This is a genomic window from Paraburkholderia caffeinilytica (assembly GCF_051027425.1).
GTDB classification, from domain to species: Bacteria; Pseudomonadota; Gammaproteobacteria; order Burkholderiales; family Burkholderiaceae; genus Paraburkholderia; species Paraburkholderia caffeinilytica_A.
The window spans coordinates 4123849-4350617 of sequence record NZ_CP186552.1; the positions used below are offsets into that span (position 1 = coordinate 4123849).

Sequence of the window (226769 nt, forward strand, 5' to 3'; positions counted from 1 at the left end):
GCCATTCTCGCAGGTTGTGCGCTTGCCGGCTGCGGGCAACGTGGTTCGCTCTATTTGCCCACCGTTCCGCCGCTGCCGGCCAAGCCGGTCACTCGCACGCAACCGCCGCCGGCACCATCGGCTGAAGTGAAGCCGGGCGCGGAAACCGCCGCCCCGATGGGCGAAGTCCCGGATACGTCGGGCGCGCCGCTCTCGTTGTCGCCGGAAAGCGAACTCGCTGCGCCGCCCGCGTCTGCCGCATCCGCTGCTGCCCCTGCGCAACCCGCCTCCGACGCCACTCCCGTTCAATAAGACTTTCGCATGACTCGATCCGCATTTGACTACGTCGACGGCGTGTTGCACGCCGAGGGCGTGTCCGCCGTCTCACTCGCCGAGCAGTTCGGCACGCCGCTGTACGTCTATTCGCGCGCCGCGCTGACCGAAGCGTGGAATGCCTATGCAGGCGCTTGCGCCGGGCGCCGCGCGACCGTGCACGTCGCCGTCAAGGCCAATAGCAATCTGGCGGTGCTGAATGTATTCGCGCGCCTCGGCGCCGGCTTCGACATTGTGTCCGGCGGCGAACTGGCGCGCGTGCTGGCCGCGGGCGGCAAAGCGGAAAACACCGTGTTTTCCGGCGTCGGCAAGCATGCGGACGAGATGCGTCAGGCACTCGCGGCCGGCGTCAAATGCTTCAACGTCGAATCGATTCCGGAGCTCGACCGCCTGAATGCGGTTGCCGCGGAAATGGGCAAAAAGGCACCGGTCTCGCTGCGCGTGAATCCGGACGTCGACGCGAAAACGCATCCGTATATTTCCACCGGTCTGAAGTCGAACAAGTTCGGTGTCGCGTTCGAAGATGCACGCGCTACGTATCGGGCCGCCGCCGCGATGACGCATCTCGACGTGGTCGGCATCGACTGCCATATCGGCTCGCAAATCACTGAGGTCTCGCCGTATCTGGACGCGGTCGACAAGGTTCTCGAACTGGTCGAACAGATCGAGCAGGACGGCGTGAAGATTCGCCATATCGACGTAGGCGGCGGTCTCGGCATTACCTACGACGACGAAACCCCGCCGGACATCGGCGACTTCGTGCGCACCGTGCTGGATCGCATCGAAGCACGCGGCCATGGGCATCGTGAAGTGTATTTTGAACCTGGCCGTTCGCTGGTCGGCAATGCAGGTGTGCTGCTCACGCGCGTCGAGTTTCTGAAGCCGGGCGCGGAGAAGAACTTCGCCATCGTGGATGCGGCGATGACCGATCTCGCACGCCCCGCCATGTACGAGGCTTATCACGCGATCGAGGCGGTCGTTAAGCGCGACGTGCCCGCTCACGTGTACGACGTGGTCGGCCCGGTTTGCGAAAGCGGCGACTGGCTGGGTCGCGAGCGTCTGCTGGCGGTCGAACCGGGCGACCTGCTGGCGATTCGCTCGGCGGGCGCGTATGGCTTCGTGATGAGCTCGAACTACAACACGCGTCCGCGCGCGGCCGAGGTGATGGTTGATGGTACACAGGTGCATGTCGTTCGCGTACGCGAAGAGATCAAGCAGCTGTTTGCGGGTGAAACCATCTTGCCGGCGTAAACGTCCACCGCTTAGGTTGCATAAAAAAGGCGATGCCACCGCGGCATCGCCTTTTTCTTTTGGTGCGCTGTACCTGCGCTGTGCCTGCACTGCGCCTGGTAGTCAGCGCGTTTTTAACCCCCGCTCGCGCAGCCATATGAGCAAACGCCACCCTAACAATGCGACCATGATCGCGCCGTAGATCTTCGGCAAGACCAGATCGTGCTTGCCCGCCTTCATCCACCAGAAGTGCAGGATCGCGAGCGCGCCGATCGCATAGATCGCACGATGCAGCGTCTGCCAGCGGCGTCCAAGTTTGCGCACCATCGCGCGCGGCGACGTAACGGCCAATGCGATCAGCAGCACGAATGCAGCGAAGCCCACGGTGATGAACGGCCGCTTGCCGATATCCTTGAGAATCGCGGCGACATCGAACCACTTGTCGAACCACAGGTACGTGGTGAAATGCAGCGTCGCGTAGAAAAATGCGTAAAGACCCAGCATCCGGCGAAAACGGGCAACCGCGGTGATGCCGGTCAGTCGGCGCAACGGCGTCACGGCCAACGTGATGCAAAGAAAAACGAGCGTCCACAGACCCGTCGAGCGCGTAATAAACTCGATCGGATTCGCCCCGAGCCGATCGGTCACGCCGAATAGCACGATGCGCGCGAGCGGATACCACGCCGCGATAAATACCGCGATCTTGGCCGGCACGATCCAGCGCGCACCGCTTGCGGGACGCTTTGCTGCGGCCGTGGCCGGTGCCTGCGCGGCTCGCGGCGCTTTGCGTTCGGGTTGAGTAACGGGTTGCGTATCAGAAGCCATGGTTACGCCGCTCAAAAATTCTTCTTCAGGTCCATGCCCTGATATAGCGACGCGACCTGATCACCGTAGCCATTGAACATCAGCGTCTTACGCTTGGGCGTGAAGAAGCCATCTTCGCCGATGCGCCGCTCGGTGGCCTGGCTCCAGCGCGGGTGATCGACGTTCGGATTCACGTTCGAATAGAAACCGTATTCGTTCGAAGCATACGTATTCCAGCTGGTCGGTGGCTGTTTGTCGAGGAAGCGGATTTTTACCAGCGACTTCGCGCTCTTGAAACCGTACTTCCAGGGCACCACCACACGGATCGGCGCGCCGTTCTGATTCGGCAGAACCTGGCCGTAGAGGCCCATCGTCAGGAACGTCAGCGGATTCATCGCTTCATCCATCCGCAGACCTTCGGTGTACGGCCAGTCGAGCACCGGTGTCGACAGCCCGGGCATTTGCGACGGGTCGGCGAGCGTGATGAATTGCACGTACTTCGCGTTGCCGGTGGGCTGCACGCGCTTGATCAACTCCGAGAGCGACACGCCGATCCACGGAATCACCATCGACCAGCCTTCGACGCAACGCAACCGGTACACACGCTCCTCGAGCGGCGCGAGCTTCAGCAGTTCGTCGATATCGTAGACCTTCGGATTCTTGATTTCGCCCTCGACGCTCACCTTCCACGGATGCGGCCGCAACGTACCGGCGTTGTGCGCGGGATCCGCCTTGTCAGTGCCGAACTCGTAGTAATTGTTGTACGTGGTGATGTCCTTGTACGGCGTGATCTTGTCGAGCGCGACGAACTTCGCATTGGTCTTCGCCGCGAGCTTTTGCGCCTTCGGATCCGGCGATGAATACGCGGCCAGCGCTTCACCATTCACACCGATCAGACTGCCGAGCGCTAACGCGCCCGCAGCCTGCAACACGCGCCGCCGGTTCTCGAAGACCCGCTGCGGCGTGATTTCGCTACGTGCGATGTCATCGCCGATGAGTTGAATTCTGTCGCTTCGCTTAATCCACATCGTGCTGCTCCTTGCCGGCCCATCGGGTTGTCTTACGGGGCCATATTGATGATCGGCTCGTTTAGCCACTCGCCCAGTCATCTCCAGGTACTGCTCTAACGAACACGCTGGATGCAGCGAATATTCCGCCAAACGAAAAAAAACCGCCGGTGCGAAACACGCGGCGGTTCTTAGTCGGCTCAGAGCAGCCGATCTTACAGCTTGCCGTAGCTATGCAGCCCCGACAGGAACATGTTGACGCCGAGGAACGCGAAGGTCGTCACCAGCAGGCCGGTCAGTGCCCACCATGCCGCCACCGCGCCGCGCAGACCCTTCATCAAACGCATATGGAGCCATGCCGCGTAGTTCAGCCAGACGATCAGCGCCCACGTCTCCTTCGGGTCCCAGCTCCAGTAACCACCCCATGCTTCAGCGGCCCACAGCGCGCCCAGGATCGTTGCAATCGTGAAGAACGCGAAGCCGACGGCGATCGACTTGTACATCAAATCGTCGAGCACATCGAGCGGCGGCAAGCGGTCTGCCAGCACGCCGCGCTCTTTCGCCAGATACGCAACGCCGACCATGGCCGACAGCGCAAAGCTGCCGTAGCCGATGAAGTTAGCCGGCACGTGAATCTTCATCCACCAGCTTTGCAGTGCGGGAACCAGCGGCTGGATCTGTTGTGCGTCACGCGCGACCGAGTACCACATCAGGAAGCCGACCGCCGCGCTGATCACCAGCAGCACGAACGCGCCGAGTGCACGCGTGTTGTAGTGCTGCTCGTAGTACAGATAGAACAGCGCGGTGATCAGGCTGAACAGTACGAACACTTCGTACAGGTTCGAGATTGGAATGTGGCCGACGTCCGCGCCGATCAGGTACGACTCGTACCAGCGCACCATCAGACCGACGAAGCCCATTACCACCGCAGCCCACGTCATTTTGGAGCCGATCGCCGCGCCGGTCGGCGAACGCGACAGCAGGCCGATCCAGTAGAAGACGGTGGCGAAGACGAAGAGCGCGCTCATCCACAGAATCGCGGACTGGCTCGACAGGAAATATTTGAGGAAGAACGCGTTATCCGCGCGCGTCAGATCGCCGTGATAGATCTGGATCGCCAGCAGCGACAGCGCGGCGATGCCCACCATCAGCGGACGCACCGGCTTCCAGCGCCAGCCCAGTACGACGAACACCGGCACCGCGAGGCACAGCACCAGTTTGTCGTAGTAATTCATGAACGGGTGATAGCGCGACAGCGCGAACCCCGCGCCCGCGACCATCACGACGGCGAACAGCCAGTCGACGACACCGAGCCGTTTCAGGAACGGCCGCTCGTCATACTGCGCGACGTTGAGCGTCTCGCTCGCAAACGCCCTGGTGGGCCGCGAGGCTGACGAAGAGGAGGATGAGGAAGCCTGAGTCAAGTCCATGATCTTACCGGGTCGAATCTTGTGAGCTTGCGGACGGCGCGCCGGCATTGCCGGGTTTGTCGGAGGCGCCGGCGGCGTCGGATGCTTCTGTGAGTTTGACGCCCAGTGCGGCGCCAACGGCGTCGCGCGTTTGGACGAACTCCTTTTCGAAATCGAGCGTTTTGCGCGCACTCGACATCGCCATCACGACATTCGTGCCGTGATCGGTATCTTTGAGCCAGAACCAGAGGCGCCGTTCGCGGACGTAGAACATCGAAAAGATGCCTAACACGAGAAGCAGGCTGCCAAGATACACGACTTTTTTGCCCGGTGCGCGTGTCAACTGAAATACCGAAGCTTGCACCTGCTTGAATGAGTCAAGCTGCAAGTAGACCGGCGATCCATACAAAAAGCTGTCAGATATCGCGTTGATCGAGCTTTGGATGAAGCGGCTGGCGTCCGCATTGGCTACTGCATCCGGTTCGCCTAGCTGCTCGCGCGACTGTTGCCACAGGTCCCACGTCGCGCCTTCCAGCATGCGCAGGAGCAGCCCAGCCGCCTTTTCCTGCTCGCCCTTGGGCACCGAATGGTCGATAAAACCGGCAATTGCCTGGAAACCGCCGACCGTCTGGCCGTTCGGCATCTTGATGCTGTTGTCCGCACCGGCAAACAGGGTCAGGACACGCAGCGCGCTTTCTTCCAGATGCTGTTGCAGTTCGGTATTCGAACCCGGCACCGAGCGCAGCGCGAAACGGTGAGCGGCCGCCTCGCGCATGGCCGGATTTTCAAGCGTGGCACGCAGGTTCATCCATTCCTTGACGGTACCGCCGGTGTCGGCGGGAATGCGCAGGTAGCGGAACGGGTCGTCCGGATTCAGGCGCATGCCGGCGAGGAACATCTTTTCCCCGGCTACGTCCACCGGCAGCATGTAGTTGTTGTACTCGCGCGCCTGGCCGTCCTTGTCACGCACCTTGTACTGTACCGACGGGCCGACGTTATGCAGATCGAGTGGGTTCGAGGTCTTCGCGCCCGAGCCGAGGCGCTCGTCGAATGCTTCTTTCAGCGTGCGATGCGCGGCGACGCCACGGGCATCGGTCTGGCCGCTGCCATTTGAGACGTTTTCGACGTTGATTGCGCGGAAGTCGGTGAATTCGACGGTCTGGCCGTCTGCCAGCGGCGAGGCCGTGCCCAACGGCGCATTGCCGCCGATCGTCCCACCGAACGGCGCGGTCTTCGCGCTCGCGCCGGACATCGGGTACGCCGTCATCTGCATCTGCGAGCCACCGTCCTGGAAGCTCGACTGGTAGATCGATACGCCGTCGTAGGTGAACGGCTTGTTCACTTCGACGCGGGCCGGCACGCGTGCGCCGGTCTTGTGGTCGACCACGACGATGTCGCTTGCGAACAGCTTCGGCATGCCGGTCGAGTAGTAATCGACGATGAACTTGTTCAACTCGATCGAGAACGGCAGGTCCTGGATCAGCGAGCCGTCCGGCTGGTTAAGAATCGCCGTCGACACGTGCTGCCCTTCCGGCACCCACGCATAGCCGCGGAAAGTCGGGTTCGACTGCGACAGGCGATGTTCCGGCGGAATGTCGTTGATCACCGTATTGGCGCGGATCGGCGACTTGTCGAACAGCCACATTTGCAGCTTGATCGGCAGATTGCTGTCGAGCAGACCGCCCAGACAGATCACCACGATCGCAATGTGCGCGGAAATGTAGCCGAACTTGGTCAGCGCGCCGCGCTTCGCGGCGATCAGCGTCGCACCGTCCGACTCACGCGTGACGAACTTGTAGCCGAGCCTGGCCGAAAGCCGGGCAAGCAGCGCCGAAGTCTCCGCACGTGTGCCGTGCACCGCGAACTCGCCCTTGTGATGAAACGCGCGCAGACTGCCTTCGCGGACCTTGTCCTTCCAGCTCCTGGCGTCCGCGAGCATTTTTGGCGCATTGCGGATCACACACAGCGACACCGACACCATCAGGAAACCGAGAATCAGCATGAACCACCACGAGCTGTACACCGTGTACAGGCTCAGCGAGCGGAAGATGTCCGCCCAGAACGGGCCGAACTGATTGACGTAGTTGGGATAGGGATCGTCCTGCGTGAGGACGGTGCCGATGATGCTGGCGATCGACAGAATCACAAGCAGCGCGATGGCGAAACGCATCGAACTCAATACTTCGACGACGCTGCGCGTGATGCGATTGCCTGACTTCGACTGCAAACCCGACGTGGTGACGCTCATTCATACTCCGACTGAACAGCAAAAAAGGGTGAAGGGCTGTCGTAGGCACGACGCCCTCACCCTTTTCTTGTTTTGTACCGGCCTCGCTAGGCCGGTTGCACTTGTGTGCGGACCCGTGAGAAAAACACCGGGCCGCCCCAAGTTTTCTCATCCCCGGGAGACCTGGCGCAAAGCAACGGGTCCGGGGACTCTATCTTAGTGCAAGCCCGCGATGTAATCGGCCACAGCCTTGATCTCGCTGTCCGACAGACGCGTTGCAATGGCATGCATCGCCTCATTGTTGTTACGTGCGCCCGGACCTTGCGCGAACGCGGTCAACTGCGCCACGGTGTATTCGGCCCACTGCCCCGACAGACGCGGATACTGCGACGGAATCCCTTGACCGGTCGGCCCGTGGCAGCTTGCGCACGCCGGCACGCCCTTGTCCGCAATGCCGCCGCGATAAATCTTCTGACCAAGCGGCACGGTATCTTTGTTATGCGCGTAGCCTGGCTTCGGGGTCTGCGTCGAAAAATAGGCAGCCACGTTGGCCACGTCCTGATCGGACAGCGCCGCGGCCATGCCCGCCATGATCGCATTGTTACGCGCGGGCTGCTTGGCGCCAGGCTGCGTCTTGAAATCCATGAGCTGTTTGACGAGATACTCTGGATGCTGGCCCGCCAGCTTCGGATAGGCGCCGCCGGCGCTATTGCCGTCTGCACCGTGACATGACGCGCAAACCTGCACCGCGATTGCCTGCCCCCGATTGACGTCCGGCTTTACCGGATCTGCTGCTCGTGCCTGAATTGCCAAACCTGAAAGACCTGCCGCTACTTGAAACACCATCAGAGTCTTGCACAGTCGATTCATTCGCACACCCTGTCTCGTCTTGTGGGATTTTAGAGGTTTTGCAAGATACGACAGCGACTGAGTGACCGCAAAGAGCCGCCAAGGCACGCGGGCTGGCCCCCTCAGGTTTTCAGTAAACCATCGTATTGTACAATAACTCGCTAATCGCTAAGACGCCAGTCGGGCTTGACCCGTCCCCACTCCGGGTTCCCCGGCGTCTCGAATCCTGGCCTGATCATGTCCTTCCTGCTCCACCAATCCCGCTTTTTCACGACAGTCAATCACCTGCGTGATCTGCCGGCCACCGCGCAACCTGAGATCTGCTTTGCCGGACGCTCGAATGCGGGCAAATCGACGGCCATCAATATTCTGTGTAATCAGAAGCGCCTCGCGTTCGCCAGTAAGACGCCGGGCCGCACGCAGCACATCAATTATTTCTCGGTGGGAAAGGCGGACGAGCCGGCTGCGCATCTGGTCGACCTGCCGGGCTACGGTTATGCGGAAGTACCGGGCGCAGCCAAGGCCCATTGGGAAGCGCTGCTCTCCACCTACCTGCAGTCGCGCTCGCAATTGCGCGGCATGATCCTGATGATGGACTCGCGCCGCCCGCTGACGGATCTGGACCGGCGGATGATCGAGTGGTTCGCCCCGACCGGCAAGCCGATTCATACGCTGCTGACGAAGTGCGACAAATTGACGCGCCAGGAAAGCATCAACGCCTTGCGTGCGACGCAGAAAGGCCTGGCTGAATATCGTACCGCCGGATATCAGGGCGAGTTGACCGCACAGCTGTTCTCGGCGCTCAAACGCGTCGGTATCGACGAAGCGCACGAGCTGATCGAAAGCTGGCTGATCCCCGAGGCGAAGGGCGAAGCAGACGCGCCGCAGTAATTACGCGGTGTGTACGAGCCCAGGCAAAAAACGCCATTCCGGCCGCCCATAAAAAAACCCGCCGCTTTAACGGCGGGTCAAACAGCCTAATCGAAAAACACGACAGGCACCCGCTCAGGGAGGAGAAGCGGGGAGGTCAGCGCAGGGCGCCTTGCTCGATCGGTATGATATACCATTGTCTCGAAAAGTTTCCGGGAGCGGAGGCAGGCGTTACTTGTCCACCCCACACATCCACGTTTCTTCGATTCGTTTATGAGCTTCTACCCGCACTACCGTCCGCGCCGCATGCGCCGTGACGACTTCTCGCGCCGTCTGATGCGAGAAAACATCCTCACCACGAACGATCTGATCTACCCCGTGTTCATCGTCGAAGGCACCAACGTGCGGCAAGCCGTACCGTCGATGCCGGGCGTCGAGCGCGTGTCGGTGGATCTGCTGATGGGCGTGGCCGAGCAATGCGTCGAGTTGGGCGTGCCGGTGCTGTCGCTTTTTCCGGCAATCGAGCCTTCCTTGAAAACGCCAGATGGCCGCGAGGCGACTAACGCAGCCGGCCTGATCCCGCGCGCGGTTCGCGAGCTGAAAAAGAACTTTCCCGATCTCGGCGTGCTGACCGACGTTGCGCTCGATCCGTACACGAGCCACGGGCAGGACGGCGTACTCGACGAAACCGGCTATGTGATCAACGACGAGACCGTCGAAATCCTCGTCGAGCAGGCGCGCGCGCAGGCTGAAGCGGGCGTCGATATCGTCGCGCCTTCGGACATGATGGACGGTCGCATTGGTGCGATCCGCGAAATGCTCGAGAGCGAGGACCATATCCACACACGCATCATGGCTTACGCGGCCAAGTTCGCTTCGGCGTTTTACGGCCCGTTCCGCGATGCCGTCGGTTCCGCAACGAACCTCGGCAAGAGCAACAAGATGACCTACCAGATGGATCCGGCCAATTCAGACGAAGCGCTGCGCGAAGTGCAAGCGGACATCGAGGAAGGCGCGGATATGGTGATGGTCAAGCCGGGCATGCCGTATCTGGACATCGTGCGTCGTGTGAAGGACGAGTTCAAGTTCCCGACTTACGTGTACCAGGTGAGCGGCGAATACGCGATGCTGAAGGCCGCCGCACAGAACGGCTGGCTCGATCACGACAAGGTGATGATGGAATCGCTGCTGGCGTTCAAGCGAGCAGGCGCGGATGGTGTGCTGACCTATTTCGCACTGGATGCTGCACGGATTTTGCGCTCGCAAAAGTGATTTGGCGTGTTGCTGATGAAGCGACGCTAGTCTTCTGAAAGCTCTCAAAAAACGGAGGCCGACTTTAAGTCGTGCCTCCGTTTTTTATGCGTGCTCTGGCGTGTGCCTTTTTAAGGAGCGTTGGCGCGGGTTTCTTTACGCGCCCAAGCAGGCGAGCGGCTCTGCGTTACGCCCCGGGCGCGCTCGCGCGATCGAGGGTGCGCAAAAATTTGTCTGCGGACTCGTAACCGACGACGCGCAGCACTTCCTTACCGCCTTGATCGAAGAAAATGATGCCGGGCGGCCCAAACAAGCTGAAACGTTTGAGCAGCATCTGGTCGTCGGCATTATTCGCAGTGACGTCGGCGCGCAGCAGATTCATCTGCTTCAACTTCGCCTGGACACGCGGATCGCTAAACGTGAACTTCTCCATTTCCTTGCAGCTCACGCACCAGTCTGCGTAAAAATCGAGCATAGCGGGCTGCGCAGCCGTTTTGACGGCCTCGTCGAGCTCGGTCGAGGAACGGACCGGGGCGAACGTCAGATCGCCCTGTGGCGCCGTATTCGGCGTATTGGTCACGTTTGCCACGCCAGACTCCCCACCACCCACGCGCGCGGCCAGGACGGCCAGCGGACGCAGCGGATCTGAGGAACCTGCCGCCAGACCCACCAGCAGCACCGCAGCCCAGATTGCCAGCGCCGCGCCAATACCACGGCCGAGCCGGCGCCACACTGAAACGCCCTCGGCTGGAGCCGAGAAAAGACCGAGTCCGGCAGCGGCAATCAGCAACCACAACGCGCTCAACAACATTGTTGCCGTCCCGCCGAGCACCGGCCAGACGATCCACAATGCCGCCGCCAGCAGCACCACGCCAAAAAACACCTTGACGCCGTCCATCCATGCGCCGGCGCGCGGCAGCAAGGTTCCGACGCCAAGACCGATGATCAGGAGCGGCACGCCGAGCCCGAGCCCCATGGAGAACAGTGCCGCGCCACCGAGCAACGCATCGCCCGTATGCGCGATGAATGCCAGCACGGCAAAGAGCGGCGCGGTCATGCAGGCGCCCACCACTAACGCGGAGAGCGCGCCCATTACGGCCACCGCGGCAAACTTGCCGCCTGAGCGCCCGCTCGACGCACGCGACACACCGTCCTGCCAGCGCTGCGGCAACGCGATATCGAAGCCCGCGATCAGCGTCAGCGCAAAAACAGTCAACAGTACGCCAAACGTCCCAAGCACCCACGGATTCTGCAGCCACGCGCCGAGGCTCTGCCCAACGAGCGCCGCCGCAATGCCAAGCGCCGTGTACACGAGCGCCATGCCAATCACGTACGCCAGCGACAACGCAAAGCCGCGGGCACGCGTCACCCGGGCGCCCTCGCCGATGATGATCGCAGACAGGATCGGAATCATCGGATACGAGCACGGCAGCAAACTGAGCACGGCGCCGGCCACGAAATAGAGCCCGATGATTGCGAAGAAGCCGCCGCCTTGCAGCAGCGACTGCGCATAGTCGGCGCTGGTGGCGCGCTCATACCACGGCGCGCCAGCCGCTGCGGATTGCTGCGTGGCAGTGGCGGCGGCCGCCGTCGCGCTGCCGCCCGGCTGCAACGCCTCGCCGCTCACGCGATACACGCGCTCCATCGGCGGATAGCAGATGCCGGCATCGGCGCAGCCTTGAGACGTGACAGCGAGATCGAACGGCCCAGCCGCCTGCTTGACGGGAATGCGGATCGTCAACTCATTGCGATAAGTTTCGACGTTCTTGTTGAAGGTCTGATCGAACTTGACGTGACCTGCCGGCAATTGTGCTTCGCCGATCGTCGCCGTACCGTTACGGGTCGCAAACGCGAAGCGCTCGCGGTACATGTAGTAACCGTCCGCGATCTTGTAGGTGACGTCGACTTCGCCCGGTTTCTCGGTCGCGCTGAATTTGAACGCGACGGCCGGATCGAGGAAGTCGTCCGCCGCGCGGGCAAGCGTGCCGAACTGCGCGAAAATCAGGCAGCCAAGCAGGAAAAGGACTGTGCGCAGTGCATTGCGTGCGCGTCGGTTGGAACCGTTAAACATGGAGAGGACGTTGGGTTTCAGCAGTGACCCACTGGCCGTACGCGGCCGATGCCGTAGCTTGCCACGAGAGGATTTCCGGCGTGTCGTAGGGATGGTGCGCCTGAATGTACTGCTCGAGTTCCAGCGCGCGGGCGCCGCTCGTCTTGAACAGTAGCTGAATCTCCTGCGCCGCTTCGATCGTGCCCTGCCAGTGATAGCTGGACTGCACGTTGCCCAACTGCGTGACGCAGGCGCATAGGCGTGCGGCCAACGCGTCCGCGGCGAGCTTCTGAGCAACGGCGGCATCGGGTACCGTCGTCAGAATCAAGGTCACATTCACGCTCACAAAGGCTCCGAACAGGCACGATCAAGTGCCGATATCGTATCACCTAGCCTTGCGGTGCCGCTGGGGCGCCGGCGGCAAGCATGCGGCATTTAGCCACTGCGTTCGTTTAGCCGCTGCGCTTGAGCTGCAGGGGGAAATGCTGCCGCTAGAAGCAAAAAAGCCAGGCTTGGCGCCTGGCTTTTTCTTCGATGCTAAAAAGCTTACTCAGCTTCTTGCACTTCAACTTCTTCGACTTCCGGACGGTCCAGCAATTCGACCAGTGCCATCGGCGCATTGTCGCCAACGCGGAAGCCGAACTTCAGGACGCGCAGGTAGCCGCCCGGACGGGTAGCGTAACGCGGGCCGAGAACTTCGAACAGCTTCGTGACCGAGTCACGATCGCGCAGGCGGTTGAACGCCAGACGACGATTTGCCAGCGACGGCTTCTTGCCAAGCGTGATCAGCGGCTCGACAACTTTACGGAGTTCTTTCGCCTTCGGCAGCGTCGTCTTGATGACTTCGTGCTCGATCAACGAGTTGGACATGTTACGGAGCATTGCCAGACGGTGGCTGCTCGTGCGGTTCAGTTTCCGCAAACCATGACGGTGACGCATGTTAATTCCTTTGATTCAAAGTTTTGGTCCAGCTCTTCTATCGCGCTCGGCGAAACCGGAAGGTCTGCGAGGGCACGGGCCGGTAGTGAAAAAAGACAAGACGCGGATTTTAAAGGAAAATCCGCGTCTTTGCCAGTGCAGCGGCGGGGCTTATCCCGAGACTACTTCTCGACTTACTTGTCCAGACCTGCCGGCGGCCAGTTTTCGAGTTTCATGCCGAGCGTCAAACCACGCGACGCCAGTACTTCCTTGATTTCGTTCAACGACTTGCGACCCAGATTCGGGGTCTTGAGCAACTCGTTTTCCGTGCGCTGGATCAGGTCGCCGATGTAGTAAATGTTCTCGGCCTTCAGGCAGTTCGCGGAACGAACCGTCAGTTCGAGATCATCAACCGGACGCAGCAGGATCGGATCGATCTGCGGCGCACGCGACGGCGCTTCCGCCGTTGCTTCAGTGCCTTCCAGTGCAGCGAACACCGACAGTTGGTCAACCAGAATACGCGCCGATTGACGGATCGCTTCTTCCGGCGAGATCACACCGTTGGTCTCGATGTTCATCACGAGCTTGTCGAGGTCGGTACGTTGTTCGACGCGCGCGCTTTCAACGGCGTAGCTCACGCGGCGAACCGGCGAGAACGACGCGTCCAGCACGATACGGCCGATGATCTTGGCCGACTCTTCGCCGTAACGACGCACATTGCCCGGCACATAACCACGGCCCTTTTCGACCTTGATCTGCACGTCGAGCTTACCGCCCTTCGACAGATGCGCAATCACGTGATCCGGGTTGATCACTTCGCAATCGTGCGCGAGTTCGATGTCACCAGCGGTGACAACGCCTTCGCCTTCCTTGCGCAGCGTAACCGTTACTTCGTCACGGTTATGCAGCTTGAACACCACGCCCTTCAGGTTCAACAACAGGTTGACTACATCCTCTTGCACACCGTCGAGCGTCGAATACTCATGTACGACGCCTGCGATCGTCACTTCGGTCGGCGCATAGCCGATCATCGACGACAACAGTACGCGCCGGAGCGCATTACCCAAGGTGTGGCCGTAACCGCGTTCAAACGGTTCCATGACCACTTTCGCATGGCTCTCACCAAGCGATTCAACAGCGATGATCTTGGGCTTCAACAAACTGGTTTGCATAGGTTTTCCTTTTCAATACCCTCGGCTCGTTACACCGATAAGGCTGACCGGTAACAACCTGAAAATAAACAGCCGAGACGCCCCCTTGCGCAACGCAATCGGGGTGCCCCGGCCGTTAATCCGATTACCGCGAATACAATTCGACGATCAGGCTTTCGTTAATATCGCCAGCGATGTCGCTGCGTTCCGGCTTCTGCTTGAACGTGCCTTCGAATTTCTTCGAATCGACTGCGACCCAGCTCGGCAGACCGCCTTGCTCGGCCAGCGACAGCGCTTCGAGAATACGCGCCTGCTTCTTCTTTTGTTCACGCACTGCGACGACGTCACCCGCCTTCACTTGCATCGACGGAATGTTCGACACAACGCCATTCACCATGATCGCCTTGTGGCTCACGAGCTGACGCGCTTCAGCGCGCGTCGAGCCGAAGCCCATGCGATACACGACGTTGTCGAGACGCGATTCGAGCAATTGCAGCAGGTTTTCACCCGTGTTGCCCTTCAGGCGGTCGGCTTCAGCGAAGTAACGGCGGAATTGACGCTCGAGGACACCATAGATGCGCTTCACTTTTTGCTTTTCGCGCAGCTGCGTGCCGTAATCGGACGTACGTGCACCCGACGTGCGGCCGTGTTGGCCAGGCTTGCTGTCAAGTTTGCACTTGTCAGCGAGCGAGCGACGGGCGCTCTTCAGGAAGAGGTCAGTGCCTTCACGGCGGGACAGCTTGGCCTTAGGGCCGATATAACGTGCCACGTTGATTCCTTCTATGATTAATCACGCGAATGCATGCACTCGCGCTAGTCCGAGCCCTTTGGGTCGAACGGTGGGCTTAGTCAAATCAATAACGCAAGCAGCCTGTGGTCGCCGGCTTACAAATCCGACGGCAACAGGCGCTAGCGAAAACAGCGTCTTAGATACGACGACGCTTCGGCGGACGGCAGCCGTTGTGCGGGACCGGCGTCACGTCGGAGATCGCGGTGATCTTGATGCCAAGACCATGCAACGCGCGCACCGCCGATTCGCGGCCAGGACCGGGGCCCTTGATACGCACTTCGAGGTTCTTCACGCCGTATTCCATCGCCACGCGGCCAGCCGATTCAGCTGCCACCTGGGCTGCAAACGGGGTCGATTTACGCGAACCCTTGAAACCCTGACCACCCGACGTTGCCCAAGCAAGTGCATTGCCCTGACGATCGGTGATCGTGATGATGGTGTTGTTGAACGACGCGTGAACGTGAACCACGCCCTCGGCGACGTTCTTCTTGACCTTCTTGCGAACGCGTTGCGCCGCGGAGTTGTTCGAAGCCTTAGCCATTACGTTTTCCTGTAACTGTCAGTTCCGCTTACTTCTTCAGCGATTGCGCTGCACGACGCGGACCCTTGCGCGTACGGGCATTCGTACGCGTGCGTTGGCCACGCAGGGGCAGGCCCTTGCGATGACGCACGCCACGGTAGCAGCCGAGATCCATCAGGCGCTTAATGTTCATCGTCGTTTCACGGCGCAGATCGCCTTCAACGATGAACTTGCCGACTTCTTCACGCAGCTTTTCGAGGTCTGCGTCGTTCAGGTCCTTGACCTTCTTCGAAAATGCCACACCAGCAGCGACGCAGATGTCGCGCGAGCGCGTGCGGCCGATACCGTAAATTGCCGTCAGGCCGATTTCGGTATGCTGGTGATTCGGGATGTTAACCCCTGCGATACGAGCCATTGTTTTTCCTCAAACAAAAAGCGCAGCAAAAAGCGCGGCGTTCAGCCTTGACGCTGTTTGTGGCGCGGATCAGAGCTGCAAATCACGCGCACAACGCCTTTGCGCTTGATGATCTTGCAATTGCGGCAAATGCGCTTAACCGATGCCATCACTTTCATGATATTACCCTTTTTTCAAATCACTTCGCCCGGAACACGATCCGCGCACGCGACAGATCGTAAGGCGTCAATTCAACCGTTACCTTGTCGCCCGGCAAGATTCGGATGTAGTGCATCCGCATCTTGCCGGATATGTGTCCCAATACGACATGGCCGTTTTCCAGCTTCACCCTAAAGGTAGCGTTAGGCAGGTTTTCGATGACTTCACCCTGCATCTGGATAACATCGTCTTTGGCCATAAGTCCTTTCAACGCATCGGGACGCCGCCGCCTTTGAAGTTAGCTTTCTTCAGCAGCGATTCATACTGTTGCGACATAACGTACGACTGCACCTGCGCCATGAAATCCATTGTGACGACGACAATGATCAGCAGCGACGTTCCACCAAAATAAAACGGCACGTTCCAGCGCAGTACCAAAAATTCAGGCAGCAGACAAACAAACACGATGTAGATCGCACCAGCCAGCGTCAGACGCGTCAGGATGCGGTCGATATACCGCGCGGTTTGATCGCCCGGGCGGATGCCTGGGACGAAAGCGCCACTCTTTTTCAGGTTGTCGGCCGTTTCTCTGCTGTTGAACACCAGCGCGGTGTAGAAGAAGCAGAAGAAGACGATCGCCAACGCGTACAGCAACACGTACACAGGTTGACCGGGCTTAAGAGCTTCGGCCACGTTGTGCAACGTGTCTGCGAACCAGCTGGCACGCGACCCCGAACTAAACCAGTTCAGGATGGTTGCCGGGAAGAGAATGATCGACGATGCAAAGATCGGCGGAATCACGCCCGACATATTCAACTTCAGCGGCAGATGCGAAGACTGACCGCCGTAAATCTTGTTACCGACTTGCCGCTTGGCGTAATTCACAAGAATCTTGCGCTGGCCGCGTTCAATGAACACCACCAGATACGTCACACCGGCAATCAGCGCGACCACGATAATCGCCGAAATGATGCTCATCGAGCCGGTTCGCACCAGTTCGAAAAGACCACCGATTGCGTTCGGAAAACCTGCCGCAATACCGCCGAAAATGATGATCGAGATACCGTTGCCAAGCCCGCGTTCCGTGATCTGCTCACCCAGCCACATCAGGAACATCGTGCCGGTCACCAGCGTCACGACCGTCGTCAACCGAAATACCATTCCCGGATCGATCACCAGGCCCGGCTGATTTTCCAGTGCGACGGCGATGCCGAACGCCTGGAAAGTCGCCAGCAGGACCGTAAAGATACGCGTGTACTGCGTAATCTTCCGTTGACCCGCCTGCCCTTCCTTTTTTAGCGCTTCCAGTTGCGGCGAGACAATCGCCAGCAACTGCATGATGATCGATGCCGAAATGTACGGCATGATCCCAAGCGCAAAAATCGTGAACCGCGAAAGTGCACCACCCGAGAACATGTTGAACATGCCAAGGATGCCGCCCGACTGGCTTTGGAACAACTTTGCCAGTTGGTCCGGGTCAATACCCGGCACCGGAATGTGCGCGCCGATACGGTAGACGATCAACGCCAGCAGCAGGAACACTGCACGCCGACGCAGATCGCCAAACTTCGCCGCGCTGCGACCGGGTTTTGCGAGACTCGGACTGTTAGCCAAGTACCTTCTCCGATGCAAATGCTAGTGACGGCAAATAACTTGCACGTTACTCGGCAAAAGAGCCGCCTGCTGCTTCAATAGCAGCGCGCGCACCCTTCGTCGCACCCAGACCCTTCACAACGATCTTGCGCTTAAGCTCGCCCGTCGCGATGATCTTGGCGCTCTTGATCAGCTCGCCGAGCAGGCCGGCTTGCTTCAGAGCCAACAGATCGATTTCGTCGACCGGCAGCTTTTCCAGATCAGAGAGACGCACTTCACCAACGAATTCCTTCGTCAGCGAGGTGAAGCCACGCTTCGGCAGGCGACGTTGCAGCGGCATTTGACCGCCTTCGAAGCCAACCTTGTGAAAGCCGCCCGAACGCGACTTCTGACCCTTGTGACCGCGGCCAGCCGTCTTGCCCAGACCGGAGCCGATACCACGGCCGACGCGACGCTTAGCGTGCTTCGAGCCTTCAGCCGGCTTCAGGTTATTCAATTCCATTATCAACTCCTTGAGTCCTGGTCAGCTGCTTAGCTGATGACCTTAACGAGGTACGAAACCTTGTTGATCATGCCGCGCACAGCCGGCGTGTCCTGCAACTCGCTAACCGAGTTGAGTCGGCGCAGGCCCAAGCCACGCACCGTTGCACGGTGCGTTTCACGAGTGCCGATCAGGCTCTTGACGAGCTGGACCTTGACAGTTTTATCAGACATGGTGTCCACCTTAGCCCAGAATATCTTCGACGGACTTGCCGCGCTTCGCCGCGATATCACCCGGCGTGGACTGCTTGCGCAGACCGTCGAGCGTTGCACGAACGAGGTTATACGGGTTCGTCGAACCGTGGCTCTTGGCCACAACGTTCTGCACGCCCATCACGTCGAACACTGCGCGCATCGGGCCGCCAGCGATCACACCGGTACCGTCCTTGGCCGGAGCCAGGAGGACCATCGATGCGCCGTGCTTACCGTGCACTTCGTGTTGCAGGGTACCGTTCTTAAGCGGTACCTTGAACATGTTGCGGCGAGCCTGTTCCATCGCCTTCTGAACAGCGACCGGCACTTCCTTCGCCTTGCCCTTGCCCATACCGACGCGGCCATCACCGTCACCAACCACGGTCAGTGCGGCAAAACCGAGAATCCGGCCGCCCTTCACCACCTTGGTCACGCGGTTGACCGAAATCATCTTTTCGCGCAGGCCGTCGTCGCGTTCGTCAGCCTGAACTTTCGCTTGCATCTTTGCCATGACGAATTCTTCCCTTAGAACTTGAGTCCGGCTTCACGCGCCGCATCAGCCAGCGCTTTCACGCGGCCGTGGTAACGGAAACCCGAACGGTCGAAGGCGACGGATTCGATGCCGGCAGCCTTAGCCTTTTCTGCAATGCGCTTACCGATCAGGGTCGCAGCAGCGACGTTGCCGCCCTTGCCCGTCTGATCAGCCAGTTGCGCACGCACTTCGGCTTCGAGCGTCGACGCGCTGGCGAGCACCTTGGTGCCGCACGGCGAGAACACTTGCGCATAGATGTGCGTGTTCGTGCGATGCACGGCGAGACGCGCGACCTGCAGCTCAGCGATCTTGATACGCGTCTGACGAGCGCGGCGCAGGCGAGATTGAGTCTTATCCATGATTGCGCACCCTTACTTCTTCTTCGTTTCTTTGAGGATCACAACCTCGTTGGCGTAACGCACACCCTTGCCCTTGTAGGGCTCCGGCGGGCGATAGCCGCGCACTTCTGCAGCGACCTGGCCAACTTGTTGCTTATTGATCCCCTTGATCACGATTTCGGTTTGCGTCGGGGTTTCAGCCTTGACGCCTTCCGGCATCTGGTGCACCACAGGGTGCGAGAAACCCAGCGACAGGTTCAGCTTGTCGCCTTGCGCCTGTGCGCGGTAACCGACGCCAACCAGCGTCAGCTTGCGCTCGAAACCCTTCGTCACGCCGTTCACCATGTTCGCAACCAGTGCGCGCATCGTGCCCGACATCGCATTCGCTTCGCGGCTTTCGTCCACCGGCTCGAACTTCAGCGTGCCGTTGTCGTTCACCACCTTCACGAGGCTGTTTGCAGCCTGCGAAATCGTACCCAGCGGGCCCTTGACGGTAATGCGTTCGTCGCTCAGGGCCACTTCTGCGCCTTGCAGCGCGATCGGGCTTTTACCTACTCGAGACATGTTTCTCTCCTTTCGGCCTTAAGCGACGTAGCAGATGACTTCGCCGCCAACGCCCGTTGCACGCGCCTTGCGGTCCGTCATCACGCCCTTCGGCGTCGACACGATTGCCACGCCGAGGCCATTCATGACCACGGGGATGTCGTTACGGCCGCGGTACACACGCAGACCAGGCTTCGAAACGCGTTCAATGCGCTCGATCACCGGACGGCCAGCGTAGTACTTCAACACGATGTTCAATTCAGACTTCGCACCTTCGGACTTCACTGCGAAATCATCGATATAGCCTTCGTCCTTCAGGACCTGCGCAATCGCAACCTTGACTTTCGACGAGGGCATTGTCACCGAAACTTTCTCAACCATCTGCGCATTGCGGATGCGAGTCAGCATATCGGCGATAGGATCACTCATGCTCATTTACGTTTCTCCTATTACCAGCTCGCCTTGGTCAGGCCAGGGATCTCGCCGCGGAACGCGATTTCGCGAATCTTGTTACGCGCCAGCCCGAATTTACGGAACGTGCCACGCGGGCGACCGGTAATTGCGCAACGATTGCGCTTACGGGTCGGGTTAGAGTTGCGCGGCAGTTGTTGCAGTTCCAGACGTGCTGCGTAATGCTCTTCGTCCGACTTGCTCATATCGCCGATAATCGCTTTCAGCTCAGCACGCTTGGGAGCGTACTTAGCGGCCAGGCGAGCACGCTTCTTTTCACGTTCGATCAGTGCCAGTTTAGCCACGGTAACCTCAGTTTCTGAACGGGAACTTGAAGCTGGCGAGCAGAGCCTTTGCTTCGTCGTCGGTCTTCGCAGTTGTCGTGATGCTGATGTTCAGCCCACGCAGTGCGTCGATCTTGTCGTAGTCGATTTCGGGGAAAATGATCTGCTCTTTCACACCGATGTTGTAGTTGCCGCGACCATCAAACGCACGACCCGACACGCCACGGAAGTCGCGCACACGGGGGAGCGCAACCGTCACGAAACGGTCCAGAAATTCGTACATTGCCTGACCACGCAACGTGACCATTGCACCGATCGGATAGCCCTGACGGATCTTGAAGCCAGCGATTGCCTTGCGTGCCTTCGTGATCACCGGCTTCTGGCCTGCGATCTTCGTCAGGTCGCCAACGGCGTTTTCGATGATCTTCTTGTCAGCAACCGCTTCGCCAAGGCCCATGTTCAGGGTGATCTTGGTGATGCGCGGCACTTCCATCACGGACTTGTAACCGAACTTCTCGATGAGGCCGGGTACAACCTTCTCTTTGTAAAACTCTTGCAAACGAGCCATTTTTTTACTCCGCAGCGTCAGGCGCTCAGCACAGCACCGGTCGTCTTAAGGAAACGGACCTTCTTGTCTCCTTCGACCTTGATGCCTACACGCGACGCCTTGCCATTCGCGTCGACCAATGCGACGTTCGAAATTTGCAGCGGCATCGTCTTGGCTTCCACGCCACCCGTCGTACCCTTCATCGGGTTCGGCTTGACGTGCTTCTTGACGAGGTTGATACCCTCGACAATTACCTTGTCTTCGCCAACGGACAGCACGACGCCGCGCTTGCCTTTATCTTTGCCGGTGATGACGATTACTTCGTCACCTTTGCGAATCTTGTTCATCGCGACTCCTTACAGCACTTCAGGTGCCAACGAAACGATCTTCATGAATCGTTCGCTGCGCAACTCGCGCGTAACAGGCCCGAAAATACGGGTGCCAATAGGTTCGAGCTTGGCATTCAACAGCACTGCTGCATTGCCGTCGAACTTGATCAGCGAGCCGTCCTGACGGCGCACGCCCTTGGCGGTGCGAACCACCACGGCGTTATAAATTTCGCCTTTCTTCACGCGCCCGCGCGGCGTTGCTTCTTTGACGGTCACCTTGATGATGTCGCCAATGCTGGCATAACGACGCTTCGAGCCGCCGAGAACCTTGATGCACATGACTTCACGCGCACCGGTGTTGTCGGCCACTTCAAGCCGAGTTTCGGTCTGGATCATGGTTTATCTTTCCCAACTTAATCCGGTCACACCACCATGGCGTACCCGGTCAGTCTTGGTCCCGTCAGCCAATCGGCTGCTTGGGTATGAACAGCAGCGACGGCAAACGAAACCCGCCATCGCAATCCGGTGAATCCTTCGGAACAGACTGGCGCCTGCACCGCTCCCCCCACCAACTTCGCCCGCGACGGGGCTCCCATAAAAGAGGGAAGACCGAGATTATATCAAATAATCTCGGTCTTGCAAGCGAAACTTACTGCGATTTCAACTACTTCTACAACTTGCGGCGTCAGATGACGCGAGCAGCCTCAACCAGGCGAGCCACAACCCAAGCTTTCGTCTTCGAAATCGGACGCGTTTCCTGGATTTCAACGAGGTCACCCTCGTTGTAAGTGTTCGCATCGTCGTGCGCGTGGTACTTCTTCGAACGCACAACGTACTTGCCGTAGATCGGGTGCTTCACGCGGTGCTCAACCAGCACGGTGACCGTCTTGTCCATCTTGTTGCTGACGACCTTGCCGACCAGCGTCCGCTTGAGCGAGGTTTTTACGCTATCGTTCATTTCTGGTTCGCCTTCTCAGTCAGGACGGTCCGCACACGTGCGATGTCGCGACGAACCTTCTTCAGCTGGCTCGTGTTCGTGAGCTGCTGGGTCGCGAGTTGCATGCGCAGGCCGAATTGCGCCTTCAACAGGTCCGACAGCTCCTTGTTGAGCGCGGCCTGATCTTTCTGGTGAAGTTCGGAAGCCTTCATCATTTGCTCCTTAGGCGCCGAGCTGACGCACGATAAACGTCGTCTTGAGCGGCAGCTTAGCTGCAGCCAGACGGAACGCTTCGCGTGCCAGCTCTTCGGTTACGCCGTCCATTTCGTACAGCATCTTGCCCGGTTGAATCTCTGCGACGTAGTACTCAGGGTTACCTTTACCGTTACCCATACGTACTTCAGCCGGCTTGTGCGAGATCGGCTTGTCCGGGAAGATGCGGATCCAGATGCGGCCACCACGCTTGATGTGACGCGTCATTGCACGACGTGCCGCTTCAATCTGGCGCGCGGTCAAACGACCACGACCGATAGCCTTCAGGCCGAACTCACCGAACGACACCGCGTTGCCGCGGGTAGCGATACCGGTGTTACGACCCTTCTGCTCTTTGCGATACTTTCTGCGTTTCGGTTGCAGCATCGTTATTCTCCAGTCTTCCCGCCGTCGCCGGCACCGCCAGCACGACGAGGAGCGCCACGGCGTGCACCTGCCGGGCCACCACCTTCACCATCGCGACGCGGACGGCGATCGCCACCCGGACGTGCGTTACGGCGCGGACGCTTTTCTTCGGCGACTTCTTCAACCACCGGTGCGTCGTTGCGGCCGAGCGTGTCGCCCTTGTAGACCCACACCTTCACGCCGATGATGCCGTACGTCGTCTTCGCTTCCGAAGTTGCGTAGTCGATATCAGCACGCAGCGTATGAAGGGGCACGCGACCTTCGCGATACCATTCCGTACGAGCGATTTCGATACCGTTCAGGCGGCCTGCGCTCATGATCTTGATGCCTTGAGCACCCAGACGCATTGCGTTTTGCATTGCACGCTTCATCGCGCGGCGGAACATAATCCGGCGCTCGAGTTGTTGCGTGATCGAATCAGCGATCAGTTGCGCATCGGTTTCCGGCTTGCGGATTTCTTCGATGTTGACGTGAACCGGGACGCCCATGCGCTTTTGCAGCTCGGACTTCAGCAGTTCAATGTCTTCACCTTTCTTACCGATCACGACACCCGGACGCGAGCTGAAAATCGTGATGCGTGCGTTCTTTGCAGGACGCTCGATCACAACGCGGCCGACGGACGCGTTCTTCAGCTTCTTCTTCAGGTATTCACGAACACCGATGTCTTCCTGCAACATCGCCGCGAAATTGTTGTTGTTCGCGTACCAACGCGACGCCCAATTGCGGCTGACGGCCAAACGGAAGCCAGTCGGATGAATTTTCTGTCCCATCGTATGACCCCTTAATTCCCGACCGTCACAGTGATGTGACAGGATTGCTTCTCGATGCGGTTACCACGGCCTTTAGCGCGCGCGGTAAAACGCTTGAGCGATGCAGCCTTGTCGACCATGATGCTCGTTACCTTGAGCTCGTCGATATCGGCGCCTTCGTTATGCTCCGCATTCGCGATCGCCGACAGCACGACCTTTTTCACGATTCCCGCAGCCTTCTTCGGCGAGAACGTCAGAACGTTCAGCGCCTTGTCGACCGGCAAACCGCGGATCTGGTCAGCCACAAGGCGCGTTTTCTGCGCCGAGATGCGGGCACCGCGATGAATTGCTTTCACTTCCATCATGAGCCCCTTATTTCTTAGCCTTCTTGTCGGCTGCGTGACCCTTGAACGTCCGGGTCAATGCAAACTCGCCAAGCTTGTGGCCGACCATGTTTTCCGAGATGTACACCGGGACGTGTTGACGGCCGTTATGCACAGCAATCGTCAGACCGATGAAATCCGGCAGAATCGTAGAACGACGCGACCAGGTTTTGATCGGCTTCTTGTCACGCGCAGCGGCTGCCGACTCAACTTTCTTCAGCAAATGGGCGTCGCAGAACGGACCTTTTTTTACAGAACGTGCCATTGCCTACTCCTTAACGCTTGTGACGGCGCTGGACGATCATGCTCGTCGTGCGCTTGTTGCTGCGGGTGCGATAACCCTTAGCAGGTGTGCCCCACGGGCTCACCGGATCGCGACCTGCAGCCGTCTTGCCTTCACCACCGCCGTGCGGGTGATCGACCGGGTTCATTGCAACGCCACGCACCGTCGGGCGGATACCGCGCCAGCGATTCGCGCCAGCCTTACCGATTTGACGGAGGCTATGCTCTTCGTTGCCAACTTCACCAATCGTCGCGCGACATTCAACGTGAACGCGGCGGATTTCACCCGAGCGCAGGCGGACCTGTGCGTAGATGCCTTCACGAGCCAGCAACATCGCCGACGTGCCAGCCGAACGCGCCATTTGCGCGCCCTTGCCCGGCAGCATTTCGATGCAGTGGATCGTCGTACCGACCGGAATGTTGCGGATCGGCAGCGTGTTACCTGCGCGGATCGGAGCTTCCGAACCCGACATCAGTTGCTGGCCAACCGTCACACCCTTCGGAGCGATGATGTACTTGCGCTCGCCGTCTGCGTACAGAACCAGCGCGATGTTCGCGCTACGGTTCGGATCGTACTCAAGACGTTCGACCTTCGCCGGAATGCCGTCCTTGTTGCGACGGAAATCGACGACACGGTAGTGATGCTTGTGACCACCACCCTTATGACGCGTGGTGATGTGACCGTTGTTATTACGGCCGGCGGTCGAGGATTGCGAATCGAGCAGCGGTGCGTACGGCTTGCCCTTATGCAGATCCTTGTTGACCACCTTGACCATCGCACGGCGACCCGGCGAAGTCGGCTTAACTTTAACGATTGCCATGATTACTTGGCCTCCGCTTCAAAGTTGATTTCCTGGCCGGGCTTCAGGCAGACATACGCCTTCTTCACGTCCTTGCGCTTGCCCATGAAGCGGCCAAAGCGCTTGGCTTTGCCCTTCGAGACCAGCACGTTGACGGAATTGACTTCCACCTTGAACAGCAGCTCGACTGCAGCTTTCACTTCCTGCTTCGTGGCATCGGGCGCGACTTCGAACACAACTTGCTCGTTCTTGTCGGCCACCAGCGTCGCCTTTTCGGAGATCACCGGCGCGAGCAGGACCTGCATCAAACGATGATCGTTCTTGCGAATCTCGCTCATGACAGCAACTCCTCGATCTGGGCGACCGCAGCCTTCGTGATCAGGATCTTCTTGAAGTAGATCAGCGACAGCGGGTCGGCGTAACGCGGCTCGACAACTGCCACATGGGCGAGGTTGCGCGACGCGAGGTACAGGTTTTCGTCAACCGTGTCGGTAATCACCAGCACGGAGTCGAGACCCATCGCCTTGAATTTTTCGGCCAACAGCTTCGTCTTCGGCGCTTCGAGCGTCAGCTCGTCGACCACCGAGATGCGGCCTTCGCGGGCCAGCTGCGAGAAGATCGAGCAGAGACCTGCGCGATGCATCTTCTTGTTGACCTTGTGCGAAAAGTTTTCTTCCGGCGAATTCGGGAAAATCCGGCCACCGCCACGCCACAACGGGCTCGACGACATACCGGCACGGGCACGGCCCGTACCCTTCTGGCGCCACGGCTTCTTGGTCGTGTGCTTGACTTGCTCACGGTCCTTCTGCGCGCGGTTACCGCTACGGGCATTCGCTTGATACGCCACCACGACCTGGTGAATCAGGGCTTCGTTGTAATCGCGACCGAACACTACGTCCGACGCGCTAACGCCTGCACCTTCCTGACCATTGGCATTCAGGAGCTTAAGTTCCATTATTTCGCTCCTTTCACGGCACGCGTCTTCACGGCCGGCGTAACGAATACCTTGCCACCCTTCGCACCCGGAACGGCGCCCTTGACCAGCAACAGCTTGCGGTCAGCGTCGATACGAGCGATTTCGAGGTTTTGCACGGTTACCGTATCGTCACCCATGTGACCGGTCATGCGCTTACCCGGGAAAACACGACCCGGATCCTGCGCCATACCGATCGAACCCGGCACGTTGTGCGAGCGCGAGTTACCGTGCGATGCACGGCCGGATGCGAAGTTGTAACGCTTGATGGTACCGGCGTAGCCCTTACCAATCGACACGCCTTGCACGTCGACCTTCTGGCCTACTTCGAACAGGTCGGGACCGACCACGGTGCCGTTCGACAACTCGGCAGCCTTGGCAGCATCGATCTGGAATTCTTTGAGGATTTCACCGGCTTGAACACCGGCTTTGGCGAGATGACCGGCCAACGGCTTCGTCACACGCGATGCACGGCGCGTACCGAATGCAACCTGCACGGCTGTGTAGCCGTCGGTTTCAACAGTCTTGATCTGCGTCACGCGGTTGTCGGACACGTCCAGCACGGTAACGGGAATCGAATCCCCTTCTGCCGTGAAGATACGGGTCATGCCAACCTTGCGACCTACGAGTCCAAGGCTCATCGTTTTCTCCATTCCCGACTGCGATTGGTCGGGGCTAATTTACAAAATGCCGGTGCCGTTTCGGGCATGAATTCATGCTGCAGCACACCGACTTTTTTGCGCAAATGCGCGAAAAGCCTTGCATTATAGCGAGGCTTTTCGTTTTCCGCAAGCAATCAATGACTTAGCGTTGCCCGGCACGCCAGGCAACCTCTGGAAGCCTTATTGCAGCTTGATTTCTACGTCCACGCCAGCCGGCAGGTCCAACTTCATCAGTGCGTCAACGGTCTTGTCCGTCGGATCGACGATGTCCATCAGGCGTTGGTGCGTACGGATTTCGAGCTGATCGCGCGACGTCTTGTTGACGTGCGGCGAACGCAGGATGTCGAAACGTTGAATGCGGGTCGGCAGGGGCACCGGACCACGAACAATTGCGCCAGTCCGCTTTGCCGTGTCGACGATTTCAGCTGCCGATTGATCGATCAGGCGATAGTCGAAAGCCTTCAGGCGAATGCGGATTTTCTGGTTCTGCATGACAATTCCTTGGAAAGAGCGAGGCGGTATTGCGCCGCCAGATAGTAAAAGAACGTAGAGCCGGGCACCCGCCATGGTGCTGGCGCCCGGCTCCGGGCACCACTTACTGCAACTTCAACCCTCGATTTTACTCGAGAATCTTGGCAACCACACCTGCGCCGACCGTACGGCCGCCTTCGCGAATTGCGAAGCGCAGACCTTCTTCCATCGCGATCGGGTTGATCAGCTTCACCGTGATCGACACGTTGTCGCCCGGCATGACCATTTCCTTGTCCTTCGGCAACTCGATCGAGCCCGTCACGTCCGTCGTACGGAAGTAGAACTGCGGACGATAGTTGTTGAAGAACGGCGTGTGACGGCCACCTTCATCCTTGCTCAACACATACACTTCTGCCGTGAAGTGCGTGTGCGGGTTGATCGAACCCGGCTTCGCCAGAACCTGGCCACGCTCCACGTCTTCACGCTTCGTGCCGCGCAGCAGGATACCCACGTTGTCGCCGGCCTGACCCTGGTCGAGCAGCTTGCGGAACATTTCCACGCCCGTGCAGGTCGTCTTCACCGTCGGCTTGATACCGACGATTTCGATTTCCTCGCCAACCTTCACGACGCCGCGCTCAACGCGACCCGTCACCACCGTGCCGCGACCCGAGATCGAGAACACGTCTTCCACCGGCATCAGGAACGAGCCGTCAACTGCGCGCTCCGGCGTCGGGATGTACGTGTCCAGCGCGTCGGCCAGATTCATGATCGCCACTTCGCCCAGCTCGCCCGTGTCGCCTTCCAGTGCCAGCTTGGCCGAACCCTTGATGATCGGCGTGTCGTCGCCCGGGAAGTCGTACTTCGACAGAAGTTCACGAACTTCCATCTCGACGAGTTCCAGCAGCTCAGCGTCGTCCACCATGTCGCACTTGTTCAGGAACACGATGATGTACGGAACGCCAACCTGACGTGCCAGCAGGATGTGCTCGCGCGTTTGCGGCATCGGGCCGTCTGCAGCCGAGCACACCAGGATCGCGCCGTCCATCTGCGCTGCGCCCGTGATCATGTTCTTCACATAGTCAGCGTGGCCCGGGCAGTCGACGTGTGCGTAGTGGCGGTTAGCCGTTTCGTACTCGACGTGTGCCGTGTTGATCGTGATACCACGTGCCTTTTCTTCCGGCGCCGCGTCGATCTGGTCGTATGCCTTCGCTTCGCCGCCAAACTTCTTGGTCAGCACCGTCGTGATCGCTGCCGTCAGCGTGGTCTTGCCGTGGTCAACGTGACCGATCGTGCCGACGTTCACGTGCGGCTTGGTCCGTTCGAATTTACCTTTAGCCATGTTTCTCTTCTTTCAAAAAGTTAATCGTTGAATGACTTGCCGCGCGATTACTTCGACTTGGCGTTGATGATCGCTTCCGACACGTTACGCGGTGCTTCGGAGTAGTGCTTGAACTCCATCGTGTACGTTGCACGACCTTGGCTCAGCGAACGCAGCGAGGTCGAGTAGCCGAACATTTCCGACAGCGGGACTTCGGCGCGAACGATCTTGCCGCCGCCAATCATGTCTTCCATGCCCTGGACAATACCGCGACGGCCCGACAGGTCGCCCATCACGTTGCCCATGTAGTCTTCCGGCGTTTCGACTTCAACGGCCATCATCGGTTCGAGGATGACCGGCTGAGCCTTGCGCATTGCCTCCTTGAACGCCATCGAACCGGCCATGCGGAACGCGTTTTCGTTCGAGTCAACATCGTGGTACGAACCGAACGTCAGGTGAACCTTCACGTCAACGACCGGGAAGCCTGCCAGCACGCCAGCCTTCAGCGTTTCCTGGATACCCTTGTCGACTGCCGGGATGTATTCACGCGGGATCACACCGCCCTTGATTTCGTCCAGGAACTCGTAGCCCTTGCCCTGCTCATTCGGCTCGAGCGTGATGACCGCGTGACCGTACTGGCCGCGACCACCCGACTGCTTGACGAACTTGCCGTCAACGTCCACCGCCTTGCCGCGGATCGTTTCACGATACGCCACTTGCGGCTTGCCGACGGTTGCTTCGACGCCGAATTCACGCTTCATCCGGTCAACCAGAATTTCCAGGTGGAGCTCGCCCATGCCCGAAATAATGGTTTGACCCGATTCTTCGTCCGTTTGAACGCGGAACGACGGATCTTCCTGAGCCAGACGGTTCAGTGCCAGACCCATCTTTTCCTGGTCCGGCTTCGTCTTCGGCTCAACAGCCTGCGAAATCACCGGTTCCGGGAAAATCATGCGCTCGAGCACGATCGGGCTTTGCGGATCGCACAGCGTGTCGCCGGTCGTTGCGTCCTTCAGGCCGACTGCCGCAGCGATGTCGCCTGCGCGCACTTCCTTGATTTCTTCGCGCTGGTTCGCGTGCATTTGCAGAATACGGCCCAGACGTTCCTTCTTGTCTTTGGTCGCGTTCAGCACCGTGTCACCCGAATTCACAACGCCCGAGTACACACGGAAGAAGATCAACTGGCCGACGAACGGGTCGGTCATGATCTTGAATGCCAGTGCCGAGAACTTTTCGTCGTCAGCAGCGCGGCGCTCACCTTGCTCACCGTTTTCCAGCTCGCCGGTAACCGGCGGGATGTCGATCGGCGACGGCAGGAAGTCAAGCACGGCGTCCAGCATACGTTGCACGCCCTTGTTCTTGAACGCGGTACCGCACAGCATCGGCTGGATTTCGCAAGCGATCGTACGGTCGCGCAGACCCTTGACGATTTCCGCCTCGGTCAGCTCGCCCTCTTCGAGGTACTTGTTCATCAGGTCTTCGCTCGACTCAGCCGCCGCTTCGACCATCTTCTCGCGCCACTCGTTGCACGAGTCGACCAGTTCCGCCGGGATCTCTTCGTACGAGAACTTCGTGCCTTGCGACGCGTCGTCCCAAATGATCGCTTTCATCTTCAGCAGATCGACGACGCCCGTGAAGTTTTCTTCCGCGCCGATAGGCACCACGACCGGAACCGGGTTCGCCTTCAGACGCAGCTTGAGCTGATCGTAGACCTTGAAGAAGTTCGCGCCGGTACGGTCCATCTTGTTGATGAACGCGAGACGGGGAACCTTGTACTTGTTAGCCTGACGCCACACGGTTTCCGACTGCGGCTGCACGCCGCCCACTGCGCAGTACACCATGCATGCACCGTCGAGCACGCGCATCGAGCGTTCAACTTCAATCGTGAAGTCAACGTGGCCCGGGGTGTCGATGATGTTGATGCGGTGCTCAGCGCGGTCGCCGGCCATGCCTTTCCAGAATGCCGTGGTAGCAGCGGACGTGATCGTGATACCGCGTTCCTGCTCCTGCTCCATCCAGTCCATGGTGGCAGCGCCGTCGTGAACTTCACCAATCTTGTGGTTCACGCCGGTGTAGAACAGGATGCGCTCGGTCGTCGTCGTTTTGCCGGCGTCGATGTGAGCGCTAATACCGATGTTACGGTAGCGCTCGATAGGTGTCTTGCGAGCCACTTTAATCCTCTATTGGGATGACGCGATGCGAGAAAATACCCATCGCGCTGTAACACAAACGGGCGAGGCGCTTTGTAAGCGCACCCGCCCGGAATTTCTTTCCGCTTTTTCTGCTAAACCCGGGTTCGGGAAGCTTAGAAACGGAAATGCGAGAACGCCTTGTTGGCTTCTGCCATCCGGTGAACTTCGTCGCGCTTCTTCATCGCGCCACCACGGCCTTCGGCCGCTTCGGAGAGTTCACCTGCCAGACGCAGGGCCATCGACTTCTCGCTGCGCTTCTTCGCGGCTTCACGCAACCAACGCATCGCCAATGCCATACGACGCGACGGACGCACTTCGACCGGAACCTGATAGTTCGCACCACCAACGCGGCGGCTCTTAACTTCGACCACCGGCTTGACGTTGTTGAGCGCTACCGTGAACACTTCCAGCGGGTCCTTGCCACCCTTGGTCTGGATCTGTTCGAAAGCGCCGTACACAATGCGCTCAGCAACCGACTTCTTGCCGGAGAGCATCAGCACGTTCATGAACTTAGCTACATCTACGTTACCGAACTTCGGATCCGGCAACACTTCCCGCTTGGGGACTTCGCGACGACGCGGCATGTTTCTTCCTTTACTTTTCAGTTGGAGCTGCTTATCAGCTCCGCGGCCACCAACTAACCCGATTCATCTCTAACGACTTACCAGCCTGGTCGGGTGACCACTTACTCGACAGCACCGGCGATTCCGGCACCACCGCTATTACCGCCTTTGCAGGCGACCTGAAACTACTCTTGACCGGCTAATTACTTGCCAGCCTTGGCACGCTTCGCACCGTACTTCGAGCGAGCCTGCTTACGATCCTTGACGCCCTGGGTATCCAGCGAGCCGCGAACCATGTGGTAACGCACACCCGGCAAGTCCTTAACACGGCCGCCGCGAATCAGCACGACCGAGTGTTCCTGCAGGTTGTGGCCTTCACCACCGATGTACGAAATAACTTCGAAGCCGTTCGTCAGACGAACCTTGGCAACCTTACGCAGTGCCGAGTTAGGCTTCTTCGGCGTCGTGGTGTACACACGGGTGCACACGCCGCGACGCTGGGGGCAGTCCTGCAAAGCCGGGCTCTTGCTCTTCGTCGTTTCCGACGCGCGGCCTTTGCGAACCAGTTGATTGATGGTTGGCATTGTTTATTCCTGAAATTGAACAAAATCGACGCATCTGTTTCCGGGCAAAGCAGAAACGATTGCGCATCGAACTTCCGGACCGAGGCGTCAGCGCACGAATTCACTTCGCACACAGGCATTCCAAGAACCGGAACCTAGCATAATATTCCGAAAATGCTAAGGGAGTCAACAGGTTGCGACGTTTCGCATGCCTGCCGATCTCAAACAGCGCTCACCGGATCTCAGTCGGCAGCGACAACTTCCAGCAATTCGTCGCCAAAACGGTCGAGTTTGCGCGCACCCATGCCGGGAATGCCACGCAGATCCTCGATGGAATCGGGACCGTTGCGGGCAATTTCCGCCAGCGTGGCGTCGTGGAAAATGACGTAAGCCGGCACGCCGTCGCTCTTCGCCGTCTCCGTGCGCCAGGTGCGCAGACGCTCCCAGCGGGCGCGCTCGCGTGGGCCCATGCCAATCGTCGGGTCGGCCCGCTCGCTCGTGCGGCCGGACGACTGACGGGTACGCGTGGGCTTCACATAGCGGCGCATCGTCACGTTCTGTTCGCTCTTCAACACGGCTTTGGCAGCCTCCGTCAGTACCAGCGAGCCGAAACCTTCGTGGTCGACGGTCAGGTAGCCGAACGCGACGAGCTGGCGGAAGATAGCGCGCCACTCCGGCTCGCCGAGCGCGGCGCCAATTCCGAACGTGGTCAGCTTTTCGTGGCCACGTTGCAGGATTTTCTCGCTACGGTTGCCGCGGAGAATGTCGATCAGGTGCCCGGCGCCAAAGTGAAAACCGCTCGCCCGCTGCGCGCGGAATACGCAGGACAGCGCCATTTGCGCTTCGCGGGTCGCGTCCCATGTGTCGGGCGGCTCAATGCAGTTGTCGCAGTTGCCGCACGGCTTGCTCGATTCGCCGAAATACGCGAGTAGCCGCACCCGACGGCAGGTCGCCGCTTCGCACAAGCCGAGCAGCGCGTCGAGCTTGCCGGTCTGAACGCGCTTATGCGCATCGTCGGCATCAGACTCGTCAATCATCTTGCGCTGCTGCACGACGTCGCCGAGACCGTATGCCATCCAGGCATTGGCAGGCATGCCGTCACGGCCGGCGCGGCCGGTTTCCTGGTAGTAGCCTTCGACGCTCTTCGGCAAATCAAGGTGAGCCACAAAGCGCACGTCCGGCTTGTCGATACCCATACCAAAGGCGATCGTCGCGCACATCACGATGCCTTCCTCGCGCTGAAACATCTCCTGATGCTTCTGGCGGATTTCAAACTCCATGCCGGCGTGGTAAGGCAACGCGCGCATCCCTTTCTCTTTCAGCCACTCGGCCGTTTCTTCGACCTTGCGCCGCGACAGGCAATACACCACGCCGGCGTCGGTCGTGCCGTCAGGTCTCGAGTGTTCCGCGCGAATGAAGTCGAGCAATTGTGTACGCGCATTGTCCTTCTCAACAATCCGATAACGAATGTTCGGGCGATCGAAACTCGAGACAAAGATGCGCGCGTCGTCCAGCGCGAGACGGTGGATGATTTCGTCGCGCGTGATCGCGTCGGCGGTCGCGGTGAGCGCGATGCGCGGCACGTTCGGAAAACGTTCGTGCAACACCGACAGCTGAATATATTCAGGACGGAAGTCGTGACCCCACTGCGACACGCAATGCGCTTCGTCGATCGCGAACAAGCCGATGCGCGTCCGCTCGAGCAGCTCCTGGAAACGGGGCGTCATCAATCGTTCCGGCGCCACATACAACAGATCGATTTCACCTTCGCGCAATGCACGCTCGGTGGCCATCGCTTCCGCGCTCGACAGCGTCGAGTTCAGGTAGGCGGCACGCACGCCGACTTCGGTAAGCGCGGCAACCTGATCCTGCATCAATGCGATCAGCGGGGACACGACGATCCCAGCTCCGCACCCTGCCTCGCGACGCACCAAAGAAGGGATCTGATAACACAACGACTTGCCGCCGCCCGTCGGCATCAGCACGAGACAATCGCCGCCGCCGGCGACGTGTTCGACAATTTCGCCCTGCTGTCCTCTAAACGCGGGGTAACCGAAGACTTCGTTGAGGATTTCGAGCGGACGGGACATGAATTTAAGAGAAGCAGCGTAATGCCGGTGACACGAATTTTACCAACGCATTCGTGCTGCGCCCGTGCTTTGCACAAACGTTAGCCATTTGGCCGACGGATCCACAAAACCGCACAAAAAATGAGACACCCGCGGTGCGTGGAACAGGAGTAAGTGCTAAAGCACTAACTCCCGTGGACAAAAAAAAGCCGCTCAGTCGAAACTGAGCGGCTTCGCTGGCTGCTGAGTCCAGGCGGCTTGCGCCGCCGGGACTTACTCGCCTGAGTGCTGCTGTTCGGCGGCCGGGGTTTCCGGCGTACCGAATTCGAACGACTCTTCCGCTGCGATCTGATCGAAACGCTCGCGGTCGGACAGTTCCTTGCTCTTGCGTGCCTTGTGGAACGCGAGACCCGTACCAGCCGGAATCAGACGACCAACGATCACGTTTTCCTTCAGCCCGCGCAGATCGTCGCGCTTGCCCATGATCGCCGCTTCGGTCAACACGCGAGTCGTTTCCTGGAACGACGCCGCGGAGATGAACGAATCGGTCGACAGCGATGCCTTCGTGATACCGAGCAGCACGTTGTCGTAGGTTGCCGGGATCTTGTCTTCCGCAGCCATCCGGTCGTTCTCGTCGAGCATATCCGAGCGCTCGACCTGTTCGCCCATGATGAAGCGCGTGTCACCGTTATCGACGATCTGCACACGGCGCAGCATCTGACGGACGATCACTTCAATGTGCTTGTCATTGATCTTCACGCCCTGCAGACGATACACGTCCTGCACTTCGTCCACGATGTAGCGCGCCAGCGCTTCGACGCCCTGCAAACGCAGAATGTCGTGCGGATCAGCCGGACCGTCGACAATCATTTCGCCCTTGTTGACGACCTGACCATCGTGCACCAGAACCTGCTTTTCCTTCGCGATCAGGAACTCGTGCTGATTGCCTTCGAGGTCCGTGATAACGAGACGCTGCTTGCCCTTCGTGTCCTTACCGAACGACGTCGTGCCCGTGACTTCCGCCAGAATACCGGCGTCCTTCGGCGAGCGCGCTTCGAACAGTTCGGCCACACGCGGCAGACCACCGGTAATGTCGCGAGTCTTTTGCGATTCAACCGGGATACGTGCCAGCACTTCACCGACCTGCACTTGCTGACCGTCCTTCACGGTGATCAGAGCGCCGACCTGGAAGCCGATCTGCACCGAGTGCTCGGTGTTCGGGATCTTGACTTCTTCGCCGTTCGCGTCGAGCAGCTTGACCTGCGGACGCACCGTCTTCGACGCTTGCGAACCGCGGCGCTTCACGTCGATCACGACCAGCGTCGAGAGACCCGTCACATCGTCGATCTGCTTGGCAACCGTCACGCCTTCTTCGACGTTTTCGAACTTCACCGTGCCACCGTACTCGGTGATGATCGGACGCGTCATCGGATCCCACGTCGCCAGTTGCGTGCCGGCCTTGATCTGCGCGCCGTCCAGTTGCAACAGCGTCGCGCCGTACGGCACCTTGTGACGTTCGCGCTCGCGACCGTGGTCGTCGGTGATCATCGCTTCGCCCGAACGCGAGATGACGATCTGCTCGCCCTTCGCGTTGGTGACGTAACGCATGGTCGCCGTGAAACGAACCGTACCGTTCGACTTGGCTTCAACCGACGAAGCCACTGCTGCACGCGATGCCGCACCACCGATGTGGAACGTACGCATCGTGAGCTGCGTGCCCGGTTCACCGATCGACTGGGCAGCGATCACGCCAACTGCCTCGCCAACGTTGACCGACGAGCCACGACCCAGATCGCGGCCATAGCAGGCTGCGCACAGACCGTAACGCGTTTCGCAAGTCAGCGGTGTACGCACGCGCACTTCGTCGATGCCGAGGCGTTCGATTTCTTCGACCGCGTCTTCGTCGAGCAACGTGCCCGTTTCGTACAGCGTTTCCTGCGATTCCGGATTGACGACGTCAGCCACCGTCACGCGACCGAGGATACGGTCACGCAGCGCTTCGACGACTTCACCGCCTTCGACCAACGCCTTCATGGCGACGCCGTTGGACGTACCGCAATCGTCCTCGACCACCACCAGATCCTGCGTCACGTCGACGAGACGACGCGTCAGGTAACCCGAGTTAGCCGTCTTCAGTGCCGTATCAGCCAGACCCTTACGTGCACCGTGGGTCGAGATGAAGTACTGCAACACGTTCAGGCCTTCACGGAAGTTCGCCGTAATCGGCGTCTCGATGATCGAGCCGTCCGGCTTCGCCATCAGGCCACGCATACCGGCCAGCTGACGAATCTGAACCGCGGAACCACGAGCACCCGAGTCAGCCATCATGTAGATGGAGTTGAACGACTCCTGACGCGTTTCGTTGCCGTCGCGATCGACCACCGGTTCCGTCGACAGCTGTTCCATCATCGCCTTGCCGACCGCTTCCGACGTTGCCGACCAGATGTCGACCACGTTGTTGTAACGTTCTTGCGACGTGACGAGACCCGACATGTACTGACGGTCGTATTCCTTCACCTTCCTGGCTGCATCGCCGACGATCTGTTCTTTCTGCGGCGGCACGAGCATGTCGTCGACGCAAATCGAAATACCGGCACGCGTTGCCAGACGGAAACCCGACTGCATCAGCTGGTCGGCGAAAATCACCGTTTCACGCAGACCGCACTTGCGGAATGCGGTGTTGATGAGGCGCGAGATTTCCTTCTTCTTCAGCGGCTTGTTCAGCACCGAGAACGGCAGGCCCGGCGGAAGGATTTCCGACAGGATTGCGCGGCCGACGGTCGTCGCGTACAGCGAGATCTTCGGCACGAACGCCGGCGCACCTTCCGACTTGTCTTCGTTGTGGACCATTTCCGTGATCCGCACGTTGACGCGCGAGGCGAGCTCGACTTCCTTGTTCTCGTAAGCACGCAGTGCTTCCGACACGCCGGTGAACGTCAGGCCTTCGCCCTTGGCGTTCACTGCTTCACGCGTCGCGTAGTACAGGCCGAGCACGATATCCTGCGACGGCACGATCGACGGATCGCCGTTGGCCGGGAACAGAATGTTGTTCGACGCCAGCATCAGCGTGCGCGCTTCCATCTGCGCTTCGAGCGACAGCGGCACGTGCACAGCCATCTGGTCACCGTCGAAGTCGGCGTTGAACGCCGCGCAAACGAGCGGGTGCAGCTGGATAGCCTTACCTTCGATCAGCACCGGCTCGAAAGCCTGAATGCCAAGACGGTGCAGCGTAGGCGCACGGTTCAGCATGACCGGATGTTCGCGGATCACCTCTTCGAGGATGTCCCACACCACGGCCGTCTGGTTCTCGACTTCCTTCTTCGCAGCCTTGATGGTGGTAGCCACACCCATCACTTCCAGCTTGTTGAAGATGAACGGCTTGAACAGTTCGAGCGCCATCAGCTTCGGCAGACCGCACTGATGCAGCTTGAGCGTCGGGCCGACCACGATCACCGAACGGCCCGAGTAGTCCACGCGCTTACCGAGCAAGTTCTGACGGAAACGACCGCCCTTACCCTTGATCATGTCAGCGAGCGACTTCAGCGGACGCTTGTTCGCGCCGGTCATTGCCTTACCGCGACGACCGTTGTCGAGCAGCGAATCGACGGCTTCCTGCAGCATCCGCTTTTCGTTGCGGACGATGATTTCAGGCGCCTTCAGTTCGAGCAGACGCTTCAACCGGTTGTTACGGTTGATCACGCGGCGATACAGGTCGTTCAGGTCCGACGTCGCGAAACGGCCGCCATCCAGCGGCACCAGCGGACGCAGTTCCGGCGGCAGCACCGGCAGCACCTCGAGCACCATCCAGTCAGGCTTGATACCCGAACGCTGGAAAGCCTCGAGCACCTTCAGGCGCTTCGCGTACTTCTTGATCTTCGCTTCCGAACCCGTGTTCTTGAGTTCGGTGCGCAGCATCTCGACCTGTTCGTCGATGTTGATCGCGCGCAGCAGTTCGCGAACGCCTTCCGCGCCCATTTCGGCACGGAATTCGTCACCGTACTCTTCGACCTTGTTGTAGTAATCCTCTTCGGTCATGATCTGCCGCGCTTTCAGCGGCGTCATGCCCGGATCGATCACCACGTATGCTTCGAAGTACAGCACGCGTTCGATGTCGCGCAGCGTCATGTCGAGCACCATGCCCAGACGCGACGGCAGCGACTTCAGGAACCAGATGTGAGCGACCGGCGAGGCCAGCTCAATGTGGCCCATCCGTTCGCGACGCACCTTCGCGAGCGTCACTTCGACGCCGCACTTTTCACAGATCACGCCACGATGCTTCAGGCGCTTGTACTTGCCGCAAAGGCATTCGTAGTCTTTGATCGGGCCGAAAATCTTCGCGCAGAACAGACCATCGCGTTCCGGCTTGAACGTCCGGTAGTTGATGGTTTCCGGCTTCTTGACTTCACCGAACGACCACGAACGGATCTTGTCTGGCGAAGCCAGACCGATCTTGATCGCGTCAAAAACTTCAGGCTGTTGGACTTGCTTGAATAGATCGAGCAGAGCTTTCATTGCTTTCTCTCCGTAGTCCGATTAGTTGCGGTCGAGGTCGATATCGATACCGAGCGAGCGGATTTCCTTCACGAGCACGTTGAAGGATTCCGGCATGCCGGCGTCGATCACGTGATCGCCCTTGACCAGGTTCTCATACACCTTGGTCCGGCCCGCCACGTCATCCGACTTCACCGTCAGCATTTCTTGCAACACGTACGATGCGCCGTACGCTTCGAGCGCCCACACTTCCATTTCACCGAAACGCTGGCCACCGAACTGCGCCTTACCGCCCAACGGCTGCTGCGTCACGAGCGAGTACGGGCCCGTGGAACGCGCGTGCATCTTGTCGTCGACCAGGTGGTGCAGCTTCAGGTAGTGCATGTAGCCGACAGTCACCGTACGTTCGAACATCTCACCCGTGCGGCCGTCATACAGACGCACCTGGTTCTTCGACGGCGTCATGCCGAGGTTCTTCGCGATGTCGTCCGGGAATGCCAGATCCAGCGCGCGCGACATTTCTTCTTCCGTCGCACCGTCGAACACCGGCGTGGCAAACGGAACGCCTTCGCGCAGGTTCTTCGCCAGTTCGACGATTTCGTCGTCCGTGAAGCTGTCCAGCTCTTCAGCGCGGCCCGACTCGTTGTAGATCTTGGTCAGGAATTCGCGCAGTTCAGCGATCTTCGCCTGACGTTGCAGCATTTCTGCAATACGCCAGCCGAGACCCTTCGCGGCCCAACCCAGATGCACTTCGAGAACCTGACCCACGTTCATCCGCGACGGCACGCCGAGCGGGTTCAGAACGACGTCAGCCGGACGGCCATCGGCCATGTACGGCATGTCTTCGATCGGAACGATCTTCGACACCACACCCTTGTTACCGTGACGGCCGGCCATCTTGTCGCCAGGCTGCAGACGACGCTTCACAGCCAGATACACCTTGACCATCTTCAGCACGCCCGGCGGCAGTTCGTCGCCTTGCGTGAGTTTCTTGCGCTTTTCTTCGAACGCCAGATCGAACTGGTGACGCTTCTGTTCGATCGAGTCCTTGATCGCTTCGAGCTGTGCCGCTGCTTCTTCATCCGCGAGGCGGATGTCGAACCAGTGGTAGTGGTCGAGATCTTCCAGGTAAGCCTGTTCGATCTTCGTACCCTTCGCGAGCTTCTTCGGACCGCCGTTCGCGACCTTGCCGGTCAGCATACGTGCGAGACGCTGGAATGCATCGCCTTCCACGATACGCAGCTGGTCGTTCAGGTCGAGGCGATAACGCTTCAGTTCATCGTCGATGATCTGTTGCGCACGCTTGTCGCGCTGAATGCCTTCACGCGTGAATACTTGAACGTCGATGACCGTGCCGCTCATGCCCGACGGCACGCGCAGCGACGTATCCTTCACGTCCGAAGCCTTTTCACCGAAGATCGCGCGCAGCAGCTTTTCTTCCGGCGTCAGCTGGGTTTCGCCCTTCGGCGTGACCTTACCGACCAGCACGTCGCCTGCTTCGACTTCAGCGCCGATGTAGACGATGCCCGACTCATCGAGACGGCCGAGTTGCACTTCAGCCAGGTTCGAGATGTCGCGCGTGATTTCTTCCGGTCCGAGCTTCGTATCGCGAGCTACGACGTTCAGTTCTTCGATGTGGATCGACGTGTAACGGTCGTCAGCAACCACCTTCTCCGAGATCAGGATCGAATCTTCGAAGTTGTAGCCGTTCCACGGCATGAACGCGACCAGCATGTTCTGGCCGAGAGCCAGTTCGCCGAGATCGGTCGATGCACCGTCAGCCAGCACGTCGCCACGCGACACGATATCGCCGACCTTCACGATCGGGCGCTGGTTGATGTTCGTGTTCTGGTTCGAACGCGTGTACTTGATCAGGTTGTAGATGTCCACGCCGACGTCGCCAGCAACGGCTTCATCGTCGTTCACGCGGATCACCATACGGCCTGCGTCGACGTAATCGACCACACCGCCGCGGAATGCCTGAACTGTCGTGCCCGAGTCGACTGCCACCGTGCGTTCGATACCCGTACCGACCACGGCCTTTTCAGGACGCAGACACGGCACAGCCTGACGCTGCATGTTCGAACCCATCAATGCGCGGTTCGCGTCATCGTGCTCGAGGAACGGAATCAGCGATGCTGCCACCGAGACGATCTGCGACGGCGCCACGTCCATGTACTGGATGCGGTCCGGCGTAACCATCAGCGTTTCGCCTGCTTCACGCGACGACACCAGTTCGTCGGTCAGCGTGCCGTCTTCTGCCACTGCCGCGTTCGCCTGAGCGATCACGTAACGGCCTTCTTCGATCGCCGACAGATAATCGATCTGATCCGTCACCTTGCCGTCCGTCACCTTGCGATACGGCGTTTCGAGGAAGCCGTATTCGTTCAGGTGCGCGTACAGAGCGAGCGAGTTGATCAGGCCGATGTTCGGACCTTCCGGCGTTTCAATCGGACACACACGGCCGTAGTGGGTCGGGTGCACGTCGCGGACTTCAAAGCCAGCGCGCTCACGCGTCAAACCGCCCGGGCCAAGTGCCGAAACACGGCGCTTGTGGGTGATTTCCGACAGCGGGTTGGTCTGGTCCATAAACTGCGACAGCTGCGACGAACCGAAGAACTCGCGAATCGCCGACGAAATCGGCTTCGAGTTGATCAGGTCGTGCGGCATCAGGTTTTCGCTTTCGGCCTGGCCGAGGCGTTCCTTCACAGCACGTTCGACACGCACGAGACCGGCGCGGAACTGGTTTTCCGCCAGTTCGCCGACGCAACGCACACGGCGATTGCCCAAGTGGTCGATGTCGTCCACTTCGCCCTTGCCGTTACGCAGTTCGACCAGAATCTTGATCGTTGCGAGGATGTCGTCGTCTTGCAGCGTCATCGGACCGACGATTTCGTCGCGACCGACACGGCGGTTGAACTTCATACGACCCACCTTGGACAGGTCGTATGCGTCTTCGCTGTAGAACAGACGGTTGAACAGCGCCTCGACCGCTTCTTCGGTCGGCGGTTCGCCCGGACGCATCATGCGGTAGATCGCGATGCGTGCAGCCATCTTGTCCGCGGTTTCGTCGATACGCAGCGTCGACGAGATATACGGACCTTGATCCAGATCGTTCGTGTAGAGCGTCTGGATGTCTTTGATCTTCGATTCGCGGAGCTTTTCGAGGACGGTTTCGGTGATTTCGTCGTTCGCGTTAGCGATGACTTCACCCGTGTCGCCGTCGACGACGTTCTTCGCGAGCACGCGGCCGAGCAGATAGTCTTCCGGCACCGAAATGAACTTCGTCTTCGCGTTGTCGAGATCGCGAATGTGCTTGGCGTTGATCCGCTTGTCCTTCTGGACGATCACGTTGCCATCACGGTCCGTGATGTCGAAGCGCGCGACTTCACCACGCAGACGCTCCGGCACGAATTCCATCTGCGCGCCTTCCGGCATCAGCGTGAAATTGTCGAACACGAAGAAGTTTGCGAGGATCTGCTCCGGCGTCAGGCCAATCGCCTTCAGCAGGATCGTGACCGGCATCTTGCGACGGCGGTCGACGCGGAAGTACAGCACGTCCTTCGGATCGAATTCGAAGTCGAGCCACGAGCCGCGGTAAGGAATGATACGGGCCGAGAACAGGAGCTTGCCCGAGCTGTGCGTCTTGCCCTTGTCGTGTTCGAAGAACACGCCCGGCGAACGATGCAGCTGGGAAACGATCACACGTTCCGTGCCGTTGATGACGAACGAACCCGTCGGCGTCATGAGCGGAATTTCGCCCATGTACACTTCCTGTTCCTTCACCTCCTTGACGACCGGCTTGCTCGGCGATTCCTTGTCGAGCAGCACCAGGCGCACTTTCGCGCGCAATGCCGAGCAGTACGTCAAACCGCGCTGCTGACATTCCTTGATGTTGAATGCCGGCGGCGACAGCATGTAGCTGACGAACTCGAGACGCGCAAAACCGTTGTGCGAAACGATCGGGAAAACGGAGGTAAACGCAGCTTGCAGGCCTTCCGGCTTGCGTTGCGTGGATGACGTGTCTGCTTGCAGAAACGTGCTGAATGATTCAAGCTGGGTAGCCAGCAGGAAAGGTACTTGGTGAACGATGGGGCGCTTCGCAAAACTCTTGCGAATGCGCTTCTTCTCGGTGAAGGAATATTGCATACGATCTCCGAATCACGGCGGGCATTGTTGTCGAGGCAGGATACCTTGATGAGACAACCCGAGTGTTCACCGACTGAGACCCGATGGCCGTCCGATGGCTTGAACGAGCCTAGAAGCTTGGTGGTTGGCCGCTACCAACCGCTGGCTGACGGCAGCGGATGCCTATGTTGCCCGCTACCCGACCAAACTTGCCTTCTGCAGTCGCTTCAGAAGACAAAGAGAAGCGCCGGTCGATATTGCCGATAGGCGATTTTCTTTGGCTTCTGGGACCCCTGTTCTTGCCGAAACCGGCTGACAAAAACATGGTTCCCACAAAGCACAAAAAGGCCGGCGGTGGAAAACCGCCAGCCTTCGCACAACGCGCCGAAACTTACTTGATTTCAGCCTTCGCGCCGGCTTCTTCCAACTTCTTCTTGGCTTCTTCAGCAGCAGCCTTCGGTACCGATTCCTTAACAGGCTTCGGTGCACCGTCGACCAGGTCCTTCGCTTCCTTCAGGCCGAGACCCGTCAGTTCACGAACAGCCTTAATGACCGAAACCTTGTTCGCGCCGACTTCCGTCAGGTTGACCGTGAATTCGGTTTGCTCTTCAGCAGCAGCAGCAGCGCCGCCGCCTGCCGGGCCTGCCACTGCAACAGCAGCTGCCGACACGCCAAACTTTTCTTCGAACGCCTTGACCAGCTCGTTCAGTTCCAGAACCGACATCGAGCTTACTGCCTCGAGGATGTCATCTTTTGCGATTGCCATTTGAAATACTCCTAAATTGAATTCGGATACAGCCAGCGATCAATCACGCTCGACTGAAGTGCGTTACGCAGCGGTTTCTTCGCCTTGTTTCTTTTCTGCCAGCGCGGCCAAAGCGCGCGCAAAGCCGGAAACAGGTGCTTGCATAACGTACAACAGCTTGGAGAGCAGTTCTTCGCGGCTCGGGATGTTTGCCAGCGCTTGCACGCCAGCCTTGTCCATCACCTTGCCTTCGTAGGAACCAGCCTTGATGATCAACTTGTCATTGGTTTTGCCGAAGTCGTTAACGACCTTGGCAGCAGCAATTGCATCTTCCGAGATGCCGTAGATCAACGGACCAGTCATCTGCTCTGCCAGCGGAGCAAACGGGGTACCTTCGACAGCGCGACGCGCCAGCGTGTTTTTCAACACACGAAGGTAAACCTGTTGCTCACGCGCTTTCGCGCGCAGCTTGGTCAGATCGCCAACCGCGATTCCACGATACTCAGCCAGAACCACGGTCTGGGCTTTCGCGACTTGCGCGGCAACCTCAGCGACGACGGCCTGCTTGCTTTCTTTGTTAAGTGGCACGGTTAACCTCCAGATTCGATACACGCAGCGTGCGCCTTGTGTACCGCGTTCAATAACGGCGTCCGACCAGTCAGGAGTATTTCGACCGCCTGAACCCCACATTGCTGTGGACTTCAACCGGCTTCATCACTACAAAACCTTTTCGGGTTCGCCATCTGCGTTGGCTTTACATTAAGGGACCGCCTACCTGCTGCGTTCCCGCCAACGGTCTTTGACAACCGGCCGCTCGATGCAGACTGCCATCTTGCGACCGCCCAAAGCCCATAAAACCGCCTCGACTCACGTCAAGGCGATGAAATTTATTACTGTGCTGCGAGCGATGCCTGGTCGACGCGAACGCCAACACCCATCGTGCTCGACAGTGCAACCTTACGCAGGTACACACCCTTGCTCGTTGCCGGCTTCGCCTTTTGCAGCGCGTCGACCAGAGCGTTCAGGTTGCTACGCAGAGCCGTCGGCTCGAACGAAGCACGGCCAATCGTGGCGTGGATGATACCGGCCTTGTCGACACGGAATTGCACCTGACCAGCCTTGGCGTTCTTGACCGCAGTCGCGACGTCCGGCGTAACCGTGCCAACCTTCGGGTTCGGCATCAGGCCGCGCGGGCCGAGGATCTGACCGAGCGTACCGACAACGCGCATCGTGTCCGGCGAAGCGATCACGATGTCGAAGTCCAGCTTGCCAGCCTTGACTTGTTCAGCCAGGTCTTCCATACCGACGACTTCTGCGCCAGCTGCACGAGCTTGCTCAGCTTTTTCGCCTTGTGCGAACACGGCCACGCGAACCGACTTACCGGTACCAGCCGGCAGCACGACCGAGCCGCGAACCACTTGGTCCGACTTCTTCGCGTCGATGCCGAGTTGCACTGCAACGTCGATCGACTCGTCGAACTTCGCGCTTGCGCATTCCTTCACGAGCGACAGAGCTTCGTCGATCGCGTACAGCTTTTGACGATCAACCTTGGCTGCAAATGCTTGCAGACGCTTTGAAAGCTTAGCCATTTACACGCCCTCCACGGTGATGCCCATCGAGCGGGCGCTACCAGCGATCGTACGAACCGCTGCGTCCAGATCAGCTGCCGTCAGATCGGGCATCTTGGTCTTGGCGATGTCTTCAGCTTGAGCGCGGGTGATCTTGCCGACCTTGTCGGTATGCGGCTTAGCCGAACCCTTGTCGATCTTCGCTGCCTTCTTGATCAGAACCGTAGCCGGCGGCGTCTTCAGAACGAACGTGAAGCTCTTGTCCGCGAACGCGGTGATCACGACCGGAATCGGCAAACCCGGTTCCAATGCTTGAGTCTGCGCGTTAAACGCCTTGCAGAACTCCATGATGTTCAGGCCGCGCTGGCCCAGTGCCGGACCGACCGGCGGCGACGGGTTGGCTTTACCTGCAGGGATCTGCAGCTTGATAAAGCCGATGATTTTCTTTGCCATTTTGAAAACCTCTTAGGAACGCCGCGGCAATACAAGCGGACATTCAGTGAGTAGTAGCGCGCGTTCGCCGGAAAACAGACTACTTGCGCTCCTCAACGGCCATTACGCGGACCGTAAGCGCGAAATACGGAACGCACCGACTGGTGCGCCCCGTAGAATTCTGAATTACAACTTTTCGACCTGACCGAATTCCAACTCGACCGGCGTTGCGCGGCCGAAAATTGTAACGGAAACACGGACACGCGACTTTTCGTAGTTCACTTCTTCGACGCTGCCGTTGAAATCCGTGAACGGACCGTCCTTCACCCGCACCATCTCGCCTACTTCGAACAGGGTTTTCGGACGCGGCTTTTCCACGCCTTCCTGCATTTGCGACATGATCTTCTCGACTTCCCGCGGGGAAATCGGGCTCGGACGATTACGCGCACCGCCTACGAAACCCGTCACCTTTGCCGTGTTCTTCACGAGGTGCCACGTTTCGTCTGTCATTTCCATTTCCACAAGGACGTAGCCCGGGAAGAAACGACGTTCGGTCACCGATTTGTGACCGCCTTTCACCTCGACCACTTCTTCAGTCGGAACGAGGATTTGACCAAACTGGTCTTGCATGCCAGCACGTTCAATGCGCTCCTGAAGCGCACGTTGCACGCTCTTCTCCATGCCGGAGTAGGCGTGCACCACATACCAACGCTTGCCGCTCGGGGATGCCGGAGTATCACTCATATCATTTCCAACCCAGAATCACCGAGAAAATCGCCCATTCGATGGATTTATCGCTAATCCAAAGAAAGATCGCCATGACGAACACGAAGCCGAACACTACGAGCGTTGTCTGGGTGGCCTCTTTACGAGTCGGCCAGACAACCTTGCGAACTTCTTTGTACGAGTCTTTGGCGAAAGCGATGAAACCCTTGCCAGGCGCGGAGAGAAGACCGACTGCAACACCAGCGATAGCGCCAACAGCCAAGGCAGCTCCGCGGACGTACCATTCCTGGCCGCTGAGCCAGAAGAACCCCACGAACCCGGCCAAGACCAACAATACGCCCGCGACGAGCATCAGCTTGTCGCCGGATGTATTTACAGTTTCGACGGAAGGATTCGCCATAACACCTTAACGAAGCGCCATATACGACGCGAGAGTTGGCAGGGGCAGAGGGAATCGAACCCCCAACCTTCGGTTTTGGAGACCGACGCTCTGCCAGTTGAGCTATACCCCTAAACCATTTTGGGGTTGACGACACCGCCAACCCCGAAACTACCGATCAACGAGAACTTTCTGGCGTTACTCGAGGATCTTGGCAACCACACCTGCGCCGACCGTACGGCCGCCTTCGCGAATTGCGAAGCGCAGACCTTCTTCCATCGCGATCGGGTTGATCAGCTTCACCGTGATCGACACGTTGTCGCCCGGCATGACCATTTCCTTGTCCTTCGGCAACTCGATCGAGCCCGTCACGTCCGTCGTACGGAAGTAGAACTGCGGACGATAGTTGTTGAAGAACGGCGTGTGACGGCCACCTTCGTCCTTGCTCAGCACGTACACTTCTGCCGTGAAGTGCGTGTGCGGGTTGATCGAACCCGGCTTCGCCAGAACCTGGCCACGCTCCACGTCTTCACGCTTCGTGCCGCGCAGCAGGATACCCACGTTGTCGCCGGCCTGACCCTGGTCGAGCAGCTTGCGGAACATTTCCACGCCCGTGCAGGTCGTCTTCACCGTCGGCTTGATACCGACGATTTCGATTTCCTCGCCAACCTTCACGACGCCGCGCTCAACGCGACCCGTCACCACCGTGCCGCGACCCGAGATCGAGAACACGTCTTCCACCGGCATCAGGAACGAGCCGTCAACTGCGCGCTCCGGCGTCGGGATGTACGTGTCCAGCGCGTCGGCCAGATTCATGATCGCCACTTCGCCCAGCTCACCCGTGTCGCCTTCCAGCGCCAGCTTGGCCGAACCCTTGATGATCGGCGTGTCGTCGCCCGGGAAGTCGTACTTCGACAGAAGTTCACGAACTTCCATCTCGACGAGTTCCAGCAGTTCAGCGTCGTCCACCATGTCGCACTTGTTCAGGAACACGATGATGTACGGAACGCCAACCTGGCGTGCCAGCAGGATGTGCTCACGCGTTTGCGGCATCGGGCCGTCTGCAGCCGAGCACACCAGGATCGCGCCGTCCATCTGCGCTGCGCCCGTGATCATGTTCTTCACATAGTCAGCGTGGCCCGGGCAGTCGACGTGTGCGTAGTGGCGGTTAGCCGTTTCGTACTCGACGTGTGCCGTGTTGATCGTGATACCACGTGCCTTTTCTTCCGGCGCCGCGTCGATCTGGTCGTATGCCTTCGCTTCGCCGCCAAACTTCTTGGTCAGCACCGTCGTGATCGCTGCCGTCAGCGTGGTCTTGCCGTGGTCAACGTGACCGATCGTGCCGACGTTCACGTGCGGCTTGGTCCGCTCAAACTTACCCTTGGCCATTTTCGACTCCTAAGAGGATTTATCCGTACGTTGCGCCGCGCGCAAACAATCACCGAGTACTTCTGGTGCCCATGGGCAGGATCGAACTGCCGACCTCTCCCTTACCAAGGGAGTGCTCTACCACTGAGCCACATGGGCGCTACTTCTTTGTTGCTGGAGCGGGTGAAGGGAATCGAACCCTCGTCGTAAGCTTGGAAGGCTTCTGCTCTACCATTGAGCTACACCCGCAAGGATCCATGGATTCCCATCTACTGCTACAACTTGCATTCTGGTGGAGGAGGTTGGATTCGAACCAACGTAGGCGTAAGCCAACAGATTTACAGTCTGCCCCCTTTAGCCACTCGGGCACCCCTCCGCAGAGAACTGATGATTATGAGGGAACAACCGCTTGCTGTCAAGGCTTGCTTGGCCGTTCCAAACTCATAGCTCTCACTTATATAGTGATTCCAGCGTAGCCGTAAACGCAGAAACCCCACCTTTTGGGGTGGGGTTTCTGTTGCTGCAGGGGAGCCTGACGATTACCTACTTTCACACGGGAATCCGCACTATCATCGGCGTGGAGTCGTTTCACGGTCCTGTTCGGGATGGGAAGGGGTGGGACCGACTCGCTATGGTCATCAGGCATGACTTGTTGCTGTAGTGCCTTGGGGCAAGACAGCCAATCTGGAAGAAGTAGTTTCTGGTGATGCTCACCAGAGGGAGATTCGGGGGTTGTGTTGTTTCCGGCACAACACTGATCTCAACCTGTGTGCTGCCCCCTGCGGGGGTTGTTTCGGCTAAGCGCTAAAGCGCAACCCGAAACGAAACACACCTGTTATAGGATCAAGCCTTACGGGCAATTAGTATCAGTTAGCTTAACGCATTACTGCGCTTCCACACCTGACCTATCAACGTCCTGGTCTTGAACGACCCTTCAAGGGGCTCGAAGCCCCGGGGATATCTCATCTTAAGGCGAGTTTCCCGCTTAGATGCTTTCAGCGGTTATCTCTTCCGAACATAGCTACCCGGCGATGCCACTGGCGTGACAACCGGTACACCAGAGGTTCGTCCACTCCGGTCCTCTCGTACTAGGAGCAGCCCCCTTCAAATATCCAGCGCCCACGGCAGATAGGGACCAAACTGTCTCACGACGTTTTAAACCCAGCTCACGTACCTCTTTAAATGGCGAACAGCCATACCCTTGGGACCGGCTACAGCCCCAGGATGAGATGAGCCGACATCGAGGTGCCAAACACCGCCGTCGATATGAACTCTTGGGCGGTATCAGCCTGTTATCCCCAGAGTACCTTTTATCCGTTGAGCGATGGCCCTTCCATACAGAACCACCGGATCACTATGACCTGCTTTCGCACCTGCTCGACTTGTCGGTCTCGCAGTTAAGCACGCTTATGCCATTGCACTATCAGCACGATTTCCGACCGTACCTAGCGTACCTTCGTACTCCTCCGTTACACTTTGGGAGGAGACCGCCCCAGTCAAACTGCCTACCATGCACTGTCCCCAGTCCGGATAACGGACCAAGGTTAGAACCTCAAACAAACCAGGGTGGTATTTCAAGGACGGCTCCACGCAGACTGGCGTCCACGCTTCATAGCCTCCCACCTATCCTACACAGATCGGTTCAAAGTCCAATGCAAAGCTACAGTAAAGGTTCATGGGGTCTTTCCGTCTAGCCGCGGGGAGATTGCATCATCACAAACACTTCAACTTCGCTGAGTCTCGGGAGGAGACAGTGTGGCCATCGTTACGCCATTCGTGCAGGTCGGAACTTACCCGACAAGGAATTTCGCTACCTTAGGACCGTTATAGTTACGGCCGCCGTTTACCGGGACTTCAATCAAGAGCTTGCACCCCATCATTTAATCTTCCGGCACCGGGCAGGCGTCACACCCTATACGTCCACTTTCGTGTTTGCAGAGTGCTGTGTTTTTATTAAACAGTCGCAGCCACCAGTTTATTGCAACCCCTTCACCCTTCTGGCGCAGGCCAGTCAAGCTACAGGGGCGTACCTTATCCCGAAGTTACGGTACCAATTTGCCGAGTTCCTTCTCCCGAGTTCTCTCAAGCGCCTTAGAATACTCATCTCGCCCACCTGTGTCGGTTTGCGGTACGGTCCTGTTAAACTGAAGCTTAGAGGCTTTTCTTGGAACCACTTCCAGTTGCTTCTTCACCTAAGTGAATGGCCTCGCACCCTTGAATTCCGCGCCCGGATTTGCCAAAGCGCCTTCTCCAATGCAAGGACCGGGACTTCCAACACCCGGACAACCTTCCGCGATCCGTCCCCCCATCGCATTTAACAATGGTGCAGGAATATTAACCTGCTTCCCATCAGCTACGCATTTCTGCCTCGCCTTAGGGGCCGACTCACCCTACGCCGATGAACGTTGCGTAGGAAACCTTGGGCTTACGGCGAGGGGGCCTTTCACCCCCTTTATCGCTACTCATGTCAGCATTCGCACTTCCGATACCTCCAGCACACTTTCCAGTGCACCTTCGCAGGCTTACGGAACGCTCTCCTACCATGCACATAAATGTGCATCCGCAGCTTCGGTATATTGCTTAGCCCCGTTACATCTTCCGCGCAGGACGACTCGATCAGTGAGCTATTACGCTTTCTTTAAAGGATGGCTGCTTCTAAGCCAACCTCCTGACTGTTTTAGCCTTCCCACTTCGTTTCCCACTTAGCAATATTTGGGGACCTTAGCTGGCGGTCTGGGTTGTTTCCCTCTTGACACCGGACGTTAGCACCCGATGTCTGTCTCCCGTGATTGCACTCTTCGGTATTCGGAGTTTGCTATGGCGTAGTAATCCGCAATGGACCCCACAACCATGACAGTGCTCTACCCCCGAAGGTGATACACGAGGCACTACCTAAATAGTTTTCGGAGAGAACCAGCTATTTCCAGGTTTGTTTAGCCTTTCACCCCTATCCACAGCTCATCCCCTAACTTTTCAACGTTAGTGGGTTCGGACCTCCAGTACGTGTTACCGCACCTTCATCCTGGCCATGGATAGATCACCTGGTTTCGGGTCTACACCCAGCGACTGAACGCCCTGTTCGGACTCGCTTTCGCTACGCCTGCCCTAATCGGTTAAGCTTGCCACTGAATGTAAGTCGCTGACCCATTATACAAAAGGTACGCCGTCACCCCTTGCGAGGCTCCGACTGTTTGTATGCATGCGGTTTCAGGATCTGTTTCACTCCCCTCCCGGGGTTCTTTTCGCCTTTCCCTCACGGTACTGGTTCACTATCGGTCGATCACGAGTATTTAGCCTTGGAGGATGGTCCCCCCATCTTCAGACAGGATTTCACGTGTCCCGCCCTACTTGTCGTACACCTAGTTCTTTCAAACTGTTTTCGTCTACAGGGCTATCACCTGCTATGGCGGCACTTTCCAGAGCCTTCGACTAACAATAAGAATAAAGAGTACAGGCTGATCCCATTTCGCTCGCCACTACTCTGGGAATCTCGGTTGATTTCTTTTCCTGCGGTTACTTAGATGTTTCAGTTCACCGCGTTCGCTTCACGTAACCTATGTATTCAGTTACGGATACCTCAAAAGAGGTGGGTTTCCCCATTCGGACATCGACGGATCAAAGCTCGTTTGCCAGCTCCCCGTCGCTTTTCGCAGGCTACCGCGTCCTTCATCGCCTGTGATCGCCAAGGCATCCACCACATGCACTTGTTCGCTTGACCCTATAACGGGTGTGTCTCATGTGTCATTCACTGGGAATGCCACCTTCGCCACAATCGCTACAGGTTGAGTATTCGTGTTGCGCCGTATTCCAAAGCAATCTTTCGATCACTTAAAAATACATTGATACAATCACAACCCTGATTCACCTACTCACACACCCATCTCTAAGTATGCTTTCGTGAATCTCTTTACTACTTCTTCCTGATTGTTAAAGAACGACAGCCGATATCACGATTGCTATAACCGCGTATCACTCTGACTGGCTCAATCGCCAATGCCTGTTTCACTACACCGCAAACCCCTTTCAGGGCTTGCCGCAGTAAAACCGGCATTGAAGATTGGTGGAGGATGACGGGATCGAACCGACGACCCCCTGCTTGCAAAGCAGGTGCTCTCCCAGCTGAGCTAATCCCCCAGTCATGCACAGATAGCATCATCACACTTCAGGGTTCATCGACTAGCGCAGCCATCGCAGACAAGACAATGGTGGGTCTGGATGGATTCGAACCATCGACCCCCGCCTTATCAAGACGGTGCTCTAACCGACTGAGCTACAGACCCCTCAGTCTGTCTGACTTACTGTCCTAATTCACAGCCGATAAGCGTGAGCGCTCAACGCATTGACACGTTAGCTCGAGAAAGGAGGTGATCCAGCCGCACCTTCCGATACGGCTACCTTGTTACGACTTCACCCCAGTCATGAATCCTACCGTGGTGACCGTCCTCCTTGCGGTTAGACTAGCCACTTCTGGTAAAACCCACTCCCATGGTGTGACGGGCGGTGTGTACAAGACCCGGGAACGTATTCACCGCGGCATGCTGATCCGCGATTACTAGCGATTCCAGCTTCACGCACTCGAGTTGCAGAGTGCGATCCGGACTACGATCGGTTTTCTGGGATTGGCTCCACCTCGCGGCTTGGCAACCCTCTGTTCCGACCATTGTATGACGTGTGAAGCCCTACCCATAAGGGCCATGAGGACTTGACGTCATCCCCACCTTCCTCCGGTTTGTCACCGGCAGTCTCCCTAGAGTGCTCTTGCGTAGCAACTAGGGACAAGGGTTGCGCTCGTTGCGGGACTTAACCCAACATCTCACGACACGAGCTGACGACAGCCATGCAGCACCTGTGTTATGGCTCCCTTTCGGGCACCCCCACCTCTCAGCAGGGTTCCATACATGTCAAGGGTAGGTAAGGTTTTTCGCGTTGCATCGAATTAATCCACATCATCCACCGCTTGTGCGGGTCCCCGTCAATTCCTTTGAGTTTTAATCTTGCGACCGTACTCCCCAGGCGGTCAACTTCACGCGTTAGCTACGTTACCAAGTCAATGAAGACCCGACAACTAGTTGACATCGTTTAGGGCGTGGACTACCAGGGTATCTAATCCTGTTTGCTCCCCACGCTTTCGTGCATGAGCGTCAGTATTGGCCCAGGGGGCTGCCTTCGCCATCGGTATTCCTCCACATCTCTACGCATTTCACTGCTACACGTGGAATTCTACCCCCCTCTGCCATACTCTAGCCCGCCAGTCACAAATGCAGTTCCCAGGTTAAGCCCGGGGATTTCACATCTGTCTTAGCGAACCGCCTGCGCACGCTTTACGCCCAGTAATTCCGATTAACGCTTGCACCCTACGTATTACCGCGGCTGCTGGCACGTAGTTAGCCGGTGCTTATTCTTCCGGTACCGTCATCCCCCCACCATATTAGGGCGGAGGTTTTCTTTCCGGACAAAAGTGCTTTACAACCCGAAGGCCTTCTTCACACACGCGGCATTGCTGGATCAGGCTTGCGCCCATTGTCCAAAATTCCCCACTGCTGCCTCCCGTAGGAGTCTGGGCCGTGTCTCAGTCCCAGTGTGGCTGGTCGTCCTCTCAGACCAGCTACAGATCGTCGCCTTGGTAGGCCTTTACCCCACCAACTAGCTAATCTGCCATCGGCCGCCCCTGTAGCGAGAGGTCCTAAGATCCCCCCCTTTCCTCCGTAGAGCGTATGCGGTATTAATCCGGCTTTCGCCGGGCTATCCCCCACTACAGGACACGTTCCGATGTATTACTCACCCGTTCGCCACTCGCCACCAGACCGAAGTCCGTGCTGCCGTTCGACTTGCATGTGTAAGGCATGCCGCCAGCGTTCAATCTGAGCCAGGATCAAACTCTTCAGTTCAAACCTGTTACTGTTTTTCGGGCTCTTTCGAACCCGGTCGCTCACTCAACGTACTGACGAATGATCATCCCATCGGCGTGAATCCACCCCGACAGGAAAACCTTCCTTTAATACTAGTGTGAGACTTGATACTTTCGCTTATGCCGGACCCCGAAGGCTCCGGCGCGCGTCGCGCATCAAGCGCCCACACTTATCGGCTGTTAATTTTTAAAGATCGATCCGCACTCACTACCGAAACCGCACCGTGCCGCATACCTCGCAACCACCGGCACCGCTTCGTTCTGCGTCGCTGCATCTGCAGCAGAGAAACGAGATTATGGAGAATCTTTTTCGTTTCGTCAACAACATTTTTCCGCTTTCGCTTAAAACCTTGTTGACGTTACGGCCACCTGTTTCTACAGCAGCTCCCGTTCGCAAACGAGGAGGCGAATCTTAGGTGAACATCGGTCATATGACAAGGGTTTGACGAAAATCTTTTTTTGGCGACTCATTTCCGGGTTGAATTCACCAGAGCAGCCACTGGAACCGCCTCGGCCATTGCGCTGTATCCGGCGTCGCTGGGGTGGATATGGTCGCCACTGTCAAAGGCACGCTGCAGGCGATCCGGTTGCGCCGGGTCACGTAATGCGGCGTCAAAATCTACAACGCCGTCAAAAGCGTGGCTGGTTCGAATCCACTGGTTGACCTCAAGCCGGATAGCCTCCCGCGGCGCTGGCAGCGATGCCGGCGTCAACGTCGCGCCGAACACCTTGATACCCCGGCGTCGCGCATCAGCAATCACCCGCTGGTAGCCGGCAATCAGCTCGGCGGCCGTCACCGAGGTATGCGGGAAGTCGCAGTCAAGGCCGTTACGCGCCGGCATCGCCGCAAAGTTGATGTCGTTGATTCCGATCAGCAGGATTGTCGTCTTGACGCCCGGGCGTTCCAGCACATCCCGGTCGAAACGCCGGACGAGCGCGTCGCCGTAGCAAAGTGAGTCGCTCAGCAAGCGATTGCCGCTAATGCCAAGGTTAACGATCGCCGTCGAATGGTCGCCGGTGCCCGCGAATCGACGAGCCAGCGCGTCTGGCCAGCGCCGATTCTGATTCAGACTGGAGCGCATGCCGTCGGTGATCGAGTCGCCGATCGCCGCGACGGCCGCCGATGACGGCGCGTCCACGGACAGACCCGTCACCCACACATATTGCGTAAACCGGCCACGAAACGAATCAGCGGAGGTGTCGGCAGTGTGATTGCCCGGTGCGGAAACGTAATTCAACTGATTCGCAACTCGGTGCCACGCCACAATCCGCTGCTCCGGCCCCGTGAATGCACTGATGGCATAAGGTGAACCTTCGGCGATATCGATAGCAACAGGGTCGCTGTCCAATTCTGCGCCCGCCGGTATGCTCACCGAGCTCTTGCCACCAAACGTCACACGCGCTTCGCCATTGCCCAGCGCTGCCGCGCCGCCGGCCGAACGCGCAATGCGCAGCTCCTCGATGACGAGCGCCGTCTTGCCGTACTCGTTGCTGAGATGGATTCGTGCGGATTTACCGGACAGCGTCGGATAAACAATCTGGCGAACGGTGCGGCCAGCGACTTCAGGAGCGCGGTACAACGGCGGTAAATCCGACCGTTGCGGGATGGGTTGCAGCGCCGTCGCCCATGCGGTGACCCAGTGCGCCGGGGCCTCGGCAGCGGATACAGTCGAGGAAACGGCAAATTGGCAAAGCAGCGCCGCGCCACATGCGGCAGCCAGGGTGCGAATGGTCATTCGGGTGGTCAGTTCGAGGCAAAACGTGCATTGTGCCCGATCGCCATGGCCATCGCGGCCGACCGTGCGAACGGTATTGTGCGGTCACCCGCGCCTGGCATCAGAAGATATGCCGCGGCGAGCGGACCGCAAAACGGCATGTGCATTCGGAGGAGAACCTCGCGGAGCCAAACTTATTCCGCTCGCCCCGCACTAGCGGCTCTCCCGGAATCCCGAGCGCAACACCTGCGAAGCAGACAATCAGCTGAGGGCGCACAGCGCATAGCGCCCCACTCGGATCAGCTCACCCGCGCCGCAACCATTCGGTGCCGGCGCAGACGCATGACAAATCAGGCCGACGCTCCGGTCATCTTCAACGCAAGTGCTTCGGCCACTTCGATTCCGTCGATGGCCGCCGAGTAGATCCCACCGGCATATCCCGCGCCCTCTCCGGCCGGATACAAACCCTCGACATTCATGCTCTGATAGTCATCCCGGCGCCGCACGCGAATCGGTGACGACGTTCTCGTCTCAACGCCCGTCAACACGGCGTCATGCATGGCAAAACCGGCGATCTTCTTATCCATTTGCGGCAACGCTTCGCGGATCGCCTCGATCACATAGTCGGGCAGCGCGGTGCTGAGATCGGTCGGGTGCACGCCCGGCTTATATGACGGCACCACCGAACCCAGCGACGTAGACGGCCGCCCGGCGATAAAGTCGCCGACCAGTTGCCCCGGCGCCATATAGTTGCCGCCGCCCAGTTCGAACGCCCGCTCTTCCCATTTGCGCTGGAAGGCGATGCCGGCGAGCGGGCCGCCCGGATAATCGTCCGGCGTGATGCCGACGACAATCCCGGCATTGGCATTGCGTTCGGCGCGTGAATACTGGCTCATGCCGTTGGTCACCACGCGGCCCGGCTCGGAAGTCGCCGCAACCACCGTACCGCCCGGACACATACAGAAGCTATAGACCGCGCGCCCATTGCTGCAGTGATGCACCACCTTATAGTCGGCGGCGCCCAGTTGCTTGTGGCCCGCGAACTTGCCGAAACGGCTGCGATCGATCAACCCTTGCGGATGCTCGATCCGGAAGCCGAGCGAAAACGGCTTCGCTTCGATATAAACGCCGCGGTCGCTCAGCATCTGGAACGTATCGCGTGCGCTATGGCCAACCGCCAGCACCACATGGTCGCAGCGCAAATTCTCACCCGTCGACAGCTTGAGCCCGCGCACCTTGCCCTGCTCGATGTCGATGTCGTCGACCCGCGTCTCAAAACGCACCTCTCCGCCCAACTCGTGAATGGTCGCGCGCATCTTTTCGACCATGCTGACGAGGCGAAACGTGCCGATATGGGGCCGGCTCAGATAAAGAATGTCCTCCGGCGCGCCCGCGCGGACGAACTCATCGAGCACTTTGCGGCCGTAGTGCTTCGGATCCTTGATCTGACTGTAAAGCTTGCCGTCCGAGAAGGTGCCCGCGCCGCCTTCGCCGAACTGCACGTTCGATTCAGGATTGAGCACAGACTTGCGCCACAGGCCGAAGGTATCTTTAGTGCGCTCGCGCACGGCCTTGCCGCGCTCGAGAATGATCGGGCGGAAACCCATCTGCGCAAGAATTAGCCCCGCAAACAGCCCGCACGGCCCCATGCCGATCACGACCGGGCGTGGGGAAGTCAGCTGCGCCGGTGCTTTAGCGACAAAACGGTACGTCATATCCGGCGTCACACTGCAATGCGGCACGTCGGCGAGCCGCTTGAGCGCGGCCGCCTCATCCGTCACTTCGACGTCGACGATATAGGTGAGCTTGATGTCCGCGCGCTTGCGCGCGTCGTGCGCGCGGCGAAACACGGTGTACCGGATGAGTCCGCTCTCGTCCACGCCGAGTTCAGCGAGACGCGCGCGGACGGCGGTTTCGAGAACGCTCTCGGGATGATCGAGCGGGAGTTTGATTTCGCTTAGACGTAACATGAGTACCGGGGGATGCAGGAAGGCCGCAAATCGTGGCCAATTCGCAATTTTATAGGTTAAGTGTCGGCGCGGGGCAGCGGTGCTAGTGAAACGCCCCGGCAATGAACCAGCGGCCCCCTATCGGTAAGAGTCGTTCGTCTCAAAAAATTTATTAACCGACCGGTCGGTTGGTTTATACTGCGCAGACACAGACAACTTCCGCTGAGAGTGTCCCCATGTACACGCAATCCTTGGATATCCCCGGCAACGTCGCACCGCTCGATGCGGCAGCGAGTTCGCCCGAGCAGGCGCAATTCGACGCGGTCATGACCGCCGACGGCAAGATCGAAGCACAGGACTGGATGCCCGACGCCTACCGCAAGACGCTGGTGCGGCAGATTTCACAGCATGCGCATTCAGAAATCGTCGGCATGCTGCCGGAAGGCAACTGGATCTCCCGCGCACCCAGCCTGAAGCGCAAGGCGATCCTGCTGGCCAAAGTGCAGGACGAAGCCGGCCACGGCCTCTATCTATATAGCGCGGCGGAAACGCTCGGCGTGTCGCGCGATCAGTTGATCGCCGCATTGCACTCGGGCAAGGCTAAATATTCGAGCATCTTCAATTACCCGACACCCACGTGGGCGGACGTCGGTGTGATCGGCTGGCTGGTGGACGGCGCGGCGATCATGAATCAGATCCCCCTGTGCCGCTGCACTTACGGCCCGTATGCACGCGCAATGATCCGTATCTGCAAGGAAGAGTCGTTCCATCAGCGTCAAGGCTTCGATGCGCTGATGTCGATGATGAGCGGCACCGACGCGCAACGCGAGTTGGTCCAGCAAGCGGTGAACCGCTGGTGGTGGCCGGTGCTGATGATGTTCGGCCCGAGCGACAAAGACTCGATCCACAGCAACCAGTCGTCGAAATGGGGCATCAAGCGTATCTCGAACGACGATCTGCGCCAGAAATTCGTCGACGCTACCGTCGACCAGGCCAAGGTGCTCGGCGTCACGCTGCCGGACCCGGACCTGAAGTGGAACGAAGCCCGCGGCCATCACGACTACGGCGACATCGACTGGGAAGAATTCTGGCGCGTCGTGAATGGTGACGGCCCATGCAACCGCGAACGTCTCGCGACCCGCGTGAAAGCGCACGACGACGGCGCCTGGGTGCGCGAAGCCGCCCTCGCCCACGCCGAAAAGCAGCGCCAGCGCGCACAACAGCAAGCTGCCTAACCGCGGCGACAAGCCAGGAAGAAACAGTAACCACCTTTCATGGGATCGGAGTGAGCGCTAAAGCGCGAACTCTGATCGACCGCTTTGCATGGGATCGGAGTAAGCGCTAAAGCGCTAACTCCGGTCGACCGCTTTGCATGGGACCGGACTAAGCGCTAAAGCGCTAACTCCGGTCGACACAGGAGATCAGCGATGAACAAGGAATGGCCGATTTGGGAAGTCTTCGTGCGCAGCAAGCAGGGACTCGACCATAAACACTGCGGCAGCCTGCATGCCGCCGACGCGCCGATGGCGCTGCGCATGGCGCGCGACGTCTACACGCGCCGCCAGGAAGGCGTGAGCATCTGGGTGGTGCCGTCCTCGGCGATCACGGCGTCCGCGCCGGAAGACAAGGCGGAGCTGTTCGAACCGGCTGGCGACAAGATTTACCGCCACCCGACGTTCTACACGCTCCCCGACGAAGTCAACCACATGTAAGCGCGGCCATGACCATCACGCCCCAACATCTGCAGTACGTGCTGCGCCTCGCGGACACCGCGTTGATCCTCGGTCAGCGCAATGCCGAGTGGTGCGGCCACGGCCCGATCCTAGAAGAGGACATCGCGCTCTCGAACATGAGCCTGGATCTGATCGGCCAGGCGCGCCTGCTGTACACGCACGCCGCCTCGCTGGAACAGCAACTCACCGGCAAAAGCCGCACGGAAGACGACTACGCGTACTTCCGCGCGGAACGCGAGTTCGCCAACTACACCCTGGCCGAGCTGCCGCATTACGGCCCGCTCGCCGGCACGGCGCAAGCCGAGAAGGACTACGCGGTCACGATCGTGCGCAATTTCCTGTACTCGACGCTGATGGCGCATCTGTGGACGGCGCTCACTACGTCGAAAGATGAGCAACTTGCCGCGATCGCTTCGAAGTCGATCAAGGAAAGCAGCTATCACGTGCACCACGCGAGCGAATGGCTGGTCCGTTTCGGCGACGGCACGGACGAATCGCATCGACGCGCACAAGCCGCACTCGACTATCTGCTGCCGTACACGCGCGAGTTCTTCAGCGCGGACACCGTGGAGGAAGCCGTCGCCGCGGCCGGCATCGGCCCGCTGACGTCGGATCTCGAAACAGCATGGCTCGAAGACGTCCAGGCCACGCTCGACCAGGCCACGCTCAAGCTCCCTGAACCGGTCAAGCACATCACGACCGGCAAACATGGCGAGCATTCAGAGCATATGGGCTTTGTGCTGGCCGAAATGCAAAGCCTCGCGCGCCAGCATCCCGGCGCTACCTGGTAAGCACGCACCCGAGCACTGAACCGGAACCCGACGGAACTTCACGATGACGACCTCGACTGCCATGCCCACCGCCGACGCCACGCTCGAACGCGCCTGGGCCGTGCTCGAAACGGTGCCCGATCCGGAAATCCCGGTGGTGTCGATTCGCGAACTCGGCATTCTGCGCGACGTCCGCCGCGCCGCCGACGGCACGCTCGAAGTCGTCATCACGCCGACCTATTCCGGTTGCCCGGCGATGTCGCAGATTGCCGAGGACGTCGCTCATGCGCTCGACGTGGCTGAACTAAAACCGTATCGGATCGCCACGGTCCTCGCTCCGGCCTGGACCACCGACTGGATGACCGTCGACGCCCGCGAAAAACTTCGCGCCTACGGCATCGCGCCGCCCACGGGCAATTGCGGTTCCGCCGTACCGGCGCAGGAAAAAGTGATGCGCTTCGTGCCGCGCGCGCTGCCGGCGCCGTCATGCCCCCGTTGCGGCTCGGCGCACACCGAGCGTCTCGCACAATTCGGTTCGACGGCCTGCAAGGCCTTGTACCGCTGCCTCGACTGCCGCGAACCCTTCGACTACTTCAAACCATACTGATATGGCTACCCCGCAATTTCATCCGCTGCGTATCCGCGAAGTGCGGCCCGAAACCGCCGACGCGGTCTCGGTCGCCTTCGAAGTCCCTGTCGAACTGCGCGATCAGTATCGCTTCACGCAGGGCCAGTTCGTCACGCTGAAAACCCACATCGACGGTCAGGAAACGCGCCGTTCGTATTCGATCTGCGTCGGCGTCACCGACTACGATCGGGACGGCGAACTGCGCATCGGCATCAAGCGCGTGCGCGGCGGGCGTTTCTCGAACTTCGCGTTCGACACGCTGCAGCCCGGCCACACCATCGACGTGATGACGCCGGACGGCCGCTTCTTCACGCATCTCAACGCGGATCAGGGCCAGCAGTACATCGCGTTCTCCGGCGGCTCGGGCATCACGCCGGTGCTCGCGATCATCAAGACCACGCTGGAAGTCGAGCCGCGTAGCACCTTCACGCTGGTGTACGGCAACCGCAGCGTCGATCAGATCATGTTCGCGGAAGAGCTCGAAGACCTGAAGAACCGCTTCATGAACCGCTTCGTGCTCTATCACGTGCTGTCAGACGACCTGCAGGACGTCGAGCTGTTCAACGGCGTGCTCGACCAGCAGAAGTGCGCGGCCTTCATCGAAAACCTGCTGCCGGCCGATGCAATCGACGAAGCGTTCATCTGCGGCCCCGCCCCGATGATGGATGCCGCCGAGGCCGCATTGAAAGCCGCAGGCGTGCCGTCGGCAAAGGTGCACGTGGAGCGCTTCGGTTCGCCGCTGCCGCAAGCGGGCGTGCCGCCGGTCGAAATCACCGACGACACCCCGGCCGCCGACCTCGAAATCGTCCTTGACGGGAAACGGCGCAAGCTGCGCCTGCCGTATCAGGGCGTGAGCGTGCTCGACGTCGGCCTGCGTGCCGGCCTCGCGCTGCCTTATGCGTGCAAGGGCGGCGTCTGCTGCACCTGCCGCGCGAAGGTGCTCGAAGGCGAGGTGAAGATGGAAAAGAACTACACCCTGGAACAACACGAAATCCGCGACGGTTTCGTGCTGACCTGCCAATGCCATCCGATCAGCGATCGCGTGGTGGTGAGTTACGACGAACGCTAATCCTGGCGCGACGGGCGGGCATGCGACGCCCGCAACGCTTTCAGCAGGTCCGCGATCCGCTTACACTAGGGGCCGCTCGTCGATCGGATATCTGTTCCGATCAATGAGCGGCCCCTTTTGTCATTTGCATTTTTTTGCCAGCCCAAGCCACTGCCGATGAGCACCATCCACCTCACCAACGGCGACGTCGCCGCCGAGTCACTGCGCGCCGCGCTAGCCGAGGCGGGCCGCGACGATCGCGTGCACGCGCTGCGTGACGACCTGGCGGTCGGTCCGCTGCGCGGCATCGATGACGGACCCGACGTGCGAGCGAACTTCTGGGATCGCGTGAGTGCGGACACCCGGCGCGATTTCCTTCGGGAATTCCGTGAACAGGCAGCGGCACTGGAGAACCTCGCACGCGGCGACGCGAATCTGGTGGTCTGGCACGGTGAAAGCGCAGCCGATCAATTGATGCTGCGCCGCGTCTGCTACCACCTGCGCAATAGTCCGCAGCGGCTCAACGAAGTGCGTCTGTCGGTGAACGACCTCACCGATCCCGGCGCATGGGCGCACAGCCGCAAAGATCACGCGACGTCCGTCGGCATGTTCGCACCGGCTGTACTGCAAGGGCGTCTGCCAGACGCGGCGCCGATTTCGGTTCTGCGCATCAGCCGTCTCGCGCTCGAATGGCAGGAAGCCAAACACGCGAACGGCGAGACGCGGCGCTGGCGCGACAACACTTTCACGAGCGGCAGCTTCAGCGATCTGGACGCGTTGATTCTCGAGCAGGTCACCGGCGACTGGCAGCCCGCCGCGCGGGTTGCCGCCGAACTGATGACCGCAGAACTCTGGTATCTGGTAAGCGACAGCATTGTGCTGTGGCGCTTCCGCGAACTGGCCGCGACCCGGCGCATCAAGCTGCGCGGCGACGCGAACGCATGGCGCACACTGGAGCTGTGCGCGGCGCTTGCCCCCTGTCCACACTAAAAAAACAGACAATCATGGCCCGTACCCGAGCCCCCGACCACGAAACCCAGCGCGATCAGATTCTCGAACTGGCCGCGACGAAATTCGCTCAGACCAGCTACCCGAGCACCTCGATGGCCGACCTCGCCGCCGCGAGCGGCACCTCGAAGGCGCGCCTGTATCACTACTACGCGAGCAAGGAAGCGATCCTGTTCGATCTGCTGGACCGCTACACGAAGCGGCTGATGCTGATCATCGCCGAGGTGGAAGGCGCGAGCCAACGCCGTGGGCTGACGGAGCGGGAAACCTTCGCGGAACTGATCCGGGCGTTTCTGTCCGAGTACGAGACGTCGCACAGCCGGCACGTCGCGCTTCTGAACGATGTGAAGTACCTGGTCGACACCCAGCGCGAGATCATTCTGAACCGTCAGCGCGACGTAGTCGCGGCTTTCGCTCGGCAGCTAGCACGCGCCTATCCGGAACGCGCCACGCGCGAAAACCAGACCGCCCTCACGATGATGGTGTTCGGCATGATCAACTGGACGTTCACCTGGCTCAAGCCGGACGGGCGGATGGGTTACCGGGAATTTGCCGAGCAGGTGGTCAATATGGTGGACCACGGGTTGAGTTCCGCCGAGGCTTGATTGCGCAAAGCAGCATCGCTTAGAGGGCAAAATTGCTGTGAGTTGCCTAGACGCGACAACTTGCCACGAACGCTCGTTCAATTTATTTTTTCATTAAAAATCAATTAATTAAAAATAGGGCATTATTCTTTTAGGTATTCTCCTCAAGTTTTTATACGGGTTTTCCCTAGTGATGAACTGGGGTTTCCGTTAAAATGATTTTTGCGGTGCACCACGCCGCTCGATCAAAAGGAGAACCTGACTATGAACATGCTTACACCCCGCGCCGCTGAGCCGATCGTCGCGCACGATCGTCTGTTGCAGCCAGCCGGTCATGCGCCTGCTCTGGTCCGTGAACTCACTGCCATTGATCGCGAACGGCTGTTGACCCACTTCCTCTCACTCGACGAAGACGACCGCCTTCTGCGCTTCGGCCAGATCGTGCCGGATCACGTCATTGAAAACTATGTCCGCGCGATCGATTTCACGCGCGACACGGTCTTCGGCGTATTCAATAGTCAGCTGGAACTCACCGGCGTCGGCCACCTGGCGTATCTGCCCGCCGAAGGTGACAAGCGCACCGCCGAGTTCGGCGTATCCGTGCTGGAAAGCGTTCGTGGGCAAGGCATCGGCTCAAAGCTCTTCGAGCGTGCCGCCATCCGCAGCCGCAATACGCATGTGACCACGCTTTACATGCACTGCCTGTCGCGCAATTCGACCATGATGCACATCGCGAAAAAGGCCGGCATGAAGATCGAATACGCGTACGGCGAAGCAGACGCCTATCTGACGCTGTCGCCGGCGGATCAATCGAGCATCATTACTGAAATGCTGCAGGAGCAAGCCGCGGTGTTCGACTACGCACTCAAGCGCCAGGCGCGCCAGACGTCGAAATTGTTCGAATCGTTCTTGCCGACAGCTGCGGCGGCCTAACCGGTCTACGCTTCGGTGAAAAAAGGGCGGCCTTGTGGCTGCCCTTTTTGTTTGTCTGATGCCTGACCGCGGTCCGACACCTACAAAATCGGCAAAGCCGTCGTCTCCTTGAACTTCTCGAGCGAAAAGCTCGTCTTCACGTCGATTACCGATGGATGGTGCAGCAACTGGTCCTGCACGAAACGTGAAAAGTGCGCCATATCCTCGACCTGCACGCGCAGCAGGTAATCCATGTCACCCGTCATCGCGTGACAGGCGACTACTTCCGGCCACGTCTGCACCGCGGCTCGGAACAGATCGGCATGCGTGGCGTCGCCGCGCGGACTCAGCGCCGGACCGCTGCGCTTTTCCAGCCGCACGTTGACGTAGGCCAGCAGATCGAGCCCAAGCTTTTGCGCATCGAGCAGCGCGACATAGCCGCGAATCACCCCGCTTTCTTCCAGCCGACGGATGCGCCGTAGACAAGGACTTGGCGACAGGTTGATGCGCTCGGCGATCTCCTGATTCGACAACCTGCCATTCTCCTGAAGGATCGCCAGAATGCGTCTGTCGATGGCGTCTATCTCTATTTTGGCCATTTTCTGTCGTTCGAGTGAAAATTTGAGCTAAAAGATAGCGCCAGCGTATCGGTACGTGATTAAGTTCGCAAGTTTTCGTCGCCAGTCGGCCTTTACACTTGCGTCATTCAGTTGCGCTAACTCGCACACCCCGCGCCGGCGCTAATAGGAAGGAGACAGGTAATGCAGGTTTCAACTTGGGAAAACCCGGTCGGCACCGACGGTTTCGAATTCATCGAATACACCGCACCGGACCCGAAAGCGCTCGGCAAGCTGTTCGAACAGATGGGCTTCACCGCCGTCGCCCGGCATCGTCACAAAGACGTGACGCTGTATCGCCAGGGCGAAATCAACTTCATCGTCAACGGGGAACAGCATTCCTTCGCGCAACGTTTCACGCGCCTGCATGGCCCATCGATCTGTGCGATCGCGTTCCGCGTGCAAGACGCGGCGAAGGCTTATCAGCAGGCCCTGGAAAAAGGCGCCTGGGGTTTCGACAACAAGACCGGCCCGATGGAACTGAACATCCCGGCAATCAAGGGCATCGGTGACTCGCTGATTTATTTCGTCGACCGCTGGCGCGGCAAGAACGGCGCTGAACCGGGCAGCATTGGCAACATCGATATTTACGATGTCGACTTCGAACCGATTCCCGGCGCGAATCCGAACCCGGTCGGCCACGGCCTGACCTACATCGATCACCTGACGCACAACGTCCACCGCGGCCGCATGCAGGAATGGGCGGAGTTCTATGAGCGCCTGTTCAACTTCCGCGAAGTGCGTTATTTCGACATCGAAGGCAAAGTGACCGGCGTGAAATCGAAGGCGATGACCTCGCCGTGCGGCAAGATCCGCATTCCGATCAATGAGGAAGGTTCGGATGTAGCCGGCCAGATCCAGGAATATCTGGACGCGTACCACGGCGAAGGCATCCAGCACATCGCGCTCGGCAGCAACGACATCTACCGCACGGTGGACGGTTTGCGCGCGGCGAACATCTCGCTGCTCGATACGATCGACACGTACTATGAACTGGTCGATCGCCGTGTGCCGAATCATGGCGAGCCGCTCGACGAATTGCGTAAGCGCAAGATCCTGATCGACGGCGCACCCGACGACTTGCTGCTGCAGATCTTCACCGAAAACCAGATCGGGCCGATCTTCTTCGAGATCATCCAGCGCAAGGGCAATCAGGGCTTCGGCGAGGGCAACTTCAAGGCGCTGTTCGAATCGATCGAGCTGGATCAGATCCGCCGTGGCGTGGTTCAGGACAAGGCCTGACGACTAACGGCCAACGGTCCACGCGGAATCTGGGAGACATAAAAAAGGGCGAAGATCTTGCGATCTTCGCCCTTCGTCGTTTATGCCGCAGTCCGAGGACCGGACAACGGCTGATTTTCAACCGACACGCCGCATCAGCGACGCATCACGAATTCTGGTTTTCCTCGTCGGCCTTCGTGGATCGGGCAACGCGCTCCACCGCAATGCGTGCGGGCGCGATTTGTGCCGTCCTGGTGATCGCGTTCGACAGCGTCCCTGCGCTGCTCGAACTTGAACTCGAGCGCACCGGCGCGCTCATTGCGAAGAATGCGGCCGAAACCATCAGGAAAGTCTGGATATTTCTAGTGTTCATGCGTACTCCTTTTCTAACTGCCCTGCTGTCCTGAAGCTCCACAGAATGCAGAACGTTGCGCAGACATTGCTCGCAGGTGGGGTGTTAGACAGACATTTCAACTGCGGTTCCGCATATTTGTAGTTTTTACAGCTTGTTACAGTGCCATCGCAGCGCTGAAAATAGCCTTGAGCAGATCAAGTCAATCACGCTGCAGAGCAGCATTTCCGGGCGCGCTGCGGCGGGTTTTCACCAGTGCTACCATCACTTAAAACACGTCAATATGGCGACCCCGGCCCCAAGCATTCACAAGATGCCATGGCCCAAAAAAGTTTTGGTGATCCCAAACTGGGTGGAGGAGTACACATAATGAATGCCCCGCTAGACGCAGGTCAGCGAGCTTCGCTCGAAGCCGCGCTATCTTCCGTCACGCTCGACGACAAATACACCCTCGAACGCGGCCGCGCGTACATGAGCGGCATCCAGGCGCTGGTACGCCTGCCGATGCTGCAGCAGGAACGCGACCGGGCCGCCGGGCTCAATACCGCCGGCTTCATCTCCGGTTATCGCGGATCGCCACTCGGCGGACTCGACCAATCCTTGTGGAAGGCGAAGCAGCATCTCGCATCGCACCAGGTCGTGTTCCAGCCCGGCGTCAACGAAGACCTCGCGGCGACCTCCGTGTGGGGTTCACAGCAGGTCAATCTGTACCCGAGCGCCAAATACGATGGCGTGTTCTCGATGTGGTACGGCAAGGGCCCGGGCGTCGACCGTTCCGGTGACGTCTTCAAGCACGGCAATTCGGCCGGCTCGGCGCAACACGGCGGCGTACTCGTGCTCGCCGGCGACGACCACGCCGCCAAATCCTCGACCCTTGCGCACCAGTCGGAACACATCTTCAAGGCCTGTGGCCTGCCGGTGCTGTTTCCGTCGAACGTGCAGGAATATCTGGACTTCGGCCTGCACGGCTGGGCGATGAGCCGCTATTCCGGACTGTGGGTCGCGATGAAGTGCGTGACCGACGTGGTCGAATCGTCGGCTTCAGTCGATATCGATCCGCACCGCACGAAAATCATTCTGCCGGACGACTTCGCGATGCCCGAAGGCGGTTTGAATATTCGCTGGCCGGATCCGCCGCTGGTACAGGAAGCGCGTCTGCTCGACTACAAGTGGTACGCGGCGCTCGCCTACGTGCGCGCGAACAAACTGGATCGCGTCGAAATCGATTCGCCGCATGCGCGCTTCGGCATCATGACCGGCGGCAAGGCATATCTCGACGTGCGTCAGGCGCTGACAGACCTCGGTCTCGACGACGAAACCTGTTCGCGCATCGGCATCCGTCTGTACAAGGTCGGCTGCGTATGGCCGCTCGAAGCGCAAGGCGCACAAGCTTTCGCACGCGGTCTTGAGGAAATTCTGGTGGTGGAAGAAAAGCGCCAGATTCTCGAATACGCGATCAAGGAAGAGCTGTACAACTGGCCCGATGCGCAACGTCCGCGCGTGTTCGGCAAGTTCGACGAAAAGGACGGCGCGGGCGGCGAATGGTCCGTGCCGATGGGCAACTGGCTGCTGCCTGCCCACTACGAACTCTCGCCGGCGATTATCGCCAAGGCGATCGCCACGCGGCTCGACAAGTTCGATCTGCCGTCCGACGTGCGCGCGCGCATTGCGACGCGCATCGCGGTCATCGAAGCGAAGGAAAAAGCCCTGGCGCGTCCGCGCGTCGAAGCCGAGCGCAAACCGTGGTTCTGCTCAGGTTGCCCGCACAACACGTCGACGAACGTGCCGGAAGGTTCGCGTGCGATGGCCGGCATCGGCTGCCACTACATGACCGTGTGGATGGACCGCAGCACCAGCACCTTCAGCCAGATGGGCGGCGAAGGCGTCGCGTGGATCGGCCAGGCGCCGTTCACCAACGACAAGCACGTATTCGCCAATCTCGGCGACGGCACTTACTTCCACTCGGGCTTGCTCGCAATTCGCGCGGCAATCGCGTCGAAGACGAACATCACCTACAAGATTCTCTATAACGACGCGGTTGCCATGACCGGAGGCCAACCGGTCGACGGCGTGCTGACCGTGCCGCAAATCACGCATCAACTCGCCGCCGAAGGCGCGACGAAGATCGTGATCGTCACCGATGAGCCGGAGAAGTATTCCGCGAACGTCGGCCTCGCGCCCGGCATCGACATTCACCATCGCGACAAGCTCGATGAAGTTCAGCGTCAGCTTCGCGAAATTTCCGGCACCACGATCCTGATCTACGACCAGACCTGCGCGACCGAAAAACGCCGCCGCAGGAAACGCGGCACGTATCCGGATCCGGCACGCCGTGTCGTGATCAACGAAGCGGTGTGCGAAGGCTGCGGCGATTGCTCGGTGAAGTCGAATTGCCTGTCTGTCGAGCCACTCGATACCGAGTACGGCACCAAGCGCCAGATCAATCAGTCCACCTGCAACAAGGACTTTTCGTGCGTGAACGGGTTCTGCCCGAGCTTCGTATCCGTCGAAGGGGGTCAGTTGCGCAAGCCGAAGGCGGCTTCGGGCATCGTCGCTGACGCGATGCCACCGGTGCCGGAACCCGAACTACCGTCGATCGCGCGCCCTTATGGTGTGCTGGTGACGGGCGTCGGCGGCACCGGTGTCGTGACGATCGGTGCATTGCTCGGGATGGCCGCGCATCTGGAAAACAAGGGCGTTACCGTACTCGACGTCACCGGTCTCGCGCAAAAAGGCGGCGCCGTGATGAGCCACGTGCAGATCGCCCAGAACCCGGGCGACATTCACGCGACCCGCATCGCAATGGGCGAAGCCAGTCTCGTGATCGGCTGCGACGCGATCGTCACCGCCAGCGACGAATGCGTTTCGCGGATGCAGGTGGGCCGCACCCGTGTCGTGCTCAATAGCGCGCATACGCCGACGGCTGAGCTCATCAAGAACCCGAACTGGCGCTTCCCGGGCAGCAGCACCGAAGCGGACGTGCGTGCCGGTGCGGGCGACGACGGTGTCGATATGGTCGATGCGAATCACTTTGCCGTCGCGCTGCTTGGCGACGCGATCTACACGAATCCGTTCGTGCTCGGCTACGCATGGCAACGCGGCTGGGTGCCGCTGACGTATCAATCGCTGATGCGCGCGATCGAGCTGAACAACGTGCAGATCGAGAAGAACCGCGCGGCATTCGAATGGGGCCGCCGCGCCGCGCACGATCTGGCAGCGGTGCGCAAGCTCGCACAGTCGCAAGGACGCGGTGCCGCGGCGGAAACGGCGAGCAGCAAGATCATCTCGCTGCACACACCGAAGGCGCTCGACACGCTGATCGACAAGCGCGCCGACTATCTTTCAGCATGGCAAAACGCCGCGTACGCCGACCGTTATCGCGCGTTGGTGTCGCAGGTGCGTGTGGCGGAATCGGCGCTCGATTCGATCGACGGCCAATTGCCGTTGACTGAAGCAGTCGCGAAGAATCTGCACAAGCTGATGGCTTACAAGGACGAATACGAAGTCGCTCGTCTCTACAGCGACCCCGCGTTCATCGAAAAACTGAAGGCGAATTTCGAAGGTGACTGGAAGCTGCACATTCACCTCGCGCCGCCGACGTTCTCGAAGAAAGACGCACAAGGTCATCTGGTGAAGAAGAAGTATGGACCTTGGGTATTCAGCGCCATGCACGTGCTCGCAAAACTCAAGTTCCTGCGCGGCACGGCGTTCGACGTATTCGGCAAGACGGAGGAGCGTCGCACGGAGCGCGCGCTGATCGTCGAATACGAGGCACTGGTGCAGGAGTTGATCGGCGGCCTGACTGCGCAGAAGCGTGAACTGGCGGTCGAACTGGCGAATCTGCCGGACGGCATCCGCGGCTACGGACACGTGAAGGAAAATAATCTGAAGGGCGTGCGGATCAAGTGGAACGACTTGTTGACGCGCTGGCGCTCGACCGAAACGGGAAAGACGCAGCACGCGGCATGATCTCTGCGGCTTGACCGGCTGGTATTGGCCTGAAATGGAAAAGGCGGCTGCCCTTACGGACAGTCGCCTTTTTTTGCCTGTTTCGACACGTGATGCGTGTGTACAAGAACAAGCGGTACTGCTCCTTCCAACAACACAACTACAACCAACCAGAAACAAACAACTACCAGACAGCTACTGCAACTACGAACTACTACTTCAACTACCAACTTCAACTGCTACATCAACCACCAACTACAACCACACACACTTACTGCCAGTACTGCAACCCATTGGTACTACTGTCTTCACCATCAAAACTACTGTTACTGCCACTACAAACCACTCAACACCAGAAGAAGCGCGGCGCCAGGCGCGATGCAAAGGATTGACCAGCCGACTGTTCCGTTGCCATCGCGTTGTGCCGCGCTTCAGAAGTAACTTTACAAAAGTGTCACAGCGAATCGAATAAGAGCACTCTTAAAGATCACATGGCCGAATAAGAATTTCCCAGACCAACGGCCAACAAAATAAGAGCGCATACATAAAAAAACGCCACGGAATCAACTTCCGTGGCGTTCTCCTTGCGTTTCGGCAAGCGCCGCAATGCGGCGCCGCTTCAACCATCAACTCATCCGCATGACTGCGCGCTCACCCCTTGCGTGCGTTTGCCGAAGCCACCGCCGTCATGTTGATGATGCGTCGTACGGTCGCAGCCGGCGTCAGAATGTGCACCGGCTTTTCCGCGCCCAGCAGGAACGGACCGACCGTCACGCCTTCGCCGCCGATCATCTTCAGCAGGTTGTACGTGATGTTCGCCGCTTCCACGTTCGGCATGATCAGCAGGTTTGCTTCGCCGGTCAGCGTCGTGCCCGGGAACGCAGCCTTGCGGACTGCTTCCGACAACGCCGCGTCGCCGTGCATCTCACCGTCGATCTCGAGCGAAGGCGCGCGCTCGGCGATCAACTTGCGAGCCGCGGCCATACGTTGCGACGACGACGACGGCGCACTGCCGAAGTTCGAATTCGACAGCAACGCAACCTTCGGCGTGATGCCGAACTTTTCGATTTCACGCGAAGCCAGCATCGTCATATCGGCGAGCTGTTCGGCGGTCGGCGTTTCGTTCACGTACGTATCGCAGATGAACAGATTGCGGCCCGGCAGCATCAGCAGGTTCATGGCGGCGAAGTTCTGCACGTTGTCCGCCTTACCCAGCACCTGTTCGATGAAATTCAGATGCGTGTGGTACTGGCCGATCATCCCGCAGATCATGCCGTCGGCTTCGCCGAGGCGCACGAGGATCGCACCGATCAGCGTGTTGAACTTGCGCATCGCGGCCTTCGCGACGTCCGGCGTCACGCCTTCGCGCGCGCCGAGTTCGTGGTACGCCTGCCAGCATTGCTGATAGCGCGGATCGTCTTCCGGATCGACGACTTCGAAGTCCTGACCGCACTTCAGCTTCGAGCCCATCTTCTTCAACCGCATCTCGATCACCGACGGACGGCCGACCAGAATCGGCTTCGCGATCTTTTCCAGCAGCACGAATTGCGCGGCGCGCAGCACGCGCTCGTCCTCACCTTCGGCGAACACGATGCGTGCCGGTTCCGACTTGGCAGCAGCGAACACCGGACGCATCACCATGCCGGTGCGGTACACGGTCGTGCCGAGTTCTTCGCGGTACGCGTCCATATCCTTGATCGGACGGGTCGCGACACCCGAGTCCATCGCGGCTTGCGCGACAGCCGGCGCGATCTTGATGATCAGGCGCGGATCGAACGGCTTCGGAATCAGATATTCCGGGCCGAATTCGAGCGAGTGGCCTTCGTACGCCTTGGCGACTTCATCGCCCTGATCGGTTTCTTCTGCCAGTTCGGCAATCGCGCGCACGCACGCGAGCTTCATTTCTTCCGTGATCGTGGTTGCGCCGACATCCAGCGCGCCGCGGAAGATGAACGGGAAGCACAGCACGTTGTTGACCTGGTTCGGGTAGTCCGAACGGCCAGTCGCGATAATGCAGTCCGGGCGTACCTTCCTGGCTTCTTCCGGGCGGATTTCCGGTTCCGGATTCGCCAGTGCCAGAATCAGCGGCCGCGTGCCCATTTCGGCAACCATTTCCGGCTTCAAGACGCCGGCGCTCGAGCAACCGAGGAACACGTCGGCGCCGCGAATCGCGTCAGCCAGCGTGCGCGCTTCGGTGTTCGCCGCGTAACGTTCCTTCGACGGATCCAGGTTGCCGCGGCCTTCGTAGATCACGCCCTTCGAGTCCGTGACCAGCACGTTCTTTTTCGACAGGCCCAGATTCACCAGCAGATCCAGACACGCGATTGCCGCAGCGCCTGCGCCCGAACACACCAGCTTCACTTCGTCGAGTTTCTTGCCGACTACTTTCAGGCCGTTCAGGATCGCCGCCGAAGCGATGATCGCGGTGCCGTGCTGATCGTCGTGGAAGACGGGAATCTTCATGCGCTCGCGCAGCTTCTTCTCGATGTAGAAGCATTCCGGCGCCTTGATGTCTTCAAGGTTGATGCCGCCCAAGGTCGGCTCGAGCATCGCGATCGCTTCAACCAGCTTGTCCGGGTCGGATTCGCTCAGTTCGATGTCGAACACGTCGATGCCGGCGAACTTCTTGAACAGGCAACCCTTGCCTTCCATCACCGGCTTCGCGGCGAGCGGGCCGATATTGCCGAGACCGAGCACGGCCGTACCGTTCGTGATTACGCCGACCAGGTTGCCACGCGAGGTGTACTTCTGCGCGTCGAGCGGATCCTCGTAGATCGCCATGCAGGCCGCGGCGACGCCCGGCGAGTAGGCGAGCGACAGGTCGAGCTGGTTCGATAACGGCTTGGTGGGTGTGACCGAAATCTTGCCGGGCTTCGGAAACTGGTGGTAGGCGAGAGCGCTTTGCTTAAGTTGTTCGTCCATTTTTTAGCCTGCGAGACGTAAGTAATTGGGCCCGGCACACTGCACCGTTGGCGTCGCGTACGTCTATCGAATGGATAATCGACTGCGGCGGTTTTCGCATGCGCCGGTTGGGCGCGGCGTCGAACCTCGGCGGAGGGCAAGACGGTGCGGAGTGCTACGCGGGTCGGTTAGTGTACACCCCGAATGCGTCGATGCACTGAGTGGTTAACATGGCTCGCCATTGGCGAAACACCGGCCAGTCATGCTGCAGCGCCGCATCCAGCCGTCATCCGACAATTGGCCGCGCGTGCTGCATGACCGTGGCAAGCATGGATCGAGCGTGAGTCACGCGCATGTCATTCGAGCTCGGCGCCACGTCGTTCGGGGATCAGAAAGAGCGTCGCGAAAACGTCGAGCAGATAGATCGACGCGAGCAATGCGAGCGCGGCGCCGAACGAATAGCGCGCGGCCAACGCGCCTACGACTACCGGCCCAAAACCGCCGACCGCCCGGCCGACGTTGAACAGCACGTTCTGCGCGGTAGCGCGTGCGTCGGTCGGGTAAAGCTCGGAGATCAGCGCACCATAACCGCCGATCATCCCGTTGACGAACACGCCCATCGCCGCGCCGCCGATCAGCAATGCCATCGGCGTGGTCAGATGAGCGTAGACGAATACCATCACCACCGCGCCCACCTGATAGAACAGGAACGTCGGCTTGCGGCCGAAACGGTCGGCTGCCATGCCGAACAACCAGATGCCGCACGCCATGCCGAGCACCGTCACGGCGGTCCACACGCCGGATTTCGTCAGCGAATAGCCGAAGGTTTTCGACAAATAGCTGGGAAGCCAGATCATCAGGCCGTAATAGCCGAAGTTCTGGACCGAACAGAGAATCGCGACACCGATGCTGGCGCGCGCGGTGCGTCCGTCGGCCACCAGCAATCTGAGGGGAAGCTTGCGCATCCCGCGTGCGACACGTTCGGTGAAAAGCGCCGGCTCCTCGACGCGACGCCGCACGAAAAACGACACCACGGCAGGCAGCAATCCAAGCGCGAACATGCCGCGCCAGCTGATCACCGGCAGCAGTAGCGGCGTCAGCAACGCCGCCGCCAATACCCCGAGTTGCCATCCCAGCCCGACATAGGACGACACCCGCGCCCGCTGCGACGCCGGCCACGCCTCGGCCACCAGCGTCATGCCGATGCCGAACTCACCACCGAGGCCAATGCCTGCAATGGTCCGATAGGCCAGCAGGTCGGTATAACCTTGCGCCAGCGCGCACAGGCCGGTGAAGACGGCGAAAATCAGAATCGTCCACGTCAGCATCCGCACGCGGCCGAAATAGTCGCTCAATACGCCGAAGATCAGGCCGCCAGCGACAGCGCCAATCAGCGTCCATGTAACCAGCGAGCCTGCCTGCGCGGAGCTCAGATGCAGATCCACGGCGATCACCGGCAACATGAAGCCCAGGATCAGCAGATCGAAGCCGTCCATCGCGTAACCGAGCACCGACGCGATCAGCGCGCGGCCGGCATAGCCGCTTCTGGCAGGTTCACGGGTTTCGGCGGCGGAAGAAGCGGGAGTCATTGAAAGTGTTCCGTAAAACACGCAGGCGATAGCCATGCAACGCATGCAAGCCCGCCCAAGAAATTCGCGTGAGTGTAAAGGCGCTCCAGGCGACTCACAAGCAAGCCAAAAAACAGGCCCAAAAACAACTCCGCAAGCAGCGACAATGCGGTTCCCGACGAACCTCGCAAGCCCTGCTCAGTGCGGTCGTTATGACCGTCATTCGCCGCCGGCACGCACGACGGCCTCCTCGGAAGGGCTCATTTCGGGTAAAATGCCGGGCTACGCGCGCAGCAAGCACCGGCCTGCACTCCACTGACCGGCTACGTATTGGCCTATCAAGGCGCCGCCCATCATGGCGCGGCATACCTCGCCTGGCTGCGCCACCGGGCCCCGCGCCCGCTTCTCCTCGCTCACACCCAAGGATCCGCCCATGACAGGCTTCGATCGCCAGACGATCTCCGACACGACCGCCAAGATGCTGCTGGAAGTGCAAGCAGTGCACTTCAACGCGGAGAAACCGTACATTTTCACGTCCGGCTGGGCGAGCCCGGTGTATATCGACTGCCGCAAGCTGATCTCGTATCCGCGCGTACGCCGTGGCCTGATGGAAATGGCCGAAGCCACCATCCTGCGCGACGTCGGCTATGAGCAGATCGACGCGGTGGCCGGTGGCGAAACCGCCGGCATCCCGTTCGCGGCATGGCTCTCCGACCGTCTGATGGTGCCGATGCAATACGTGCGCAAGAAGCCGAAGGGTTTCGGCCGTAACGCGCAGATCGAAGGTCTGCTGACCGAAGGTCAACGCGTGCTGCTGGTCGAGGATCTGACCACGGACAGCCGCAGCAAGATCAACTTCATCAACGCGCTGCGCACCGCCGGCGCGACGGTGAACCACTGCTTCGTGCTGTTCCACTACAACATCTTCAAGGAAAGCGTGTCGGTGCTGAAAGACATCGACGTCGATCTGCACGCGCTTGCCACGTGGTGGGACGTGCTGCGCGTCGCCAAGGCAAACAACTACTTCGACGCCAACACGCTCGACGAAGTGGAAAAATTCCTGCACGCACCGGCCGAATGGTCGGCGGCACACGGCGGCGCCAACGCCACGCCGCAGTAAGCGCAACCGCTCAATGCGGTTCGAATAAAAAAGGCCGCCTGTCTCATCGACAGGCGGCCTTTTTGCATTGAGCTCGTCCGGCCGGACGAAAGTACAACCGCCGCTAGGATGTGCCGCCGGTATCGCCGACCGAATGCGACGACAGATTCAGCAAGCCGTTGCTCTGCGCGTACTGGAATAACTCGGAATCGCGATCGATGCCGAGCTTGCGCATCGCCGTATTCTTCTGCGTACTGATCGTCTTGATGCTGCGATTGAGCTGCTCCGAGATCTCCTTGATCGTCATACCCGACACGAACAGGCGCACAACCTCGAGTTCGCGCCGCGACAGCATCACCTCTTCGTTCTTACCGCCGGCATTCATGCGCAGCGTATCGAGCGAAGCCTTGACGGACGGGCTCATGTATTCCAGGTTGCGACTGACGTGCTGCACCGCGAGCCCGATGTGGCTCAGATCGTCCGATTTGTTGACGACCGAAGTAACCCCAAGCTCGCTCAGCCGTTTCAGCAACGCGGCGTTCTCCAACATCGTCAGCACGACGATGGGAAGGTTGGGGAAATTGCGGCGCAGGTAGCCGATCAGCGGCAAACCGTCGCCGTATTGGCCGCCCGGCATTGCCAGATCCGTCACGAGCACATCGCACGCAACGGTCTGCAGCACCTTGACCAGTTCGGTTGACTGTCGCGCACGCGCGACGACCTGCAGACCTGGAAACTTGAGCAAAGCTTGTTCGGCGCCGAACAGAATCACCGGATGGTCGTCGGCGACCACGACCCTGACTGGATCTTGCATTGCCCTCCCCTCGACAGATAACCCACTCTCCAAAACTTCTGACATGCCTTTCTATTCTTAATACTTGAACTGATCGGGTACGCGGTCTGTATTTGCGCGGACAATTCCTCCGACTATAGCCGATTTCACGTCCGCCCAACCTTCCGGCGGCCACAATGATCCGTCGCAAACCTAATGTTAGACTTGATTCGTCGTTGGGGCACAAAATAGGGACAATAATCTCGCGAGGACAACCGCCTCGCACCCTGACAGGAGAACCGGCACATGCGCTCGCGTTGCCTGGTTGTTTCGCTTGCTTCGCCGTTTCGCCGTATGCCGTCGGTCACCTGCGCGATACTCGGTCTCGCGCTATGGGCGACGCATGGCGCTCACGCATTCGCAGAGGGCCCGTTCACGCTGACCAGCGCCAGCTTCCGTGCGGGCGGTACCGTAGATGCGGCGCAGGTTTTCAATCAGGACGACTGCAAAGGCGGCAATCGCTCGCCACAGTTGACGTGGCACGATGCGCCGGCCGGCACGCGCAGCTTCGCGGTCACGATGTTCGATCCGGATGCGCCAGGCCGCGGCTGGTGGCACTGGGCCGTTGCGGCAATTCCGGCCACCGTCAACAGTCTGCCGGAAAACGCCAGCTCGTCTGGCGTCCTGAAGAAGCTCGGCGCAGTCGAGGCGCGCAACGACTTCGATATCGAAGGCTACGGCGGCCCCTGCCCGCCGGCCGGCAAACCTCATCGCTATGTCATCACCGTTTATGCGCTGAACACCGCGGACCTGCGCCTCGCACAGGGACGCCCGGCGCTCATGTTCGATCACGAAATCGGCACTGCCACGCTCGACAGCGCGCGGATGGTGGTCAACTACGGGCGGTAGCGTCATCTGTCAACGCTGACTCGAACCGCATCGGTTGCGAGTTGGAGTGGGACTCACGTGGCGCCCTACGCCGTGTGCCCTATGCCTTCTGCCCTATACCGTCCGTGTGCCATGTGCCCAATGCCGGTCCGACGCACCAATTGACGCAGGGCGTGCTTCACATTGCCGCCGCAGCGGAATTTCTGTCATCCACGCACGCTAATGTGCAACGGAGCGGTGTAAGCGATGCTTGTCGATGTCGCGTCGCTACACGCGCACATGTTTGCCTTGCCTACCCCTGCTTTTCATCTCACTGGAGAGTGCCATGTCGAAGATCGTCATCGTTTATCACAGCGGCTACGGCCACACGAAGAAAGTCGCCGAGGCCGTGCTGGCCGGCACGCTCGAAGCCGGCGCGGACGCCAGACTCATGCCGGTCGGCGAAATCGACGACGCGGGCTGGGCGGAACTGGCGGCCGCCGACGCCATCATCTTCGGCGCACCGACCTACATGGGCGGCCCGTCCGCCGACTTCAAGAAATTCGCCGACGCGAGTTCGAAACCGTGGTTCGGCCAAGCGTGGAAAGACAAGATCGCGGCCGGCTTCACCAACTCGGCAACAATGAACGGCGACAAATTCTCGACGATCCAGTACTTCGTCACGCTGGCGATGCAACACAGCATGATCTGGGCAGGCACCGGCATGATGCCGTCGAACACCAAGGCGGCGACCCGCAACGACCTGAACTACGTGGGCGGCTTTACCGGCCTGCTGGCGCAGTCCCCGGCGGATGCCTCGCCGGAAGAAGCGCCGCCCGCGGGCGATCTGGAAACGGCCCGGATGTTCGGCGCGCGCATCGCCGGCGTGACGGCGCAGTGGAACGCTGCGGCGCGATAACGCACTGTCCGCAGGCTCGCGTCAGAAAGCAGCACGCGCTCGAGAGGGGCGCCGCGTTTTTTGCAATGCGCGGCGCGACCTCTGACCCGCGCTTCCATCTGCCCGTAAGCCCCTTGCATCGGCTCCCATCTATCCTGTAACCAGTCACGCCGATGTCACTTTCGGCGCGCATCGTCGTTTTTTCACCCCGTTTCGCACGCCCGCCGCGATCAGGTCTTAAAATAGCGTTCCGGCGCGGTGTCGCGCCCCGTTTCCAGCAAGCCAGTGAGATCGAGATGAGCACGAAAGTTTTTGTCGACGGACAGGAAGGCACGACCGGCCTGAAGATTTTCGAATACCTGTCGCAACGCGCCGACGTGGAGATCCTGCGTATCGAAGAAGCCAAACGCAAGGACCTCGAAGAGCGCCGCCGTCTCATCAACGCATCGGACGTCACGTTCCTGTGCCTGCCGGACGTCGCCTCGCGCGAGTCGGCCTCGCTGGTCGAAAACGACCGTACCGTGCTGATCGATGCCAGTACCGCTTTCCGCACGTCGGCAGACTGGGCCTATGGCCTGCCCGAGCTGGCCCGTTCGCAACGCGAACGTCTGCGCACCGCAAAACGCATCGCCGTGCCGGGCTGCCATGCGTCGGCCTTCGTGCTGGCCATGCGTCCGCTCGTCGAAGCGGGCGTCGTGGCGCCGGAGTTCGCCGCGCACGCTTACTCGATCACCGGTTACAGCGGTGGCGGCAAGAAAATGATTACCGACTACGAAGCCGGCGGCAATGACAAGCTCAAGAGCCCGCGCCCGTACGCACTCGGCCTCACGCACAAGCATCTGCCGGAAATGGCGGCGCATACGGGGCTGAAATCGGCGCCGGTGTTCACGCCGATCGTCGGCGATTTCTACAAGGGTCTCGCGGTCACCACTTTCTTCTCGCCGAACCAGTTGGCCAAGAAGGCCACGCCGCAAGACGTGCAGGCGCTATTCGCCGAGTACTACGCAGGCGAGGCCTTCGTGCACGTTGCACCGTTCAATGCGGACGCGAACCTCGACGACGGCTTCTTCGACGTACAAGCGAACAACGATACCAACCGTGTCGACCTGTTCGTGTTCGGCAACGAAGAGCGCTTCGTGACCGTCGCGCGCCTCGATAACCTGGGCAAGGGCGCATCGGGCGCGGCGATCCAGTGCATGAACCTCGCAATCGGCACCGCGGAAGAAACTGGCTTGAAACGCTGAGCACGGATCGAATAGCCGAGGGCAATGCGCCTTCAATCCGCAAAAAAGCCGGTCTGCAAAGACCGGCTTTTTGTTTTAAAAGCCCGCCATCAGAATTTTCTCCTTCGCAGTTAATCAGTAGTAGCCCGCATTACTTTAAAAAGAAAAATCGGACTGCTCACCAACCGCCGGTAACTCATTCCTGAAATTGATCTGCCAAGCATAGTTTTCCGCATAGGGAAATTACGGACTTTTTCTCGAACGACCGTTCGAAGATGATAGAGCCATTTTGCTGCAACGCTTGCCTGACAAGGGTGTGCGGCGAAGCAACGGTGTCGTCGAGACACTCAAAAATCCTTTTTTGTTTAAAAGGGCTGCCAAGCCCTGCACCGTGCGCGTCCGGCAAAAATTTCTCCGTTTGAATCGGTCTTTTTAGACGGCTCATTCAATTGACAGGCATTAAGCGCGCAGCGAAATTAGTTCGCACAATTACATGAAGGGAGACAGCAGCATGGCGCACGCCATTATTCGAGGTCTGACGATGGCCATCGCCACGACCCCATTGCTCATCGCTTGCGGCGGCGGCAAGGCCGATAATCCTGGCGCCATCAATGCCCCGCAATGCTCAGGCTCGAGCTGCGGCGCGCAAGGTGCGCCGGCTTCGAACAGCGGTACTACCGCGCTCTGTCCGGCCACGGCCGACATCGTGAAGACCACGTTCCTGGGTGGCGCGGGTAGCGGCGAAGTGGTGCAGGTGAACATCGACGCGACGGCAATGACGTACACGCTGAAGTGGCTCGAGTCGCCGATTCCGTTGCGCACGGGTCAAGTCACACCGACGCGCGCGGGCACGCAAATCACGGGCGCCGTGATCCACCCGCCGACCGGCGCGCTGCCGACCGCCGAACAGACGCGCTGCGCATTCATTCTCGGCGCGGGCACCGGTACCGGCGTTGGCGACGGCCAGCCTTATACGACACCCGACTTCGTCAACAATCCGAATCCTCCAATGATCCTCGTCGGCCAAGGCGTGGCCGGCGGCGGCATTCCAGGTGCGACGGTCGAGTACGACGGGCTGACGATTGCCCCGCTGCCCGGCCTGGAGAACATCGGCGCCGTTCCGAACCGGCACTTCGATTTTTACCCGTTCCTTGGTTTTGCCAGCACGACGACGGATATCACCAAGTTGCCTGGCACTTACAACGGGCTGCTCTACCATCTCGTGCCGTCAGGCTCCTATGCGGCCACCGCGACGAATACGGTTGAAACCTTCGACGCCAGCGGCAATTGCACCGGCTCCAATACGGCCAACGCCGCGTTTCATCCAAGCGCGAGTGGCTGCCTGACGACCGGCACCGCCTGGACGCTCAACAGCAGTGGTTACTTCGATAGTCAAAACACGCCGCAGATCGGAACTCAGCTGACGTTGCCCACGGGAACCAGCGGTTCGGTAGCGCCGGCGCACATGATCCTCGGCCAGATCAACGGCGCAACCGTACCGCTCGTTGTCCGCACTGGCCTTGTGAATCTCGGTACGGCGCCGCTGCATCTCGATGCCAAGGTCGACGACGAATCCGGCATCGCGATGCTCGCCGCCGCCACGCCGCTCGCATCCGGCGGCTTCGACGGCGGTTATGTCGGCGCGGATTCGAACTTCAAATCCACTGCGACATTGATCCAGGGCGGAGTCGGCACCTTCATCAACCCGTCGACCTCGGCGGCGGAAGACGGCTTCGGTCTGGGCTACGGTCTGCAGAGCCCCGGGTTGGTCGGCGTCCAGCAGGCGAACGGGCAGACCGGTTTGGCGATTGCCTCCGGCGGACTGTATGCCATCGAGATTCAGGGCACCGTCAATGGTGGCCAGGCACCAACTTCGCAGCTCAGTAGCACCGCTTCCAGCGCCCCCTACTTCGGTATCGGCGCACAGATCAGCAAGTAACGAACGAAGAGAACGAAGGACCGGCAGTTCGCAGTACGAGAGATAAATAGCAAAAGGTGGCTGGACTGGGAGCCGGCCACACACAACGAGAAAATTCTGGAGGCGGTATGAAATGGAGAATCCTTTCGGTGCTCGCTCTTGCGGCACCGTTGCTGGGGGCGTGCGGTGGTGGCGGCGGCAATGGCGATGGACCGGTGACGGAAGTTCGCCTGTGTCCTGCGTCGCTTGACTACGGCACGGTGTTCACAGGCGGCGGCGGTGACGGCGAACTGGTCAAGTTGCAGATGGACACGACCAAGATGACCTGGCAAATCAGCTACATCGAATCGCCGATTCCCGCGACCACCGGCACCGTCGCGCCGACGCGCGCCGGTCAGACCGCAAGCGGCACGCTGACCCAGGAAACGCTGCTGCCGACCAACAAGCTCAATCAGTGTGCCTTCCGCCTGAACGGTGCGAGCCTCGACCCGAATCGTCCGGCGCGGATTTTTGTCGGTGAAGGCGTGGCGGGCGGCACGATCCCGGGGGCGGAAATCTCCTTTGCAGGGATTCTCGGCGTGGGCGCGGTGCCCGATACCACGTTCCCGTACTACCCGTTCATCGGCTTCTCGTCGATTGAAACGAATCTCGCGAACGTGGCCGGCACCTACAACCAGCTCGGCTATCACCAGGTTCCGTCGCAAAACTTCGCGCCGGTCGCCGTCGATTCGAAGATCACGATCAACGCGGACGGCACGTGGAGCGAGTGCGACAACTCCGGTGTCAACGCGGGCACGTGCCAACAACCGGGTACGAACTTCGTATCGTCGGCTGACGGCAGCGGCGCGTTCGAAACCGACAAGTTCCTGGGCCAGGCCAAACCGACGCTCGCCACCACGCCCAAGGCTCGCGGCTACATGATCGTCGGCAAGCTGCGCAACCAGTTGGTGCCGATCCTGGTGCGAACCGGCGCGGCGAACTCGTCGGTGACCACGCCGGTGAATGGCGAACTCGGACCGTACGCGGACGATGAATCGGGCATCTCGATTCTGTCGCCACAAACTTCGATCGCGGTGAACTCGCAAAACGGTGAGTACATCGGCGTGGATAGCCAGTTCGACTATCGCACCACCGCACTCGAAGGCACGCAGGCCACGCTGCTGGATCCGTTCAACGCCTCGCAGGCATCGCTCGCGACGGCGCTGAATCTGGACTTCACGCAAACCGTGCCGGGTGTCGTGAGGACAACGCAAGTGGGTGCATCGACGGGCACCACACCGACCGGAAAAATGATCTTCACGGGTGGCGTGTTCGGCTACCTCGATCTGACCAACGCGGCCTCGCCGTACTTCACGATCGGCGCCTTCGTCCAGTAATGGACGCAGCACGCGCCGCCGACACGCAACGAGGCGTTCGCGTCCCGGCTGCTGCGCGCAGTAACAGCGCGGCAGCCGGCGTCCACCGAGTATCCAGCGCACCGGCCGGGCAGCCAACCCGCCGTCGCGCGCTGCGCGCGATCCACGCAATGCGCGCCTCAGGAGGAACAACATGAAAAAAATCTATTTCGCGATACTGGCCGCCTGCCTGTCGGCCAGTGCGCATGCACAACACGCGGGCGACAACGTGGCCGTGCTCGGCTGGTTCCACATCATGCCCCAGAATTCGAGCACGCCGCTGACCACCAACGTCGCGCCAACACCGATCAATACACCGCTGCGTCTGCCGAGCTCGTTCACCTCATCCGGCACGGGGTTGTCGAGCAATAACGCCAATACCGTTGGTCTCACCATCAGCCATTACCTCACCGATCACATCGCGGTGACGACGGTCGCGGGCGTGCCACCGGTGTTCAAGATCTACGGACACGGCACGATCAAGCCGCCGGGACCGGCAGGGGCCCTCGGTCAACAGGATCTGGGTGATCCGCAAGCCAACCCGATCGTGAAGAGCGTGCGTCAGTGGAGTCCGGCGCTGCTGTTCCAGTACTACTTCAACGCACCGACCGCGAAGTTCAGGCCGTTCCTCGGCATAGGCGTGTCGTACAACTGGTTCTCCGACGTCCAGTTGAGCCAGAACTTCGTGCAGTCGACGCAGAACAATCTCGGCGCGGTGCTGGCAGCGGGCGCGGGCAAGCCCGGACAAACGCAGGTGTCGGCGAAGGCGTCGTCGTCCTGGCAGCCGGTGTTCAATGCGGGGCTCACGTACGCCTTCACCGACCACTGGGGTCTTGTCGCATCGGTCACATACATTCCGTTGAAGACCACCTCCTCGGTCATCATCAAGGCAGCGGACGGCACGGAACTCGGTGTGTCGAAGGCGGAACTGAAAGCCGATCCGATCATTTCGTTCCTGGCCGTCTCGTACAAGTTCTGAGTTCGGCGCAGACGCGACAAAGCCGGCGGCCCCGCACAAGGGGCCAGCCGGCTTTGTCTTTTCTGGAGAAAGCTGGAAATTCAGGGCAAAAAAAAGCCCGCCTAATTGGGCGGGCTGAATCCATATCAGAGGAGACATGGAGGAGACAAGACGAACTATAGCAAATGGTTTGGTGCGTCGCAACATTCAAATTAGGGTTGACCCTCTGCGTTGTATAAGTGCAACAATCCTAACCACGCTTTGTGAGCCGTACTGCACGCTGGTCACGCACAGCGCCGCCGTTCGCCTAATGGCGCACGAGCGCCATCATCGCGCCGAAGCCGACGAACACGCCGCCCGTCAGACGATTGAACATCCTGGCGACGCTGCGGCTCTTCAACCGCGCGCCAATCCGCGTGCCGAAGCCTGCATAAACCAGGTACCAGCTCACTTCGATAACCGCAAAAGTCGCGACGAGGACACCGAACTGCGGCAACTTGGGCTGCGCCGCGTCGATGAACTGCGGCAGCAGCGCGGCGGCGAACAGGATCGCTTTCGGGTTGCTGCCCGCCACCAGGAAGCCGTTGCGAAACAAGGCAAAGCGCGAGCGTGCAGGCTTGGCGGAGAGTTCGTCGACTGCGCCGGCAGCGCCTTCGTCAGCCGGCGCCCGCCACGCCTTGATGCCCAGATAGACGAGATAAGCGGCGCCGATCATCCGCAGCGCGTTGAACATCGCCGGCCACGCCTCGAGAAAGACGCCGAGGCCCGCCGCCGACACCGCCAGCATCAGCACCAGCGCCGACAGGCAGCCGGCCATGGTCGCGCTGGAACGGCGCAGCCCATGCTGCGCGCCGTGTGTCATCACCAGCAGCATGTTCGGACCGGGAATCGCGGAAACGACGAAAACAGTGGCGACGAACAGCCACCAGGTATGCAGACTCATTGAGATCGACGCCAAAGAAGATTGGGTGGCTATTATGCCCGCCCGCTCCTTAAAGCGCGCCCCTGCTCAGCGCCCTGCCCGCCGCGCCGCCACCTGTCCCAGCACCGCGAAGTCCTTTTCGCCATCGCCATGCGCTACAGCTTCGATCAAGCTGTCACGCACGACACTCGCAACCGGCAGCGGCGTGTTGACTGCTTCAGCGGCCGCCAGCGCAAGACGCAAGTCCTTCAGTCCGAGGCGGGCCTTGAACAGCGCCGGCTCGTAGTGCTGCTCCGCGATCAACTTGCCGTACCCGGAATAGACCGGTCCCGGGAACAGGCCGCTCGTGATGACGTCGAGGAAATCCTGCATCGCGAGACCGTGGCCGGTCACGAGCGTGGCGGCTTCGCCCAGCGTCTCGACCGCCGCGCCCAGCATGAAGTTGGCCGCAAGTTTCATCACGTTCGCCTGCTGCGGCAGCGAACCGATGCGCCAGGTTTTCTGGCCGATGGCGTCGAAAATCGGCTGCACGTGGTCGATCGACTCGGCCGGGCCGCCCGCCACGATCGTCAGCTTGCCTGCCGCCGCGACATCCGGCCGGCCCAACACCGGTGCGGCGACGTAATGAACGCCGCGCGAGGCGTGCGCCGTCGCCAGTTCCTCGGCCAGCGCCACCGAAATCGTCGCCATGTTCACGTGGATCAAGCCACGCGGGGCGTGTTCCAGCAGCGACGCGGTGATGACTTCGCGCAGCGCGGCATCGTCGGCGAGCATCGAGAACACGGCGTCGCCCGCAAACGCTTCAGCGGGCGTCGCGACGATCCGCGCGCCGGCGTCGGCGAGCGGTTGCGCGCGTTCCGGCGAGCGGTTCCACACGCGCACCTGATGCCCGGCTTTCAAAATGTTTGCAACCATCACGGCGCCCATCTCGCCGAGACCGATAAAACCGATGTCCATCTGTCGCTCCGTCTTCTAAAGAACTGGAAGTAAAGCACACCCATGCGACAAGTGCAGGACAGCGCGCAATTAAACCCGGTGCGATACTGCTGTCATGGTCACCGCGACATTCCGCTTCTATGAGGAGCTGAACGATTTTCTCGCCCGGCCCTTGCGTCGGCGCGCGTTCAGTTACGCCTGCGCGCACGGCGCCACCGCAAAACATATGATCGAAGTGCTCGGCGTGCCGCATACCGAGGTCGAGCTGATTCTGGTGAACGGCGAGTCGGTCGGTTTCAATCACCCGCTGACCGACGGCGATCGCATCGCCGTTTATCCGAAGTTTGAAGCGCTCGACATCCAGCCGCTATTGCGCGTGCGCGAACATCCGCTGCGCGTGGTGCGCTTCATTGCCGATGCCCATCTGGGCGGTCTCGCTCCGCTGCTGCGGCTGGCCGGCTTCGATACGCTCTACGACAACCACTATCCCGACGCCGATATCGAAGCCCTCGCCGCCGCACAACAGCGCATCGTCCTGACCCGCGACCGTGAGCTATTGAAACGCAGCGCCATCACGCATGGCTGCTACGTGCGCGCGTTGCGCCCGCGCGAACAATTGCGCGAAGTGTTTGAACGGCTCGACCTGGCCGGCAGCGCGCAACCATTCCGCTTGTGTCTGATGTGCAATGCGCCGCTGCGGCGTATCGCCAAAGATGAAGTTGGCGATCGGGCGCCCGATGGCGTGCTGGAACGGCATAATCAGTTCGTCACCTGCGACGTATGCCGGCGTGTGTTCTGGGAAGGCACGCACTGGCAACGAATGCGTGCGCTGATGGACAGCGTGGCCGGGGTGCCGGAGCGGCCCGTTTGAGCATCGCTCGACGGCCCAGACTCCGCGCCGCCTGAGCACCGCGCCAACCCCGCCCGGGTGCGGAATCGCCGCCGCTCACTCGACCCGCGGCGCGATGCGTACAATGCGGGATTACTTATCTGGCAGAGGCCTTCCGTATGGCGATGAAAAAAACCGACCTTGAAAAGAACAAGGCACTCAAGCTGAACAACGCAATGAAACTGTCGACCGCCGACCGCTTCGGCAAAGCGGCTGCCGCCGAGCCGAAGCTCGATCGCCGCGAACAGCGCAAGCTCGACCAGGCACAAGGCCTCGTCGCGTTCGCCTGCAAGCTGAATGGCGAGCTGGTCGCTGAACTGAAAGAGCGCGCCGCCACGCATCCGGAAGGCATGAGCGGACTGCTGAACGAAGTCATCAAGCGCGGTCTCGCAGGCTAAACCGGCGCGCGTTACGCAAACCCAACCCCAACCCGCCGCGCAATACAAAAAGGCCAGAGCAGAAGCTCTGGCCTTTTTGCTGGCGACGTTTAACCGGAACTGCGCCGCACTCGCCGACTAGCGGCCCGCGGAAGAGAACCGGCAGGGTTCGCCCGACCGAACCAAGCGTGAGCTTAGTTTGCCGTGCCCTTGTCGTTCGTGCCAGCTGCCGAAGCTGCTGCCGCAACCGGAGCGCGCTTGCCGTGCGTCTTCAGCTTCTTGATGTGATGCTTCTTCGGCGTGCTAGCTGCAGCGGCCGGCGCTGCTGCGTCCGATGCCTGTGCGAAAGCTTGAACGGAGACCAGCGCGATCGAAGCGGCTGCGAGCGAGACGATAAATTTTTTCATGTGTTGTTCCCCAAACCTGGACGACTGAGTCAATGTGAATGAAATAGCTGCACGGTGAAGCAGACAGGGCTTGAGGCGCCTTACCGCTCCCCGCGGGAGAGTATTACGCAGCGTAGGCGGTTTGTCATGCCCAAAAGTCGATATGTATTTTCCGGGAGACAGCTTGCTTTCGATATGCTTTCACTCGTTAAGCACACCATATCAGGGAAATTACCTAGCCCTGCTTTCAGACCAGGTTTCGCAGCAGACTGGCGGTTTCCTGGAGGGTCGGCAGCACCCGATGCAGCGCGGCATTCGCCGACTCCTGGCCAATCGGCATGCTCACGCTGATTGCGGCCACCACCGAGCCATGCCGGTCACGCAACGGCACCGCGACGCCGCGCATGCCCAACTCCAGTTGCTGATCCGTCACGACGTATCCATCGCGGCGAATTTCGCCCAGCACTTCGCGCAGGCGTTCGACGGTCGAATACGTATGCGGCGTGAATACCTTGATCGGATAGGACGCCAGCCATTGTTCGATGCTTTCCGGCGCCTGGAACGCAAGCAGGATCAAACCCGCGGACGACAACGGCGCGCTCGCCCGCGAACCGAGCACGAAACCGACCGCCATCGCCCGGTTGACGCCGTTGCGCGCGACGTAGACCACGTCGTGTTCGTCGAGAATCGCAACCAGCGCGGTTTCCTGCACGGTTGCGGTGATGCGTTGAAGAAACGGCTGCACGGTGCGCGGCAAGCGCGCCGAATCCAGATACGATTGACCGAGCCGCAATACGCGCGGCGCGAGCCAGAACAGCTTGCCGTCGGTGTCCACGTAGCCGAGTTCGCGCAGCGTCAATAAATAGCGGCGCGCCGCCGTGCGCGAGAGTCCGGCGCGAGCCGCCACCATGGTCGGCGTCATGCGCGCGTGCTCTTCGTCGAATGCTTCGATGATCGCCAGCGCCTTCGCGGCGCCTGCGATCCAGTCTTTCTCGTCCATTGCGTTTGCCTGAAAATCGGTCGGGCCAGGAGGTGAGTTGTGTCGTGAGTCGTCTCGCCGTTGCGCGATTATCGCGCGAGTCGGTGGCTGTGCATCCGGCTGAGGGCTATTTGAAGTCCCAGCGCATCTGCTCGACGATGCCCACCCCGCGCGAAGTCCGCACGCATTCGCTCACGTAGTCCGTGAAGGGCAGCGGCTCGAAGCCGATCTCGTCGCGTAGACGGCGGTTGTCGAACGCATAGTCCAGATCCGCGAAGCCGGCATACAAACGCAGCGCGTATTCGATCAGACGTCCGCTGCCGCAACGGTCTCGCCCCACCACCTCGCGGGCGATCCTGCCGAAATCGCGCACGCGGCACATCGAATAACGGCGCCCAGACGTGCCGGTGGCCTCGTCCATGGCGCTGATGATCTGACCGACGGTCGGCGCTTCCGAACCCGCCGACACGTGATACGTATCGAACGCCAGAGACGGCTTCACGGCCAGCAGCGCAAGCGCACGGGCGCAGTCGTCGGCGGACACCACGTCGATCCGATTCATCGCTCGCGCCGTGAAGCGCCGCGCGCCGTGCACCACGCGAAACACCCAGAACAGACTCGCCGACGGCAACGTGCCGAGCACCGTGTGGCCAACCACGCTCGACGGCCGCACCACCACCAGCGGCAAGCGCGGATACGTGCTGCGCAGCAGACGCTCGACTTCGCGTTTGCTTTGCGTGTACGGCACGAGATGGTGCGTCTCTCCATAGCCGAACGGAGATTCCTGCACGTTCGCACCGCATTGCGTGCCGCACGCCATTGCCGTGCTCACGTGCAGAAAGCGCCGCAGCGTTTTGCTGCCGACAAAACGCGACGCAAAGCGCAAGGTATCGTGCACATTTGTATCGAGTACGTGAGGATGTGTCGAAAACGACGCACGCGCGGCGCAATTGATCACATGCGACGCCTTGGCGAGCCGCGCCAGATCGATCTCCGAAAACGCGCTGCCGAGCTCGCCGACCATCACGTTGGCTTCCGTGATTCGCTGGGCGCGAGCATGCGGCAGCCCGCAACGCACCGCTGACGCGCGCAGCCGCGCGAGCGCATCGGCCACGCTGGCGCCGCGCACCAGACACACCATGCGCTCGACCAGGCCGGCGTTGATCAGCGCCACCAGCAGATTGCCGCCGATAAAACCGGTCGCACCGGTCAGCAGCATGCTGTCGACACCGATCGCCTGTGCGCGCGCCGACGACACCAGGCTGTCCTGCCAGGCGTTGGATAGAGGGGTTTGCCATGCAAACATCGCGAGCTCCTTGCAGAGACGCCAGATCGTCGAAACGTCGATCAGGACAACCGGTCAATCAGCGCGTCAACAGGCGCGTCAACAGACGCATCAATAGCGATACGTCAGCGCCGTGATCGCGAAGTAGTTGTTCTTCGACTGCACGATCGGGCTGTTCGCCGACGCGCCGAGCAATCGCGTCACACCGCCGTCGGTATGCACCGACCAGCGCGGCGAAATCATGTACGTCCAGCCGACCGATACTTTCGCGCTGTCGAATCCGCCTTTCACCGCATACGGCTGGAAGCGGCTCGCGGCCGCCTGCGCATCGGTGACGCCGAAAAACGTCTGCGTGTACCGGCCACTGCCTGCATGCACGCTGCCCGTGATGCTGACGTTGTTGTCGACGGTTTGCAGCACCGGCACAGTCAGATCGACGTGCCCGCTCGTACCGCGACTCGTATGCGTCAGCGGCTGATCCAGCGTGATGCTGATAGTCGACGGACCGAACAGATGCGCGCCGACCTGCACGGACATCATCACCGAACCCGGAATCCGGCCCATGCCCTTCAGATAGTCGGAGCCCGGCAAGTCGGCACGATTGCTGTCGGTGCGGCCAAAGTCGTAGCTCAGCGCCACCGATGCGAACAGCCCATTGGCGAAGGTGTGCTTGTAGCCGAGTCCGTCCATCGGGCTCAGAAAGATGCCGTTGCTGAACTCAGCGGAGATCAGCGGTGCGACGAACGGACGGTAATCACGGCTGCCCTGATAGCGCGGCGCCACGCCGCCGGCCAGCGAAAACATGTAGAAATTTTCGGCATATGCCATCGACGAGCAAGTCAGGCCAGACAGCGGAACACACAGATACAGATACAAGAGGCGTTTGCGCACAATCAGGACTTTTTATTTGAGACGGAAGCCGCAGTCTAGGGACGCCACCTCGCCGCGTCTGTCTTGAAGTTGGGGGAATGTGTGCGCAATTGTGTTCACGTGTTCGCCGCGTACCCGGCACGCGCGCGCGGATAGAATCGGTGCCTCGCGGCCATGACTGAGGCACACTCGGAGTTTCGGGCCGCGCCTCGCGATTGTCACAACAACCTGATTCGAAAACTGCCTTTGAAACCTGACACACGCCAACACCTGCGCGCCAATCTGCTGATGCTGATCGCGGCCATGATCTGGGGCTCCGCATTCGTCGCGCAACGCTTGAGTCTCGATGCGATCGGGCCGTTTCTGTTCACGGGATTACGTTTCCTGCTCGGCGCGCTGGTCGTGCTGACCATGATTGTCTGCGTGCGGCGCTCCGCACTTGCAGAATTGTCGAAGCGCGAACCCGGCGGCGCACGCGAACTGCTCGGCGCAGGTGTGTTGCTCGGCGTCGTGCTCTCAGCATCGATTTCGTTGCAGCAGATCGGCCTGCAATACACGAAGGTCGCCAACGCCGGCTTCATCAGTTCGTTGTATGTGGTGATCGTGCCGCTGCTCGGCGTGCTGTTTCGTCATCGAACGGGATTCGGCACGTGGCTTGGTGCGACACTCGCGGCAATCGGCATGTACTTTCTGAGCGTCAACGAGCACTTCTCGATCCTGTTCGGCGACTGGTATCAGCTTGCCGGCGCCCTGGTGATTTCCGTACAGATGATGCTGGTCGGCCGCTTCGCGCAGCGGCATGACGCGCTCATGCTGGCGCTCGTGCAGTTCGTGACTTGCGGACTCGTATGTCTGGCCGTCGGCCTCATGATCGAGCCGGTCAGTCTCGCGGTGATCGAGCGCGCCACGCCGACGATTTTGTACGGCGGTGCGCTGTCGGTGGGCGTCGCTTATACGATCCAGGTGGTTGCGCAAAAGTACGCGGCGCCCTCGCATGCCGCGGTGATCTTCAGTATGGAAGGCGTTTTTGCCGCGCTCGCCGGATGGCTCGTGCTCGGCGAAACACTGTCGGCACGCGCGCTATTCGGATGCGCGTTGATGCTCGCCGGTTTGATCGTGTGTCAGGTGATGCCCAACCGGCGGTACGAAAGCGAACGTGAGCGCTTGCCTCGTGCTTCGTGAGGGTATGATCAATCGCCCTCGTAACTGCATCCGCCGTTAATCAAGCGGCGCGCGGGTACGCAAAGAGCTTGGGCGTATCTGCCGTGGGCGGAAACACACACCAGCAGCCGTCGTCGTGACGAAAGAAAAAAAGGCCGCGCGATCCAGCGTCCAGAGAAGTCTCCACCCGCACATAACGCCTGCCGCCCAGACGGGTGCGGCTGAATTCGGTCACGTGAACAGGAACTGAAGGTCCCGGCGCCAGCCATTTCTCGACCAGGAAACGCAGCGATTGTTCGCTCGTGGTTCTCATGATCCGCTCCGCGCCGGCTTGTCGTGAGGCGACTCTCGTGCGGCTTCGGTGCTTTCGTCGCTATCGGCGGCATCAGCGTCGTGTTCGGCGGACGCAAGGGCGATAGCCCGGTTGGTGGCTGCCGCCCGCAACGTGGTGCAGTGGCTGGCATGTCTGATATCCGAAAGAAGACGGACTAGCTGTCGTGCTGTTCTGCGTTTCATTACACACCCCCGCACTGCACCAAGAACTTCAGAAAACACTTTAACTTTATGCCTGGATAGGGCGTTGCTGAAATGATTTTGACTAAATAGCAACAGTTGCGCTCGCAAAAGCATCGACGCAATCTTCGTACCTTCCAGCTTCAATATACGCGTATGGAGGGGTCGCTGTCTGTACGGTGACGAGCGGATGGCATCGCCGGAAGCCGCGCCGCCGGGCGGCGGCATACGGTCAGATGCGGGCCGGACGCGGGCCGGATGCGCAAGTTATCCACAATTGCCTATGAATAACTTCGGGATAGGGTATCGGACAGCCTGTGTGTGGAATCTTGATAAGACGCAACGGCTGGCAAGCCCCGTCAAAGTTATCCCGGTTTTGTAGTTTTTCTACAGACGTGTTCCGCAAGGTTATGGTTTCTACAAGACGTTGATGTGGCGGGGAATTTGAAAGTTATCCACAGAAGGGGTTAACCCTTGTTAACTATTACTACATATATATACGTATGAAGTAAAAGACATAGGATAAGTAGCGCTGCGTGATGACATCAAAGGCTGACCGGCCCAAACCCCGCACGCGTCACCAATGCATCAAGGCGCTACGCTGGCTGCACTGGCAGGTTGTACAGAAGCAGCCTTGTCGATCACATCAGGCATCTCGGGAAGAGGCGCTGGAATTGTTGCTTCGACCGGAACCGGCAACATGCGTGTCTCGATACGGCTGTTCGCAACCGGCTGTGTGCGCACCACCGTTTGCAAATAGTGATCGACAAGCCCGAAGAACCGGTCGTAGAACTTGCCTGACGGAATAGTCTCACTCGAGATTTTGACCATCGCGTCGTTGTTCGAGCGGATCGGCAGCGACAGCGAACCCAGCACGCTTAGCCCGACGCTCGCGGACGTGTCGCTTTTCTTCAGCGCAAAGCCGTTCTGCACGGCATTGACGTAAACAATGCTCGTATCGCTCGCCTCTTCTCCCGGCGTACACACCACATGAAACTCGACGACGACGTGCGTATCGCCGGTCGGCTGGAAATTCTTCGTTCCATCGACGGTATCGGTACGCGTCATCGTCGTTAGATAGCCCTGGCTTAGCAACGCACGGCGTGCGGCCTCACAGGTATCCGTGGTGCTCGAGTTGAAATTTCGGGCGTAAGGACTCGCACCCGATTCGAACAATTCCTGCTGGAATTTTGGCTGCGGAGTGCTGCTGCAAGCTGCAAGTGCCAGCAGGCCGAAAAGCGCGGCGGCGGTGGTTTTGGAAAACGAGGTGAACATGGTCGATCAGAAGAGGCGCGGCGTGAGCCCGAATGGGAATGCATTGTAGAGCGGTTGCCGTGTGTGCGTAAAAAGCATGCAGCGCACGTACGACACCGCTTTAGCCGGGCATCACGATCGACTCCCGCAGCCTGGCGCGGCGGCAACGCAGAAAGGGAAAGACAGGAAAGCCGACGCTCAGTGCGACGTCACGGGCAATCCGCTCGACAGCCCGGCGACGCCGTTCACGCCGGCGGCATTGACGGCCGGTACCGTAAAGGCATTGGCCCAGTTGTCCGACGCCCCACAGCGGTCAGCCTCGCACAAGCTGGCTTGCGCGTCTGAACGCGACGCGCCGTCTTGCGAGCCGGCGACGTCGGCGAAATCTTCAACGCGCAAGTTCACCTTCTTCGCGTACGCCTGCGATCCGCCGTAGCTCTTGAGCGCCGCGTTCATGTCGCCGTTTGCCGAGCGCATGTAGCCGTACAGAATCGCCGAACCTACTTCGATGTTGGTGGTCGGCTCAGTGAGGTCCTTGACGTTCCTCAGCAGCCCGCGATGGGCGGCCGGCACCACCTGCATCAGCCCGGTCGCACCGTTGGCGCCCTTGGCCTTTTCCTTGAAGCGGGATTCGATCGAAATGATCGCCAGCAACAATGCCGGCGGCAGTGAATATTTCGAAGCGGCGGATTGCACCGCAGCTGAAATCTTTTGAGCCTTTTCCTTTGCCAGACCGAATTTCTGCGTCAGATACGCGGACATGCGGTCACTGTTTTCGTCGGCCGTTGCGGTTTGCATCAGGCCGAGCGAAAGCACGATCAGGCAAAGTAACCGGCTCATAACGGAGGACGGAAAAGAAGGGGGATCCGCGCATTATATCCTTGCCCGAAAATGAGGCACAAAACGACCAGAATTTGTCTTAGGAAAGGTTCGCCGACCAGTGTCTGTGCGCGCTACTTCGACGGCTTCGGTTTCAGCGCGTAATCATCGTTCAACGTGGTGAGGAAAGCCGCGACGTCGTCGATATCCTGCTCCGACCACAAGGGGCGCTCGCCTGCTTTGCGCGTGAGCGGCTCATCGGTTGTATCGACATTCACGCGCAGCGCGACCGGCAAGTCGTTGAATTTATCGACCTTGCCGTGCGCATCTTTGGGATACCACTTCGCCGGATTCGTATCGCGCTGAACGTAGAAACGCAGCGCGTCCTTCAGCGTATGAAAGCGGCCGTTGTGGAAGAACACATGCCGCGTCGCCGTGTTACGCAGCGACACCGACTTGAAGAGTCCGCAGTTGCTTCTGTCGTTCGACTGATCGGTGCGCAACGGTCCACACAATCCCATGTCGAAGTACTTCGGGTCCGCGTTCGCTCGCAATTCCGGATTGCGCGGCACGCCGAGCGCCTGGAAATTGTAGTCGGTGAAAAGCGGATGAGAGCCGTCGACACCCGATTGGTCAATGTGACACGAGGCGCAATTGCCGCCCGCGGGATTGTCGAACAGTTTTTTGCCTCTCAACTCTTGATCCGTTAGTTGCAATTTTCCGTCGAGGTAGTAATCAAACTTGCTGGTGTACGGGTGAAAGCTCGGGTCTTCGAGCTCGAAGCGCTCGATCGCATACATCGCCTGGGCGAACGCTTTGCCGGGATCGATGAAGATGTTCTGGCCGAACACTTCCTTGAAGCGCGCCGCGTAGGGCGCGTGCTCCAGTTTCGCAAGCACCGCTGCCGGATCCTGGTTGGCCATCTCGTTCGGATTGAACAGCGGGAAGCGCGCCTGGTCCTGCAGATGATTGAAGCGCCCATCCCAGCCGAAGCCGCCAACCGGCGCGTTGTCCGTCTCGCTCAGACGTTCGGACATGCTGGCCGCCTGCGCATGACTCCACATCGGTGTGCGGTTCAGCACGTAGCGCAGGCTCGGCACGGCGCGCGTGCCTTGTGAACGCATGTCGGGCCCGCCCAGTTGCGCGGCCAGCCCGTTGGGCGGCCCGTACGCATGCGACGGACTATGACAGCTCGCGCACGACATCTTGCCCGACGCTGACAACGATGCGTCGAAGAACATCAACTTCCCGAGCGCCGCGGCGTCGCTGTAGACGGGCTTTGCATCGGCAGGCGCTCCGGCTGCCGACGATGGCGCCGCCGTTGCCACCGCCGTTGCCACCAGCGGCAACAGTGCGGCACTGACCAGCGCAACGAGCGCCGCCAATCGCGTGGCGATGCACCCGGTGAATCGCGTTGCAAAAAACGGCATCTGATCGCTTACAGGTTCGTGAAGATGTCGTTGCCGAACCCGGCCAGACCGGCCTGCCCCGCGTAACCCAGGTGGTCCAGCTGGAAAATGTCTTCAATGCTCTTGAGCATCGAGTAATGGTTGTACTGCACCGTCGACACCGTACCCGGCTTGATGAACTTCGAAATCATCACTGCACCGGTCTGGTCCCCGCCGAAGCTCTGCTTGGTCAGGTTGATCGTCAAACCCTTGTAGGTCAGCGACGAAGTCTGCGGGAATGCCGGCAGATTCGGACCTGGCTGCTGACTGCAGCAGGTCGCGCCGGAGAAAATCAGATCCTCGCTGGATGCTGATTGCGTCACCGTCGCATAACTGCTTTCGTCGAAGTTGATGATCAGCAGACCGTCCTTCTGGAACGCCGGCGAGGCGGTGATAATCGGCACCCACTTCTGCAGGAATGTGTTCGCGCTCGTCAGGCCGCCCGGCTGACCATTCACGCACGGCGCGTCGTGGCCGTCGTCGCACAGGCTCGGCGTGATCAGGTTGAAGTTGGCGGTGCTCGAGATAGATTGCAGATCGGTTGTGAGCTTGTTCAGGTTCACGACATTCTGAGCGCAGTCCGACGAATCGATAATCGAGTGGAAATACATGAACGGGTTGTGGCGCGTCGCGTACTGATCGCCCAGCGGCACGGCCGCGCTCGGCGCTTCGGCCGATTGGGTCAGGTCGGTCGTGTTGAGCGTTGGGTGGCCGCACGTGGCGGCTTCGCGCGTCGGGTCGTTGCCCATGTCGCCTTCATAGCCCTTCCAGGTGTAGCCGGCGGCCTTCAGCTGGTCCGGCAGCGTCTTGATGCTGGCCGGATACACGCAACCGGAGCCGATCGCCTGACCGTCCGATGTCGTGCCCGTCAGCTTGTAGTCCTGGTAGGTGATGCAGTCGTTGTCCGTTTCCGGCGTCGGCGCCTGACCGCTGATCATCGCGATGTAGTTGTCGAGACTCACGTGCCCCGTGCCGTAGTACTGCTGCACCATCGCGCCTTGCGAAGCCAGCGTCTGCGACAGATACGGCGCCTTGCTGTTCGCACCGAAGGTGGTCGCGTAGTTTTCATTCTCGAGCGTGATGATGAAGACGTGCCGGATCTGCTGCTGCCCGGTCACCTGGAGCGACGAGGACGACGAGCCGCACGCGACGACGATAGTGCCAATCAGGGCCGCGCAAACGACCATGAAGAAAGCACGCAACCAGCTGCGCTGTGACATGTTTTTGCCCTTGGGGAATTAGAGTTTTATTTGCGGGCAAACTCTATGCAGCACGTATGACGTTGACGTGAATCGAGCCACGTTCCTGCAATATGCCGGTCATCCAGCACAGCATATAAGGGTGGCTACGCTAGCTGCGAACCATCGCCCTTATTGCGCGTAACGACGATGCAAGGCTGCCGCCACCTCGGCGAAACGCGCGCGCAATTCCGGCGGCGCCAGCACGTCGGCCTCGGTCCCGAAGCGCAGTAATTCCGCACATGCCTGCCTGACCGAGCCGACCGGCAGTGTGACCGTCCGCCAGCCGTCGGCCGGATCCGGCTCGCCGATTTTCGCCGCTGCGCGAGCGAACGGTGAGGTGAAGACTTCGAGCATCTGCATGCCCCACGGCGACAGGCGCAGCGTCGCCTCGCTCGCATGCATCTCCTCGGACAAACGCTGCGTGCTGTCTTGCCAGTAAGTCGCCAGATCGAAGGCAGGCGGCCGCTCGAATGTCTCGTCCAGCCTGCTCAATTCGAGAATGCGCGAAATACGATAGATGCGGATGTCCGCCCCGACCTGCCCAACCACATACCAGGCTCCGCTTTTCAGCACGATGCCGAGCGGTTCGATCCGGCGAAACTTTTCGGCTTTCCAGCTCTGATAGCGGATCTGCAGCGGATGCTGCTCCCACACCGCGCTGGCGATCAAAGGCAGATTCGCGGGCTGATCCGCCTCGGAAAACCAGGCCGGGGCGTCGAGATGAAAGCGCGAACGCATGCGCTCCGCGGTCGAGCGCAATTCGGCCGGCAGCGCGGCGAGCAACTTGGTTTGCGCGCCGGCCATTACGGCGCCGAGCCCGAGTGCCTGCACCGGTCCCGGCAAGCCGGCGAGGAACAACGCCTCCGCTTCCTGCGACGACAGACCGTTCAGACGTGTACGGTATCCGTCGAGCAGACGATAGCCGCCTTCCGCGCCACGCTCGCTCTGAACGGGGACGCCCGCGGCGCTCAAGGCGTCGATGTCGCGATAGATCGTGCGCAGGGAGACCGCGCATTCGTCGGCGAGCGACTGCGCAGTCACGCGCCCGCGCGCTTGCAAGGTCATCAGGATGGAAAGGAGGCGGCTGGCTCTCATACGAACCAGTGTAGTCATACCTGACACAAACTGACAGGTATAGGCGCTTAGGATGGGAACATCCGGCGCCAGATGGACGCTGGCTTTCCAACGAGACGCTCATCCAGAAGGCCCCCCATGACCACCGACCGCACGATCACGCTGTTCCACTCACCGCAATGCCGCTCCGTCAGCGCCCTCACGCTGCTCGAAGAACTCGGCGCCCCGTATCAGTTGAAGGTGTTGAACATGAAGGCCGGCGAGCAACGCAAGGCGCCGTATCTCGCGATCAATCCGCTCGGCAAAGTGCCGGCGATCCTGCACGGCGACGCACTGATCACCGAACAGATCGCCATCTTTATCTATCTGGCCGACCTGTTTCCTGAAGCGGGCCTCGCACCGGCACTCGACGATCCGTTGCGCGGGCCATATCTGCGCTGGTTGGTGTACTACGCGGCATGCTACGAACCGGCGCTGGTCGACAAGGCGATGAAGCGCGAACCGGCACCGCACGCTACCTCGCCGTACGGCGATTTCGATTCGATGCTCGGGACCGTGACGAGCCAGTTGGAGAAATCGCCCTATTTGCTCGGAGACACGATGTCGGCTGCGGATATCTTGTGGGGCATCGCGTTGCATTGGGGAATGATGTTCAAGCTGGTGCCGCAGACGCCGGTCGTACTCGAGTACAGCCGGCGCATCTGCTTGCGGCCGAGCTTCGTGCAGGTGAGCGAACGGGATGTTGCGCTGGCGGCCGAACATGAGGCGGCGCTCAAAGCCGCCGGCTGATCGTCCATCCGGTTCAACGCGCGGGGATTTGAGACAATGAGGGCCGCCGGTGAATACCTTCCCGGGACAACCGGGCGTGCCCCTCACCTGTCGAGCAGGCGTCGGCCCATTGAACATGAGATGTCTTCAGGTATGAGCAAGACCGCATTTATTCCCAGCATCCCCGCGACGTCGGAGGACGACTTTGACGTGTCGGCAACTTCGAAACTGGCTGGGTACCGCCGTTTTTTCGGCGTGTTGAAAGTGGTTCGAACCACCGACGGCCGTGTGCTATTCCCATTCGACGGCGCACCTGAACTCGGACCTTACGCGACCAAGCTGGAAGCCGTCGCGGCGGCGCAGGTGTATGGCGAACACATCGTGGCCAGCGACCTTGCACGCCCGGAGCTGTAATTTAGGTGCCGCACGAATTCGAAGTCAGCATCATTCGTTAAGCAGAGCAAATATAATTTCCCGGCACTTTTTCCTTTCAAAGTCGACAGGAAAACAAGGAGATCGTTGTCCACGAATGACATTGAAAATAAGAAACAGAATCGTTGGGTACGAGATTCTGACCATGCAATTCGGACTGCGATGTCTTTATGGTTTTTTTACTTGCAGTTTTGCTACCGAGCCGAATACAATCCGCCCGTCTCATCACAGGAGTCCCTCGTGGACACATGCTCTAGTAGTGGAAGTCCGATGCCGGCCTATGCCGGCGAAGTCACCGCGAGATAGCCGCCGCAGGAACACTCCTTCGCCGCTAACTCGCTTTTGTCGGGTTAGCGCGCTTCATCACTGATCGGCTTTCTGCCGGTCTGTTCGCAGCACGCTCCCTTTATCTGACCGCCTGTCGCAAATCCGTTTGCGAGACGCTGTCACGTCGTCACACGTCGCCCGGCCTCGCCGGGCAGGACGGGGGTGCGCCTATGTTCATCAAATCAGTCGTTACGTTTTTCGATGGCGCTTTGCACGCGCCACATCCGATGCGGGTCGCCGCGCGCGCACATCTCATCGTCGCTTCTTCTCCAGCGTCGGCAACGGCACGCGCGGAGCCGTTCAGCCACGCCGGTGCGACGCGTAGTCCGGCAACAAGCCACCTGCGCCGGGTCGGGAAAATGGCCGTGCGCGCCGCCCTTCGGATTGCCTATGTAGGCACCCCTTTAACGCCGACCGGGTATGCAATTGTCGCCCTCACCGTAGCTGCTTTCGGGCTGGTTGCGATGTTGTGCACATCCTCGGTCGGTAACGAACTGGAGCGTTCGTTACGGTTGAGCTGGTGGTTTTCCTGAACGGGACCCGGTCACGATCCCGCCACGCATTGCGTGTCATATCCATCAAACAAACGGATTTATCCGCCAGATAATCTTGCCTCCACTTGTCATGAAGAAAAACCTCAAAGCCATATTGCTGATGTGCGGTGCTCCCATCAGCCTGACCTGCCTGCTGTCCATGGGCGTTATGCAAGCCGCGCTCGCCCAGACGAGCGTCGAAGGTGCGCCGGCCCCGGCGGCCGCGCCGTCGTCGACGCCGGCCGCAACGGACGCGATAAAGGCGGACCAGGCGCCGCCTGCGCCGACCGGCTTCTGGAGCCGCGCGACACTTTTCGGCGACATGGGCGGCCTGCGGCCCTGGCTCGGCGACCACGGCGTGACGCTCAACCTGCAGGAAACCAGCGAATACCTGAATAACCTCTCCGGGGGCGTCAAACGCGGTGGCGCCTATGACGGACTAACGCAACTCGGTGTCGTGGTGGACACGCAAAAGGCATTCGGGCTGCCGGGCGGCACGTTCAACGTTTCAGCACTGCAAATTCATGGCACCAACCTCAGCCAACGCAACCTGCTGACGTTGCAAAGCGCAAGCGGTATTGAAGCCGACGACACGACTCGCCTCTGGGAGTTGTGGTACCAGCAGTCTTTGCTCTCGGGGAAGGTCGATGTGAAGGTCGGTCAGCAGAGTCTCGACCAGGAATTCATGGTGAGCCAGTACGCGAACGCATTCATGAACGCGACGTTCGGATGGCCCATTCTGCCTTCTGTCGATATGCCTGCCGGCGGCCCCGCCTATCCGCTCTCTTCGCTCGGCGTGCGGTTGCGTGCGAAACCGTCCGACTCGTGGACGGTGCTGGCTGGTGTGTTCGACGGCAATCCTGCGGGCAGCGATGTCGGCGATCCGCAGAAACTGAACAATCATGGCACCAATTTCAACCTGCACAACGGTGCGCTTTTCATCGGTGAGGTGCAGTACGCCATCAACCAGCCCCCGGCCAATCCGACTGACGCACAGCCTGGCGGTTTGCCCGGAACGTACAAGCTGGGCTTCTGGTACAACACTCAGCGTTTTGCCGACCCGCAGTTCGACAACACCGGCATGTCGCTAGCGAACCCGGCGAGTACGGGCGTCCCGCAAAGTCACCGGGGCAATTACAGCTTTTACGCTGTTGCTGACCAGATGGTTTGGCGACCGAGCGCGGACAGTCCGCAATCGGTCGGCGTGTTTGCCAGAATCATGGGCGCGCCAGGCGACCGTAACGTAGTTGACCTGGGGGTGAACGCAGGCGTGACGCTGAAGGCGCCGTTCAAGGGCCGTGACAATGACGTCGTCGGGTTGGCGGTGGGCTACGCGAAACTTGGCTCGCATGCACAAGGGCTCGCCAACGACACGGCCTCCCTGACGACGCCGGGGTATCCATCGCGCAGCGCCGAGACCATTCTCGAGGCGACCTACCAGTATCAGGTCACGCCATGGTGGCAGTTGCAGGCGGACCTTCAATACGTGTTCCGTCCGGCGGGCGGCATTCCGAATCCGGAGAACCCGTCGCAGCGTATCGGCAATGAAGCCGTTGTGGGACTGAGAACCAACATCGTGTTCTGACGCTGCAGCGCCAATACATCTCCACCCGTGCTACGAACTATCTAAGACTCCAGATTCCCCAGATAGCAATCAGCAGAGCCGCGCCAAGGCCGCAACCTAACAGGATGTAGGTATCCATTTTTAGCCCTCGATATAGTGTGGATGTGCTGCTAACGCGGCAGCATAGGCGGCCATCTGATTGCTCGACCGCGCAAGGTCGTTTGTGGGTACGCCATGCCGGACGGCAGTGCATGTCACGCTACAATCAATCGACGAATACTACCGTTGCTTCCTTTCAGAAAGCATGACCGATTCCGCATTGCTCAAACCAGAAGTCTCGCGCCGTCTGCGCTGGATTGCTTTGTGGGGACCCGGGCTACTCGTGATGCTCGCGGACTGCGATGCCGGAAATGTCGTCACTGCGGCGCAGGCCGGCGCGCAATGGGGTCTTCAACTTCTGGTGGTGCTACTGGGCCTGATCCCCCTGCTTTATATGGTTCAGGAACTCACAGTCCGGCTCGGCATTTTTTCCGGACGAGGTCACGGCGAACTCATTCGCGCGAACTTTGGTCCGTTGTGGGCATGGGTATCGGCAATCGGATTGGTCATTGCCGTGCTCGGCTCGCTTGTCACGGAGTTCACAGGGGTCGCCGGCGTGGGCGAGATGTTTGGCGTCTCGCGGTCCGTCACGTTGCCGCTTGCCGTCGTTGCCCTGATCGCCGTTGTGTTCACGGGCTCGCATAAACGCGTCGACAAGGTCGCAATCGTCATTGGGGCCTTCGAACTGACGTTTTTCCTTGTGGCATGGAAGGCGCACCCGGACATCCACACGTTGTTCCGGCAAATGGCGACTCTCCCGCCCGCCAATCATCAGCTTGGATATCTTGCCGCTGCGCTCATTGGCGCGACGTTCAATCCGTGGATGGTCTTCTATCAGCAGGCGGCAGTAGCGGATAAAAAACTCACGCCGGCAAACTACACGGCAGCCCGGATCGAAACGGCCGTTGGTGCTGTTCTCACGCAGTTGCTGACAGCAGCCGTCCTTGTCGCCGCGGCGGCAACGCTATCGGGAAGCGATCGAACAGGCTCTTTACAAAGCATCGGCGAAATCAGCGACGCTCTTGCGACCGTGGTGGGTCCACACGCGGGACGTCTTCTCTTCGGTGCCGGCGTTCTGGGGGCATCGCTGGTGGCCGCCATTGTCTGCTCACTGTCGCTGGCCTGGGGGCTGGGTGAAGTGGCGGGATACCGGCGCTCACTTGAAGACCGGCCCACGAACGCGCCGTGGTTCTACGGGGTGTATGTTGCGTCCGTCGCCGGTAGCGCTTACGTCGTCTGGCTGGCACCTAATCTCGTTTCGCTGAACGTTGCGGCGCAGGTTGTCAACGCGTTGATGCTGCCGCTCGTGATCGGATTACTCATCGCGCTCAGCGTCACTGCTCTGCCTCACCAGCATCGGCCTCGTGGAGCTTACTTGTGGCTCGTCTCCGGCATCGCGATGGTCGTATGTGCAGCAGGCATTGTCGGCGCCGGGTTTGGGATCTTTTCCTGAACGGCGCGCGGTTTTCAGAGAGAACCTGAACCGGTAGACGGCAAGATGGCTTCGGCATTCGCCAATACCCCCCCACCCTATATGGATTCGGTTTCTAATATATACTCCCCTACAGTATATTTAGAGAACATCCATGAGCCACACCATCCGCGAGAAACAGAAACTGCTCAACCGTGTCCGCCGCATCAAGGGACAGGTTGAGGCCATCGAACGAGCGCTGGAAGAGGAGCGCGAATGTATCGACGTGCTCCAGCAAATCACGAGCTGCCGTGGCGCGATGAACGGCCTGCTGGCGGTTGTGCTCGAAGACCATATCCGCACCCATCTCGTGGACGCTGACACCAACGAAGAGCCGGCCGGCAGTGCGACCGACCAGCTCATTGAAGTCGTCCGTAGCTATTTCAAGTAGAGTCAAAAATGAATGATTTCAAAAGCGCTGCGTTCGGCGCAGGGCATGACCACATCTTTCTGGGTGCCGGTCATGAAAAGAATGAGCGCAAGACCTGGGCTGTCATTGCACTGTGCAGTGCGATGATGCTGGTCGAAATCGTCGGCGGCGGCATGTTCGGTTCGCTTGCGCTTGTCGCCGATGGGCTGCATATGTCGACTCATGCCGGCGCGATGTTGATTGCCGCGCTCGCCTACACGTATGCGCGCAGGCATGCCACCGATTCCCGCTTCGTGTTCGGTACCGGCAAACTGGGTGACCTCGCCGGGTTCACGAGTGCCATCGTACTCGCGATGATTGCGGTGCTGATTGGCTACGAGGCGGTGTCGCGTTTTCTGTCGCCGGTACCCATTCACTTTGGCGAAGCGATTCCTATCGCGGTGGTCGGCTTACTGGTTAACCTGGCAAGCGTGTGGCTCCTGAGCGGCGGTGATCACGGTCATAGTCATGGTCATAACCACGCACACGGTCACGACGACCATGAACATGAAGACGGGGCGCAGAAAATTTTCACGCCGTCCGGTGTGTTTACCGTTTCCATTTTCGAAGACGGTATCCCCCCCGTTTTCCGCATTACACCGGCAACAGGAGATTCGCGACTGGACGCTTCAACGGTATCCGTTACGACGATACGGCCCGATGGCACACAACAGGTATTCGCGCTAGCGGACCATGGCGGCTATCTGGAATCGAAGGAAGACATTCCCGAGCCACACGCCTTCAAAGCCATCGTGCGGATGCCGGCAGGCGAGCACCAAGTCGAATTCGAGGAGCACGAGCACCACGACGACGCGCATGAAGCCGCGACCCGCGACCACAACATCCGGTCGGCCTACATCCACGTGATGGCGGATGCGGCCGTTTCCGTGCTGGCTATCGTCGGTCTTTTGCTGGCACGCGCATTCGGCTGGCTCTGGATGGACCCGCTCGCGGGTGTCATCGGCGCGCTGGTCATTGCAAACTGGTCGTACGGCTTGATGCGCGACACGGGCGCAATCCTGCTCGATATGAATTCCGACCGGCGTATGGCGGAGAACGTACGTCATGCTATCGAGGACCGTGGCGACAAGATCATCGACCTGCATGTATGGCGAGTGGGTCCAGGTCACATGAGTGCCGTGGTGTCCGTGGCAACGGGTGAACCGCAGCGTGATTCACGGTTCTATCACGCAGTGCTCGAGCGCTTCAAGGGGTTGTCGCACGTCACCGTTGAAGTGCAACCTTCACAGGCGACGGCTTGAATCGAAGGCAGCCAAGTTGCCGTGCATCGACGCGTCTGCTTTCGACGGCAGGACCAGATTGCGCAGCAAGTAATTTGACACGCCCGATGAAATTCGGGCGTGGATGAAGGTGGCTGACCACCGGCGCCATCGAATAACTAACGACCCGGCGCCAAGCCACCTGTCAATCTCACTCCACCGTCACCGACTTCGCCAGGTTCCGCGGCTTATCCACATCCGTGCCTCGCGCACATGCCGTGTGATAAGCCAGCAACTGCAGCGGCACCACGTGCAGAATCGGCGACAGTAAGCCGTAGTGCTCCGGCATCCGGATCACATGCAGGCCTTCGTCGTTGACGATCTTCGTATCCGCATCCGCGAACACATAAAGCTCGCCGCCTCGCGCGCGCACTTCCTGAATATTCGACTTCAGCTTCTCCAGCAGCGCGTCATTCGGCGCCACCGTCACCACCGGCATCGCTTCGGTCACGAGGGCCAGCGGCCCATGCTTCAGTTCGCCAGCCGGATACGCTTCCGCGTGGATATAGGAAATCTCCTTGAGCTTCAACGCGCCTTCGAGCGCGATCGGGTAATGCAGACCGCGCCCGAGGAACAACGCATGTTCCTTGCGCGAAAACTCTTCCGACCACGCGATGATCTGCGGCTCCAGCGCCAGCACGCTATTCAACGCCGCCGGCAAGTGGCGCAGCAGTTTCAGGTATTCGGCTTCCTGCTCTTTGTTGACCTGGCCGCGCAGCTTGCCGAGCGTCGCGGCGAGCACGAACAGCGCGACCAGCTGCGTTGTGAACGCCTTGGTCGACGCCACGCCGATCTCGCGACCCGCATGGGTCAGGAACGACAATTCGGTCTGGCGCACCATCGCGCTCGTGCCGACATTGCAGATCGCCAGCGTATGTTTGTGTCCCAGCGACTGGGCATGCTTCAGCGCCGCCAGCGTATCGGCCGTTTCGCCCGACTGGGAGATCACCACCACCAGCGACTTCGGATTCGGCACCGACTCGCGATAGCGATACTCGCTGGCAATCTCGACCTGAGTCGGGATCTTCGCGACCGATTCGAGCCAGTACTTCGCGGTCAGACCGGAGTAGTAGCTCGTGCCGCACGCGAGAATCAGCAGGTTGTCGATGTCCGCGAACACCTTGTCGGCACCCTCGCCGAATAGCGATGCGTCGAACGAATCGCCTTGCGGGATCGTGTCGGTAATCGCCCGCGGCTGCTCGAAAATTTCCTTCTGCATGAAGTGACGATACGGGCCGAGTTCAACCGCGCCGCCATACGCCGCGACCTGGCGCACTTCGCGCTGCGCTTCGTAGCCGTCACGATCGGCGATACGCACGCCATCGAGCGACAGTTCGCAGACGTCGCCTTCCTCGAGGAAAATGAAGCGTTCAGTGCTGCCGGCCAGCGCCAACGCATCCGAAGCGAGGAAGTTCTCACCGTTGCCGAGCCCCACCACCAGCGGCGACCCCTGCCGCGCCCCGACCACCGTATGCGGTTGGTCCTTATGCAGCACCGCGATCGCATACGCGCCGTGCAATTGCGTCACGGCTTCACGTACCGCGGCAAACAGATCGCCGCGATACAGGCTGTGAATCAGATGAGCAATAACCTCTGTGTCGGTCTGCGAGACAAACGTGTAACCCTTGCCCCGCAGCATTTCGCGCAGCGACTCGTAGTTCTCGATGATGCCGTTGTGTACCAATGCGAGCGCGTCTTTCGAGAAGATCGGGTGCGCGTTGTCGGTTACCGGCGCGCCGTGCGTCGCCCAGCGCGTATGCGCGATACCCGTGATGCCTTCGAGATGACTCTCACGCACCTGTTCGTCCAGATCCGCCACGCGCGCGACGCTGCGAGCACGACGCGGCCCGTCACTACCGAGTACCGCGACGCCGCACGAATCGTAGCCGCGATATTCGAGGCGCCGCAGTCCTTCGATCAGGACCGGGACGATATTACGTTGCGCAACCGCGCCGACAATGCCACACATGGCTTATTCCTTTTCAGTGCCGGGTTTCAGGGAGCGCGCTCCGTGCGCGCGTCACGCCCATCAACTTTTCTTCTTCGTCGGGCGAACATAGCCCGGCTTGCTTGTTTGAGTCTTATCGTTCAGGACGAGCATGCCTTCTTCGACATCCTTCCAGATCGTTGTGCCCGCCGCGATCGTCACGCCGCGCTTCACGCGCACTGGCGCAACGAGCTGCGTATCCGAGCCGACGAACACGTCGTCTTCGATAATCGTGCGGGATTTGTTCGCGCCGTCGTAGTTACAGGTGATGGTACCCGCGCCGATATTCACGCGCGCGCCGATATCCGCGTCGCCGATATACGTCAGATGGTTTGCTTTCGAGCCATGTCCGAGCACCGCGTTTTTCACCTCGACGAAGTTGCCGACGTGCGACTCGTCCTGCAACGACGCACCCGGGCGCAGCCGCGCATAGGGGCCGAGCACGACATTCGCGCCGACTTCGGCGCCTTCGATATGGGTGAACGCGTCAACGCGCGTACCGGCGCCGATCGTCGCATTGCGGATCACGCAATTCGGCCCGACGGTGACGTTGTCGGCCAGCGTCACGCGGCCTTCGAACACGCAGTTCACGTCGATCGAAACGTCGCGGCCGCACTCGAGCGTGCCACGCACGTCGAGGCGGGCCGGATCGGCAAGCGTCACGCCGGCCACCAGCAGCGCCTCGGCGACGTTGTGCTGATGAATCCGCTCGAGCTCGGCAAGCTGCTGCTTGCTGTTCACGCCGAGCGTTTCCCACTCTTCGTCAGGCTGGGTGGTGACCACTTCGAGTCCGGATTCGATCGCCATCTCGACAGCGTCGGTCAGGTAGAACTCGCCTTGCGCATTGTCGTTTTTCAACGCCGCGAGCCAGCCGGCGAGACGTTCGGTCGGCGCGACGATGATGCCCGTGTTGATCTCGGCGATCTTGAGCTGCTCAGGCGTCGCGTCTTTCTGTTCGACGATGCGCGACACCTTGCCGTGCTGATCGCGCACGATGCGGCCATAGCCGCTGGGGTCACCGAGCGTGACAGTGAGCACGCCGTAGCCGCCGCGGCCCGCGCGATCGGTCAGCGCCTGCAGCGTGCTGGCGCGCGTGAGCGGCACGTCGCCGTACAGCACCAGGGTGGGTTCGGACGGATCGAGCAACGGCAGCGCCTGTTGCACCGCGTGGCCGGTGCCGAGTTGCTGCTCCTGGGCGGCGAACTGGACATCCGGTGCCGCTACCGCTTGACGCACGGCATCGGCGCCATGACCGACCACCACGACCAGACGCGTCGGCTTGAGCGCACGAGCGGTGTCGATGACATGAGCGAGGAGCGGCCGGCCGGCCAGGGGATGGAGCACCTTGGGAAGAGCGGACCGCATGCGCTTACCGGTGCCTGCCGCCAAAATCACGATGTTCATGGCGTCGGCAATCAGACAAGTTTCGAGCCGACGATTCTATCATGCAGGCCATAATGAATAAGGCCGCTCACGCGGCCTTACAACGGGCAGAAGTGCGCGAAATCGCACGCTTCTCGTACGTTTCCCGCACGTTTTTCGCGTATTTCCGCAGCTTACATATCGTCGAACTGAACGATCGAGATCGGCTTCGATCCGTTGAAGGTTGCGCCTTCGCCAATATCGGTCGAACACGGCTCTTCGTCGAAGGCGATATCGCCTTGCGGATCGGCCTCCCCCGTTGCGTGCAGACCGGCGAACGGGAACAGCTTGTGATCCATCAGGTGCGACGGCACGATGTTCGACAACGCATTGAACATATTCTCGATGCGGCCCGGAAAACGCTTCTCCCAATCGCGGATCAGCGCCTTCATTTCCGCGCGTTTCAGGTTCGGCTGGCTGCCGCACAGATTGCACGGAATGATCGGAAATTCGCGCAGCTCCGCGTACTTTTCCAGATCGGTTTCCTTCACGTAGGCGAGCGGGCGGATCACGATGTTCTTGCCGTCGTCCGATTGCAGCTTGGGCGGCATGCCCTTCAGCTTGCCGCCGTAGAACATGTTCAGCAGCAGCGTTTGCAGGATGTCGTCGCGATGATGGCCGAGCGCGATCTTGGTCGCGCCGAGTTCGCCCGCCACGCGATACAGAATGCCGCGACGCAGCCGCGAGCACAGCGAGCAGGTGGTCTTGCCTTCCGGCACCAGCCGCTTGACGATGCTGTACGTGTCCTGATTCTCGATGTGAAACGGAATATCGAGTTGCTTCAGGTACTCGGGCAGCACGTGCTCCGGAAAACCCGGCTGCTTCTGGTCGAGGTTCACCGCGACGATGTCGAAGTTGATCGGCGCGCGTTCGCGCAGCCGCATCAGGATTTCGAGCATCGCGTAGCTATCCTTGCCGCCCGACAGGCAGACCATCACCTTGTCGCCTTCCTCGATCATGTTGAAGTCGCCGATCGCTTCACCGACCTGGCGTGCGAGCCGCTTGAACAGCTTGTTGTTCTCGTAGGCTTCTTTCTGCTCGCGGCGCGTGAGCGGCGCCTTGCCCGCCGAGGCGTGCGCGGCCTGCGCAGCGCCAGGGGCCGCGGCTTCGTTCAGGATTTCCTGAGCATTCATGGCTCAATCCTCTTTGATACGGAAAACTTCGACGCCCACCGCGTCGCAGTCGGGATACACGTCCGGCTTCTCGGTCGACACGCACACGGCGCGCACCTGCGGATGAGCGAGCAGCACCTTGACGAGGTCGTCGCAGAGCGTTTCCTGCAGGTGAATATGACCTTGCTCGACACGGCGCGCGATGGTCGAACGCATGAAGTCGTAATCGACGACTTCGTTCAATTTGTCCTGAACCGGCGTGGACAGCGCGAGCGGCACGAACAGTTCGACGTTGATCACGACGCGCTGTTCGCCGCGCTTTTCGAAGTCATGCACACCAATGTTGATGTGCACTTCGTAATTGCGCAGAAAGAGCCGGCGGCAATCGGCGAGCCGGGGATGCGAAAGAGCGGCAAACATGTTCGTTCCAGTCGAAAAAAGCGTGCGGAGCACGCAAAGGGGCGCTTCAACGCGCGGGGGCGGCCGCCGGTTCGCCCCGGCAACCGGCACGCGCGCTGTTCAGGCGCCCGTCAAAAACATTACGTCGCGCGGCAGCGGCACAAGGTGCTGCCCGCCGTCGACCACCAGCGTCGTTCCGGTGACGCCCGCTGCATCGGCGAGATACAGCGCGGCGGCGACAATATCCTCCGGCCGCGACGCGCGGCCCAAAGGCGTAGCCCGGTGAGCTTCTTCAAAACCGGCCGGCGTTTGATCGGCGGATTGCATCGTCAGACCGGGTGCGAGCCCGACCACGCGCACTTTCGGCGCCAAAGCCTGCGCCAGCGCGACCGTTGCTGTCTGCAACGCTGCCTTCGACAGCGTGTAGGACAGGTAGTCCGGATTCATGTTGTACAGCTTCTGGTCCAGCACATTGATCACGACCCCGCGCAGGCTCTCGTCGGTGCGCGCCGCCTCCGGCGTGACCTCGAACAGCATACGCGCCAGCACGAGCGGCGCACCGAGGTTCATCGCGGTCAGCTTCAGCAAAAGGTCGTAACCGACGTTCTGCGCCGTGTCTTCTTCGAAGCGCGACGCATTGTTGACGATACACGCCGGGCGGCCCAGCGCGGCGATACAGCCGGCCATTAGCCGCTCGACCTGGGCCTCGTCGCCCAATTCCGCGTGTAAAGCCACCGCCCGGCGGCCCAAAGCGACGATTTCGGCGACCACTTCGTCGGCCTCCTCCCGCGACGCGCCGTAATGGACCGCGACGTCCCAGCCACGCGCGGCGAAGCCGAGCGCGAGCGAGCGCCCGATGCGACGGGCGGCGCCGGTAATCAGCACGATGCGCGGCGTTTCAGGCGCGCGGGCGGCGGCGGTGTCCAGAGAGGCGGTCATTTACAATGCGGGGATGAATCCGAAAGCTCACCAACCCGATAGTTTACCTGCTCCCGGCCCAGGCGCGCTTGCGCAGTCCGAAGCGCTGGTCGCGCAGATCCGTTCGGAGCTCGAAACGGCAGGCGGCTGGTTGCCGTTCGACCGCTATATGGAGCGCGCGCTTTACGCGCCGGGACTCGGCTATTACAGCGGCGGCGCTCGCAAATTCGGCCTGCGCGGCGACGACGGCAGCGACTTCGTGACGGCGCCGGAAATGTCGCCGCTGTTCGCCGCGACACTGGCACGCCCGCTCGCCGAAGCCTTGCAGGCAAGCGGCACGCGCGAGCTGATGGAATTCGGCGCCGGCACGGGCAAACTGGCTGCCGGCTTGCTGAGCGCGCTCGACGCGCTGGGCGTCGACTTCGACAGCTACTCGATCGTGGACTTGTCGGGTGAATTGCGCGAGCGCCAGCGCGAGACGATCGAAGCCGCCGCACCGGAACTGGCCGCAAAGGTGCGCTGGCTGGACGCATTGCCTGAGCGATTCGAAGGCGTGGTGATCGGCAACGAGGTATTGGACGCGATGCCCGTGCGGCTCTTCGCCTTTACTGGCGACGCCTGGCACGAACGCGGCGTGGTGTGGCGCGATGATGCCTTTGCGTTCGACGACCGTCTGGTATCGGCGGCTGCGGACCATGCGTTTCTGGCTGAGATCGAAACTGCCGGTGAAGATTACGTGACCGAGACGCACGACGCCGCACGTGCATTCACGCGAACCATCTGCACGATGCTCACGCGCGGCGCGGCGTTTTTCATCGATTATGGTTTTCCGCGTCACGAGTACTACCATGAGCAGCGCGCGGAGGGCACGTTGATGTGCCATTACCGGCACCGGGCGCATGGCGATCCGTTTGTTTATCCGGGTTTGCAGGACATTACTGCGCACGTGGAATTTACCGGCATCGCCGAAGCCGGCGTCGAGACGGGCGCGGACTTGCTGGGGTTCACTTCGCAGGCGCGGTTCCTGTTGAATGCGGGAATTACCGAGACGTTGTCGGCGCTCGATCCGACGGACACGGCGAGGTTTTTGCCTGCGGCGAATGCGGTGCAGAAGTTGTTGTCAGAGGCGGAGATGGGCGAGCTTTTCAAGGTGATCGCGTTTTCGCGCGGGCTGGATGACACGCTGCAGGCATTTTCGAGCGGCGACCGGTCACATACGCTGTGATTTTTTGCCTTAGGGATTTGCAATGATCCGCTGGCTGTTGACTACGTTTATCGCGGTGGCGGTGTTGTCGGCCTGCTGGCCGTGGCTCAGGAAGATCGGGATTGGGCGGATGCCAGGGGATGTTACTTTGCGCCTCTTCGGGCGGGAGTATCCGTTTCCGTTTATGTCGACGTTGGTGCTTTCTATGGTGTTGTCGATTGTTGCCAGGGTTTTGTAAGGGGTTTTTGCCTTTGGCGGCGGTATGTGTTTTGGTGTGCCGGGGGCAGTGGGGTTTTTGTTTCTTTGAGTTTATTTGCCTTCGCGGCGCTTGGTTGTCTGGTTGCCTACGGCGTTGGGGTTTGCTTGGTCTGGTTGCCTACGGCGTTGGCCTTTCCTTGTTTTCTTATTGGTTTATTAGCGTCGCCCCTGTGCGGGGGATTCTTGCTGTCTACTGGTGTCTACTGAAGTTCCAAACGCTTTTCAAATCAATGGCTTGTGTCTATCCTGGTGTCTGGATGTGCACCGTTGTACACCGCAGTCTTTGTCCTGTTTTTGTCCTGACGGACGGTCATGCGACGGTGCCTTTACATGAACCGCACCAAAGGATTTTGCCAGCATGGGCACACGTCATCGCATCGACCGTCACTTTATCCGCGCCATCGCGCCGAACGGCAAATACCAGGCGTATCAGGACGCCGACCTGACCGGGTTCGGCATCAAGATTTCGCCGATTGGTACCGTCGCCTACACGTACCGCTGGGTCAAGCCGGACGGCACCCAGGGCCGCCGCAACATCGGGCGCTGGCCAGACCTGCAACCGGGCGAAGCGCGCGAGCGCTGTCGTCGTGAGATTGCCCTGCTGGATCGCAAGAATGATTCGCCCCTTCAACTTGTCGAACGCAAAACCCAGCGCGTTGCCGTGCAGAAGATTGCGGGCGTGCCGACGATCCGCGCATTTCTTGATGGGCGCTATGAACTTCACCTTCAAACGAAACTGACGCAGGCCCGCGCCGTGATAACGGCGAAGATGATCCGCAAGTCGTTCGCCGGTCTGCTGGACAAGCCGCTGGACGAATGCACGGCATACATGATCGAAGAATGGCGTTCGGATTTACTGAAGAAGGGATTGAAGCCGTCCACGTTGAACCGCAAGCTGAACGCGCTGCGCGGTCTGTTCGCGCGGGCCGTCGAGTGGGAAGTGATAACGGCCAGCCCGATGAAGAAAGTAAAGAAGCAGGACGAACCGGGCGGCAAGGTGCGCTTTCTTGATCCCGAAGAAGAACAACGCCTGTATGACGCGCTGGATGAGCGCCGCGCATTGCTACGTGCGAAGTACGGCGAGGATTACGAAGACGCGGCCGAGGTCGCCATCGTCGTGAGTCTGCATACCGGTCTGCGTCGCGGCGAACTGTTCACGCTGTGCTGGTCCGACGTGGACCTGCGCCATGCGTTTGTCACGGTGCTGTCGATCAATGCCAAGTCTCGGCGGCAGCGTCACGTTCCGCTCAACGCGGAAGCCCTGGCGATTCTTGCGCGCTGGAAGGCGCGCGCCACCAACGGGCTGGTCTTCCCGAACAGATCGGGCGAAGCGCCGATACGGGATCTCAAGGCGTGGCCTGAAATCCGCTCGGCCGCAAAACTGGCAGTGTTCCGCTGGCACGACATGCGCCACCACTTCGCGTCCCGCCTGGTTATGGCCGGGGTCGATCTGAACACCGTGCGCGAACTGCTCGGACATGCGGACCTCAAAATGACGCTGCGCTACGCCCATCTGTCACCTGGGCATCGTGCCCGTGCCGTGCGCCTGCTGGAGCGTCCGGCAAACGAATCGGCGCGGCTTGCGGCATAGGCAAACCGTAACCAGAGCAGCATGAGGCGCACGCCGGGAAGCGTGCGTTTTTTCGTCTATAGATTCAATCGCCAACGGTTTCATCATAGGAAAAAACACTTATCCACAGGCATGTACTGACATTTATAAATGTGTTTGCCACTTCAGACGCATGAACGGAGGCGATTCATGGAGCCGGAAACTATCGGCGGGTCTCGCGCGCAGCCTGCCAGCGAGTCTGCAAGACCTGCACCGTCCACAGTCGATGCACCAGATTTGCCGCGCGTGTATTCGATTGATGAGTTCTGCGACGCGTATCACCTGAGCCGTTCCTTCTATTACCGGCTGCGTAACACCGCCAGAGGACCGCGCGAAACCCGGCTGGGCCGCAAGGTAATTGTGACCGTCAGCGACGCCCGCGAATGGGAAGAGCGGATGCGCAGGCAGCATCACACCGCAGGGCCAAACCAGTGACGAGGATTCGACATGAACCACGGACTTGATCTATCGGCATGCCAGTTCACCACCGACCATGAGGGCAAGCGGCTAAGGGTAGACATGCCGATCCGGCTGTTCGATCTGCTGGTGGAATTCAGGAACGCCGCGCTGCGGGCGCAGACGGAGGCGATGGAGAGAACGACGCCACGGGGCACCTTCCGCAGTTCTCTCGCGGACCTGCCGGGTCGGCCTGATTCTGAACCCCTTCTGTGCGTTCCCGTTACGCCCCTTTCGCTGGCACCACCGACCAGGCGCGAGCGCGCTGAAGGGCTCTTTCTCACGCCAGAAGAACGCCTGATGCGCGAGGCTTCACGGGCCGTCGACTTCCCCGCATGTTCCGTCGAAGCGTCTCAGGGCTCTGCCAGGATGGTCATCGACTCCAGCCAGTCTACGCCGTCGAGCAAGCGGAAACGGCGCATCTTCTTCCCCCGCGTATTCGTGGAGCCGATACCTGACGAGGTTGCGAAGCAGATTGGCAAGGGAACCTATTTTCTGCGCGCGTGGCGGCTCCATCGCGAGCTTTCTCCTGTCGAAGCAGCCGAACTGGCGGGGCTGTCGCGCGATACGATCGTCTGGCATGAGAACGGCTACAACGTGCCCAATGCCGACACACTGAAGCGCTTCGCCGATATCTACGATTGCACGGTGGGACAACTGAGCGCACAGCCGGGCTCCCCCACTATGCCCGATGACCAGCAAGACAGCACCGCCAGAGCGCACGCGATCGAATTCGCCCCCGATGACACTGAATATCCTGACGCCGTCATGGCGCATCTCATGGCCGGTAAGTCGCCGCTTACCGCCTGGCGGATGCACCGGCGTATGACCATCGAGCAATGCGCCAAGGCGTATGGCTCGACACCCGCCAATATCAAGGTGATGGAAGGACTGCCGGTGCTACGTGACCGAACCCGCAAGCGCCTCGCCATTATCTTCACCTGCAAGCCCGTGCAGTTGCTGCTACCTGAGGGACTCGCGACTCAAAGCCTCGCCGCACCAGGCGCTGTGCCGCTGGATGCGTCACGACGACGGGATTCTGGCAAAGGTAACACGCAAAGAGCCTACGTCTAGCTATTGATAGTTCTCGGGCTTCAATGAGCAAGCCTGTGACAAGCGAACGGAGAAAGAAATGCTGACCTTCAAGTTAAGCCGAAGAAAGCGCAAGACAGAGCCCGCTGAGTCTTCAAAGAGATTACCGGGATTTGAAATTGAGAGCCTTGAAACTGGTGCATATCGCACTCCTGTGCTTGTCACAAAACCGGATGGATAGACTCGTGTTGGAAACGGCACGGTCCAGCCCCCCGGACTGTGAAGTACCTGGAGAACCCGCACCCTGTGCGGGTTTTTTATTATTGGAGTCTGGAAATGAACCTCGGAGCAAATGTTGTATGTGTACGCGAACACATGGGATGGGAACATCCGGAATTCCTCTATCGCTTCGTGCCTGCGGGCGCGAGCGATCACGAGAGGGAAAGGTATCGCAACAGTCTTTACTCGCTTGAGGCACGCAAGCAGCACACCTCATGGATACTAGCGCGCGTGGCGCCCGTGCTACGGGTTAGCGCCGATACGCTGCAATCGGACGACCTGACGCGGCTGACACCGGATGGCCTGACGGCATTACGGCAAGGATATGCTGGACCACCAATGGACGCGCTGACGGTTCTGGTCAACCGGCTGTGCGACGGTATGGCACCGACCCCTGGTGAGTACGAAGCCGGTATGGCACAGGCGACGGAAGCGGGACAGCAGGAACGGGTTACGCGCCTGCTCGGGACAATTCCGGCAGAACGGGAAAAATGGCTGCGTGAATCGGGAGCGCCGCGCGTCAATCGCAACAGAATGTACCGCTAACTTCGACGCTGGCCCGCACGGCGCGGGCCCGTTCTGCAGGCGCTATCTGGACGAGCGATCCCACACGCATGTTCCGGATCAGCGCGTGAATACATGATCTCTCATTGATCTGGACGCCTGCCGCCTGACAGCCACCTCGCAAGCCAGTCCGCAATGCGGTCTGCGAAGTCATCGCCACGACGCTGCACGAGGCGGATCACGATTTCGACAGCCAGCGGGCCGAGCGCGCCAGGCACGAACGCGATGGCGCATTGCATTTCCAGCGTGCCATGCTGCAACCATTGCCGGTCAACCGCAGGCGCGACGAATAGCGCCATAAATGCACCCGTCAGCACATGCACGACAGTCAGTAAGCGCCCTTCAATCAACATGAGTGGAGCACATGCGATGCCAGCAGCCCAGGGACGCAAGAGAAGTCAGGCACAAAAACCGGATCAGGGAGAAGGCGCGCGGAGGAATCGAATCAGCGCGCCGACGACCAGCACAACGATATCGATGGAGGTGGGATTGCTCGCGCGCATCGATGCCTGTGCACACCGTCTGGGCATCTCGCGTAGCGCACTGTTCTCTATTGCCGCAAGCATGTTTATCGACAATCTTCTTGAGAGGCGAAGGGAATGATCCAGGTACGAGCCGACTTGCTGATCGATGAACGCGGACGGCCGGGCCTGCGCCTGCTCTGCGTGACCCGGATTGCGTAATGACAATGCCTCACGCAACTGGTATGGTTCCGGCGACGCGATACCTGTTCCCAGGTGTTGGCGTGTGTGTTTGAAGGCCCGCGCATCGCGGGCCGTTTTTTGCGTCGCGTTTATCACGTATCGGGCGTCCTGCGCGCATCGGCAATGATGTCGCACACCTTGTGCACAAGCCGCGAATGCACCCGCGATATTCAATACGCATTCAAACGGCGTTGCGTAGCGGTGCATGATGCTGGATACATAAACGGCCACCGCCATCGAGGCAGCAAGCGTATGCGCAACCATTACGCATAACGAAAGATGCCGCCCTGGTTGCCGCGTGTACATCGTCGCCTTGCCAGAGTCCGGCGAGGGTTTCCCACATGGCACGCCACCACCATACGCCGTGTGATTCACGCAAGGCCGAACGCGGTTTTTGCCGCTGCGTAACAGGCTTCGCGCTTCGCCTGCTGATCCATTGCCGGGCCGTTGATAATCCGCGTGGTCTGCGCGAAATCGCCTTTGTCGGCCGCTTCGTTGCAGCCGTGCGCACTCCAGAACCAGGCCGCCGAGCGCGCGGCGAGCGTGTCATCCGTGGCCAGCAGATCGGGATTCGCAATCAGGTCCACGCCGAGCGCACGCCCGCACGCGAGATAGTTGTCACGAAAGGTGATCTGCTTCAGGCCGCGCCCCCTGAAACGCCAGCCATCGCCGCTCGCGGCGTCGCCGTTGCCGTAGCGCCCGCCATACGCGAGACTGGCAATTTCCTTCTGACGCTCTGCCGGTACGGTCTTTTCGTCAGGATGGCGGCCGAGCGTCGCGCGCATCGAGGCAGGCACGCGAGAGAAGATCGTGAGCGCGGCGGGCGCATAGTTGAATGATTCGACAAGCTGCGTGAGGCCCCCTGACTCATGCCGTATCTGCGCGATGAATGCGGTTTGACGTGCGGCCGTGTTGATCGAGAATTCGGACATTGCCACCGATACCGGCGCGAACCATCGCGCGGCGAGCGTATCGGAAAGCGCGGCGGCGCGCTGGAATGTGTCGCGGTCCATGATGGCTCCAGAGGAAAAAAACCGCCACACAGGGGGCGGCCTGTTCAGATTGGGAGGGGTACGCCTACGGCGTACCCCAGTAGTGTTTCTGGCTTGCGTAAAGCGCGGCTTGATCGGCACTCGCGAGTAGCGCGCCGAATTGGATGATTTCACAGAATGTCGCCGACGCGCCCGCGATCCGGGTAAGTACGCCTGCGGCTACAAGATCCGTACCGTCACCGGACGAGCCGATCGAGCCGTTAGTCGCGGTGCCGTTGACGCTCAGACTGCTGGCCGTCGCGCTGTAGTTTTCCGTCACGCTGTTGATCGCGCCTGCGGTAACGGCATTGCCTGCCGTGAGCCCCGTAGTGGGGCCGTCCATCTGATACCTGAGGTTCACGGCGTTTAACGCGATGACTGGATTGTCGGTACTCCCTGTAAGCACGGTAAAGCTGGTGCTGGTTGCGCCTGCTGGAATTCCCGTGACACACGCGCGGCTGAATGGCGGGTCCAGTGTGAGCTTGCCTGCGCTCGCGCGTAGTTCCTGAATCGATGTTGCGCCCGCGCTCGCGAGAATGCCCGCCATCGCCGATCCGGCCGACGCGGGGTTGAGCACCCCATTCGCGACGATGAGCGGTTGCCGGGTCGGGAGACTTTGCACCATGTCAGACGGGTTGGTGGTCTGGTCGTACCAGGCCGTAACAAATCCGTTCGCGGCGCCGGTGAATGCGAGCAATGCGGCTATGTCGAGGTCGCCCGTTGCCGTAAAGCCGATATCCTGCGTTGCGCTATCACTGTCGCGCCTCACATTAACGCACGGCCCCGCATATCCGCCGCGCAGGCGTCGCAGACTCCACACGCCGACGACCGGCGTAGTGAGGCTATCAAGCAGGCCGGCACGCGATGCGATACCGGCCGCGTAATGCGCGGCCACCTGCTGGGCGGACAATGCCGAGTTATACACCGCGACTTCGCCAATCGTGCCGTTCATTGCACCCATTGAGCCGCCCTGCGAACCGATCTGTAATATCGGTTGAATGGCGGCCGACGCCGACGCATTCGCAGCAGGAACAACGGGTTTCCCGTTGAGATAGACCGACGTACTGTCCGGCGCGTGCGTTATCACGACATGCTGCAATACGCCCGCCTGAGGGGGCGTGACAGACGGCGTATAGGAATACCTTGAGTCGTAGTATTTGTAAGTACCGGGATTGACGCCGTCATATGACTGGATGCCCCATTCGATGCCCGGTTGCCAGCCGCCCGAGGTCGTATAAAGAACATTGCCGATAAAGCGGCACCCCTTGTCACCGGTAAAGCCACCGACCGGGAGACTGTTATAGCCCGCTACCTGGGCCCAGCATTCAATCGACCATGCAGACCCGGCGCAAAACTGGTTTGCGGCGCTCACATCAATATACGAATCCGACGCCCCGTTCAGTCTTACGTATGCGCCGTCCATGCCCGGCAGCATCAAACCCGATGCAGGTTGCGCCCCGGCCTGATAGGTGCCGTCACGGCTGTTCCCTGAGATATCCGCCGCAACCGTACCGCCCGCTTCGTTCAGCGGCCAGTAAGCATAGGGACCATCGGCGAGGACAACGCTCCGGTAAGGCGATGGTGTCTGCCAGTAGCCGCACTGATCTGTTGTGAGGGCCTGCCGGTCACTGGCGGGAAGCGGTTGCGCAAAGACAATCATTTCGCCGTAGATCGCTTCGAAATTGCGTTCGCCGCTCACCCAGCCGTGGCCACCGATACCCAGAAAGTCAGAGCCCGTGCCGCCCGTGCCGACACTACCTGTACGTGTGACGCTGTTGGAAACGCATGAGCTGGCCGCCTGGTTGAACAGTTCCAGGAGAACGCCCGCCGACCCGGCTGTAATGCCTGAGATGGCGGTGAATCCGCCGTTCACGGACATCGACAACTGGCCCGGCCCCGTGTCGTAAAGCGCCACCGGGTCACTGTTGCTGTTGAGCAGGACCGGATTCGGCGTTGCGCCTGCGGGCGCAACAGGAAACGAGATGACCGACGAGCGCGTGAACGGCTGTGCGAACGTTAGCGAGGCCGCAGGCTGTGCCGTCGCCATGTCCTGGCCGTTGGTCGGATTCGGGCCGTTGGGCGTGCCGCCATTGGTCGAAGCGCCCGGACGGCTGGCGAACGTGAGCATCTTCACCAGTGCACCGGCGCTCACGATTTGCGGCTGGCTTGCTGCGGTACCCTGCACAAGATGCGACGCGCCGGGCGTCTGGTCGTACCATGCCGTTACGTACCCGTTACCGTTTCCGACAAACGCGAGCAGCGCGGTGACATTCAGGTCGCCCGAGGCGGTAAAGCTGATGTCCTGGGTCGCGTTGTCCGAATCGCGGCGTACATTAACGCACGGCCCGGCGTAGCCACCGCGTAGCCGCCGCAGACTCCATGCACCGGCCGCAGCAGTCGCGAGCCGGTCCAGTATCCCTGTCCACGGCGTCGTCGTCACCATGAGCAACCGGCGCGCAAGATAGCTCATTGATTCTGTCCGGCGACAAAGCCGTGATACGTTGTGCCGCCGTCCTGTGTGTAGAGTACGAACGTGTCGGTTTTGCCCGCTGTGCCCGTCAGGGCCGGCGCTGCACCGCCTGGCCATCTAACGATCGGGGGCCAGTTGATTGATGCGCCTGCGACGTTGGCAACCACGACGACGAACAGCGCCATGGTGCCCGTAGCGGGGGCATTGGCGAAGGTGAGCATCGTTGCCGGTGCTACCGGCTGAAGGTTGAAAATGATTTCGGGGATGCCCTCAGCAATGGGCGAGAGGTCGAGCGTGACCGTAGCGGCTGGCGTGACGTTGATGATAAGGCTGCCATCGGCGGATAGCGTGCCGTCTGCGGCAACCGACATCCCCGCACCGGATTTCATGCCACCCAATGCGGCATGTGTGGCGGGTGTCACGTCGATCTGGATACCGCCCGCAACGTCAGTCAGCGCAATGGCTGCGCCGGGCTTCAGCACGATCGGCCCGGTCAGCGCGCAGTCCTGCACCCACGTTCCCGGCGTGCCTGCCGCGACACATGTCCACCCCCGCACGACATACTGGCCGCCTGCCGGTCCGGCAAGGACAGGCGCGTAATTGCGCATGTACCGGCCCGCCGCCCATGTGCCAGCGACCGGCACGGACGTACAGGTATCGCCGCCGTTCACTGCGCCCCCGTAGGCGGACGCTTCACGGATCAGCATGAGGTTTCCCTGCCAGACCTGGTTGCGTGTGTAGACCAGCGGATTTGCCGCGCCGTAGACGTGCAGATAAGCCGATGTCGCCGGATCGGCAGGCGTCGCGCCGTCCGCTTCGTAAAAGCGGATATGCACGTCCTCAAAATGGCCCGGACATATCAGGTTCGCGTCCGGCAGGTTAAAACTGAAGAAGTTGTGCGGGAACTGGCTGTTCACGTCGATGACTTTCATCCGCCAGTTGCGCAGGGAGAATTCCTGCGCGGCCGTCAGATCGCAGAAATTCGCTGGCGAAGTCATGACGGTGCTGTCGTACTCCACGCTCAGGTCCACGTTCTGGATCGAGACGTCCTGCACCAGACCGTGATAGGTGAGCGATGCAACCGACGCCGGGCGCATGGTCCCCTGCACACGACCAATCCGGACCGGGCCGCTCTGGACGTTGCCTGTGCGCACGATCAGAAGCGTCCCCGAGCCCTTGACGGGTAGCGCCGGATTGGTCCCGACCTGAATCAGGCCGACATCGGTAACCGTCGCGTTCTGTAGTGCGATGGTTGCGCCGCCATTTGTCGCGCTCTGTGCACCGGTCGGCGGGTTGCCGCCCGTGTGAAAAATCCGGCCGATATGAACGCTCGCCTCATTCACAACCGCCTGATACTGGCCCGCGTAAATCACGTCTCCAATGGTGTTATCGCCGTTGAGGTTGTAGACGGCTTCCAGACCCGAATTCGTCACCTTGACGCGCGTCATATGGCACGTTGTCGTTGCCAGCACGACACCGATCCACACATTGTCCGCGTCCACTTCGCCCACCACGCGATCCGCATGGCCTTCTACCGTCGCGGCGCGCGCTGGCGATCCTGTCTGCCCTGCCAGGTTGTTCGGGAAATTGCGTGCGTTGATGTAGAACTTCTGGCCCGTGCCGCCGTTGATTTCGATACCCGAAGGATGCGTGCCCGAAAACGTCTCACCTGATACGTTCTGCACGTTGAAGAGATACGCCTGGGCGTAGTCCGCTGTCGCGCCCCCGGGCGTGCCCAGGCTCACCGCCGTGCGGCCCGTGAGATTGCCGTCGATCAATCCCCACGCAACCATGCGCGAACAAGGTCCGTTCAGCGTGAGACCGATACTGGCGTTGCCCGTTGGTAACAGCCTGATCGATGCGCCCGCCGCAATCTCGAAATCGCACGTCGTATCGACCGTGACTGACGAGATCGCCAGCACGCCGTGAAGGTGACGTACCGGCTTGCCGGAACCCAGCGCCCTGTGCAGTGCCGCGCTGTCGTCAGTCTCGCCATCGCACACCGCGTCGAAATCCTGCGGCGTGACCCACGGCTGCACGAACCTGGCAAGCAACGCCGTCGCGAGCTGGTCCGTCTGCGTGAAATCGGGCGCACCGCCAAGCGCGACGATCGCGTTGCGCAATTCTTCAGTGATCGTGTGATACCACCACGCGCCAGGCACCGTGCCATCGATGCCCACTGCGGCGTTGCCGTTTGCCGGATAGCCGCCCGCATTGTTCGCGGGTACGGCCGGGGCATCGGCCACCGCATTGGCCTGGTAATAGCGGTCCATATTACGCCCCGTCCGTCTTACGCCCCGTCTGTCGCGCCGGACCCATCCCATTCACGTACCGGCCCGTAGCGCCCGGCCACGCATTCATCAAAAATCGAGCGCCCGTGCGCGTGCGGATCATCGGGCATCGCCATGAATGGCACGTTCACAGGAAAACCCGCAAACTGCACGCGGCAACGTATTGCGCTGTGCGCGGCATCGGCCCATTGAAGCGCCGTCACGCCCAGGTAGTCCATCACGCGATCCGTGTCCATACGCACCAGTGGTCGCCCGATGAGGCCGCGTTACCGCTACTGAGCCAGGAACCGGGCCGCCCCGGCAACGCCGCGACGGTGCCTTCGTTCGCAGACTGGCTGCTGTCGCCGCTCTTCACGATGAATGCGACATATCCGATACCGTTCACGTTAAGCGGTTGCAGGTTGCCACGCGTCCACCCATTGCCAGCCGAACTGGCGACGTTGTTAATGTTGTTCTGCAGGTTCGTCATGTTCGCCTGCAGTTCAGTTTCAAACACGAAGCGTCCCTCGTCCGTGCTGTCAACCGTCGCGCGTAGTCCGCCGCCGTCCCATCCGATGCAAACTTTGCTGGCGGCCTGACTTATGCCGCCGCCCTGCTGAACGGGCGTAAAGCCGAGCGGTGCCTGTATGGCTGGCTGGTTTTTCAGATCGTTGTAGCTGCCCGAATACGCGACTTTCGCAAGCTGGTCGGCCATGCCGCTGATAGCTGATCCAATCGACGCAACGAGCGCACTGGCGAGCTGGTCCACCCGGGTGAAATCGGGTGTACCGCCGAGCTTCACAATCGCATTGCGGATTTCTTCGGTGATCTGGTAATACCACCACGCGCCCGGCGTTGTCGGCGGCGTGACGGTGACGGGATTGCCGTCAGTCGGATAGGTGCCTGATGATTTCGACGGCACGGGCGGCGCGGTGGTGTGCGCGTTTGCTTCCCAGTAGTGATCCATAGGTGCCTCGGTTCATGAATACCGGAAAATCAGCACGGTATGCGCGGGCGCGTAGCGCCTTAACAGGCATTCGAGAACCTGTTCGGTGGGCGTCGTGCCAAGACATGAAAGCGCTTCCCGCACGGGGCCGTCCACCCTGTGCCAGCGTACGCCCGGCGTGCCGATGATTTCGACTTCCCACGTAAAGGGCCAGTCGAGCCCCGCGACAGGTGCCGTGACCGGACTGATAACCGTATGAATCGCGAATTCGGTGATGTGGATGACGTAACCGAGCGTGCGCGCGAGCGATTCAAAGTACGGAATACTTTGCCCGCCCGTGCCGATCAGTTTCGCCACGACCTGCTGGCGATTCGCTGCATCATTCGCGAATGGCCCGAAGCACGCATCGGGGAGCCCTAATGTTTCATCCCATTCGGGCAGAAGTTGACCGGCCGTTGCAGGAAAGCCCGTGGCAATCAGCGTGAGCGCCTCGCTGTCGAGACCTTCGGCCGTTACCGCAAGCGCATCGAGCACGGCGGCCTGCGTGCCGCCATCGTTGTCTACCCCGTCACGCGTCCAGACGCGCCCACGCGGTAACAGTCTGCGCAACACACCGGCATAGTCGGCCGCCGTGTTGCGCGCCGCCACGATGCCGGGCGCGGCCCACGTGTTATCCGTGCCCACGCGATCAGCTCCACGTTATCGGGCCGGCAACGGGGATGGCGCCGGCAGGCAGGCCGATGTCCTGCACGGGCGAGAGAAGCAGAAAATCGTCTACGCCCGGCACGGCCGACACGGCCGACCACAGGTGCGAAACGGTAATTTCGCCGCCCGGCTGTCCATCCGCCTTCAGTTGCGCATCGATCGAGGCCGACACCGCCGCCTGGTATTGCACGGCAACGCCGCGAATGCTGATATCGATAACCCGGCGAACCGGTGCGACAACATACACGAGCGCGGTAACGGGCCTGAGCGGATAGATCGCGTTGGCGACCGTGAGCTGGTCCCCCGTCGCAGGAGGGCCACGCGTTTCGCGCGTCGCGCATCCGTTCGAGCCCTGCGGAAAACCTCCATGCGCCGCGTTCGCTGCGTCCATCATGAAATAGATGAGTACGGAGCCGATGCCGTAGCCGTTGCCGACACACCAGGCACGCGTGACACCGGGAACCGATAGCGCCCACTCTACATAGTCTCTTTCATCGCCGCCCTGCGGCGGGTTCTGGTAGACGTACAGAACCCGGTCGCGGTAATCGTCGTTACGCTCGATATCGGCACCGCCGAGAAACACGGTGGCGGCGCAACCCGTCGAATCGATACCGGCAATCGCATTGGATAGTGTGAAAGCCGTCCCTGCTGCACAGTCGCCGTTCGCGCCGGTCAGCCCCTGCGGATCGGGTACGGCCGAAGCCGTCACCGTCACTGAGCCGCCCGCGACTTTCGCGGCGTTTGTTGTGGTGTACGCCAGGCCGTCGCTGCGCTGCACGGCCGTACCGATGTCTATCTGCCTGCCTTCGCTTCCCGTGAAGACAAGCGAGCCCGACGCCTGCGCGCACGGCTTGCGCGTGACGCCTTTAAGCGCGCCCCAGGCTTCGAGGTATTCATCGGTTGCCGTAAACGGCGTGCATTGCAGCGCTATCCAGTCGAGATAGCCGTACAGCATGCACGCGAGGCCCGCCTCGATGTCGCCGATGACGCGCAGGTTCGAAAACCGCAGCAGCGCGTCCGCACCCGGCAATTGCGCGTTCAGTTGCTGCGCCGCCTGCGCGCGTAGCTCGGTGAGCGTGGGGCGCGAGTAAGGCATGACGGAACGGCGCGGGCGTGCAGCGCGCGAGGGATAGCGGCTAGCGCGTCCAGACCTGCGCGAATTGCATGGCGACGCGGGAGCCGTCGCGACGGTTGGCGGTTATCGTGAGGTCGAGCCGGTCAGGTGTGATCCACTGCGCCACGATGTCGAAGCGCGCGACCACGCCGTCATCAATCAGCCATTGCAGCGCCTCGGCGGCATAATCCTGCGCGCGTTGCGGCACGTCCTGCGGCCCCTTGACCCGATCGAGCAGCCACAGACGCGAACCAGTCGGATACTTCGGATCATCGGCCCACCATCCGCGCCGGTCGCCATCGGGCACCGGATCGCTGGGCAAGGCAAGCCGGTCAGTAAATAGCGAAATCAGGACGGCGGTTTGCAGGTCATTACCCGATAGCAGCGAGGGGCCAGAGAGCACCCAGTCGCCGCGCATGCGCTGCACGTCCCAGACGGTCGTGATATCGGCCATGTCGCTATTCCTGCGGCGTCGGCGGATTGCTTCTGATGGTCGATTGCCCGCCTTGAACCTGGCTCACATCGTGCGTGTGAATGTCGTAGGTGCGGCGGCTCGCCGCCATGCTCTGCGCGTTCGTGCCGCTGTTGTCGAGAATGTCACCGGCTGCCGCGATGTTGCCGTCGCACGCGATATTGCCCGTGCAGTGCATGAGCGGCGAATCGGCGGTAATTTCAGGGGCGTTCGTGATCGTGACCGGATGACCGCCGCCATTGACGACGATGCCGGCTGCACTGAGATAGACCGATTGCCCCCGGTTATCGCTTATCGCCACTTCACCACTGGCGAGGCCGCGCATGCGGTACTGCTGGTGGCCGCATGCAATCACGACACCGTTGGTCCGGTTTCCCGCGAGGAACACCGCCACCGCGTCGGCCCCATCGGGCGGATTCGACTGGAAACCGTATTCGCACACGCGCGGGGTCGCGTCGTGCGTTTCGTTCTGGGATAGCTGCATCTGCACAAGCTGGACTGCGCCGCTATCATCGATGCGCGTGAGTCGCCCACGTCCGAGCGATCTGACGAGATTCCAGAAAAGCGCCTGCATGACTAGCCCGTGCCGAGCGCGGCGGCTGCGTCCTGCGCGAGCGGCATGTAAAGGATGGGCTCAGGCTGGAACGCCTGCGGCAGCATCAGCGTGATATCGCAGCCTGAACCGTTCATGTCGCGCCGGTAGGTCACTTCACCAATCGAGAATTTCTGGCCGTCCAGCAGCTTCAGTTGCGGCAGGGACAGCGCCGCGAGCGTGTTGGGCGTGTACAGCGTTCCTGCACTGTCGCGCCAGCCTGAGGCGGCAACCGTGACCAGATTCCCGCGCCCGATGCGCCGGTTGCACTCCCATAGCGCGTGAGCCTTTGAAACGCTCGCGCCCGCGTCGCCCGTTTCGGCAATGAATGCCTTCGGACGCAAGCGCGGCATGGTCGAATCCGGTTGCGTGTATTCGCTGAATGGCTGCTGTCCTGCGTCGGTGAATATGCCGGTTCCGACCAGATAGACACGGTATTCGCTGAAGCGCTGCGACATGTCACGCGTATAGCTCGCGCGTTCGCAGTTGATACCGAGTGCAAAACCGCCCGCCGCTTCGACCGTCGAGAGCGGGCCGATTACCAGCGCGCCGTCCGCGTCTTCGTAGCACAGTAGCTGCGCAATTTTGCAGAGCCGGTCGATCACCTGGTAAGGCGATTCACCCACGTTCAGACAGACCTGCGGGTGTACGATGCCGGGCGATAGCGCCTTGACCGCGATGCCGAACGGCCTGCAGAGCGCCGTGGCGATATCAGCAGTCGAAACGTTCTGGAACTGGAACGAATCGAACTGCGCGGCGCAGTCGATCAGGTCTTCGCACCTGCCACGCCCCGAAATCGCCAGCGCGTGATTGTGCGCATCGACCTGTTCGGCCACCCGATCGACATAGCCGGTTATCACGGTATCGCCGCCGATCGCGAGTGTGCATGGGTCGCCTTCGATGACGATGACGTCTGTCGTATCCGGAAAGCGCTCTGTCATCCCGATATCGAAGTCAGCCGGGATGCGCTCCATGCCGCGCGTAATGCGGATCGTGGTCCAGCCCGCGATGGCCTGACCGCCTACGGCAAGCGTTACATCGTCGGCCACAACGTCACCGCTTCACGAAACCGGCGCGCGGAATGCAGCGGGTGCGAATGCCGGATTGATCGGGCCAATCTGCTGCACAAGCGCGTCATGGCGTGAGACGTCCTGATAGAGCCGTTGCGCAAGCACAAGTACGGGAAGCGATGCACCCATTGCGACATCGCGCATGGTCGCGAGCGATTCGCCGCGCGTGGTGAGGTCGAGCACAACGGCGGTTTCAAGCGCGCCGAGCGCTTCGAAGGTCGCATCGTCACCCGCGTCGGCCGCGCTCACTATTTCCGTGTCGAGCGCGTCGCAGACGGTCGGGCGTAGCGCCTGCGCGTCGTCATAGGAGGTGGGCGCATAATCACGGGTACTGTCCGCGAGTGCCGCCACCGCTACACGCCGTAACATCGCCGTGAGCCCGGCATGGGCTGCCGTCAATGCATCATTGGCGCGAACCTGCGTGAGCGTTTGCGCCTGCAGTGAGGCGAGGCTCTGGATGGCCTGGTTCGGGTCAGGGTTCGCATGCTGCACGGCGGTAACAAGCGATTGCGTCGCCGCAGACATGCGCGCGTAATCGGCAACCGATGCGGCGGCAATCAGCGCGTGACCGCTCTGTGTGACAGCTTCGCGTGCCTGCGCGCCCGCGCCGGTCAGTTGCTCAATGGTCGTGCTGGCGTTCCTGATGGTCGCGGTGAATTCACCGACAAAGCGGCCATAGTTACCCCTGAGCGTCGCCACCATCGCAACAAGAGACGTTGCGCGCTGCGTGATCGCCTGGGCATCCACCACGAAGGCCCGCGCGGTGCGTTCAATCTCGCCGACAATCGGGGGCGTGCGTAGCAGCGCGCCCAGGCGGTTCGCAAAATCCTGCGCAATGGCTGCATATGCGGCGACCACAGAAAGCCCGGTCTGCGCCTGCGTCGCGATCGCGAGCGAGGGGAACTGCTCAGTACCCGCCTCGATGAACGTAAAGCGGAGTTCAAATGACCGGCCGCGCCCGCTGCGTTCCTCGCATTCGAAATCGAGTAGCGATGCGGTGAGCCGCCCGAGCGTCGGGTGAACCAGTTCGCCGGTGCCGTCTTCCGGTGTCTCGCCGGGTGTCTCACAGGCGGCGATCATCGCCGCGCGCTGCGCGATGACATCGCCCGCACCATAGGCCGCATCCTGCAACAGGAAGCCGGTGACCGAAATGCGCCGCCCCGCGCGGCCCAGGTCTTCCACCCACACGTCATCCCGATACGGATATTCATGCAGCGCGACGCGTCGGCCGACCTTGACGGTTGAGCCCGTCACCGCGAACGGCACGCCGCGCCAGCTCGCCGTCTGCAATGACGAAAAGAACGGCCGCAGGATTGCGCCCATGATCATCCCGCCATCGGATACGCGACGTGCAGCCCGTTCGGCGTTTCAGTGTGCACGCTGGTTCGCCCGTCGCGCTCGACGTGAACCCGTGTCGTGACGTTGACAACGGGCGGCGCAATCATCGCCTGCGGCGGTGGCGATGTGTTCAGCGGCGGCATGGCTGCGCCCGAGTTCATGCCACCATCCGGTCCCAGCAGCGCCATCACCTTTGGCGCGTAGGCGAGCGTTTCGGCAGGCGCGTTCGCGATGCCCTTGCGGTCCAGATTGCCTTCGCCCCAGTTGTACGCCGAGAGTGCCGATGACAGGTTGCCGTGATAGTGCGACATGAGTCCGGCAAGCTTTTTTGCGGCGGCGTTCGCAGACTGCGCCGGATCGAGTGCGTTTATCCCGTATTCGGTAGCGGTCTTCGGCATGAACTGAAAGAGGCCCGCAGCACCTGCCGGTGAGACAGCCGACGCGTTGCCGTGTGATTCCGTTTGCGCGACGGCCGAAAGCAGACCGGACGGCAGGCCGTACTGTTTTTCGAGGCCCCCGAAATTGAGCTTCTGCGCCCATTGCGTCACCGTCGCATTTTTTGTGGCGTCGGCGGGCTGGAAATTCGCCCCCGTCCACTGACCGCCCGAGGCGGCTTCGGCCGCCCGGATGCGTTTGAGCTGTTCGCCCTCGCCCGTGTTCAGGTTCGGGCTATACCCCATCAGTCCCGCACCCACGGCGAGCGGACTCGTCAGCAGGCCGCCCAGCGCGCCACCGGCACGGGCAAGCAGGCCGCCGCCAGCACCGGCCATCACCTCGGCGGCGGTGCCTGCCGCCCTGCCTGCCGCGCCCCATGCGCGGATCAGACCGGCGAGTCGGATGCCGAGCATGACGACGCTCGCAATCGTTGCTGCAATCGACGCGACAAAGCCGCCGCCCATGTAGAGCGCGAGCGCGGTGGCTACCGTCTTCCAGCCGCCAAGATGCTCAACGAGGTTTGCCACCGAGCCCGCGAAATCGAGGATTTCGCTGACCGCGCGAGTGAGACTATCGGCGAATTTATCCCAATCGACTTTAGACAACGCATCCGCGATACGCTGCACGATCGCCGCCACGTGCTGGCCGATCATTTCGCGATTCTTCGCGATCCATTCGGTCAGCCGGTCTATCAGCGGCTGCAGAACCGGCGTGAGCCTGTCCGCTATCGAAGTCTTCAGTCCGTCCGTCGCTGCGCCCATGCGCGAAAGCGAGCGCGCGAAGCCCTGCGCGCGCGTCGCCATGTCAGGCGTGAAGTCGCCGCGCAGGCGCCGTGCTTCGGCTTCATACTGCTGCATCGCCGCGCGCCCCTGGACGAGAACGGGCAATAGCTGCTCAACGCCGAGCGAGCGTGCAAGATTGCGGGCGGCGGCCGGATCTCGCTTCTGGATGCGCTGCATCCGGTCAGCGAGGTCAACCAAGGCCGAGTGCGTATCGATCGCGCCGTTCTTCGTCGTCTTCAGCGTGATGCCGAGCGCCTGCAAGGTGGCGAATGCGCCCTGGTTGCGGCCCCAGCGTGCATCCTGCAAGGTGTCCTGCAATGACTGGAATCCCGCCGTCATCGAGTCGGCGGATACGCCCATGAGATTCGCCGCGCTGCGCATCTGCGTGAGTTCATTGGCGGTGATACCGATCAGGCGTGAGGTGCGCTCAGTCTCCGCGCCGATGCGCTCCCAGTGCGTCACCATGTCAGACAGGCCCGCGAGCGTGCCGCCGCCCACGATCGCGAGCAGCGGCGCGGCGATCTTCGTCACGCTGCGCGCGGCCCGGTCCGCGTGTTTCGCCACGTCCCCCAGGTTCTTCGACAGCTTCGTCAGGCCCGACGCATCGGCCAGCGCTTTTGTGCTTTTCGCCAGGGCCCTGAAGGGGGCGGTCATCCTGCCGATTGACCGGTTGACGCGCTCGATCGTCGCCGTGGCTTTATCAACGGCTGAAATCGTGTATTCGAAGGTCTTGCCGGCCATGCTTCACCCGCCCTGCGCGCGTCCGATGCGCTGCGCGTGCGCATACCACCCGGCGAGTTCTGTCCAGGTGAGCGCGCCCGCGTCGCGCGGCCCCCAGTGATAGAACCAGGTCACGTCCGCTATCACGTCGCGGACATTGCGCGGGATTACTCGAAAAAAGCGCTAATGAATTTATTGCAGTGCGTGAAGTCGCGCGCGCCCATCCTGCCGATCGAGGCGATTTCAATTCCTGTCATCGTGGCAAGCAGGTTCTTCATGGCGCGCACGTTGCCGAAGCGCTGCGCGTCATCGGAGAGCTTCGCGAGTTCATCGAGTGTCGGCTCGCGCAATCCGATTTCCGTCACGCCACCGATCGGCGTGAGAAGCGTATAGGTTTCTTCGCTACAGGTTTCTTCGTCCATGGCGCGCCCCTTACTGCTCAGTGACCGAACCGCTAAAGCCTTCAAATTTCACTTCGAACGTGGCGTCCGGCGTCTTCACTTCCTGCGCGGTGGTCGTCCACATGTTGCGGCCGATAACGGTCTTTCCGTTTGCGAGTTCGCACGTGACGGTGACGTTCGTCATGCTGTTGAAGTCGGCAACCGTCAGCGTTCCCGCGTCGCGAAAACTTCCCGAGATGAACGGTGCGCGCGGCTTTTCGCTGTAGCCGTGTACGCGGTCCTGGCCGATCAGGCTTTCGCGCTCCACGTCGCCCGGCGAATACGTGAGTTCGCCCGCGAGCATGTAGCTCTGTCCATCGACCGAGATATAGGCAATCCCGGCTAGCCGGTTTGAGGTGTCGGGCATTTCACACCCCCGTCAGGCAGCGAGCCGGAATTGCGCGAGCAGCGCAAATATCCGCAACTGGTTGATCAGAATGCCCGGCCAGAGCGCGTCAACGCGGTTCGGACTGCCCGCGTGGCGCTCCACAATCAGGCCCTTCGCGAACACGTCCGAGTCCTGCACGAGGCCGTTTTCCTCGTCGGTCTGGTAGGTCGCGATCAGGTCGGCGCGGATGATGTTGGGCGTCACGACGTTCGACCCCGCGGCAAACCGCGTACCGTTGTCGGCCAGCTTCACGCGCGCATACCGGCTGGTGACCACCGCGCGCAGATGGCGTAATACCGTCGAAAGCGTGTACAGGGTTTCGACTTCGAGATAGGAGTCGTCGGGTTGGCCGAAGGCGTTTTTCTGGTACGTCGAAATCAGGTTTTCAATGGCGACGGTGCCGTCATCGGCCACCGTGAATGTTGAAATGCCGTCATACAGAAGCGCGTTGCGATCAGAGAGCGCAAAGCGCGATTGAACCGGCGGCGCGAGTACGCCAATGAGCGGCAGTGTCTGCAGTGGCGTGGCAGGATCGGCGCGCAGGCTGACTGCCGACGCGCCCGCGAGACTCGCGGCCCAGATCCACGCGGGCGTGGGGCTATCTTTAAAGCCCATGATTGACGCGTGCTGGTCGTTGCGCGCGGTGCCGGTCGCGACAAGCTCTCCGTACGTGCCGCGTGCGGCGGTGAACGTATGGCCGTACAGCATCTGTTGCCAGGACCACCGGCCATTGATGTCACCCAGAAAGGTCTTCAGCGCATCAAGCGAGGCCGGGTCGGTATAGGGGCAGACGATGAAATCGAAGGCCATATCGCCGAGCGCATCGAGCGCGGTAGACAGATCGGGGGCAGTCGCGCCACCCGCCATCGCCGTCAGGGTGTATGTCAAACCCTGCGGCGTGACTTCGCCGCCCGGCGTGCCCAGGTAGTTGACGCGCAGATCGATCTCGTTACCGCATGGCCCGGCATTGACGGCCGTGAAACTGACCGTTCCGGCAGTCGCGCCCACCCCCGCAGGGATACCCGGCGTTTTCCGGATCGTCGCGACAAGCGCGGCGGCGATGTCGCTGGCGCTCTGCGTCGGCTGCACGGGCTGGGCGATGCGTACGCCCGCAATGTACAGATAGAACGTGCCTGCGACAGTTGGCGGCTTGTTGATCGTGAGGCTACCTTTTGCGGCCGTCGCGCCGCTCGCGTCGGCAAGCGGCAGATACCAGAGTTCGCCGAAGCCATCGCTGGCGCGGTACGCCGCGAGCATGAGCGCGAGCATTGAACCAGGTCCGCCCGCCCTGATCGCATCGTCGGTGCCCTGGCTGATGGCGGGAACATTGGGCGGCGCGGTGCCGTCTTTCGTGATCTGCGCAAGAATCAGCGCGCGTTGTGTGGTCTGCGCGGTGTTCGCCTGCGAGTTATCGACTTCGGCGTAGAACAGGGGAACCCGGATATTGGCGGGGATCTGATGAAACGGAATCATGGCGTCTCCCCTTTGTCGCTGGTGCGCTTCGATTGCGGCGCGCCCGCTTGCTTAGCGGGCTCAGGCGCACCCGGCGGCGTGTCATCGGGGGTCACGTCTCCGTCACGGAGGCGACGCCGCCAGAAAGGCGAATCCGGCACCGTGCGCGCACCGGTGATGAGGTCGTGCAGATCGGGATCGCGCACGACGCGGCCCGCAACCGGGCGGATGCGTAGCGTTTTCATGGGAGTCATTCGGGGCGATGGCGGGTTACTGCGTGCCGTGCGGGTCCTGGGGCGTGATGTCGAGCGTTCCCTCGTCGCGGCCATCGGGGCCGCGTGTGCGCGGTGCGGGTATCACGGCGTCGGGAAATGGCGGATTCGCATAGGTGCCCGAACGGTCGGCGGGCGTCACGGTGTCGGCGTGAATGCGGATGGCTTCGAGCGGCACGGCGACGGGTTGCAGTGCGGGCGGCGTATCGGTGAACGGATCAAACGCAATGAAGTATTCGAGTTCGAACGCCATGCGCATGTCGGCGATATGCACGCGCCCGGTTGCGTTGAGCTCCATCGTGCTTTCGATGGTCGATACGCGTTGAATGCGCCTGAGCAGATCGCGGCAGGTCAGTAACGCGCATTCGATCTGGTCGCATAGCGCCTCGCACGTATCGCGAGCGGCGGCCACGCTGGTTTCCTGCACGCGTGCGGTCACGTCGAGCGTTGCCGTTGCGGTGAATGCGGGCGGTTCCTGTCCGAGCGCTTCCTTCCGGTCGCCCAGGCAGTCAACGAGAATGCACGGATAACAGGCGGTTGTCGGCCAGTCGCGTGGCGTGTACACCCGATCGGCGGCGAGGGTCTGCGCGCGCCGTAGCACGTCCGCTGCGATGTCGCGCAGCAACGAGCGGTAAAGCATGGCGGGCGGTACACGGCGGCTATAACGAACGGCGGTAACGAGCGGCTACAGCGCGGTGGCGTCGATCCAGTTGAGCATGAGCTTCGCCGCACCGTGTCCGTCGAGCCTCACTTCCTGCACTTCGTACACGTTGCCTGTGCGATCCACGGTGAGCGCGTCGCCCTGCTGCGGCAGCGAGTCGCCAAATTCGGCAAGCCGCACGCCACACACGGGGCGTTCGGTCGTGTACGCGAGCACGCCGCCCTGCGGGATCAGTTCGCGATACGCTTCGTCAAAAATCCCGCTAATGGCGAGCGATCCGCCGCCCGCGTGCGTGTACGTGACACTTTCGGCAAACTGGTCGAACAGGGGTGCGAGGATGTGGCCGTCGAAGTCATCGGGAACGGCCAGCGGCATCGGGGCAATACCGGGACAGAATCGCTAGCGCTTCTGCTTCACGCTGGGCCCGGTTTTCGTTTCGAAGGTTGGCCCCTGCGTGAGGGCATTTTCTTCGTCTGCGGCCTGGGTGTCGGCCTGTGTGTCATCGTGCGGGTTCGCGATGAATCCGCGCTCGCGCAGTCGCGCCGCATCGGCGGCGGGCAGCGTGACACGCTGGCCCGCTGAATACGTCTTTCCATCGTGGCGCACGGAATGCCCGCGCGCGATGGTCACGATCTCGGTTGTCGTGGGCGTTGTCTCTGGCGTATTCATGGCTCAGTCCTCTACCGGGGCGCACACCGTTGCGCACAGTGCCGCATTGACGCGCGAGGGAATCACAATGGGCGCGCTCTGCATCATGAGGAAACGCTGCGGCGGATCGTCGGCAATCCACATTTTCGGCGCATAGGGCAACGCCTGGTAGTTGAAACGCGGGTCCATGATCATGCCGAATGCGCGCGTGCCCATGAGGTCGGGACCGGCCATGATGACCACGCCATCGGGCAGCATCGGCTGTTCCACGTCCCTGTCGTCAACGTACCAGTCGTTATAGACCCAGAGCGAATATTGCCCCCAGCGGCCCTTGTACACCGCGCCCGTGGTGATCTGCGCGCCGGGGTCGATCGCGTTGCCAAAGTCGGAAAGCTTCGGAAAGTAGACGGCAGCCTTGACGCGTTCGTCGGCAATGAAACATTCCCAGGGGGTCGTGGTAAAGATAAGGTCCGTTACCTGCGCGCCGCTCTTTTTAAGGATCAGGCGTTGCCAGTGTTCGATATCGCGCGTGGGTGCGCCACCGCTTTGCCCCCACTGCGATGAACCGGACAGTGCAACAGTCAGCAACGGATCGCGGCCGAAATCGACAAGCGCGGAGGGGAAGCCGTCACCCTCGATCAGTACGGTCGCCTTCATCAGCGCCTGCGCGGCCATCCATTCGAGGCGACGGTCGAGCAGGTCAATCTGGTCGGTCATTTCCGCCGCGATGTTGGCCGCCGCGCGTTCCTCGCCGTTCAGTGCGCCGCCGATGCGCTCGCCGATCATCCGGCGAACCGGCTTGCGCAGATCGGGCACGCGCTTGTCCTTGATATACGCGGGCCGGAATGTGTTGGTCTGGTAGCGGCGCTGTTCAACGAGTCGCCCTTCGAGCAGCGGCGAGACAAACGGCGACATACGCCGTTTGCCCACGTCAACGTCGATACTCACTTCTTCCGTATCGCTGGTGACGATGTTCGGAAAATAGCGGTCGAGCAGGAATTTTTGCGGGCGCTTGAGATTCGGCACAACGAGAATCAGCGCATTCGTATCGTAGATATTCATTGGCTGGGCTCCTGGCGGCGCGCGCAAAAAAAAGCCCGCACCGGTCGGAACCGGGCGGGCTGACGGGGGCCGCAGATGGGCCGCGACTGGCGGCGTACCTTCGGGAGGAATCGGGAGAAGCGCGCTACGTTAGAAAAGGGATGGAGGGCGACACAAAGGGCTTACTTCGGAACGGGCTTACTTCGGATCGGTGGCCGATACAGCGGGCCTGACGAAAATGGCGAATGCGCGGAGCGCCGTTGTTGCGGCCGCGAGCGTAAGCGACGCATCGAGAACCAGCGCGCGCCCGTTGAATTCGCCCGTGAGATACACACCGCCCGTAACGGACCCGGCCGTGCTGTCCACGTCATCGGCAAGGATCGCGTTAGCCGTTGCGCCGCTGGACGTCGCGGCAGCATAGGTGCCGTCTGCCTGTTGCGCCAGCACGGTTCCGCGCCTGAGATGGAGCCCGGCCGGAAATTTTGCCTGGCCTTCGGTAACGAGCTTGAAGTCGCCCGCAATGAGCTGATCCGGTACATAGGACTCGCTCACCATGCCTGGCATGAACGGGTTGTCGCTAGTGGTCGTCGTCATTTCGTGGCACTCCCTTTACGTCCAGTTACGTCCCATCGCGTCCCATTACGTCCCTTCAGGCTTCGCCGCGCGCGCGACGGGCGGCGGCGAGAATCATCGAGGCGGCGGCCTGCGGCCCGTCGCGCTCGCCGGCCGTGCCGCCGTCAGTACCGAGCGCAGGCAGACTCACGCCTGCCATGCGGGCGCGCAATGTATCGCCACGCGAAAGGCGCGCGCCGTCGCCCGATGCAATCGCGGTTAGCAGCCTGACGGCATCGGAACCGCGCATGTCCGTTTCGAAGGCGAGATGCGCCGCGACATCGGGGCGGGCACCGGCCGCGCTGCACCGGAAAATCTGTGCGCAACGCGCGCGCTCTGCGAGCCGTGCATGCTTCGCCTTGCGCGCGTCGTCCTTTTTATCGTCGTCGCCGTCGTCATTGTCATCGTCGGCTGCGCGCGCTTCGTCGTCGCCGTCATCTTCGTCTTCGGCCCGCGCTTCGTCGTCATCTTCAGCGCGTGCCTTCTTCCCGCGCTTCGATCTGCGGCCCTTGCGGCTGTCCTTATCGTTGTCGTTGTTGTCGTCCTTGCCGTCTTCGTCGTTATCTTCGGCGCGGGCGTCATCGTCCTTCTGGTCTTCGTCTTCGTCGTCTTCAGCACGGGCGGCGGCGAACGGTCGCGCAAGCGGCCCCAGCAGATGCGCGAAGCGCGTGGCAGTGAAATTCAGGCCCATGATGGTCCCCTTACTGTGCGAGAGATTCAAGCAGTGACGCGAACGCTTCGTCGGGTGCCTGCACGGCATCCGCGAGACCCATGGCGACACCCTGCGCGCCCGCGAACGTGGCGGCCTGCATCGCGCGCACCACATCGACGGACAGCCCGCGATTGCGCGCGACCGTTGCGGCGAACAGTTCGCCCGTCGCGTCGATATCCGCCTGGGCGCGCTCGCGCGCTTCGGGCGAGAGCGGCAACTCCGGATAGCCGTCGAGCTTGCGCTCGCCCCACGTGATGAACGTCACCGCGAGGCCAGCGCTGTCGAGCGCGCGCGACCAGTCAACGTGCATCCATACGACACCGATCGAGCCCGTGCCGCCCGTGCGTGGCACCGTGATCCGGTCGGCCGCGCTCGCGATCGCGTAGGCCGCGCTATAGGCGTTCTCGCTCAGGATGGCCCACACGGGTTTGGTGCCGCGCGTGGCCTGGATGGTGTCGGCAAGATCAAACGCGCCCGAAACTTCCCCGCCTGACGAGTCGATATCAAGCACGATCGCGCGCACCGCGCTATCGGCGAGCGCAGTCAGAAAGTTCTGGCGGATGCCGTCATAGCCCGTCATGCCCGATTCAGGCTGCAATGTGCCGAGCCGGTGAACCAGCGTGCCGTAGACAGGTATTACGGCCACGCCCGCAAGCACGTCATAGCCCACGGGTGCAGCGTGCCGCGACATACCCCCATCTGACGCGAGAAGCATCGGGGCACCCGGCGCGTGTACGTCGCCGTCGAGCCCACGCACGCTCACAATGCCCAGGCGCTGCGCAAGCACGGCGAGCAGGATTTCCGCCTTGGCGGGGTGGATCGCGAGCGGCGTATTGAAGAGCCGTTGCGCGAGGAATGCGAAGCGCGGGGGCGTCGCGTTCACCGTATCGCCTCAAGAAGTTTCGCCACAGCGAGAAGTACGGGAGCGGCGGCGAGCAGAAACGCAATGAACCAGAGTGACCAGTAGCGCGAAGCGCGCAGTTCTTCGGCCATCATCTTTAACTCCCGCAGGAACGGCGTATACTTTCCGACATGTTTCATCGTCTGCCTGGACCCAGATGGTGGAAACAGAAAGCCCCGGACTGTCGTGAGCAGCCGGGGCTTTCGCCTTTATTGCGGCTGGGGGCGTGGCGGCGTGCGCGCTGCAATCTCCGCCTGCGCCAGTCCCGCCCATTGCGGCAGCGGCAGGTCGCGATCCCTGAACGCCTGCACTTCGCGGGCGCGCTGGTCGAGCATGTCCTCCCAGTCTTCGCCCGTGTTTTCCGCGCACTCCATTTCGAGCGTGGACAGGCCCGCATCCATGCCAAGCACCGCGCCCTGTTTTTCCGCGACCGGATCAATCCAGCCCCGGCCGGGGCCGATCCACGTACAGCGCGAATACGCGCCGCGTGCCTCGATGAACGCGGGTGCGTGATCGGGCAACGGCAGATCGTCCACGTCGAGCGCTTCTTCCACGAACGCGGCGCGCACCGGATACGCGAAACCGTTCGCAAAGTCGGTGCGGCGACGGTTCAGCGTCTTCCACGCTTCGAGCAGACCGGCGCGCGCGCTGGAGTAATTCACGTCCGACCAGTCCTGCGAAAGCTGCTGGGCGCTCACGCCGAGACACGCGGCGACGTTGCGCAGCGCCGCGCCTTCGAAGTCCCGAAAATTCGAGGTCGGCCGCACCGCGCTAACGGTATTGATTTTTTCGCCGGTAAAGAGCGCGGGAATGCGCACGCCGCCGAGCAGGAGCCGCCGCTGGTCGTGAAAGTCGGCGCGCAGCTTCTGGTAGCCCTTCAGTTCCACGCAGTCGCCCAGCGCGTCTTCCACGAATGACGGATCGAAGGGCGACTCGATATAGGCCGAAAAGATCGCGTTGACAATGGCGCTTTCCAGTTCGGTCGCGTCGTACCTGATGAGCATTTTCAGCCGGTCAAGCACGGGCGTAAAAATGCCGGCGCCGCCGCGATGCTGGTCCGCGCGGTCGTGCTCGAAGTCGTGGACGATCACGGGGCGGCCCCAGGAGGTCTCACGCTGCACGCGTTGCCACTCCATCACCTTGGGCCCCTCAAACCATGAGGACTGGTGCGCCTCGCGAATCCAGTAGGACACGGCCGCGCCGCGCGCGTCGATTTCCACGCCGCCGCGCATGGTCTGCTGGTCGAACATCATGTAGGGATTCGAGAGTCGGTCAGGGTCGATCAGTTGCACGGCGGTGGCATACTGCGCGCGGCCGGGTTCCACACGATCGGGCAGCCAGTGCAGCATGGCGAGCGCGTCACCGTCCACGAGCTTGTGGCGGAACGCAAGGCGGAAGATCTGCGGGATGGTCAGATTGCGCTGCACGTCGCAATAGCGCGCGACGTCATTGGCCCACGCCCGCCAGCGCGCGTCGAGCGCACGGCCGAATTCATCGGCCCATTCGCTATCAAAAGCCTTGTTACCACTCAGGTACGCAAGCGCGCGGAAATCCGGTTTCGACACGGGGCGGAAATTTGCGCCAATCGCGTTATCGAGAATCCGTGTAACGCCGCCCGATGCCCACCCGTCATTGCGGACCAGATCGCGCACGCGCGATACGATGCGGTCGCGGTACGGGTTGAGCTCGATGTCCGGCGAGCCGAGCCAGGGTGTCCAGAGCGCCAGATCAGGGCTGGTCGCGTCGGCCGCGTCATAGGGCACGCTACCCGCGAGCATGGACACGACACGCGAGCGCGGCGGGAACGGCCGCCCGTCCGGATCGAGGATTTCAACGCCTGGCATGGCCGTCACAGATCGCGCTGCCAGTCGTGCGAGAATGCGGTTGTCCCCGGCAGGTCAACCCGTCAACGACTGAGGCTCTTATGAATCAGGGCAAGGAATTCGTGCAGGTTTTCGAGCTGGTCATCGCTCACTTTCAGGCGATGGATACCGCCTATATCCACCTCGTGAAGCACCTTGCTGCGCGAAAGCTGCTGGATGAGAACGAATTTGCGAAGTCCCTTGAAAGCGCAGCAACGCTTATCCCCGCTGGCGTTTCGAACGCGCCTGAAATTGCGAAGGTTTTATGTCTCGTTGCCCGGGGGATTTCCACCGGGGACGCGTCCCCTGCGGATGCGACGCCGACACCATAGCGCGCCGCATCTCCGCCTGCATGGCGTTGTACCAGTGGGCAGGCAGTACCGTTGGTGCGACCGGTAAGGACCGGGCGCGCGTCGCGGCAGGCGACCCTGTTATCCACAACAGGATATTCCGGAACAATGATTTCACTTGCGCTTCCTTCGGGTAAAAACCGGTGTCATCTAGCGATAGATCAGCCGGATCGGTGCGCGCCCCCTGCAGACAATCCCCAGCTGTTGCTGCAATTGCCGGATCAGGGCCGCGAGGGTCGCGGGGTTCGCTGCGGTATAAGTGACGCTGCGCGTGCCGTCGCCCTGCGTGTAGCTGAATGACACGCCCTGGCCGCCCGCCAGGAGCTTCACATAGGCCGCCTGCGCCGCCGCGAGCGCGGCCTGCAGTTGCGCGGCAGTCATGCCCGCAAAGATGGATTGCGACGGGTCGTAGCAGTCGCAACTGCGGACATAGGGCGTATCCATGGTCAGGCAAGCTGCGAAAGCAGCGCGCGCGATCCGCGAGACTCGCCAGACTCAGCGGCGATGTCCGTATCCGCATCACCATAGGGCGCGGCGGCGCGCTGCGTGAAGACGTTCAGGCGCAAACCGAAATGCTGAAGTGCGGCCAGGGCGGCAAATGCATAAACGCGACAATCAAGCGCCTCATTGGCACGGCCGGGCGGCAGTTCCCACACGTAAAAGCGGTGCCCCGCGACTTCGCGAACAGCGATGCGCTCAGCAACCAGTTGTGCGTAATAGTTGCGGTCGCGGTCGGCTGGAAAGTGCATGTAACCCGGTCCCGGCGCATCGAGCGCGAGCCGCGCGCGTATCGAATCCTTGGCGGCATTGACGCCGAGTATCACGGGCCGGTAGGTCGCTTTTGTGCGGCGCGTCGGCTTTTTATTGGGCCATACGGGCGAACGTTGCCCCGCGCGCGCTGCTTCGCCCTTGATTGCGTACACGCGGCGGCCAACGCGTTCCTTGCAGAACTGATAGACCGCCTGCGTATGGTGTCCGCCCGAATCAATGCACGCGGCCATGATGGAGAACGGACGGCCGTCTTCGCGGCGGTATGTCCGCAACAAGGCCGCGTCCACTTCGCGCCAGAGGTCAACCGAATTCGGATCGCCTTCGATAATCTCGTAAGCAATGCTCCACGATTCCTCGTCAATGCCCCAGCCGACAATTTCCAGTTCAACGCGGTCGTCCTGAATGTCAATTCCCGCAGTCAGAACGCCGACGCCTGCGGGAATTTCGCCCGCCCAGTGTTCCGCTCGCGCGGCCAGTACTTCAACCTTGACTTCCTTGCCTGCACGAAGGCGGTACGGTGCGCCAAGTTGTGTGTTCCACCAGACCTGTTTTAAAACTTCGTCGCGATACGAGGCCAGCCATTTCGCCGCAATTTCGGCGGGCCGGTCTTTTGCCCACGGGCTGTAGAGCTTTGAAGCCGTAAAGCCTGCATGCCGGTTATCGACGGGCCACGCGCCGCACTTCGGGCATTTCAGGCGATAGACGGCGTGCAGTTCACCGCTCCACCAGTCCCATATACCATTTACGGCGATATCCGGGGCGGCGTCAGTTTCGAGCGCGTGCCATGCCCGCGCGTAATCTTCGAGCGGTTCATGATGCACGCCGCAACAGTCAAAAGCCCTGGTTTGATGCCAGCGTATTGTCTGCAATGCGCGCAGCCGTTGCGCTTCGCTCCATTGTGCGCCGCATGCTTCGCAAAAAATTCTGGCGGTTCGTGGTAGGTGTCGGGTTTCGTCTGCGGCATCACGCGACCATCGAACGTCTTTAAAAAATTCCAGAAACGTTCGGTGTCCGCAATGCGGGCACACAACGGATGCGCGGCGCTGGTCTGATTCCTCGAAAGACGCGGCAATGCGGCTTTGCCCTTCGATGGTTGGCGAACAGGCGCGGATGCTTAACGAGTTCGCATAGGTCGCGAGTCTTTCTTCCGCCAGTGAAATAGGGTCGCCTTCGCGGGTTACGATATATTTATCGCATTCATCGAACAGCACGATTTTTACCGGCCGCCGTGCGAGGTTATCAGGTGAGCCCGCACCCGCAATTGCCAGAAATCCGCCTTCAAAAGGTTTAAAGGAGATTTTCTCGTCAGCGCTGCGCATTTTTCTCGTGCCAATCAGGTCACGCAAAACCGGCGTTACGCGAATCATCGGGCTAACACGTTCCCTGCTGAATTCTTCTGCGCTTTCGCCTTTGGGTTGCAGAATCAGAATCGGGCACGGGTTTAAATGCGCGTGATACCCAATAACATTTAAAAGCAGTTCCGTTTTAAGTAGCTGCGTGGCAACCATAACTGTTATGGTATGCACGCCCAATTCCGTTATTGCAGCCATCGGCCCGCGTGCGATTTCTACGGTTGCTGTATTCCATTTGCCCGCCGTGCTACCGGCTTCGCGCGCGAGGTAGCGGTAGCGATCGGCCCACTGTGCAACCGAAATGCTCGGCGGCGGTGTCAATGCGCGACGGGTGACCCGTCGAAGCGCTTCAACCTTCCCCGCGTTCGAAGGTGTACTGGGGTTCGCCAAGGCCTGCCAGCTGCGTCTGCACGTGCGCCGCGAGCACCGAGCCCAGCCGGTCCACGTCTTCGTAATCGAGGTCGGCGGCGATCAGTGGTGCGACGCGCGCGGGCCAGTTAAGCCACGCATCGCGCACGCCCCGGAACAGGTCGAATACGGTCTGCTCGGCCGCAGCAAGGTCGATCACGGCACCGGCCTTGATCGAGTATTCGAGCTGGCGCAGCAAGGCCAGATAGTTTTCCTTGATGCGCAGGGCGTCGGAGTAGGACGCGCCCTTTAGCACGCGCTCAGTGACGGCGGCGGCCTGCTGTTCGAACAGGCGCAGCGCTTCATCGACACTCGCGGCAGTTTCCTCACCGGTCGCGTTGTCCTGGGACAATTGCGGCGTGTCTTTGCTCTGCGTGCGTCGGTTCGCGCGTCGCCATGTTTTGGCAAGCTGCGAAGCGTCGAGCCTGTCGTCTTTCCCGCGTGTGAGCGTGCCCCGTTCGATTGCGCGGCGTACCTGCTTCACGTCGCAACCGGCCCGACGCGCGAATTCCATTGCGCTAATCCGCTCGCCCATTCAAGTGTCCCAGGACAATTTTTTTCGACCGCAGCTAGGCGAATATCGCGGGTCTTCGCGTCCGCATGCCCGTTTTCTGCGCGGAAGTACCTTTCGTACCTTTTTATGCGCGGGGCCGGGTTGAGCCTTCCCACGCGCTGCGGGAGGGGCCAGCGGGCCGCGTCACCGGCGCGCGAGCCACGCGAGTTCGTGCGCCAGAATCGCCGGATACTTTCCGGCAATGAGATTCGTGAGTGCCTTCTGTACCGCGTCGTTCAGCAGCGCATCCGGTATCGACGGGCCGTACAGTTCGCGGATCGGCAAACCGGACATGTACACGCGCCCGTCTTTGGTCACTTTCCTGTGTCCCCTGCCGGTGCGCTCGAATACGCCTTTATGTCCGTTCGGCATCGTGGCGATAAACGCATGACGTAGCGTCCTGCGGCCGTTCTTCACGCGCACCGTTACGCCTTTCTTCGTCTGCGTCGCACCGTAGTTGATGAGCGCGACGGGTCGCCCGGTTGCCCTGAGCGTCACCGCAAGCCGTGAGGGCGTAGCGCGTTCGATCGAAAAGGAGCGTCTGATGGCGCTCGCCTTCAGGTTGTAGCCGGATGCGCGCACCATGCGGGCGCCACCCGTGCGCGCCTGCGCAGCGGTCCGGTTGAGCGCGCGCACGATCGCGCGGATGTCGTCTTTCGGGTTCGGGCTCGCGCCTGCGGTGATTTCCCGCGTGGTTGCGCGTACTGAAAGCCCGGCCATGGTGCAATCGAGGGCGGCCGCACTCAGGCGGCCTGGACGCGGGTTTCGTCGGCGACGATGCCCGCTTCGCGTAACAGCAGATCGACGCGCGCGAACGCGGTATCGAACCGGCCCGGTACATGCCGGTTGCCGATCAGGTCCGCCTCGATGATGCCGGCGTGAGCGGCGACCGTATGGCGGTCAACGCCGCAGCGCTGCGCGAGGCTCACCGTTGTCTCTTTCGTGCGCGTCAGGGCGTTGGCCACGATCGCCGCGCGCAACCGGTCATTGGGACCGTGCCCGGCGAGTAGCGGCGCAACGTGCGCGAGCGTAACGCGCATGGCACCGGCCCATTCGGGATTGGGATAACTGCCCGAACAGCAGCGCGAGCCGCACGAACATTTGAGCGCATGCGGCGCATAGGCCAGTACAAGCAGCGCGCGCGGCAGCGGCGCGAGCCGTTCGAGCTGGCGACGGATGCGCGCGGCCTGCACGGTCGCATCCGTACCGGTCAGCGTGGAAGCGGACGGCACGCCCTGATGCAACACGGCCAGCGAAGACAGGCCGCCGCGTTCGACGGCATGGCGTAACGCGTCGCGCAGGGCGGCGGCGGGACTGGAATAGAGGCAGCGCACGGGAACGGAACAACCGGGGCCGGACATGAAAAAACCCGCTCGCGCGGGTTCTGGTTCGGGACAGATTTCGACCATCCCGATAGAGGCCCATATTAGCCAGAATCTGGCGAAAGTCAATTTTTGATAAATCGGTCCGGTACGGATTGACCCAAGCCGCCGATTCTAACGATGGGCTGGCAGCCGGATCGGATGATGCGATGGGTGCTGACGGGTCAGCAGGCAATCCCGACCTGCCCGCCACCACGTCCGGTTCATATCTCGATATACGACACCGACTGTGACGCCACGAGTGTCGGTGCTGGCGAACATTGACATTCACACAGATCATCACTCAGCGCGACCTCCCGGCCATCCGGTCCCGTGCCGGAAATCCGGGGACCTGCACACACAATCCTGCCAGTTGTCCCGCACGCAGGACACCACACCGGATCGTGCTCGTAGGCCTGTCCGCGCTCACCGATCGGATCGGCACCGTCGCCGCCTTTCACGATGCCGCCCGCAGTTGTCGTGTCACCCTCTACAATGTCGTAGCGTCGCATGTCACCTCCCTTTACACCGCGCCCGGCCGCAGCCGCAAACTGTTCAGAAACGTATCCCAAGCCTGCAACGCCCCTGCCTCATCGACTGGAGCGGTTCGCTCTTCAGCCGGCATATCACGGCCACTGACGTCCCCAAGGATCATCTGAATCGACGTATGCGGCTTTGCGAGAGTGCTCGGGTCACCCGGCGCAAGTAGAGAGAAGCGGTACTCGGTGACGCCCCCGTCTTTAACTTCAAACAGCACCTCTTCGGCGTCCATGCCCGCGATCTTGCGATGACCCTGGCGCAGAATACGGTAGGGCGCATCGATTGCATCCAGTTTCGCTCGCAAATCAGGCAGGGTCTTAAGAAGGGAAGCCGCAGGATTGCGATCTTGGCTCACTGAATCACGCATCTGGATCAACAGCAGTGCAGGGCGATGTTCTGGCATCAGCGCAAATGACTGGCTTACTTCCTCGGTATAGGTTGACGAACCCGTCACGATCCCGCCGTCGAAGCAGAATCCCGACTCGGTTGGTACCGACCCGTTGTCTCTTGCCTTGATACGGCGAATTGTGTCGTTATAAATCTCCTCGACTTGATCAATCGCCTCCGAGCCAACTCCGCCAACCAAATGGAAAAGCGTATTCCCATCGAATACATAACTTTCCTCCTTAAACGGAAGTTTTACGTACTTCGCAACCCCACTTTGAAAAACAAGAACTCTCGAATTTTTCGTCGGGGAAAACGCCCTCTCAAGCCATGCGTGATCAACCTCCACTCCGGTCGAAGGGTTTGTGCGCTTCTTTGTGCGCAACGTATTCTCCAAGGCCCCAGTCTTATTGTGAAAATCGGAAATTGAAGCGCCGTACTGCGTCTCCAGCTTCTCTCCTCGAAACTCGTACCGCTGGTTCGAGATTTCGCTCGTGGCAGGACGGTCAAACACGAAGCGGCCGATGCACCACGGACGCAGTTTGGACAGCAAAGGATTGGTCATGGTCGGTTCCCCGGAGAAAGCAGTCGAGCAGGCATCGAGGCCTGCCACAAGCAGCAGAGCTTTGGCAATACGTTTCAGCATTTGGGGTCCGGTGCGTCCTGCGCGATGTTTACGATACTGTAAAGCAATGCCCAGCGCGTCCACGGATGCTCATAGCTGAACTGGTGCTGGTACCCGCCCTGTTCAAACACCATCTGCACGCCCTGCGCAGGGCCGCCATCCGCGCCCGGTTTGAGCCCCCGCGCCTGCGCACGCGCCGACCACACGGGTACCGTGCCGTCGCCGGGAATGATGCCATTCCGGCTTCCTTCCAGTGTCCTGAAAATTCCGTTCGGGTCACCCGGCAGGGAAGCCGATTTCTGAACCTCAAAATCCACAGTCAGCTTGCGCGATTCCAGATACACCCGCAACTCCCCCTTGTGCGAGTCATACAGCGGTCTGGCCTCAAGCAGTTCTTCTTCCGTTACCCCGGCTGGCAGATTTCCGGTCCACACGACTGTGCCCCATGTTAGTAATTTCTCAAGTTCCTCGCCTTTCTCTATTCGCGGCTTGCCCCCGTTCTTGTCCGATGCACCGCCTTGTGCCCTCTGAGCAAGCGAACCGTCAGCATAGGCCGCATAGGTTTTCGCGTGATATTTATTCTTTAATTGCCGTTGCTTATCCACCGTATCCTGAAGCGTATCTATGAAGTTCTGGGTCACGGTTTTCTTGACCTTATCTCTATCAAGCCGACTCTTCACGATACCGGCAGGATCAAGCATTGATGTATCTGGCACCAAACCATACCACTTCGGATTCGCATAGAGGTCATTAAACGTGTCACCATCCTTTGGCAACTTAACAACAGGCTCTCCGTTGATGCGCGCAAAGATCCACCACGGCTTACCGTCGTTGTAATCCGGCATCGGCAACAGTTCGAGTGGCCCGGGCGCGTTCGCCGTCACCGCGACGAACTCGTTTTCATCGCGGCCCATCAGTGCGCCATTTTTATAGCCGTCCCCGATCAGGAACGTGGTAGGGCCCTCGCTCCCGGCCCCTGCGCGGAATCGCTTCGCGGCCAGCGGCGCGCCGGTCGCAGGTTGTACGCCATGAAACACCCCGTGGATCAGATCCTCCGCGCCGTGCATCGCGATGGCCATGCGAGCCACCAGGCCGCCCATCGAGTGCGTGACGACGATGGCCTTGCCACTATGATTCTCGGCGATGATCTCCCTGATTCCCATCAGGTGAGTTTTTTTCCTGGATTTCGGATTGAAATAATCGGTACTTTCTATCACCTGCCTGGCCGAATCAGCGTTTGATTGAAGCCAGTTGTATCCAATCGCATATACCCGATAACGAAATTTGAGAAAATGATTGAACTCCGCTGAATCCGGAGCAATCGGCGCCCCCTTGCCAAAGCCGCCATATTGTTTCGGATCGGTCCCGAGGACCGGGTGACGCGCCCACGTCTCACCGGTTGGATCAGGATTGATCCACGGCCCCTGTAGCTTTCCGAAAAACTTTGGTGAGTTAAGCGTCTGCTCAAGCCATAAAAGGAACGGGTGGTAGCTCCATCGATGTACGGACCCCCAGCCCCTTCGCCGCGCTTCATCTTCACTGATTGTCTTTCCGTCACCGGCATTGATGGGGCCGAGTGTAGTGACTTTCGCTTCCAGCGGATTGAATTTCGTCTGACGCTCGGCCGCATTCTTGTGGTAGGCACCATATAACCAGGCTCCCGCTGCAGCCTTTGAATCACCGGGAGCCGCATTCGGCGGGAAAAACATCTCATCCCCGGTTTTCTCGTTGACCAATAGCGTACCCATTACGCCGGGAATAAAAATCACCGGAATGATCGGCCGCACGTCGCACAAAAGTTCCTTTCTTCGTGTGTCGCTGGCTGGCGTCAGGGTGAAACTTCCGAAAGACGAACCGTCTGGTGCAGTGCGCCCCATGACCTGCACCACGTCCTGATCGAAGTCGTTATTGAACGGCGAAACTACGTTTGGATTACCTGTCGGATTAGTGCCCATAGCATTCGCAAAATAAGTTTGTATCTGTCAGACGAAGTTATTCCGCAGCACTACCAGCGTCCGGCGTTCGCCGCAGCGCATGCAGCATCAGCGATTCAACGTCATCGCTCTTCTGTTCGGTCACATGTCCCGACTCGTTAGTCGTCCCGGTCAAACGCGTTCCATCGCCTCGCACCAGTTCGTAGGGGTGATTCTTCAACGGCTCGCCCGTGATCTGGTCGTGCAACGTGTAGGGATCATTGAATTTCGCCTTCGGCAGGCTGTTCATGTGCTGGGCAACCGAACCCGGCCCCTGGCGGCTGAACGATGCCGCCCTGACGGTGCGCGGGCCTTGCGTGCCGTCCTCGATTCCGGCCGCCGACCATCGGGTGTAGGAACCGCCCGCCCTGATCCAGATTTCGTCGGCATCGAGGATGATTCGTTTGGCCTTCGTGGTAGCGTCTTTTGCCGCGTTGAAGTTTACGTTGCCGGTGAGTGCCGTTATATCGATTGGCCCTTTTGCCGTGCGGATTAATATGCCGAGCTTCTGCGCGAACAGACTGATTTTTTCCGCTGCCGCCGCGATCAGCGACTTGCCGGTCGCAACATGCGTGTTGCCGTTGCTGACGATATTGGCCTCACCATCCGCAACGATATGTGCCGAGCGATCCGCAACCATTGCGACGTCTCTGGGTGTCGAGACAAGAATGTTCGGCTGGGCAAATCCATTGGCATTACCCGTGCCGCCGCCCGCCGTCACACCGCCTGCGCTTGCCCCCGATACCGGGTGCAGGATCTCCGTGGACAGGCCCTTGAGCGCGTTCTGTCCTGCCCGCAGCGATCCGGCCTGCGCCGTCGTGCTCGCACTCGACAGCGACTCGACCAGCATCCCTGCCTGCTGCAACTGCGAGTGCGCCTCGTCTACGCCCATCTGCTCGTCATCGTGGGCTTTAGGGTGCGTGCTGATCGACAGCCCCTTGCTGGCACGCACCGCGCCGAACTCGTCGGCGTGCAGTGTGAAACCTGCACCCAGATACCGGCCGCGCCTGTTGCCGTCCTGCCGGATCAGATAACCCTGTGCGAACGATGCGTAGCTTTTCCCGGTGTAGCTGACGATGCGCGTGCCGCCCTGATGCGTTGCGTCGTCATGCACGAAGGCGTTGTATGCGCCGGTACTGCCGAAGCCGCGAGACCGGAACCCCGACAGCAGGACGTTCGTATGCCATGGGGACGGGGTTGTGCCGCCATTGACACGCCCCAGGATGAATGGTCTGTCGCAGTCGTTATTCCAGTAACCGATGACGACCCATTCGCCCGCCCTTGGGACGTGAACCGATCCATAACCGTTGCCGGTATCGGACTGGATCGCCGACAGCAGCGGCGACGAATTGAACGCGCCGGGGGGATTTTTATGGTCCCATGCGAAATGCACCCGGACCTGATTGCGCTCGTTCGACCACGCCTCGAAGCCCTTCTGGGTCACGACAAGCGCGTGTTCATTCGACATCACCGGCTTCACGTGATCGAATGGACTGCGGTAATCGACGCGGGCGTCCTGGGCTTCGACCTCGATGACGTAAAAACCCGCCGTCCCGTCTGCTGCCTGGCCCGGTGTCCTGAAGCGCGCGCCACGCACGGCCTGCTGTTGCGCCAGCGTCGCGCGCAGACTGAGCGGAAATTCGGCCGTCTGCCTGCCAACCGGTACGTTGTTCTCGATGAACCAGCGCGTTTCGACTACGAGAAATTCCCGTTTTGTTGCATCGCTGTCCTGATGCCGTGGATGGTTGTTCAGGATGAAGCGCGAACCTGCATCGAGCCAGCGCAGGCCGCCCACTCCAAAATACCGCCGGGCCTGCGCTTCCCACACCTGGACGCGACGACGCGCACGTGCGTCACCGCTATCCGGGTCGGGATAGCCATAAGCCGTCGATTCGTACACCGTCATCGGCGCACTTGGGATACTGCGCTCGTCCCCCGGTCGCCGCTCCTGCACCTCATACGTGACAGACTGGAGGAGACTGCTGGCTTCGAAGCTGGACGCAGGGCGCTTGTAGTCGAATGCGTGCGACATGTACCGCAGACTCTGCATCGTCTGCATGGCCGCCCACTGCGTGAATCCATCGACCTCATGGTCGCTGTTGCCGCGATAGAACCCGGCAGGCTGCGCCTGCGGCAAGGACGACACCCGGTCCAGAATTACCAGCGTTGTTTTCGGCGTTTCGTCACCGCTGGCTGTCTCGTGAACCCAGTAGAAATACCAGCCTTCATCTTCGAGCAGGCGGCGAACAAAATGGAGGTCCGATTCGCTCTGACGGCACCACGACCGTCTGGCCGGTTCGCGTGACAGGTCGAAACGGAATGTTCCCTGCAGTTGCGGATACCGGTTGAACACGTCGGTGACTATTTCGCGCGCATCCTGTTCGAGCCATCCTTCCTCGTTGTGCGTGTTGCCGAGAAAGACCAGGGCGGACGAGAATCCGATCTGGTACGTAGACAGCCCACCATCCCCGCCGAGATAGCCGACCTGATGCACGAAACCGTGGACCGGGCGGTAGGCCGGACCGGCATCCGGCGTGCCCGGTTGCTGGATCCAGAGCGTGACAGGCTGGTGCATCAGCGACAGCAGCGTGGTGTCGTCACGCAACGACGCGACATCGATGGTCCAGGAATAGTCGCGCCCGATTCTGGCTGATCCGCGTGCCCGTAGTGGGATCAACGCATTGCTGCCGAGCGGCGTGTCCAGCATCAGCAGGCGCTCGTGCTGCATGATGCCCCGGTGGATCGCGTCGAACATATCCGTATATTTCAGACGTTCGGGTCCGGTCGGGCTGAGTCCCATCTTTCGTTATCCTTTTCTCTCAGGTTCAGGCGTCGGGCAGGTAAGGCGAACGGCACACGCCAGTCACGACGCGAGTCGCGCGTGCAGTTCTTTTAGTGAAAATTGAAGAAGCCAAGCGCGATCAACTCGTACAGGGCGACGTACAGGGCCAACACCACGAACCCGACCTGGAGCCAGAAAGCAGGTCCGCCGCGATCCGGCAATCTCCATGGCCGGTAGATCCACGCATATAGCGCGAGCACGGTAACGCCTGTACCTGCGAGCCCGCCGGATGCCAGGCTCAACGTGTTGATCGTCGCAGTGGCTATGTACCCATAGCTACTGGACACCACAAGTACCATCAGCGCCAGAACAAGCACGGCGCCCAGTAACGCGAACCCTGAGAGCATGAGTAGCCAGAAGCCTGGCCTGGCGTTAGCTGGCGGCGCAACGGGAACACACGGTGTTGCATCGGCTGGGGAGCGGGTCGGATCGGGCTGGATGTCGGACATGGAATGATGTTGAACGGGCTTCAGGCGGGGAATAGCATATGCAACTGGTGCCAGCTATTTTCTCATCGCACGAGGGTTCGACAGTGATGCGCGCGGTGCGAAATCGCATCATGTCTTGCGCGAAATCAATGATTCAGGAGAGCGAAGGTCATGCACTAGGGACCTGGCACGCGCAAGGTTATTGAGCGGTACTGCCCGCATGCCGTGGCGTGCGGGTGCTCTGCACGAGGCAAATCAGGTCATTTTCCCCGATACTGACGTGCCATACCGCGCAGAAGCTTGGGCCAGGATATTTCCCATATCGCTGCTTACGGGAGCTGGCCATAATCAGTTCCGGACGCACAAGGTCTCTCTCCTTCAGGCGCGTCCATGTATGACAGGCTGGAACCCTCTTGGGACTCGCACCCTGACCGGCGCGAGTCCTTTTTTTCAGTATTCGCTTCTCGCCGATTACGGCCGGGCAACCTGCAGGCATACAAGACCCTGGTGGAAAACCTGCAGGTCGTCGTTGGGGCGGAGAGAAATTGCCCGGCCACCCCGTTACCCTTCAGAACAGCCCCGCCGTCGCTGTACCAATGGGAGAGACCACGGGAGCCTCCGGTTTCAGGCGGTGGGCGGATCAGAGGTGTGATCCGTACGCAGGCTTTTCAGGGTAGCGACAATCTCCGACACGTCGCCACGCGCGGTCCACACGATCCACAGCACAATCAGGTTGACCACCACATGCGTGGGTTCAACCGGCGTGTTGTACCAGCCGGCCCACACGCGCAGCGCGAGCACGCCGTAGGCGCACACGAGCGCAAAGCGCGCGAGCCGCGCGCGGAATGTGACCACCACGTGCCCGCGCGGATGGGCGAGCAGCAGCACCGAAAAGATCGCGGTGGCGAGCAGCCCGTTGAGCATCAGCAGCCAGAAATCGGCAACGCCCTTCGCGCCGAAGGTATGAACGAGCGAGGCCATCATGACCTGTTTCCTCCAATGAAGCGCTGCACGAGCTGGGTGAGCAGCGCGGGCGCCGAGTTTTCCGACCAGTCGAGCAGCACGACTGCGGCAGTCACCACGCCAGCCGCCGAGATAAACGCGGCAGCCCATTCGGGCAGCCATGCAAGGTGGGAGCGCAGTTCGGGCGTGAGCGCGTAGCCGCCCACCAGCGAAACCGCGAAGTAGAGTAGCCGCCGGATGCGCGAAGGCTCGCGGCTGCGCATCACGAACACGAGCGCGCCACACAGCACGCCGCTCATCACCGTAAAGTTCGGGTGCAGCGGCAGCCCCGCGCCTGCCAGCGCCCCTGCGGCTATCGTCAGCATGGCTCAGTCTCCACAGAAACAATCAATCAATGCGTCTTCGTCTGAGTCTTCGAGCGCGAGCGGAATCTGGCGCGCGTAAAAAAGCGCCTCGCGTTTCAGGTCACGATACGGCGGCCGGTCATTGCGGAAAGTCGCGCCGTGTTCCGCGCTTTCCTGTCCGATCCACCATTCAGCGCGCCACGGTTCGGCGACAAGCGCACGCACGATCTTGTGACGTGCCTTGAGAAAACAGCAGTCACAGTTGCCCAGGTCGCCCATCGGATCGAGCTGGAGGTCGAACGGTTGCGCGCGCCAGAATGCGAGTACATCAGCTTTCGTGACGTTCGCGCGCACGAGCGGCAGCACGGGCACGCCGTTGGAGTTGTCGCGTGCCGGGTCCATCATGCGCGCCACGCGGCGCGGTTCATCGGCGCGTATGCCGATAACGCTGTCCCATTCCTCGAAGCCCTGCGCGCGCATGTAGGCGCTGCTCGCGCGCATCTTCAGATTGATCGTGCAGAGCCGGGCCGCAGGATTCGGCAGCATGTTGGCGGCGCGCGTCATCGCCGCGAACGGTTCGCCATGCCGTGCCGCCGTTGCAAACGTGACAAGCTGGTAAGTGCAGAAGCGCTGCGCGCGACCTTCAATAAAGCCCGTCCACTCGATCCATGCAACCGGCACGCTCCAGCGCCGCGCGCAGTCGTCCACGAATGCGAGCGTTTCTTCGCGTTCCTTGCCGGTGTTCTGGAACACCACGAAGCAGTCGCGCGGCAATCCGCAGTTGGCGCACAGGACCTGATGGAGCATGTACGCGCTCGTGCGGCCGCCGCTGAAACAGATCTGCGCCGGGCCAGAAATAACATATGGCGCGAGGTTTCCGGGCATGGCGTTACTTCTCGCGAAAGACCTCACTGAATACGAGCCGCAGATCGTCGCCCGTGCATGGGTGTCGCCCGTACCACGCTTCGGCCCGGCGCGCGCATTCGTCAGCGTGCCCCGCCCACGGACTGCCACGGCGCAACGCCTCACGCCGCACCTGGTCGCCCAGGGTGACACTCAGCGGTGGCAATGCGCCGCCCACCGGAAATCCACTTTCGCGATTTTTCATCGCAAGCCTCCTGCTAGTCGAACAGCGACGGCTGGATCATCGCCATCAGCCGGTAACGCTCCGCCTCCATCGCTGGTTTTGTTGCCTTGCGTTCCAGCATCAGATGTGATCCGGTCGAGGCCCGTTCTTTCGATGCCCGCTCCCGCTCGTGCAGTGCGAACAGGTCGTGCAGCAGCCCGCGCTGTTCGGTGCGCACGAAAGCGGCCATTTCGTTGAACGCAGCAATAAACGCTTCCTTGATGCGTGCCGCTTCGCTGCCCGTGAAGCCGAGCACCAGAAACATGAACCCGTCTTTCGTCATCTGCACCATGCGACGCAACTTGCCCTGTATGTCGATATATTCGGTCGGCGCAAAATTGCGTTGGCTGAATTCGGCTGAGCACTCCCGATTATCGTAAGTGCGCAGCACATCCGCGTGACGTTTATGAAAGTGCCTTGCGACGCGCAGCGTATCCGTGACCAGACGGTTGTCCGCGATGCTCACGAAATCGGCAAGTGGACCGGGTATCTCAATCATGGCTAACTCCTGTCGTGTTCCTCGCCTTGGGTGAATGAGGGATCAGGCGGCGTCGCGCCCGCGAGCGCTACACGCGCAAGACGCGCGATGGACTGGAGCGCGGTGGCCGGATTGCGTGTCGGCACTTCGGCGAGCGCGCGTATCAGGTCGAGCACTTCACGCGCCCTGGTGAGATCGTGCAGCGCCCGCGCGCGCAACCGGTCGGCGTGCATGATGCGAATCTCGCGCTGCTTCAGGTTCATGACGCGCTCGCGATCAGTGCAATGGCAGACGCGCCACCCAGGGTGTATGATTGTCTTCGGAAACACCCTTCGGGGCTGTGGCGTTTGTCATGGCCTTTTTCTTTTTCGGCAACTCCCCGAAAACCGACACGACGACAAACCCGCGCATGTTCGCAATCATCGCGGCCTGGTCATTTATCTGGATTTTCGTCAGCGACGCCTTCGCCGGGTCGAACACTTTCAGGCACCGGCAGAACAGGTCGTAAGGCTCGCGCGCCTTTATCTGGCCGCGCAGGAATGCACTCACCAGGGCGTGTGCTGAACGCGGCATGGTCGCCAGATCGTTCGTCACCAGCGCGCGATAAACCAGCCGCACGTAATCGCTGTCTCCATCGTCCATCATCGTGAGTACGGCGGCCGCACGTACCGGGGCGCTACTCCACGTTCGCACCGATGCACCGCAAAAAGTCAGCAGGTCACGGTGCCAGGGCGCGATACGTTCGCAGACCGGAATCAGTGCCGTTGGTGTCGCTGGCCCACTGGAAAAAATCGAGTAGATCAGGCGCGCGACTTCCACTTCGCGCCGGTCGCGTCCGATCATATCGGCCGTCGTACGCCTGTAACCACAGTCCACCACGCGGAACACTTCGTCGCGCGTCAGCCCGCGAGTGACCAGCATCGCGAAACTGTAGCCGTCCGGTAACTCCGCAATGGCCGTCAGGCGGTGCTGGCCGTCGATCAGTTCGCCGTTTTCTGAAAACGCAATTCCCTGATGCGACACGACATATTCGCCGCGCGCAAATGCTGCCCTGAGGGTATCGACCCAGCCACGCCGGATACCGCGATTACGCACATTGCCTCGGAGCCAGTCGCGTGCGATGGCTGGTGTCACGTTCACCATTTCAGTTTTCATGTTCGCTCACTCCGATTTCGCGTTGACGGATAGCGCAGGCAATCTGCGCCAGCAGCACGCTTTCTTCAGGGGAAAATTCGCTCTGCGCCTGGATTGCACTCAGGGTCAGACGTGCATAGGTGCAGAGCATCGAAACACCACGCGCAGCGGCTTCGGCCAGTTCATTGCGCATCGCGTCAGCTTTCCTGCCTTTCTTTGGCCGCGCAGGGGGACGGCTATTGCTGCGACTTTTCTGCTGGCTCGGGCTGCTCGCTGCCGCGTTGTGCATGACGGTTGCCACCGCCTGCGGCAGACTGATTTCGCCGTGCGCGACTTTCTGCGCCAGTGCTGGACTAACCTTCGCTATCCGGTCGGCGGATTGCTGTGTCCGTACGGATGCGCCAGATTGCGCTGCGCGTTGCTTCGCAGTGAGCAAATGCGCAACGTTGCGCATTTGCTCTTTTTGACGGTGTTGATTGCTCCCGTTCCCGCCGCGCGGATGCGCTTTTTGCCAGTCTGACGCCGCCGCCACAATGGTGGCCTGCTGGCCTGGCGAAAGATGGCGGCGACGCAGATTCGCAGATAGCACGTAGGCGAGCGGATCGTCGTCGCCCAGTGGCATCGTAACGGGTTCGATACCTGCCTCAATGCACGCGCGGTAGCGGTTGCCGCCGTCCAGGATCATTCCATCGAACGTAACGATGGGCTGGCGCAATCCGTGCGCCGCTATATCCGTACGTAGCACGTCAAAATCGACTGGCGCAAGCCGGGGAAACAGCGCGCACAGCGGATGAAGTTCTAACGGTTTCATTGCGTACCTCTCTTGCGTCGGGAAAGACGGGCACGTGTTGCGCCGGATTTGTTGTGTGAGTTTCATGGGTCGCCACCTGCCGCAAGGCGAGGCGCGTCGGCGCGGTCATCGTTCGCCGCGAAGGCGTCGCACAGGACGCGCCACGCCTGCACCACACAGCGCGGCACCTGGCCGTTACCCAGTGCCTCGATGCGCTTCGCGCGATGCGGCACCTTCATTTGTGCCATGCGCGGCACGAATCCGGGCGCGCCGGGGTCCAGCGTCGCCGGGTCGATACCGAACCATGGATCAGGCTCGCCAGCGGCGTGTGGGCCGTGCTGGCGCGTCCACGCGTCGAAATGCGCGGCACCGGGCGGCGCGAGGTCCGTCCATCCCACGGGCCAGCCCATAAGCCATTCGACCCACGCCGGATTGAGCGGCCCGCCGTCCGCATGGCAGCACAGTTGCGGCGTATGGCGTCGCAGGCGGCCCGGCGATGCGCCCGCCGCATCGGTTTTCATGGGCGTCGGCCACGTTCGCACGGCAGCAGGCAGACCATTGCGTGGATTGGCCGCGTCGAAATCGCCACGCTTTTTCGCATCGTTCGCGACCGGCGTGGGCCACAGCCTGACTTCAGCACTCAGCCCGGGATCGCCGCGGCCGTTATGTCTTCCGTCGCTGGCGTCAGCGGCAAGCGGAGTGCGCCAGTATCCAGATTCGTTCCCTGATATGCGGGGCACCGCAACCGGCAGCGGATAGCACGCCCCAGCGCGCATCAAGCCCCATCGCGGCCAGGTCTCCAAGCACGGTTCCGAGTCCGCGAACAGTGAGCATTGGGCTGTTTTCCACGAGCACGAACTGCGGTCGTACCTCGCGAACGATGCGCGCCATTTCGCGCCACAGTCCTGACTGTTCGCCACCGATTCCGGCACCGCGTCCGGCCGTGCTGATGTCCTGGCACGGAAAGCCGCCCGATACCACGTCAACACAGCCGCACCATGCGCGTCCGTCAAACTCACGCACGTCCTCAAATATCGGAAACGGTTCGAGCGTCCCGTCGTTCTGCCGTGCGATGAGTACAGATCGGGCGTAGGCGTCGAGTTCGACGGCGCACACGATGCGATGTCCACGCAGTTTTGCGCCGAGAATTCCGCCACCGGCACCGGCGAACAGCACGAGTTCGCGCAGGGTTCCGTCATCGCGCATGGTTCCTCCCGCTGACGCGCGAAGGCTTCGAGCATGGCCCGCGAAAAATACCAGGTCATAGGCCCCCCGCCGCAGGGAAGCCGGGCAACTGCACCTGTTGCGCCACCATCAGCTCAACAACGATTTCGGCACGCGGGTTCGTGCGGTTGATGCCGTGATAGATATGCCGTTCGCGCACGCAACGGTCATTGCGATATACGCCCGCCGTCGGTGATTGCAGCGATACCAGTAGACGCGCATTCACCTGCTGCCCCGCATCGCTTTGGGCTGCGTTCCGGCTTCGTGCTGCGCGTCAAGCGCGTCACGGAATGCAAGCAGCGCTTTCAGGCGGCCGGTTGCGAAGCAGGGATCGTCACCCGCCAGCCAGTCCAGATATCCGGCGACACCCTGCACGCATCCGTGACGTTCCCTGCGCATCGAGGCAAATACCGCGGCGGGGTCGTGCTGCACGCGCCTCTCTGCCAGGCGTTCGGCATGCCGGAAGATCTGGCCGTGCAGATCGTGCGAGAAATCCTGCGCACGCAGTGAATGCCAGTCGGAATGTGCGATCCCTTCGCCGCGCAGGATCATGCGCAGCACCATCTGCTCGCCACGTGTGCGTGCATCGCTTTCAAACCGGATCATGCTGCACCCCAACTTCAACAGGTTCGTCATCCTCACCAGGCACGCGTGAGGGGATCAGGCCGGCAGCGCCGCCGCCGATGATTCCGAGCGCGGCCCGCCAGCGCCCGCGCTGTTCGTCCGTCGCATTCGCGATATACGCGCGGCCTGCGGGCGAACTGATCGCATCGAGGGCAATCCGTACGGCTTCGGGCGACGGTGCATTGGCTGGCCTGGCGGCGATACCGTCAAGCAGATCAAAGGCCCACTTCGCAGACGGCGCACGATGCGCTAGCGGCGCGAGCGTGGCCCGCATCCGCGCAACACAATCGCGACTCGAAGGTGGCGGGCGCTTCGCGATACTGCTGTTGGCCGCTGCATCCGCCATGCGTTCGCGCAGCGCCGCGCGCACCGCGTCGCGCAGAAAGCGCTCAAGACGGGCGAGCCATTGCTGCACAATCGGGTGGCCGGGCCGGTAAGGCGACACGTCGCGCGCATCGGGCAGGAGGTCCGCATAGCCGGATTCGATCAACCGCTGTTGCGCTTCGCGATACGCCTGCGGCCAGCGCTCCGACACAAAACCCCGGCGAACGTCGAGCACCGCGCGATAGACCGCGAAATGACGGCGGATGACCGCGGTCACGAAATCGCGTGCGCCCCAGTCGGCGTCGAAGTGGCAGAAGCAGACCCACTCGCCGCCACGTCCGAGCGTACCCAGCAAAGGGCAACCCGGACACACGCACAGCCCCCAGCGCGGGTCACATTCGCCGCCTGCGCTGTCCGTTGCCGTTTCCGCTTCGTCGCTCACGTTCGCACCTGTCGCCTAGTGCAGCCTGCGGCCTCTCTGCGCCGCCTTGAGCCGCCCGATAAACTCGGACATGCTCTCGCCGGGTCGCGCCGCCGCAATGCCGAACTCGCGTGCCATTGCATCGAGCGAGGGGCCATCAAGCGAATCCAGCGGCGCGCCGTCGCGTGCGCCGTGCGGCGGCCCGCGTGAGGCGTGCCCGTCACGGTCGAGCCATGACGCGCGAAAGCCCGCCCATCCGCGTTCGCAGCACATGCGCAACGCATTTTCGAGCGTGATTCCGGCCTTTGCCGCTTCGCGTTCGACGCCCGCCATGGCGGTTTCGGTGACGCTTGCGCGTTTCGCCTTGCGCAGTGTCAGCCAGTCCCCGGCGATTTTCGGATCGACGCCAGCGGCGAACAGGTGTCCCCGCGCATCGAAGCGCGGGGAAGCACGCGGCACGCGTGCGCCGGTTTTGTTTTTCTTCAGAGAATCAGAGAATCCATCAATCAGAGAATCAGAGATACAAGGGCCAAGTGCTTGTTCTTCTGGTGCAAAGTCCTTATCACCAGAATCAGAAGGGCTTACTACCATGGTCGTAAGTCCTTCGTCGCCGCGCACGTCGCCAGCGCCCACCGCTTCGGCGGGTGCTGGATCAGCGGTTTCGGGCGGCGGAATTTCACTTTCCGCCTCATTACCGTGCGGCTTCTGGTGCTTCGCGAAATTCACGATCTGGATAAAACGGCGTCCGCTCACCGCATAGCGGATGATGAATCCGGCTTGATGGAGGTCGCGCAACATCGCATCAACGTTTGCGCTGTCGTAGGGCAGTGCCTTGACCTTGATACGCTGCGGCCGGTCTTCGAGCCGTCCTTCGCGGTCAGCAAGCATCCACAGGTAAATCCAGAGCAGCCGGTGCAACGGCGGCAACGCCGCGAGCGCTTCGTTTTCCATCGTGCCGGGCTTGATGTTGCGGGCGCGTGCCATGTTCGCCCCTACGCGAAGGAGCGCGACGCGGCACCCTGTTCACCTGTACAGAGGTAAGCCGCCCACGGGACTGGCGAGTTTCTAACCACGACCATTCTCCGGTTCAACCACATCAGGCAATCGACGCTATGGAATGTGGCCTTACGGTTGTCTTTTTTTTAAATCGCCGGTCAGATTCCATGAATTAAAATTAGCCGCTAAAAGGCCGGCGGTCAATTAATACAGTTTGCTTTAATTGTCCACGGTAGTGCACTGATGTGTTCTGACGTTTCAGCCGAAAAATCAAGGGATCTGGGACATACACCTACGTCATCACGACTGGAAAATGCAGCCAGCAGGAAAGTTGCTCAGGATTGCTAATAACGCATTGATTGTTAATGGACAATTCAATCCGGCTTGCGCCACATAATTAAAAACAATGTCTCGTCCTCGCTTCATAGGTCACTTGAAAAATATCTGACCGCGTGCGTATCCTTAATCGTGCCTGAGTCAAGGAGTGGACGCGTGGAAAACAGTTTTGTCGAGACCTGGGCGATGCCACATGAAAGCGGCGGCGAAATACACGTTGTTCGCGGACCCGATAGCGACGTGACCTACCGCCATGCGCTGACTGTCCGGGACTCGCTCCAGGCGAGCCGCATGCCGGTCATCACCGGTCAGTACCGCGACATCGAAACGGGTCTGTGGACGGTGTTCGTTCGCGTCCTGCCGGAGCCGCTGCAATGAGTACGTTCGACCTCTCACAGCGTAGCCCGATGGTCAGCGCGCTGCTCGCTCAACAGCCGGTTACGGTGCTCGGCGTGACGGCACGGATCACCAACCGGCTTCAGGCGGCCGGGATCTGGTCAATAGGCGAACTGTGCGCGCACAGTCTGCATGACCTGCAACTGATTCAGGGCATCGGCGAGTACTCAGCGCATTGCGTTGCCGACACGCTGGCACTGCGTGGTCTTTCGCTCAAAGGGTAAAGCCCATGAACTCAAGGGACGAATGGCTTGCGGAGCGCCGCAAGGGCGTCGGCGGCAGCGATGCGGCCGCCGCTATCGGGCAGTCGCGCTATCAGACAGCCTATGAGTTGTGGCTGGACAAGACCGGGCAGACAGCGGGCGAGCGCGAAGAAAACGAAGCGATCCGCTTCGGCCAGGCAATGGAAGCAATTGCAGCCGACATGTTTGCGCATCGCATGGGCGTGCGCCTGCGCCGTCGCAACCAGATCATCCGCCACCCGAAGTATCCCTTTATGGCGGCGTCGGTTGACCGGCTGGTGGAAGGCCGCCGCGAAGGCTTCGAAGCGAAGAACGTCAACGCCGACTTTTTCAGATTCTCCGGCGAATGGGGCGATCAGGGTTCCGACCAGGTTCCGGTCGAATACCTGTGCCAGTGCCATCACTATCTGACGGTACTCGATTACGACGCCTGGCACCTTGGCGCGGTGGTCGGTGGCAACCGTCTTGTGACCTACACCATTGAGCGCGACCCCGAATTTTCCGAACTGCTGATTGACCAGGAAATGACGTTCTGGACGTTCGTGGAAACCGGCGAACCACCGCCGTTCGACTACTCGCACCGGCACGCCGTTGAAATCCTGAAGCGGCTTTATCCGGGCACAACCGGCGAAACCGTCAGGCTCGATGCTTCGCTGATGGACTGGCATTACGTGCGTATCGAAGCCGACGAACAGGTCAAGTCGTATCAGGCCGTCAGCGACGGCGCACGCGCGCACCTCCTGCACGCGATGGGGGAGGCCGCTGTCGGTCTCCTGCCGAATGGCGGCGCATACCGGCGCAAGGTCGTGCACCGCTCCGCGTACAGCGTCGAGGACTGCGATTACACGACGCTGACCTACAGCAAGCCCAGGGAGAGCGTGTAATGAGCACACAGTTGACTGCTCCGCGTCTTCGCGAGTTGTTGAGTTATAACCCTGACAACGGGGTATTCATCAATCGTGTAACCCGGTCCGGTAAAGCTGTCGCCAATCGGATAGCGGGCAGCCTCGATGCCGGTGGTTATGTGCAAATACATATTTGCGGTCGAAACTACAAGGCGCATCGGCTCGCCTTTCTTTATATGACCGGCGGCTGGCCGTCAGGCCCCGTCGATCATCGCGACGGGAAAACCTCGAATAACCGCTGGAAGAACCTGCGCGATGCAACACCATCGATCAATTCCCAGAATCAGCGCTCAGCCCGCAGCGACAACACAACAGGGCTGCTTGGCGTCAGTTACGACGTTTCGCGAGGAAGGTATCTTGCGCAGATTTCAGCAGGAGGGAAAAAGCTAAATCTCGGACGGTACGCGACATCCGCCGATGCCTACGTGGTTTATCTAGCCGCGAAGCGGCGATTGCATGAGGGAAATACGCTATGAGCGACAACACCTTATTGAGCGGCACGCGATTCGAACTTAACGCCGATACCCTTGGGTATGTCGAGCGCTTCGCGATGCTGATGTCCACAGCCGGCATCACCGTACCGGAGCCTTATCGAAACAATCCGGGCAACTGTGCGGCAGTGACATTGCAAGCGTTGACCTGGAACATGAACCCATTCGCGGTCGCAGCAAAGACGCACTTCGTCAACAATCAGATCGGCTATGAAGCGCAGCTAGTCATCGCCGCCGTCAACACCTCCGGCCTGCTGGCGGACCGTATCAACTGGGAATGGTTCGGCCCGTGGGAAAAGATCGTCGGACAGTTCGCTGAACGCGAGTCGAAGACGAAGAAGAACGAACACGGCGAGCCTGTCCGGTATCGCGTGCCTGCGTGGAACATCGAAGACGAAGATAGGCTTGGCGTGCGTTGCTTCGCGACGCTCAGGGGCGAGCGCGAACCGCGTGTGCTCACGATCCTGATGAAGCAGGCGCGCGTACGCAACTCGACACTATGGGCGGACGACCCGAAGCAGCAGATTGCTTACCTGTCCGGTAAGCGCTGGTCACGCCTGCACGCGTCCGAAGTTGTTTTCGGCGTGCGCACGCCTGACGAACTGGAAGTGATCGACGGCGGCGTGCACGATATGGGAATAGCCGAAGAAGTGCGGCCCGACCCGCCGCGTGAATCGTCGCGCACCAACAGCGTCAAGCAGCGCATGAGCAGGAATGCGCCACCACACGAAACCGTGCCGACGCTGGATGAAGTCCTGAAGCGGATTGCAGAGGCACGGAGCGCCGGTGAACTCACCGCAGCGGGCGAACTCGCCATGAAGTTGCGCACCGGTCAGGAAAAGGAGATTGCGCGCACCGCGTACAGCGACAGGCTTGCAGCAGCGCGTGCCGCTTCGCAGGCGGGCAGGAAGGTAACTGACGCGGAACCGATCGCGATGACCTTCGCGCAGGTCATGGACGGACTTGAAAAAGCCGATGCAACTGGCCTTCTCGACGTTGCCGCCAACCTGATACGCAGCGTGCCGGACGAAGGCCAGCGCGAAGAACTGGAAGAGTTCTATGTAACGAAACGCCACAGGATGGAGGGCGCGCAATGAACACAATGAATACGGTAACGATTGGCGAGGGCTGGGATCGCTTCAGACGTCAGGTGATACCGGCAACATTGTCTGACGGGCAGGTCTCTGATATGCGCGCATGCTTCTACGCGGGCGCGCTCGTTGTGCTGGAGACAGTCAACACGCTTGCAGACATCGACAGCGACGTTGTAAGCATACTGGTGCTCGAAATCCTGCAACGGGAGAAACGGGCATATCTCGGCGAAGCACACCGCTGGGCGCGGCAAGAGCCGCCGTCCGATTGAGGGGCGCGCGATGATGACCTTCGAAAATCAACCGGTCAGGGTTGAGCACATCAATACGCGCACGGAGTATCACGGCGATGACGAAGTGCTGGCCCTTGATCTGATAATCACGACCGACCTCCCGAATACGTCACTCGACCGGCTGTCGTCCACGCTGCGCCGCTCGCTTTATGATGCGGACGGAACCGGTGATCTGGTTGACCCCGATCACACGCCGCGCCTGCGCAACCCCCAGTTAGGGACGTTGCACTGGTCGGGCAGTTTCCCTGCTGACTTCACATTCAGCGATAGCGATCATGACGACGACCTGCCGTTCACCGACGCGAAGCTGGACAGGATCACGTTCGTACCCAGGGAGGGCGGCACCGTCGCGTACACATTCCGGGTCAAGGTCTACCCGGGAGACGAACAGGTTTCGGCGCGCGTCCTGTCGCTCCTGCATAGGCCCGGCGTGCGCGGTACGCTCGACGTGTTTGAAGAGGAAGCGGAAACGGTTGACTGACTGCGCCGCTGTCCCGGCGTGGTATAAACGGCTTCGACAGCCAGAACCCGCTTCGGCGGGTTTCTTTGTGTATGGGTGTGCACCGGGAGACGCTGGTGTGTTGCAGGAAAGCCGCAGAAATTGTCCTCAGATTGTCCTGATGCAAATAAAAATCTTCTTCCGGTGAACGGCAAAATCGCGGAAACCCATGCCAGACAAGAGGTTTGCGGGAAAGAAGATATTTTGTGGATTGCCCCCTGTGCGGGGCAGGCACCTACTTTTCTTTGCCTGCTGCAAAGAAAAGTAGGCAAAAGAAAGCAGCTCACCCCGCCCGCTTATAAGCGGGTCCCCCGCACAGTCACGGTAGTGGTGCATCTGGAATCTGTGCCCTCGCGCATTCGACGTTCGTGACAAGGCCATCATACTTCCGGCGGCGCTGCGCGCGCCGTGGCGGTCGTTCATCGAACCAGTCAGCGTTTTTACGCTCAGGGGTAATTCACGGAGTGCCCTCTATCCGGAACCCGCGGCACCTCAAATTGCCGTTTGCCGCGCCCGATGCCTGCGGCACTTTACAAAACCGCTACCGGAGTTCGCTGCCCGTGATACTTCACAGTGGTACCTCACTGCGGTACTTCACCGTGGTACTTCAAGATGCAGCTTGCTGTTTTTAGCGTCCAGGCGCGCTTCGCACGCTGCTGGCTATGCTCGACGTCGGTGGTCTTCCCAAAGCACCCAGCCGTCCTTGACGCCAATCGCCTGAGTGTCGGCGGCGGTTGCGGCCGAGGCAAAACCGATGGCCCTCACCACGTTCAAACGAAGTCCCGGGTTCCCGATGGACCCTTCCGGCGAGCACGTAGTGCGAGGCGGGAAGTATGACTGCTGTGTCACTGAGGCCGAATGCGCGAGGGCACAGATTCCAGATGCACCACTACTGTGGCTGTGCGGGGGACCCGCTTAGGAGTTAGCGGTGTGAGCTGCTTTCTTTTGCCTACTTTTCTTTGCAGCAGGCAAAGAAAAGTAGGTGCCTGCCCCGCACAGGGGCGACGCTAATAAACCAATAACAAAACAGGGAAAGGCCAACGCCGTAGGCAACCAGACAACGAAATCCCAACGCCAAACGCGCACAGAAAAACGCGCCGAGCAGGCAACCAACTCAAGCAAAGCCCAACGCCGTAGGCAAACACCCCCGCCGTAGGCAAAAAAACCAAACCCTCACACAAGAACCACCTCAACAGCGCGAACGCGCTCCGCATGCACCGCATCCTTAATCCCCGCAGGCGAGTCAGCGAGCCGCTTAGCCACAGCCCCAGCATCCACGCCTCGCGCAGCGACAAGCGCAACCCGCAGCCGCTCAGCCTGCGGATACTCCCGCATCTCAAACCCGAGCCGCCCACGAGCATCCGCCTCACACGCCTGCAAGGCCTCGGCAAAACGCGCCGGTTTCCGGATAGCATCGCTGCGCTCAAGCAACCTCACCAACGCAGCTGCCCCCATCTCCATCACGCGATGAATATTCCCATGCTCCCGCGCCACCAGCAGCGCCAGGTCGCGACATTCATTCGGCACGCGCAACCGCTCGCATAACGGCTTCAGCAAATCCACACTGCGCCCCTCATGCCCGATATGCCGCGGCAATACATCATCCGGCGTCGTCGCTTTGCCGAGATCGTGCGTGAGCGCCGCGAACCGAACCGGCAACGCGTACCCCTGCTGCGCAGCATGGTCGAGCACCATCATCACATGGACGCCCGTGTCCACTTCGGGGTGGTAATCAGCCCGCTGAGGCACGCCGAACAGCGCGTCGATCTCCGGCAGGATTCGCACCAGCGCGCCGCATTCCCGCAGCACGTCGAACATGCGGGACGGCTTCTTCTCCATCAACCCGCGTGACACCTCCTGCCACACCCGCTCGGCCACCAGCGCATCCACTTCACCGTCGGCCACCATCGCGCGCATCAGCGCCATCGTCTCCGGCGCAACGGTGAAGTCGACGAAGCGCGCCGCGAACCGCGCAATCCGCAAAATCCGCACGGGGTCTTCGAGAAACGCAGCGCTAACGTGCCGGAAGAGCCGCGCCTGTAAATCGCCCCGGCCATTGAACGGGTCGATCACCGGGCCGGTCAGCTCACCGTCAGGGCGTACTTCGCGCGCCATCGCGTTGACCGTCAGGTCGCGGCGAGCGAGATCCTCTTCGAGCGTGACATCCGGTGCGTAGAAAAACTGGAAGCCGTGATAGCCCGCGGCCGTCTTGCGCTCGGTGCGCGCGAGCGCATATTCCTCGTGAGTCTGCGGATGCAGGAATACCGGGAAATCCTTGCCCACCGGACGATAACCCTGCGCCACCATCTGCTCGGGTGTCGCGCCAACCACCACGTAGTCGCGATCCTGCACCGGCACGCCCAACAACTCGTCGCGAATGGCTCCGCCTACCGCGTAGATATTCATGGACATACGTCTTGATAGGGAATCGTGTGCGTTTCCTGAAGCGCGTCGTCGATCCACGCCTTCACCTCCGGCAGCGCCGCCACGCGATCCACATAGGCCGCGGAGGCTTCCGATAGCGCCGGCCGCCACGTTTTGAAGCGCATCACGACCGGCGCGTACATCGCGTCGGCAATGCCGAACTCGCCGAACAGGAAGGGCCCGCCATAGGTGTCGAGACAGTTGCGCCAGATCGCCTCGATACGCGCGATATCGGCCAACGCACCCGGCGTGGCGTTCTTGCCGGGAAACGACGCGCGAATGTTCATCCACATGTTCGAGCGCAAATCGCCGAAGCCCGAATGCATCTCGGCGCTCACGCTGCGCGCGTGGCTGCGCGCCGCCGGGTCGCGCGGCCAGAGCGCATGCTGCGGGAAGCGCTCGGCCAGCGTTTCGGCGATCGCCAATGAATCCCACGTGGCCACTCCGTCGTCACCGATCAAACACGGCACCTTGCCCGGGCCCGTCGGCGCGTACGCCAGGATCGCGGGCTTCGTGCCGGGCACATACAGGTGAATCAGCACCTCTTCGAATGGAATGCCGAAATGTTTGAACAGCAGCCACGGACGCATCGACCATGACGAATAGTTTTTGTCACCGATAAGCAGCTTCATGCTTCGTATAAAAGGAAGTTGAAAAAAGATTCAGCGCCCCGCGCTGGCGCGAAATGCGTCGAAGCGCGAACGCGCCGATGCGCCGGTCAGATATACGGGGGCGATCGCTTCGATGCTGGCGGGTTCGATGCCGAGTTCAGACGCAAGCGGCCCGCTCAACACGTTGTCGACTTTCATCGAATCGAGATTGTCGCGCGAGATCACCGGTTCGCCCGGCGCCATTTCGAACGTCAGCGCTTGCAGGCGCGCCAATGCTTCCGGCAGGCGAATAATCCGCGCATGCCGGCCGATCACATCGCCGCAATACTTCACGAGGTCTTCGAGTGTATAGACGGTCGGGCCACCGAGTTCATAGGTATGGGCACTAGCCGCATCGAGATCGAGCACGTTGCAAATCGCTTTCGCCACGTCGCCGACGTACACCGGCTGGAATTTCGCATCCGGCATGGCAAGTGGAATCACCGGAAACATCCGCTGCAGAAACGCAAACTTGTTGAGAAACTGGTCTTCGGGACCGAACACCACGGACGGCCGGAAAACCGTCCACGCCAGGTTCGCCACGTGCACGGCTTTTTCGCCGTCGCCCTTCGAGCGCGAATACATGCTCGGCCCGTTCGGGTCGGCGCCGAGCGCGCTGATATGAATCAGCCGGTGCACACCCTTGCCTTCACAAGCCGCAACGATTCTGGTCGGCAATTCGACATGCGTGCGCGCGAATTCCGGACCATAGGGCGTGCCACGTTTGCCATGCAGCGTGGCAACGAGGTTGATCACACAATCGGCGCCTTCGACGAAACGCGCGAGCTGCACCGGATCGAACACGTCGGCTTCGATCACGTCGATGGGGAGCAGGGTGAGATGGCGGGCGTTGTAGCGGCGCCGGGTGGCGATGCGCACGTCTTTGCCCATTTCAACGAGAGCATTGACGAGATAGCTGCCGATAAAACCGGAACCGCCGATAACCGCAACGGCTTGATGTCGCATTTTCGACTCCCTGGTGGAAGCCGCGGCAACGGCTGGCGTGGCGCACCGCCGCATCAGAAGACATGACGCGGCGGCGGCACGGCGCTTACGGTGCGATATAACCCAGACGCGCCTTCAGCGATTGCGGACGGCCTTCGAACAACGCCGCGTAGTAGACCGTGTTGGACAACACATTCTTGACGTAGTCGCGCGTTTCCTGGAACGGAATCGCCTCGGCAAAGATCGCGCCTTCAACCGGATGCTGCAACGATTGCCGCCAGTTGCGCGGACGGCCGGGACCAGCGTTATAACCGGCGGTGGCCAGCACGGCGGACCCGTCGAACTGATTGTAGATCATAGACAGGTAGTTCGTGCCGAGCAGGATGTTGGTGTTGATGTCGTTCATCTGCTCGCGCGAAATCGGGCCGAGGCCGATCTTCTTCGCCACCAGTTGCGCAGTGCCCGGCATCAGTTGCATCAGACCGCTCGCGCCGACTTCCGAGCGCGCGTTCATGATGAAGCGCGACTCCTGGCGAATCAGCCCGTATGCCCATTCCACATCCAGCCCATTCGACTGCGCGTCGCGCTCGACGATATCCTTGAACGGCGACAGATAACGCAGCGAGAAATCGTGCTCGCTCTTCGTGCGGTCCGCCGTGTTCACGGTACGGTCATACAACTCGATGCGGCGCGCGTACTCGGCTACGGCGATCAGTTGCCGGTCGCTCATGTTGCGCAGCGGCCAGTTCCATTCGCGATTGCCTTCGAGCCGCAGGTTCAGCGCGTAGAAACGCTGCGCCAGATCGAAGCCCGGCGTGCTGCCGGCCTGCTGGATTTCGGCGTCCGTCACGGTGGTTTTCGGCGGCACGGTGATCTTCTGGCCGAGCTCTTCCGAAGCCAGTTGGCCGTAGAAGTTGAAGCCCTGCGAGATCGACTCGAATTCCTGATTGGCCGTGGTTGTGTCGCCGGCCTGCTTGAGCGCACGGGCATGCCAGTACACCCACGAAGGCTGGTTGCGCAACGCCGCCGGCATCTGTTCGATCGACCAGCGCACCATCGTCCAGTCGCCCGCGAGCAGCGCGGTGCGGGTGCGCCATTCGTACGCCGGGTTCGACAGCGGTGCATTCACCGAAAGCCGGTACCAGTCCACCGCGCTCGGCATCTGTTTGACGGCGGCCTGATAAGCGATCGTGCCCCAGCCGATCGCACGCTCTGGCGAACTCAGCGAGGGCGCCACCGAAGCGAACGTGGCCGCGGCCATGGCCGGGTCGTTGCGCGCCATGCGCGTGATCGCGAGCAACGCCAGTTGATGCGATTGCGTATCCGGACCGACACCGCGCGCCAGCAGCAACGGCGGCGTACTCGTGGCCTGGCCGAACAGCACCGGGTCGGGCGGCTGGTTGCTGAGCGCATCGACAAGCTTGCTGCCCGTGCTGGTGTAGTTCTGTTCGTACGCGAGACGGATCTGTTGCCAGACGTCGTCGGAACTGAATTGCTGGTTGACCGCCAGCGAGGTGATCAGATCGACGCAACCGTCGCTGTACCACTTCGGATCGACCAGCAGCGCACGCGCCTCGGCCGCGACGTTTTCACCCCGCGCGGCGCGCGATTCGAGCGCGTAGCACTTCACCTGCGTATCGTCATTCAGCACGAAACGCGCGTATTGCTGATCGAAGTTGCGCCAGTCGTGACGCGCACCGAGTACGGTGAGGTAGTCGTTGCGCATGCGGTCGGCGATCGCCTGCCCGTCGTACTTTTGCAGGAACGCCAGCACGGGTGCGTCCGGCGCGTCGATACGCGCATGGCCGCTGGAATCGAACAACTGCGGCTTGATCTGGAAGTACTCGAGATACGACGGCGCCGGGTAGTTCGGGATCATGCTCGCCAGTTGCGCTGCGCGCGCCGCGTCATTTGTGCGGGCTGCTTCGCGAAGCTGGACGAAGGTCTGGTCGTCGTTCGTGAGTTGCGAAAGGGGAATGGGCTTGACGGCCGAGGCCGTGCTGCACGCGACGAGTGCCGCAGCGGCAAGCGCCAGACCGGCCGCGCGATATACTCGATAGAGGCGTTTTGACATCGTTGTTTCTGGAGCGCGAATTGAACCCAAGCATAGCATGCAACCCTGTCGCAGAATCGAAAAAGGCACTGCGTCGAATGCTATTGGAAGCAAGGCTACAAGCGGCTTCCGAGCCGGCGCACAACGCCGCGCTCAACCGTCGCATTCTTGATGCGTTGAAGCGCTACGGCGTGAGCAGCGTGGGATTCTATTGGCCGCTGTCGGGCGAATTCGACGCGCGCACCGCGATTGCGATCTGGCTGGCGGCGGACACGCAACGCGAGGCGAGTCTGCCGATCATCAAGGAACGCGGCGTGCCGCTCGAATTCCACGCATGGGCGCCGGATACGCCGATGAAGATCGGCCATCACAAGATCGCCGAACCCACCTCCGGCCGTGTCGTGGTTCCCGAGCTGCTGTTCGTGCCGTGTGTCGGCTTTGACGCCGACGGCTTCCGCCTCGGCTACGGCGGCGGCTACTACGACCGCACGCTGGCTGCATGGCCGGGCGCGAAGAAGCCGGTCACGGTCGGCATCGCCTATGAAGCGTGCCGCACGGACGCGTTGCAGCGCGAAGCCCACGACATCCCGCTCGATCTGATCGTGACGGAAGCCGGCCTCTATCCACATCCGGCGGATTAAGCGTTTGAACCGCGCCGTACGAGGCGCATCCCTCATCAGCCGCCGAGGCCGGCCACTGTTATAAAGACGCCGCCGCCCGCGCGGCCGTGTCGTACAGTCCGGACGCATTGCGCATCAGTTGCGCCGCCTCGCCGATCTGCTCGTTGGTCAGGCCGCTTTCCTTCAGCGTCGAAATCAGGCAGCTCTCGCGCACCTCGCGGTACCTCAGGCAAAGCTCGCGGCCCGCATCGGTCGCCGAGAAGAACACTTCCTTGCCGGTCTTTTCGCTTTTTACATACCCTCTAGCTACGAGCTTCTTCAACGCGTAAGTGGCGACGTGCGTGTCTTCGATGTTCAGCACGAAGCAGATGTCCGCCAGTTTCTTGCGCCGCTCGCGATGGCTGACGTGGTGCAGCAGCGAGACTTCGATCGCGGTCATGTCCTTTTCGCCGGCCGCCGACATGCAACGCACCATCCAGCGGTTGAATGCATTGCCGGCCATGATGAGCGCGTACTCCAGTTCGGACAGCTCCGCGCTTGTGTCAGACACGAGATGTTCCGAGGACACGATCTTGGTGGGATGGCGCGACATGGTGAAGATTCTCGAGAAACAGGATGGGAAGGTGTCGGGAGTGTACGACGAGCGACCCATTCCGGGGAGCTTGGCGAAAACGCTTATAGATAAATTGTTGATATTTTATTGATAATGTACGCTTCAAACATCCCGTGCCCTGTGCCGATAAATATCCATAGGGTTCGATATGCTCGACATCTCCGACTCGATCTGGGCCATTAAGCGATGAGCCAACCAAGAATTTTCCCGCTCGGCGACGCCGCGCTAGTCTGCGAGGCGCCCCCGCCTGCCACGCTGGACTGCCAGCGGCGCGTGTGGGCGGCCGCCGAGGCTGCGCGCGACTGGCCGCACGTGCTGGAGGTCGTGCCGGGTATGAACAATCTGACGCTCGTGTTCGACCCGCTCGAGGCCGACCGCGACGCGCTGGTGAGCCATCTGCAAGCAGCCTGGAGTGCGGTGAGCGACGTGCCCGCCTCCGGCCGCGAAGTTGAAATCCCGGTGCAATACGGCGGCGAGTTCGGCCCCGACCTGCAGGCGGTCGCCAATCACACCGGCCTGAGCGTGCGTGAAGTCGTGCAACGTCATGCGGACGGCGAATACGTCGTGTTTTTCCTCGGCTTCCAACCGGGCTTCGCCTATATGGGCGGGCTCAATGAAGCTCTGCATACGCCGCGCCGTTCGTCGCCGCGGCTGGAAGTGCCGGCCGGTTCGGTCGGCATCGGCGGCGAACAGACCGGCATTTATCCGGCAACCTCCCCCGGCGGCTGGCAATTGATCGGCCGCACCGAACTGCCGCTGTTCGATCCCGCTCGCCGTCCGCCCACCCTGCTGCAACCGGGCGACCGGGTGCGCTTTACCGTCGCGGGGATACACGCATGATCGATGTCATTCGCGCGGGCCTTCTGACCACGATTCAGGATCTCGGCCGCCACGGCTACCGGCACCTCGGCGTCGCCATGGGGGGCGCGCTCGATCGTCTGTCGCTCGAAGTCGGCAACCGGCTGGTCGGCAACCGGCCCGATGCGGCCGGTCTGGAAATTACCTTCGGCCCGACCGTGCTGCGCTTTTTGCGCGCCACACGCGTAGCCATCACCGGTACCGAATTCGGCGCGACCCTCGACGGCAAGCCGGTCTATTCGTGGTGGAGCCTGCCGGTGCAGGCCGGCCAGGAGCTGGTGCTGAACGCGGCCAAACGCGGCATGCGAGGCTATGTCTGCATCGCCGGCGGCATCGACGTTTTGCCGATGCTCGGCTCGCGCAGCACCGATATCTCTGGTCATTTCGGCGGACTCGGCGGCCGGGCGCTACGCGACGGCGATCGCTTGCCGGTCGGCGCGCCGCTGCAGCGCGGCCAGGTCGGCTTTACGCCCGAAGCGCCCGAGTTCGGCGTGAAGGCGCCCGCCTGGTGCAAATTCGTGCTGGTTCACGAGCCGCTGCGGCGCGGCCGGCATCCGTCCGGCGTGCCGTGGGCGGTGCCGATCCGCGTGCTGCAAGGTCCCGAATACGACAGCTTCACCGAAAAAGCGCACGAGTCGTTCTGGTCCGATGAATGGCTGGTCACACCCAACAGCAACCGCATGGGCTACCGCCTCGCCGGCACTGAACTGAAGCGCACCCAGAAAAGCGATCTGCTCTCGCATGCCGTGTTGCCCGGCACGATTCAGGTCCCGCCGAACGGCCAGCCGATCGTGCTGATGAGCGATGCGCAGACCACCGGCGGCTATCCGAAGATCGGCGCGGTGATTCAGGCCGATCTATGGAAGCTCGCGCAGGTTCGCCTGAACGCCGCCATCCGTTTCATCCCGACGACGCCCTATGAGGCGCGCCAGGCCTTACTGGAAGAACGCACGTATTTGCGGCAGATCGACGCCGCGATTGCCATGCACGAAGAACGCTGCGCGCGCCAGCCGGCGGTCGCAGCGCTGTAACACTATGCAGAGGAACACCATGGAAATCGATTTGAACGCCGATCTCGGCGAAGGCTGTGGCTCAGACGAGGCGCTGCTCGACCTCGTCAGCTCGGCCAACATCGCGTGCGGCTGGCACGCGGGCGGCGCCAACGCCATGCGCGACTGCGTGCGCTGGGCAGTGCAAAAAGGCGTGTCGATCGGCGCGCATCCGAGCTTTAACGATCCTGAGAATTTTGGCCGCAAGGAAATGGATCTGCCGGCCAACGACATCTACGCGGGCGTGCTGTATCAGCTCGGCGCATTGTCGGCGATTGCACAGGCCGAAGGCGGCCGCATCGCGCACGTCAAGCCGCACGGCGCGCTCTACAACCAGGCCGCGCGCGACGCGAAGATCGCCGATGCGATCGTCTCGGCGGTTCACGATTTCGACCCGTCGGTGGCCGTGTTCGCGCTCGCCAACAGCGGACTCGTGACGGCGGCACGCGAAGCGGGCCTGACCGCCGTCGAAGAAGTATTCGCCGACCGCGGTTATCGCGCCGACGGCTCGCTCGTGCCGCGCAAGGAGCCGGGCGCGCTGCTCGACGACGAAGACGTGGTACTGGAACGCACGCTCGCCATGGTGCGCGAGCGTCGCGTGCAAGCCGTCGACGGACACTGGGTGCCGCTCAATGCGCAAACCATCTGCCTGCACGGCGACGGGCCGCATGCACTGGCATTCGCGCGACGCATCCGTAACGCGCTACAGGACGCCGGCATCGAAGTTCACGCGGCCGGCGCCGCGAGCGTCTGATCCGGGCGCTGACAAACGCGAAGCCGGACAGCGCGATTCAACCGTTGCCCAACCCCGAACGCCCCGCTTCATGCGGGGCGTTTGCCAGGTGCAAGACGCAGTGCAGTACCGCAGTGAGTAGACGCAAGCGTAAGTGGACATGCAGGTGCAGGTGTAGTCGAAGCAAGGCGGCCATCAAGAGCCGCGGCAGCAAAACGGCGCATGAGTACCCTGGCGCCGGCCCACGTTAGCCGCCACAAGCGGCAAGGTTGAAACCCTGTTTGGAGATCCAGATGCAGACAACAGTCAGTCTATGGCCGCTCATTGGCGTGGCCGTCATCATCGTCGGCTTTTTATTACGGTTCAATCCGATGCTGATCGTGGCGGTTGCCGCGATCGTCACGGGTCTGGCCGCGCATTTCCCGCTGGAAAAGATCCTCGCTGAAATCGGCACCGGCTTTATCAAGACCCGCAACATCCCGCTGATCATCCTGTTGCCGCTGGCGGTGATCGGCCTGCTGGAACGGCATGGCCTGCGCGAGCGCGCGCAAGCGTGGATCGGCGGCATCAAGGCTGCAACCGCGGGGCGTTTGCTGATCGTCTATCTGCTGGTGCGCGAACTGACTGCCGCTGTCGGCCTGACCGGTCTCGGCGGTCATCCGCAGATGGTGCGTCCGCTGATCGCACCGATGGCCGAAGGTGCAACGGAAACACGCTTCGGCAAGATCAGCGACGCGGTGCGTTTCAAGCTGCGCGCCTTCTCCGCGGCGACCGACAACGTCGGCCTGTTCTTCGGTGAAGACATCTTCGTCGCGTTCGGCGCGATCGTGCTGATGACAACTTTCCTGAAAGAAGCCGGCATCATCGTCGAGCCGATTCACGTGGCCGTCTGGGGCATCCCGACCGCGATCTGCGCGTTCATCATTCACGGCTTCCGCCTGTATCTGCTCGACCGCAGGCTCGAACGCGAACTGCGCGGGAATGCGGCTGCCAACGCCGCTGCAGTTTCGCCGACGCAATCCGCAGCAGGAGACAAAGCATGACGCTCACGATTACCTATCTGTTCTGGTTGCTGGGCGTCGTGCTGCTCATCATCGGCGGCATGATCGTCACGGACAAGGAACACCCGCGCCGTTTCACCGCGGGCGGTTTCTGGATCCTTTACGCGCTGATCTTCCTGATCGGTGACAAGTTGCCGCCCTCGGTGGTCGGCGTGCTGGTGATCGTGATGGCGTTGATTGCGGGCTTTGGCGGTGTGACCGCGGCCAAGCCGAAACTGCTGTCGCTCGAAGCGCGCATGGCCAGCGCCGCGCGTCTGCGCAACAAACTGTTCGTGCCCGCGCTGACGATTCCGGTCGTCACCGTGATCATTACGCTGTCGGCCAGCCATCTGATCTTCGGCGGCACGCCGCTGATCGAGAAGGCTAACGTCACGCTGATCGGCTTCGGCATCGGCTGTGTGATCGCACTCGCGATTGCCTGTGTGATGACGCGCGATACCGTCGGCCAGTCGATGAAAGAAGCGCGCCGCCTGGTCGATGCGTTGTCATGGGCCGCGGTGCTGCCGCAGATGCTCGGCATGCTCGGCCTCGTGTTCTCGGACGCTGGAGTGGGCAAGGCGGTGGCTCACGTGACCACGGCCTACATCAGCCTCGACTACCGGTTTGTCGCGGTGGCTGTGTACTGCATCGGCATGGCGCTGTTCACGATGGTGATGGGCAACGGCTTTGCCGCATTCCCGGTGATGACGGGCGGCGTCGGCGTGCCGATTCTGGTGGGCGTGTTTCACGGCAATCCTGCGGTGATGGTCGCGATCGGCATGTTCTCCGGCTACTGCGGCACGCTGATGACGCCGATGGCCGCGAACTTCAACATGGTGCCCGCCGCGCTGCTGGAACTGCCGGATAAGAATGCGGTGATCAAGGTGCAGGTGCCCACCGCGCTGACCTTGCTGGTCGTGAATATTTTCCTGCTGAATTTCCTGATGTTCTTGTAGGAATCTTGACTCACCGCTTCGGCAAACCTAGACGAACAACGCGTTCGACTTGGTGGGCTGAAGCGGCGCGGTGCAGTGCGCCTGTGTAAAACAGCAGTCTGAATCGAGACGCGTGATTCGCCGGCTAAACAAGGCTGCGTGGAGCATCTCTCACACTGTCTGACCCGAAGGTCTGCTGCAGAGCTGCAGCCACCTGTTCGAGCACATTGTCCCAGTCACCCTGCTGCGGCTGGGTGAAGATCCGCACGCTCGAATACCACGGGCTATCCTCGCGATCGCGCAACCAGCGCCAGCAACCCGCAAAGCGATTGAGCAGCCAGACCGGCTTACCCATCGCGGCGGCCAGATGCGCGACTGATGTATCCACCGAAATCACCAGATCAAGGTTCTCGATTAGCGCAGCGGTGTCCGCGAAATCGTCGACTTCATCCATGTAGCTTGTCAGACGTGCCTCGCTTGCCGGATCGGCGCGCTTCGCGAGGTCGTCGGTTTTTTGCAAACTGATCCAGCGGATGTGCGGCATGGCGAGCAGCGGCGCCATGTGTGCGGAAGTCATGCTGCGCACCCTGTCCTCGGTAAAACCTGAATGGCCTCCGGCCCACACCACGCCTACGCGCGGCAGGCCAGGGTTCGGCAAGGCTGCCAGCCGGGCATGCCACCAGGCAGCACGGCCGGCATCGGCATGTAGATAGGTGAAAGCCGGAATGGTGTCCAGCCGCGTGCCGAACGCCATGGGCAACGACATCAGCGGGCAATACCAGTCCCACTCGTCGAAGTTCGGCTCGACGTTATCGAGCACCGTTACGCCCGGCCAGCGCGGTTCGAACGACTGCTCGTACAGGCGCTTCAATGGCTGCGGGCAGATATAGCCGACCTCGGAAAAATGCTCGAGGGCCAACGGCAGATAGCGCACGAACTGCAGACTGTCGCCGAATCCCTGCTCATGGAAGACCAGCAGACGCGGGCGACGAGCAGGCACGTCGCCCATGCAACCGGCGGCGTTCAGATTCTCTCCTCTCCATTGCGGCAACGGTACCGGCGGGCGCTCCGGCGCGGGGCGTCCCTGGCCGTCGACCATATTGACCCAGCGGTCTTCAAACAACGGCCACGCTTCTTCATACTGCCCCGCAGCCAGCAAAACGGTAGCGAGATTGCAGCGGGCGCTGAGATAGTCCGGTTTCAGCGCAATGGCTCGCCGCAAATACCGCTCAGCTTCGTTCAACGCTCCTAGGTGCCGGGTCACGGTCCCCAGATTGGCATGCGCGCCCGCGTGGTCCGGGTCGAGTTCAAGCAGCCTGCGATAGGCGTGTGCTGCAGCCTGATTGTGCCCCTGCATCTGCAGTGTCAGACCGAGAAAAAGATGCAGCGAAGCCGCGTCGGGGTGGCGCTCAAGGCCGAGTTGAGCTGTCTGCCTGGCATCGGCGATCGCCCCCGTTTTGATCTGGATAAAGCACTGCAAGTGAAAGGAGGCCGCGTCAGGCTGAGCTTCGAGTGCGCGTTCGGCCCAGCCTTGCGCCGAGTCCATCTGCTTCGATTCAAGCGCCAGCAACGCGTAGGCAAACAACGCACCGCCATGTCTGGGATTACGCGCGAGGAGTCGGTCGAGGAGTCTCTGTGCCTCGTCGACGTTGCCTGCTTCGCGAGCTTCGTCGGCCGCTTTGTGCAAGGCCGTGATGTCGTCGGGCGGGAGAGAGAAAGGGACTGGCATGATCGGCGAGCAGGTGTGCGTGGAAAGTGCGGTCCGGAAGCCTTGATAGTTGATATCGCTCAGCGCTGCGGACACAGGTAGGCGATGAACGCTAGCGCAAGTTATGCGAATGGCGTGCGTCCGATCGGAGCGCCAATTGTGGACGCCGCGTGATGCCCGGTCTTTAGGACCGCTCCGAAACGTGCGATGCAGGAAGGCCGGTTTCGCAATGGCATGAAGTTCATGCGCGAGGCCAGCACTTCCATTCCGAAGCATGTGGAAATCGCTGAATTAGGATGCGTCCGATCGTCAGCGTCGACGCCGAACCTTACGCTGGCGGATGGTCTCCCATCCACGCATGCCGCCGCGTGCCAAGCGCGACATCGGCGCTCTCCCCTCCAGGTCCTCATGGAATATTCACCCAGCGTTGACAGTTCGCAGACATCGCCTTCGGCCTATCTAGCTTCGCTTATCGGTGCCGCACTCGAAGCTCACCTGGCCGGCCAACTGGAGGCCGCCGAGTCGTTCTACCGCGAAGCCCTCGCTATCGATCCCGCTCACGCCGACGCGTTGCACTACTACGGCGTGCTGCAACATCAGCTAGGCGATCATGAGTCCGCCGCCCGGTTGCTCAGCGCAGCGCTGCGGATCGACAGGAACAACGCCGCCTGCTGGAGTAACCGCGGCCTCACCGCCGCGGCACTGGGCCATCAGGAAGAAGCCATGATCTGCTACGACCAGGCCTTGCAGTTACAGCCGGACTTCGCCGACGCACGCAACAACTTCGGCGTCGCGCTGCAGGCGCAAGGCGCCCTGGAGATCGCCATCGAGCAATATCGGCTGGCGCTGTCGGCCGAGCCCGCCTTTGTCGATGCGTACCTGAACCTCGGCACGGCGCTCGCCAAGCTGGGACGTTATGACGAGGCACTCGCCTGCTACCGGAGCGCGTCGTCGCTCGATCCTCACTCGGCCGAGGTGCATTTCAACGCGGGCAACGCGTACAACGCGCAAGGCCGGCACACTGAAGCGATCGCCAGTTTCGAGCAGGCTTTGGCGCTCCGTCCTCGGTACGCCGAAGCCCATATCAACCTCGGCAGCCTGATCGGCAAACTCGGCGACTACGCCGGTGCTGAATCGCACTATCGCCGAGCGGTCGTGCTCAAGCCGAATCCCACGAATCTGGTTTGCCTCGGCGGGTCACTCGGCGCGCAGGACCGCCTCAACGAAGAGGAAGGCCTCTATCGCCACGCACTGGCGCTCGATCCACACTATGCCGATGCGCATCAGAACCTCGCGTGGCTGTTGCTCAAGCGCGGCGATTACAAGCAGGGTTGGGCGGCGTTTGCGAAACGCTGGCGCAAGAGCGACTACGAGGCGATCGTGGTTCCAGGCATCGCCGAGTGGCGGGGCGAGCCGCTCGACGGGCGCCGTCTGTTGCTGGTCGGTGAACAGGGTTTCGGCGATCACTTCCAGTTTCTGCGCTATGCGCGTGTGCTCGAACAACTCGGCGCGACACTCGACATTTGCGTGCGCGAACCGCTGCTGCCGCTAGTTGAACGCATCCCGGGCGTGCATCGCGCATTCAACGGGACGCCTGAAGGCGAATACGATTTCTGGGTGCCGATGATGAGCGTGCCTTCGTGCGTCGGCACTGAACTGTCAACCATTCCTGCGGATGTACCGTACGTGTTTGCCGACCAGGCAAAGACCAAGGCATGGCGCAAGCGGGTAAACGCAGCCGGCAAAACAAAACGCAAAGTGGGCCTGGTGTGGTCCGGCAGCCCGACGTTTGGCAACGATCGCTACCGGTCGATGGCGCTCGCCGATCTGGGCGCGCTAAGCGAACTGGAGGGCATTGCGTGGTACCCGCTGCAAAAGGGCTCCGCGCACGCGCAATTGGCCGATGCGTCTGAAGCTTTCCGCGCCCACGATTTCACCGCCGATCTGCACAACTTCGACGACACCGCCGCGCTCATCATGAATCTCGATCTGGTGATCGCCGTGGATACCGGCGTGGCGCACCTGGCGGCCGCACTGGGCAAGCCGGTGTGGGTGCTGCTGCCCGCCAACTCGGATTGGCGCTGGCTCGAAGAGCGCAGCGATTCGCCGTGGTATCCGGCGATGAAATTATTCCGACAAACGACGTTGGGCGATTGGACGCCAGTGGTTAAACGCGTGTCCGAAGCACTGCGCGACGGCAATCCATAAAACCTCCGCTGCACAGATTTCAGGCGTTTCTGCGCAGCGCCTTCCCAACCCTTTTGTGCCCAGACAGAATGCTGAAACGCCATACCTTAAGGACGACGACGCTGTTGCGCCTGCATATAGGCGCGCAACAACTTGTTGATACGCGTCTGATAGCCCGCCCCCTGCTCCTTGAACCAGCTCAGCACATCCGCATCCAGGCGCATCGTCACAGCCTGCTTCGGCGGAACGTGCAGTTCAGCGCGATCAAAAAAGTCGTCGCCCAGTTCAGGCACGTCGCTCGTATCGATTTGCGCGTCGTCCGTCTTTGCCAGTCGCTTCCAGTCGGTTCCAGATGTTTTACCCATAATTTCACCTCTGCTCGTTTTCAGCCATTGCCACGATGCGTGCCAATCAATTCCAGACGCTGTGCTTGTAGCGTTTGACTTCGTGCTTTGTCGCCTTGCGGGCCGAAATGATACGGATCACATCCGCGCTGCGCTCGACGTACACCACTACACCCACGATGGCCGCCATCCAGCCTAGTGCGACCCAACGGTCTTCGCCGTAGTCTTCCCGCTGGTCTATCGCTGTGAATACCGGATGGTTGAATACGTCGATAGCATCTATGAAGTCGATGCCATGCTTATGGATGTTGATTTGATTCTTGATTTCGTCCCACTCAAAACGCACGCGCCACCTGTATTGACGTTTGTACATACATCATAGCATGCAAAGGCAGCTATGGCTGCGTACGCCGCGAACAATTTGCGGCGCACGTCAGCATCGGACTGGCTGCCTGATTACCGGTTCCTGTTCTGGCCGAACGGCCTATTCCGGCTAAGACTGTGGTCAGCCACGACGCACATTTCGCGTCAAACCGGGACGAACCTCACCACGCATCCACCACGAACCCGTGCTGCCGCAAAAGCTGCAGCACGCCCTTGCGGCCGCCCAGATGCAACGCGCCGATCGCCACGAACACCGGCTTGTTCGGCCCGGCGATCAGCAGCATCCGCGACACGAAACGCCGGTTGCGTTCGTACACGATCTTGTTGTCGATCGAGTCGGAGACGCGCTTGTCGCGCGCCAGCTTTTCGGACTTCGCGGCCTGCCAGGCCGCAATCGCATCGGCGTCCCCCACTCGCCACAGCCGATGCAAGGTCTTCACATCGTCGACGTTTTCCGCGGGTGTCTGCACCAGGTCCTGCGCGAGCATTTCGCGCTGCTGCGCAAGCGTGAGGCTGGTGAACGCGCGCATCTGCTGATGCAGCGTCTCGAGACCGACGATCTTGCCGCGCGTCCTGATATACACGTTCTGCAATTGCGCTTCCGTGCCGTATTCAGTCTGCAAGCCGGCGCTCAACGAATCGTAGGTTTCGACCACCAGCGACGCGAGCCACGGCCGCATCTTCTTGATTTCATCCAGTGCCGCGGGATTGCCGCGCAGCCGAAAAGCCAGCTTGTGCCACAAAGGCTCGGGCAGCAGGCCCGGCAGACAGTCCCGGCGGCATATGCCGTACTTCGACACGTCGTCTTGCGAGACCAGCAGTTCGTCGGGTGAGAGTTCGAGCGCCAGCGTCGGCGAGGCCGCCAGCGCGCCGAGGATCGGCGCGCGGAACGGTTGCCCGGGCGGGTAGTCGGCGGGGTCGCCGACGTGCAGCGTGCCGAGCACGTAGATCGTTGTGGTGCCGCGCGTTGCAACGTAAAACGGCATGCGTGCCGGCTGCAGGCGCACCGGGCCGCTGGCTGTCGTGCCGGGCGTCGCGGGAGGCGGATTGAAGCCGGGCAAGGTGGCGCGCGGTTGCGCCGGCAAATTGGGCACCGGCAATGCCGGCCGGCCGGCCTGAGCGGGCGCATTGGCCGCCGCGCCGGCAGCATGGACAACGCCGATCGGCCCTGCACCAGGATGAAGGACAGAACAAGCACCGAAGAGCGCGGCACCGGTCAGTGCACGCGCTCCCCAGCGCCGCGCGAAAGCAGCGTGGCGGGCGCCATCACGCGAGCGGCGCGTAAGACGACGCGCCGCCACTGCATCAGGCATCCATGTCCCCCACCTCCTCGGCACGGTGACACGACACCTGACGACCATCCACTTCGCGCAACTTCGGTTCTTCGCTGCGGCAACGGTCGATCACATACGGGCAGCGCTGATGGAACGTGCAGCCCGACGGCGGATTCAGCGGCGACGGCATTTCACCTTGCAGCTTGATCTTGATGGTGCGATCCGCTTCGAAGATCGACGGCGTGGCCGACATCAGCGCACGCGTGTAGGGATGCCGCGGATTCGAGAAAATCCGCTTCTTGTCGCCGAGCTCCGCCACGCCACCGAAGTACATCACCATCACATCGTCGGCAATATGCTCCACCACCGAGAGGTTGTGCGAGATGAACACGTAGCTGGTTTTGAACTGCTCCTGCAGATCCATGAACAGATTAAGAATCTGCGCCTGGATCGACACGTCGAGCGCGGACACCGGTTCATCGGCAACCACGATCTGCGGATCAAGGATCATCGCGCGCGCAATCGCCACGCGCTGCCGCTGACCGCCCGAGAACATATGCGGATAGCGCTTGGCATGCTCCGGACGCAAGCCGACCGTGCGCATCATCTGCGCGATCCGTTCAGCACGTTCGGTCGTGCTCAGTTGCGTGTTGATCGCAAGCGGTTCGCCGAGCGTCTGCTCGACCGTCTTGCGCGGATTCAGCGAGGCAAACGGATTCTGAAACACCATCTGCACGCGCCGCCGCAGCGCGGCGATCTTCGCGTGATCGGCGCCGGCCACGTCTTCACCGTCGATCAACAGGCGGCCCGCACTGGGCGCCTCGATCATGGTCAGTTGACGCGCGAGGGTGGACTTTCCGCAACCGGATTCACCCACCACCGCCAGGGTCTTGCCGCGTTCGAGCGCAAACGACACGCCGTTCAAAGCCTTGACCGTGCCCTGGCTGAACAGGCTGCGCTTCACCGTGTAATAACGCGCGAGCTTGTCGGCAACCAGCACGTGATCGCCCGCATGGTCCGACTGGCGCCGCGGTTCGAATACTGCGTTCATCGTGCGCCTCCATGGGTGTGAACGTTGGCGTCGCCGCTCAGGTTCAGGGGTTTGATGCAGCGTACGCGCGCCACCTCAGCGTGGTCTTGCATCGGCGCCAGTGCAGGCCGCGCCTTCATGCAATCGTCGACCACGTACTTGCAGCGCGGCGCGAAGAGACAGCCCTTCGGCCGGTCATCACGCCCCGGCACCATGCCTGGCAATGCAGCCAGCCGCACCGCGCCGACATTGTGCTCGGGAATCGCCGCCAGCAATGCTTCCGTGTACGGGTGATGCGGCGCGGCAAAGATGTCCGGCACGCGATTGGTTTCGATCACTTCGCCAGCGTACATGACCGCGACGCGCTGCGCGACCTCGGACACCACCGCCAGATCGTGCGAGATCAGCACGAGCGCCATGCCGCGTTCTTTCTGCAGCTTGATCAGCAGCTCCATGATCTGGGCCTGGATCGTCACGTCGAGCGCGGTGGTCGGTTCGTCGGCGATCAGCAGCTTCGGATTGCAGGCGATCGCCATGGCGATCATCACGCGCTGGTTCATGCCGCCCGACATCTGATGCGGGAACGACGTGATACGACTCTTGGCGTCCGGAATGCCGACCTGGTCGAGCAACTCCAGCGCGCGCTTGTCCAATGCGCTGCCGCGCAGGCCTTCGTGCAGCTTCAGCACTTCCTTGATCTGATAGCCGACCGTGTAGCTCGGATTCAGACTGGTGAGCGCATCCTGGAACACCATCGCGATGTCTTTGCCGATGACCTTGCGGCGTTCCCTCGCCGTTGCCGTCAGCAGGTTCTTGCCGTTGAAGGTGATCTCATCCGCCGTGACTTTGCCCGGCGCGTCGATCAGACCCATCAGCGCCATCATCGTCACGCTCTTGCCCGAGCCCGATTCGCCGACTACGCCGACCACTTCACCCGGCGCGACCTCGAGGTTGATCCGGTCGACAGCGGGCAGGCCGTTGAAATTCACCGCCAGATTGCGGATGGTCAATAAGTTACCGTCAGTCCGCGCATGACCGCCCGAGGCGTGCTGACCCTGCCCTTCCGGGGGCAGCGAATGAGTTGAACGTGGAGGTTGTTCCATTCAGGCCATCCGCTTCAGTTTGGGATCGAGTGCGTCGCGCAGCCCGTCGCCGAGCAGATTGATCGCGAGCACCGAGATCAGAATGGAGAGACCCGGCATCGTGACGATCCACCAGGCGCTGTCGATATAGTCGCGCGCCGAGGCCAGCATCGCGCCCCACTCCGCCGACGGCGGCTGAACGCCGAGCCCGAGGAAGCCGAGTGCCGCCGCATCGAGAATCGCCGACGAAAAGCCGAGCGTTGCCTGCACGATCAGCGGTGCGGTGCAGTTCGGCAGCACTTGCGAGAACATCAAACGCAGCGTGCTCGCGCCGGCAACCCGCGAAGCCGTCACATACTCTTTTTGCAACTCGCCTTGCGCCGAGGCGCGCGTCAAACGCACGTAGCCCGGCAACGCGACGATCGCAATCGCGAGCATCGTATTGACGAGCCCCGGACCGATGATCGCGACCACCGCCACTGCGAGCAGCAGCGAGGGCAACGCGAGCAGCACGTCCATGATGCGCATGATCGGCGTATCGGCCCATTTCTCGAAGAACGCTGCGATCAGCCCGAGCACGATGCCCGGAATCAGCGCGAGGACCACCGAGACGAAGCCGATCCAGAACGACAGACGCGCGCCGTACATCAGACGCGAGAGGATGTCGCGGCCTGCTTCGTCGGTGCCGAGAATAAACTTCCAGTTGCCGCCGTCGAGCCAGGCGGGCGGGATCTTCACGGAGTCGCGATACTGTTCGATCGGGCTGTGCGGCGCGATCAACGGCGCGAAAATCGCGATGAAGATCAGCACCAGCACGATGACGCCGGCGGCGACCGCACCGCGATTACGCGAGAAATTCGCCCAGAATTCACGGGCGGCTATTGCGCGGCCACTGGGTGGGGTGACCGCTGTGGGGACTGTATTTTGAATGTCTGCCATGGTCATGCCTCCCGCCGAGCCGCCTCAAGGGAGGCATGCGCCCCCTCGGGGGGCAGCGAACGCAAGTTTGCGTGGGGGTTCATATTCTTACCTCGTATGGCGAATGCGCGGGTTCAACACGCCGTACAGCAAATCGACGACGAGGTTCACAACGATCACCAGCGTAGCGATCATCAGAATACCGCCCTGCACCACCGGATAATCGCGCCGGCCGATCGCGTCGATCAGCCACTTGCCGATACCCGGCCACGAAAACAGCGTTTCGGTGAGCACCGCGCCGGCCAGCAACGTGCCGACCTGCAAACCGATCACGGTCACGACCGGAATCAGCGCATTACGCAACGCATGCACGATGATCACGCGGGCGGGCGACAAACCCTTCGCGCGCGCCGTGCGAATGTAGTCTTCGCGCAGCACTTCGAGCATCGACGAACGCGTCATCCGCGCAACAACCGCCAACGGAATCGTGCCGAGCACAATAGCCGGCAAAATCAGATGACTGACCGCGGATTTGAATGCACCTTCGTCGGTGGACATCAACGCGTCGATCAGCATGAAACCGGTCACGTGCGGAATGTCGTATTCGACCGCGATGCGGCCCGACACCGGCGTCCAGCCGAGGTCCACGGAAAAAAACATGATGAGGATCAAACCCCACCAGAAGATCGGCATCGAGTAACCGGTGAGCGCCGTGCCCATCACGCCGTGATCGACCACCGTGCCGCGCCTGAGCGCCGCGAACACGCCCGCCGGCAAGCCGACGATCAACGCGAACAGCATCGCGCAGATCGACAGTTCGACGGTAGCGGGAAAACGTGCGAGGAATTCGCCCATCACGCTGGTATTGGTGATGATCGAGGTGCCGAGATCGCCGTGCATGGCGCGGCCGATATAGTGGACGTATTGCATCGGCAAGGACTCGTCGAGCCCCAGGCGGTGCATCGCGGCGGCATGCATGGCCGGATCGACGCCGCGCTCGCCCATCATCACTTCGATGGGATCGCCCGGTATCAGGTGAATCAGCGCAAACGCGAGGATCGTGATGCCGATGAAGGTCGGTATCACCATGCCGATGCGGCGCAAAACGAAGCGGAACATGGTTCGTCCCTATGGTCTTGATGAAGAAAAAACGCAACCGGCGACGAGGGCTTGTGACCCCGGCCGCCGGACCATTTCGACCAGTTTTCTAACGGTACGAAAAGCTACTGCGTAGGCTTGACTGTATTACCTTTACTTGACGCTGACACCGTCGAAGCGCGCATAACCGAGCGGCTCGATACGCATATCGACCACCTTCTTGCTGACAGGCTGGTACACGGTCGAGTGAGCGATCGGCGAGAACGGCAGTTGTTGCGCGAAGATCTGCTGCGCCTGCATGTATGCCGTCGTGCGCGCGCCCTGATCGGACGACTCGCGACCCTTCTGGATCAGATCGTCGAACGGCTTGTAGCACCACTTCGAGAAGTTGTTGCCGTTGATCGCTTCGCAGCCGAGCAGCGTGCCGAGCCAGTTATCCGGATCGCCGTTGTCGCCGGTCCAGCCGATCAACATCGTGTCGTCTTCACCTGCGTGAGCGCGCTTGATGTACTCGCCCCATTCATACGTGACGATCTTCGCCTTCACGCCGATCTTGGCCCAGTCGGCCTGGATCATTTCCGCCATCAGACGGGCGTTCGGGTTGTACGCGCGTTGCACCGGCATCGCCCACAGCGTGATGTCGAAGCCGTTCGGATAACCGGCCTTCGCCAGCAATGCCTTGGCCTTGTCCGTATCGTACGCGGCGCTCTTCAGGTTCTTGTCGTACGACCATTGGGTCGGCGGCATCGGGTTCGTCGCGGCCTGGCCTGCGCCTTGATACACCGACTCGATGATCGCCTTCTTGTTGATCGCCATGTCGAGCGCCTGACGCACTTCGAGCTTGTCGACCGGCTTGTGCGTCACGTTGTACGCGAGATAGCCCAGGTTGAAGCCCGGCTGCGACGGCATCGCGATGTTCGCCTCAGCCTTCAGCGGCGCGATGTCGGCCGGACGCGGATAGCTCATCACCTGGCATTCGTCGCGCTTGATCTTCTGCACGCGCACGCCGGCGTCCGGCGTGATCGAGAAAATCAGCTTCGAGATTTTCACTGCGTTCGGCTTCCAGTAATCCGGATTGCCGTCGAAGCGGATCGTCGCGTCTTTCGTATAGCTGCGGAAGATGAACGGACCCGTGCCGACCGGGTACTGGTTGATGTCGGCAGCCTTGCCGGCCTTCAGCAACTGGTCCGCATATTCACCCGAGAGGATCGAGGCATATTCCATCGCCAGATTCTGGATGAACGGCGCGTTGACTTCCTTCAACGTGAACTTGACCGTGTACGGATCGACCTTTTCGACACTGGTGATCAGCTTGTCGAGGCCCATGTCCGTGAAGTAAGGGAACTGGACCGGGTACGCCTTGCGGAACGGCTGGTTCGTGTCCAGCATGCGCTGGAACGTGAACACGACGTCGTCCGCGTTGAATTCGCGCGTCGGCTTGAAGAACGAGGTGGTCTGGAACTTCACGCCGTGACGCAGATGGAACGTGTAGGTCTTGCCGTCCGGCGAGACATCCCACTTTTCTGCCAGGCCCGGCTCGACTTTGGTGCCGCCGCGCTCGAACTCGACGAGGCGGTTATAAACGGTGAACGTGTTGGCCGTGAAATCGACACCAGTGGTGTACTGGGCCGGATCGAAACCCGCAGGACTGCCTTCTGAGCAGTAAACGAGTGTTTTGTTCGGAATCTCGGCATGGGCGCTCGTAGCGCCCAGCATCGATGCCGCTGCAGCTGCGACGAGCGTCGTAACACGCGCGGCGCGCAACAGGTTGTTTTGCTTCATGTTTCCTCCAGGATCGGGGCTGGCTTCCGCCAGCGTAGCGCGATCTTACTTGAGCTTGGCTCGCACCAACAAGCGGAGGAAAATACCCCGGTTGACGATCGGAAACAGATGGGGCATAAGGACGGTCGCACGCCGGCGTTGGCCGGAACGTGCGACGTTAGAAGCAGGCTCAGCAAAAAGCGGCCCACAGGTCACTGCTGGCGGCTATTTCAGCCCGACGTTCATGAATTGCGTCGGACCGAACGGATCGATCTTGAAGCCCGTGACGTCTTTGCTGATCGGCTGATAGACGGTGGAGTGGGCGATCGGCGTGAACGGAACCTGCTGCTTGAAAATTTCCTGAGCTTCCATATAGGCTTTGGTCCGCTCGGCGAGATCGGTGGTGCCACGGCCTTTCCTGATCAGATCGTCGAACGGTTTGTAGCACCATTTGGAAAAGTTACTGCCCTTCACCGCATCGCAACCGAGCAACACACCAAGCCAATTGTCAGGATCGCCGTAGTCCCCCGTCCAGCCGATCAGGATCGCCTCGTGTTCGCCGGCATGGGCGCGGCGGATGTACTCGCCCCACTCGTACGTGGCAATCGTCACCTTGACGCCGATCTTCGCCCAGTCGGCCTGCAGCATTTCAGCCATTAGCCGGGCATTCGGGTTGTAGGGCCGCTGTACCGGCATGGCCCACAAAGTCAGGTCGAAGCCGTCCGGGTAGCCGGCCTCCTTCAGCAACGCCTTGGCCTTATCGACGTCGTAAGGCGCATCTTTCAGATTTTTGTCGTAGCCCCATTGGGTCGGCGGCATGGGATTCGTCGCGATTTGCCCGGCGCCCTGATACACCGACTCGATGATCGCTTTCTTATTGACCGACATATCCAGCGCACGCCGCACCAGCACGTTGTCGAGCGGTTTTTTCGTCGTGTTGTATCCGAGAATGCCCAGATTGAAGCCGACCTGGCTCGGCAATGCGAGCGACGCATCGGTCTTGATCTGCGGAATATCCGCCGGACGCGGGTAGCTCATCACCTGACATTCGCCGCGCTTCAGTTTCTGCAGCCGCACCGCGGGATCCGTGGTGATCGCGAAAATGAGCTTGCCGACCTTCACGACGCCCGGTTTCCAGTAGTCGGGATTGCCGTCGAAACGGATGGTGTCGTCCTTCGTATAACTGCGGAAAATGAACGGCCCCGTGCCGACCGGGTATTGGTTGATATCAGCCGCCTTGCCGGCTTTGAGCAGTTGATCCGTGTACTCCGCCGATAGAATCGACGCGAACGGCATCGCAATCTGCTGCAGAAACGGTGCATCGACCTCCTTTAGCGTGAAACGCACGGTGTACGGATCCAGCTTCTCGACCTTCGCGACGTTCTTTGCCAGTCCGAGATCGGCGAAGTACGGAAACGGAACCGGGTACGCCTTTCGGAACGGCTGGTCGGGATCCAGCATCCGCTGGTAAGTGAACACCACGTCGTCGGCATTGAATTCGCGGGTCGGCTTGAAGAACGCGGTGGTCTGAAACTTCACGCCATGCCGCAGGTAGAACGTGTACTGCAGGCCGTCCTGCGACACATCCCACTTCTCAGCGAGGCCCGGCTCGATATCGGTGCTGCCGCGGGCGAACTCGACCAGGCGGTTATAGACCGTGTACGAGGCGGCGGTGAATTCGACGCTGGTGGTGTACTGCGCGGAATCGAAACCAGCCGGACTGCCTTCGGAGCAGAACACGAGGGTTTTATCAGGCAGGCTGGCCGCGTTGGCGGCGGGCGCGAGGCCGGCAGCAAAGACCGCGCAGGCGCTCAAGACTGGCAGACAGGTATGGCGAACTGCAAACAGCAATCGGGATACTGTCATCTCGTTCTCCGCACAGCAGCCAAGTTAGCTGCGCTTCGATCATAGACAGCCCAAAAATCGGGTTCAATGCGGGCTTATACGCCGCAGGAAAACGCTTAACGAATAAAATTGCTGCATTGCGGCAACCGTGTAAAAAAAGCCGCGCGACCCGGTCAGTCGCGCGGCTTTGTACAGAAGCTGCCCGGAACTTAAACGCCCAGCCGTTCGCAGATTGCCTTGGTCGCCGCTGCGCCATTGAGCGTGTAGAAGTGCAGGCCCGGCACCTTCGCGTCGATGAGACGCCCGCACAGGTCCGTCACCACATCCAGCCCGAACGCGCGAATCGACTCGCGGTCGTCGCCGAAACTTTCCAGCCGGCGCGCGACCCAGCGCGGCACTTCCGCGCCGCACATCTCCGAGAAACGCATCAGTTGCGAGAAGTTCGTGATCGGCATGATGCCCGGCACGATCGGCACATCGACGCCGAGCTTCCTCGCGTCGTCGACGAAACGGAAATACGCGTCCGCGTTGAAGAAATACTGCGTGATCGCCGAATTGGCGCCGGCCTTCACCTTGTTGGCGAAGTTTTCCAGATCGTGACGCGGCGAGCGCGACTGCGGGTGATATTCCGGATAGCCGGCCACCTCGATCCAGAACCAGTCGCCGAACTCGGCGCGAATAAAGCTCACCAGTTCCGATGCATAACGCAGCTCGCCGACTTCGCCCATGCCGGACGGCAGATCGCCGCGCAGCGCGACGATATGGCGAATGCCATGCGCGCGGTACTCGTTGAGGATCGCACGCAGGCTCTCTTTCGACGAGCCGATGCACGACACGTGCGGCGCCGCTTCGAGCCCTTCCTTCGCCATATCGACGACGGTATCGAGCGTGCCCTGCTGCGTCGAGCCGCCGGCGCCGAACGTGACGGACACGAACTTGGGCTTGAGCGACGCGAGCTGTGCGCGGGTGGCGCGCAGCTTGTCGACGCCTTCCTGCGTTTTCGGCGGGAAGAATTCGAATGAAAGTTCGATCGGGTTCATGATTCAGTAGATCAACCGAGACTGCGGTTGCCGAAAATAAGCGCGGACAGCAGCCACGAAACGATGCTGTACAGAATCGAGCCAATGAACGCCGACCAGAAACCCGACACTTCGAATCCCTTAAGCAGCGACGCGCACAGCCAGAAGCACAGCGCATTGACCACCAGAATGAAGAGTCCGAGCGTGACGATCGTGACGGGCAGCGTCAACAGGATCAGCACCGGTCGCAAAATCGTATTGATCAATCCGAGCACCACCGCGACGATCAAGGCGGTGCCGAAACTGCGGATATGAATCGACGGTACGAGGTAGGTGATGATCAGAAGCGCCAGCGCGTTGATCAGCCAGGTCAGCAGCACGGTCATGTAGAGCTCCTTTGAGGCAGGTCCGTCTGAACGGAAAGAGGCGGGCATGGTGAACAAAGCGGCGCATTACGCGCCGCCCTGTCGTCAAACTGTCATGCGTTTAAACCGCCCGCGTGCTTAATCTTACTTAGTCGCGTGACTTGCGCGACTTAATAGCGGTAATGATTCGGCTTGAACGGGCCGTTCTTGTCGACGCTGATATAGCTTGCCTGATAGTCCGACAGCACCGTCAGTTCCGCGCCGATACGGCCCAGATGCAGACGCGCCACCTTTTCATCAAGGTGCTTCGGCAACACATAGACCTTGTTTTCGTACTTGTCGCCGTGCACGAACAGCTCGATCTGCGCGATCGTCTGGTTCGTAAACGATGCCGACATCACGAACGACGGATGGCCCGTCGCGCAACCCAGGTTCACGAGGCGCCCTTCAGCCAGCAGGATGACGCGCTTGCCGTCCGGGAAAATGATGTGGTCGACTTGCGGCTTGATGTTTTCCCACGTGTACTTGCGCGTCGACGCAACGTCGATTTCCGAATCGAAGTGACCGATATTGCAGACAATCGCGTTGTTGCGCATGGCAGCCATATGATCGTGGCCGATCACATGGAAATTGCCCGTTGCCGTCACGAAGATGTCGGCCTTGTCGGCCGCATATTCCATCGTCACGACGCGGTAGCCTTCCATCGCGGCTTGCAGCGCGCAGATCGGATCGATTTCCGTGACCCACACCGTCGCGCCCAGACCGCGCAGCGATTGCGCGCAGCCCTTGCCCACGTCGCCGTAACCGGCCACAACCGCGATCTTGCCCGCGATCATCACGTCGGTTGCGCGCTTGATACCGTCGACCAGCGACTCGCGGCAGCCATACAGGTTGTCGAACTTCGACTTCGTGACCGAATCGTTCACGTTGATCGCCGGGAACGGCAGGCGCCCTTCCTTTTCCATCTGATACAGACGGTGCACGCCCGTCGTGGTTTCTTCGGTCACGCCCTTGATGTGCGCGAGACGCGTGGAGTACCACACCGGATCCGCATCGAGGTGCTTGGCGATCGACTTGTACAGCGCGACTTCTTCTTCGTTTTCCGGCTTCGAGATCACCGAACGGTCTTTCTCAGCCTTCGAGCCGAGGATCAGCAGCAACGTGGCGTCGCCGCCGTCGTCGAGGATCATGTTGGCGAATTCGCCATTCGGCCATTCGAAAATGCGGTGCGAGAATTCCCAGTATTCGTCGAGCGATTCGCCTTTGAACGCGAACACCGGCACGCCGCCTTGTGCAATCGCGGCGGCTGCATGATCCTGCGTCGAGAAAATATTGCACGATGCCCAGCGCACGTCCGCGCCGAGTGCCGTCAAGGTTTCGATCAGCACGCCGGTTTGAATCGTCATGTGCAGCGAACCCGCGACGCGCGCGCCCTTCAGCGGCTGCGAGTTCTTGTATTCCTCGCGCGTCTGCATGAGACCGGGCATTTCGGTTTCAGCGATATTCAGTTCCTTGCGGCCCCAGGCTGCAAGCGACATATCGGCGACGAGGAAATCTTGCTTTGAATCGAGAACTGCGGCGTTCATCACGCCCTCCTTTCTAAATAATTGACTAGAAATTTGACGTGAGCGCGGTTCGATGCGGTGGATGGGAGCGCTATGCGCATCCGGCCCTCCGATTGAAGCCTCCGAGCCTGGCGGGCGGCCGGCGAATGCTGATTCGCGGTACCCGTCGCAACGCTCCTCGGAGACGAACGGCGATTGTAGCAAATCAAGATGGCTTCGGGGTGTGGATCGGGTCGGCGCAATGCCAGGCATTTAGGCAGCGTGATTCGGGGCTACCGATGCAGCTGCATCAGCAGCGACGCTTGCCGCGCGCAATTGCTCGATGCCCGCGCGCGCGGTTTCGAGGAACTGCCGCGAAAACCGGAATGCATCGGCGACGTCGGCAGGATCCGGCGTCTGCAAGCCAAGTGCGATGCGGAAATAGCGTTCGGCGTGAATGCCGGCGTGGTAATGCATGCGCACGCGCTTCGCGTCGTCGAGACGCCGGTTGCCAAAAATGTCGCGCAAGGCCCACGAAAACGCGCCGTCTTCGCCGCCGATGCGGCGGAACGCGTCATCCATCGGGAAGCCGCCAAGTGCGGCATACACCGCGCGACGGATGATCAGGCTGCTCGGCACGGTATTGCTGAGCGTTGCGGCGTGCTGGTCGAAATCGGGATGACGGATGATGTCGGCCGGAAAATCCGTGTAGTCGACGTCGAGCCGCACGGACACTTCCTTCGGGTTCTGCGTGAGAAACGCGCTCGCGGCGGCTAACGCGCCGGGCATGTATTCATCGTCGGCATCGAGAAAGGCAAGCAGACCGTGAGCCGCATGCATGGCGCCCCAGTTGCGCGCCCGGGCAGGACCGCCGTTGTGCGGCATCCGCAGCAGACTCACGCGAGGATCGAGGCGGCCGTAGTGTGCGGCAAGGCCGGTGGAGGCATCGGTCGAGCCGTCGTCCACCACGATGATCTGCGCGGTTTCCGGCTGGATCAGGCAGCTTTGAAGCGCACGGGCGAGCGTCGCCGAGCCGTTGTAGCAGGGGATGATGATCGAGATGGGTGTCATGGACTGAAACGGGCGCTGCGGGCCGAACGGTAGAGAACCGTCGATGGTAGCCCGCTTGCCGCAGAGCCCATCCTGGAAAAGCGACGGAAGCGAGTTCGCCGAACAGCGTCGTTCACACGCTCGTCACGATCGCCTTCAATGCGGGCAGATCGTTCGGCGCGCATGAATCTTGTCAAAGACGGCACGCACGAACGCACCGATACGAAGTGCCTCATCAGGTTACGTCCGCGGCATAAATATAATGACTTACAATCATCCGGATCATTCCAAATTGGAATTCTGGAGACTGAGATCGTGGAATTACGTGCGCTGCGATATTTCGTCGAAGTGGTCCGTCAACAGAGCTTCACCGTCGCCGCCGAGCAGATGTTCGTCACGCAGCCGACCATCAGCAAGATGGTCAAGTCTCTGGAAGACGAGATCGGCTCGCCGCTGCTGTTGCGCGACGGACGCCAGATGGTGTTGACCGACGCCGGCCGGATCGTCTACCAGCGTGGTCAGGACGTGCTGGCCGCGCACGCTCAATTGCAAGCCGAACTGAACGATCTCGACACGCTGGGTCGTGGCGAACTGACCATCGGCATTCCGCCGATGGGCGGCTCGCTGTTCACACCGGCTATCGCCGCCTTCCGCCAGCGCTACCCGAAAATCGAACTGAAGCTGTTCGAGCAGGGTTCGCGCGCGATCGAAGCCGCGCTGATCCATGGTGAGCTGGAATTAGGCGGCGTGCTGCAACCGGTCGATCCGGACAACATCGAGGTGTTGCCGATGACACGGCAATTGCTGTGGCTCGTCGCACGCACCGGTTCGCGCTGGGACGATCTGCATGAAGTGCCGCTCGCCGAACTCGCCAGCGAGCCGTTCGTGTTCTACGGCGAGAGCCTCGCGCTCAACGATGTCGTACTGAATGCATGCAGCGCCGCCGGTTTTGCGCCGACCATTGTCGGGCGAAGCGGGCACTGGGATTTCATGGCGGCGCTGGTGCTGGCAGGCGTCGGCATTGCCCTACTGCCGGCCCCATATTGCCGGCGACTCGACGCAGCGCAGTTCACCTGCCGGCCGGTGGTGGAACCGGAGATTCCGTGGGAGATGGCAATCGGCTGGCGTCGCAACGGTTATCTGTCGCATGCGGCGCGCGCGTGGCTGGAAGTGGCGCGCGAGACGCTGCCGGGCCAGGCCGGCGACGATTTCATGCTGGGACCGGGTATCGGCATGACCGGCATCACGGCGCCGGTTCAGACACCGCAGCCGTAAACACGGCCATTACCAACGCCGCCGCCAATGCGGCCACCGCAAACGCGGCCGCCGCCAATGCGGCCAGCCGAATGACAACATGCCGCCCGGCATAAACCGGGCGGCATGTTTTTACGGCGCATCTCAACGGCTTACCCTGAACGTTCAATAAGCGATCAATGAAGGCTGGCTCAGTGAACGCTCACTAAGCGCCGTTACTATTGCTGCGCGACAAACTCAATGCGGCGGTTGGCAAAGCGGCCGCCCGCGGTGTCATTGCTCGCGACCGGACGCACGTCGCCGTAACCTTGCGCGACCAGCGAAGCCGCCGGCACGCCCGTCTTGACGAGATACGCGCGGACCGCCTCGGCACGCTTCTTCGACAGTTGCAGATTGGCTTGTGCGCCGCCGACATTGTCCGAATAGCCGGCCACTTCGAGCTTAGGCAGCTTGCCATTGCGTGCACACGCATTCAGCACCTGCGCCGACTGGTTCAGATCTTCAATTGCAGAAACCGGCACGTGAGCACTGGCGCTCGTAAAGTTGATCACCTGCAGGTTCAGCACCTTGACCACGTCCGCTGCCGCGCACGAGCTGTCCGGCGCGAGCAGGCCTTTGATCGCGCCGCGGAAGTTCTCGGTTGCATTGGCGACCGCCTGTTCGACGTTGAACGATCCGATCTGATACGACGCACCGAACAGCGATTTCAGTTTATCGAGCCAGCCGAGCTTCGCGTTCGCCGCGCTGCCGCTCAATTCGATATGCGCGCCGTCCACTTTCACTTCCGCGCCGGGCAATGCCATCAGCGGCAGCAGGCCGTCCAGATGGGCGAGCCAGTCAGCGGATTTCGTGTCCTGATCGACGGTAATGTTCGCGACGAAATGGTCAGCGCCGAAGCGCTTTGTCAGCGCGTCGATCAGTTGCGTCTTTTCGGCTTCGCTGCCGACCGTCGCCGTGAGCGTCGGCTTGCCGGCGGCGTCGACCGTGAAGCTGATCTGGCTGTCTTTAGTTGCTGCGGGTGCCGCGGCGGGTTGCTGCGCTTCGCTGGCTGCTGCGGCGCTGGCCGCGGGTGCCGAAGCCGCGACATCGCTGGCCGGTGCTGCGGCGGCCGAGGCCTCGGCCGGGACGGATGCGGGCTGTGCAGTTACCGCGGCTTCCGCGCTCGTGTGCCCGCCTGCTTGCTCACCTTGCTGCTGACTATGACAGCCCCGCAGGAACAGGAAGGCCAGCACGGCAGCGATTGCCGCGAGCAGCCACCACAGCCACGTGCGCGAGCGGCGCTCTTCACGCACCACCGCGTCGGCAGGGACACGGATGGTCGATATGGCTTCGGCCACCGGCTTGGCGGCAGGCGTCGGATGGTCGATGTGCGCCGAGACGGCTTTCAGCTGCGACAGAATATTGCCGGTAAATGCGCCAAGTCCGCTCAGGCCGAGGCCGGCCATCAACCGATCGTTCAGATATGGCGCAATGGCCGGCAGTTGATGGCTCAGCAGCGTCGGCAGTTGGCCGGCGTTGCCCTGGCCTTCGAGAAAATGCCGTTTCAGCAAACCCAGCAACGTTGCGCCGACGATACCCGTCATGGCGTGCGTCGCATGTGCCGGTACGCCGGTTTGGGATGCCACTTCGTCGCTGAGCGTATCGACACGGCGATCGAGCGCGCGTTCGAGTAGATGACGCCCCGTGCCTTCCAGCTGGCTCACACCGGTCGTGGTGCCGAGCAGTTGCGGCAACTGCTCGGCGATGTGCCCATTCACCTCAGGCGAGAGGATTGCTGCAAACAGCGAACGCGCGCCGTCGAGCGTCGCACCCTTCTGCATCAGGCCGGCGACGAGCGCCGGGCCGGTTGTCGCAAGCACCTTCTGGGTCGCGTCCGGCGGCAGCCCGAAACGCGCCGCCAACTGTCGCACGACACCGTCCGTGATCGCGGACTGAATCAGCTGAATCACATTGATACTCATCGCTTCGCTTCCTTGAGTTCCCGAACGCGCCACCTGACGCGCTCTTTTTCGCGGCGCGATTATAGGTTTGGGGAAATCTCATAAACTAAACGACACAATTTATGACGAATTAACCGACGTTCGCCTAATTTTTCTTATATTTGCCAGCCAGATTAGGAAAGTTGATGCGTCATCATGCCGCCATGCCGGTGACGCCCGCCGACGCCATCGCCGACACGATTTGTCCTTCGCGCCGGCTTGCCGCGATCAGGTCGGCCGCGCGCTCGCCGATCATCACCGTCGGCGAATTCGTGTTGCCGCCGATCAGCGTCGGCATCACCGATGCATCGACGATCCGCAGCCCCGTCACACCGCGCACCCGCAACTGCGGATCGACCACGGATCGCGCATCGCCACCCATCCGGCACGTCGCGACCGGGTGATAGATCGTGTCGGCATGCTCGGCAATGGTCCGGCGCAATTCCTCCTCCGTCTGACCCGAATGCGTGTACAGCTCCTTGCCGCCGTGCAGCGCCAGCGAAGGCGCATCGAGAATACGCCGCGCCATCTGCGCGCCTTCCACCAGCAGGTCCAGATCGCGCGAATCGCTGAAGAAACGCGGATGGATCACCGGCGCGGTACGCGCATCGGCGCTCGCCAGCGTCACCGTGCCGCGGCTATGCGGCCGCAACACGCACACGTGCAGCGAATAACCATGGCCCCAGTGCATATGGCGGTTGTGGTCGTCGACGATCGCCGCACAGAAATGCAGTTGCAGGTCCGGGCGCTCGAGCGTCGGCCGGCTCTTCAGGAAGCCGCCCGCTTCAGCGACGTTGCTCGACAGCATGCCCTGCCCGTGCCGCATGAAAGTCACAAACTGCGGCAGCATCCGCGCGATGCCGCGAATCGAAAAACCGGTCGGCTCGATCGACGCCACCCGCTTGTTGATCGTGAAGTCGACGTGATCGATCAGGTTCTGGCCGACCTCGGGCGCATCGTGCAGCACCGCAATCCCCTGCGACTGCAAATGCGCCGCCGGTCCGATACCCGAGCACATCAGCAGTTGCGGTGAATTGAACGCGCCTGCTGCCAGCACAACCTCGGCGCGCGCCTCCAGCGTTTCCGTACGGCCGCCGCGCACGATTTCGACACCGCTCGCCTGCTTGCCGTTGAAGGCCACGCGCAGCACCGTCGCATCGGCGATCGTATGCAGATTGGGCCGTTCGCGATCGTAGATATAGGCGCGCGCGACGCTGCAGCGCCGTCCGTCGCGTTGTGTCACCTGATAGAAACCGATGCCTTCCTGATCCGCGCCATTGAAGTCGCTGTTCGATTTGTAACCGGCTTCGCTCGCGGCCTGCACGAAACGCTTCGAAAACGGATTGCGATAGCGCAGGTCGGACACCGTCAGCGGGCCGTCGGCGCCGTGCCATGCATCGGCGCCGCGCTGGTTACCTTCGGCGCGGCGGAAATACGGCAGCACCTCGGCCCATGACCAGCCGTCGCAGCCGAGTTGCGCCCATTCGTCGTAATCGAGCGGATGGCCGCGCGTGTAGATCATCGCGTTGATCGCGCTCGATCCGCCGAAGCCACGCCCGCGCGGCTGATAGCCCTGACGGCCGCCGAGCCCAGGCTGGGGTGTCGTCAGATAGCCATAGTTGGTCTTGAGTTTGTGCGGCACGACCGCCGCCACACCGACCGGCATGTTCACGAAGAGATTCCGGTCCGTATGCGGACCGGCTTCGATCAGGGCGATCGTTGCATCAGGGCAGCTATCCGCCAGACGGCTCGCGAGCGAGCAGCCGCCCGAGCCCGCACCGACGATGATGTAGTCGTATTGCACCCGCTCCTCCTATTAGGGTCGCGTTGCTCGCAACCCATGTCTCGTGCACACTTGTCTACGTGTGTTTTACCGGCATTGTAGGGAGCGTTCGGGCGCCACGGCGGGTTCGTGTCAGAGCGATCCCTCTAAACGAAAGCCCTCTCGCGACCCTATGATGAAAGACGCGCATACGCCGGTCCGGCGCGCTGCGCACGGCATTCAAACACGGCGCCCGGTGCGCCGTCCTCTGAGCGTGCGGCACGACACGCCGCGATAAAACAGCACACCGTCGATGAGCGACGGCGCGCATCCGGTGAACGGAGACAGTAGATGGAACGGCACAGCTTCGGCCACACCCACGACGTGACAAATCAGGTACCTCCGCTCGCGGACTACAACCTGTTTTCGAGCGACGTAGCGTTGTCCGCCGCCCTCGAACGCGCAGGGGCCGCGTGGCATCGCGAGACGCTGCAGCGGCACGGCGCGGCGCTCACTACGCCGGAGACACTCGCGCTCGCCGAACTGGCCAACCGCCACACGCCCGAACTCGTCACGCACAGTCCGCGCGGCGAACGCATCGACGCGCTGGAGTTCCACCCTTCGTGGCATACGCTGCTGTCGCTGTTGCGCCGTGAAGGCCTGCACGCGTTGCCGTTTTCGGATCCGCAGCAAGGCGCAATGGCCGCGCGGTGCGCCGGCTACTTCCTGCACGCACAACTCGAATCCGGTTCCCTCTGCCCGTTGACGATGACCTTCGCGAGCATCCCGGTGCTGCAGCGCGAACCCGCATTGTTCGCCACGCTGCGCGACAAGCTCTACACCCGCGAACACGATCCACGCGACGTGCCGCTCACGCAAAAAACCTCGGCGATGATCGGCATGGGCATGACCGAGAAGCAAGGCGGCTCGGACGTGCGCAGCAACCAGACCCATGCATATGCCGCGCGCGGCAGCGGTCGCGGCGCGGAATACCGCCTTGTCGGTCACAAATGGTTTTTCTCCGCGCCGCAATGCGACGCGCATCTGGTGCTCGCCCGCACCGACGATCACGAAGGCCTCTCATGCTTCTTCGTGCCGCGTTTCGCGCCGGACGGCAGCAAGAACGCGGTGCAGATCCAGCGTCTGAAGGACAAGCTCGGCAACCGCTCGAATGCCAGCAGCGAAGTCGAATTCTTCGACGCGTTCGGCATCATGATCGGCGACGAAGGCCGCGGTGTGCCGACCATCATCGAAATGGCGAACTACACGCGGCTCGATTGCGTGATCGGCAGCGCGGCCTTGATGCGTGCGGCGCTGGTGCAGGCGATTCACCATGCACGGCACCGCAGCGCCTTCGGGCGGCAACTTGTCGACCAGCCGCTGATGCGCAATGTGCTCGCCGATCTGGCGTTGGAATCGGAAGCAGCAACGGTGCTGTTCATGCGACTCGCCCATGCTTTCGAGGCGTCGACCGATGCCGCGTCGGCCGCGCCCACCGAACGCGCATGGCGCCGGATCGTCACCCCCGCGGCAAAGTACTGGGTCTGCAAGCGCACGCTCGAATTCACCGGCGAGGCGATGGAAGTCTGGGGCGGCAACGGCTACGTTGAAACCGGTCCGATGGCGCGCTTCTATCGTGAAGCGCCTGTGAATTCGATCTGGGAAGGCTCGGGCAACGTGATGTGCCTCGACGTGCTGCGCGCCATGGAGCGCGAGCCCGAAGCCGCGCAGGCTCTGTTCGCCGCATGGCAGGCCGATGCACAAGGGCATCCGGATTTGAGCGCCGCGCTCGGCAAACTTGCGGCGACACTCAACGGCCTCGCCGACCATCGCGAAGCCTCCGCGCGACGCATCGCACAGCAGATCGTGCTGATCGCGCAAGCCACGTTGCTGGTAAAGCACGCGCCGCCGGAAGTCGCCGATGCCTTCATCGCGACGCGTCTTGCCGACGGCTGCGGCGAAAGTGGTCGCGTGTACGGCACGCTGCCGGCGACGATCGACCACGCGGCAATCATCGAGCGGGCATTTCCAGCGTGAAGCCAAGCGGCCGGATCGACCGGAATTCCGCGTTTCCAAATTGAAGCGGACGAAGCGGCCCGCGCATTGACCAAGCCTTTCGCAAGACCGTCGCACAACAGGACAACACACCAATAAGCGCGATTCAACGCGTACCGTTATCCATCAGGGAGAGGACACACATGAAGAACGATCTGCCCGAGGTCGCCGCGCTCGAAGCGCTGCTGCGCGATCAACGCCATGCTTATTTGCGCGCGCCGTATCCGTCGTGGGAAGCCCGCGCGGGACATCTGAAAGCACTGCGCAAAGTCATGCTCGACAACCGCGACGCCCTCGCCGACGCGATGAACGCCGACTTCGGCAATCGCGCGAAACAGGAAGTGCTGCTCGCCGAATTCCTGCTCGTCAAGGAAGAGATCGACGCCGCACTCAGGCATGGCAAACGCTGGATGAAAGCGCAACGCCGCAGCACCAGCAAATGGCTGATGCCGGCGCGTGCGAAAGTCGTGCCGCAGCCGCTCGGTGTGATCGGGATCATCGTGCCGTGGAATTACCCGGTGCTGCTTGCCGCCGGTCCGCTGATCAGCGCGCTGACGGCCGGCAACCGCGCCATCATCAAGATGTCGGAGCTGACGCCGCGCACCTCCGCGCTATTCGAGCAACTGATCGGCCAGACCTTCGCGCGCGATCACGTCGCGGTAGTGAACGGCGATGCTGCTTTGGCCGCCGCGTTCAGCGCGCAACCGTTCGACCATCTGCTGTTCACCGGCTCGACCAAGGTCGGCCATGAAGTGATGCGCGCCGCCGCCGAACATCTGACGCCGGTCACGCTCGAACTTGGCGGCAAGTCGCCGGCCATCATCGGTCAGCATGCGCGTTTCGACAACGCGGTGGATAACCTCGTCGCCGGCAAGACGCTCAACGCGGGCCAGACCTGCGTCGCGCCGGACTACGTGCTGGTGCCGCGCGGCAAGGAGCAGGCGTTCATCGAACGGGCGCGCGCGCGGATGGCAGCGATGTACCCCGACTTCGCGCGCAACCTCGATTACACGTCGATCATCTCGGAGCGGCATTTCGCGCGGCTGCACCGTCTCGCCGACGAAGCACAGGCCGCCGGCGCACAACTGCACACGCTCACCGACAGCACGCCGGACGAGGCCAGCCGCCGCTTCCCGCTGATCGCGGTTACGAATGCACCGGATGAAAGCGCGCTGATGCAGGAGGAAATCTTCGGCCCGCTGCTGCCGGTCATCCCCTACGACACGCTCGACGACGCGATCGCGTGGATCAACGCGCGTCCCCGTCCGCTCGCGCTATATCTCTACGCCGACGACTCGGCGACCATCGAGCGCGTCACGCACGAAACCATTGCGGGCGGCATGGCGATCAACGAAACGCTGATGCATCTGGCGTGCGAAAGCCTGCCGTTCGGCGGTGTCGGTGCGAGCGGGATGGGTGCGTATCACGGCTACGAAGGCTTCGTGACCTTCTCGAAGATGAAGCCAGTGCTGACACAGGCGCGCCTGAACGCGCGCGGATGGATCGCGCCGCCGTACGGCAAGCGGGTGAATGCACTGCTGAAGCTGATGATGCGGTTTTGACAGGCCGGCTATCCGGGGGCCGGCCATCCGGAGGCCGGCTCTCCGAAGGCCGGCTATTTGGGGGCCGTCCGTCCGGCGGGCCCCCGAGCGCACCGTCCGTGCAACAGCTAGCCAGGCGCGGTCAAACACTGCGATGAACGGCACCGGCGTGAACCTTCAACGCCCGGCCGCCCCACCGGAGGTGTCCGCAATGTCCGTCGCGACCACATCGATCACGTCCTGGGCGGCGGCCACGCCGCTTTCCGGCACACTCTCGGCGCCGCTTTCCAGCCGATGCAGCCACGCGAGCAACTCGGCCACTGCCTGATAGAGCTGCGGCGGAATCCGCGAATCGAGGTCGACCTGCATCAGCAACGAGACCATTTCCGGCGCCTCGTGTACATACAGGCCGGCTTCCTTGGCGCGCTGCACGATCATCTCGGCCAGCATGCCGTAGCCTTTGGCGACCACGCGCGGGGCGGGGTCGCCGCCTTGTGCGTCATAGACGAGCGCAGCCGCGCTGCGGCGATGTTTGCGGCTCATCACATATCCCAATCGAAATCGTCGAGCGGCGCGGCTCCCGGGTGAGCAACACGGGTTGTGCGACGTGCCGCCGATGCCTTGTCGACCTTATCCGCCGCCGAGGCGGCCGAAGCCGAGCGCGCATACGCCGACGCCGCCTGCGCGGTCGCCGCCGTACCCGCCGCGGTAACCGGCGCGCCGCCGCCGATCTCGCGGATCGTCAGTCCATTCAGTTCGATGCCCGCCGCCGCAAGCCGCTGACGGAAGCTCTCACCCTGCAGCGCCAGCCGTGCCGCGCCAACCGGGCTCGCCTGCACGCGCGCCACGAGCCGCGTGCCGGTCAGCGTCAAGTCCGCGTCGACGGTGCCGAGCGTCGGCAACGACAGCGTCAGCCGCGTACGCCACGGCTGATCGTCCTCGCTCGCCGTGCCGCCGCCGCTGCGGTCCCATTCGTCGCCTTCCTGCTCGATGGTCCAGTCGAGTCTCGCGCCCGGCCAGGCTTCGCCGGTCCAGCGAAACTGCCCGGTGGCGAGCATATCGAGTTGCTGACGCACCAAAGGAACCGTGGCGGGATGAACCGCGGCCGCCATCGATTGCGAGTTTTGCGACGTTCCGCCGTCCGCCAGTGGCGCCGCGGTGCTGTGCGAACTCGCGTGCGCCGGCTGGCCGTTCAGATCGGACAGAGAGCTCGCCAGCACCTCGCCGGCCACAAAGCGCGCGGCCTGCGCGGTCTGGATGGACGGCATCGCGCGGGCTGCCGCGTTGCCGTCCGCCGTGCCGCTGCCGGAACCGTTCGGTGCCGCACCCATGCCCTGGCGGGGTGTCGCGTTGGAAGAAGAGGCTTGATCGGCGTCGCTTGCCCAGTCGAGCGGCAATTGCGCGGCCGCCACCAGTTTGTTTTGCGCCTCGCCGGCCAGTGCGGCCGGCGGGCGCTGGCCCGCCAGCCATTGCGCGAGATGAGATTCGTAAAACAGGCCACTACCGCTGACCGTCTGTTCGAGCGCGGCCGCGAGCGCCGCGACCGGCACCTGAGCCGCCGCCACATTGGCAGTGGCCGCGGTACCGGCGGTTGTATTCGGATTCGTGGAAGACGCCGCGGGAGCGGCAGGTGTATCGAAGAGCGGCAAACCGCCGGTCTCGACGTCGAGCGCCGGAGCCGCCGGCCAGATCGGCGTCTGGCCGAGCACCGCCGGCGTCGCTTCGCCGCCCGAATTCACGATCGCATTGAGCGTCAACGCGACGGCGGACAGCGCGGTTTGCGCGGACGCCTGCGGTGTCGCAGCGGGTGCGGCAGCCGGAACAGTAATGGGCGCGGTATCGACGCTCGCCGCACCGGTCTGGGAAGCCGTCGCGCTGCCTGGCGCGAGATTGAGCAGACTGTCGACCCGGTTCGCGAGCAGCGAAGTGACGACCGTGTCGATTCCGTTCATACCGATTCCTTAGTCACATTGGCGGCAGCACGTTCAAATCCAGTCAGGCGGCCCCGGGCAGGGGCAAACTCAGCGCGCCCCGTACAGCTCCTTGAGCACGCGAGTCGGCCGTCCGGTGAACAGCGCCGACAGATTGGCCATGCGCGGATTCGCGAGATCGCGGATCGCGGCGTCGTCGGCCAGGATCTGACGGATCAGCGCGTATTTACGCAGACGCTCCGCATCGTCCAGCCTGACGCCGGATTCCGCGTCTCCCAGCGCGTCGACCAGATTCCGGTATTCCTCCTGCAAGTGGACCAGATCGCTCCATAGGGCGCGCCGGGCAGCCATCAGCATGCGGCGGGAAATCGCTGCAATCGCCTCGTAGCGGGCGAAATATTCTGCGTTCGATGTCATCTCATGCTTTCCGCGGCCGGCTGGGTTGCCATCCGCGCGATTTCCGGGGCAATCCCGATCCATGCCTCTTCGAGCGTCGCCAGCAGGCCATCGACCTCGACCAGCATCGCCTCGCTCTGTTTTATATTGGCTTCGAGCAGCCGGCGCGACATATAGGCATATAGCGCGTCCAACCGCTCTGCAATCTCGCCGCCCACCTCAACGTTCAGCGACAACTGCAGCCCGCTTTCGACGATCTGAATCGCCTTGCCGATCGCCTCTCCACGAGCCGGCACATTGCCTTGCTGTATATGCATGCGTGCTTGCGCAATCGCTTGCCGGGCGCCCTGATACAACATCACGATCAGACGATGCGGACTCGCGCCCATCACCCCTGTCTCGACGCCGACGCGTGCGTACGCATTGGCTCCAGAGTGTCCTGGGGAAAACATCGGCGCTCCTCCTCTCTTGCACTGCGGTTGGTCGTAGCACCCCATCCGGACACGTTGCCGCGTTCAGATTTCTGCCTGTACCTGGTTATCGGATAGGCAACGGGAAAGCTTTAGGCCGGTGTAAGGAGGAATAAGGGGCCGATGAGGGCAATATCGCACCGAGCGCGGCTAGGCCGCCTGCCTGGACGCGCCCCAAAGGCGCACCGGACGGACTTCCTGCCGTGCAATCGCAAAGTGTTGAATCCGGGCGCATGCGTTCGGGCGGGCGGAATAGCCCTGCCGCCCGAGCCGCACTTACACCGACATCTGCATGATGTCGTTATAGGCCGACACCAGTTTGTTGCGCACCTGCAAGCCGAACTGGAAGCCGACGTTGGCCTTCTGCATATCGACCATCACGTCGTTCAGCGAGACGTTGGACGCGCCGAGTTCGAACGCTTGAGATTCGCCAACCGCCTTGGTCTGATCGCCGCTGATCTTGTCCAGCGACGCCTTCAGCGCCGAGGCAAAACCGCTGGCGGTAGCCGCGCCGGACTGGTCGGCGACGGCATTGTTGGCGCCGGCCGCTTGTGCTGCCATCGACTGCATCTGTTGCAGCGCCGGCGAGAGCGCGTTCACGGGCAAAGTCATGTTCTCTCCAGGGAATGACGACCGGCATGCCAGAAACCGTACCGATCTGGACGAAAGCATAGCAGTGGCCCATACGGGAAAGCCCCGAAACTAGGGGGGAAACCCGGCTCTATTCAAGCAATCGGGTTGAGCCGCGCTGCGGATAATTTCAATGGTGAAAGTCTCTGTTCGCACGCCCGCCGACCCTCGGCGAGTTTGAGCGGCAGAACGCAAAAGGCATCCCGGAGATACCCGACGCATGGATTCGTCAGCCAACTCTTTGATTAACCCCGACGCCCGCATGGGCCTCGCCGGCGCGCAGCCGGGCGCAGGCGCTGCCGGCACCGGCCAGGCCGGCGGTGCCGCGGACCTCGGCGGCCTGGGGAGCAACCTGGGCGGCAACTTCGGCCAGCGTCTGTCAGGCCTCGCGCAAATGCGCGGCAACCCGCGCGCCCCGCTGATTTTCGCGGTCGCGCTGCTGGTCGCCATCGTCGCGGGTCTGTTCCTGTGGTCGCGCGCGCCGGACTACAAGGTGCTCTACAGCAACCTGTCGGACCGCGACGGCGGCGCCATCATCACCGCGCTGCAGGCGGCCAACATCCCCTATAAGTTCACCGACGCCGGTGGCGCGATCCTCGTGCCGGCCGAGCAGGTGCATGAAATGCGTCTGCGTCTGGCTGCGCAAGGTTTGCCCAAGAGCGGCTCGGTCGGCTTCGAACTGATGGACAACCAGAAGTTCGGTATCAGCCAGTTCGCCGAACAGATCAACTACCAGCGCGCACTGGAAGGTGAGCTGGAGCGCACGATCGAGTCGATTTCGTCGGTGAAGTCGGCGCGCGTGCATCTGGCGATTCCGAAGCCTTCCGTGTTCGTGCGCGACAAGGAAGCGCCTTCTGCCTCCGTACTGGTGAACCTTTACCCGGGCCGCGCGCTCGACGAAGGCCAGGTGCTGGCGATCACCCATATGGTGTCCTCGGCGGTGCCGGATATGCCGGTGAAGGGCGTGACCATCCTCGACCAGGACGGCAACCTGCTCACGCAGCCGTCCACCGGCAGCGGTCTTGACGCGTCGCAGCTCAAGTATCGCCAGCAGATCGAGCGCAATACCCAGCAACGCATCGACGCGATCCTCTCGCCGCTGTTCGGCTCCGGCAACGCGCACTCGCAGGTCAGCGCCGACATCGACTTTTCGCGCAGCGAGCAGACTTCGGAAAACTACGGCCCGAACGGCAACCCGCAACAGTCGGCGATCCGCAGCCAGCAAACGAGCACCGCCACCGAAATGTCTCAAGCCGGGGCCTCGGGCGTGCCGGGCGCGCTGTCGAACCAGCCGCCGCAACCGGCCTCCGCACCGATCACGGCCAGCAACGGAGCGAGCGGCGTGACCACCACGCCGGTCAGCGACCGCAAGGATTCGACCACCAACTACGAACTGAACAAGACCGTGCAGCATCTGGAGCAACCGATGGGCGGCATCAAGCGTCTGTCGGTGGCGGTGGTGGTCAACTATATGCGGGTGGTCGACGCCAAGGGCCACGCGACGATGCAGCCGGTCACCGCCGACAAGCTCGCGCAGGTCAACCAGCTGGTGAAGGACGCGATGGGCTTCGACGCCACGCGCGGCGACTCGGTCAACGTGGTGAACAGCCCGTTCACCGTCGACGTCGATCCGGACGCCGACCTGCCATGGTGGCGCACGCCGGACATGATCGCGCTCGCCAAGCAGATCGCGACTTACCTCGGCATCGGCCTTGTCGCCCTGTTCCTCTACTTCGTGATGGTGAAGCCGGCGCTGCGCCGCGCTTTCCCGCCGCCGGAGCCGGCCGCCGCAGCGCTGCCGTCGCCGGACGAGCCGGTCCTGCTGGACGGCATTCCGGCCGCCGAGCGTGCGAACGCCGTCACGGAAATGGAAACGGACACCGAGCTGCTGGCGTTCGAAAACGAGAAACACAAATACGAGCGGAATCTGGAATTCGCGCGCAACATCGCGCGCCAGGATCCCAAGATCGTTGCAACCGTCGTGAAAAATTGGGTGTCCGATGAGCGCTGAAGGCGTAATGAAGAGCGCGCTCCTGCTGATGTCGATCGGCGAGGAAGAAGCCGCGCAGGTGTTCAAATTTCTCGGGCCGCGCGAAGTCCAGAAGATCGGCGTCGCCATGGCCGCGCTGAAGAACGTGACGCGCGAGCAGGTCGACGAGGTCTTGCAGGAATTCGTGCGCGAAGCCGAGCAGCACACCGCTCTTTCGCTCGACTCGAGCGAGTACATCCGTTCGGTGCTGACCAAGGCGCTCGGCGGCGACAAAGCCGGCGCGATCATCGACCGGATTCTGCAGGGCAGCGATACCAGCGGTATCGAAGGCCTCAAGTGGATGGATTCCGCGGCGGTGGCCGAGCTCATCAAGAACGAGCATCCGCAGATTATCGCGACCATCCTCGTTCACCTGGACCGCGATCAGGCGTCGGAAATCGTCGCCTGCTTCACTGAGCGTCTGCGTAACGACGTGCTGCTGCGAATCGCGACGCTCGACGGTATCCAGCCGGCCGCGCTGCGCGAACTCGACGACGTGCTGACCAGCCTCCTGTCCGGCAGCGACAACCTCAAGCGCAGCCCGATGGGCGGCATCCGCACGGCGGCCGAAATTCTCAACTTCATGTCGAGCAACCATGAAGAAGGCGTCATCGAGAACGTTCGCCAATACGACGCGGAACTTGCGCAGAAGATCATTGATCAGATGTTTGTGTTCGAGAACCTGCTCGATCTGGAAGACCGCGCGATCCAGCTGTTGCTGAAGGAAGTCGAGTCCGAGGCGTTGATCATCTCGCTGAAGGGCGCGCCGCCCGCGCTGCGCCAGAAGTTCCTGTCGAACATGTCGCAGCGTGCTGCCGAACTGCTCGCCGAAGACCTCGATGCGCGCGGTCCGGTCCGTGTCTCCGAAGTCGAGACGCAGCAGCGCCGCATCCTGCAAATCGTGCGCAATCTGGCGGAAAGCGGCCAGATCGCGCTAGGCGGCAAGGCGGAAGACGCGTATGTCTGATCAGAACTCCGCGGCGAAGGAGAGCCTCTCGGCCTACCAGCGCTGGGAGATGGCCTCCTTCGATCCGGTGCCGCCCGCGCCGCCCGAAGCCGAAGTCGACGACGGTGCATTCGAAGCCGAACTCGAACGTCTGCGCGACGCCGCGCATGCGCAGGGCGTCGCGACGGGTCATGTGGCCGGGCAGGCGCTCGGTTACCAGGCCGGTTACGAGCAAGGTCACGCACAGGGTTTCGAGCAGGGCCAGAGCGAAGCGCGTGAAGAAGCGGCACGTCTTGCCGCGCTGGCCGAGACCTTCAAGGCGGCACTCGACGGCGCGCAAGGCGCGATCTCCGAGACACTGGTCGCGCTGGCGCTGGACATCGCCCAACAGGTGGTGCGCCAGCATGTGCAACACGATCCGACCGCGCTGATTGCCGCCGCGCGCGAGGTGCTGGCCAGCGAACCGGCGCTGCTCGGCGCGCCCGCGCTGATCGTCAGTCCCGCCGACCTGCCGGTCGTCGAAGCCTATCTGATGGAAGAACTGCAAACGCGCGGCTGGACCGTGCGTACCGATCCGTCGGTCGAACGCGGCGGTTGCCGCGCGCAAGCGGCCACCGGCGAGGTAGACGCCGGCATCGACACGCGCTGGGAGCGTGTCGCCGCCGCACTCGGCAAGGTGAGCACATGGTGAAGCCGACGCTCGAAGAGATCCGCGCCAGCGATCTGACGCCGCTCGAACGCGAGCTGGCGCTGGCGTCGTTCGGCGCCGAGGCGCTGGCGGATGTACCGGCTGCGGTTATGCCCGCTGCGGCCGCAGTCGCGGCTATCGACGCTGCATTGCGGGATTCGGGCGCCGGGCATCCGGGGGCCGGCCATCCAGCTCACGGCCACCCGCCGGTGGGCGCGGCCGCGAGCCGCGAATCCGCCGCCGGGAGCCGTGAACCTGCCGCTTCTTCGAGCCTCGCATCGCCCCCCGCCGCCCCCGCCCCGTACGATCCCGCACTCGACAGCAACCCGCATATGCAAGCCTGGCGTAGCCGGCTCGACGCGCTGCGCGCGCGCAACGCGATCGCCAAGCCGATGCGTGCCTGCGGACGTCTGACGCGCGCCGCCGGTCTGGTGCTCGAAGCAGTCGGCCTGCGCCTGTCGGTGGGCGCCGAAGTGATGATCGAACTGCCGTTCGGCAGTTCTCTGGCGATGGCCGAAGCCGAAGTGGTCGGCTTCTCCGGCGACAAACTGTTTCTGATGCCGACCACCGAGGTGATCGGCCTGCTGCCTGGCGCACGTGTGTACCCGCTCGAAAGCGCGCCCATCGCGGATCCGATGGCGGGTGCGAAGCGCCTGCCGGTCGGCTGGGAACTGCTCGGACGTGTGCTCGACGCCTCCGGCCGCCCGCTCGACGGCCTCGGCCCGCTCGGCACGCATGCCGATGCGCCACTGTCCTCGCCGGTCATCAACCCGCTGCATCGCGAGCCGATTCACAAGGTGCTCGACGTCGGCGTGCGCGCGATCAATGCGCTCCTGACCGTGGGACGCGGCCAGCGCATGGGCCTGTTCGCCGGTTCGGGCGTCGGTAAATCGGTGCTGCTCGGCACGATGGCGCGCTACACCAGCGCCGAGGTAATCGTGATCGGTCTGATCGGCGAACGCGGCCGCGAAGTGAAGGAATTCATCGAACAGATCCTCGGCGAGGAGGGCCTCGCGCGCTCCGTGGTGATCGCCGCGCCGGCCGACGTCTCGCCGCTCTTGCGGATGCAGGCGGCGTCGTACTCGACCTCGCTCGCCGAATATTTCCGCGACCAGGGCAAGCACGTGCTGTTGCTGATGGATTCGCTGACCCGTTACGCGATGGCGCAGCGCGAGATCGCGCTGGCCGTGGGCGAGCCGCCCGCCACCAAAGGCTATCCGCCTTCGGTGTTCGCCAAATTGCCGGCGCTCGTCGAGCGGACCGGCAACGGCCCGGCGGGCGGCGGTTCGATCACCGCGTTCTATACCGTGCTGACCGAAGGCGACGACCAGCAAGACCCGATCGCCGACTCCGCACGCGCGATTCTCGACGGCCACATCGTACTGTCGCGCTCGCTCGCCGAGGCCGGCCACTATCCCGCAATCGACATCGAAGCGTCAATTAGCCGGGCAATGACCGCGCTGATCGACGATAACCATCTCGAGAAAACGCGTATGTTCAAGCAGATGCTGTCGCGCTATCAGCGCAACCGCGATCTGATCAACGTCGGCGCCTATTCGAGTGGGCGCGACGCGCTGCTCGACCGGGCAATTGCGCTGTATCCGCGAATGGAAGCGTTTTTGCAGCAAGGTTTTCGCGAATGCGCGAACTTTGAACCGAGTCTCGACATGCTGGACGCTCTGTTTGCCTAAGGAGGCTGACGATGGCGAAACACTTTCCGATCAAGACCCTCATCGGCCTCGCCCAGGATGATGTGGATGCCGCAGCGCAACGTCTGGGCCGCGCACAGCGCGAGCGCAACGACGTCGAGGCTCAGTTGAACGCGCTCGTGCAGTACCGCGACGAATATCACGCACGTTTCACGGCGACCGCCCAGACTGGTATGCCCGCCGGCAATATGCGCAATTTCCAGGCATTCATCGACACGCTCGATGCCGCCATCGAACAGCAGCGCAACCTGCTGGTGACGGCAAACGCGCGTGTCGATGCCGCCAAGCCCGACTGGCAGCGTCAGAAGCAGAAGCTCGGCTCGTATGAAGTGCTGCAGGCGCGCGGCGAAGCTGCCGAAGCGAAAGTCGCGGCGCGGCGCGACCAGCGCGACTCCGACGAACACGCCGCCCGTATTCTGAGGATGCGCGCCGAGGGCGTCTGACGCCCCCAGGCGTTGTCTTGACTGACTGAACACCCCGTTTGACGGATTGACAGGATTCCCTATGTCGCTTCTTTCACAGATCGGTTCACTGCTCGGCTCGGCCAGCAGCACGGCCACCAGCGCGGCCATGGCCGCCGCGGCGAACGCCACGCCTTTCTCGCAAACCTTGCAGCAGAGCATCGACCAGCAAAACAACGCGGCCGCGCAAAACGCGAGCACGCCGCCGGCTTCGTCCTCCTCTTCGTCTGCTTCGTCTGCTTCGTCTGCTTCGTCTGCTTCGTCGTCGAGCGTGCATGACGCACCGCCGCCGCCCGATCCGTCGACGACGAGCCAGGATGCCACGAGCAGCAATACGGACGACAGCAGCTCGACGAGTGCGTCCTCTTCCAGCTCGTCGTCGGCGTCATCGACGTCGGCTTCGTCGGCCGCTTCCTCGTCGAACACGCAGCAGGCTGCGACCGACAAGACCAGCGCGACGCCGCCGAAGTCCGGCAACACGGCCACGCAGACTGACGCGGGCACGGCAGCGGCAGCCGCCGCTGCGCAGGCGCAGGCTCAGGCCAACGCGAACAACGCCGCCGACCCGGCGACCGCCGATCCCGCCACGGCGCTGACTGACGCCGCGACCGCACAGCCCGGCACGGACACCGACACCACGACGGACGGCGCCACGGGCAAGAAGGCGAGCGCGGCCGATTCGAAGTCAGCGCAGGACGCTTTGCAGGCGGCGCTTGCCGCGCTGGCGAGCGGCCAGGGCGTGGTTCCGGCGCAGGTCATGGCAAGCGGTGCGGCGGCGAATGCGGCAACGGCGGCGAACGGTTTGGGTGCTGGCACGAGCAACGGACTCGACGGATCGGCGGATGGCAAGACGCTTGCGGCCGGTTTGTTCGGCAACGGCAAGGGATCGAATGCCGGCAAGACTGCGCTGACGGCCGCGGCCACGACCGTGGCGGATCCATCGGCGACGGCGAAGGTTGCGGCTGACGCACTGACCGCGACGGCTGCCGGCGGTGCGCAGGCTGACAATCTGGCGTCCTTCAAGAGCGCCACCGATGCCGCGACGGCTGCGCTGGCAGCCAGCCAGGCCGCGGCGGGCGCCGCGAGTGCGACGGCGGCTGTGCAAACGACGGGGAATGCCGGTGCTGCTGAGGCGGCGAACGCCTTGTCGCCTCACGTGGGCACGACCGACTGGGAAGATGCGTTGAGTCAGAAGGTGGTGTTTTTGTCGAATGCGCATTCGCAGAGCGCCGAGCTGACTTTGAATCCGAAGGATCTGGGACCGCTACAGGTTGTGTTGCAGGTTGCCGATAACCATGCACATGCGTTGTTTGTTTCGCAGCATCAGCAGGTGCGGGAGGCTGTCGAGGCCGCGTTGCCGAAGCTTCGCGAGGCGATGGAGTCCAATGGGATCGGGCTTGGGAGCGCTAGTGTCAGCGATGGGTTTGCCCGGCAGAGCGGGCAGCAGCAGAGCGCGGATTCAGGGAGGCGGAGCAGCGGGGCTGCTGGGGGTTTTGGCAGCGGCGCTGCGGGGGATGCTGATTCTGTCGTGGCTAATGTTGCCGTGCGGCGGAGTGTGGGGTTGGTTGATACGTTTGCTTAATGGTTTTTTTTTGCCGTTGCGGCGCTTTCTTGGTTGCTTGCCTGCGGCGGGGTTTTCTTGTTTGGTTGCCTACGGCGTTGGGCTTTGCTTGATCTGTTTGCCTGCGCGGCGCGGCTTTCTGTGTGCTTTTGGCGGTGGCCTTTTCTTGTCTGGTTGCCTACGGCGTTGGCCTTTCCTTGAATTGATATTGGTTTATTAGCGTCGCCCCTGTGCGGGGCAGGCACCTACTTTTCTTTGCCTGCTGCAAAGAAAAGTAGGCAAAAGAAAACAGCTCACACCGCTAATTCTTAAGCGGGTCCCCCGCACAGCCACGGTAGTGGTCCATCTGGAATCCGTGCTCTCGCACATTCAACGTGAGTGACAAAGGTGTCATCCGCTCCCACTCCGCACTACGTGCGTCGCGGATGGGTCTGCCAGGGAAACCCGGGGCTTCAAGCGCAGCGAATGGGTTTATGAATTGCGCTTCGGCGCGCGCAGCGCCGCCGGAAGAATGACAGCCTTGTCACCAGGGCGGAATGTGCGAGAACACAGATTCCAGATGCACCACTACCCCCTCCAAGCCAGGGGACCCGCTTAAGAGTTAGCGGTGTGAGCTGCTTTCTTTTGCCTACTTTTCTTTGCAGCAGGCAAAGAAAAGTAGGTGCCTGCCCCGCACAGGGGCGACGCTAATAAACCAATAAGAATTCAAGGAAAGGCCAAAAACCAAAGAATCCAGATCAAGGAAAGACCAACACCGCAGGCGACCAGACAATAAGCGCCGCACAGGCAAACATATCAAGGAAAGGCCAACGCCAAAAGCGCACAGAAAAACGCGCCGAGCAGGCAAGCAACCAACAGGCCCCGCCGCAAAAACCCTAAACAGTAAACCCCGCCAAAGGCAAAAAAACCCCAAAACCCACACCATCAACCAATCCCCCGCCTGAAAGGCAAAAACCAGAGATAGCCCTCAATAACCCTTCTTTTCGACCCATCGCGCCGCAGGCAAATAAACAACAATCACCATCACCAGCACTAAAGGCAAGTAAAGCAAACCTCATGGCAGCCACGACCGCAAACCAGCAAGCCGCGCCCGCTTCCCCGGGCCCCTTGAAGCGCATCATCCTGATCGCCCTCATCGCGATCATCGCCGCCGCAGCCGCCGGCGGGGGGGTGTGGTTCTTCATGTCCAAGCGTGGCCCCGCTCCCGCGTCGACGGGCGCCGTCAGCGCTCCGCCGCCGTTAGCCGTGCCGCTCTTCTTCCCGCTCGAATCGATGACCGTCAACCTGCAATCGGACGACGGTCAGCAACACTTCCTGCGTATCGGCCTGACGCTCAAGCTCAACGACCCGAAAACCCAGCAGGAACTCTCCGACCATATGCCGGAAGTGCGTAGCCGCATCCTCCTCGCACTGTCGAACAAACACCCGGAAGAACTCGCCCCGCTCGAAGGCAAACGCGCGCTGGCCACCGAACTTCAGACGCTGATCGAACAGCCGACCGATAAGGGCGCCCCGCCGATCCACGTCCAGGACGTCCTGTTCACCGAATTCGTCGTGCAGTGAAGTCATTTCACGCTGCCATCATTAACCGCCGGACGCACGAGGAATAAGGAATGGGCCACGAAGAGTTCATGTCCCAGGAGGAGGTCGATGCCCTCCTCAAGGGCGTCACCGGCGAGTCCGATTCCGTCGCCGAGCAGACCGATCGTGCAGGCGTACGCCCGTACAACATCGCGACGCAGGAACGCATCGTCCGCGGCCGGATGCCCGGCCTCGAAATCATCAATGACCGCTTCGCGCGTCTGTTGCGCGTCGGTATCTTCAACTTCATGCGGCGTTCGGCGGAAATCTCCGTCGGCCCAGTGAAGGTGGTGAAGTACAGCGAGTTCACCCGCAACCTGCCGATCCCGACCAACCTGAACCTGGTCCATGTGAAGCCGTTGCGCGGCACGTCGCTGTTCGTGTTCGACCCGAACCTGGTGTTCTTCGTGGTCGATAACCTGTTCGGCGGCGACGGGCGTTTCCATACCCGCGTCGAAGGCCGCGATTTCACGGCAACCGAGCAGCGCATCATCATGAAACTGCTCAACCTCACGTTCGAACACTACGCGGCGTCGTGGAAAAGCGTGCGCCCGCTGCAGTTCGAATTCGTGCGCTCGGAAATGCACACGCAGTTCGCCAACGTGGCGACGCCGAACGAAATCGTCATCGTCACGCAGTTCTCGATCGAGTTCGGTACGACAGGCGGCACGCTGCACATCTGCATGCCGTATTCGATGATCGAACCGATCCGCGACATTCTCTCGTCGCCGATCCAGGGCGAGGCACTCGAGGTCGATCGCCGCTGGGTCCGCGTGCTGTCGCAACAGGTGCAGGCAGCCGAAGTGGAACTGACCGCCGACCTGGCTCAGGTGCCGGTCACGTTCGAACAGATCCTGAACATGCGCAAGGGCGATGTTCTGCCGATCAGCATCCCCGAACACATCACGGCGAAAGTCGATGGCGTGCCGGTGATGGAATGCGGCTACGGAATTTTCAATGGTCAGTACGCGTTGCGGGTCCAGAAAATGATCAGCGCAGCCGACACGATGAAGGAAGGTGGATATGAGTGACCTGAACGCAAAGACTGAGGCCGAACTGGCCGCTGGCGAGCCGCAGCTGGCCGCCGACGCAGCCAGCGCCGAAGACGACGCGGCGATGGCCGACTGGGCCAGCGCGCTGGCCGAGCAGAACGACAACACGGAAGTCAGCGCGACCACGGCCGGCGTGTTCCAGCCGCTCTCGAAGGTCGAGCCGACCTCGACGCGCAACGACATCGACATGATCCTGGACATTCCCGTCCAGATGACCGTCGAACTCGGCCGCACCAAGATCGCGATCCGCAACCTGCTGCAACTCGCGCAGGGCTCGGTCGTGGAACTGGACGGCCTGGCGGGTGAACCGATGGACGTGCTGGTCAACGGCTGCCTGATCGCCCAGGGCGAAGTGGTCGTCGTGAACGACAAGTTCGGTATCCGTCTGACCGACATCATCACGCCGTCCGAGCGCATCCGGAAGCTGAATCGATGAAACGTGTTGCCGGTCGCGCCGCGTTGCATCTGTCGCACGCGTCACCTGCGTCGCATGCGCCGCGCAGTGTTTTCCATCACGCGGGACTCGCGGCGACCACCGCAACAACAGCGGTTACGTCCGCGCTGATGTTCGTATTGACGTCGGCGGCGGCATTCGCGCCATCGGCCGCGCACGCAGCCGACATGAACGCGGTCAACAACGCCGCGAAAATCGCATCGGGTGTAGGGGCAGGCACGGCCGTTCCGGCGCTCGGCGTCGGCGCGGTGTTGCAAACCATCGTCGGCCTGCTGGTGGTGATCGGTCTGGTGTTCGCCTGTGCATGGCTCGCGCGCCGCTTCGGCCTGCAGCCCGCCAATCGCGGCGGCCTGGTGAAGACGATCGGCGGCGCTTCGCTCGGCGGCAAGGAGCGAGTCGCCGTGGTCGAGATCGGCGATACGTGGCTCGTGCTCGGTACGGCGCCCGGCAATGTGCGTTTGCTGCATACGATGCCCGCCGGTTCGGCCGCGCTCGATCCGGCCACACCAGGCGTAGCGGATACATCGGGTGCATCAGGTAAAGGCGCGGCGTTGCCCGGCACCTTCGGTCAACGTTTTCGCGACGCTTTAAAAGGCGAAGTGGGCAAACGTTTCAATGGGCAAGGCAGCGGGGATCGGTAATGCAGTTCAGTCTTCAATCAGCGCGATCAGTGCAGTCAGTAGGTCACGCGCACTCCACTCGCATGTCTTGCGCCGCCTCGAAAGTCATTGCCGTTCTGCGCCGTGTCGCGCCGGTCGCGTTGCCGGCGCTGATGCTCGCGCTGCCGTCGCTGTCGTTCGCGCAAGCCGCCGGCTTGCCGGCCTTCAATACGAGCCCGGGCCCGAACGGCGGCACGACGTATTCGTTGAGCGTGCAGACGATGCTGCTGCTCACGATGCTGTCGTTCCTGCCGGCAATGGTGCTGATGATGACGAGCTTCACGCGCATCATCATCGTGTTGTCGCTGCTGCGTCAGGCACTCGGCACGACCACTACGCCGCCTAACCAGGTGCTGGTCGGTCTCGCACTGTTCCTCACGCTGTTCGTCATGTCGCCGGTGCTCGACAAAGCCTATACCGACGGCTACAAACCGTTCTCCGACGGCACCATCCCGATGGAAACGGCGGTGAACCGCGGCCTCGCTCCGTTCAAGACGTTCATGCTGCGCCAGACCCGCGAAAGCGATCTCGCGCTGTTCGCCCGCATCTCGCACGCCGCGCCGATGCAAGGTCCGGAAGATGTGCCGCTGTCGCTACTGGTGCCGTCGTTCGTGACGAGCGAACTGAAAACGGGCTTCCAGATCGGCTTCACGATTTTCATCCCGTTCCTGATCATCGACATGGTGGTCGCGAGCGTGCTGATGTCGATGGGGATGATGATGGTGTCGCCCGCCACGATCTCGCTGCCGTTCAAGCTGATGCTGTTCGTGCTGGTCGACGGTTGGCAATTGCTGCTCGGCTCGCTCGCGCAGAGCTTTGTTTAATCGGGTCACTTAGTTGCGTCACTTAGTTGCGTCGCTTAGCTACGTCACTTAGTTGCCTCACTTAGTTGCCTCACTTAGCTGCCTCACTTAGCTACATCACTCAACCCCTCACGCTTCCGGTACCACGCCATGAATCAGGAATCCGTCATGACGCTCGCGCACCAGGCCATGTATGTCGGCCTGTTGCTTGCCGCGCCGTTGCTGCTGGTCGCGCTGGTCGTCGGTCTGGTGGTGAGCCTGTTCCAGGCCGCTACGCAGATCAACGAAACCACGCTGTCGTTCATCCCGAAGCTGCTCGCGATCGCCGTCACGATGGTCATCGCCGGTCCGTGGATGTTGACGACCATGCTGGACTATCTGCGCCAGACGCTCACCAACATCCCCTCGCTCGTCAACTGAGCGCGGCCCCGGCCCCCGCCCGGCGCTTGCCCCCTCTCCCACCGTCATGTTTTCCGTCACCTACGCCCAACTGAACGCCTGGCTCACGGCGTTCCTGTGGCCGTTCGTGCGAATTCTCGCGCTGGTGGCGACCGCGCCGGTGCTCGGCAACCGTTCGCTGCCGACGCGGGTGAAGATCGGCCTCGCGGCCTTCGTCACGATCATCGTCGCGCCCACGCTCGGCGCCCTGCCGCAGGTCACGGTGTTTTCCGCAGAAGGCGTGTGGATCATCGTCAACCAGTTCCTCATCGGCATCGCGCTCGGCATGACGATGCAGATCGTGTTTCAGGCGATCAGCGCCACGGGCGATTTCGTCGGTCTGGGCATGGGCCTCGGCTTCGCGACATTTTTCGACGCGCAGGCAAGCAGTTCGAGCCAGGTGCTGTCGAGCTACATGAACACGATCGCGATGCTGGTGTTTCTGGTGATCGACGGCCATCTTCAGATGATCAGCGCGCTGCTGGCCACCTTCCAGTCGGTGCCGGTGTCGGCGAACATTCTCGGCGCACCCGGCTGGCGCACCCTGGCGAATTTCGGCAGCACGGTGTTTTCGGCGGGCCTGCTGCTGTCGCTGCCGGTGGTCGTCGCGCTCCTGATCACCAACCTGGCGCTCGGCATCCTGAACCGCGCCGCGCCGCAGATCGGCGTGTTCCAGATCGGCTTTCCGCTGACGATGCTAATCGGCATGCTGCTCCTGCAACTGATGATCCCGAACATGATTCCGTTCTTCATGCGTCTGTTCGACGTCGGCATCGATCAGATGGGGCGTGTGGCGGGCGGGTTTAAGTAGCGCCTCTCCAGGCTTGCGGGATTGGCTGCGGAATTGGTCGCGATGGTCACGCGAGCCGCATGCGCCGCTCATGCACTTTGAGCCACGCATCGGCCACCCGGAACAAAGAAGGGCGGAACCGGCTCACACCGGCTTCCGCCCTTCTCTTTTCGAACTTCCCGCTTGCCTAGTTCAGGTACTGGAACAGCGAGACGCTCTGGATCTTCACAAACGCCTGCTGCGCCGCTTGCAGCGCGTTCTGCGTCATCGTGTACTGGCCGATCGTCTTGGCCATGTCGGTTTGAGTCAGATCCGCCAGATTGCTCGCCGTCTGCAAGGTGTTGGTCTGCGTGACGGTCTGCAACGCCTGGACTTCCTGCTCGCGGCCACCCACTGCGGCCTGCGCGGTCACGACGTTGTTCATCGTGTTTTCGAGCTGGGTCATGCTGGTGGTCAGCGCGCTCTGGAAACTGGCCGTCGACGCGCCGCCCGAAACCGGCGTTTGCAACGTGGTGATCAACTGGCTCAGATTGGCGAACACATCCGTGCTGCCTTGCGTGGCCGGCGTCACCGTGAAGCTGTCGCCCGCGTTCGGCGCGCCGGTGATGTTCACCGTCTGGCCACCGAGCGTAATCGCCGTGCCGGCAGTGAAGGTTTGCGGTGCGCTCGTGGTCACCGCCCCGGTGGCCGGGTCGGTCTGGCTCACCGTGTAGGTGGTCCCCGACGAGAAAGCGATCTTGTACGTGTCCGCATTGGCCGGATTGGTCGGGTTCGTCAGGCTCACGGTGCTGATCACGCCCGTGCCCGTGTTGCCGGTCGTCGCAGCCGGCACCGAGCTGGTACCGATTGCCGCAACGCTGCCGAAAATCGCGAGACCGTTGTCGCCGGTCTGGATGGTGTGCGATGCGGTGATCTGCATGGCGGGCGTGCCGGTGTCGCCCGAATAGGTCACGACGCCGGCCGAGTTGGTCGTGTACGGCTGCGCGGTGCTTTGATAACCGCCGAACAAGGCGTTGCCCTGCGGGTCGGTCGCGTTGGCGAGCGTCATCAACTGGCTGCGCAAGCTCTGCAATTGCGTCGCGATCGAACCGCGGTCGCCGTCGTTCAGCGAACCGTCGCCGGCGCTCAGCACCAGCGTGTGAATGCTCTGCAGCACCGTATTGACGCTGCCGAGCGTCGAATCTTCCTGTTGCAGCGAAGCCAGCGCGGAAGTCTGGTTGGTCGTGTACTGCGACAGGCTCGTCGCCGTCGAGCTCAACAGCACCGCCTGCGCCGCGCCGAGCGGATTGTCCGACGGCGTGGAGAGGCTTACGCCGCTCGAGATCTCCTGATACAACTGCGACAACTGAGCTTGCTGATCGCTCATCGTCGCCACGTTCATGTTGAAGTACTGCATGCTTGAGATGCGCATGTTCAACGCCTCACTGGAAGATGCCGAGTATCGTCTGGAACAGGGTCTGCGCGGTCTGGATGACCTTGCTGTTCGCCTGATAGAGCTGCTGATACTGAAGCAGGTTGGCTGCTTCTTCGTTAATGTTCACGCCTGAGACCGACTGCTGCGCGGTGGTGATCTGCGTCACCAGCGAGGTCTGCGCCGTGCTCGAAGTCTGAATCTGGTTGGTCTGGTTACCGATCTGGTTGACGTAGTTCGCATACGCGCCCGTCAGTGTGACCGTGCCGCCACCCAAAGCCTTCGCCGTGGACAGGTTCGACAGTGCCAGCGCGTTGCGGCCGTCATTGCTCGCGCCGGTGTTCGGGCCGATGGTGAACGTGTCGCCGGCGGCCGGTGCGCCGCTGATCGTCACCGAGACGTTGTTCATCTGCCCGGCGGTCGTGTTGTTGATCGTCAGCGCGGCACCCGTGCTCGACGAATACGGCACCACCGTGCTCGTGTTGGTGATCGGATACGTGGTCGGGGGCGTGCCCGCCACTGTCACCGTCGATCCCGCGGGGAAGCCGGACAGGCCGGTGCCGTCGTAGGTCAGCGTGGTGGTCGCATTCGGCATCGTGTAGCCGGCTGTCACCGTGCCTTGCGTGATCGTGCCGGTGCCGGTATTGCTCGACGTCGCGGCGCCGAGCACCGGCGCCGCGGCGGCGAGCGCCGACGGGTCCGTGGTCGCGGTGTTGAAGCTGTTCAGCGCGCCGCGGGTCGGTTCTACCGTGAACGAATCGCCGGCGTTCATCGTGCCGGTGGTCGAGAAATTCAGGCCGTTGATCGGCTGGCTCAGACTGGTCGCCGAGCCCACCACGCTGCCGGTCGAATTGTCGGTCAGCGTATAGGTGGTGCCGTTATAGGCCAGCGTGTAATCGCCGCTGGTCGGCTGCGCGGGATTCGCGAACGAGACGTTCAGCGACGCATTGCCGGTGTTCTGCGTATTCGCGTAAACGGTCGGGCTGCCTACCGAGAACAGCGCGCCGCCCTGGGCGCCGGCGAGCGTGACGCCGAGGGCGTTCTGCGCATTGACCTGCGAAGCGAAGCTCACCGCAATCGCGCCGAGTTGCGCTTCACCCGGATCGAGCGTCTGGCTGCGGAACGCGAGAAGGCCGCCGAGCGTACCGCCCGTGACTTTGCTGTCGGGCAGATTTTGCGGCGCGGCAGCGGGGTTCGCGCCGGCCTGGCCAAGATATTGCACCGACAGTTCGCTCGTGTCGCCCGTCGAAGCGGCCGTGCCGAGGTTGTAGCTGTTGGTGGACGACACGAGCGGCTGGCCGTTGGCCATGAACACGCTATAGCTGCCGTTGGTGTTCACGACGTTCACGCCGATCAGTTGCGACAGGTTCGACACGGCGAGATCGCGCTGATCCATCAACTGGTTCGGCGGCTGACCTTGCGTGCTGGCTGCGGAGATCTGTCCATTCAACTGGGCGATCTGCTGCGTGTAGCTGTTGATCTGCGAAACGGTGCTGGTGAGCTGCGTGTTGACGCTCTGGCGCAGGGCATCGTATTGCTGACCCGCGGCATTGATCTGGTTCACGAGCGTCTGCGCGCCGCTCATCGCGGTCTGGCGGGTAGCCAGACTGGAGGCGTTGTTCGAGACATTCTGCAAACCGGTGAAATAGCTGGTGATCGCGCTCGCAATGCCGGCAGTCGGACTGCCGATCAGATTGTTCAGCTGCGAAATCAAGGTGTTGTAGGTCGACAGCGAGCTGCTCGAGCTCTGCGCGTTATTCAGCTCCGTGGTCAGATACTGGCTGTATTGGCGCGTTACGGTGACCGTCGAAACGCCCTGCGGCAAATAGCCCGAACCTGTGTACTGGCCACCGCTTTCCGCATAGACCGGCGTTTCAATCGTATAGCCCGGCGTCGACGCGTTGCTGATGTTCTGGCCGGTCGTCGTGAGTCCCCACTGGGCTGCGTTCAGCCCACTGAGTCCGAGATTGATGAGGTTGCTCGACATGCGTCATCCTGAAGGGCGACACCGACCACATGCCACCGCGTTACTTGAACATCCTGTTTAACGGCTCTCACGAGGAAAAATTGAGGGCCGTTCCGATGCTTGTCCGGCGTTTGTTTCAACGTTTGCGAGGCTTATCCTGCCGGGCTTTCCGCCTCATGCGCCATAACTCGAAAATCGCGCGGCAGTTGAGCCTTGCTCAGACGCCGCCATACGGCATTTTCATCAACGCACCAGCGAGCGGCGCTTCATTTCCAGTTGCGTAATCAGACGTTGCAGCGTGTTTTCGGCGCTGCCCGGCAGCGTCAGAAAACGGAAGCCGAGCTGGTAGCGCTGCGTGCCGTTCGGCAACGCGGTGGAGCGATGCGACACCAGTTGCAGATCGAGCGAAAGCCGGCCAAACGCGCCAAGCGCCAGTTCGCAATCCTGCAGCCGCGTGCCCATCGGCAATTCAGCCACGCGCTCATCCGTGGTGCGCATGCCGACGCCGCCGAGCGAGAGATCGTGCACTTCAAAGCGGAACGTATCGCCTTCAGGCAAACGGCCGACGCACATATACGGATCGAGAATCGGCGCATCGACGCGGAAATACTCACGGCGCTGCACGTAGAACAGCACTTCGGGAAAATCGGCCTCGAATGCCGGCAGTCCTTCATAGCGGGTTTCGCGCGGTGTGCCGGTCGTGAACTCGGCGCGCACACCGTCCGGCGACGCGTGGAACTGGCACCGCGATGCAGCTAACAAGCCTTTGTTCTGGTCCGAAAGCGCGCCCCAATCGAAAGTGAAGGTGCGCGCGCGTACGTCGACATCGAGCAGGCGCGTGACAAGCTGGCCGCCCGCGTATTCGACGGTGAGGAAATCGCCCCGATTGACGAGGTTGCGTAACTGAACGCCGATCTCCAGCGGATTGCGACGGCCGAAATCGGGTGCGCTTTCGTCTATCGTGGCGTGCGAAAGGCCGGGTGCGTCGGTCTGGCCGTGCGACTGGGTAGTATCCATAGGCTTGCCGGTATGCATGTTCTTGCGGGCGCGTGCCAAGGCTCCTGCCGGGGCTTTCGCGCGGTCTTCATCGAAGCCGCAGCACGCGCATTCAACCGGACATTACAACGCTTTCCGGTATCGGGTCTAACTGATTAGCGGCATCATTCAGCCAAAATTTAGGGGCATGTAATGAAATATTTGCCGCAAACGTTAAAACGCCAATATACCGCCAGTGGAATCCGGGCTCATCGAATGCAGGCGGCAAGCGCACTGGTTATGCGGGTGGACCGGCTGCCCGTAGGCGGCCGGCCTCGTCCGTCTTGTTATGCACCTGGCCCCGTCGCGTGCATGCTTCTTAATTCGAGAAAATCAGACTGCATGAACCGGTCAATTGCACCATCCACTATGACCGCACATCCGCATTAACGGCAGATCAGCCCATTTTCTGCATAATCGACATCAGCTTTTTTGCGTAATGCGGGTCGGTTGCATAACCCGCGCGCTGCATACCGTTGGCAAAACCATTCACGTCGTGCGCGGAATTGATTACCTGCGCATAACGCGGGTTGCCTTTGAGCATGCTTGCGTAGTCGGTCATTGCGTCCTGGTACGAGTCGTACGCCCGGAATTTTTCGACGGTGCGCTGCGGCTTGCCGTTCACATACTCGGTCGTGACGGTGGAGACGGTCTTGCCGGTCCAGTCCTTGGTCGCCTTGATGCCGAAAACGTTGTGACTCGGCGAACCGTCGGCTTTTTTGATCTCGCTCTTGCCCCAGCCCGATTCGAGCGCGGCCTGGCCGATGATGAAGCGCGCCGGAATGCCGGTTGCCGCGCTGGCGGCTTGCGCCGGCGCAGCGAGCTTGTCGACGAAAGCGTCGACTTTCGACGAGGTGCCGTCGCCTTTGATCGGTGGCGTCAACGCGCTGTTGGCCGAGTAGCCCTTGCCCATCGCCAACTGGCCGTTGGCCTGCGCGTTGCCGTAGGCCTTCGCGAGCGCATTCAGCGCCGCAGTCTGGCCTTCGTCGCCGCCACTGCCGCCACCCAGCGCCCCGGCCAGGCCGCCGCTTGCACTATTCGCGCCGCCTACCTGCAAGCCCTGATTGCGCATCATCTGCTTGAGCATCGCGTCAGCCACGCCGATGCCCTTCTGCGACAGCTGTTGCGACAACTGCTGATCCATCATCGACGTGAAGGTGGCACTGTCGTGCGAATCGAACGGGCCATCCTGTGGCGTCGCATCGCGCATGCTCTTCAGCATCATCTGCGTGAACACCGCGTCGAACTGCTGCGCGGCCATCTTCATGCCGGCTTGCGGCGAAGCCTTGGCCTGCGCACTCAATTTGCCGAAACCCTGCACGTCGAGCGCAAAGCGCTGGGTCAGGTCGTTCGCCGCGTTGGCGGAATTAGTCGTATCCGAATTCATCTGGCGTCTTCCTTAGATGATTTCCAGGTCGGCGCGCAAAGCGCCCGCCGCTTTCATGGCCTGCAGGATCGACATCAGATCCGCGGGCGTCGCACCCAGTGCGTTGAGCGCTTTCACCACTTCGGCGAGGTTAGCGCCGGCGGTCACCAGTTTCAGTGCGCCGTTGTCCTGCTTCATCTGAATCTGCGATTGCTTGGCCACCACCGTCTGGCCGTTCGAGAATGCACCCGGCTGGCTTACCACCGGCTGCGTATTGATCACCACCGACAGATTGCCGTGCGCCACCGCGCAGTTTTGCAGCGTGACCATCTGGTTCATGACGATCGAGCCGGTACGCGCGTTCAGGATCACCTTCGCGGCGGCTTGCGCCGGCTTGACGTCGAGGTTCTGCAATTGCGCCATGAAGGCGACCTGCTGCTCGGGATCGGACGGCGCGCGCAGTTGAATCGTGCGGCCGTCGAGCGCCATGGCCGTGCCGCTGCCGAATGCGTTGTTCACCGCTGAGACCACGCGTTGCGTGGTGTCGTAGTCCATATCGTTCAGGTCGAGCTGCATCGTGCCCGCTTGCGACACCGAGGTCGGCACCGCACGTTCGACGATCGCACCGCCCGCGATGCGGCCCGCGGCCAGCGTATTCACCTGCACCTTGCTGCCGTTCGCACTTGCGCCGGCGCCGCCCACTGCCAGGTTGCCCTGGCCGAGCGCGTACACCTGGCCGTCGGCGCCCTTCAGCGGCGTGAGCAGCAGCGTGCCGCCGCGCAGGCTCTTCGCGTTACCGAGCGACGACACGGTGATGTCGATCTGTTCGCCCGGACGCGCGAACGGCGGCAGCACCGCCGTCACCATCACGGCGGCGACGTTCTTCAACTGGATGTTCGACAGCGACGACTGCTGGTTGGTCGAGCCCGCCGCCTGGTTGTTGATCGAGATGCCCAGGTTCGCCAGCATGTTGGCGAGCGTCTGCGTGGTGAACGGCGTCTGCGTGGTCTGGTCGCCCGTGCCGTCGAGACCGACGACGAGGCCGTAGCCGATCAGCGGGTTGTCGCGCACGCCCTGGATCTGCACGAGGTCCTTCAGACGCTCGGCGTACGCGGGCGTCGCCACCGGCAAGGCCGCGCAGGCGAGTGCGAGCAGGACCACCGCACGGCCGAGCCGAACGAGTCGTGTGAAGCGGCTGAGGTGGCCGGAGCGGAAAGTGACGGTACGCATGATCACCACGGCGACACGTTGAGGAAGAACCGCTGCAACCAGCCCATGTTCTCGGCTTCGTTGAGATAGCCCTTCGCGGAGTATTCGATTTTCGCGTCGGCCACCTGGGTCGAGTACACGGCGTTCAGGTTGGAGATCGTGTTCGGGTTCACCACGCCGGAGAAGCGCACGAATTCATCGCCCTGGTTGATCAGCATCTGCTTTTCGCCGCTCACCATCAGGTTGCCGTTCGGCAGCACGCCCGTCACCGTCACGGTGATCGTGCCGTTGAAGGTGTTCGACGCGTTCGCGCCGCCGGTGCCCTGGAACGCGTTGCTGCCGCTCGCGCTCAGGTTGGTCTTGCCGAACAGGCCGCCGAGGAAGCCCGCGGTCGGCACGCTGAAGGCTGTGTTGCCCGAGCGATTCGCGTTGGCGCCCGACGACTTCGTCGCGTTGACGTTTTCCTGAATCACGATCGTCAGGATGTCGCCAACATTGCGCGGCCGCTGATCTTCGAACAACGGCCGGCCCGCGTATCCCGGGTTGAAGATCGAGCCCGGCGATTGCGCTTGCGGCGGCATCGGCGGGACGGCCGTCATGGGCTGCTGGGTGATCGGCTGCTTCGGCACGAGGCCGCAGCCACCCAGCGCCGCGAGCAGCGTGAGCTGCACAAGCGCCTGAGCCGTGCGCGAATGAACCGGATTACGAGTGAAGTGCGACATCTTGATTACTGCCTTTCGAGAAAACGCCGGGCCGCCCCAAGTCTTCCTGTCCCCCTCGGGGGGCCTGGAGCAAAGCGACAGGTATGGGGGCCCTTTTCATTTCCAGTCCCTGGCCTTAAACCTGCATCTGGCTGAGGGTCTGCAGCATCTGGTCGGAAGTCGTCACGGCCTTGCTGTTGATTTCGTAAGCGCGCTGCGTCTGGATCATGTTGACCAGTTCCTGCACCACGTTCACGTTCGATGCTTCCACGTAGCCCTGATTCAGCGTGCCGGCGCCGTTCAGGCCCGGTTGCGCGACGTTCGGCGCGCCCGACGAAGCCGTTTCCGAGAACAGATTTTCACCCTTCGCATCCAGACCGGCCGGGTTGATGAAGGTGGCGATCTGCATCGAGCCAAGCTGCTGGCT

General features: G+C 61.3%; 225 protein-coding genes, 6 tRNA genes, 3 rRNA genes and 1 riboswitch (2 of these 235 only partly in view). Of the genes, 67 read left to right on the forward strand and 167 right to left on the reverse strand.

Going from position 1 to position 226769, the window contains the following annotated elements:
• Both lptM and lysA read left to right on the forward strand, forming a co-directional pair.
• Positions 1-291, forward strand: the 3' portion of a protein-coding gene (gene lptM / locus ACOSV0_RS18355; RefSeq protein WP_434107532.1) for an LPS translocon maturation chaperone LptM. The gene continues 60 nt to the left of window position 1, outside the view; 291 of the gene's 351 nt are visible here — the last part of the coding sequence; the start codon falls outside the window, past its left edge; its stop codon occupies positions 289-291.
• Between the two features lie 9 nt (positions 292-300).
• Positions 301-1563, forward strand: coding sequence for a diaminopimelate decarboxylase (gene lysA, locus ACOSV0_RS18360; protein ID WP_434107533.1), 1263 nt, complete (start codon positions 301-303; stop codon positions 1561-1563).
• Between the two features lie 102 nt (positions 1564-1665).
• On the opposite strand, the gene msrQ is transcribed toward lysA, so the two are convergent.
• The 5 genes from msrQ to ACOSV0_RS18385 all read right to left on the reverse strand — a co-directional run bounded on the left by msrQ (position 1666) and on the right by ACOSV0_RS18385 (position 7859).
• Positions 1666-2367, reverse strand: a complete 702-nt coding sequence (gene msrQ, locus ACOSV0_RS18365) for a protein-methionine-sulfoxide reductase heme-binding subunit MsrQ (protein WP_434107534.1) — start codon at positions 2365-2367, stop codon at positions 1666-1668.
• Between the two features lie 11 nt (positions 2368-2378).
• Positions 2379-3374 carry a protein-methionine-sulfoxide reductase catalytic subunit MsrP gene (gene msrP / locus ACOSV0_RS18370; protein WP_434107535.1) on the reverse strand — a complete coding sequence of 332 codons (996 nt, stop codon included), beginning with the start codon at positions 3372-3374 and terminating at the stop codon, positions 2379-2381.
• Between the two features lie 194 nt (positions 3375-3568).
• On the reverse strand, positions 3569-4783 hold the full coding sequence (gene ccsB / locus ACOSV0_RS18375; protein WP_434107536.1) for a c-type cytochrome biogenesis protein CcsB: 1215 nt from the start codon (positions 4781-4783) through the stop codon (positions 3569-3571).
• 4 nt (positions 4784-4787) lie between these two features.
• Positions 4788-7010 (reverse strand): cytochrome c biogenesis protein ResB, encoded by a 2223-nt coding sequence (locus ACOSV0_RS18380; RefSeq protein ID WP_434107537.1) that lies wholly within the window; start codon positions 7008-7010, stop codon positions 4788-4790.
• 195 nt (positions 7011-7205) lie between these two features.
• A complete protein-coding gene (locus tag ACOSV0_RS18385; protein WP_434110334.1) occupies positions 7206-7859 on the reverse strand; it encodes a c-type cytochrome in 654 nt (217 codons plus the stop codon).
• 216 nt (positions 7860-8075) lie between these two features.
• Between ACOSV0_RS18385 and yihA the strand changes: the two genes are divergently transcribed.
• Positions 8076-8729 carry a ribosome biogenesis GTP-binding protein YihA/YsxC gene (yihA, locus tag ACOSV0_RS18390; protein ID WP_434107538.1) on the forward strand — a complete coding sequence of 218 codons (654 nt, stop codon included), beginning with the start codon at positions 8076-8078 and terminating at the stop codon, positions 8727-8729.
• A 252-nt stretch (positions 8730-8981) separates the two neighbouring features.
• Complete coding sequence (gene hemB, locus ACOSV0_RS18395) at positions 8982-9980, forward strand: porphobilinogen synthase (protein ID WP_434107539.1); 999 nt, start codon at positions 8982-8984, stop codon at positions 9978-9980.
• A gap of 166 nt (positions 9981-10146) precedes the next feature.
• Here the strand turns inward: hemB and dsbD are convergent, their stop codons facing one another.
• From dsbD to ACOSV0_RS18675, 56 genes are all read right to left on the reverse strand, one after another.
• Positions 10147-12030 carry a protein-disulfide reductase DsbD gene (gene dsbD, locus ACOSV0_RS18400; protein ID WP_434107540.1) on the reverse strand — a complete coding sequence of 628 codons (1884 nt, stop codon included), beginning with the start codon at positions 12028-12030 and terminating at the stop codon, positions 10147-10149.
• Positions 12023-12355 carry a divalent-cation tolerance protein CutA gene (gene cutA / locus ACOSV0_RS18405; protein ID WP_434107541.1) on the reverse strand — a complete coding sequence of 111 codons (333 nt, stop codon included), beginning with the start codon at positions 12353-12355 and terminating at the stop codon, positions 12023-12025. Before cutA ends, dsbD begins: the two co-directional genes overlap by 8 nt.
• Positions 12356-12555: 200 nt before the next feature.
• Positions 12556-12948 carry a 50S ribosomal protein L17 gene (gene rplQ, locus ACOSV0_RS18410; protein ID WP_006052227.1) on the reverse strand — a complete coding sequence of 131 codons (393 nt, stop codon included), beginning with the start codon at positions 12946-12948 and terminating at the stop codon, positions 12556-12558.
• 173 nt (positions 12949-13121) lie between these two features.
• Positions 13122-14099: a DNA-directed RNA polymerase subunit alpha gene (locus ACOSV0_RS18415; protein WP_006052226.1), complete on the reverse strand. Its 978-nt coding sequence runs from the start codon at positions 14097-14099 to the stop codon at positions 13122-13124.
• A gap of 124 nt (positions 14100-14223) precedes the next feature.
• Positions 14224-14847 carry a 30S ribosomal protein S4 gene (rpsD, locus tag ACOSV0_RS18420; RefSeq protein WP_011490048.1) on the reverse strand — a complete coding sequence of 208 codons (624 nt, stop codon included), beginning with the start codon at positions 14845-14847 and terminating at the stop codon, positions 14224-14226.
• A 157-nt stretch (positions 14848-15004) separates the two neighbouring features.
• The gene (gene rpsK / locus ACOSV0_RS18425; RefSeq protein ID WP_006052224.1) at positions 15005-15409 is read right to left on the reverse strand and encodes a 30S ribosomal protein S11; all 405 of its coding nucleotides are present in this window, start codon (positions 15407-15409) and stop codon (positions 15005-15007) included.
• A gap of 28 nt (positions 15410-15437) precedes the next feature.
• Positions 15438-15803, reverse strand: a complete 366-nt coding sequence (rpsM, locus tag ACOSV0_RS18430; RefSeq protein ID WP_006052223.1) for a 30S ribosomal protein S13 — start codon at positions 15801-15803, stop codon at positions 15438-15440.
• Between the two features lie 41 nt (positions 15804-15844).
• Positions 15845-15961, reverse strand: a complete 117-nt coding sequence (rpmJ, locus tag ACOSV0_RS18435; RefSeq protein ID WP_004199844.1) for a 50S ribosomal protein L36 — start codon at positions 15959-15961, stop codon at positions 15845-15847.
• A gap of 20 nt (positions 15962-15981) precedes the next feature.
• Positions 15982-16200 (reverse strand): translation initiation factor IF-1, encoded by a 219-nt coding sequence (gene infA, locus ACOSV0_RS18440; protein WP_004521905.1) that lies wholly within the window; start codon positions 16198-16200, stop codon positions 15982-15984.
• An 8-nt stretch (positions 16201-16208) separates the two neighbouring features.
• A complete protein-coding gene (gene secY / locus ACOSV0_RS18445) occupies positions 16209-17555 on the reverse strand; it encodes a preprotein translocase subunit SecY (protein WP_115781220.1) in 1347 nt (448 codons plus the stop codon).
• A 46-nt stretch (positions 17556-17601) separates the two neighbouring features.
• Entirely contained in the window at positions 17602-18036 is a 435-nt protein-coding gene (gene rplO, locus ACOSV0_RS18450; protein WP_054036556.1) for a 50S ribosomal protein L15, read from the reverse strand.
• A gap of 29 nt (positions 18037-18065) precedes the next feature.
• The gene (gene rpmD / locus ACOSV0_RS18455; RefSeq protein WP_007180126.1) at positions 18066-18248 is read right to left on the reverse strand and encodes a 50S ribosomal protein L30; all 183 of its coding nucleotides are present in this window, start codon (positions 18246-18248) and stop codon (positions 18066-18068) included.
• 10 nt (positions 18249-18258) lie between these two features.
• A complete protein-coding gene (gene rpsE, locus ACOSV0_RS18460) occupies positions 18259-18777 on the reverse strand; it encodes a 30S ribosomal protein S5 (protein ID WP_006052219.1) in 519 nt (172 codons plus the stop codon).
• Between the two features lie 14 nt (positions 18778-18791).
• On the reverse strand, positions 18792-19157 hold the full coding sequence (gene rplR / locus ACOSV0_RS18465; RefSeq protein WP_006052218.1) for a 50S ribosomal protein L18: 366 nt from the start codon (positions 19155-19157) through the stop codon (positions 18792-18794).
• A 12-nt stretch (positions 19158-19169) separates the two neighbouring features.
• Positions 19170-19700 (reverse strand): 50S ribosomal protein L6, encoded by a 531-nt coding sequence (gene rplF, locus ACOSV0_RS18470; protein ID WP_028199570.1) that lies wholly within the window; start codon positions 19698-19700, stop codon positions 19170-19172.
• Between the two features lie 18 nt (positions 19701-19718).
• A complete protein-coding gene (gene rpsH / locus ACOSV0_RS18475; protein WP_006052216.1) occupies positions 19719-20114 on the reverse strand; it encodes a 30S ribosomal protein S8 in 396 nt (131 codons plus the stop codon).
• A gap of 14 nt (positions 20115-20128) precedes the next feature.
• Positions 20129-20434 carry a 30S ribosomal protein S14 gene (gene rpsN, locus ACOSV0_RS18480; protein ID WP_006052215.1) on the reverse strand — a complete coding sequence of 102 codons (306 nt, stop codon included), beginning with the start codon at positions 20432-20434 and terminating at the stop codon, positions 20129-20131.
• 7 nt (positions 20435-20441) lie between these two features.
• Positions 20442-20981 carry a 50S ribosomal protein L5 gene (gene rplE, locus ACOSV0_RS18485; protein WP_006052214.1) on the reverse strand — a complete coding sequence of 180 codons (540 nt, stop codon included), beginning with the start codon at positions 20979-20981 and terminating at the stop codon, positions 20442-20444.
• A gap of 17 nt (positions 20982-20998) precedes the next feature.
• Positions 20999-21307: a 50S ribosomal protein L24 gene (gene rplX / locus ACOSV0_RS18490; RefSeq protein WP_028199569.1), complete on the reverse strand. Its 309-nt coding sequence runs from the start codon at positions 21305-21307 to the stop codon at positions 20999-21001.
• Between the two features lie 9 nt (positions 21308-21316).
• The gene (rplN, locus tag ACOSV0_RS18495) at positions 21317-21685 is read right to left on the reverse strand and encodes a 50S ribosomal protein L14 (RefSeq protein WP_006052212.1); all 369 of its coding nucleotides are present in this window, start codon (positions 21683-21685) and stop codon (positions 21317-21319) included.
• 289 nt (positions 21686-21974) lie between these two features.
• Entirely contained in the window at positions 21975-22247 is a 273-nt protein-coding gene (gene rpsQ, locus ACOSV0_RS18500; RefSeq protein ID WP_007180129.1) for a 30S ribosomal protein S17, read from the reverse strand.
• On the reverse strand, positions 22244-22438 hold the full coding sequence (gene rpmC, locus ACOSV0_RS18505) for a 50S ribosomal protein L29 (protein WP_007180130.1): 195 nt from the start codon (positions 22436-22438) through the stop codon (positions 22244-22246). The genes rpsQ and rpmC overlap by 4 nt, the downstream gene beginning before the upstream one ends.
• Positions 22439-22448: 10 nt before the next feature.
• Positions 22449-22865, reverse strand: a complete 417-nt coding sequence (rplP, locus tag ACOSV0_RS18510; protein ID WP_007180131.1) for a 50S ribosomal protein L16 — start codon at positions 22863-22865, stop codon at positions 22449-22451.
• Positions 22866-22867: 2 nt separating this feature from the next.
• Entirely contained in the window at positions 22868-23674 is an 807-nt protein-coding gene (rpsC, locus tag ACOSV0_RS18515) for a 30S ribosomal protein S3 (RefSeq protein WP_007180132.1), read from the reverse strand.
• 11 nt (positions 23675-23685) lie between these two features.
• Positions 23686-24018, reverse strand: a complete 333-nt coding sequence (rplV, locus tag ACOSV0_RS18520; RefSeq protein WP_197070230.1) for a 50S ribosomal protein L22 — start codon at positions 24016-24018, stop codon at positions 23686-23688.
• A 7-nt stretch (positions 24019-24025) separates the two neighbouring features.
• Positions 24026-24301, reverse strand: a complete 276-nt coding sequence (rpsS, locus tag ACOSV0_RS18525; protein ID WP_054036552.1) for a 30S ribosomal protein S19 — start codon at positions 24299-24301, stop codon at positions 24026-24028.
• A 10-nt stretch (positions 24302-24311) separates the two neighbouring features.
• Positions 24312-25139, reverse strand: coding sequence for a 50S ribosomal protein L2 (gene rplB, locus ACOSV0_RS18530; protein ID WP_028199568.1), 828 nt, complete (start codon positions 25137-25139; stop codon positions 24312-24314).
• 2 nt (positions 25140-25141) lie between these two features.
• Positions 25142-25456, reverse strand: a complete 315-nt coding sequence (gene rplW, locus ACOSV0_RS18535) for a 50S ribosomal protein L23 (RefSeq protein WP_007180135.1) — start codon at positions 25454-25456, stop codon at positions 25142-25144.
• On the reverse strand, positions 25453-26073 hold the full coding sequence (gene rplD / locus ACOSV0_RS18540) for a 50S ribosomal protein L4 (protein WP_007180136.1): 621 nt from the start codon (positions 26071-26073) through the stop codon (positions 25453-25455). The genes rplW and rplD overlap by 4 nt, the downstream gene beginning before the upstream one ends.
• The gene (gene rplC, locus ACOSV0_RS18545) at positions 26073-26732 is read right to left on the reverse strand and encodes a 50S ribosomal protein L3 (RefSeq protein WP_007180137.1); all 660 of its coding nucleotides are present in this window, start codon (positions 26730-26732) and stop codon (positions 26073-26075) included. Before rplC ends, rplD begins: the two co-directional genes overlap by 1 nt.
• Positions 26733-26933: 201 nt before the next feature.
• Positions 26934-27245 carry a 30S ribosomal protein S10 gene (rpsJ, locus tag ACOSV0_RS18550; protein WP_006998489.1) on the reverse strand — a complete coding sequence of 104 codons (312 nt, stop codon included), beginning with the start codon at positions 27243-27245 and terminating at the stop codon, positions 26934-26936.
• Between the two features lie 127 nt (positions 27246-27372).
• Positions 27373-28563 (reverse strand): elongation factor Tu, encoded by a 1191-nt coding sequence (tuf, locus tag ACOSV0_RS18555; protein WP_025496714.1) that lies wholly within the window; start codon positions 28561-28563, stop codon positions 27373-27375.
• 47 nt (positions 28564-28610) lie between these two features.
• The gene (fusA, locus tag ACOSV0_RS18560) at positions 28611-30713 is read right to left on the reverse strand and encodes an elongation factor G (protein WP_434107546.1); all 2103 of its coding nucleotides are present in this window, start codon (positions 30711-30713) and stop codon (positions 28611-28613) included.
• Positions 30714-30847: 134 nt separating this feature from the next.
• Complete coding sequence (rpsG, locus tag ACOSV0_RS18565) at positions 30848-31318, reverse strand: 30S ribosomal protein S7 (protein ID WP_006053291.1); 471 nt, start codon at positions 31316-31318, stop codon at positions 30848-30850.
• A 182-nt stretch (positions 31319-31500) separates the two neighbouring features.
• Complete coding sequence (gene rpsL / locus ACOSV0_RS18570) at positions 31501-31881, reverse strand: 30S ribosomal protein S12 (RefSeq protein ID WP_006998493.1); 381 nt, start codon at positions 31879-31881, stop codon at positions 31501-31503.
• A gap of 221 nt (positions 31882-32102) precedes the next feature.
• Complete coding sequence (gene recQ / locus ACOSV0_RS18575; protein ID WP_434107548.1) at positions 32103-33950, reverse strand: DNA helicase RecQ; 1848 nt, start codon at positions 33948-33950, stop codon at positions 32103-32105.
• A gap of 252 nt (positions 33951-34202) precedes the next feature.
• On the reverse strand, positions 34203-38441 hold the full coding sequence (rpoC, locus tag ACOSV0_RS18580) for a DNA-directed RNA polymerase subunit beta' (RefSeq protein WP_434107549.1): 4239 nt from the start codon (positions 38439-38441) through the stop codon (positions 34203-34205).
• 21 nt (positions 38442-38462) lie between these two features.
• Complete coding sequence (gene rpoB / locus ACOSV0_RS18585; RefSeq protein WP_434107550.1) at positions 38463-42569, reverse strand: DNA-directed RNA polymerase subunit beta; 4107 nt, start codon at positions 42567-42569, stop codon at positions 38463-38465.
• Positions 42570-42939: 370 nt separating this feature from the next.
• The gene (gene rplL, locus ACOSV0_RS18590; protein ID WP_054043372.1) at positions 42940-43314 is read right to left on the reverse strand and encodes a 50S ribosomal protein L7/L12; all 375 of its coding nucleotides are present in this window, start codon (positions 43312-43314) and stop codon (positions 42940-42942) included.
• 63 nt (positions 43315-43377) lie between these two features.
• The gene (gene rplJ, locus ACOSV0_RS18595; protein ID WP_007180144.1) at positions 43378-43881 is read right to left on the reverse strand and encodes a 50S ribosomal protein L10; all 504 of its coding nucleotides are present in this window, start codon (positions 43879-43881) and stop codon (positions 43378-43380) included.
• 302 nt (positions 43882-44183) lie between these two features.
• A complete protein-coding gene (gene rplA / locus ACOSV0_RS18600; protein ID WP_011490061.1) occupies positions 44184-44882 on the reverse strand; it encodes a 50S ribosomal protein L1 in 699 nt (232 codons plus the stop codon).
• Positions 44883-45314, reverse strand: coding sequence for a 50S ribosomal protein L11 (gene rplK, locus ACOSV0_RS18605; RefSeq protein WP_115781229.1), 432 nt, complete (start codon positions 45312-45314; stop codon positions 44883-44885).
• A 165-nt stretch (positions 45315-45479) separates the two neighbouring features.
• Complete coding sequence (nusG, locus tag ACOSV0_RS18610; protein WP_007180147.1) at positions 45480-46037, reverse strand: transcription termination/antitermination protein NusG; 558 nt, start codon at positions 46035-46037, stop codon at positions 45480-45482.
• Between the two features lies 1 nt (position 46038).
• Entirely contained in the window at positions 46039-46419 is a 381-nt protein-coding gene (gene secE / locus ACOSV0_RS18615; RefSeq protein WP_046567533.1) for a preprotein translocase subunit SecE, read from the reverse strand.
• A gap of 36 nt (positions 46420-46455) precedes the next feature.
• Positions 46456-46531 (reverse strand) — tRNA-Trp (locus tag ACOSV0_RS18620).
• A 65-nt stretch (positions 46532-46596) separates the two neighbouring features.
• Positions 46597-47787 (reverse strand): elongation factor Tu, encoded by a 1191-nt coding sequence (gene tuf / locus ACOSV0_RS18625; protein ID WP_025496714.1) that lies wholly within the window; start codon positions 47785-47787, stop codon positions 46597-46599.
• A 63-nt stretch (positions 47788-47850) separates the two neighbouring features.
• A tRNA-Thr gene (locus ACOSV0_RS18630) sits at positions 47851-47925 on the reverse strand.
• A 16-nt stretch (positions 47926-47941) separates the two neighbouring features.
• Positions 47942-48015: transfer RNA gene (locus tag ACOSV0_RS18635), tRNA-Gly, on the reverse strand.
• A gap of 41 nt (positions 48016-48056) precedes the next feature.
• A tRNA-Tyr gene (locus tag ACOSV0_RS18640) sits at positions 48057-48142 on the reverse strand.
• 154 nt (positions 48143-48296) lie between these two features.
• Positions 48297-48409 (reverse strand): 5S ribosomal RNA (rrf, locus tag ACOSV0_RS18645).
• 196 nt (positions 48410-48605) lie between these two features.
• Positions 48606-51484, reverse strand: a 23S ribosomal RNA gene (locus ACOSV0_RS18650).
• Positions 51485-51824: 340 nt separating this feature from the next.
• Positions 51825-51900, reverse strand: a tRNA-Ala gene (locus tag ACOSV0_RS18655).
• A gap of 69 nt (positions 51901-51969) precedes the next feature.
• Positions 51970-52046: transfer RNA gene (locus ACOSV0_RS18660), tRNA-Ile, on the reverse strand.
• 77 nt (positions 52047-52123) lie between these two features.
• Positions 52124-53654, reverse strand: a 16S ribosomal RNA gene (locus ACOSV0_RS18665).
• The 16S, 23S and 5S rRNA genes sit together here with 5 tRNA genes alongside, the layout of an rRNA operon.
• A gap of 487 nt (positions 53655-54141) precedes the next feature.
• Positions 54142-55410: an SGNH/GDSL hydrolase family protein gene (locus ACOSV0_RS18670; protein WP_434107553.1), complete on the reverse strand. Its 1269-nt coding sequence runs from the start codon at positions 55408-55410 to the stop codon at positions 54142-54144.
• A 329-nt stretch (positions 55411-55739) separates the two neighbouring features.
• Positions 55740-57359: an NAD(P)/FAD-dependent oxidoreductase gene (locus tag ACOSV0_RS18675; RefSeq protein ID WP_434107554.1), complete on the reverse strand. Its 1620-nt coding sequence runs from the start codon at positions 57357-57359 to the stop codon at positions 55740-55742.
• 215 nt (positions 57360-57574) lie between these two features.
• On the opposite strand from ACOSV0_RS18675, the gene paaA reads away from it, so the two are divergent.
• The 8 genes from paaA (at position 57575) to ACOSV0_RS18715 (ending at position 64042) form a co-directional block, all read left to right on the forward strand.
• Entirely contained in the window at positions 57575-58573 is a 999-nt protein-coding gene (gene paaA, locus ACOSV0_RS18680) for a 1,2-phenylacetyl-CoA epoxidase subunit PaaA (protein ID WP_434107555.1), read from the forward strand.
• Positions 58574-58765: 192 nt separating this feature from the next.
• Positions 58766-59050 (forward strand): 1,2-phenylacetyl-CoA epoxidase subunit PaaB, encoded by a 285-nt coding sequence (gene paaB, locus ACOSV0_RS18685; protein ID WP_007179854.1) that lies wholly within the window; start codon positions 58766-58768, stop codon positions 59048-59050.
• An 8-nt stretch (positions 59051-59058) separates the two neighbouring features.
• On the forward strand, positions 59059-59862 hold the full coding sequence (gene paaC / locus ACOSV0_RS18690) for a 1,2-phenylacetyl-CoA epoxidase subunit PaaC (RefSeq protein ID WP_434107556.1): 804 nt from the start codon (positions 59059-59061) through the stop codon (positions 59860-59862).
• 43 nt (positions 59863-59905) lie between these two features.
• Entirely contained in the window at positions 59906-60448 is a 543-nt protein-coding gene (paaD, locus tag ACOSV0_RS18695) for a 1,2-phenylacetyl-CoA epoxidase subunit PaaD (RefSeq protein WP_434107557.1), read from the forward strand.
• A 1-nt stretch (position 60449) separates the two neighbouring features.
• Positions 60450-61538 (forward strand): 1,2-phenylacetyl-CoA epoxidase subunit PaaE, encoded by a 1089-nt coding sequence (paaE, locus tag ACOSV0_RS18700; RefSeq protein ID WP_434107558.1) that lies wholly within the window; start codon positions 60450-60452, stop codon positions 61536-61538.
• A 156-nt stretch (positions 61539-61694) separates the two neighbouring features.
• Complete coding sequence (locus ACOSV0_RS18705; protein WP_434107559.1) at positions 61695-62507, forward strand: DUF1835 domain-containing protein; 813 nt, start codon at positions 61695-61697, stop codon at positions 62505-62507.
• 14 nt (positions 62508-62521) lie between these two features.
• Complete coding sequence (locus ACOSV0_RS18710; RefSeq protein ID WP_434107560.1) at positions 62522-63130, forward strand: TetR/AcrR family transcriptional regulator; 609 nt, start codon at positions 62522-62524, stop codon at positions 63128-63130.
• Between the two features lie 243 nt (positions 63131-63373).
• Positions 63374-64042, forward strand: coding sequence for a GNAT family N-acetyltransferase (locus ACOSV0_RS18715; protein ID WP_434107561.1), 669 nt, complete (start codon positions 63374-63376; stop codon positions 64040-64042).
• 80 nt (positions 64043-64122) lie between these two features.
• On the opposite strand, the gene ACOSV0_RS18720 is transcribed toward ACOSV0_RS18715, so the two are convergent.
• Complete coding sequence (locus ACOSV0_RS18720) at positions 64123-64620, reverse strand: Lrp/AsnC family transcriptional regulator (protein ID WP_434107562.1); 498 nt, start codon at positions 64618-64620, stop codon at positions 64123-64125.
• A gap of 162 nt (positions 64621-64782) precedes the next feature.
• On the opposite strand from ACOSV0_RS18720, the gene hppD reads away from it, so the two are divergent.
• On the forward strand, positions 64783-65880 hold the full coding sequence (hppD, locus tag ACOSV0_RS18725; protein ID WP_434107563.1) for a 4-hydroxyphenylpyruvate dioxygenase: 1098 nt from the start codon (positions 64783-64785) through the stop codon (positions 65878-65880).
• A gap of 145 nt (positions 65881-66025) precedes the next feature.
• On the opposite strand, the gene ACOSV0_RS18730 is transcribed toward hppD, so the two are convergent.
• Positions 66026-66232: a hypothetical protein gene (locus ACOSV0_RS18730; RefSeq protein ID WP_434107564.1), complete on the reverse strand. Its 207-nt coding sequence runs from the start codon at positions 66230-66232 to the stop codon at positions 66026-66028.
• A 348-nt stretch (positions 66233-66580) separates the two neighbouring features.
• Here ACOSV0_RS18730 and ACOSV0_RS18735 point away from each other — a divergent pair, with 348 nt between their 5' ends.
• The gene (locus ACOSV0_RS18735; protein WP_434107565.1) at positions 66581-70180 is read left to right on the forward strand and encodes an indolepyruvate ferredoxin oxidoreductase family protein; all 3600 of its coding nucleotides are present in this window, start codon (positions 66581-66583) and stop codon (positions 70178-70180) included.
• A 630-nt stretch (positions 70181-70810) separates the two neighbouring features.
• Here ACOSV0_RS18735 and ACOSV0_RS18740 read toward each other — a convergent pair.
• Both ACOSV0_RS18740 and ACOSV0_RS18745 read right to left on the reverse strand, forming a co-directional pair.
• Positions 70811-73081 (reverse strand): NADP-dependent malic enzyme, encoded by a 2271-nt coding sequence (locus ACOSV0_RS18740; RefSeq protein WP_434107566.1) that lies wholly within the window; start codon positions 73079-73081, stop codon positions 70811-70813.
• A 335-nt stretch (positions 73082-73416) separates the two neighbouring features.
• On the reverse strand, positions 73417-74649 hold the full coding sequence (locus ACOSV0_RS18745; RefSeq protein ID WP_434107567.1) for an MFS transporter: 1233 nt from the start codon (positions 74647-74649) through the stop codon (positions 73417-73419).
• Between the two features lie 412 nt (positions 74650-75061).
• On the opposite strand from ACOSV0_RS18745, the gene ACOSV0_RS18750 reads away from it, so the two are divergent.
• Positions 75062-75748 carry an orotate phosphoribosyltransferase gene (locus ACOSV0_RS18750; RefSeq protein ID WP_434107568.1) on the forward strand — a complete coding sequence of 229 codons (687 nt, stop codon included), beginning with the start codon at positions 75062-75064 and terminating at the stop codon, positions 75746-75748.
• A 103-nt stretch (positions 75749-75851) separates the two neighbouring features.
• Here the strand turns inward: ACOSV0_RS18750 and ACOSV0_RS18755 are convergent, their stop codons facing one another.
• A complete protein-coding gene (locus ACOSV0_RS18755) occupies positions 75852-76541 on the reverse strand; it encodes a response regulator (protein WP_434107569.1) in 690 nt (229 codons plus the stop codon).
• Positions 76542-76805: 264 nt separating this feature from the next.
• Between ACOSV0_RS18755 and ACOSV0_RS18760 the strand changes: the two genes are divergently transcribed.
• From ACOSV0_RS18760 to ACOSV0_RS18785, 6 genes are all read left to right on the forward strand, one after another.
• Positions 76806-77408 (forward strand): YbhB/YbcL family Raf kinase inhibitor-like protein, encoded by a 603-nt coding sequence (locus ACOSV0_RS18760; RefSeq protein WP_434107570.1) that lies wholly within the window; start codon positions 76806-76808, stop codon positions 77406-77408.
• Between the two features lie 304 nt (positions 77409-77712).
• Positions 77713-78285: a flavodoxin family protein gene (locus ACOSV0_RS18765; RefSeq protein WP_434107572.1), complete on the forward strand. Its 573-nt coding sequence runs from the start codon at positions 77713-77715 to the stop codon at positions 78283-78285.
• A gap of 275 nt (positions 78286-78560) precedes the next feature.
• Positions 78561-79508: an N-acetyl-gamma-glutamyl-phosphate reductase gene (gene argC, locus ACOSV0_RS18770; protein ID WP_434107573.1), complete on the forward strand. Its 948-nt coding sequence runs from the start codon at positions 78561-78563 to the stop codon at positions 79506-79508.
• A 490-nt stretch (positions 79509-79998) separates the two neighbouring features.
• A complete protein-coding gene (locus ACOSV0_RS18775) occupies positions 79999-81426 on the forward strand; it encodes a DUF2957 domain-containing protein (RefSeq protein ID WP_434107574.1) in 1428 nt (475 codons plus the stop codon).
• A 107-nt stretch (positions 81427-81533) separates the two neighbouring features.
• Positions 81534-82781 (forward strand): DUF2957 domain-containing protein, encoded by a 1248-nt coding sequence (locus ACOSV0_RS18780; protein ID WP_434107576.1) that lies wholly within the window; start codon positions 81534-81536, stop codon positions 82779-82781.
• Positions 82782-82953: 172 nt separating this feature from the next.
• Positions 82954-83778, forward strand: coding sequence for an OmpW/AlkL family protein (locus tag ACOSV0_RS18785; RefSeq protein ID WP_434107577.1), 825 nt, complete (start codon positions 82954-82956; stop codon positions 83776-83778).
• 286 nt (positions 83779-84064) lie between these two features.
• On the opposite strand, the gene ACOSV0_RS18790 is transcribed toward ACOSV0_RS18785, so the two are convergent.
• The gene (locus ACOSV0_RS18790) at positions 84065-84700 is read right to left on the reverse strand and encodes a LysE family translocator (RefSeq protein WP_434107578.1); all 636 of its coding nucleotides are present in this window, start codon (positions 84698-84700) and stop codon (positions 84065-84067) included.
• A 66-nt stretch (positions 84701-84766) separates the two neighbouring features.
• The gene (locus tag ACOSV0_RS18795) at positions 84767-85636 is read right to left on the reverse strand and encodes an NAD(P)-dependent oxidoreductase (RefSeq protein ID WP_434107579.1); all 870 of its coding nucleotides are present in this window, start codon (positions 85634-85636) and stop codon (positions 84767-84769) included.
• A 94-nt stretch (positions 85637-85730) separates the two neighbouring features.
• Here ACOSV0_RS18795 and ACOSV0_RS18800 point away from each other — a divergent pair, with 94 nt between their 5' ends.
• Together ACOSV0_RS18800 and ACOSV0_RS18805 are read left to right on the forward strand one after the other, a co-directional pair.
• Complete coding sequence (locus ACOSV0_RS18800; protein ID WP_434107580.1) at positions 85731-86486, forward strand: Mut7-C RNAse domain-containing protein; 756 nt, start codon at positions 85731-85733, stop codon at positions 86484-86486.
• A 137-nt stretch (positions 86487-86623) separates the two neighbouring features.
• Complete coding sequence (locus ACOSV0_RS18805; protein WP_434107582.1) at positions 86624-86902, forward strand: hypothetical protein; 279 nt, start codon at positions 86624-86626, stop codon at positions 86900-86902.
• A gap of 173 nt (positions 86903-87075) precedes the next feature.
• Here ACOSV0_RS18805 and ACOSV0_RS18810 read toward each other — a convergent pair whose 3' ends face one another.
• The 4 genes from ACOSV0_RS18810 to ACOSV0_RS18825 all read right to left on the reverse strand — a co-directional run bounded on the left by ACOSV0_RS18810 (position 87076) and on the right by ACOSV0_RS18825 (position 90359).
• Positions 87076-87288 (reverse strand): hypothetical protein, encoded by a 213-nt coding sequence (locus tag ACOSV0_RS18810; protein ID WP_120347941.1) that lies wholly within the window; start codon positions 87286-87288, stop codon positions 87076-87078.
• A gap of 226 nt (positions 87289-87514) precedes the next feature.
• Positions 87515-88267, reverse strand: coding sequence for an IclR family transcriptional regulator domain-containing protein (locus ACOSV0_RS18815; protein WP_434107583.1), 753 nt, complete (start codon positions 88265-88267; stop codon positions 87515-87517).
• A 106-nt stretch (positions 88268-88373) separates the two neighbouring features.
• The gene (locus tag ACOSV0_RS18820) at positions 88374-89552 is read right to left on the reverse strand and encodes an SDR family oxidoreductase (protein WP_434107584.1); all 1179 of its coding nucleotides are present in this window, start codon (positions 89550-89552) and stop codon (positions 88374-88376) included.
• A gap of 90 nt (positions 89553-89642) precedes the next feature.
• Positions 89643-90359, reverse strand: coding sequence for a MipA/OmpV family protein (locus tag ACOSV0_RS18825; RefSeq protein WP_434107585.1), 717 nt, complete (start codon positions 90357-90359; stop codon positions 89643-89645).
• Between the two features lie 288 nt (positions 90360-90647).
• On the opposite strand from ACOSV0_RS18825, the gene ACOSV0_RS18830 reads away from it, so the two are divergent.
• Positions 90648-91583, forward strand: coding sequence for a DMT family transporter (locus ACOSV0_RS18830; protein ID WP_434107587.1), 936 nt, complete (start codon positions 90648-90650; stop codon positions 91581-91583).
• Between the two features lie 40 nt (positions 91584-91623).
• On the opposite strand, the gene ACOSV0_RS18835 is transcribed toward ACOSV0_RS18830, so the two are convergent.
• From ACOSV0_RS18835 to ACOSV0_RS18860, 6 genes are all read right to left on the reverse strand, one after another.
• Positions 91624-91875 carry a hypothetical protein gene (locus ACOSV0_RS18835; RefSeq protein ID WP_434107588.1) on the reverse strand — a complete coding sequence of 84 codons (252 nt, stop codon included), beginning with the start codon at positions 91873-91875 and terminating at the stop codon, positions 91624-91626.
• A gap of 788 nt (positions 91876-92663) precedes the next feature.
• Positions 92664-93350, reverse strand: a complete 687-nt coding sequence (locus ACOSV0_RS18840; protein WP_434107589.1) for a DUF2242 domain-containing protein — start codon at positions 93348-93350, stop codon at positions 92664-92666.
• A gap of 177 nt (positions 93351-93527) precedes the next feature.
• A complete protein-coding gene (locus ACOSV0_RS18845; RefSeq protein WP_434107590.1) occupies positions 93528-94169 on the reverse strand; it encodes a lytic transglycosylase domain-containing protein in 642 nt (213 codons plus the stop codon).
• Between the two features lie 113 nt (positions 94170-94282).
• Entirely contained in the window at positions 94283-95578 is a 1296-nt protein-coding gene (locus ACOSV0_RS18850) for a cytochrome-c peroxidase (protein WP_434107591.1), read from the reverse strand.
• Positions 95579-95586: 8 nt separating this feature from the next.
• Positions 95587-96816 (reverse strand): alkaline phosphatase family protein, encoded by a 1230-nt coding sequence (locus ACOSV0_RS18855; protein WP_434107592.1) that lies wholly within the window; start codon positions 96814-96816, stop codon positions 95587-95589.
• 150 nt (positions 96817-96966) lie between these two features.
• A complete protein-coding gene (locus ACOSV0_RS18860) occupies positions 96967-97950 on the reverse strand; it encodes a helix-turn-helix transcriptional regulator (RefSeq protein WP_434107593.1) in 984 nt (327 codons plus the stop codon).
• Positions 97951-98049: 99 nt separating this feature from the next.
• On the opposite strand from ACOSV0_RS18860, the gene ACOSV0_RS18865 reads away from it, so the two are divergent.
• The 6 genes from ACOSV0_RS18865 (at position 98050) to dmeF (ending at position 104776) form a co-directional block, all read left to right on the forward strand.
• Positions 98050-98700: a glutathione S-transferase family protein gene (locus tag ACOSV0_RS18865; RefSeq protein ID WP_434107594.1), complete on the forward strand. Its 651-nt coding sequence runs from the start codon at positions 98050-98052 to the stop codon at positions 98698-98700.
• Between the two features lie 132 nt (positions 98701-98832).
• Positions 98833-99093, forward strand: a complete 261-nt coding sequence (locus ACOSV0_RS18870) for a DUF6723 family protein (protein ID WP_434107595.1) — start codon at positions 98833-98835, stop codon at positions 99091-99093.
• 969 nt (positions 99094-100062) lie between these two features.
• The gene (locus tag ACOSV0_RS18875; protein WP_434107596.1) at positions 100063-101556 is read left to right on the forward strand and encodes a carbohydrate porin; all 1494 of its coding nucleotides are present in this window, start codon (positions 100063-100065) and stop codon (positions 101554-101556) included.
• Between the two features lie 283 nt (positions 101557-101839).
• Positions 101840-103087: an NRAMP family divalent metal transporter gene (locus ACOSV0_RS18880; RefSeq protein ID WP_434107598.1), complete on the forward strand. Its 1248-nt coding sequence runs from the start codon at positions 101840-101842 to the stop codon at positions 103085-103087.
• Positions 103088-103220: 133 nt separating this feature from the next.
• Positions 103221-103496: a metal/formaldehyde-sensitive transcriptional repressor gene (locus ACOSV0_RS18885; RefSeq protein ID WP_434107599.1), complete on the forward strand. Its 276-nt coding sequence runs from the start codon at positions 103221-103223 to the stop codon at positions 103494-103496.
• 8 nt (positions 103497-103504) lie between these two features.
• Positions 103505-104776, forward strand: coding sequence for a CDF family Co(II)/Ni(II) efflux transporter DmeF (gene dmeF, locus ACOSV0_RS18890; protein ID WP_434107600.1), 1272 nt, complete (start codon positions 103505-103507; stop codon positions 104774-104776).
• 169 nt (positions 104777-104945) lie between these two features.
• On the opposite strand, the gene glmS is transcribed toward dmeF, so the two are convergent.
• The 5 genes from glmS to ACOSV0_RS18915 form a co-directional block, all read right to left on the reverse strand.
• Positions 104946-106763 carry a glutamine--fructose-6-phosphate transaminase (isomerizing) gene (gene glmS, locus ACOSV0_RS18895; protein ID WP_434107601.1) on the reverse strand — a complete coding sequence of 606 codons (1818 nt, stop codon included), beginning with the start codon at positions 106761-106763 and terminating at the stop codon, positions 104946-104948.
• A 60-nt stretch (positions 106764-106823) separates the two neighbouring features.
• Complete coding sequence (gene glmU, locus ACOSV0_RS18900) at positions 106824-108185, reverse strand: bifunctional UDP-N-acetylglucosamine diphosphorylase/glucosamine-1-phosphate N-acetyltransferase GlmU (protein WP_434107602.1); 1362 nt, start codon at positions 108183-108185, stop codon at positions 106824-106826.
• A gap of 152 nt (positions 108186-108337) precedes the next feature.
• Complete coding sequence (ttcA, locus tag ACOSV0_RS18905) at positions 108338-109336, reverse strand: tRNA 2-thiocytidine(32) synthetase TtcA (protein ID WP_434107603.1); 999 nt, start codon at positions 109334-109336, stop codon at positions 108338-108340.
• A 3-nt stretch (positions 109337-109339) separates the two neighbouring features.
• Positions 109340-109735, reverse strand: a complete 396-nt coding sequence (locus ACOSV0_RS18910) for a dihydroneopterin aldolase (protein WP_408434371.1) — start codon at positions 109733-109735, stop codon at positions 109340-109342.
• Positions 109736-109834: 99 nt separating this feature from the next.
• Entirely contained in the window at positions 109835-110653 is an 819-nt protein-coding gene (locus ACOSV0_RS18915) for an SDR family oxidoreductase (RefSeq protein WP_434107604.1), read from the reverse strand.
• Between the two features lie 13 nt (positions 110654-110666).
• Between ACOSV0_RS18915 and ACOSV0_RS18920 the strand changes: the two genes are divergently transcribed.
• The 6 genes from ACOSV0_RS18920 (at position 110667) to ACOSV0_RS18945 (ending at position 116016) form a co-directional block, all read left to right on the forward strand.
• Positions 110667-111857, forward strand: coding sequence for a class I SAM-dependent methyltransferase (locus tag ACOSV0_RS18920; RefSeq protein WP_434107605.1), 1191 nt, complete (start codon positions 110667-110669; stop codon positions 111855-111857).
• 22 nt (positions 111858-111879) lie between these two features.
• On the forward strand, positions 111880-112074 hold the full coding sequence (locus ACOSV0_RS18925; RefSeq protein WP_434107607.1) for a DUF2905 domain-containing protein: 195 nt from the start codon (positions 111880-111882) through the stop codon (positions 112072-112074).
• 378 nt (positions 112075-112452) lie between these two features.
• Positions 112453-113685, forward strand: a complete 1233-nt coding sequence (locus tag ACOSV0_RS18930) for a tyrosine-type recombinase/integrase (RefSeq protein ID WP_434107608.1) — start codon at positions 112453-112455, stop codon at positions 113683-113685.
• A 168-nt stretch (positions 113686-113853) separates the two neighbouring features.
• Positions 113854-114138: a hypothetical protein gene (locus tag ACOSV0_RS18935; RefSeq protein WP_434107610.1), complete on the forward strand. Its 285-nt coding sequence runs from the start codon at positions 113854-113856 to the stop codon at positions 114136-114138.
• A gap of 12 nt (positions 114139-114150) precedes the next feature.
• Positions 114151-115233 carry a helix-turn-helix domain-containing protein gene (locus ACOSV0_RS18940; protein WP_434107611.1) on the forward strand — a complete coding sequence of 361 codons (1083 nt, stop codon included), beginning with the start codon at positions 114151-114153 and terminating at the stop codon, positions 115231-115233.
• Positions 115234-115527: 294 nt separating this feature from the next.
• Entirely contained in the window at positions 115528-116016 is a 489-nt protein-coding gene (locus tag ACOSV0_RS18945; protein ID WP_434107612.1) for a hypothetical protein, read from the forward strand.
• A gap of 101 nt (positions 116017-116117) precedes the next feature.
• On the opposite strand, the gene ACOSV0_RS18950 is transcribed toward ACOSV0_RS18945, so the two are convergent.
• From ACOSV0_RS18950 to ACOSV0_RS19080, 27 genes are all read right to left on the reverse strand, one after another.
• Positions 116118-116387, reverse strand: coding sequence for a hypothetical protein (locus ACOSV0_RS18950; RefSeq protein ID WP_434107613.1), 270 nt, complete (start codon positions 116385-116387; stop codon positions 116118-116120).
• A gap of 63 nt (positions 116388-116450) precedes the next feature.
• A complete protein-coding gene (locus ACOSV0_RS18955) occupies positions 116451-117002 on the reverse strand; it encodes a hypothetical protein (RefSeq protein ID WP_434107614.1) in 552 nt (183 codons plus the stop codon).
• A 107-nt stretch (positions 117003-117109) separates the two neighbouring features.
• Positions 117110-117751, reverse strand: coding sequence for a glycoside hydrolase family 19 protein (locus ACOSV0_RS18960; protein WP_434107615.1), 642 nt, complete (start codon positions 117749-117751; stop codon positions 117110-117112).
• A gap of 64 nt (positions 117752-117815) precedes the next feature.
• Positions 117816-120239 (reverse strand): arabinofuranosidase catalytic domain-containing protein, encoded by a 2424-nt coding sequence (locus ACOSV0_RS18965; RefSeq protein WP_434107616.1) that lies wholly within the window; start codon positions 120237-120239, stop codon positions 117816-117818.
• Positions 120236-122512, reverse strand: a complete 2277-nt coding sequence (locus ACOSV0_RS18970; protein ID WP_434107617.1) for a hypothetical protein — start codon at positions 122510-122512, stop codon at positions 120236-120238. Before ACOSV0_RS18970 ends, ACOSV0_RS18965 begins: the two co-directional genes overlap by 4 nt.
• Before the next feature lie 17 nt (positions 122513-122529).
• Positions 122530-122766: a hypothetical protein gene (locus tag ACOSV0_RS18975; protein WP_434107618.1), complete on the reverse strand. Its 237-nt coding sequence runs from the start codon at positions 122764-122766 to the stop codon at positions 122530-122532.
• On the reverse strand, positions 122748-123476 hold the full coding sequence (locus ACOSV0_RS18980) for a hypothetical protein (protein ID WP_434107619.1): 729 nt from the start codon (positions 123474-123476) through the stop codon (positions 122748-122750). The genes ACOSV0_RS18975 and ACOSV0_RS18980 overlap by 19 nt, the downstream gene beginning before the upstream one ends.
• Before the next feature lie 12 nt (positions 123477-123488).
• On the reverse strand, positions 123489-124139 hold the full coding sequence (locus tag ACOSV0_RS18985) for a YmfQ family protein (RefSeq protein ID WP_434107620.1): 651 nt from the start codon (positions 124137-124139) through the stop codon (positions 123489-123491).
• Positions 124140-124143: 4 nt separating this feature from the next.
• Entirely contained in the window at positions 124144-125256 is a 1113-nt protein-coding gene (locus ACOSV0_RS18990) for a baseplate J/gp47 family protein (RefSeq protein ID WP_434107621.1), read from the reverse strand.
• Between the two features lie 40 nt (positions 125257-125296).
• Entirely contained in the window at positions 125297-125728 is a 432-nt protein-coding gene (locus ACOSV0_RS18995; RefSeq protein WP_434107622.1) for a phage GP46 family protein, read from the reverse strand.
• A 4-nt stretch (positions 125729-125732) separates the two neighbouring features.
• On the reverse strand, positions 125733-126320 hold the full coding sequence (locus tag ACOSV0_RS19000) for a phage baseplate assembly protein domain-containing protein (protein WP_434107623.1): 588 nt from the start codon (positions 126318-126320) through the stop codon (positions 125733-125735).
• Positions 126321-126322: 2 nt separating this feature from the next.
• Complete coding sequence (locus tag ACOSV0_RS19005) at positions 126323-127387, reverse strand: phage baseplate assembly protein (protein WP_434107624.1); 1065 nt, start codon at positions 127385-127387, stop codon at positions 126323-126325.
• Positions 127388-127399: 12 nt separating this feature from the next.
• On the reverse strand, positions 127400-128731 hold the full coding sequence (locus ACOSV0_RS19010; RefSeq protein ID WP_434107626.1) for a DNA circularization protein: 1332 nt from the start codon (positions 128729-128731) through the stop codon (positions 127400-127402).
• Between the two features lie 2 nt (positions 128732-128733).
• A complete protein-coding gene (locus ACOSV0_RS19015; RefSeq protein ID WP_434107627.1) occupies positions 128734-130704 on the reverse strand; it encodes a lytic transglycosylase domain-containing protein in 1971 nt (656 codons plus the stop codon).
• Between the two features lie 146 nt (positions 130705-130850).
• A complete protein-coding gene (locus tag ACOSV0_RS19020; protein ID WP_434107628.1) occupies positions 130851-131105 on the reverse strand; it encodes a phage tail assembly protein in 255 nt (84 codons plus the stop codon).
• A gap of 10 nt (positions 131106-131115) precedes the next feature.
• Entirely contained in the window at positions 131116-131490 is a 375-nt protein-coding gene (locus tag ACOSV0_RS19025) for a phage tail tube protein (RefSeq protein ID WP_434107629.1), read from the reverse strand.
• A gap of 12 nt (positions 131491-131502) precedes the next feature.
• Positions 131503-132984 (reverse strand): phage tail sheath subtilisin-like domain-containing protein, encoded by a 1482-nt coding sequence (locus tag ACOSV0_RS19030; RefSeq protein WP_434107630.1) that lies wholly within the window; start codon positions 132982-132984, stop codon positions 131503-131505.
• A complete protein-coding gene (locus ACOSV0_RS19035) occupies positions 132981-133208 on the reverse strand; it encodes a DUF2635 domain-containing protein (protein WP_434107632.1) in 228 nt (75 codons plus the stop codon). The genes ACOSV0_RS19030 and ACOSV0_RS19035 overlap by 4 nt, the downstream gene beginning before the upstream one ends.
• 25 nt (positions 133209-133233) lie before the next feature.
• On the reverse strand, positions 133234-133875 hold the full coding sequence (locus ACOSV0_RS19040) for a hypothetical protein (RefSeq protein ID WP_434107633.1): 642 nt from the start codon (positions 133873-133875) through the stop codon (positions 133234-133236).
• Positions 133876-133920: 45 nt separating this feature from the next.
• Complete coding sequence (locus tag ACOSV0_RS19045; protein ID WP_434107634.1) at positions 133921-134271, reverse strand: head-tail joining protein; 351 nt, start codon at positions 134269-134271, stop codon at positions 133921-133923.
• A gap of 24 nt (positions 134272-134295) precedes the next feature.
• Positions 134296-134565 carry a DUF7210 family protein gene (locus tag ACOSV0_RS19050; protein WP_434107635.1) on the reverse strand — a complete coding sequence of 90 codons (270 nt, stop codon included), beginning with the start codon at positions 134563-134565 and terminating at the stop codon, positions 134296-134298.
• 3 nt (positions 134566-134568) lie between these two features.
• Entirely contained in the window at positions 134569-135606 is a 1038-nt protein-coding gene (locus ACOSV0_RS19055; RefSeq protein WP_434107637.1) for a major capsid protein, read from the reverse strand.
• A gap of 177 nt (positions 135607-135783) precedes the next feature.
• On the reverse strand, positions 135784-136179 hold the full coding sequence (locus ACOSV0_RS19060) for a head decoration protein (protein WP_434107638.1): 396 nt from the start codon (positions 136177-136179) through the stop codon (positions 135784-135786).
• 55 nt (positions 136180-136234) lie between these two features.
• Entirely contained in the window at positions 136235-136888 is a 654-nt protein-coding gene (locus tag ACOSV0_RS19065) for a hypothetical protein (RefSeq protein WP_434107639.1), read from the reverse strand.
• 10 nt (positions 136889-136898) lie between these two features.
• Complete coding sequence (locus ACOSV0_RS19070; protein ID WP_434107640.1) at positions 136899-137792, reverse strand: S49 family peptidase; 894 nt, start codon at positions 137790-137792, stop codon at positions 136899-136901.
• Positions 137789-137950 (reverse strand): hypothetical protein, encoded by a 162-nt coding sequence (locus ACOSV0_RS19075; protein WP_434107642.1) that lies wholly within the window; start codon positions 137948-137950, stop codon positions 137789-137791. Before ACOSV0_RS19075 ends, ACOSV0_RS19070 begins: the two co-directional genes overlap by 4 nt.
• 69 nt (positions 137951-138019) lie before the next feature.
• Complete coding sequence (locus ACOSV0_RS19080) at positions 138020-139654, reverse strand: phage portal protein (RefSeq protein WP_434107643.1); 1635 nt, start codon at positions 139652-139654, stop codon at positions 138020-138022.
• An 80-nt stretch (positions 139655-139734) separates the two neighbouring features.
• On the opposite strand from ACOSV0_RS19080, the gene ACOSV0_RS19085 reads away from it, so the two are divergent.
• Complete coding sequence (locus tag ACOSV0_RS19085) at positions 139735-140004, forward strand: hypothetical protein (RefSeq protein WP_434107645.1); 270 nt, start codon at positions 139735-139737, stop codon at positions 140002-140004.
• Between the two features lie 168 nt (positions 140005-140172).
• Here ACOSV0_RS19085 and gpW read toward each other — a convergent pair whose 3' ends face one another.
• From gpW to ACOSV0_RS19205, 24 genes are all read right to left on the reverse strand, one after another.
• Positions 140173-140466, reverse strand: a complete 294-nt coding sequence (gpW, locus tag ACOSV0_RS19090; protein WP_434107646.1) for a gpW family head-tail joining protein — start codon at positions 140464-140466, stop codon at positions 140173-140175.
• A gap of 2 nt (positions 140467-140468) precedes the next feature.
• Positions 140469-142466 (reverse strand): phage terminase large subunit family protein, encoded by a 1998-nt coding sequence (locus tag ACOSV0_RS19095; protein ID WP_434107647.1) that lies wholly within the window; start codon positions 142464-142466, stop codon positions 140469-140471.
• Positions 142467-142494: 28 nt separating this feature from the next.
• Complete coding sequence (locus ACOSV0_RS19100) at positions 142495-143067, reverse strand: hypothetical protein (RefSeq protein ID WP_434107648.1); 573 nt, start codon at positions 143065-143067, stop codon at positions 142495-142497.
• Positions 143068-143250: 183 nt separating this feature from the next.
• Positions 143251-143826 carry a phage tail protein gene (locus tag ACOSV0_RS19105; RefSeq protein ID WP_434107650.1) on the reverse strand — a complete coding sequence of 192 codons (576 nt, stop codon included), beginning with the start codon at positions 143824-143826 and terminating at the stop codon, positions 143251-143253.
• A gap of 23 nt (positions 143827-143849) precedes the next feature.
• The gene (locus tag ACOSV0_RS19110) at positions 143850-144467 is read right to left on the reverse strand and encodes a hypothetical protein (protein ID WP_434107652.1); all 618 of its coding nucleotides are present in this window, start codon (positions 144465-144467) and stop codon (positions 143850-143852) included.
• Between the two features lie 224 nt (positions 144468-144691).
• Positions 144692-144979, reverse strand: a complete 288-nt coding sequence (locus ACOSV0_RS19115; RefSeq protein ID WP_434107653.1) for a PAAR domain-containing protein — start codon at positions 144977-144979, stop codon at positions 144692-144694.
• An 11-nt stretch (positions 144980-144990) separates the two neighbouring features.
• Complete coding sequence (locus ACOSV0_RS19120; protein ID WP_434107654.1) at positions 144991-146037, reverse strand: T6SS immunity protein Tli4 family protein; 1047 nt, start codon at positions 146035-146037, stop codon at positions 144991-144993.
• The gene (locus ACOSV0_RS19125) at positions 146031-147971 is read right to left on the reverse strand and encodes an esterase/lipase family protein (RefSeq protein WP_434107655.1); all 1941 of its coding nucleotides are present in this window, start codon (positions 147969-147971) and stop codon (positions 146031-146033) included. The genes ACOSV0_RS19120 and ACOSV0_RS19125 overlap by 7 nt, the downstream gene beginning before the upstream one ends.
• Positions 147972-148008: 37 nt before the next feature.
• Positions 148009-150789 (reverse strand): type VI secretion system Vgr family protein, encoded by a 2781-nt coding sequence (locus ACOSV0_RS19130; protein ID WP_434107656.1) that lies wholly within the window; start codon positions 150787-150789, stop codon positions 148009-148011.
• Positions 150790-150881: 92 nt separating this feature from the next.
• On the reverse strand, positions 150882-151178 hold the full coding sequence (locus ACOSV0_RS19135) for a hypothetical protein (protein ID WP_434107658.1): 297 nt from the start codon (positions 151176-151178) through the stop codon (positions 150882-150884).
• 705 nt (positions 151179-151883) lie between these two features.
• Positions 151884-152243 carry a hypothetical protein gene (locus ACOSV0_RS19140; RefSeq protein ID WP_434107659.1) on the reverse strand — a complete coding sequence of 120 codons (360 nt, stop codon included), beginning with the start codon at positions 152241-152243 and terminating at the stop codon, positions 151884-151886.
• The gene (locus tag ACOSV0_RS19145) at positions 152240-152587 is read right to left on the reverse strand and encodes a putative holin (protein ID WP_434107660.1); all 348 of its coding nucleotides are present in this window, start codon (positions 152585-152587) and stop codon (positions 152240-152242) included. The genes ACOSV0_RS19140 and ACOSV0_RS19145 overlap by 4 nt, the downstream gene beginning before the upstream one ends.
• A 3-nt stretch (positions 152588-152590) precedes the next feature.
• Positions 152591-153373, reverse strand: coding sequence for a phosphoadenosine phosphosulfate reductase family protein (locus tag ACOSV0_RS19150; protein ID WP_434107661.1), 783 nt, complete (start codon positions 153371-153373; stop codon positions 152591-152593).
• An 82-nt stretch (positions 153374-153455) separates the two neighbouring features.
• Positions 153456-153674, reverse strand: coding sequence for a hypothetical protein (locus tag ACOSV0_RS19155; protein WP_434107662.1), 219 nt, complete (start codon positions 153672-153674; stop codon positions 153456-153458).
• Positions 153675-153687: 13 nt separating this feature from the next.
• Entirely contained in the window at positions 153688-154191 is a 504-nt protein-coding gene (locus ACOSV0_RS19160) for a Rha family transcriptional regulator (protein WP_434107663.1), read from the reverse strand.
• A 2-nt stretch (positions 154192-154193) separates the two neighbouring features.
• Positions 154194-154433: a hypothetical protein gene (locus ACOSV0_RS19165; RefSeq protein WP_434107664.1), complete on the reverse strand. Its 240-nt coding sequence runs from the start codon at positions 154431-154433 to the stop codon at positions 154194-154196.
• Positions 154434-154446: 13 nt separating this feature from the next.
• The gene (locus ACOSV0_RS19170) at positions 154447-155325 is read right to left on the reverse strand and encodes a hypothetical protein (protein WP_434107665.1); all 879 of its coding nucleotides are present in this window, start codon (positions 155323-155325) and stop codon (positions 154447-154449) included.
• A complete protein-coding gene (locus tag ACOSV0_RS19175) occupies positions 155315-156115 on the reverse strand; it encodes a ParB/RepB/Spo0J family partition protein (protein ID WP_434107666.1) in 801 nt (266 codons plus the stop codon). Before ACOSV0_RS19175 ends, ACOSV0_RS19170 begins: the two co-directional genes overlap by 11 nt.
• Positions 156116-156177: 62 nt before the next feature.
• Positions 156178-156615 carry a hypothetical protein gene (locus ACOSV0_RS19180; protein WP_434107668.1) on the reverse strand — a complete coding sequence of 146 codons (438 nt, stop codon included), beginning with the start codon at positions 156613-156615 and terminating at the stop codon, positions 156178-156180.
• 163 nt (positions 156616-156778) lie between these two features.
• On the reverse strand, positions 156779-157300 hold the full coding sequence (locus ACOSV0_RS19185; protein ID WP_434107669.1) for a DNA cytosine methyltransferase: 522 nt from the start codon (positions 157298-157300) through the stop codon (positions 156779-156781).
• Positions 157301-157355: 55 nt separating this feature from the next.
• Positions 157356-157544 carry a hypothetical protein gene (locus tag ACOSV0_RS19190; protein WP_434107670.1) on the reverse strand — a complete coding sequence of 63 codons (189 nt, stop codon included), beginning with the start codon at positions 157542-157544 and terminating at the stop codon, positions 157356-157358.
• Positions 157541-157882: a DnaB-like helicase N-terminal domain-containing protein gene (locus ACOSV0_RS19195; RefSeq protein ID WP_434107671.1), complete on the reverse strand. Its 342-nt coding sequence runs from the start codon at positions 157880-157882 to the stop codon at positions 157541-157543. The genes ACOSV0_RS19190 and ACOSV0_RS19195 overlap by 4 nt, the downstream gene beginning before the upstream one ends.
• Before the next feature lie 28 nt (positions 157883-157910).
• The gene (locus tag ACOSV0_RS19200; RefSeq protein WP_434107672.1) at positions 157911-158708 is read right to left on the reverse strand and encodes a hypothetical protein; all 798 of its coding nucleotides are present in this window, start codon (positions 158706-158708) and stop codon (positions 157911-157913) included.
• 15 nt (positions 158709-158723) lie between these two features.
• Positions 158724-159638, reverse strand: coding sequence for a hypothetical protein (locus ACOSV0_RS19205; RefSeq protein WP_434107673.1), 915 nt, complete (start codon positions 159636-159638; stop codon positions 158724-158726).
• A gap of 537 nt (positions 159639-160175) precedes the next feature.
• On the opposite strand from ACOSV0_RS19205, the gene ACOSV0_RS19210 reads away from it, so the two are divergent.
• The 7 genes from ACOSV0_RS19210 to ACOSV0_RS19240 are packed head-to-tail and all read left to right on the forward strand — an operon-like array spanning position 160176 to position 163918.
• Complete coding sequence (locus tag ACOSV0_RS19210; protein ID WP_434107674.1) at positions 160176-160397, forward strand: hypothetical protein; 222 nt, start codon at positions 160176-160178, stop codon at positions 160395-160397.
• Positions 160394-160639 (forward strand): DNA-directed RNA polymerase subunit alpha C-terminal domain-containing protein, encoded by a 246-nt coding sequence (locus ACOSV0_RS19215; RefSeq protein WP_434107675.1) that lies wholly within the window; start codon positions 160394-160396, stop codon positions 160637-160639. Before ACOSV0_RS19210 ends, ACOSV0_RS19215 begins: the two co-directional genes overlap by 4 nt.
• 5 nt (positions 160640-160644) lie before the next feature.
• Positions 160645-161541, forward strand: a complete 897-nt coding sequence (locus ACOSV0_RS19220; protein WP_434107676.1) for a YqaJ viral recombinase family protein — start codon at positions 160645-160647, stop codon at positions 161539-161541.
• Positions 161541-162038, forward strand: a complete 498-nt coding sequence (locus ACOSV0_RS19225; protein ID WP_434107677.1) for an HNH endonuclease — start codon at positions 161541-161543, stop codon at positions 162036-162038. The genes ACOSV0_RS19220 and ACOSV0_RS19225 overlap by 1 nt, the downstream gene beginning before the upstream one ends.
• Positions 162035-163150: a RecT family recombinase gene (locus ACOSV0_RS19230; RefSeq protein ID WP_434107678.1), complete on the forward strand. Its 1116-nt coding sequence runs from the start codon at positions 162035-162037 to the stop codon at positions 163148-163150. The genes ACOSV0_RS19225 and ACOSV0_RS19230 overlap by 4 nt, the downstream gene beginning before the upstream one ends.
• The gene (locus ACOSV0_RS19235; RefSeq protein WP_434107679.1) at positions 163147-163416 is read left to right on the forward strand and encodes a hypothetical protein; all 270 of its coding nucleotides are present in this window, start codon (positions 163147-163149) and stop codon (positions 163414-163416) included. The genes ACOSV0_RS19230 and ACOSV0_RS19235 overlap by 4 nt, the downstream gene beginning before the upstream one ends.
• A gap of 10 nt (positions 163417-163426) precedes the next feature.
• A complete protein-coding gene (locus ACOSV0_RS19240) occupies positions 163427-163918 on the forward strand; it encodes a hypothetical protein (protein WP_434107680.1) in 492 nt (163 codons plus the stop codon).
• A 1191-nt stretch (positions 163919-165109) separates the two neighbouring features.
• On the opposite strand, the gene ACOSV0_RS19245 is transcribed toward ACOSV0_RS19240, so the two are convergent.
• The 4 genes from ACOSV0_RS19245 to ACOSV0_RS19260 all read right to left on the reverse strand — a co-directional run bounded on the left by ACOSV0_RS19245 (position 165110) and on the right by ACOSV0_RS19260 (position 170029).
• Entirely contained in the window at positions 165110-166342 is a 1233-nt protein-coding gene (locus ACOSV0_RS19245) for a multifunctional CCA addition/repair protein (protein WP_434107681.1), read from the reverse strand.
• Positions 166339-166992: a glutathione S-transferase family protein gene (locus tag ACOSV0_RS19250; RefSeq protein WP_434107683.1), complete on the reverse strand. Its 654-nt coding sequence runs from the start codon at positions 166990-166992 to the stop codon at positions 166339-166341. Before ACOSV0_RS19250 ends, ACOSV0_RS19245 begins: the two co-directional genes overlap by 4 nt.
• 30 nt (positions 166993-167022) lie before the next feature.
• A complete protein-coding gene (locus ACOSV0_RS19255) occupies positions 167023-167976 on the reverse strand; it encodes a complex I NDUFA9 subunit family protein (RefSeq protein WP_434107685.1) in 954 nt (317 codons plus the stop codon).
• 85 nt (positions 167977-168061) lie between these two features.
• Complete coding sequence (locus ACOSV0_RS19260; protein ID WP_434107686.1) at positions 168062-170029, reverse strand: transglycosylase SLT domain-containing protein; 1968 nt, start codon at positions 170027-170029, stop codon at positions 168062-168064.
• A 77-nt stretch (positions 170030-170106) separates the two neighbouring features.
• Between ACOSV0_RS19260 and ACOSV0_RS19265 the strand changes: the two genes are divergently transcribed.
• Positions 170107-170649, forward strand: a complete 543-nt coding sequence (locus ACOSV0_RS19265; RefSeq protein WP_434107687.1) for a 5-formyltetrahydrofolate cyclo-ligase — start codon at positions 170107-170109, stop codon at positions 170647-170649.
• A 58-nt stretch (positions 170650-170707) separates the two neighbouring features.
• Here ACOSV0_RS19265 and ACOSV0_RS19270 read toward each other — a convergent pair whose 3' ends face one another.
• Entirely contained in the window at positions 170708-171220 is a 513-nt protein-coding gene (locus ACOSV0_RS19270) for a winged helix DNA-binding protein (protein ID WP_120346476.1), read from the reverse strand.
• 207 nt (positions 171221-171427) lie between these two features.
• On the opposite strand from ACOSV0_RS19270, the gene pxpB reads away from it, so the two are divergent.
• The 5 genes from pxpB to ACOSV0_RS19295 all read left to right on the forward strand — a co-directional run bounded on the left by pxpB (position 171428) and on the right by ACOSV0_RS19295 (position 175877).
• Positions 171428-172081 (forward strand): 5-oxoprolinase subunit PxpB, encoded by a 654-nt coding sequence (pxpB, locus tag ACOSV0_RS19275; protein WP_434107688.1) that lies wholly within the window; start codon positions 171428-171430, stop codon positions 172079-172081.
• On the forward strand, positions 172078-173130 hold the full coding sequence (locus ACOSV0_RS19280) for a biotin-dependent carboxyltransferase family protein (protein ID WP_434107690.1): 1053 nt from the start codon (positions 172078-172080) through the stop codon (positions 173128-173130). Before pxpB ends, ACOSV0_RS19280 begins: the two co-directional genes overlap by 4 nt.
• A gap of 19 nt (positions 173131-173149) precedes the next feature.
• A complete protein-coding gene (gene pxpA / locus ACOSV0_RS19285) occupies positions 173150-173902 on the forward strand; it encodes a 5-oxoprolinase subunit PxpA (protein ID WP_434107691.1) in 753 nt (250 codons plus the stop codon).
• Positions 173903-174174: 272 nt separating this feature from the next.
• A complete protein-coding gene (locus tag ACOSV0_RS19290) occupies positions 174175-174924 on the forward strand; it encodes a DUF969 domain-containing protein (protein WP_434107693.1) in 750 nt (249 codons plus the stop codon).
• A complete protein-coding gene (locus ACOSV0_RS19295) occupies positions 174921-175877 on the forward strand; it encodes a DUF979 domain-containing protein (protein ID WP_434107695.1) in 957 nt (318 codons plus the stop codon). The genes ACOSV0_RS19290 and ACOSV0_RS19295 overlap by 4 nt, the downstream gene beginning before the upstream one ends.
• A 124-nt stretch (positions 175878-176001) precedes the next feature.
• Here the strand turns inward: ACOSV0_RS19295 and ACOSV0_RS19300 are convergent, their stop codons facing one another.
• Positions 176002-177585: a tetratricopeptide repeat protein gene (locus ACOSV0_RS19300; RefSeq protein WP_434107696.1), complete on the reverse strand. Its 1584-nt coding sequence runs from the start codon at positions 177583-177585 to the stop codon at positions 176002-176004.
• A 387-nt stretch (positions 177586-177972) separates the two neighbouring features.
• Between ACOSV0_RS19300 and ACOSV0_RS19305 the strand changes: the two genes are divergently transcribed.
• Positions 177973-179772 carry a tetratricopeptide repeat protein gene (locus tag ACOSV0_RS19305; protein WP_434107697.1) on the forward strand — a complete coding sequence of 600 codons (1800 nt, stop codon included), beginning with the start codon at positions 177973-177975 and terminating at the stop codon, positions 179770-179772.
• Positions 179773-179858: 86 nt separating this feature from the next.
• On the opposite strand, the gene ACOSV0_RS19310 is transcribed toward ACOSV0_RS19305, so the two are convergent.
• From ACOSV0_RS19310 to ACOSV0_RS19370, 13 genes are all read right to left on the reverse strand, one after another.
• Complete coding sequence (locus tag ACOSV0_RS19310) at positions 179859-180116, reverse strand: BrnA antitoxin family protein (protein WP_434107698.1); 258 nt, start codon at positions 180114-180116, stop codon at positions 179859-179861.
• A gap of 46 nt (positions 180117-180162) precedes the next feature.
• Complete coding sequence (locus ACOSV0_RS19315) at positions 180163-180468, reverse strand: BrnT family toxin (protein WP_434107699.1); 306 nt, start codon at positions 180466-180468, stop codon at positions 180163-180165.
• Positions 180469-180640: 172 nt separating this feature from the next.
• On the reverse strand, positions 180641-181792 hold the full coding sequence (locus ACOSV0_RS19320) for a TraB/GumN family protein (RefSeq protein ID WP_434107700.1): 1152 nt from the start codon (positions 181790-181792) through the stop codon (positions 180641-180643).
• Positions 181785-182804 carry a peptide ABC transporter ATP-binding protein gene (locus ACOSV0_RS19325; protein ID WP_434107701.1) on the reverse strand — a complete coding sequence of 340 codons (1020 nt, stop codon included), beginning with the start codon at positions 182802-182804 and terminating at the stop codon, positions 181785-181787. The genes ACOSV0_RS19320 and ACOSV0_RS19325 overlap by 8 nt, the downstream gene beginning before the upstream one ends.
• A complete protein-coding gene (locus ACOSV0_RS19330) occupies positions 182801-183793 on the reverse strand; it encodes an ABC transporter ATP-binding protein (protein ID WP_434110337.1) in 993 nt (330 codons plus the stop codon). Before ACOSV0_RS19330 ends, ACOSV0_RS19325 begins: the two co-directional genes overlap by 4 nt.
• 93 nt (positions 183794-183886) lie before the next feature.
• Positions 183887-184804 carry an ABC transporter permease subunit gene (locus ACOSV0_RS19335; RefSeq protein WP_434107703.1) on the reverse strand — a complete coding sequence of 306 codons (918 nt, stop codon included), beginning with the start codon at positions 184802-184804 and terminating at the stop codon, positions 183887-183889.
• 87 nt (positions 184805-184891) lie between these two features.
• Complete coding sequence (locus ACOSV0_RS19340; RefSeq protein ID WP_434107704.1) at positions 184892-185902, reverse strand: ABC transporter permease subunit; 1011 nt, start codon at positions 185900-185902, stop codon at positions 184892-184894.
• Between the two features lie 132 nt (positions 185903-186034).
• Positions 186035-187663: an ABC transporter substrate-binding protein gene (locus tag ACOSV0_RS19345; RefSeq protein ID WP_434107706.1), complete on the reverse strand. Its 1629-nt coding sequence runs from the start codon at positions 187661-187663 to the stop codon at positions 186035-186037.
• Positions 187664-187867: 204 nt separating this feature from the next.
• Positions 187868-189508, reverse strand: coding sequence for an ABC transporter substrate-binding protein (locus tag ACOSV0_RS19350; protein WP_434107707.1), 1641 nt, complete (start codon positions 189506-189508; stop codon positions 187868-187870).
• 188 nt (positions 189509-189696) lie between these two features.
• A complete protein-coding gene (gene metF / locus ACOSV0_RS19355) occupies positions 189697-190527 on the reverse strand; it encodes a methylenetetrahydrofolate reductase [NAD(P)H] (RefSeq protein WP_434107708.1) in 831 nt (276 codons plus the stop codon).
• A gap of 11 nt (positions 190528-190538) precedes the next feature.
• Positions 190539-190892 (reverse strand): phage holin family protein, encoded by a 354-nt coding sequence (locus tag ACOSV0_RS19360; RefSeq protein WP_434107709.1) that lies wholly within the window; start codon positions 190890-190892, stop codon positions 190539-190541.
• 149 nt (positions 190893-191041) lie between these two features.
• Positions 191042-192457, reverse strand: a complete 1416-nt coding sequence (ahcY, locus tag ACOSV0_RS19365; protein ID WP_434107710.1) for an adenosylhomocysteinase — start codon at positions 192455-192457, stop codon at positions 191042-191044.
• Between the two features lie 33 nt (positions 192458-192490).
• A riboswitch (S-adenosyl-L-homocysteine riboswitch) is annotated at positions 192491-192622 on the reverse strand.
• Between the two features lie 66 nt (positions 192623-192688).
• Positions 192689-193486 (reverse strand): glycosyltransferase family 2 protein, encoded by a 798-nt coding sequence (locus ACOSV0_RS19370; protein ID WP_434107711.1) that lies wholly within the window; start codon positions 193484-193486, stop codon positions 192689-192691.
• 294 nt (positions 193487-193780) lie between these two features.
• Between ACOSV0_RS19370 and ACOSV0_RS19375 the strand changes: the two genes are divergently transcribed.
• On the forward strand, positions 193781-194740 hold the full coding sequence (locus ACOSV0_RS19375; RefSeq protein ID WP_434107712.1) for a LysR substrate-binding domain-containing protein: 960 nt from the start codon (positions 193781-193783) through the stop codon (positions 194738-194740).
• Positions 194741-194937: 197 nt separating this feature from the next.
• Here the strand turns inward: ACOSV0_RS19375 and ACOSV0_RS19380 are convergent, their stop codons facing one another.
• On the reverse strand, positions 194938-196680 hold the full coding sequence (locus tag ACOSV0_RS19380) for an OmpA family protein (protein WP_434107714.1): 1743 nt from the start codon (positions 196678-196680) through the stop codon (positions 194938-194940).
• Positions 196681-196852: 172 nt separating this feature from the next.
• Positions 196853-198502, reverse strand: a complete 1650-nt coding sequence (locus ACOSV0_RS19385) for a GMC family oxidoreductase (RefSeq protein ID WP_434107716.1) — start codon at positions 198500-198502, stop codon at positions 196853-196855.
• A gap of 309 nt (positions 198503-198811) precedes the next feature.
• On the opposite strand from ACOSV0_RS19385, the gene ACOSV0_RS19390 reads away from it, so the two are divergent.
• Together ACOSV0_RS19390 and ACOSV0_RS19395 are read left to right on the forward strand one after the other, a co-directional pair.
• The gene (locus ACOSV0_RS19390) at positions 198812-200497 is read left to right on the forward strand and encodes an isovaleryl-CoA dehydrogenase (protein ID WP_434107717.1); all 1686 of its coding nucleotides are present in this window, start codon (positions 198812-198814) and stop codon (positions 200495-200497) included.
• A gap of 161 nt (positions 200498-200658) precedes the next feature.
• Positions 200659-202077: a coniferyl aldehyde dehydrogenase gene (locus ACOSV0_RS19395; protein ID WP_434107718.1), complete on the forward strand. Its 1419-nt coding sequence runs from the start codon at positions 200659-200661 to the stop codon at positions 202075-202077.
• 156 nt (positions 202078-202233) lie between these two features.
• On the opposite strand, the gene ACOSV0_RS19400 is transcribed toward ACOSV0_RS19395, so the two are convergent.
• The 5 genes from ACOSV0_RS19400 to fliE form a co-directional block, all read right to left on the reverse strand.
• On the reverse strand, positions 202234-202599 hold the full coding sequence (locus ACOSV0_RS19400; protein ID WP_434107719.1) for an EscU/YscU/HrcU family type III secretion system export apparatus switch protein: 366 nt from the start codon (positions 202597-202599) through the stop codon (positions 202234-202236).
• Positions 202599-204008, reverse strand: a complete 1410-nt coding sequence (locus tag ACOSV0_RS19405) for a flagellar hook-length control protein FliK (RefSeq protein WP_434107720.1) — start codon at positions 204006-204008, stop codon at positions 202599-202601. The genes ACOSV0_RS19400 and ACOSV0_RS19405 overlap by 1 nt, the downstream gene beginning before the upstream one ends.
• Before the next feature lie 69 nt (positions 204009-204077).
• Positions 204078-204404, reverse strand: a complete 327-nt coding sequence (locus ACOSV0_RS19410) for a flagellar protein FliT (RefSeq protein ID WP_434107721.1) — start codon at positions 204402-204404, stop codon at positions 204078-204080.
• Positions 204401-204835, reverse strand: coding sequence for a flagellar export chaperone FliS (gene fliS, locus ACOSV0_RS19415; RefSeq protein WP_434107722.1), 435 nt, complete (start codon positions 204833-204835; stop codon positions 204401-204403). Before fliS ends, ACOSV0_RS19410 begins: the two co-directional genes overlap by 4 nt.
• Before the next feature lie 294 nt (positions 204836-205129).
• On the reverse strand, positions 205130-205465 hold the full coding sequence (gene fliE, locus ACOSV0_RS19420; RefSeq protein ID WP_434107723.1) for a flagellar hook-basal body complex protein FliE: 336 nt from the start codon (positions 205463-205465) through the stop codon (positions 205130-205132).
• Positions 205466-205703: 238 nt separating this feature from the next.
• On the opposite strand from fliE, the gene fliF reads away from it, so the two are divergent.
• From fliF to fliR, 13 genes are all read left to right on the forward strand, one after another.
• Entirely contained in the window at positions 205704-207494 is a 1791-nt protein-coding gene (gene fliF, locus ACOSV0_RS19425) for a flagellar basal-body MS-ring/collar protein FliF (RefSeq protein ID WP_434107724.1), read from the forward strand.
• Complete coding sequence (fliG, locus tag ACOSV0_RS19430; protein WP_434107725.1) at positions 207484-208479, forward strand: flagellar motor switch protein FliG; 996 nt, start codon at positions 207484-207486, stop codon at positions 208477-208479. The genes fliF and fliG overlap by 11 nt, the downstream gene beginning before the upstream one ends.
• Positions 208472-209149: a flagellar assembly protein FliH gene (gene fliH / locus ACOSV0_RS19435; protein ID WP_434107726.1), complete on the forward strand. Its 678-nt coding sequence runs from the start codon at positions 208472-208474 to the stop codon at positions 209147-209149. The genes fliG and fliH overlap by 8 nt, the downstream gene beginning before the upstream one ends.
• Positions 209143-210837, forward strand: coding sequence for a flagellar protein export ATPase FliI (fliI, locus tag ACOSV0_RS19440; RefSeq protein WP_434107728.1), 1695 nt, complete (start codon positions 209143-209145; stop codon positions 210835-210837). Before fliH ends, fliI begins: the two co-directional genes overlap by 7 nt.
• Before the next feature lie 11 nt (positions 210838-210848).
• Positions 210849-211298 carry a flagellar export protein FliJ gene (gene fliJ, locus ACOSV0_RS19445; RefSeq protein WP_434107730.1) on the forward strand — a complete coding sequence of 150 codons (450 nt, stop codon included), beginning with the start codon at positions 210849-210851 and terminating at the stop codon, positions 211296-211298.
• Between the two features lie 61 nt (positions 211299-211359).
• Positions 211360-212898, forward strand: coding sequence for a flagellar hook-length control protein FliK (locus ACOSV0_RS19450; RefSeq protein ID WP_434107731.1), 1539 nt, complete (start codon positions 211360-211362; stop codon positions 212896-212898).
• Between the two features lie 1035 nt (positions 212899-213933).
• On the forward strand, positions 213934-214440 hold the full coding sequence (gene fliL / locus ACOSV0_RS19455; protein ID WP_434107732.1) for a flagellar basal body-associated protein FliL: 507 nt from the start codon (positions 213934-213936) through the stop codon (positions 214438-214440).
• Between the two features lie 50 nt (positions 214441-214490).
• Positions 214491-215489, forward strand: a complete 999-nt coding sequence (fliM, locus tag ACOSV0_RS19460) for a flagellar motor switch protein FliM (RefSeq protein ID WP_434107734.1) — start codon at positions 214491-214493, stop codon at positions 215487-215489.
• Entirely contained in the window at positions 215482-215946 is a 465-nt protein-coding gene (fliN, locus tag ACOSV0_RS19465; protein WP_434107735.1) for a flagellar motor switch protein FliN, read from the forward strand. The genes fliM and fliN overlap by 8 nt, the downstream gene beginning before the upstream one ends.
• Positions 215943-216605, forward strand: a complete 663-nt coding sequence (fliO, locus tag ACOSV0_RS19470; RefSeq protein ID WP_434107736.1) for a flagellar biosynthetic protein FliO — start codon at positions 215943-215945, stop codon at positions 216603-216605. The genes fliN and fliO overlap by 4 nt, the downstream gene beginning before the upstream one ends.
• Positions 216605-217447 (forward strand): flagellar type III secretion system pore protein FliP, encoded by an 843-nt coding sequence (gene fliP / locus ACOSV0_RS19475; RefSeq protein WP_434107737.1) that lies wholly within the window; start codon positions 216605-216607, stop codon positions 217445-217447. The genes fliO and fliP overlap by 1 nt, the downstream gene beginning before the upstream one ends.
• Before the next feature lie 129 nt (positions 217448-217576).
• Positions 217577-217846 carry a flagellar biosynthesis protein FliQ gene (gene fliQ, locus ACOSV0_RS19480; protein WP_093640874.1) on the forward strand — a complete coding sequence of 90 codons (270 nt, stop codon included), beginning with the start codon at positions 217577-217579 and terminating at the stop codon, positions 217844-217846.
• Between the two features lie 46 nt (positions 217847-217892).
• Entirely contained in the window at positions 217893-218675 is a 783-nt protein-coding gene (fliR, locus tag ACOSV0_RS19485; RefSeq protein ID WP_434107738.1) for a flagellar biosynthetic protein FliR, read from the forward strand.
• Positions 218676-218841: 166 nt separating this feature from the next.
• On the opposite strand, the gene flgL is transcribed toward fliR, so the two are convergent.
• From flgL to flgG, 7 genes are all read right to left on the reverse strand, one after another.
• Positions 218842-220065: a flagellar hook-associated protein FlgL gene (flgL, locus tag ACOSV0_RS19490; protein WP_434107739.1), complete on the reverse strand. Its 1224-nt coding sequence runs from the start codon at positions 220063-220065 to the stop codon at positions 218842-218844.
• Between the two features lie 10 nt (positions 220066-220075).
• Positions 220076-222052, reverse strand: a complete 1977-nt coding sequence (flgK, locus tag ACOSV0_RS19495; protein WP_434107741.1) for a flagellar hook-associated protein FlgK — start codon at positions 222050-222052, stop codon at positions 220076-220078.
• A gap of 222 nt (positions 222053-222274) precedes the next feature.
• On the reverse strand, positions 222275-223048 hold the full coding sequence (locus ACOSV0_RS19500) for a flagellar brake protein (protein WP_434107742.1): 774 nt from the start codon (positions 223046-223048) through the stop codon (positions 222275-222277).
• A 415-nt stretch (positions 223049-223463) separates the two neighbouring features.
• A complete protein-coding gene (gene flgJ / locus ACOSV0_RS19505) occupies positions 223464-224453 on the reverse strand; it encodes a flagellar assembly peptidoglycan hydrolase FlgJ (RefSeq protein ID WP_434107743.1) in 990 nt (329 codons plus the stop codon).
• 12 nt (positions 224454-224465) lie between these two features.
• Entirely contained in the window at positions 224466-225662 is a 1197-nt protein-coding gene (locus ACOSV0_RS19510; RefSeq protein WP_434107744.1) for a flagellar basal body P-ring protein FlgI, read from the reverse strand.
• Positions 225663-225664: 2 nt separating this feature from the next.
• The gene (flgH, locus tag ACOSV0_RS19515; protein WP_434107745.1) at positions 225665-226363 is read right to left on the reverse strand and encodes a flagellar basal body L-ring protein FlgH; all 699 of its coding nucleotides are present in this window, start codon (positions 226361-226363) and stop codon (positions 225665-225667) included.
• Between the two features lie 115 nt (positions 226364-226478).
• On the reverse strand, positions 226479-226769 hold the 3' portion of the coding sequence (flgG, locus tag ACOSV0_RS19520; RefSeq protein ID WP_434107747.1) for a flagellar basal-body rod protein FlgG. The gene runs 498 nt beyond the window's last position; the window shows 291 of its 789 coding nt (coding positions 499-789); its start codon lies beyond the right edge, outside the window; its stop codon occupies positions 226479-226481.

Excerpts from the sequence above, each read along its gene's own strand:
- lysA (WP_434107533.1), top strand. The coding sequence starts at position 301 with ATGACTCGATCCGCATTTGACTACGTCGACGGCGTGTTGCACGCCGAG.
- msrQ (WP_434107534.1), bottom strand. The coding sequence starts at position 2,367 with ATGGCTTCTGATACGCAACCCGTTACTCAACCCGAACGCAAAGCGCCG.
- msrP (WP_434107535.1), bottom strand. The coding sequence starts at position 3,374 with ATGTGGATTAAGCGAAGCGACAGAATTCAACTCATCGGCGATGACATC.
- ccsB (WP_434107536.1), bottom strand. The coding sequence starts at position 4,783 with ATGGACTTGACTCAGGCTTCCTCATCCTCCTCTTCGTCAGCCTCGCGG.
- ACOSV0_RS18380 (WP_434107537.1), bottom strand. The coding sequence starts at position 7,010 with ATGAGCGTCACCACGTCGGGTTTGCAGTCGAAGTCAGGCAATCGCATC.
- ACOSV0_RS18385 (WP_434110334.1), bottom strand. The coding sequence starts at position 7,859 with ATGAATCGACTGTGCAAGACTCTGATGGTGTTTCAAGTAGCGGCAGGT.
- yihA (WP_434107538.1), top strand. The coding sequence starts at position 8,076 with ATGTCCTTCCTGCTCCACCAATCCCGCTTTTTCACGACAGTCAATCAC.
- hemB (WP_434107539.1), top strand. The coding sequence starts at position 8,982 with ATGAGCTTCTACCCGCACTACCGTCCGCGCCGCATGCGCCGTGACGAC.
- dsbD (WP_434107540.1), bottom strand. The coding sequence starts at position 12,030 with ATGTTTAACGGTTCCAACCGACGCGCACGCAATGCACTGCGCACAGTC.
- rplQ (WP_006052227.1), bottom strand. The coding sequence starts at position 12,948 with ATGCGTCACCGTCATGGTTTGCGGAAACTGAACCGCACGAGCAGCCAC.
- ACOSV0_RS18415 (WP_006052226.1), bottom strand. The coding sequence starts at position 14,099 with ATGCAAACCAGTTTGTTGAAGCCCAAGATCATCGCTGTTGAATCGCTT.
- rpsK (WP_006052224.1), bottom strand. The coding sequence starts at position 15,409 with ATGGCTAAGGCTTCGAACAACTCCGCGGCGCAACGCGTTCGCAAGAAG.
- rpsM (WP_006052223.1), bottom strand. The coding sequence starts at position 15,803 with ATGGCTCGTATCGCAGGGGTTAACATCCCGAATCACCAGCATACCGAA.
- rpmJ (WP_004199844.1), bottom strand. The coding sequence starts at position 15,961 with ATGAAAGTGATGGCATCGGTTAAGCGCATTTGCCGCAATTGCAAGATC.
- infA (WP_004521905.1), bottom strand. The coding sequence starts at position 16,200 with ATGGCCAAAGACGATGTTATCCAGATGCAGGGTGAAGTCATCGAAAAC.
- rplO (WP_054036556.1), bottom strand. The coding sequence starts at position 18,036 with ATGGAATTGAATAACCTGAAGCCGGCTGAAGGCTCGAAGCACGCTAAG.
- rpmD (WP_007180126.1), bottom strand. The coding sequence starts at position 18,248 with ATGTCTGATAAAACTGTCAAGGTCCAGCTCGTCAAGAGCCTGATCGGC.
- rpsE (WP_006052219.1), bottom strand. The coding sequence starts at position 18,777 with ATGGCAAAGATGCAAGCGAAAGTTCAGGCTGACGAACGCGACGACGGC.
- rplR (WP_006052218.1), bottom strand. The coding sequence starts at position 19,157 with ATGGATAAGACTCAATCTCGCCTGCGCCGCGCTCGTCAGACGCGTATC.
- rplF (WP_028199570.1), bottom strand. The coding sequence starts at position 19,700 with ATGTCTCGAGTAGGTAAAAGCCCGATCGCGCTGCAAGGCGCAGAAGTG.
- rpsH (WP_006052216.1), bottom strand. The coding sequence starts at position 20,114 with ATGAGCATGAGTGATCCTATCGCCGATATGCTGACTCGCATCCGCAAT.
- rplE (WP_006052214.1), bottom strand. The coding sequence starts at position 20,981 with ATGGCTCGTTTGCAAGAGTTTTACAAAGAGAAGGTTGTACCCGGCCTC.
- rplX (WP_028199569.1), bottom strand. The coding sequence starts at position 21,307 with ATGAACAAGATTCGCAAAGGTGACGAAGTAATCGTCATCACCGGCAAA.
- rplN (WP_006052212.1), bottom strand. The coding sequence starts at position 21,685 with ATGATCCAGACCGAAACTCGGCTTGAAGTGGCCGACAACACCGGTGCG.
- rpsQ (WP_007180129.1), bottom strand. The coding sequence starts at position 22,247 with ATGAACGATAGCGTAAAAACCTCGCTCAAGCGGACGCTGGTCGGCAAG.
- rpmC (WP_007180130.1), bottom strand. The coding sequence starts at position 22,438 with ATGAAGGCTTCCGAACTTCACCAGAAAGATCAGGCCGCGCTCAACAAG.
- rplP (WP_007180131.1), bottom strand. The coding sequence starts at position 22,865 with ATGCTGCAACCGAAACGCAGAAAGTATCGCAAAGAGCAGAAGGGTCGT.
- rpsC (WP_007180132.1), bottom strand. The coding sequence starts at position 23,674 with ATGGGACAGAAAATTCATCCGACTGGCTTCCGTTTGGCCGTCAGCCGC.
- rplV (WP_197070230.1), bottom strand. The coding sequence starts at position 24,018 with ATGATGGAAGTGAAAGCAATTCATCGCGGTGCCCGCATCTCGGCGCAG.
- rpsS (WP_054036552.1), bottom strand. The coding sequence starts at position 24,301 with ATGGCACGTTCTGTAAAAAAAGGTCCGTTCTGCGACGCCCATTTGCTG.
- rplB (WP_028199568.1), bottom strand. The coding sequence starts at position 25,139 with ATGGCAATCGTTAAAGTTAAGCCGACTTCGCCGGGTCGCCGTGCGATG.
- rplW (WP_007180135.1), bottom strand. The coding sequence starts at position 25,456 with ATGAGCGAGATTCGCAAGAACGATCATCGTTTGATGCAGGTCCTGCTC.
- rplD (WP_007180136.1), bottom strand. The coding sequence starts at position 26,073 with ATGGAACTTAAGCTCCTGAATGCCAATGGTCAGGAAGGTGCAGGCGTT.
- rplC (WP_007180137.1), bottom strand. The coding sequence starts at position 26,732 with ATGAGCCTTGGACTCGTAGGTCGCAAGGTTGGCATGACCCGTATCTTC.
- rpsJ (WP_006998489.1), bottom strand. The coding sequence starts at position 27,245 with ATGCAGAACCAGAAAATCCGCATTCGCCTGAAGGCTTTCGACTATCGC.
- tuf (WP_025496714.1), bottom strand. The coding sequence starts at position 28,563 with ATGGCTAAAGGTAAATTCGAACGGACCAAGCCGCACGTGAACGTCGGC.
- rpsG (WP_006053291.1), bottom strand. The coding sequence starts at position 31,318 with ATGCCGCGTCGTCGCGAAGTCCCCAAGCGGGAAGTGTTGCCGGATCCG.
- rpsL (WP_006998493.1), bottom strand. The coding sequence starts at position 31,881 with ATGCCAACCATCAATCAACTGGTTCGCAAAGGCCGCGCGTCGGAAACG.
- recQ (WP_434107548.1), bottom strand. The coding sequence starts at position 33,950 with ATGTCCCGTCCGCTCGAAATCCTCAACGAAGTCTTCGGTTACCCCGCG.
- rpoC (WP_434107549.1), bottom strand. The coding sequence starts at position 38,441 with ATGAAAGCTCTGCTCGATCTATTCAAGCAAGTCCAACAGCCTGAAGTT.
- rpoB (WP_434107550.1), bottom strand. The coding sequence starts at position 42,569 with ATGCAATATTCCTTCACCGAGAAGAAGCGCATTCGCAAGAGTTTTGCG.
- rplL (WP_054043372.1), bottom strand. The coding sequence starts at position 43,314 with ATGGCAATCGCAAAAGATGACATCCTCGAGGCAGTAAGCTCGATGTCG.
- rplA (WP_011490061.1), bottom strand. The coding sequence starts at position 44,882 with ATGGCTAAGCTTTCAAAGCGTCTGCAAGCATTTGCAGCCAAGGTTGAT.
- rplK (WP_115781229.1), bottom strand. The coding sequence starts at position 45,314 with ATGGCAAAGAAAATCATCGGCTTTATCAAGCTGCAGATCCCTGCAGGT.
- nusG (WP_007180147.1), bottom strand. The coding sequence starts at position 46,037 with ATGAGTGATACTCCGGCATCCCCGAGCGGCAAGCGTTGGTATGTGGTG.
- secE (WP_046567533.1), bottom strand. The coding sequence starts at position 46,419 with ATGGCGAATCCTTCCGTCGAAACTGTAAATACATCCGGCGACAAGCTG.
- tuf (WP_025496714.1), bottom strand. The coding sequence starts at position 47,787 with ATGGCCAAGGGTAAGTTTGAGCGGACCAAGCCGCACGTGAACGTCGGC.
- ACOSV0_RS18670 (WP_434107553.1), bottom strand. The coding sequence starts at position 55,410 with ATGACCATTCGCACCCTGGCTGCCGCATGTGGCGCGGCGCTGCTTTGC.
- ACOSV0_RS18675 (WP_434107554.1), bottom strand. The coding sequence starts at position 57,359 with ATGTTACGTCTAAGCGAAATCAAACTCCCGCTCGATCATCCCGAGAGC.
- paaA (WP_434107555.1), top strand. The coding sequence starts at position 57,575 with ATGTACACGCAATCCTTGGATATCCCCGGCAACGTCGCACCGCTCGAT.
- paaB (WP_007179854.1), top strand. The coding sequence starts at position 58,766 with ATGAACAAGGAATGGCCGATTTGGGAAGTCTTCGTGCGCAGCAAGCAG.
- paaC (WP_434107556.1), top strand. The coding sequence starts at position 59,059 with ATGACCATCACGCCCCAACATCTGCAGTACGTGCTGCGCCTCGCGGAC.
- paaD (WP_434107557.1), top strand. The coding sequence starts at position 59,906 with ATGACGACCTCGACTGCCATGCCCACCGCCGACGCCACGCTCGAACGC.
- paaE (WP_434107558.1), top strand. The coding sequence starts at position 60,450 with ATGGCTACCCCGCAATTTCATCCGCTGCGTATCCGCGAAGTGCGGCCC.
- ACOSV0_RS18705 (WP_434107559.1), top strand. The coding sequence starts at position 61,695 with ATGAGCACCATCCACCTCACCAACGGCGACGTCGCCGCCGAGTCACTG.
- ACOSV0_RS18710 (WP_434107560.1), top strand. The coding sequence starts at position 62,522 with ATGGCCCGTACCCGAGCCCCCGACCACGAAACCCAGCGCGATCAGATT.
- ACOSV0_RS18715 (WP_434107561.1), top strand. The coding sequence starts at position 63,374 with ATGAACATGCTTACACCCCGCGCCGCTGAGCCGATCGTCGCGCACGAT.
- ACOSV0_RS18720 (WP_434107562.1), bottom strand. The coding sequence starts at position 64,620 with ATGGCCAAAATAGAGATAGACGCCATCGACAGACGCATTCTGGCGATC.
- hppD (WP_434107563.1), top strand. The coding sequence starts at position 64,783 with ATGCAGGTTTCAACTTGGGAAAACCCGGTCGGCACCGACGGTTTCGAA.
- ACOSV0_RS18730 (WP_434107564.1), bottom strand. The coding sequence starts at position 66,232 with ATGAACACTAGAAATATCCAGACTTTCCTGATGGTTTCGGCCGCATTC.
- ACOSV0_RS18735 (WP_434107565.1), top strand. The coding sequence starts at position 66,581 with ATGAATGCCCCGCTAGACGCAGGTCAGCGAGCTTCGCTCGAAGCCGCG.
- ACOSV0_RS18740 (WP_434107566.1), bottom strand. The coding sequence starts at position 73,081 with ATGGACGAACAACTTAAGCAAAGCGCTCTCGCCTACCACCAGTTTCCG.
- ACOSV0_RS18745 (WP_434107567.1), bottom strand. The coding sequence starts at position 74,649 with ATGACTCCCGCTTCTTCCGCCGCCGAAACCCGTGAACCTGCCAGAAGC.
- ACOSV0_RS18750 (WP_434107568.1), top strand. The coding sequence starts at position 75,062 with ATGACAGGCTTCGATCGCCAGACGATCTCCGACACGACCGCCAAGATG.
- ACOSV0_RS18755 (WP_434107569.1), bottom strand. The coding sequence starts at position 76,541 with ATGCAAGATCCAGTCAGGGTCGTGGTCGCCGACGACCATCCGGTGATT.
- ACOSV0_RS18760 (WP_434107570.1), top strand. The coding sequence starts at position 76,806 with ATGCGCTCGCGTTGCCTGGTTGTTTCGCTTGCTTCGCCGTTTCGCCGT.
- ACOSV0_RS18765 (WP_434107572.1), top strand. The coding sequence starts at position 77,713 with ATGTCGAAGATCGTCATCGTTTATCACAGCGGCTACGGCCACACGAAG.
- argC (WP_434107573.1), top strand. The coding sequence starts at position 78,561 with ATGAGCACGAAAGTTTTTGTCGACGGACAGGAAGGCACGACCGGCCTG.
- ACOSV0_RS18775 (WP_434107574.1), top strand. The coding sequence starts at position 79,999 with ATGGCGCACGCCATTATTCGAGGTCTGACGATGGCCATCGCCACGACC.
- ACOSV0_RS18780 (WP_434107576.1), top strand. The coding sequence starts at position 81,534 with ATGAAATGGAGAATCCTTTCGGTGCTCGCTCTTGCGGCACCGTTGCTG.
- ACOSV0_RS18785 (WP_434107577.1), top strand. The coding sequence starts at position 82,954 with ATGAAAAAAATCTATTTCGCGATACTGGCCGCCTGCCTGTCGGCCAGT.
- ACOSV0_RS18790 (WP_434107578.1), bottom strand. The coding sequence starts at position 84,700 with ATGAGTCTGCATACCTGGTGGCTGTTCGTCGCCACTGTTTTCGTCGTT.
- ACOSV0_RS18795 (WP_434107579.1), bottom strand. The coding sequence starts at position 85,636 with ATGGACATCGGTTTTATCGGTCTCGGCGAGATGGGCGCCGTGATGGTT.
- ACOSV0_RS18800 (WP_434107580.1), top strand. The coding sequence starts at position 85,731 with ATGGTCACCGCGACATTCCGCTTCTATGAGGAGCTGAACGATTTTCTC.
- ACOSV0_RS18805 (WP_434107582.1), top strand. The coding sequence starts at position 86,624 with ATGGCGATGAAAAAAACCGACCTTGAAAAGAACAAGGCACTCAAGCTG.
- ACOSV0_RS18810 (WP_120347941.1), bottom strand. The coding sequence starts at position 87,288 with ATGAAAAAATTTATCGTCTCGCTCGCAGCCGCTTCGATCGCGCTGGTC.
- ACOSV0_RS18815 (WP_434107583.1), bottom strand. The coding sequence starts at position 88,267 with ATGGACGAGAAAGACTGGATCGCAGGCGCCGCGAAGGCGCTGGCGATC.
- ACOSV0_RS18820 (WP_434107584.1), bottom strand. The coding sequence starts at position 89,552 with ATGTTTGCATGGCAAACCCCTCTATCCAACGCCTGGCAGGACAGCCTG.
- ACOSV0_RS18825 (WP_434107585.1), bottom strand. The coding sequence starts at position 90,359 with ATGGCATATGCCGAAAATTTCTACATGTTTTCGCTGGCCGGCGGCGTG.
- ACOSV0_RS18835 (WP_434107588.1), bottom strand. The coding sequence starts at position 91,875 with ATGAGAACCACGAGCGAACAATCGCTGCGTTTCCTGGTCGAGAAATGG.
- ACOSV0_RS18840 (WP_434107589.1), bottom strand. The coding sequence starts at position 93,350 with ATGTTCACCTCGTTTTCCAAAACCACCGCCGCCGCGCTTTTCGGCCTG.
- ACOSV0_RS18845 (WP_434107590.1), bottom strand. The coding sequence starts at position 94,169 with ATGAGCCGGTTACTTTGCCTGATCGTGCTTTCGCTCGGCCTGATGCAA.
- ACOSV0_RS18850 (WP_434107591.1), bottom strand. The coding sequence starts at position 95,578 with ATGCCGTTTTTTGCAACGCGATTCACCGGGTGCATCGCCACGCGATTG.
- ACOSV0_RS18855 (WP_434107592.1), bottom strand. The coding sequence starts at position 96,816 with ATGTCACAGCGCAGCTGGTTGCGTGCTTTCTTCATGGTCGTTTGCGCG.
- ACOSV0_RS18860 (WP_434107593.1), bottom strand. The coding sequence starts at position 97,950 with ATGACTACACTGGTTCGTATGAGAGCCAGCCGCCTCCTTTCCATCCTG.
- ACOSV0_RS18865 (WP_434107594.1), top strand. The coding sequence starts at position 98,050 with ATGACCACCGACCGCACGATCACGCTGTTCCACTCACCGCAATGCCGC.
- ACOSV0_RS18870 (WP_434107595.1), top strand. The coding sequence starts at position 98,833 with ATGAGCAAGACCGCATTTATTCCCAGCATCCCCGCGACGTCGGAGGAC.
- ACOSV0_RS18875 (WP_434107596.1), top strand. The coding sequence starts at position 100,063 with ATGAAGAAAAACCTCAAAGCCATATTGCTGATGTGCGGTGCTCCCATC.
- ACOSV0_RS18880 (WP_434107598.1), top strand. The coding sequence starts at position 101,840 with ATGACCGATTCCGCATTGCTCAAACCAGAAGTCTCGCGCCGTCTGCGC.
- ACOSV0_RS18885 (WP_434107599.1), top strand. The coding sequence starts at position 103,221 with ATGAGCCACACCATCCGCGAGAAACAGAAACTGCTCAACCGTGTCCGC.
- dmeF (WP_434107600.1), top strand. The coding sequence starts at position 103,505 with ATGAATGATTTCAAAAGCGCTGCGTTCGGCGCAGGGCATGACCACATC.
- glmS (WP_434107601.1), bottom strand. The coding sequence starts at position 106,763 with ATGTGTGGCATTGTCGGCGCGGTTGCGCAACGTAATATCGTCCCGGTC.
- glmU (WP_434107602.1), bottom strand. The coding sequence starts at position 108,185 with ATGAACATCGTGATTTTGGCGGCAGGCACCGGTAAGCGCATGCGGTCC.
- ttcA (WP_434107603.1), bottom strand. The coding sequence starts at position 109,336 with ATGAATGCTCAGGAAATCCTGAACGAAGCCGCGGCCCCTGGCGCTGCG.
- ACOSV0_RS18910 (WP_408434371.1), bottom strand. The coding sequence starts at position 109,735 with ATGTTTGCCGCTCTTTCGCATCCCCGGCTCGCCGATTGCCGCCGGCTC.
- ACOSV0_RS18915 (WP_434107604.1), bottom strand. The coding sequence starts at position 110,653 with ATGACCGCCTCTCTGGACACCGCCGCCGCCCGCGCGCCTGAAACGCCG.
- ACOSV0_RS18920 (WP_434107605.1), top strand. The coding sequence starts at position 110,667 with ATGAATCCGAAAGCTCACCAACCCGATAGTTTACCTGCTCCCGGCCCA.
- ACOSV0_RS18925 (WP_434107607.1), top strand. The coding sequence starts at position 111,880 with ATGATCCGCTGGCTGTTGACTACGTTTATCGCGGTGGCGGTGTTGTCG.
- ACOSV0_RS18930 (WP_434107608.1), top strand. The coding sequence starts at position 112,453 with ATGGGCACACGTCATCGCATCGACCGTCACTTTATCCGCGCCATCGCG.
- ACOSV0_RS18935 (WP_434107610.1), top strand. The coding sequence starts at position 113,854 with ATGGAGCCGGAAACTATCGGCGGGTCTCGCGCGCAGCCTGCCAGCGAG.
- ACOSV0_RS18940 (WP_434107611.1), top strand. The coding sequence starts at position 114,151 with ATGAACCACGGACTTGATCTATCGGCATGCCAGTTCACCACCGACCAT.
- ACOSV0_RS18945 (WP_434107612.1), top strand. The coding sequence starts at position 115,528 with ATGAACCTCGGAGCAAATGTTGTATGTGTACGCGAACACATGGGATGG.
- ACOSV0_RS18950 (WP_434107613.1), bottom strand. The coding sequence starts at position 116,387 with ATGTTGATTGAAGGGCGCTTACTGACTGTCGTGCATGTGCTGACGGGT.
- ACOSV0_RS18955 (WP_434107614.1), bottom strand. The coding sequence starts at position 117,002 with ATGGTTGCGCATACGCTTGCTGCCTCGATGGCGGTGGCCGTTTATGTA.
- ACOSV0_RS18960 (WP_434107615.1), bottom strand. The coding sequence starts at position 117,751 with ATGGACCGCGACACATTCCAGCGCGCCGCCGCGCTTTCCGATACGCTC.
- ACOSV0_RS18965 (WP_434107616.1), bottom strand. The coding sequence starts at position 120,239 with ATGAGCTATCTTGCGCGCCGGTTGCTCATGGTGACGACGACGCCGTGG.
- ACOSV0_RS18970 (WP_434107617.1), bottom strand. The coding sequence starts at position 122,512 with ATGGACCGCTATTACCAGGCCAATGCGGTGGCCGATGCCCCGGCCGTA.
- ACOSV0_RS18975 (WP_434107618.1), bottom strand. The coding sequence starts at position 122,766 with ATGGACACGGATCGCGTGATGGACTACCTGGGCGTGACGGCGCTTCAA.
- ACOSV0_RS18980 (WP_434107619.1), bottom strand. The coding sequence starts at position 123,476 with ATGGATCACTACTGGGAAGCAAACGCGCACACCACCGCGCCGCCCGTG.
- ACOSV0_RS18990 (WP_434107621.1), bottom strand. The coding sequence starts at position 125,256 with ATGCCTTACTCGCGCCCCACGCTCACCGAGCTACGCGCGCAGGCGGCG.
- ACOSV0_RS18995 (WP_434107622.1), bottom strand. The coding sequence starts at position 125,728 with ATGGCCGATATCACGACCGTCTGGGACGTGCAGCGCATGCGCGGCGAC.
- ACOSV0_RS19000 (WP_434107623.1), bottom strand. The coding sequence starts at position 126,320 with ATGCAGGCGCTTTTCTGGAATCTCGTCAGATCGCTCGGACGTGGGCGA.
- ACOSV0_RS19010 (WP_434107626.1), bottom strand. The coding sequence starts at position 128,731 with ATGGGCGCAATCCTGCGGCCGTTCTTTTCGTCATTGCAGACGGCGAGC.
- ACOSV0_RS19015 (WP_434107627.1), bottom strand. The coding sequence starts at position 130,704 with ATGGCCGGCAAGACCTTCGAATACACGATTTCAGCCGTTGATAAAGCC.
- ACOSV0_RS19020 (WP_434107628.1), bottom strand. The coding sequence starts at position 131,105 with ATGGACGAAGAAACCTGTAGCGAAGAAACCTATACGCTTCTCACGCCG.
- ACOSV0_RS19025 (WP_434107629.1), bottom strand. The coding sequence starts at position 131,490 with ATGCCCGACACCTCAAACCGGCTAGCCGGGATTGCCTATATCTCGGTC.
- ACOSV0_RS19030 (WP_434107630.1), bottom strand. The coding sequence starts at position 132,984 with ATGATTCCGTTTCATCAGATCCCCGCCAATATCCGGGTTCCCCTGTTC.
- ACOSV0_RS19035 (WP_434107632.1), bottom strand. The coding sequence starts at position 133,208 with ATGAAAACGCTACGCATCCGCCCGGTTGCGGGCCGCGTCGTGCGCGAT.
- ACOSV0_RS19040 (WP_434107633.1), bottom strand. The coding sequence starts at position 133,875 with ATGCTTTACCGCTCGTTGCTGCGCGACATCGCAGCGGACGTGCTACGG.
- ACOSV0_RS19045 (WP_434107634.1), bottom strand. The coding sequence starts at position 134,271 with ATGCCGCTGGCCGTTCCCGATGACTTCGACGGCCACATCCTCGCACCC.
- ACOSV0_RS19050 (WP_434107635.1), bottom strand. The coding sequence starts at position 134,565 with ATGAATACGCCAGAGACAACGCCCACGACAACCGAGATCGTGACCATC.
- ACOSV0_RS19055 (WP_434107637.1), bottom strand. The coding sequence starts at position 135,606 with ATGAATATCTACGATACGAATGCGCTGATTCTCGTTGTGCCGAATCTC.
- ACOSV0_RS19060 (WP_434107638.1), bottom strand. The coding sequence starts at position 136,179 with ATGACGACGACCACTAGCGACAACCCGTTCATGCCAGGCATGGTGAGC.
- ACOSV0_RS19065 (WP_434107639.1), bottom strand. The coding sequence starts at position 136,888 with ATGGGCCTGAATTTCACTGCCACGCGCTTCGCGCATCTGCTGGGGCCG.
- ACOSV0_RS19075 (WP_434107642.1), bottom strand. The coding sequence starts at position 137,950 with ATGAAACATGTCGGAAAGTATACGCCGTTCCTGCGGGAGTTAAAGATG.
- ACOSV0_RS19080 (WP_434107643.1), bottom strand. The coding sequence starts at position 139,654 with ATGCCAGGCGTTGAAATCCTCGATCCGGACGGGCGGCCGTTCCCGCCG.
- ACOSV0_RS19085 (WP_434107645.1), top strand. The coding sequence starts at position 139,735 with ATGAATCAGGGCAAGGAATTCGTGCAGGTTTTCGAGCTGGTCATCGCT.
- gpW (WP_434107646.1), bottom strand. The coding sequence starts at position 140,466 with ATGGATACGCCCTATGTCCGCAGTTGCGACTGCTACGACCCGTCGCAA.
- ACOSV0_RS19100 (WP_434107648.1), bottom strand. The coding sequence starts at position 143,067 with ATGGAATTCGCGCGTCGGGCCGGTTGCGACGTGAAGCAGGTACGCCGC.
- ACOSV0_RS19105 (WP_434107650.1), bottom strand. The coding sequence starts at position 143,826 with ATGGCCGGGCTTTCAGTACGCGCAACCACGCGGGAAATCACCGCAGGC.
- ACOSV0_RS19110 (WP_434107652.1), bottom strand. The coding sequence starts at position 144,467 with ATGTCCGGCCCCGGTTGTTCCGTTCCCGTGCGCTGCCTCTATTCCAGT.
- ACOSV0_RS19115 (WP_434107653.1), bottom strand. The coding sequence starts at position 144,979 with ATGCGACGCTACGACATTGTAGAGGGTGACACGACAACTGCGGGCGGC.
- ACOSV0_RS19120 (WP_434107654.1), bottom strand. The coding sequence starts at position 146,037 with ATGCTGAAACGTATTGCCAAAGCTCTGCTGCTTGTGGCAGGCCTCGAT.
- ACOSV0_RS19125 (WP_434107655.1), bottom strand. The coding sequence starts at position 147,971 with ATGGGCACTAATCCGACAGGTAATCCAAACGTAGTTTCGCCGTTCAAT.
- ACOSV0_RS19130 (WP_434107656.1), bottom strand. The coding sequence starts at position 150,789 with ATGGGACTCAGCCCGACCGGACCCGAACGTCTGAAATATACGGATATG.
- ACOSV0_RS19135 (WP_434107658.1), bottom strand. The coding sequence starts at position 151,178 with ATGCTCTCAGGGTTCGCGTTACTGGGCGCCGTGCTTGTTCTGGCGCTG.
- ACOSV0_RS19140 (WP_434107659.1), bottom strand. The coding sequence starts at position 152,243 with ATGATGGCCTCGCTCGTTCATACCTTCGGCGCGAAGGGCGTTGCCGAT.
- ACOSV0_RS19145 (WP_434107660.1), bottom strand. The coding sequence starts at position 152,587 with ATGCTGACGATAGCCGCAGGGGCGCTGGCAGGCGCGGGGCTGCCGCTG.
- ACOSV0_RS19150 (WP_434107661.1), bottom strand. The coding sequence starts at position 153,373 with ATGCTCCATCAGGTCCTGTGCGCCAACTGCGGATTGCCGCGCGACTGC.
- ACOSV0_RS19155 (WP_434107662.1), bottom strand. The coding sequence starts at position 153,674 with ATGAAAAATCGCGAAAGTGGATTTCCGGTGGGCGGCGCATTGCCACCG.
- ACOSV0_RS19160 (WP_434107663.1), bottom strand. The coding sequence starts at position 154,191 with ATGATTGAGATACCCGGTCCACTTGCCGATTTCGTGAGCATCGCGGAC.
- ACOSV0_RS19165 (WP_434107664.1), bottom strand. The coding sequence starts at position 154,433 with ATGAACCTGAAGCAGCGCGAGATTCGCATCATGCACGCCGACCGGTTG.
- ACOSV0_RS19170 (WP_434107665.1), bottom strand. The coding sequence starts at position 155,325 with ATGAAAACTGAAATGGTGAACGTGACACCAGCCATCGCACGCGACTGG.
- ACOSV0_RS19175 (WP_434107666.1), bottom strand. The coding sequence starts at position 156,115 with ATGAAACCGTTAGAACTTCATCCGCTGTGCGCGCTGTTTCCCCGGCTT.
- ACOSV0_RS19180 (WP_434107668.1), bottom strand. The coding sequence starts at position 156,615 with ATGAAAACCGATGCGGCGGGCGCATCGCCGGGCCGCCTGCGACGCCAT.
- ACOSV0_RS19185 (WP_434107669.1), bottom strand. The coding sequence starts at position 157,300 with ATGCGCGATGACGGAACCCTGCGCGAACTCGTGCTGTTCGCCGGTGCC.
- ACOSV0_RS19195 (WP_434107671.1), bottom strand. The coding sequence starts at position 157,882 with ATGGTGCTGCGCATGATCCTGCGCGGCGAAGGGATCGCACATTCCGAC.
- ACOSV0_RS19205 (WP_434107673.1), bottom strand. The coding sequence starts at position 159,638 with ATGGAAAACGAAGCGCTCGCGGCGTTGCCGCCGTTGCACCGGCTGCTC.
- ACOSV0_RS19215 (WP_434107675.1), top strand. The coding sequence starts at position 160,394 with ATGAGTACGTTCGACCTCTCACAGCGTAGCCCGATGGTCAGCGCGCTG.
- ACOSV0_RS19220 (WP_434107676.1), top strand. The coding sequence starts at position 160,645 with ATGAACTCAAGGGACGAATGGCTTGCGGAGCGCCGCAAGGGCGTCGGC.
- ACOSV0_RS19225 (WP_434107677.1), top strand. The coding sequence starts at position 161,541 with ATGAGCACACAGTTGACTGCTCCGCGTCTTCGCGAGTTGTTGAGTTAT.
- ACOSV0_RS19230 (WP_434107678.1), top strand. The coding sequence starts at position 162,035 with ATGAGCGACAACACCTTATTGAGCGGCACGCGATTCGAACTTAACGCC.
- ACOSV0_RS19235 (WP_434107679.1), top strand. The coding sequence starts at position 163,147 with ATGAACACAATGAATACGGTAACGATTGGCGAGGGCTGGGATCGCTTC.
- ACOSV0_RS19240 (WP_434107680.1), top strand. The coding sequence starts at position 163,427 with ATGATGACCTTCGAAAATCAACCGGTCAGGGTTGAGCACATCAATACG.
- ACOSV0_RS19245 (WP_434107681.1), bottom strand. The coding sequence starts at position 166,342 with ATGAATATCTACGCGGTAGGCGGAGCCATTCGCGACGAGTTGTTGGGC.
- ACOSV0_RS19250 (WP_434107683.1), bottom strand. The coding sequence starts at position 166,992 with ATGAAGCTGCTTATCGGTGACAAAAACTATTCGTCATGGTCGATGCGT.
- ACOSV0_RS19255 (WP_434107685.1), bottom strand. The coding sequence starts at position 167,976 with ATGCGACATCAAGCCGTTGCGGTTATCGGCGGTTCCGGTTTTATCGGC.
- ACOSV0_RS19260 (WP_434107686.1), bottom strand. The coding sequence starts at position 170,029 with ATGTCAAAACGCCTCTATCGAGTATATCGCGCGGCCGGTCTGGCGCTT.
- ACOSV0_RS19265 (WP_434107687.1), top strand. The coding sequence starts at position 170,107 with ATGCTATTGGAAGCAAGGCTACAAGCGGCTTCCGAGCCGGCGCACAAC.
- ACOSV0_RS19270 (WP_120346476.1), bottom strand. The coding sequence starts at position 171,220 with ATGTCGCGCCATCCCACCAAGATCGTGTCCTCGGAACATCTCGTGTCT.
- pxpB (WP_434107688.1), top strand. The coding sequence starts at position 171,428 with ATGAGCCAACCAAGAATTTTCCCGCTCGGCGACGCCGCGCTAGTCTGC.
- ACOSV0_RS19280 (WP_434107690.1), top strand. The coding sequence starts at position 172,078 with ATGATCGATGTCATTCGCGCGGGCCTTCTGACCACGATTCAGGATCTC.
- pxpA (WP_434107691.1), top strand. The coding sequence starts at position 173,150 with ATGGAAATCGATTTGAACGCCGATCTCGGCGAAGGCTGTGGCTCAGAC.
- ACOSV0_RS19290 (WP_434107693.1), top strand. The coding sequence starts at position 174,175 with ATGCAGACAACAGTCAGTCTATGGCCGCTCATTGGCGTGGCCGTCATC.
- ACOSV0_RS19295 (WP_434107695.1), top strand. The coding sequence starts at position 174,921 with ATGACGCTCACGATTACCTATCTGTTCTGGTTGCTGGGCGTCGTGCTG.
- ACOSV0_RS19300 (WP_434107696.1), bottom strand. The coding sequence starts at position 177,585 with ATGCCAGTCCCTTTCTCTCTCCCGCCCGACGACATCACGGCCTTGCAC.
- ACOSV0_RS19305 (WP_434107697.1), top strand. The coding sequence starts at position 177,973 with ATGGAATATTCACCCAGCGTTGACAGTTCGCAGACATCGCCTTCGGCC.
- ACOSV0_RS19310 (WP_434107698.1), bottom strand. The coding sequence starts at position 180,116 with ATGGGTAAAACATCTGGAACCGACTGGAAGCGACTGGCAAAGACGGAC.
- ACOSV0_RS19315 (WP_434107699.1), bottom strand. The coding sequence starts at position 180,468 with ATGTACAAACGTCAATACAGGTGGCGCGTGCGTTTTGAGTGGGACGAA.
- ACOSV0_RS19320 (WP_434107700.1), bottom strand. The coding sequence starts at position 181,792 with ATGCCTGATGCAGTGGCGGCGCGTCGTCTTACGCGCCGCTCGCGTGAT.
- ACOSV0_RS19325 (WP_434107701.1), bottom strand. The coding sequence starts at position 182,804 with ATGAACGCAGTATTCGAACCGCGGCGCCAGTCGGACCATGCGGGCGAT.
- ACOSV0_RS19335 (WP_434107703.1), bottom strand. The coding sequence starts at position 184,804 with ATGGCAGACATTCAAAATACAGTCCCCACAGCGGTCACCCCACCCAGT.
- ACOSV0_RS19340 (WP_434107704.1), bottom strand. The coding sequence starts at position 185,902 with ATGTTCCGCTTCGTTTTGCGCCGCATCGGCATGGTGATACCGACCTTC.
- ACOSV0_RS19345 (WP_434107706.1), bottom strand. The coding sequence starts at position 187,663 with ATGAAGCAAAACAACCTGTTGCGCGCCGCGCGTGTTACGACGCTCGTC.
- ACOSV0_RS19350 (WP_434107707.1), bottom strand. The coding sequence starts at position 189,508 with ATGACAGTATCCCGATTGCTGTTTGCAGTTCGCCATACCTGTCTGCCA.
- metF (WP_434107708.1), bottom strand. The coding sequence starts at position 190,527 with ATGAACCCGATCGAACTTTCATTCGAATTCTTCCCGCCGAAAACGCAG.
- ACOSV0_RS19360 (WP_434107709.1), bottom strand. The coding sequence starts at position 190,892 with ATGACCGTGCTGCTGACCTGGCTGATCAACGCGCTGGCGCTTCTGATC.
- ahcY (WP_434107710.1), bottom strand. The coding sequence starts at position 192,457 with ATGAACGCCGCAGTTCTCGATTCAAAGCAAGATTTCCTCGTCGCCGAT.
- ACOSV0_RS19370 (WP_434107711.1), bottom strand. The coding sequence starts at position 193,486 with ATGACACCCATCTCGATCATCATCCCCTGCTACAACGGCTCGGCGACG.
- ACOSV0_RS19380 (WP_434107714.1), bottom strand. The coding sequence starts at position 196,680 with ATGAGTATCAATGTGATTCAGCTGATTCAGTCCGCGATCACGGACGGT.
- ACOSV0_RS19390 (WP_434107717.1), top strand. The coding sequence starts at position 198,812 with ATGGAACGGCACAGCTTCGGCCACACCCACGACGTGACAAATCAGGTA.
- ACOSV0_RS19395 (WP_434107718.1), top strand. The coding sequence starts at position 200,659 with ATGAAGAACGATCTGCCCGAGGTCGCCGCGCTCGAAGCGCTGCTGCGC.
- ACOSV0_RS19400 (WP_434107719.1), bottom strand. The coding sequence starts at position 202,599 with ATGAGCCGCAAACATCGCCGCAGCGCGGCTGCGCTCGTCTATGACGCA.
- ACOSV0_RS19405 (WP_434107720.1), bottom strand. The coding sequence starts at position 204,008 with ATGAACGGAATCGACACGGTCGTCACTTCGCTGCTCGCGAACCGGGTC.
- ACOSV0_RS19410 (WP_434107721.1), bottom strand. The coding sequence starts at position 204,404 with ATGACATCGAACGCAGAATATTTCGCCCGCTACGAGGCGATTGCAGCG.
- fliS (WP_434107722.1), bottom strand. The coding sequence starts at position 204,835 with ATGTTTTCCCCAGGACACTCTGGAGCCAATGCGTACGCACGCGTCGGC.
- fliE (WP_434107723.1), bottom strand. The coding sequence starts at position 205,465 with ATGACTTTGCCCGTGAACGCGCTCTCGCCGGCGCTGCAACAGATGCAG.
- fliF (WP_434107724.1), top strand. The coding sequence starts at position 205,704 with ATGGATTCGTCAGCCAACTCTTTGATTAACCCCGACGCCCGCATGGGC.
- fliG (WP_434107725.1), top strand. The coding sequence starts at position 207,484 with ATGAGCGCTGAAGGCGTAATGAAGAGCGCGCTCCTGCTGATGTCGATC.
- fliH (WP_434107726.1), top strand. The coding sequence starts at position 208,472 with ATGTCTGATCAGAACTCCGCGGCGAAGGAGAGCCTCTCGGCCTACCAG.
- fliI (WP_434107728.1), top strand. The coding sequence starts at position 209,143 with ATGGTGAAGCCGACGCTCGAAGAGATCCGCGCCAGCGATCTGACGCCG.
- fliJ (WP_434107730.1), top strand. The coding sequence starts at position 210,849 with ATGGCGAAACACTTTCCGATCAAGACCCTCATCGGCCTCGCCCAGGAT.
- ACOSV0_RS19450 (WP_434107731.1), top strand. The coding sequence starts at position 211,360 with ATGTCGCTTCTTTCACAGATCGGTTCACTGCTCGGCTCGGCCAGCAGC.
- fliL (WP_434107732.1), top strand. The coding sequence starts at position 213,934 with ATGGCAGCCACGACCGCAAACCAGCAAGCCGCGCCCGCTTCCCCGGGC.
- fliM (WP_434107734.1), top strand. The coding sequence starts at position 214,491 with ATGGGCCACGAAGAGTTCATGTCCCAGGAGGAGGTCGATGCCCTCCTC.
- fliN (WP_434107735.1), top strand. The coding sequence starts at position 215,482 with ATGAGTGACCTGAACGCAAAGACTGAGGCCGAACTGGCCGCTGGCGAG.
- fliO (WP_434107736.1), top strand. The coding sequence starts at position 215,943 with ATGAAACGTGTTGCCGGTCGCGCCGCGTTGCATCTGTCGCACGCGTCA.
- fliP (WP_434107737.1), top strand. The coding sequence starts at position 216,605 with ATGCAGTTCAGTCTTCAATCAGCGCGATCAGTGCAGTCAGTAGGTCAC.
- fliQ (WP_093640874.1), top strand. The coding sequence starts at position 217,577 with ATGAATCAGGAATCCGTCATGACGCTCGCGCACCAGGCCATGTATGTC.
- fliR (WP_434107738.1), top strand. The coding sequence starts at position 217,893 with ATGTTTTCCGTCACCTACGCCCAACTGAACGCCTGGCTCACGGCGTTC.
- flgL (WP_434107739.1), bottom strand. The coding sequence starts at position 220,065 with ATGCGCATCTCAAGCATGCAGTACTTCAACATGAACGTGGCGACGATG.
- flgK (WP_434107741.1), bottom strand. The coding sequence starts at position 222,052 with ATGTCGAGCAACCTCATCAATCTCGGACTCAGTGGGCTGAACGCAGCC.
- ACOSV0_RS19500 (WP_434107742.1), bottom strand. The coding sequence starts at position 223,048 with ATGGATACTACCCAGTCGCACGGCCAGACCGACGCACCCGGCCTTTCG.
- flgJ (WP_434107743.1), bottom strand. The coding sequence starts at position 224,453 with ATGAATTCGGATACGACTAATTCCGCCAACGCGGCGAACGACCTGACC.
- ACOSV0_RS19510 (WP_434107744.1), bottom strand. The coding sequence starts at position 225,662 with ATGCGTACCGTCACTTTCCGCTCCGGCCACCTCAGCCGCTTCACACGA.
- flgH (WP_434107745.1), bottom strand. The coding sequence starts at position 226,363 with ATGTCGCACTTCACTCGTAATCCGGTTCATTCGCGCACGGCTCAGGCG.